This is a genomic window from gamma proteobacterium symbiont of Lampromicra miyakona (assembly GCF_059730895.1).
The window spans coordinates 3258472-3489157 of sequence record NZ_AP035932.1; the positions used below are offsets into that span (position 1 = coordinate 3258472).

219 protein-coding genes, 3 tRNA genes, 2 pseudogenes and 1 riboswitch (2 of these 225 running past the window's edge) are annotated in these 230686 nt (G+C 57.2%); of the genes and pseudogenes, 147 read left to right on the plus strand and 77 right to left on the minus strand.

The annotated features are described in order from the left end of the window. The 3 genes from ilvN to AC6I8P_RS15335 form a co-directional block, all read right to left on the minus strand. Positions 1 to 243 carry the beginning of an acetolactate synthase small subunit gene (gene ilvN / locus AC6I8P_RS15325; RefSeq protein WP_010615603.1) on the minus strand. The gene continues 249 nt to the left of window position 1, outside the view, so 243 of the gene's 492 nt are visible here — the first part of the coding sequence; its start codon is at positions 241 to 243; its stop codon lies off the left edge, out of view. Positions 244 to 245: 2 nt separating this feature from the next. After that, entirely contained in the window at positions 246 to 1970 is a 1725-nt protein-coding gene (gene ilvI / locus AC6I8P_RS15330; protein WP_031279705.1) for an acetolactate synthase 3 large subunit, read from the minus strand. Positions 1971 to 2389: 419 nt separating this feature from the next. Beyond that, positions 2390 to 2569 carry a hypothetical protein gene (locus AC6I8P_RS15335; protein ID WP_498030715.1) on the minus strand — a complete coding sequence of 60 codons (180 nt, stop codon included), beginning with the start codon at positions 2567 to 2569 and terminating at the stop codon, positions 2390 to 2392. Positions 2570 to 2701: 132 nt separating this feature from the next. Here AC6I8P_RS15335 and leuL point away from each other — a divergent pair, with 132 nt between their 5' ends. From leuL to leuD, 5 genes are all read left to right on the plus strand, one after another. Beyond that, positions 2702 to 2785: a leu operon leader peptide gene (leuL, locus tag AC6I8P_RS15340; protein ID WP_125308910.1), complete on the plus strand. Its 84-nt coding sequence runs from the start codon at positions 2702 to 2704 to the stop codon at positions 2783 to 2785. Between the two features lie 93 nt (positions 2786 to 2878). After that, entirely contained in the window at positions 2879 to 4441 is a 1563-nt protein-coding gene (gene leuA, locus AC6I8P_RS15345; protein WP_021507571.1) for a 2-isopropylmalate synthase, read from the plus strand. 2 nt (positions 4442 to 4443) lie between these two features. Continuing rightward, positions 4444 to 5535, plus strand: a complete 1092-nt coding sequence (gene leuB, locus AC6I8P_RS15350) for a 3-isopropylmalate dehydrogenase (RefSeq protein ID WP_058759633.1) — start codon at positions 4444 to 4446, stop codon at positions 5533 to 5535. A gap of 4 nt (positions 5536 to 5539) precedes the next feature. Continuing rightward, on the plus strand, positions 5540 to 6946 hold the full coding sequence (leuC, locus tag AC6I8P_RS15355) for a 3-isopropylmalate dehydratase large subunit (protein ID WP_058759634.1): 1407 nt from the start codon (positions 5540 to 5542) through the stop codon (positions 6944 to 6946). 3 nt (positions 6947 to 6949) lie between these two features. Next, positions 6950 to 7555 carry a 3-isopropylmalate dehydratase small subunit gene (gene leuD / locus AC6I8P_RS15360; RefSeq protein ID WP_058759635.1) on the plus strand — a complete coding sequence of 202 codons (606 nt, stop codon included), beginning with the start codon at positions 6950 to 6952 and terminating at the stop codon, positions 7553 to 7555. A 91-nt stretch (positions 7556 to 7646) separates the two neighbouring features. On the opposite strand, the gene AC6I8P_RS15365 is transcribed toward leuD, so the two are convergent. Further along, a complete protein-coding gene (locus AC6I8P_RS15365) occupies positions 7647 to 8828 on the minus strand; it encodes an MFS transporter (protein ID WP_021507575.1) in 1182 nt (393 codons plus the stop codon). A gap of 254 nt (positions 8829 to 9082) precedes the next feature. Between AC6I8P_RS15365 and sgrR the strand changes: the two genes are divergently transcribed. The 4 genes from sgrR to thiQ all read left to right on the plus strand — a co-directional run bounded on the left by sgrR (position 9083) and on the right by thiQ (position 14212). Next, complete coding sequence (sgrR, locus tag AC6I8P_RS15370; RefSeq protein WP_498030716.1) at positions 9083 to 10744, plus strand: HTH-type transcriptional regulator SgrR; 1662 nt, start codon at positions 9083 to 9085, stop codon at positions 10742 to 10744. Positions 10745 to 10814: 70 nt separating this feature from the next. After that, a riboswitch (TPP riboswitch) is annotated at positions 10815 to 10908 on the plus strand. 46 nt (positions 10909 to 10954) lie between these two features. Beyond that, positions 10955 to 11941 carry a thiamine ABC transporter substrate binding subunit gene (gene thiB, locus AC6I8P_RS15375; RefSeq protein ID WP_104188104.1) on the plus strand — a complete coding sequence of 329 codons (987 nt, stop codon included), beginning with the start codon at positions 10955 to 10957 and terminating at the stop codon, positions 11939 to 11941. Then, positions 11917 to 13527: a thiamine/thiamine pyrophosphate ABC transporter permease ThiP gene (gene thiP / locus AC6I8P_RS15380; protein WP_498030717.1), complete on the plus strand. Its 1611-nt coding sequence runs from the start codon at positions 11917 to 11919 to the stop codon at positions 13525 to 13527. Before thiB ends, thiP begins: the two co-directional genes overlap by 25 nt. Next, positions 13511 to 14212 (plus strand): thiamine ABC transporter ATP-binding protein ThiQ, encoded by a 702-nt coding sequence (gene thiQ / locus AC6I8P_RS15385; RefSeq protein WP_498030718.1) that lies wholly within the window; start codon positions 13511 to 13513, stop codon positions 14210 to 14212. The genes thiP and thiQ overlap by 17 nt, the downstream gene beginning before the upstream one ends. On the opposite strand, the gene AC6I8P_RS15390 is transcribed toward thiQ, so the two are convergent. Beyond that, complete coding sequence (locus tag AC6I8P_RS15390) at positions 14209 to 14973, minus strand: DedA family protein (protein ID WP_058759640.1); 765 nt, start codon at positions 14971 to 14973, stop codon at positions 14209 to 14211. The genes thiQ and AC6I8P_RS15390 overlap by 4 nt on opposite strands. 168 nt (positions 14974 to 15141) lie before the next feature. Between AC6I8P_RS15390 and polB the strand changes: the two genes are divergently transcribed. The 3 genes from polB to rluA all read left to right on the plus strand — a co-directional run bounded on the left by polB (position 15142) and on the right by rluA (position 21241). Further along, entirely contained in the window at positions 15142 to 17502 is a 2361-nt protein-coding gene (gene polB, locus AC6I8P_RS15395; RefSeq protein WP_088517914.1) for a DNA polymerase II, read from the plus strand. A 151-nt stretch (positions 17503 to 17653) separates the two neighbouring features. Continuing rightward, entirely contained in the window at positions 17654 to 20560 is a 2907-nt protein-coding gene (gene rapA / locus AC6I8P_RS15400; RefSeq protein WP_498030719.1) for an RNA polymerase-associated protein RapA, read from the plus strand. A gap of 21 nt (positions 20561 to 20581) precedes the next feature. Next, complete coding sequence (gene rluA, locus AC6I8P_RS15405) at positions 20582 to 21241, plus strand: bifunctional tRNA pseudouridine(32) synthase/23S rRNA pseudouridine(746) synthase RluA (RefSeq protein ID WP_275026376.1); 660 nt, start codon at positions 20582 to 20584, stop codon at positions 21239 to 21241. Between the two features lie 14 nt (positions 21242 to 21255). Here rluA and djlA read toward each other — a convergent pair whose 3' ends face one another. Continuing rightward, entirely contained in the window at positions 21256 to 22068 is an 813-nt protein-coding gene (gene djlA / locus AC6I8P_RS15410; protein ID WP_021312869.1) for a co-chaperone DjlA, read from the minus strand. Between the two features lie 182 nt (positions 22069 to 22250). On the opposite strand from djlA, the gene lptD reads away from it, so the two are divergent. The 6 genes from lptD to apaH are packed head-to-tail and all read left to right on the plus strand — an operon-like array spanning position 22251 to position 29076. Then, positions 22251 to 24623: an LPS assembly protein LptD gene (gene lptD, locus AC6I8P_RS15415; RefSeq protein ID WP_230857095.1), complete on the plus strand. Its 2373-nt coding sequence runs from the start codon at positions 22251 to 22253 to the stop codon at positions 24621 to 24623. A 54-nt stretch (positions 24624 to 24677) separates the two neighbouring features. Further along, positions 24678 to 25973 (plus strand): peptidylprolyl isomerase SurA, encoded by a 1296-nt coding sequence (surA, locus tag AC6I8P_RS15420; RefSeq protein ID WP_031279707.1) that lies wholly within the window; start codon positions 24678 to 24680, stop codon positions 25971 to 25973. Then, the gene (pdxA, locus tag AC6I8P_RS15425; RefSeq protein WP_498030720.1) at positions 25963 to 26955 is read left to right on the plus strand and encodes a 4-hydroxythreonine-4-phosphate dehydrogenase PdxA; all 993 of its coding nucleotides are present in this window, start codon (positions 25963 to 25965) and stop codon (positions 26953 to 26955) included. The genes surA and pdxA overlap by 11 nt, the downstream gene beginning before the upstream one ends. After that, a complete protein-coding gene (rsmA, locus tag AC6I8P_RS15430) occupies positions 26948 to 27772 on the plus strand; it encodes a 16S rRNA (adenine(1518)-N(6)/adenine(1519)-N(6))-dimethyltransferase RsmA (RefSeq protein WP_021507587.1) in 825 nt (274 codons plus the stop codon). The genes pdxA and rsmA overlap by 8 nt, the downstream gene beginning before the upstream one ends. Positions 27773 to 27776: 4 nt before the next feature. After that, positions 27777 to 28154, plus strand: coding sequence for a Co2+/Mg2+ efflux facilitator ApaG/CorD (gene apaG / locus AC6I8P_RS15435; RefSeq protein ID WP_481657845.1), 378 nt, complete (start codon positions 27777 to 27779; stop codon positions 28152 to 28154). A 52-nt stretch (positions 28155 to 28206) separates the two neighbouring features. Next, positions 28207 to 29076: a bis(5'-nucleosyl)-tetraphosphatase (symmetrical) ApaH gene (apaH, locus tag AC6I8P_RS15440; protein WP_166719835.1), complete on the plus strand. Its 870-nt coding sequence runs from the start codon at positions 28207 to 28209 to the stop codon at positions 29074 to 29076. A 224-nt stretch (positions 29077 to 29300) separates the two neighbouring features. Here the strand turns inward: apaH and folA are convergent, their stop codons facing one another. The 10 genes from folA to ribF form a co-directional block, all read right to left on the minus strand. Beyond that, positions 29301 to 29783, minus strand: a complete 483-nt coding sequence (gene folA, locus AC6I8P_RS15445) for a type 3 dihydrofolate reductase (protein WP_031279709.1) — start codon at positions 29781 to 29783, stop codon at positions 29301 to 29303. A 287-nt stretch (positions 29784 to 30070) separates the two neighbouring features. Then, a complete protein-coding gene (locus tag AC6I8P_RS15450) occupies positions 30071 to 31213 on the minus strand; it encodes a porin (protein ID WP_058774843.1) in 1143 nt (380 codons plus the stop codon). Positions 31214 to 31448: 235 nt separating this feature from the next. Continuing rightward, on the minus strand, positions 31449 to 34673 hold the full coding sequence (gene carB / locus AC6I8P_RS15455; protein WP_021507592.1) for a carbamoyl-phosphate synthase large subunit: 3225 nt from the start codon (positions 34671 to 34673) through the stop codon (positions 31449 to 31451). A 13-nt stretch (positions 34674 to 34686) separates the two neighbouring features. Further along, positions 34687 to 35835, minus strand: coding sequence for a glutamine-hydrolyzing carbamoyl-phosphate synthase small subunit (carA, locus tag AC6I8P_RS15460; protein WP_031279710.1), 1149 nt, complete (start codon positions 35833 to 35835; stop codon positions 34687 to 34689). 470 nt (positions 35836 to 36305) lie between these two features. Further along, the gene (gene dapB / locus AC6I8P_RS15465; RefSeq protein ID WP_498027375.1) at positions 36306 to 37121 is read right to left on the minus strand and encodes a 4-hydroxy-tetrahydrodipicolinate reductase; all 816 of its coding nucleotides are present in this window, start codon (positions 37119 to 37121) and stop codon (positions 36306 to 36308) included. Positions 37122 to 37344: 223 nt separating this feature from the next. Then, a complete protein-coding gene (ispH, locus tag AC6I8P_RS15470; RefSeq protein WP_021507596.1) occupies positions 37345 to 38298 on the minus strand; it encodes a 4-hydroxy-3-methylbut-2-enyl diphosphate reductase in 954 nt (317 codons plus the stop codon). After that, positions 38279 to 38749 carry an FKBP-type peptidyl-prolyl cis-trans isomerase gene (fkpB, locus tag AC6I8P_RS15475; RefSeq protein WP_021507597.1) on the minus strand — a complete coding sequence of 157 codons (471 nt, stop codon included), beginning with the start codon at positions 38747 to 38749 and terminating at the stop codon, positions 38279 to 38281. Before fkpB ends, ispH begins: the two co-directional genes overlap by 20 nt. Positions 38750 to 38758: 9 nt before the next feature. Beyond that, entirely contained in the window at positions 38759 to 39259 is a 501-nt protein-coding gene (lspA, locus tag AC6I8P_RS15480; protein ID WP_021507598.1) for a signal peptidase II, read from the minus strand. Further along, complete coding sequence (gene ileS / locus AC6I8P_RS15485) at positions 39259 to 42078, minus strand: isoleucine--tRNA ligase (RefSeq protein WP_481657847.1); 2820 nt, start codon at positions 42076 to 42078, stop codon at positions 39259 to 39261. The genes lspA and ileS overlap by 1 nt, the downstream gene beginning before the upstream one ends. Positions 42079 to 42105: 27 nt before the next feature. Next, positions 42106 to 43044, minus strand: coding sequence for a bifunctional riboflavin kinase/FAD synthetase (ribF, locus tag AC6I8P_RS15490; protein WP_058774845.1), 939 nt, complete (start codon positions 43042 to 43044; stop codon positions 42106 to 42108). A 319-nt stretch (positions 43045 to 43363) separates the two neighbouring features. On the opposite strand from ribF, the gene rpsT reads away from it, so the two are divergent. Then, the gene (gene rpsT / locus AC6I8P_RS15495; protein ID WP_013507813.1) at positions 43364 to 43627 is read left to right on the plus strand and encodes a 30S ribosomal protein S20; all 264 of its coding nucleotides are present in this window, start codon (positions 43364 to 43366) and stop codon (positions 43625 to 43627) included. Between the two features lie 51 nt (positions 43628 to 43678). On the opposite strand, the gene nhaR is transcribed toward rpsT, so the two are convergent. The 7 genes from nhaR to AC6I8P_RS15530 form a co-directional block, all read right to left on the minus strand. Beyond that, on the minus strand, positions 43679 to 44581 hold the full coding sequence (nhaR, locus tag AC6I8P_RS15500; protein WP_275026399.1) for a transcriptional activator NhaR: 903 nt from the start codon (positions 44579 to 44581) through the stop codon (positions 43679 to 43681). Between the two features lie 29 nt (positions 44582 to 44610). Next, positions 44611 to 45789: a Na+/H+ antiporter NhaA gene (nhaA, locus tag AC6I8P_RS15505; RefSeq protein WP_058770638.1), complete on the minus strand. Its 1179-nt coding sequence runs from the start codon at positions 45787 to 45789 to the stop codon at positions 44611 to 44613. A gap of 188 nt (positions 45790 to 45977) precedes the next feature. Next, positions 45978 to 46121, minus strand: a complete 144-nt coding sequence (locus AC6I8P_RS15510) for a hypothetical protein (RefSeq protein ID WP_164861030.1) — start codon at positions 46119 to 46121, stop codon at positions 45978 to 45980. 251 nt (positions 46122 to 46372) lie between these two features. Then, complete coding sequence (locus AC6I8P_RS15515; RefSeq protein WP_058780419.1) at positions 46373 to 47239, minus strand: helix-turn-helix domain-containing protein; 867 nt, start codon at positions 47237 to 47239, stop codon at positions 46373 to 46375. A gap of 391 nt (positions 47240 to 47630) precedes the next feature. Then, positions 47631 to 47798 carry a DUF2474 domain-containing protein gene (locus AC6I8P_RS15520; protein ID WP_021507606.1) on the minus strand — a complete coding sequence of 56 codons (168 nt, stop codon included), beginning with the start codon at positions 47796 to 47798 and terminating at the stop codon, positions 47631 to 47633. A 1-nt stretch (position 47799) separates the two neighbouring features. Next, a complete protein-coding gene (gene cydB / locus AC6I8P_RS15525) occupies positions 47800 to 48804 on the minus strand; it encodes a cytochrome d ubiquinol oxidase subunit II (protein WP_021507607.1) in 1005 nt (334 codons plus the stop codon). Then, positions 48805 to 50229 carry a cytochrome ubiquinol oxidase subunit I gene (locus tag AC6I8P_RS15530; RefSeq protein ID WP_125308900.1) on the minus strand — a complete coding sequence of 475 codons (1425 nt, stop codon included), beginning with the start codon at positions 50227 to 50229 and terminating at the stop codon, positions 48805 to 48807. Between the two features lie 568 nt (positions 50230 to 50797). On the opposite strand from AC6I8P_RS15530, the gene yghX reads away from it, so the two are divergent. Beyond that, positions 50798 to 51688 carry a YghX family hydrolase gene (gene yghX, locus AC6I8P_RS15535; protein WP_021507609.1) on the plus strand — a complete coding sequence of 297 codons (891 nt, stop codon included), beginning with the start codon at positions 50798 to 50800 and terminating at the stop codon, positions 51686 to 51688. A gap of 22 nt (positions 51689 to 51710) precedes the next feature. Here yghX and AC6I8P_RS15540 read toward each other — a convergent pair whose 3' ends face one another. Beyond that, positions 51711 to 52082, minus strand: coding sequence for a winged helix-turn-helix transcriptional regulator (locus AC6I8P_RS15540; RefSeq protein WP_021507610.1), 372 nt, complete (start codon positions 52080 to 52082; stop codon positions 51711 to 51713). 101 nt (positions 52083 to 52183) lie between these two features. On the opposite strand from AC6I8P_RS15540, the gene AC6I8P_RS15545 reads away from it, so the two are divergent. Together AC6I8P_RS15545 and treF are read left to right on the plus strand one after the other, a co-directional pair. Further along, positions 52184 to 53038 carry an SDR family oxidoreductase gene (locus tag AC6I8P_RS15545; RefSeq protein ID WP_498030721.1) on the plus strand — a complete coding sequence of 285 codons (855 nt, stop codon included), beginning with the start codon at positions 52184 to 52186 and terminating at the stop codon, positions 53036 to 53038. Between the two features lie 348 nt (positions 53039 to 53386). Next, positions 53387 to 55045, plus strand: a complete 1659-nt coding sequence (gene treF / locus AC6I8P_RS15550; protein ID WP_498031171.1) for an alpha,alpha-trehalase TreF — start codon at positions 53387 to 53389, stop codon at positions 55043 to 55045. A 200-nt stretch (positions 55046 to 55245) separates the two neighbouring features. Here treF and AC6I8P_RS15555 read toward each other — a convergent pair whose 3' ends face one another. After that, positions 55246 to 56067: an alpha/beta fold hydrolase gene (locus AC6I8P_RS15555; RefSeq protein ID WP_010616452.1), complete on the minus strand. Its 822-nt coding sequence runs from the start codon at positions 56065 to 56067 to the stop codon at positions 55246 to 55248. 215 nt (positions 56068 to 56282) lie between these two features. Between AC6I8P_RS15555 and AC6I8P_RS15560 the strand changes: the two genes are divergently transcribed. Beyond that, positions 56283 to 57872: an MFS transporter gene (locus AC6I8P_RS15560; RefSeq protein ID WP_411672384.1), complete on the plus strand. Its 1590-nt coding sequence runs from the start codon at positions 56283 to 56285 to the stop codon at positions 57870 to 57872. Here the strand turns inward: AC6I8P_RS15560 and AC6I8P_RS15565 are convergent, their stop codons facing one another. Then, the gene (locus AC6I8P_RS15565; protein ID WP_021507614.1) at positions 57873 to 58781 is read right to left on the minus strand and encodes a LysR family transcriptional regulator; all 909 of its coding nucleotides are present in this window, start codon (positions 58779 to 58781) and stop codon (positions 57873 to 57875) included. Positions 58782 to 58944: 163 nt separating this feature from the next. On the opposite strand from AC6I8P_RS15565, the gene AC6I8P_RS15570 reads away from it, so the two are divergent. Next, positions 58945 to 60813, plus strand: a complete 1869-nt coding sequence (locus AC6I8P_RS15570; RefSeq protein ID WP_498030722.1) for an amidohydrolase — start codon at positions 58945 to 58947, stop codon at positions 60811 to 60813. 27 nt (positions 60814 to 60840) lie between these two features. Here the strand turns inward: AC6I8P_RS15570 and AC6I8P_RS15575 are convergent, their stop codons facing one another. Next, positions 60841 to 61803: a sensor domain-containing diguanylate cyclase gene (locus tag AC6I8P_RS15575; protein WP_166719826.1), complete on the minus strand. Its 963-nt coding sequence runs from the start codon at positions 61801 to 61803 to the stop codon at positions 60841 to 60843. 370 nt (positions 61804 to 62173) lie between these two features. On the opposite strand from AC6I8P_RS15575, the gene AC6I8P_RS15580 reads away from it, so the two are divergent. The 3 genes from AC6I8P_RS15580 to uxuA all read left to right on the plus strand — a co-directional run bounded on the left by AC6I8P_RS15580 (position 62174) and on the right by uxuA (position 67326). Then, positions 62174 to 65425, plus strand: a complete 3252-nt coding sequence (locus tag AC6I8P_RS15580) for a transporter substrate-binding domain-containing protein (protein ID WP_498030723.1) — start codon at positions 62174 to 62176, stop codon at positions 65423 to 65425. Further along, complete coding sequence (locus AC6I8P_RS15585; RefSeq protein WP_238561193.1) at positions 65425 to 66129, plus strand: response regulator; 705 nt, start codon at positions 65425 to 65427, stop codon at positions 66127 to 66129. The genes AC6I8P_RS15580 and AC6I8P_RS15585 overlap by 1 nt, the downstream gene beginning before the upstream one ends. Positions 66130 to 66261: 132 nt before the next feature. Further along, positions 66262 to 67326 (plus strand): mannonate dehydratase, encoded by a 1065-nt coding sequence (gene uxuA, locus AC6I8P_RS15590; RefSeq protein WP_031279714.1) that lies wholly within the window; start codon positions 66262 to 66264, stop codon positions 67324 to 67326. An 18-nt stretch (positions 67327 to 67344) separates the two neighbouring features. On the opposite strand, the gene AC6I8P_RS15595 is transcribed toward uxuA, so the two are convergent. From AC6I8P_RS15595 to AC6I8P_RS15610, 4 genes are all read right to left on the minus strand, one after another. Continuing rightward, positions 67345 to 68901, minus strand: coding sequence for a DHA2 family efflux MFS transporter permease subunit (locus AC6I8P_RS15595; RefSeq protein ID WP_264240875.1), 1557 nt, complete (start codon positions 68899 to 68901; stop codon positions 67345 to 67347). After that, on the minus strand, positions 68898 to 69938 hold the full coding sequence (locus AC6I8P_RS15600; protein ID WP_498030724.1) for an HlyD family secretion protein: 1041 nt from the start codon (positions 69936 to 69938) through the stop codon (positions 68898 to 68900). Before AC6I8P_RS15600 ends, AC6I8P_RS15595 begins: the two co-directional genes overlap by 4 nt. Then, a complete protein-coding gene (locus AC6I8P_RS15605) occupies positions 69935 to 70480 on the minus strand; it encodes a winged helix-turn-helix transcriptional regulator (RefSeq protein WP_058780409.1) in 546 nt (181 codons plus the stop codon). Before AC6I8P_RS15605 ends, AC6I8P_RS15600 begins: the two co-directional genes overlap by 4 nt. Before the next feature lie 118 nt (positions 70481 to 70598). Continuing rightward, positions 70599 to 71507, minus strand: a complete 909-nt coding sequence (locus AC6I8P_RS15610) for a LysR family transcriptional regulator (protein WP_125311508.1) — start codon at positions 71505 to 71507, stop codon at positions 70599 to 70601. Between the two features lie 130 nt (positions 71508 to 71637). Here AC6I8P_RS15610 and AC6I8P_RS15615 point away from each other — a divergent pair, with 130 nt between their 5' ends. After that, complete coding sequence (locus AC6I8P_RS15615; RefSeq protein WP_222951302.1) at positions 71638 to 72948, plus strand: MFS transporter; 1311 nt, start codon at positions 71638 to 71640, stop codon at positions 72946 to 72948. 16 nt (positions 72949 to 72964) lie between these two features. Then, positions 72965 to 74053 (plus strand): tartrate dehydrogenase, encoded by a 1089-nt coding sequence (locus AC6I8P_RS15620; RefSeq protein WP_058774858.1) that lies wholly within the window; start codon positions 72965 to 72967, stop codon positions 74051 to 74053. Between the two features lie 16 nt (positions 74054 to 74069). Here AC6I8P_RS15620 and AC6I8P_RS15625 read toward each other — a convergent pair whose 3' ends face one another. Beyond that, on the minus strand, positions 74070 to 75014 hold the full coding sequence (locus AC6I8P_RS15625) for a MurR/RpiR family transcriptional regulator (RefSeq protein WP_132465933.1): 945 nt from the start codon (positions 75012 to 75014) through the stop codon (positions 74070 to 74072). A gap of 290 nt (positions 75015 to 75304) precedes the next feature. Here AC6I8P_RS15625 and AC6I8P_RS15630 point away from each other — a divergent pair, with 290 nt between their 5' ends. The 6 genes from AC6I8P_RS15630 to AC6I8P_RS15655 all read left to right on the plus strand — a co-directional run bounded on the left by AC6I8P_RS15630 (position 75305) and on the right by AC6I8P_RS15655 (position 81670). Beyond that, positions 75305 to 75610 (plus strand): PTS sugar transporter subunit IIB, encoded by a 306-nt coding sequence (locus AC6I8P_RS15630; protein WP_021507627.1) that lies wholly within the window; start codon positions 75305 to 75307, stop codon positions 75608 to 75610. A gap of 59 nt (positions 75611 to 75669) precedes the next feature. After that, a complete protein-coding gene (locus AC6I8P_RS15635) occupies positions 75670 to 76014 on the plus strand; it encodes a PTS lactose/cellobiose transporter subunit IIA (protein ID WP_230201125.1) in 345 nt (114 codons plus the stop codon). After that, on the plus strand, positions 76007 to 77314 hold the full coding sequence (locus AC6I8P_RS15640) for a 6-phospho-beta-glucosidase (protein WP_498030725.1): 1308 nt from the start codon (positions 76007 to 76009) through the stop codon (positions 77312 to 77314). The genes AC6I8P_RS15635 and AC6I8P_RS15640 overlap by 8 nt, the downstream gene beginning before the upstream one ends. A 153-nt stretch (positions 77315 to 77467) precedes the next feature. Beyond that, positions 77468 to 78823 carry a PTS cellobiose transporter subunit IIC gene (gene celB / locus AC6I8P_RS15645; RefSeq protein ID WP_021507630.1) on the plus strand — a complete coding sequence of 452 codons (1356 nt, stop codon included), beginning with the start codon at positions 77468 to 77470 and terminating at the stop codon, positions 78821 to 78823. A 160-nt stretch (positions 78824 to 78983) separates the two neighbouring features. After that, on the plus strand, positions 78984 to 79595 hold the full coding sequence (locus AC6I8P_RS15650; protein ID WP_141496284.1) for a glutathione S-transferase family protein: 612 nt from the start codon (positions 78984 to 78986) through the stop codon (positions 79593 to 79595). Positions 79596 to 79609: 14 nt separating this feature from the next. Then, the gene (locus AC6I8P_RS15655) at positions 79610 to 81670 is read left to right on the plus strand and encodes a 2Fe-2S iron-sulfur cluster-binding protein (RefSeq protein WP_498030726.1); all 2061 of its coding nucleotides are present in this window, start codon (positions 79610 to 79612) and stop codon (positions 81668 to 81670) included. 63 nt (positions 81671 to 81733) lie between these two features. Here the strand turns inward: AC6I8P_RS15655 and AC6I8P_RS15660 are convergent, their stop codons facing one another. Beyond that, complete coding sequence (locus AC6I8P_RS15660; RefSeq protein ID WP_141496225.1) at positions 81734 to 82153, minus strand: hypothetical protein; 420 nt, start codon at positions 82151 to 82153, stop codon at positions 81734 to 81736. A gap of 14 nt (positions 82154 to 82167) precedes the next feature. Then, positions 82168 to 82836: a hypothetical protein gene (locus AC6I8P_RS15665; RefSeq protein WP_498030727.1), complete on the minus strand. Its 669-nt coding sequence runs from the start codon at positions 82834 to 82836 to the stop codon at positions 82168 to 82170. A gap of 680 nt (positions 82837 to 83516) precedes the next feature. Here AC6I8P_RS15665 and AC6I8P_RS15670 point away from each other — a divergent pair. The 13 genes from AC6I8P_RS15670 (at position 83517) to AC6I8P_RS15730 (ending at position 96080) form a co-directional block, all read left to right on the plus strand. Next, the gene (locus tag AC6I8P_RS15670) at positions 83517 to 84440 is read left to right on the plus strand and encodes a ParA family protein (protein WP_267411403.1); all 924 of its coding nucleotides are present in this window, start codon (positions 83517 to 83519) and stop codon (positions 84438 to 84440) included. Then, complete coding sequence (dnaB-PI, locus tag AC6I8P_RS15675; protein WP_267411405.1) at positions 84430 to 85797, plus strand: SPI-7-type island replicative DNA helicase; 1368 nt, start codon at positions 84430 to 84432, stop codon at positions 85795 to 85797. Before AC6I8P_RS15670 ends, dnaB-PI begins: the two co-directional genes overlap by 11 nt. Then, positions 85794 to 87500: a ParB family protein gene (locus AC6I8P_RS15680; RefSeq protein WP_498030728.1), complete on the plus strand. Its 1707-nt coding sequence runs from the start codon at positions 85794 to 85796 to the stop codon at positions 87498 to 87500. Before dnaB-PI ends, AC6I8P_RS15680 begins: the two co-directional genes overlap by 4 nt. Continuing rightward, positions 87493 to 87750 (plus strand): TraR/DksA C4-type zinc finger protein, encoded by a 258-nt coding sequence (locus tag AC6I8P_RS15685; protein WP_260642031.1) that lies wholly within the window; start codon positions 87493 to 87495, stop codon positions 87748 to 87750. The genes AC6I8P_RS15680 and AC6I8P_RS15685 overlap by 8 nt, the downstream gene beginning before the upstream one ends. Then, complete coding sequence (locus tag AC6I8P_RS15690; RefSeq protein WP_498030729.1) at positions 87740 to 88483, plus strand: DUF2786 domain-containing protein; 744 nt, start codon at positions 87740 to 87742, stop codon at positions 88481 to 88483. Before AC6I8P_RS15685 ends, AC6I8P_RS15690 begins: the two co-directional genes overlap by 11 nt. 84 nt (positions 88484 to 88567) lie before the next feature. Next, positions 88568 to 89176: a DUF2857 domain-containing protein gene (locus tag AC6I8P_RS15695; RefSeq protein ID WP_104187900.1), complete on the plus strand. Its 609-nt coding sequence runs from the start codon at positions 88568 to 88570 to the stop codon at positions 89174 to 89176. Then, positions 89176 to 89406, plus strand: a complete 231-nt coding sequence (locus AC6I8P_RS15700; protein ID WP_058770063.1) for a ParE family toxin-like protein — start codon at positions 89176 to 89178, stop codon at positions 89404 to 89406. The genes AC6I8P_RS15695 and AC6I8P_RS15700 overlap by 1 nt, the downstream gene beginning before the upstream one ends. A gap of 78 nt (positions 89407 to 89484) precedes the next feature. Then, positions 89485 to 90717: an STY4528 family pathogenicity island replication protein gene (locus tag AC6I8P_RS15705; protein ID WP_498030730.1), complete on the plus strand. Its 1233-nt coding sequence runs from the start codon at positions 89485 to 89487 to the stop codon at positions 90715 to 90717. Positions 90718 to 91046: 329 nt separating this feature from the next. Next, positions 91047 to 91769: a PFL_4669 family integrating conjugative element protein gene (locus AC6I8P_RS15710; RefSeq protein ID WP_498030731.1), complete on the plus strand. Its 723-nt coding sequence runs from the start codon at positions 91047 to 91049 to the stop codon at positions 91767 to 91769. Between the two features lie 17 nt (positions 91770 to 91786). Continuing rightward, positions 91787 to 93799 carry a DNA topoisomerase III gene (locus tag AC6I8P_RS15715; RefSeq protein WP_498030732.1) on the plus strand — a complete coding sequence of 671 codons (2013 nt, stop codon included), beginning with the start codon at positions 91787 to 91789 and terminating at the stop codon, positions 93797 to 93799. A gap of 636 nt (positions 93800 to 94435) precedes the next feature. Beyond that, the gene (locus AC6I8P_RS15720; RefSeq protein WP_058770118.1) at positions 94436 to 94927 is read left to right on the plus strand and encodes an STY4534 family ICE replication protein; all 492 of its coding nucleotides are present in this window, start codon (positions 94436 to 94438) and stop codon (positions 94925 to 94927) included. Positions 94928 to 94999: 72 nt separating this feature from the next. Then, positions 95000 to 95548, plus strand: a complete 549-nt coding sequence (locus tag AC6I8P_RS15725; protein ID WP_104187908.1) for a single-stranded DNA-binding protein — start codon at positions 95000 to 95002, stop codon at positions 95546 to 95548. A 100-nt stretch (positions 95549 to 95648) separates the two neighbouring features. Beyond that, on the plus strand, positions 95649 to 96080 hold the full coding sequence (locus tag AC6I8P_RS15730; protein ID WP_498030733.1) for a DUF29 domain-containing protein: 432 nt from the start codon (positions 95649 to 95651) through the stop codon (positions 96078 to 96080). Positions 96081 to 96217: 137 nt separating this feature from the next. Here AC6I8P_RS15730 and AC6I8P_RS15735 read toward each other — a convergent pair whose 3' ends face one another. Beyond that, positions 96218 to 96559: an FxLYD domain-containing protein gene (locus AC6I8P_RS15735; RefSeq protein WP_267411422.1), complete on the minus strand. Its 342-nt coding sequence runs from the start codon at positions 96557 to 96559 to the stop codon at positions 96218 to 96220. A gap of 166 nt (positions 96560 to 96725) precedes the next feature. On the opposite strand from AC6I8P_RS15735, the gene pilL2 reads away from it, so the two are divergent. The 34 genes from pilL2 (at position 96726) to AC6I8P_RS15905 (ending at position 124468) form a co-directional block, all read left to right on the plus strand. Continuing rightward, positions 96726 to 98024, plus strand: coding sequence for a PFGI-1 class ICE element type IV pilus protein PilL2 (gene pilL2, locus AC6I8P_RS15740; protein WP_498030734.1), 1299 nt, complete (start codon positions 96726 to 96728; stop codon positions 98022 to 98024). Position 98025: 1 nt separating this feature from the next. Then, entirely contained in the window at positions 98026 to 98469 is a 444-nt protein-coding gene (gene pilM / locus AC6I8P_RS15745; protein WP_498030735.1) for a type IV pilus biogenesis protein PilM, read from the plus strand. 19 nt (positions 98470 to 98488) lie between these two features. Then, positions 98489 to 100162 carry a PilN family type IVB pilus formation outer membrane protein gene (pilN, locus tag AC6I8P_RS15750; RefSeq protein ID WP_267411426.1) on the plus strand — a complete coding sequence of 558 codons (1674 nt, stop codon included), beginning with the start codon at positions 98489 to 98491 and terminating at the stop codon, positions 100160 to 100162. Positions 100163 to 100231: 69 nt separating this feature from the next. After that, complete coding sequence (gene pilO2, locus AC6I8P_RS15755) at positions 100232 to 101218, plus strand: type 4b pilus protein PilO2 (protein WP_498031172.1); 987 nt, start codon at positions 100232 to 100234, stop codon at positions 101216 to 101218. A 112-nt stretch (positions 101219 to 101330) separates the two neighbouring features. Continuing rightward, positions 101331 to 101444 (plus strand): hypothetical protein, encoded by a 114-nt coding sequence (locus AC6I8P_RS15760; RefSeq protein WP_498031173.1) that lies wholly within the window; start codon positions 101331 to 101333, stop codon positions 101442 to 101444. Beyond that, positions 101431 to 101928 (plus strand): type IV pilus biogenesis protein PilP, encoded by a 498-nt coding sequence (gene pilP / locus AC6I8P_RS15765; RefSeq protein WP_498030736.1) that lies wholly within the window; start codon positions 101431 to 101433, stop codon positions 101926 to 101928. Before AC6I8P_RS15760 ends, pilP begins: the two co-directional genes overlap by 14 nt. Positions 101929 to 101935: 7 nt before the next feature. After that, a complete protein-coding gene (locus AC6I8P_RS15770; protein ID WP_498030737.1) occupies positions 101936 to 103513 on the plus strand; it encodes a GspE/PulE family protein in 1578 nt (525 codons plus the stop codon). Continuing rightward, positions 103500 to 104615: a type II secretion system F family protein gene (locus AC6I8P_RS15775; RefSeq protein WP_498030738.1), complete on the plus strand. Its 1116-nt coding sequence runs from the start codon at positions 103500 to 103502 to the stop codon at positions 104613 to 104615. The genes AC6I8P_RS15770 and AC6I8P_RS15775 overlap by 14 nt, the downstream gene beginning before the upstream one ends. Positions 104616 to 104624: 9 nt before the next feature. After that, the gene (locus tag AC6I8P_RS15780; RefSeq protein WP_498030739.1) at positions 104625 to 105221 is read left to right on the plus strand and encodes a type 4 pilus major pilin; all 597 of its coding nucleotides are present in this window, start codon (positions 104625 to 104627) and stop codon (positions 105219 to 105221) included. Positions 105222 to 105225: 4 nt separating this feature from the next. Beyond that, positions 105226 to 105705, plus strand: coding sequence for a lytic transglycosylase domain-containing protein (locus tag AC6I8P_RS15785; RefSeq protein WP_058770081.1), 480 nt, complete (start codon positions 105226 to 105228; stop codon positions 105703 to 105705). Beyond that, positions 105702 to 106370: a prepilin peptidase gene (locus AC6I8P_RS15790; protein WP_498030740.1), complete on the plus strand. Its 669-nt coding sequence runs from the start codon at positions 105702 to 105704 to the stop codon at positions 106368 to 106370. The genes AC6I8P_RS15785 and AC6I8P_RS15790 overlap by 4 nt, the downstream gene beginning before the upstream one ends. Before the next feature lie 5 nt (positions 106371 to 106375). Further along, complete coding sequence (pilV, locus tag AC6I8P_RS15795; RefSeq protein ID WP_498030741.1) at positions 106376 to 107689, plus strand: shufflon system plasmid conjugative transfer pilus tip adhesin PilV; 1314 nt, start codon at positions 106376 to 106378, stop codon at positions 107687 to 107689. 461 nt (positions 107690 to 108150) lie between these two features. Further along, positions 108151 to 108444 (plus strand): DapH/DapD/GlmU-related protein, encoded by a 294-nt coding sequence (locus AC6I8P_RS15800; RefSeq protein ID WP_498030742.1) that lies wholly within the window; start codon positions 108151 to 108153, stop codon positions 108442 to 108444. A 155-nt stretch (positions 108445 to 108599) separates the two neighbouring features. Next, on the plus strand, positions 108600 to 109451 hold the full coding sequence (locus tag AC6I8P_RS15805) for a plasmid transfer protein (RefSeq protein WP_498030743.1): 852 nt from the start codon (positions 108600 to 108602) through the stop codon (positions 109449 to 109451). 17 nt (positions 109452 to 109468) lie between these two features. Then, positions 109469 to 110182 carry a TIGR03759 family integrating conjugative element protein gene (locus tag AC6I8P_RS15810; protein ID WP_498031174.1) on the plus strand — a complete coding sequence of 238 codons (714 nt, stop codon included), beginning with the start codon at positions 109469 to 109471 and terminating at the stop codon, positions 110180 to 110182. Beyond that, positions 110161 to 110772 (plus strand): transglycosylase SLT domain-containing protein, encoded by a 612-nt coding sequence (locus AC6I8P_RS15815; protein WP_498030744.1) that lies wholly within the window; start codon positions 110161 to 110163, stop codon positions 110770 to 110772. Before AC6I8P_RS15810 ends, AC6I8P_RS15815 begins: the two co-directional genes overlap by 22 nt. Next, the gene (locus AC6I8P_RS15820) at positions 110769 to 111296 is read left to right on the plus strand and encodes an integrating conjugative element protein (protein WP_498030745.1); all 528 of its coding nucleotides are present in this window, start codon (positions 110769 to 110771) and stop codon (positions 111294 to 111296) included. Before AC6I8P_RS15815 ends, AC6I8P_RS15820 begins: the two co-directional genes overlap by 4 nt. Then, positions 111296 to 111940, plus strand: coding sequence for a restriction endonuclease (locus AC6I8P_RS15825; RefSeq protein WP_498031175.1), 645 nt, complete (start codon positions 111296 to 111298; stop codon positions 111938 to 111940). Before AC6I8P_RS15820 ends, AC6I8P_RS15825 begins: the two co-directional genes overlap by 1 nt. A 13-nt stretch (positions 111941 to 111953) precedes the next feature. After that, positions 111954 to 112082 (plus strand): hypothetical protein, encoded by a 129-nt coding sequence (locus AC6I8P_RS15830; protein ID WP_498030746.1) that lies wholly within the window; start codon positions 111954 to 111956, stop codon positions 112080 to 112082. Then, positions 112079 to 114190: a type IV conjugative transfer system coupling protein TraD gene (traD, locus tag AC6I8P_RS15835; RefSeq protein ID WP_498030747.1), complete on the plus strand. Its 2112-nt coding sequence runs from the start codon at positions 112079 to 112081 to the stop codon at positions 114188 to 114190. The genes AC6I8P_RS15830 and traD overlap by 4 nt, the downstream gene beginning before the upstream one ends. Then, complete coding sequence (locus tag AC6I8P_RS15840) at positions 114177 to 114938, plus strand: TIGR03747 family integrating conjugative element membrane protein (protein WP_255152436.1); 762 nt, start codon at positions 114177 to 114179, stop codon at positions 114936 to 114938. Before traD ends, AC6I8P_RS15840 begins: the two co-directional genes overlap by 14 nt. Before the next feature lie 298 nt (positions 114939 to 115236). Further along, positions 115237 to 115554, plus strand: a complete 318-nt coding sequence (locus tag AC6I8P_RS15845) for an integrative conjugative element protein, RAQPRD family (RefSeq protein WP_166711468.1) — start codon at positions 115237 to 115239, stop codon at positions 115552 to 115554. Then, a complete protein-coding gene (locus AC6I8P_RS15850; RefSeq protein WP_498030748.1) occupies positions 115545 to 115790 on the plus strand; it encodes a TIGR03758 family integrating conjugative element protein in 246 nt (81 codons plus the stop codon). The genes AC6I8P_RS15845 and AC6I8P_RS15850 overlap by 10 nt, the downstream gene beginning before the upstream one ends. Before the next feature lie 12 nt (positions 115791 to 115802). After that, the gene (locus tag AC6I8P_RS15855; protein ID WP_104187946.1) at positions 115803 to 116165 is read left to right on the plus strand and encodes a TIGR03745 family integrating conjugative element membrane protein; all 363 of its coding nucleotides are present in this window, start codon (positions 115803 to 115805) and stop codon (positions 116163 to 116165) included. Between the two features lie 9 nt (positions 116166 to 116174). Next, positions 116175 to 116549, plus strand: coding sequence for a TIGR03750 family conjugal transfer protein (locus AC6I8P_RS15860; protein WP_104187948.1), 375 nt, complete (start codon positions 116175 to 116177; stop codon positions 116547 to 116549). Next, positions 116546 to 117190 (plus strand): PFL_4703 family integrating conjugative element protein, encoded by a 645-nt coding sequence (locus tag AC6I8P_RS15865; protein WP_498030749.1) that lies wholly within the window; start codon positions 116546 to 116548, stop codon positions 117188 to 117190. The genes AC6I8P_RS15860 and AC6I8P_RS15865 overlap by 4 nt, the downstream gene beginning before the upstream one ends. 11 nt (positions 117191 to 117201) lie before the next feature. Further along, a complete protein-coding gene (locus AC6I8P_RS15870) occupies positions 117202 to 118095 on the plus strand; it encodes a TIGR03749 family integrating conjugative element protein (RefSeq protein ID WP_498030750.1) in 894 nt (297 codons plus the stop codon). Next, positions 118095 to 119615, plus strand: coding sequence for a TIGR03752 family integrating conjugative element protein (locus tag AC6I8P_RS15875; protein ID WP_498030751.1), 1521 nt, complete (start codon positions 118095 to 118097; stop codon positions 119613 to 119615). The genes AC6I8P_RS15870 and AC6I8P_RS15875 overlap by 1 nt, the downstream gene beginning before the upstream one ends. 11 nt (positions 119616 to 119626) lie before the next feature. Then, complete coding sequence (locus tag AC6I8P_RS15880) at positions 119627 to 119887, plus strand: DUF7446 family protein (RefSeq protein WP_498030752.1); 261 nt, start codon at positions 119627 to 119629, stop codon at positions 119885 to 119887. Continuing rightward, positions 119874 to 120290 carry a TIGR03751 family conjugal transfer lipoprotein gene (locus AC6I8P_RS15885; RefSeq protein ID WP_104187956.1) on the plus strand — a complete coding sequence of 139 codons (417 nt, stop codon included), beginning with the start codon at positions 119874 to 119876 and terminating at the stop codon, positions 120288 to 120290. Before AC6I8P_RS15880 ends, AC6I8P_RS15885 begins: the two co-directional genes overlap by 14 nt. Further along, entirely contained in the window at positions 120290 to 123088 is a 2799-nt protein-coding gene (locus AC6I8P_RS15890) for a conjugative transfer ATPase (protein WP_498030753.1), read from the plus strand. Before AC6I8P_RS15885 ends, AC6I8P_RS15890 begins: the two co-directional genes overlap by 1 nt. An 11-nt stretch (positions 123089 to 123099) precedes the next feature. Beyond that, complete coding sequence (locus tag AC6I8P_RS15895; RefSeq protein WP_498030754.1) at positions 123100 to 123504, plus strand: hypothetical protein; 405 nt, start codon at positions 123100 to 123102, stop codon at positions 123502 to 123504. A gap of 300 nt (positions 123505 to 123804) precedes the next feature. Then, the gene (locus AC6I8P_RS15900; protein WP_498030755.1) at positions 123805 to 124350 is read left to right on the plus strand and encodes a hypothetical protein; all 546 of its coding nucleotides are present in this window, start codon (positions 123805 to 123807) and stop codon (positions 124348 to 124350) included. After that, positions 124316 to 124468 carry a hypothetical protein gene (locus tag AC6I8P_RS15905; protein WP_498030756.1) on the plus strand — a complete coding sequence of 51 codons (153 nt, stop codon included), beginning with the start codon at positions 124316 to 124318 and terminating at the stop codon, positions 124466 to 124468. Before AC6I8P_RS15900 ends, AC6I8P_RS15905 begins: the two co-directional genes overlap by 35 nt. Before the next feature lie 87 nt (positions 124469 to 124555). Here the strand turns inward: AC6I8P_RS15905 and AC6I8P_RS15910 are convergent, their stop codons facing one another. Then, positions 124556 to 124786, minus strand: coding sequence for a PerC family transcriptional regulator (locus tag AC6I8P_RS15910; RefSeq protein WP_498030757.1), 231 nt, complete (start codon positions 124784 to 124786; stop codon positions 124556 to 124558). 130 nt (positions 124787 to 124916) lie between these two features. Here AC6I8P_RS15910 and AC6I8P_RS15915 point away from each other — a divergent pair, with 130 nt between their 5' ends. The 6 genes from AC6I8P_RS15915 (at position 124917) to AC6I8P_RS15940 (ending at position 132159) form a co-directional block, all read left to right on the plus strand. Beyond that, entirely contained in the window at positions 124917 to 127343 is a 2427-nt protein-coding gene (locus AC6I8P_RS15915; protein WP_498030758.1) for an ATP-binding protein, read from the plus strand. 133 nt (positions 127344 to 127476) lie between these two features. Beyond that, complete coding sequence (locus AC6I8P_RS15920) at positions 127477 to 127884, plus strand: TIGR03757 family integrating conjugative element protein (protein WP_059009527.1); 408 nt, start codon at positions 127477 to 127479, stop codon at positions 127882 to 127884. 2 nt (positions 127885 to 127886) lie between these two features. Further along, positions 127887 to 128852, plus strand: coding sequence for a TIGR03756 family integrating conjugative element protein (locus tag AC6I8P_RS15925; protein WP_303832537.1), 966 nt, complete (start codon positions 127887 to 127889; stop codon positions 128850 to 128852). 11 nt (positions 128853 to 128863) lie between these two features. Continuing rightward, the gene (locus tag AC6I8P_RS15930) at positions 128864 to 130288 is read left to right on the plus strand and encodes an integrating conjugative element protein (RefSeq protein ID WP_498030759.1); all 1425 of its coding nucleotides are present in this window, start codon (positions 128864 to 128866) and stop codon (positions 130286 to 130288) included. Position 130289: 1 nt separating this feature from the next. After that, the gene (locus AC6I8P_RS15935) at positions 130290 to 130628 is read left to right on the plus strand and encodes a hypothetical protein (protein WP_104187970.1); all 339 of its coding nucleotides are present in this window, start codon (positions 130290 to 130292) and stop codon (positions 130626 to 130628) included. A 10-nt stretch (positions 130629 to 130638) separates the two neighbouring features. Next, positions 130639 to 132159, plus strand: coding sequence for a conjugal transfer protein TraG N-terminal domain-containing protein (locus AC6I8P_RS15940; RefSeq protein WP_498030760.1), 1521 nt, complete (start codon positions 130639 to 130641; stop codon positions 132157 to 132159). A 49-nt stretch (positions 132160 to 132208) separates the two neighbouring features. Here AC6I8P_RS15940 and AC6I8P_RS15945 read toward each other — a convergent pair whose 3' ends face one another. Further along, positions 132209 to 132430 (minus strand): hypothetical protein, encoded by a 222-nt coding sequence (locus AC6I8P_RS15945; RefSeq protein ID WP_146068652.1) that lies wholly within the window; start codon positions 132428 to 132430, stop codon positions 132209 to 132211. A 241-nt stretch (positions 132431 to 132671) separates the two neighbouring features. Between AC6I8P_RS15945 and AC6I8P_RS15950 the strand changes: the two genes are divergently transcribed. The 16 genes and pseudogenes from AC6I8P_RS15950 (at position 132672) to AC6I8P_RS16025 (ending at position 145669) form a co-directional block, all read left to right on the plus strand. After that, positions 132672 to 133523, plus strand: coding sequence for a hypothetical protein (locus AC6I8P_RS15950; protein ID WP_498030761.1), 852 nt, complete (start codon positions 132672 to 132674; stop codon positions 133521 to 133523). Positions 133524 to 134507: 984 nt separating this feature from the next. After that, positions 134508 to 135398, plus strand: coding sequence for an integrase domain-containing protein (locus AC6I8P_RS15955; RefSeq protein WP_255152473.1), 891 nt, complete (start codon positions 134508 to 134510; stop codon positions 135396 to 135398). After that, positions 135391 to 135618 carry a hypothetical protein gene (locus tag AC6I8P_RS15960; RefSeq protein WP_146068654.1) on the plus strand — a complete coding sequence of 76 codons (228 nt, stop codon included), beginning with the start codon at positions 135391 to 135393 and terminating at the stop codon, positions 135616 to 135618. The genes AC6I8P_RS15955 and AC6I8P_RS15960 overlap by 8 nt, the downstream gene beginning before the upstream one ends. Positions 135619 to 135964: 346 nt before the next feature. Next, positions 135965 to 136381 (plus strand): hypothetical protein, encoded by a 417-nt coding sequence (locus AC6I8P_RS15965; RefSeq protein WP_498030762.1) that lies wholly within the window; start codon positions 135965 to 135967, stop codon positions 136379 to 136381. A gap of 88 nt (positions 136382 to 136469) precedes the next feature. Then, entirely contained in the window at positions 136470 to 136835 is a 366-nt protein-coding gene (locus AC6I8P_RS15970) for a hypothetical protein (protein ID WP_498030763.1), read from the plus strand. Positions 136836 to 136913: 78 nt separating this feature from the next. Continuing rightward, positions 136914 to 137231: a hypothetical protein gene (locus tag AC6I8P_RS15975; RefSeq protein WP_498030764.1), complete on the plus strand. Its 318-nt coding sequence runs from the start codon at positions 136914 to 136916 to the stop codon at positions 137229 to 137231. A 109-nt stretch (positions 137232 to 137340) separates the two neighbouring features. Then, complete coding sequence (locus tag AC6I8P_RS15980; RefSeq protein ID WP_059009494.1) at positions 137341 to 137649, plus strand: hypothetical protein; 309 nt, start codon at positions 137341 to 137343, stop codon at positions 137647 to 137649. A gap of 80 nt (positions 137650 to 137729) precedes the next feature. Continuing rightward, complete coding sequence (locus AC6I8P_RS15985) at positions 137730 to 138341, plus strand: hypothetical protein (protein ID WP_498030765.1); 612 nt, start codon at positions 137730 to 137732, stop codon at positions 138339 to 138341. A 71-nt stretch (positions 138342 to 138412) separates the two neighbouring features. Continuing rightward, positions 138413 to 139396: an ArdC family protein gene (locus AC6I8P_RS15990; RefSeq protein ID WP_498030766.1), complete on the plus strand. Its 984-nt coding sequence runs from the start codon at positions 138413 to 138415 to the stop codon at positions 139394 to 139396. A 96-nt stretch (positions 139397 to 139492) separates the two neighbouring features. Then, positions 139493 to 140443, plus strand: a complete 951-nt coding sequence (locus AC6I8P_RS15995; RefSeq protein WP_498030767.1) for a DUF1281 domain-containing protein — start codon at positions 139493 to 139495, stop codon at positions 140441 to 140443. Between the two features lie 126 nt (positions 140444 to 140569). Then, positions 140570 to 140716 (plus strand): annotated as a pseudogene (locus AC6I8P_RS16000) (SAM-dependent DNA methyltransferase); the annotation flags it as partial. A 601-nt stretch (positions 140717 to 141317) separates the two neighbouring features. Then, complete coding sequence (locus tag AC6I8P_RS16005; RefSeq protein WP_498031176.1) at positions 141318 to 141443, plus strand: DUF2188 domain-containing protein; 126 nt, start codon at positions 141318 to 141320, stop codon at positions 141441 to 141443. Continuing rightward, a complete protein-coding gene (locus tag AC6I8P_RS16010; RefSeq protein WP_498030768.1) occupies positions 141443 to 142444 on the plus strand; it encodes a CBASS cGAMP-activated phospholipase in 1002 nt (333 codons plus the stop codon). The genes AC6I8P_RS16005 and AC6I8P_RS16010 overlap by 1 nt, the downstream gene beginning before the upstream one ends. Further along, complete coding sequence (locus tag AC6I8P_RS16015; protein ID WP_498030769.1) at positions 142438 to 143580, plus strand: CBASS cGAMP synthase; 1143 nt, start codon at positions 142438 to 142440, stop codon at positions 143578 to 143580. The genes AC6I8P_RS16010 and AC6I8P_RS16015 overlap by 7 nt, the downstream gene beginning before the upstream one ends. Further along, a complete protein-coding gene (locus AC6I8P_RS16020) occupies positions 143577 to 145205 on the plus strand; it encodes a ThiF family adenylyltransferase (RefSeq protein WP_498030770.1) in 1629 nt (542 codons plus the stop codon). Before AC6I8P_RS16015 ends, AC6I8P_RS16020 begins: the two co-directional genes overlap by 4 nt. Then, on the plus strand, positions 145202 to 145669 hold the full coding sequence (locus tag AC6I8P_RS16025) for a Mov34/MPN/PAD-1 family protein (RefSeq protein ID WP_498031177.1): 468 nt from the start codon (positions 145202 to 145204) through the stop codon (positions 145667 to 145669). The genes AC6I8P_RS16020 and AC6I8P_RS16025 overlap by 4 nt, the downstream gene beginning before the upstream one ends. A gap of 231 nt (positions 145670 to 145900) precedes the next feature. On the opposite strand, the gene AC6I8P_RS16030 is transcribed toward AC6I8P_RS16025, so the two are convergent. After that, positions 145901 to 146587, minus strand: a complete 687-nt coding sequence (locus AC6I8P_RS16030) for a hypothetical protein (RefSeq protein ID WP_498030771.1) — start codon at positions 146585 to 146587, stop codon at positions 145901 to 145903. A gap of 3 nt (positions 146588 to 146590) precedes the next feature. Further along, positions 146591 to 147064 carry a hypothetical protein gene (locus AC6I8P_RS16035; protein ID WP_498030772.1) on the minus strand — a complete coding sequence of 158 codons (474 nt, stop codon included), beginning with the start codon at positions 147062 to 147064 and terminating at the stop codon, positions 146591 to 146593. 441 nt (positions 147065 to 147505) lie between these two features. Here AC6I8P_RS16035 and AC6I8P_RS16040 point away from each other — a divergent pair. Continuing rightward, positions 147506 to 147728, plus strand: a pseudogene (locus AC6I8P_RS16040) (IS21 family transposase); the annotation flags it as partial. A gap of 95 nt (positions 147729 to 147823) precedes the next feature. Here the strand turns inward: AC6I8P_RS16040 and AC6I8P_RS16045 are convergent. Then, a complete protein-coding gene (locus AC6I8P_RS16045; RefSeq protein WP_498030773.1) occupies positions 147824 to 148369 on the minus strand; it encodes a hypothetical protein in 546 nt (181 codons plus the stop codon). Between the two features lie 206 nt (positions 148370 to 148575). On the opposite strand from AC6I8P_RS16045, the gene AC6I8P_RS16050 reads away from it, so the two are divergent. Further along, positions 148576 to 150150: a TraI domain-containing protein gene (locus tag AC6I8P_RS16050; RefSeq protein ID WP_498030774.1), complete on the plus strand. Its 1575-nt coding sequence runs from the start codon at positions 148576 to 148578 to the stop codon at positions 150148 to 150150. Between the two features lie 34 nt (positions 150151 to 150184). After that, on the plus strand, positions 150185 to 151144 hold the full coding sequence (locus AC6I8P_RS16055) for a tyrosine-type recombinase/integrase (RefSeq protein ID WP_498030775.1): 960 nt from the start codon (positions 150185 to 150187) through the stop codon (positions 151142 to 151144). A 277-nt stretch (positions 151145 to 151421) separates the two neighbouring features. Here the strand turns inward: AC6I8P_RS16055 and AC6I8P_RS16060 are convergent. The 5 genes from AC6I8P_RS16060 to aspA all read right to left on the minus strand — a co-directional run bounded on the left by AC6I8P_RS16060 (position 151422) and on the right by aspA (position 156887). Then, positions 151422 to 151497, minus strand: a tRNA-Phe gene (locus tag AC6I8P_RS16060). 108 nt (positions 151498 to 151605) lie between these two features. Beyond that, positions 151606 to 152184, minus strand: a complete 579-nt coding sequence (dicD, locus tag AC6I8P_RS16065) for a division control transcriptional repressor DicD (protein ID WP_021507771.1) — start codon at positions 152182 to 152184, stop codon at positions 151606 to 151608. Positions 152185 to 152250: 66 nt separating this feature from the next. Then, complete coding sequence (locus tag AC6I8P_RS16070) at positions 152251 to 153948, minus strand: protein-disulfide reductase DsbD (protein WP_481657858.1); 1698 nt, start codon at positions 153946 to 153948, stop codon at positions 152251 to 152253. 86 nt (positions 153949 to 154034) lie between these two features. Then, entirely contained in the window at positions 154035 to 155336 is a 1302-nt protein-coding gene (locus tag AC6I8P_RS16075; protein WP_104187997.1) for an anaerobic C4-dicarboxylate transporter, read from the minus strand. 114 nt (positions 155337 to 155450) lie between these two features. After that, positions 155451 to 156887: an aspartate ammonia-lyase gene (gene aspA / locus AC6I8P_RS16080; protein WP_021507768.1), complete on the minus strand. Its 1437-nt coding sequence runs from the start codon at positions 156885 to 156887 to the stop codon at positions 155451 to 155453. Positions 156888 to 157262: 375 nt separating this feature from the next. Here aspA and AC6I8P_RS16085 point away from each other — a divergent pair, with 375 nt between their 5' ends. The 4 genes from AC6I8P_RS16085 to AC6I8P_RS16100 all read left to right on the plus strand — a co-directional run bounded on the left by AC6I8P_RS16085 (position 157263) and on the right by AC6I8P_RS16100 (position 160448). Then, complete coding sequence (locus AC6I8P_RS16085) at positions 157263 to 157715, plus strand: FxsA family protein (RefSeq protein WP_021507767.1); 453 nt, start codon at positions 157263 to 157265, stop codon at positions 157713 to 157715. Between the two features lie 194 nt (positions 157716 to 157909). After that, positions 157910 to 158203, plus strand: a complete 294-nt coding sequence (locus tag AC6I8P_RS16090) for a co-chaperone GroES (RefSeq protein ID WP_021507766.1) — start codon at positions 157910 to 157912, stop codon at positions 158201 to 158203. 46 nt (positions 158204 to 158249) lie between these two features. Further along, positions 158250 to 159905 (plus strand): chaperonin GroEL, encoded by a 1656-nt coding sequence (groL, locus tag AC6I8P_RS16095; RefSeq protein ID WP_021507765.1) that lies wholly within the window; start codon positions 158250 to 158252, stop codon positions 159903 to 159905. Positions 159906 to 160100: 195 nt separating this feature from the next. Then, complete coding sequence (locus AC6I8P_RS16100; RefSeq protein WP_021507764.1) at positions 160101 to 160448, plus strand: DUF4156 domain-containing protein; 348 nt, start codon at positions 160101 to 160103, stop codon at positions 160446 to 160448. Positions 160449 to 160605: 157 nt separating this feature from the next. Here AC6I8P_RS16100 and epmB read toward each other — a convergent pair whose 3' ends face one another. Further along, positions 160606 to 161634: an EF-P beta-lysylation protein EpmB gene (gene epmB, locus AC6I8P_RS16105; protein ID WP_127833595.1), complete on the minus strand. Its 1029-nt coding sequence runs from the start codon at positions 161632 to 161634 to the stop codon at positions 160606 to 160608. Positions 161635 to 161674: 40 nt separating this feature from the next. Between epmB and efp the strand changes: the two genes are divergently transcribed. The 3 genes from efp to epmA all read left to right on the plus strand — a co-directional run bounded on the left by efp (position 161675) and on the right by epmA (position 163669). Then, complete coding sequence (efp, locus tag AC6I8P_RS16110; protein ID WP_021507762.1) at positions 161675 to 162241, plus strand: elongation factor P; 567 nt, start codon at positions 161675 to 161677, stop codon at positions 162239 to 162241. A gap of 151 nt (positions 162242 to 162392) precedes the next feature. After that, a complete protein-coding gene (locus tag AC6I8P_RS16115) occupies positions 162393 to 162527 on the plus strand; it encodes an entericidin A/B family lipoprotein (protein ID WP_031279745.1) in 135 nt (44 codons plus the stop codon). Positions 162528 to 162691: 164 nt separating this feature from the next. Then, entirely contained in the window at positions 162692 to 163669 is a 978-nt protein-coding gene (gene epmA, locus AC6I8P_RS16120; protein WP_021507760.1) for an elongation factor P--(R)-beta-lysine ligase, read from the plus strand. Between the two features lie 64 nt (positions 163670 to 163733). On the opposite strand, the gene degS is transcribed toward epmA, so the two are convergent. From degS to zapG, 3 genes are all read right to left on the minus strand, one after another. Continuing rightward, positions 163734 to 164807, minus strand: a complete 1074-nt coding sequence (degS, locus tag AC6I8P_RS16125; protein WP_021507759.1) for an outer membrane-stress sensor serine endopeptidase DegS — start codon at positions 164805 to 164807, stop codon at positions 163734 to 163736. Positions 164808 to 164893: 86 nt separating this feature from the next. Beyond that, entirely contained in the window at positions 164894 to 166264 is a 1371-nt protein-coding gene (degQ, locus tag AC6I8P_RS16130) for a serine endoprotease DegQ (RefSeq protein ID WP_031279744.1), read from the minus strand. Between the two features lie 108 nt (positions 166265 to 166372). Next, on the minus strand, positions 166373 to 166777 hold the full coding sequence (gene zapG / locus AC6I8P_RS16135; protein WP_021507757.1) for a Z-ring associated protein ZapG: 405 nt from the start codon (positions 166775 to 166777) through the stop codon (positions 166373 to 166375). Between the two features lie 184 nt (positions 166778 to 166961). On the opposite strand from zapG, the gene zapE reads away from it, so the two are divergent. The 5 genes from zapE (at position 166962) to sspB (ending at position 170624) form a co-directional block, all read left to right on the plus strand. Then, on the plus strand, positions 166962 to 168089 hold the full coding sequence (gene zapE / locus AC6I8P_RS16140; protein WP_021507756.1) for a cell division protein ZapE: 1128 nt from the start codon (positions 166962 to 166964) through the stop codon (positions 168087 to 168089). A gap of 238 nt (positions 168090 to 168327) precedes the next feature. Further along, complete coding sequence (rplM, locus tag AC6I8P_RS16145; protein WP_021507755.1) at positions 168328 to 168756, plus strand: 50S ribosomal protein L13; 429 nt, start codon at positions 168328 to 168330, stop codon at positions 168754 to 168756. Positions 168757 to 168771: 15 nt separating this feature from the next. Continuing rightward, positions 168772 to 169164, plus strand: coding sequence for a 30S ribosomal protein S9 (rpsI, locus tag AC6I8P_RS16150; protein WP_021507754.1), 393 nt, complete (start codon positions 168772 to 168774; stop codon positions 169162 to 169164). A gap of 329 nt (positions 169165 to 169493) precedes the next feature. Next, on the plus strand, positions 169494 to 170135 hold the full coding sequence (gene sspA, locus AC6I8P_RS16155) for a stringent starvation protein SspA (protein ID WP_021507753.1): 642 nt from the start codon (positions 169494 to 169496) through the stop codon (positions 170133 to 170135). 3 nt (positions 170136 to 170138) lie between these two features. Next, the gene (gene sspB / locus AC6I8P_RS16160; protein WP_021507752.1) at positions 170139 to 170624 is read left to right on the plus strand and encodes a ClpXP protease specificity-enhancing factor; all 486 of its coding nucleotides are present in this window, start codon (positions 170139 to 170141) and stop codon (positions 170622 to 170624) included. Positions 170625 to 170735: 111 nt separating this feature from the next. Here the strand turns inward: sspB and AC6I8P_RS16165 are convergent, their stop codons facing one another. Continuing rightward, positions 170736 to 172490, minus strand: a complete 1755-nt coding sequence (locus AC6I8P_RS16165) for a sulfite reductase subunit alpha (protein WP_058770697.1) — start codon at positions 172488 to 172490, stop codon at positions 170736 to 170738. A 53-nt stretch (positions 172491 to 172543) separates the two neighbouring features. Continuing rightward, positions 172544 to 178075 (minus strand): glutamate synthase-related protein, encoded by a 5532-nt coding sequence (locus AC6I8P_RS16170; protein ID WP_498030776.1) that lies wholly within the window; start codon positions 178073 to 178075, stop codon positions 172544 to 172546. Between the two features lie 884 nt (positions 178076 to 178959). Here AC6I8P_RS16170 and arcB point away from each other — a divergent pair. Beyond that, positions 178960 to 181293 carry an aerobic respiration two-component sensor histidine kinase ArcB gene (gene arcB / locus AC6I8P_RS16175; RefSeq protein WP_058780373.1) on the plus strand — a complete coding sequence of 778 codons (2334 nt, stop codon included), beginning with the start codon at positions 178960 to 178962 and terminating at the stop codon, positions 181291 to 181293. Between the two features lie 257 nt (positions 181294 to 181550). Here the strand turns inward: arcB and AC6I8P_RS16180 are convergent, their stop codons facing one another. Then, on the minus strand, positions 181551 to 181886 hold the full coding sequence (locus AC6I8P_RS16180) for a hypothetical protein (RefSeq protein WP_459745987.1): 336 nt from the start codon (positions 181884 to 181886) through the stop codon (positions 181551 to 181553). Between the two features lie 306 nt (positions 181887 to 182192). Here AC6I8P_RS16180 and mtgA point away from each other — a divergent pair, with 306 nt between their 5' ends. After that, on the plus strand, positions 182193 to 182915 hold the full coding sequence (mtgA, locus tag AC6I8P_RS16185) for a monofunctional biosynthetic peptidoglycan transglycosylase (protein ID WP_031279742.1): 723 nt from the start codon (positions 182193 to 182195) through the stop codon (positions 182913 to 182915). 5 nt (positions 182916 to 182920) lie between these two features. Here mtgA and npr read toward each other — a convergent pair whose 3' ends face one another. The 11 genes from npr to AC6I8P_RS16240 form a co-directional block, all read right to left on the minus strand. Continuing rightward, entirely contained in the window at positions 182921 to 183193 is a 273-nt protein-coding gene (gene npr / locus AC6I8P_RS16190; RefSeq protein WP_058759594.1) for a PTS phosphocarrier protein NPr, read from the minus strand. Further along, complete coding sequence (gene rapZ / locus AC6I8P_RS16195; RefSeq protein WP_021507744.1) at positions 183190 to 184044, minus strand: RNase adapter RapZ; 855 nt, start codon at positions 184042 to 184044, stop codon at positions 183190 to 183192. Before rapZ ends, npr begins: the two co-directional genes overlap by 4 nt. Before the next feature lie 52 nt (positions 184045 to 184096). Further along, the gene (gene ptsN, locus AC6I8P_RS16200; protein WP_031279741.1) at positions 184097 to 184579 is read right to left on the minus strand and encodes a PTS IIA-like nitrogen regulatory protein PtsN; all 483 of its coding nucleotides are present in this window, start codon (positions 184577 to 184579) and stop codon (positions 184097 to 184099) included. Positions 184580 to 184745: 166 nt separating this feature from the next. Next, positions 184746 to 185033, minus strand: coding sequence for a ribosome hibernation promoting factor (gene hpf, locus AC6I8P_RS16205; RefSeq protein ID WP_010618250.1), 288 nt, complete (start codon positions 185031 to 185033; stop codon positions 184746 to 184748). A gap of 21 nt (positions 185034 to 185054) precedes the next feature. Beyond that, on the minus strand, positions 185055 to 186488 hold the full coding sequence (rpoN, locus tag AC6I8P_RS16210) for an RNA polymerase factor sigma-54 (protein ID WP_031279740.1): 1434 nt from the start codon (positions 186486 to 186488) through the stop codon (positions 185055 to 185057). A 48-nt stretch (positions 186489 to 186536) separates the two neighbouring features. Continuing rightward, positions 186537 to 187262: an LPS export ABC transporter ATP-binding protein gene (gene lptB / locus AC6I8P_RS16215; protein WP_010618248.1), complete on the minus strand. Its 726-nt coding sequence runs from the start codon at positions 187260 to 187262 to the stop codon at positions 186537 to 186539. Between the two features lie 5 nt (positions 187263 to 187267). Further along, complete coding sequence (gene lptA, locus AC6I8P_RS16220) at positions 187268 to 187822, minus strand: lipopolysaccharide ABC transporter substrate-binding protein LptA (protein ID WP_031279739.1); 555 nt, start codon at positions 187820 to 187822, stop codon at positions 187268 to 187270. Further along, entirely contained in the window at positions 187797 to 188369 is a 573-nt protein-coding gene (lptC, locus tag AC6I8P_RS16225) for an LPS export ABC transporter periplasmic protein LptC (RefSeq protein WP_021507740.1), read from the minus strand. The genes lptA and lptC overlap by 26 nt, the downstream gene beginning before the upstream one ends. Next, entirely contained in the window at positions 188366 to 188932 is a 567-nt protein-coding gene (gene kdsC / locus AC6I8P_RS16230) for a 3-deoxy-manno-octulosonate-8-phosphatase KdsC (protein ID WP_021507739.1), read from the minus strand. Before kdsC ends, lptC begins: the two co-directional genes overlap by 4 nt. A 13-nt stretch (positions 188933 to 188945) precedes the next feature. Continuing rightward, positions 188946 to 189926: an arabinose-5-phosphate isomerase KdsD gene (gene kdsD / locus AC6I8P_RS16235; protein ID WP_021507738.1), complete on the minus strand. Its 981-nt coding sequence runs from the start codon at positions 189924 to 189926 to the stop codon at positions 188946 to 188948. 12 nt (positions 189927 to 189938) lie between these two features. Continuing rightward, positions 189939 to 190922, minus strand: coding sequence for a calcium/sodium antiporter (locus AC6I8P_RS16240; RefSeq protein ID WP_021507737.1), 984 nt, complete (start codon positions 190920 to 190922; stop codon positions 189939 to 189941). Between the two features lie 227 nt (positions 190923 to 191149). Here AC6I8P_RS16240 and mlaF point away from each other — a divergent pair, with 227 nt between their 5' ends. From mlaF to murA, 7 genes are all read left to right on the plus strand, one after another. Beyond that, the gene (mlaF, locus tag AC6I8P_RS16245; RefSeq protein WP_021507736.1) at positions 191150 to 191965 is read left to right on the plus strand and encodes a phospholipid ABC transporter ATP-binding protein MlaF; all 816 of its coding nucleotides are present in this window, start codon (positions 191150 to 191152) and stop codon (positions 191963 to 191965) included. Between the two features lie 4 nt (positions 191966 to 191969). Next, a complete protein-coding gene (mlaE, locus tag AC6I8P_RS16250; protein WP_021507735.1) occupies positions 191970 to 192752 on the plus strand; it encodes a lipid asymmetry maintenance ABC transporter permease subunit MlaE in 783 nt (260 codons plus the stop codon). Between the two features lie 4 nt (positions 192753 to 192756). Next, a complete protein-coding gene (gene mlaD, locus AC6I8P_RS16255) occupies positions 192757 to 193299 on the plus strand; it encodes an outer membrane lipid asymmetry maintenance protein MlaD (protein ID WP_021507734.1) in 543 nt (180 codons plus the stop codon). 19 nt (positions 193300 to 193318) lie between these two features. Then, positions 193319 to 193957, plus strand: a complete 639-nt coding sequence (gene mlaC / locus AC6I8P_RS16260) for a phospholipid-binding protein MlaC (protein WP_498030777.1) — start codon at positions 193319 to 193321, stop codon at positions 193955 to 193957. Further along, the gene (gene mlaB / locus AC6I8P_RS16265) at positions 193957 to 194262 is read left to right on the plus strand and encodes a lipid asymmetry maintenance protein MlaB (protein WP_021507732.1); all 306 of its coding nucleotides are present in this window, start codon (positions 193957 to 193959) and stop codon (positions 194260 to 194262) included. Before mlaC ends, mlaB begins: the two co-directional genes overlap by 1 nt. 114 nt (positions 194263 to 194376) lie before the next feature. Beyond that, positions 194377 to 194634: a BolA family iron metabolism protein IbaG gene (gene ibaG, locus AC6I8P_RS16270; protein WP_007886637.1), complete on the plus strand. Its 258-nt coding sequence runs from the start codon at positions 194377 to 194379 to the stop codon at positions 194632 to 194634. Between the two features lie 46 nt (positions 194635 to 194680). Beyond that, positions 194681 to 195940 carry a UDP-N-acetylglucosamine 1-carboxyvinyltransferase gene (gene murA, locus AC6I8P_RS16275; protein WP_021507731.1) on the plus strand — a complete coding sequence of 420 codons (1260 nt, stop codon included), beginning with the start codon at positions 194681 to 194683 and terminating at the stop codon, positions 195938 to 195940. 63 nt (positions 195941 to 196003) lie between these two features. On the opposite strand, the gene AC6I8P_RS16280 is transcribed toward murA, so the two are convergent. Beyond that, positions 196004 to 196297, minus strand: a complete 294-nt coding sequence (locus AC6I8P_RS16280) for a helix-turn-helix domain-containing protein (protein ID WP_021507730.1) — start codon at positions 196295 to 196297, stop codon at positions 196004 to 196006. A gap of 238 nt (positions 196298 to 196535) precedes the next feature. Beyond that, positions 196536 to 197507, minus strand: coding sequence for an octaprenyl diphosphate synthase (gene ispB, locus AC6I8P_RS16285; RefSeq protein WP_021507729.1), 972 nt, complete (start codon positions 197505 to 197507; stop codon positions 196536 to 196538). Positions 197508 to 197761: 254 nt separating this feature from the next. Between ispB and rplU the strand changes: the two genes are divergently transcribed. From rplU to cgtA, 3 genes are all read left to right on the plus strand, one after another. After that, entirely contained in the window at positions 197762 to 198073 is a 312-nt protein-coding gene (gene rplU / locus AC6I8P_RS16290; protein WP_021507728.1) for a 50S ribosomal protein L21, read from the plus strand. A gap of 15 nt (positions 198074 to 198088) precedes the next feature. Beyond that, positions 198089 to 198346, plus strand: coding sequence for a 50S ribosomal protein L27 (rpmA, locus tag AC6I8P_RS16295; RefSeq protein WP_006121751.1), 258 nt, complete (start codon positions 198089 to 198091; stop codon positions 198344 to 198346). A 249-nt stretch (positions 198347 to 198595) separates the two neighbouring features. After that, on the plus strand, positions 198596 to 199771 hold the full coding sequence (gene cgtA / locus AC6I8P_RS16300) for an Obg family GTPase CgtA (protein WP_058759590.1): 1176 nt from the start codon (positions 198596 to 198598) through the stop codon (positions 199769 to 199771). Between the two features lie 211 nt (positions 199772 to 199982). Here cgtA and AC6I8P_RS16305 read toward each other — a convergent pair whose 3' ends face one another. The 5 genes from AC6I8P_RS16305 to AC6I8P_RS16325 are packed head-to-tail and all read right to left on the minus strand — an operon-like array spanning position 199983 to position 204833. Further along, entirely contained in the window at positions 199983 to 200399 is a 417-nt protein-coding gene (locus AC6I8P_RS16305) for a hotdog fold thioesterase (RefSeq protein WP_498030778.1), read from the minus strand. Between the two features lie 3 nt (positions 200400 to 200402). Next, entirely contained in the window at positions 200403 to 201161 is a 759-nt protein-coding gene (gene dhbA, locus AC6I8P_RS16310; RefSeq protein WP_150059179.1) for a 2,3-dihydro-2,3-dihydroxybenzoate dehydrogenase, read from the minus strand. Beyond that, positions 201158 to 202012 carry an isochorismatase family protein gene (locus AC6I8P_RS16315; RefSeq protein ID WP_021507724.1) on the minus strand — a complete coding sequence of 285 codons (855 nt, stop codon included), beginning with the start codon at positions 202010 to 202012 and terminating at the stop codon, positions 201158 to 201160. Before AC6I8P_RS16315 ends, dhbA begins: the two co-directional genes overlap by 4 nt. Before the next feature lie 18 nt (positions 202013 to 202030). Continuing rightward, a complete protein-coding gene (locus AC6I8P_RS16320) occupies positions 202031 to 203644 on the minus strand; it encodes a (2,3-dihydroxybenzoyl)adenylate synthase (RefSeq protein WP_498030779.1) in 1614 nt (537 codons plus the stop codon). A 10-nt stretch (positions 203645 to 203654) separates the two neighbouring features. Further along, a complete protein-coding gene (locus AC6I8P_RS16325) occupies positions 203655 to 204833 on the minus strand; it encodes an isochorismate synthase (protein ID WP_498031178.1) in 1179 nt (392 codons plus the stop codon). 179 nt (positions 204834 to 205012) lie between these two features. Between AC6I8P_RS16325 and fepB the strand changes: the two genes are divergently transcribed. Beyond that, positions 205013 to 205978, plus strand: coding sequence for a Fe2+-enterobactin ABC transporter substrate-binding protein (gene fepB / locus AC6I8P_RS16330; RefSeq protein WP_498030780.1), 966 nt, complete (start codon positions 205013 to 205015; stop codon positions 205976 to 205978). Here fepB and entS read toward each other — a convergent pair. Continuing rightward, complete coding sequence (entS, locus tag AC6I8P_RS16335; protein ID WP_211725230.1) at positions 205973 to 207223, minus strand: enterobactin transporter EntS; 1251 nt, start codon at positions 207221 to 207223, stop codon at positions 205973 to 205975. The two genes, fepB and entS, sit on opposite strands and share 6 nt — an antisense overlap. A 146-nt stretch (positions 207224 to 207369) precedes the next feature. Here entS and fepD point away from each other — a divergent pair, with 146 nt between their 5' ends. Genes fepD through AC6I8P_RS16350 form a run of 3 tightly spaced genes read left to right on the plus strand, consistent with a single transcriptional unit; the run spans position 207370 to position 210133 of the window. Then, complete coding sequence (fepD, locus tag AC6I8P_RS16340; protein WP_058759585.1) at positions 207370 to 208359, plus strand: Fe(3+)-siderophore ABC transporter permease; 990 nt, start codon at positions 207370 to 207372, stop codon at positions 208357 to 208359. Continuing rightward, positions 208356 to 209339 (plus strand): iron-enterobactin ABC transporter permease, encoded by a 984-nt coding sequence (fepG, locus tag AC6I8P_RS16345; protein ID WP_125309462.1) that lies wholly within the window; start codon positions 208356 to 208358, stop codon positions 209337 to 209339. Before fepD ends, fepG begins: the two co-directional genes overlap by 4 nt. Beyond that, a complete protein-coding gene (locus AC6I8P_RS16350; RefSeq protein WP_148099269.1) occupies positions 209336 to 210133 on the plus strand; it encodes an ATP-binding cassette domain-containing protein in 798 nt (265 codons plus the stop codon). Before fepG ends, AC6I8P_RS16350 begins: the two co-directional genes overlap by 4 nt. An 80-nt stretch (positions 210134 to 210213) precedes the next feature. Here the strand turns inward: AC6I8P_RS16350 and AC6I8P_RS16355 are convergent, their stop codons facing one another. Together AC6I8P_RS16355 and fes are read right to left on the minus strand one after the other, a co-directional pair. Then, complete coding sequence (locus AC6I8P_RS16355; RefSeq protein WP_498030781.1) at positions 210214 to 214098, minus strand: enterobactin synthase subunit F; 3885 nt, start codon at positions 214096 to 214098, stop codon at positions 210214 to 210216. Continuing rightward, positions 214091 to 215365, minus strand: a complete 1275-nt coding sequence (fes, locus tag AC6I8P_RS16360) for an enterochelin esterase (protein ID WP_498030782.1) — start codon at positions 215363 to 215365, stop codon at positions 214091 to 214093. The genes AC6I8P_RS16355 and fes overlap by 8 nt, the downstream gene beginning before the upstream one ends. Before the next feature lie 262 nt (positions 215366 to 215627). Here fes and AC6I8P_RS16365 point away from each other — a divergent pair, with 262 nt between their 5' ends. Continuing rightward, positions 215628 to 217904, plus strand: a complete 2277-nt coding sequence (locus AC6I8P_RS16365) for a TonB-dependent siderophore receptor (protein WP_498030783.1) — start codon at positions 215628 to 215630, stop codon at positions 217902 to 217904. A 6-nt stretch (positions 217905 to 217910) separates the two neighbouring features. On the opposite strand, the gene pmrB is transcribed toward AC6I8P_RS16365, so the two are convergent. Genes pmrB through dacB form a run of 3 tightly spaced genes read right to left on the minus strand, consistent with a single transcriptional unit; the run spans position 217911 to position 221064 of the window. After that, positions 217911 to 218972, minus strand: coding sequence for a two-component system sensor histidine kinase PmrB (gene pmrB, locus AC6I8P_RS16370; RefSeq protein WP_021507712.1), 1062 nt, complete (start codon positions 218970 to 218972; stop codon positions 217911 to 217913). Beyond that, positions 218969 to 219631 (minus strand): two-component system response regulator PmrA, encoded by a 663-nt coding sequence (pmrA, locus tag AC6I8P_RS16375; RefSeq protein ID WP_021507711.1) that lies wholly within the window; start codon positions 219629 to 219631, stop codon positions 218969 to 218971. Before pmrA ends, pmrB begins: the two co-directional genes overlap by 4 nt. After that, entirely contained in the window at positions 219631 to 221064 is a 1434-nt protein-coding gene (gene dacB / locus AC6I8P_RS16380) for a serine-type D-Ala-D-Ala carboxypeptidase (protein WP_031279733.1), read from the minus strand. Before dacB ends, pmrA begins: the two co-directional genes overlap by 1 nt. A gap of 248 nt (positions 221065 to 221312) precedes the next feature. On the opposite strand from dacB, the gene greA reads away from it, so the two are divergent. Continuing rightward, the gene (gene greA / locus AC6I8P_RS16385) at positions 221313 to 221789 is read left to right on the plus strand and encodes a transcription elongation factor GreA (protein ID WP_021507709.1); all 477 of its coding nucleotides are present in this window, start codon (positions 221313 to 221315) and stop codon (positions 221787 to 221789) included. A gap of 128 nt (positions 221790 to 221917) precedes the next feature. Here the strand turns inward: greA and yhbY are convergent, their stop codons facing one another. Next, the gene (gene yhbY, locus AC6I8P_RS16390) at positions 221918 to 222211 is read right to left on the minus strand and encodes a ribosome assembly RNA-binding protein YhbY (protein WP_010617345.1); all 294 of its coding nucleotides are present in this window, start codon (positions 222209 to 222211) and stop codon (positions 221918 to 221920) included. A 126-nt stretch (positions 222212 to 222337) separates the two neighbouring features. Here yhbY and rlmE point away from each other — a divergent pair, with 126 nt between their 5' ends. The 10 genes from rlmE to infB form a co-directional block, all read left to right on the plus strand. Further along, positions 222338 to 222967, plus strand: coding sequence for a 23S rRNA (uridine(2552)-2'-O)-methyltransferase RlmE (rlmE, locus tag AC6I8P_RS16395; RefSeq protein ID WP_021507708.1), 630 nt, complete (start codon positions 222338 to 222340; stop codon positions 222965 to 222967). Positions 222968 to 223141: 174 nt separating this feature from the next. Next, positions 223142 to 225070: an ATP-dependent zinc metalloprotease FtsH gene (gene ftsH / locus AC6I8P_RS16400; protein WP_021507707.1), complete on the plus strand. Its 1929-nt coding sequence runs from the start codon at positions 223142 to 223144 to the stop codon at positions 225068 to 225070. A gap of 85 nt (positions 225071 to 225155) precedes the next feature. After that, the gene (gene folP / locus AC6I8P_RS16405) at positions 225156 to 225989 is read left to right on the plus strand and encodes a dihydropteroate synthase (protein ID WP_021507706.1); all 834 of its coding nucleotides are present in this window, start codon (positions 225156 to 225158) and stop codon (positions 225987 to 225989) included. Between the two features lie 4 nt (positions 225990 to 225993). Next, entirely contained in the window at positions 225994 to 227328 is a 1335-nt protein-coding gene (glmM, locus tag AC6I8P_RS16410; RefSeq protein WP_021507705.1) for a phosphoglucosamine mutase, read from the plus strand. A gap of 217 nt (positions 227329 to 227545) precedes the next feature. Continuing rightward, positions 227546 to 227881, plus strand: a complete 336-nt coding sequence (gene secG / locus AC6I8P_RS16415) for a preprotein translocase subunit SecG (protein ID WP_010617340.1) — start codon at positions 227546 to 227548, stop codon at positions 227879 to 227881. Positions 227882 to 227927: 46 nt separating this feature from the next. Further along, positions 227928 to 228014, plus strand: a tRNA-Leu gene (locus AC6I8P_RS16420). 59 nt (positions 228015 to 228073) lie between these two features. After that, positions 228074 to 228150: transfer RNA gene (locus tag AC6I8P_RS16425), tRNA-Met, on the plus strand. Positions 228151 to 228362: 212 nt separating this feature from the next. Continuing rightward, positions 228363 to 228815, plus strand: coding sequence for a ribosome maturation factor RimP (gene rimP, locus AC6I8P_RS16430; protein ID WP_031279732.1), 453 nt, complete (start codon positions 228363 to 228365; stop codon positions 228813 to 228815). A gap of 24 nt (positions 228816 to 228839) precedes the next feature. Then, positions 228840 to 230327: a transcription termination factor NusA gene (gene nusA, locus AC6I8P_RS16435; RefSeq protein ID WP_021507703.1), complete on the plus strand. Its 1488-nt coding sequence runs from the start codon at positions 228840 to 228842 to the stop codon at positions 230325 to 230327. Positions 230328 to 230344: 17 nt separating this feature from the next. After that, on the plus strand, positions 230345 to 230686 hold the start of the coding sequence (infB, locus tag AC6I8P_RS16440) for a translation initiation factor IF-2 (RefSeq protein WP_498030784.1). Its footprint extends 2349 nt past the window's final position; only the first 342 of its 2691 coding nucleotides appear in the window; its start codon is at positions 230345 to 230347; its stop codon lies beyond the right edge, outside the window.

Genomic DNA, 230686 nt, shown 5'->3' on the forward strand with positions numbered 1-230686 from the left:
GTAAGCGCCCTGCCCCAGTTCGCTGACGCGCAACACGTCCACCAGCTTGTGCAGCTGCTTTTCGATCTGCTCCAGCACTTTCTGGTCGCCCACGGTCTGAATGGTCATGCGCGACAGGGTAGGATCGTCGGTCGGCGCGACGGTCAGGCTCTCAATGTTATAGCCGCGCTGGGAAAACAGCCCCACCACGCGCGACAATGCGCCGGATTCGTTCTCCAGCAGAACTGATAAAATACGACGCATAATTAAGTCCTCTCCGTTTTGCTCAACCACATCTCATCCATCGCGCCACCGCGAATCTGCATCGGGTAGACGTGCTCGCTGCCGTCCACCGTGACATCCACAAACACCAGACGCCCTTTCGCCAGCGTATCGAGCGCCAGCTGCAGCTTCTCTTCCAGCTCAGCCGGATGCTGAATCGCGATGCCCACGTGGCCATAGGCTTCCGCCAGGCGCACGAAGTCCGGCAGTGATTCCATATAGGATTGTGAATGGCGGCCGGAGTAAATCATGTCCTGCCACTGTTTCACCATGCCGAGGAAGCGGTTGTTGAGGTTCAGCACCAGCACCGGCAGGTCATACTGCAGCGCGGTCGACAGCTCCTGAATGTTCATCTGGATACTGCCGTCGCCGGTCACGCAAATTACGGTTTCCTGCGGCAGCGCCATCTTCACGCCGAGTGCCGCCGGCAGGCCAAAGCCCATGGTGCCGAGGCCGCCGGAGTTGATCCAGCGACGCGGTTTATCGAACTGATAGTAAAGCGCGGCGAACATCTGGTGCTGGCCGACGTCCGAGGTCACATACGCCTCGCCGTGCGTCAAACGACAAATGGTTTCGATCACCGCCTGCGGTTTGATTTTGTCGCTGGTACGGTCAAATTCCAGGCACTTGCGGCTGCGCCAGCCTTCAATGCTCTGCCACCAGTCACGCAGGCTGTCGAGCTCCTGCTTCGCCTCGCTCTGTGCCAGCAGCTCCAGCATCTGCGTCAGCGTCTGTCTGGCATCGCCGACAATTGGAATATCGGCGCTGACGGTTTTGGAGATCGAGGTCGGATCGACGTCAATGTGCATCACGGTGGCATTCGGGCAATACTTCGCCAGATTGTTGGTGGTGCGATCGTCAAAGCGTACGCCGATACCAAAGATCAGATCGGCATTGTGCATGGTCATGTTGGCTTCATAGGTGCCGTGCATACCGAGCATGCCCACACACTGACGATGCGTGCCCGGGAACGCGCCCAGCCCCATCAGCGAGGTGGTGACCGGAATATTCAGCTGCTCTGCCAGCTGCAGCAGTTCCGCCTCGCAGCCAGAAGTAATGGCCCCGCCACCGACGTAAATTACCGGCTTGTGCGCCGCCAGCAGCGTCTGCAGCGCGCGCTTGATCTGGCCTTTGTGGCCCTGCAGCGTCGGATTGTAAGAGCGCATGCTGACAGTTTCCGGCCACACGTACGGCAGCTTGTTAGCCGGATTCAGAATATCTTTTGGCAGATCGATCACCACCGGCCCCGGACGACCACTGGCCGCCAGCCAGAAGGCTTTTTTCAGCACTGTCGGGATCTCTTCGGTGCTTTTCACCAGGAAGCTGTGCTTCACCACCGGACGCGAAATCCCCACCATGTCGCACTCCTGGAAGGCGTCATAGCCAATCAGCGAGGACGGCACCTGACCGGAGAGGATCACCAGCGGAATGGAATCCATATAAGCGGTCGCAATGCCGGTGATGGCGTTGGTGGCGCCAGGACCTGAGGTGACCAGCACCACGCCGACTTCGCCGGTCGCGCGCGCCAGGCCATCCGCCATATGTACGGCACCCTGCTCGTGGCGTACCAGCACGTGGTCAATACCACCGACCGTTTGCAGCGCATCATAAATATCGAGCACCGCACCGCCCGGATAACCGAATACCTGCTTAACGCCCTGATCGATTAACGAACGGACGACCATTTCGGCTCCTGACAACATCTCCATTTTCTGCCTCCAGGCTTGAGAGCCAGCTGCGCCAGCAAACGCTATCCTGCGTGCCGCTCGCATCTGTCCCTTTATTGCCAATTAAGATCAAAACCTTATGTTTATGCTCAGAAGACGCCATTCATTTCGTCTTCCAGGTACAGGGAATCTACCTGCGTGGATTCTTTTGAGAGTAGGTCGATTACCATAACCGCAGAAAACCCGGCCTGCAAACGTCATAAGGCGGCACGGCGCTGTCAGTGGCAAAAAAGGCACTGACGCGTGATTATCGCCCGGGAGGAATAAACTAATGCGATGGCATATGGACAGAGGAAAATGCTGGTTTGCAGATTATTTACAGCGTGTTGTAAGAAATATGATTTTCATATTGCCAGCGTGTTTAGCCCACAATTTTTTCCGTTACCGCGTTTCTGGCGTGATTAACTCTTAAATCCATCTTCCACATCACAATCTGCTAAGCAACAAGCTTTATCTTGTTTTTCCACCTGACGAATAAGCCTGACTAAAAACATATAATTCAGCAACTTAAAATTACCCACCTTTTTTAAAAGATTTTTTAAAGTGGCATAACGCGCTAAGCCACCGTTAATTAATGGCAATGCTCTGTGATGACCGATAATCCCAGCACATCACCCTTTTCCGGCCAGAGAAATACCCTTTCACTTAGGGTTGACATCGCCAGGCGAATCCAGTACCAATATGTGCAGCACTCATTTTACGAGGTTTGATTCATGTCACGTTCTTTTCGTCTACTCGGTCTACTACTTAACGCATCCAGTTTGCGCGGTAGACTCGTGGGCGAAATCAACAACTGATTCGAACCTGCTGAAAGTTAAAAAACCCGCGCCACTGCGCGGGTTTTTTTATGCTCGTAGCACCGGCGAAGTCAATGCAAAAGGAAGATGACCATGAGCCAGCAAGTAATAATTTTCGATACCACTCTGCGCGACGGCGAACAGGCTTTACAGGCCAGCCTGAGTGTTAAAGAAAAACTGCAGATCGCCCTGGCGCTGGAAAGGATGGGCGTGGATGTAATGGAAGTCGGTTTTCCGGTCTCTTCGCCGGGTGATTTCGAATCCGTGCAGACCATTGCCCGGACCATCAAAAACAGCCGCGTGTGTGGTCTGGCGCGCTGTGTCGAGAAAGATATTGACGCGGCTTACGAATCGCTGCGCGTGGCCGATGCCTTCCGTATTCACACCTTTATCGCTACTTCGCCGATGCACATCGCCACTAAACTGCGCAGCACGCTGCCGGAAGTGATTGAACGCGCGGTGCACATGATTAAGCGGGCGCGCAACTATACCGATGACGTTGAGTTCTCCTGCGAAGACGGTGGCCGTACGCCGATTGACGACCTGTGCCGCATGGTAGAAGCCGCGATCAACGCCGGCGCCACCACCATCAATATTCCGGACACCGTGGGCTATACCCTGCCGGGTGAGTACGCCAACATTATTGGTCAGCTGGTACAGCGCGTACCCAACATCGACAAAGCGATTCTGTCGGTACATACCCATGACGATCTGGGTATGGCGACCGGTAACGCCATTGCGGCGGTGCTGGCCGGTGCGCGTCAGGTCGAAGGCACGCTGAACGGACTGGGCGAGCGCGCCGGTAACTGTGCGCTGGAAGAGGTGATCATGGCGATCAAAACCCGTCAGCAGATCATGAACGTGCACACCAATATCAATCATCAGGAAATCTACCGCACCAGCCAGATTGTCAGCCAGATCTGCAACATGCCGATCCCGGCCAACAAAGCGGTAGTCGGTTCCAACGCCTTCGCTCACTCCTCCGGCATTCATCAGGATGGTGTGCTGAAGAACCGCGAAAACTACGAAATCCTGACGCCAGAATCGATTGGCCTGCACAAAATTCAGCTGAACCTGACCTCCCGCTCCGGCCGTGCCGCCGTGAAGCACCGTATGGAAGAGATGGGTTACAAAGAGTCCGATTACAACCTGGATACGCTGTACGACGCCTTCCTGAAGCTGGCGGACAAAAAAGGCCAGGTTTTCGATTACGACCTGGAAGCGCTGGCCTTCATTAATAAGCAGAATGAAGAGCCGGAGTACTTCCAGCTGAACGAATTCAACGTGCAGACCGGCTCCAGCGTCACCGCGACGGCGTCGGTGCAGCTGGGCTGCGGCGAAGAGGCCAAAGCCGACGCCGCCACCGGTAACGGTCCGGTTGATGCCGTCTACCAGGCTATTAACCGTATCACCGGCTTCGATGCTGAGCTGGTGAACTACAAGCTGACCGCGAAAGGCCACGGCGAAAACGCGCTGGGTCAGGTCGATATCGTGGTCAACTACAACGGGCGTAAATTCCACGGCGTGGGCCTGGCGACCGATATCGTCGAATCCTCGGCGAAAGCGATGGTGAATGCCCTGAACAACATCTGGCGGGCAAAGCAGGTCGAAAAAGAATTGCAGCGTAAATTTAAAGATCAGAAGGAAACGGTGTAACTATGACTCAGTCTTATCATATTGCGGTAATGCCAGGCGACGGAATCGGTCCGGAAGTGATGGCGCAGGCCATGAAAGTTCTCGACGCGATTCGCGCGCGCTTCGATATGCGCATCACCACCAGCGAATATGATGTCGGCGGTATCGCCATCGATCGTCACGGTGAACCTTTACCCGCCGCCACCGTGGCCGGTGCTGAGCAGGCCGATGCCATTCTGTTCGGCTCGGTCGGCGGTCCAAAATGGGAACACCTGCCGCCGGCTGGCCAGCCTGAGCGCGGTGCGCTGCTGCCGCTGCGTAAACACTTCAAACTGTTCAGCAACCTGCGCCCGGCGGCGCTGTACAAAGGTCTGGAAGCATTTTGCCCGCTGCGCAGCGACATCGCCGCCCGCGGCTTCGATATCCTGTGCGTGCGTGAGCTGACCGGTGGCATCTATTTCGGCCAGCCGAAAGGCCGCGAAGGCAGCGGCGCGCATGAACGCGCTTTTGATACCGAGGTCTATCACCGTTTTGAAATCGAGCGTATTGCCCGCAACGCCTTCGAAGCTGCGCGCAAGCGTCGTAACAAAGTGACTTCCGTTGATAAAGCTAACGTGCTGGCGACCTCGGTGATGTGGCGTGAAATCGTCAACGAAGTGGCAAAAGATTATCCGGATGTGCAGCTGAGCCATATGTACATCGACAACGCCACCATGCAGCTGATTAAGGATCCGTCGCAGTTTGACGTTTTACTCTGCTCGAATCTGTTTGGTGACATTCTGTCGGACGAGTGCGCGATGATTACCGGCTCGATGGGCATGCTGCCTTCGGCCAGCCTGAATGAAGAGGGATTCGGCCTGTTCGAACCGGCGGGCGGTTCCGCACCGGATATCGCCGGCCAGAACATCGCCAACCCGATTGCGCAGATTCTGTCGCTGGCGATGCTGCTGCGTTTCAGCCTGAACGCTGACGCCGCTGCGGATAGCATTGAACGCGCGGTAAGCCGTGCGCTGGAAGCGGGCCATCGCACCCGTGATTTGGCCGGTGACGGCCCTGCCGTGAGCACCGATGAAATGGGCAGCATCATTGCCGGTTACATCAGCGAGGAAAAATAACAAAATGAAAAGCTTATACCAGAAGTTATTTGATGCACATGTCGTTCACGAAGCGCCAGACGAAACGCCGTTGCTGTATATCGATCGTCACCTGATTCACGAAGTCACCTCGCCGCAGGCGTTTGACGGTCTGCGTGCGCACGGCCGTAAAGTGCGCCAGCCGTCGAAGACCTTTGCCACCATGGACCACAACGTTTCCACCCAGACCAAAGACATCAACGCCTCGGGTGAGATGGCGCGTATTCAGATGCAGGAGCTGATGAAGAACTGTGCTGAGTTCGGCATTCAGCTGTATGACCTGAACCACCCGTTCCAGGGCATTGTGCACGTGATCGGTCCCGAGCAGGGCATGACGCTGCCAGGCATGACCATCGTTTGCGGCGACTCGCACACCGCAACGCACGGCGCCTTCGGCTCCCTGGCGTTCGGTATCGGCACCTCCGAAGTGGAGCACGTGTTCGCCACCCAGACCCTGAAACAGGGCCGGGCGAAAACCATGAAGATTGAAGTGCTGGGCGAAGCTGCGCCGGGCATCACCGCCAAAGACATCGTACTGGCGATCATCGGTAAAACCGGCAGCGCCGGCGGCACCGGTCACGTGGTTGAATTCTGTGGCCCGGCGATTGAAGCACTGAGCATGGAAGGCCGCATGACGCTGTGCAACATGGCGATTGAGATGGGCGCCAAAGCGGGCCTGGTAGCACCGGATGACACCACGTTTGCCTATCTGAAAGACAAGCAGTTCGCGCCGAAGGGCGAGCAGTGGGAGCAGGCGGTGGCTTACTGGCGCACCCTGAAATCCGACAGCGACGCGCAGTTTGACGCCGTTGTGACCCTGAATGCTGCCGATATCGCGCCGCAGGTCACCTGGGGCACCAATCCAGGCCAGGTGATGGCCGTGGATCAGGCCATCCCGAATCCGGCCTCGTTTGCCGATCCGGTTGAACGTGCTTCCGCCGAGAAAGCGCTGGCTTATATGGATCTGCAGCCGGGCATCAAACTGACTGAGGTAGCGATCGATAAAGTGTTTATCGGTTCCTGCACCAACTCACGTATCGAAGATCTGCGCGCGGCTGCCGCGATCGCCAAAGGCCGCAAAGTGGCGCCGGGCGTGGTTGCGATGGTGGTGCCGGGTTCCGGTCCGGTGAAAGCGCAGGCTGAAGCCGAAGGCCTGGACAAAATCTTCCTCGAAGCCGGTTTTGAGTGGCGTTTGCCGGGCTGTTCGATGTGCCTGGCGATGAACAACGACCGTCTGAATCCGGGCGAGCGCTGTGCCTCAACCAGTAACCGTAACTTTGAAGGTCGCCAGGGTCGCGGCGGTCGCACCCATCTGGTGAGCCCGGCGATGGCTGCTGCGGCGGCGGTAACCGGTCGTTTTGCCGACATTCGTGAATTGACTCAGGGAGCTTAAGCCATGGCGAACAAATTTACCCAACACACCGGGATTGTGGCCCCGCTGGATGCCGCAAACGTCGACACCGATGCCATCATCCCGAAGCAGTTTTTGCAGAAAGTGACGCGCACCGGCTTTGGCGCGCACCTGTTCCACGACTGGCGTTTTGATGATGACGCCGGCACCCAGCCTACCGCCAGCTTCGTGCTGAATAAGCCGGAGTTCAAAGGCACCAGCATCCTGCTGGCGCGCGAGAACTTTGGCTGCGGCTCCTCGCGTGAACATGCGCCGTGGGCGCTGACCGACTTCGGTTTTCACGTGGTGATTGCGCCGAGTTTCGCCGACATCTTCTACGGTAACAGCTTTAACAACCAGCTGCTGCCGGTGAAGCTGAGCGAAGAGCAGGTCGATGAGATGTTCAAACTGGTGGCCGCGCAGCCGGGCATCCGCTTCACCGTGGATCTCGAAGCGCAGACCGTCACCGCCGGCGACAAGGTTTATAGCTTTGAAATCGACAGCTTCCGCCGTCACTGCATGATCAACGGCCTCGACAGCATTGGCCTGACGCTGCAGCATGAAGCGTCCATCGCCAGCTACGAATCCAGCCAGCCAGCGTTTCTGCGTTAAGGTTACCCGGTGCGCAGCAAGGCGCACCCTACAGCAAACGCGTCAGTAATTTGGTCGCCATTGATGGCGACCTTCAATCTCCACACCGCCCTCACCGCGCATCGCGCACCCGCGCCGCCAGCACCAGCGCCACCACCGCCATCACTAACGCCAGCCAGTACACCGACTCATGACCAAAGCGCTCACTCAGTATCCCCTGGATCAGGCCGGCGATAATCAACCCGGTTGAAATCGAGGTGGTGAACATGGTGGTCGCCGCACCGGCGCGCCCCGGCATCAAATCCTGAAACCACAGCATGCCAATACCGGCGATGATGCCGATAAACGCGGCGTTAAACAGCTGCAGCACCATCAGCGCGGTTTGAGAACGGAACAGCACCAGCCCGAGATAAAACACAATCGCCGCTACCAGCGCCAGCAGCATCAGCTTGCGCTTGCCGTAGCGCTTCGCGTAATGGCCGGCCAGCAGCATGATCGGAATCTCCAGCCCGGCGGCGGTGCCCATCAGCAGACCCGCCAGCTTCTCCGGCAGGCCAAGGGTTGCGCTGATATACAGCGGCATATCAATGATATACATGGTATTACACGCCCACATCACCACCGAGGCGATAAACAGCAGCCGCACCTGGCTGTCTTTCCACGGGCTGAGCTGCATCAGCACCTGCTCCGGCGTGGCGGCGATGCGCGGCACCGAGGGCAGCGTGCGCCAGATCAGCAGCATACTCAGCAGAAAAATCACCGCCGCCACGCAGAATAGCGTGACGAAGCCGTAGTTGAGCGCCAGCGCGAACGACAGCGGCGGCCCAATCACCCACGCCAGCGACAGCTGCGCGCGCATCACCGAACTGAACATCACTACTTCACGCGCCGACTGATCGGCATATTCACGCGCCAGCGCGAAGATCTGCGGAATCGCCACGCTGGCCAGCGCCGACAGCAGCACGCCGAGGGTGATGAGCGTCAGATAGTGACGGTTAAAGGCAAACAGTAGCGCGTTGGCCACCGCCATCAGGCAGCAAAACAGGATCAGATGACGGCGATCGCCACGGTTATCCGAACGCTTCGCCATCAGCAGGCTGATCACAATCCCGGCGACGGCGTTGATGGTAAAGAACAGGCCGACCCAGAACGGCCGCACCTGCACCTCACGCGTCAAAAACAGGCTGAGCGTCGGCGCCTGTAACGCCCCCGCCACGCCGACCATAAACGACACCGCCATAAAGGAGAGGTAAACCGGATTCAGGCGGCGCGGCCGCGGTAACAGCGATTTCATGCAGAAATCCCTTTGAGGAAAAAGACCGGGAAAAAAACAGCGTAGAAGATTCCACAGCAAAACGAAAAAAGCCAGCAGAGAAAAACTCCGCTGGCGGTGAAATTGCACCCTACTCAGAAAAGGTTCCACGTCGGCGGAACCGCTGGCAGAGCGCCATTCATTGCTGAATGCCTCCCGCTCTTCCATTGCCCGCCAGTATGCCTCTAATATGGGGCAGGAAAAACTGAGCGAAGTCGAGAAGGAGTTCCCCTTTTATGTCCTCTGCGCGTCTGCAACAGCAATTCATTCGCCTGTGGCAACACTGTCAGGGCCAGGATCAGGAAACCACGCTGAGCGAGCTGGCCGAACTGCTGCACTGCTCACGCCGCCACATGCGTAACCTGATGAACGCCATGCAGGCGGCGGGCTGGCTGATCTGGCAGGCTGAAGCCGGCCGCGGTAAACGCTCGCTGCTGAGCTTCTGCTACACCGGACTGGCGCTACAGCAGCAGCGCGCCGAAGACCTGCTGGAGCAGGATCGCATCGACCAGCTGGTGCAACTGGTGGGCGATAAAAACCAGGTGCGGCAGATGATTGCCGCGCACCTTGGCCGCAGCTTTCGCCAGGGTAAGCATATTCTGCGCGTGCTCTACTACCGGCCCCTGCCTAACCTGTTGCCCGGCTCGCCGCTGCGCCGTTCAGAAACCCATCTGGCGCGACAGATATTCAGCGGCCTGACGCGTATAAATGAGGAAAAGGGGGAAATCGCCGCCGATATCGCCCATCACTGGCAGCAAACCTCTCCGCTGCACTGGCGCTTCTTCCTGCGGCCGGCAATCCGCTTTCATCATGGTCGCGAGCTGGAGATGGAGGATGTCATCGCCTCGCTGGACCGGGTGCGCAGCCAGCCGCTGTTTTCGCATATCGACCAACTGCACTCGCCGGCGCCGTGGACGCTGGATATCCATCTCAGCCAGCCGGACTGCTGGCTGCCGTGGCTGCTGGCCAGCGTCAGCGCCATGATTCTGCCGCGTGAGTGGCCGACGCTGCGCCACTTCGCCCGTCAGCCTATTGGCACCGGTCCGTACAGCGTGGTGCGCAATCAGCAAACCCAGCTGAAAATCGCCGCGTTTGATGACTACTTCGGCTACCGCGCGCTGATTGATGATGTCTCGATCTGGGTGCTGCCGGAGATCAGCGATGAGCTGGTCTACGCCGGTGTAAAACTGGAAGGCGAAAACGACGACGAAAAATCGGAAGAGAGTCGCCTCGAAGAGGGCTGCTATTTTCTGCTGTTCGATCAGCGCTCTGAACGCGGGCGCGATGCCGGTTTCCGCCGCTGGGTGAGCGATCTGCTTAATCCTATCGCGCTGCTTAATCATGCCGGCGTCGGCTATCAGCGCTACTGGTTCCCGGCTTATGGCCTGCTGCCGCGCTGGCACCATCGGCGCGATATCACCCCAGCCCACAAGCCCGGCGGCGTGACCCAGCTGACGCTCAGCTGGTACAGCCACCATGTCGAACACGAGGGCATCGCCAATGCGCTGCGGCCGCTGCTGGCGCAGCAGGGCGTCGAGCTGATTACCCGCGAAGTGAGCTACGAAAGCTGGTTCGACGGCGCGGGCGAGAGTGACATCTGGCTGGGCAGCGTCAATTTTACCCTGCCGCTCGACTACGCCCTGTTCGCTCAGCTCTACGAGCTACCGCTGATGCATCACTGTATCCCGCTGGACTGGCAGGCCGACGCCGCGCGCTGGCGTGAGAAAGCGCTGCCGCTGGCGGAGTGGAGCAAACAGCTGGTAAACAGCGACTATCTGCATCCGCTGTTTCATCACTGGCTGCTGCTGGAGGGCCAGCGCAGCATGCGTGGCGTGCGGCTGAACACGCTCGGCTGGTTTGACTTCAAGTCCGCCTGGTTCGCCCCGCCGGAGCTGTAAAAAGGGCAGCATCAGACAACACGACCGGCAGGTGAACCTTTCGCGTTGTCCTGTAAATGTCTAGAATATGTCGTTCTCAACGGGGTGCCGGTTAACTGGCTGAGAGAGACCCGTCGAACCTGATCCGGCTCGTACCGGCGTAGGGATTTGAGATGCTCCGCCCTCAGATCCTTTGCGACGCAACCTTACCTTCTCCTTAAGGAACGCAAAGTGTTAAATAAAGTTCTGCCCCTGTTGCTGCTGATCGCTGCGCCGGCTCTGGCGGCCAAACCCGTCCTCACCGTGTATACCTACGACTCGTTCGCCGCCGACTGGGGCCCCGGTCCGGCAGTGAAAAAAGCCTTTGAGGCCCGGTGCGGCTGTGAGCTGAACTATGTGGCGCTGGAGGATGGCGTATCGCTGCTTAATCGCCTGCGTATGGAAGGAAAGAACAGCAAGGCCGACGTGGTGCTGGGGCTGGACAATAACCTGATTCAGGCGGCGGAAAAAACCGGCCTGTTCAGCAAAAGCACGGTGGATACCCGTGCACTGCAGCTGCCGGACGGCTGGCACAATGACACTTTTATCCCGTTTGATTACGGCTACTTCGCGTTCGTTTACGACAAAAACAAGCTGAAGAATCCGCCGCACAGCCTGAAGGAGCTGGTCGAAAGCCCGGAAAAATGGCGGGTGATTTATGAAGATCCGCGTACCAGCACGCCGGGGCTCGGTCTGCTGCTGTGGATGCAGAAAGTGTACGGCGATGACGCGCCGGCGGCCTGGCAGAAGCTGGCCAGCAAAACCGTGACCGTCACCAAAGGCTGGAGCGAAGCTTATGGTCTGTTCCTCAAAGGCGAAAGCGATCTGGTGCTGAGCTACACCACCTCGCCGGCTTACCACATTATTGAAGAGAAAAAGGATAACTACGCCGCCGCGCCGTTCAGCGAAGGTCACTATCTGCAGGTAGAAGTGGGCGCGCAGCTCGCCAGCAGCAAACAGCCGCAGCTGGCGCAGCAATTCATGCAGTTTATGGTGTCGCCAGCGTTTCAGAGCACCATTCCCACCGGCAACTGGATGTATCCGGTGATCAAAAGCGATTTACCCGCCGGTTATCAGGCGTTGCCGGTGCCTGCTAATGCGCTGCAATACACCCCGACAGAGGTGGCTGACCATCGCGCGGCGTGGATTAGCGCGTGGCAGCGCGCCGTCAGCCGCTGATGCCCGGCTGGCTGCTGCCCGGAGCGCTTAGCGCACTGCTATTGTGTGCGGTCGCGCTGCTGGCGCTCGGTGCCCTGCTGCTTGCCGCGCCGGCCACTGACTGGCGCGCGCTGCTCAGCGATAGCTATCTGCACCATGTGCTGGCGTTCTCCTTTGAACAGGCGCTGCTGTCAGCGCTGCTTTCGGTGCTGCCAGCCATTCTGCTGGCCCGCGCGCTCTATCGCCGCCGTTTTACCGGCCGCACCCTGCTGCTGCGCCTGTGCGCCATGACGCTGGTGCTGCCGGTGCTGGTCGCCGTATTCGGTCTGCTGAGCGTCTATGGGCGCAGCGGCTGGCTGGCGCAGCTGTGTGCCAAAGTCGGTATCGATTATCACTTCTCGCCCTATGGCCTGCAGGGTATTTTGCTGGCGCACGTGTTCTTTAATCTGCCGCTGGCGACGCGCATGCTGCTGCAGGCGCTGGAGAGCATTCCCGGCGAGCAGCGCCAGCTGGCGGCGCAGCTCGGTCTGCGCGGCTGGCCGCTGTTTCGCCTGCTGGAGTGGCCGTGGCTGCGCCGTCCGCTGCTGCCAACGGCGGCGCTGATCTTTATGCTGTGCTTCGCCAGTTTTGCCACCGTGCTGGCACTGGGCGGCGGTCCGCAGGCCACCACGCTGGAGCTGGCCATTTATCAGGCGCTTAGCTTTGATTACGATCCCGGCCGCGCCGCGCTGCTGGCATTACTGCAGCTCGGCTGCTGTCTGCTGCTGGTGCTGCTCAGCCAGCGCTTCAGTAAAGCGATTCCGGCCGGTAGCCAGACGGTGCGCGGCTGGCGCGATCCGCAGGATTCCTGGCACGCACGCGTCGCGGATACGCTGCTGATTACGCTGGCGCTGCTGTTACTGCTGCCACCGCTGGCGGCGGTGCTGGTCGACGGCTTACGCGGCGGCATTGCCGGCGCGCTGCAACAGCCCGCGCTGTGGCAGGCCACGTGGACGTCGCTGCGTATCGCACTCGGTGCCGGTGTGCTGTGCGTGCTGCTGACCATGATGCTGCTGTGGAGCAGTCGCGAACTGCGCCAGCGTCAGCAGCGCTTCGCCGCGCAGGCCATGGAACTCAGCGGAATGCTGATTCTGGCGATGCCGGGCATCGTGCTGGCAAGCGGGTTCTTTCTGCTGTTCAACGCCACCGTTGGCCTGCCGCAGCGCGCCGATGCGCTGGTGATCTTCACCAACGCGCTGATCGCCATCCCCTACGCGATGAAAGTGCTGGAAAATCCGATGCGCGACCTCAGCGCGCGCTACGCTCAGCTGTGCGCCTCGCTGGGTATTAGCGGGTTTACTCGCCTGCGGCTGATTGAACTGCGGGCGCTGAAACGTCCGCTGGCACAGGCGCTGGCCTTTGCCTGCGTGCTGTCGATTGGCGATTTCGGCGTGGTGGCGCTGTTCGGCAGCGCCGATTTCCGCACCCTGCCGTTTTATCTGTTCCAGCAGATTGGCGCCTATCGCGGTGCCGATGGCGCGGTGACCGCGCTGCTACTGCTGCTGTTATGCCTGCTGCTGTTTACGCTGATGGAAAAATTACCGGGTCGCCATGCTGACACTGAATAACCTTACTTATCTCTACCAGCATCTGCCGATGCGCTTCAGCTTTAGCGCACAGGCCGGTGAACGTCTCGCCATTCTCGGCCCGAGCGGCGCGGGCAAAAGTACCCTGCTGAGCCTGCTCGGCGGCTTTCTGCCGGTGAGCCAGGGCAGCCTGCTGATCGATGGCGTCGACCACACCCGCAGCGTGCCTGCCGCGCGGCCGGTATCGATGCTGTTTCAGGAGAACAATCTGTTTCCGCACCTGACGGTGCAGCAAAATCTGGGGCTGGGCCTGCATCCCGGCCTGAAGCTGACGCGCCAACAGCAGAAGCAGGTAGAGCAGATTGCGGCGCAAACCGGGCTGGAATCGATGCTGACGCGTCTGCCCGGCCAGCTCTCCGGCGGCCAGCGGCAGCGTGTGGCGCTGGCGCGCTGCCTGCTGCGCAATCAGCCGGTACTGCTGCTGGACGAACCGTTTTCGGCACTCGATCCGGCGCTGCGCAGCGAGATGTTACAGCTGGTGCGCGCGGTGTGCGAGGCGCGCACTATCACGCTGCTGATGGTGTCGCACAGTCTGGAGGATGCGCAGCAGATTGCGTCACGCAGCCTGGTGATTGTTGACGGTCGGGTATACTGGGATGGCAGCACCGCCAGCCTGCTGCGCGGTGAAAGCCCGGCGGCCGCCATCCTTGGCGTCCAGCCGCGTTAAGCGAAGAACACTTTCCACAGCAGCTGCAGGAAAATTGGCATCATCGGGTGGAACAATAGCGCAATAAAGGCACCCACGCCGATGAGCGCCATTAGCGGAGCCAGCCAGCGCAGCCGCGCCTGCGGCAGATAAGGCGTAGCCCAGTCGACGCTTTTGCCGCTGCGCCACCAGCGCCACAGCAGCCAGCCGCCGATCCACAGCAGCAGCGCCACCGCCAGCAGCAGCCATTTGAAGCTGTCGCCCTGCGCCGCCTGCGGCACGTCGATCGCCACGCCCGCCAGAATGCCCGGCATCAGGTAGGCCGGCGGCCACAGGATGCAGCCGATAATGTTCGGCGGCAGGAATTTACGCACCGGCAGCTCCAGCATGCCGGCCGCCAGCGGAATCAGCGGACGCGTCGGTCCGACAAAGCGCCCCACGAGGATGGTAAACATGCTGTGCTGATGCAGCGCGTGCTCGGTTTTATCCAGCAGCCCTTTGTATTTTTGCAGGTATTTCCAGCGGTGCAGCGGTCCCTGGAATTTCCAGCCAATGCCGTACGACACCCAGTCGCCAATCAGACAGCCGGCCAGCCCGGCGGCCCACGCCGGATAGAGCCCGATTTGTCCGCTGCCCACCAGCGCGCCGAGGCTGGCCATCAGGACCGTTCCCGGCAGCAGCAGGCCGACAAACGCCAGCGACTCAAGAAAGGTCACCAGCGCCACGGCAATCAGCGCGTACTCCAGCGATTGCGTAAACAGGTGTTGGATCCAGGCTTCCATAACTATCCTCTGCGGAATATAGAGGCTGGATTGTCCTGAGACAGCCCCACAGCGTCAAGCAATTCCCCGCGCTGCCGCACGCCCGCGCCGCACAGACGACGGCACCACCGCAGTACACTGTATAAACATCCATGATATACTGAAATGAATTCATTCTCCGGAGTTAACGTGACCGAACCGCGCGCAGGATTTTTGCTGACTCGCCACTGGCGGGATACCCCGACCGGCAGCGAAGTGGTGCTGTGGCTGGCCACCGACCAGGGCCCGCAGCGCCTGGTGCTGCCTGCGCAGGAGTCAGTGGCGTTTATTCCCCGGGAGTTCCAGGCGCAAACCGAAGCGCTGATTCGCGACGAGCGCCATACGCGCCTGCAACCGCTGGATCTGAAAGATTTTCGTCGCCGACCGGTGCTGGGACTCTATTGCCGCAGCCACCGACAGCTGCAAAGCATTGAAAAACGCCTGCGTGAAAACGGCATTGCGGTGTATGAAGCAGATATCCGCCCGCCGGAACGCTACCTGATGGAGCGCTTTATCACGGCGCCGGTGTGGTTCAGCGGCGAGCCGCGCGGCGACAGCCTCGTCAACGCGCGCCTCAAGCCGCATCCCGATTACCGTCCGCAGCTGAAATGGGTGTCGCTCGACATCGAAACCACCGAGCACGGCGAGCTCTACTGCATCGGGCTGGAGGGCTGCGGCCAGCGCCAGGTCTATATGCTCGGCCCGCCGAACGGTGATGCCAGCCAGCTGGATTTTGAGCTGATTTACCTCGACAGCCGGCCACAGCTGCTGGAGCAGCTTAACGCCTGGTTCGCCCGTCACGATCCCGATGTCATCATCGGCTGGAACGTGGTGCAGTTCGACCTGCGCGTGCTGCAAAAACATGCCGACCGCTACGGTATTCCGCTGCGTCTTGGCCGTCAGCAGCAGCCGCTGGAGTGGCGCGAGCACGGCTTTAAGCCCGGCGTGTTCTTCGCTCAGGCCAGCGGCCGGCTGGTGATTGACGGTATCGAGGCGCTGAAATCGGCGTTCTGGGACTTCGCCTCATTCAGCCTTGAAGCGGTGTCGCGCGAGCTGCTGGGCGAAGGCAAAGCCATCAACAATCCGTGGCAGCGCATGGAAGAGATCAACTGGCGCTTTGCCCACGACAAACCGGCGCTGGCCACCTACAATCTGAAGGATTGCGAGCTGGTTACGCGTATTTTCCAGCACACCGCCATCATGCCGTTTTTGCTGGAGCGCGCCACCGTCAATGGCCTGGCGGTGGATCGCCACGGCGGATCGGTGGCGGCGTTCAGCCACCTGTATATTCCGCGAATGCACCGCGCCGGCTTTGTCGCGCCCAATCTCGGCGAAGTGGCACCGGAAGCCAGCCCTGGCGGCTACGTGATGGATTCGCGCCCCGGACTGTATGATTCGGTGCTGGTGCTGGATTATAAAAGCCTCTATCCGTCGATCATCCGCACCTTTCTGATCGATCCAGTCGGGCTGGTCGAAGGCCTGGCGCATCCGGACGACGCCGATTCGGTTCCCGGTTTTCGCCACGCGCGCTTTTCGCGCCGCACCCACTGTTTACCGGCGATTGTCGGGCAGATCTGGCAGGGGCGCGAGGCCGCCAAACGTGACGGCAACCAGCCGCTGTCGCAGGCGCTGAAGATCATCATGAACGCTTTTTATGGCGTACTTGGCACCAGCGCCTGTCGCTTTTTCGATCCGCGCCTTGCTTCGTCGATTACCCTGCGCGGCCACGCCATCATGCAGCAAACGCGTGAGCTGATTGAAGCCGAAGGTTTTGACGTGATTTACGGTGACACCGATTCTACTTTTGTCTGGCTGAAAAGCGCCCACAGCGAAGCCGATGCCGCCGCGATCGGCCAGCGGCTGGCCGGGCACGTGAATCGCTGGTGGCAACAGCATCTGCAGCAGACTTACGGTCTCGACAGCGCGCTGGAGCTGGAGTACGAAACCCACTTCAGCCGCTTCCTGATGCCAACCATTCGCGGCGCCGAACAGGGCAGTAAAAAGCGCTATGCCGGACTGATTCGCCGCGACGGCGACGAGCGGCTGGTGTTTAAAGGGCTGGAGTCGGTGCGCACCGACTGGACGCCGCTGGCACAGCAGTTCCAGCAGACGCTGTATGGCCGCATCTTCCGCGGTGAACCCTGGCAGGATTACATTCGCGACACCGTAGCACAGCTGCTGGCCGGCGAGCTGGACGATCTGCTGGTGTATAAAAAGCGCCTGCGCCGGCCGCTGAAAGATTACGAACGCAACGTGCCGCCCCACGTGCGTGCCGCGCGCCTCGCCGATGAACATAACCGTAAACTGCAGCGTCCGCTGCAGTATCAGAACGGCGGATCGATCCGCTACGTCATGGCCACCGCCGGGCCGGAGCCGCTGGAAGCGCGCAGCACGCCGCTGGATTACGATCACTACGTCAGCAAACAGCTACAGCCGATCGCCGAGGGGATTTTACCGTTTGTCGGCGATGACTTTGCTACACTGATCACCGGGCAACTGGGGCTTTTTTGACAGGTGACGAATGCCCTGCCATCCAGTACCATAGCGCCCTTCCTGATTCTCACCGCGTGCACCAGCTGACCAGATAACTGTCTGGCGGTGGGGTATTGTCTGAGAGCAGGCGAACGTCTTTCTATCTTTTAGAGAATCGAGCAAAAAATATATGGTTTTTACACTGGGTCAACGCTGGATTAGTGATACGGAAAGTGAGCTGGGACTGGGGACAGTCGTGGCGCTGGATACGCGCATGGTCACACTGATGTTTCCCGCCACCGGCGAAAACCGCCTCTATGCCCGTAATGATTCTCCGGTCACCCGCGTGATTTTTAATCCGGGTGATACCGTCACCAGCCACGAAGGCTGGCAGATGCAGGTTGATGAAGTCCGCAACGAAAACGATTTAGTGACTTACATCGGCACGCGTCTTGATACCGACGAAAGCAACGTGGTGCTGCGCGAAGTGATGCTCGACAGCAAACTGGTGTTCAGCAAACCACAGGATCGCCTGTTTGCCGGCCAGCTGGACCGCATGGATCGCTTTGCCCTGCGCTTCCGCGCACGCAAATACCAGAGCGAACAGTATCGCCTGCCGATTAGCGGCCTGCGCGGTATGCGCACCAACCTGATTCCGCATCAGCTGCACATCGCACATGACGTCGGTCGCCGTCACGCGCCGCGCGTGCTGCTGGCCGATGAAGTCGGCCTCGGTAAAACCATTGAAGCCGGGATGATTATTCAGCAGCAGCTGCTGGCCGGACGCGCCGAGCGCGTGCTGATCGTGGTGCCGGAAACCCTGCAGCACCAGTGGCTGGTGGAAATGCTGCGCCGCTTCAACCTGCGCTTTGCCCTGTTTGACGACGATCGCTACACCGAAGCGCAGCACGACAGCGACAACCCATTTGATACCGAGCAGCTGATTATCTGCTCGCTGGATTTTGTCCGCCGCAACAAACAGCGGCTGGAGCTGCTGGCCGAAGCTGACTGGGACCTGCTGGTGGTCGACGAAGCGCACCATCTGGCGTGGAGCGAAGCCGCGCCGAGCCGCGAATATCAGGTTATCGAACAGCTGGCGGAAAAGACCGCCGGCGTGCTGCTGCTGACCGCGACGCCGGAACAGCTCGGCATGGAGAGCCACTTTGCCCGTCTGCGTCTGCTGGACCCGAATCGTTTCCACGATTTCGCGCAGTTCGTGGCCGAGCAGCAGCACTACCGCCCGGTGGCTGACGCCGTCAGTACGCTGCTGGCCGATCACGCCATCAGCAAAGACGAGATGAACCTGATCAACGATCTGGTCGGCGAGCAGGACATCGAGCCGCTGCTGCAGGTGGCGAACAGCGATCGCGACGGCAAAGACGACGCGCGTAAAGAGCTGATTTCGATGCTGATGGATCGCCACGGCACCAGCCGCGTGCTGTTCCGTAACACGCGTAACGGCGTGAAGGGTTTCCCGAAACGCGAACTGCATCAGATTCGCCTGCCGCTGCCGGCGCAGTATCAGACGGCGATTAAAGTCTCCGGCATTATGGCGGCGCGCAAAACGGTGGAAGAGCGCGCGCGCGACATGCTGTATCCGGAGCAGATTTATCAGGAATTTGAAGGCGACAGCGGCACCTGGTGGAACTTCGACCCGCGCGTTGAGTGGCTGATGGGCTACCTCACCAGCAACCGTAAAGAGAAAGTGCTGGTGATTTGCGCTAAAGCGGCCACTGCGCTGCAGCTGGAGCAGGTGCTGCGCGAGCGCGAAGGCATCCGCGCCGCGGTGTTCCATGAAGGACTATCGATTATCGAACGCGACCGCGCGGCCGCCTTCTTCGCTTCGCAGGAAGATGGCGCCCAGGTGCTGCTGTGTTCGGAGATCGGCTCGGAAGGGCGTAACTTCCAGTTCGCCAACCGGCTGGTGATGTTCGATTTACCGTTTAACCCGGATCTGCTCGAGCAGCGTATCGGCCGTCTCGATCGTATCGGCCAGCTGCATGACATCCAGATTCTGGTGCCATGGCTGGAGAAAACCGCCCAGGCGGTGCTGCTGCGCTGGTACCACGAAGGGCTGGACGCGTTTGAGCACACCTGCCCGACTGGCCGCACCATCTACGACAGCGCCTACCCGCAGCTGATTGAGTATCTGGCCGCACCGGACAACCCGCAGGGGCTGGACGACTTTATCGCCCAGAGCCGCAAACAGCACGACACGCTGAAGGCGCAGCTGGAGCAGGGGCGCGACCGTCTGCTGGAGCTGAACTCGAACGGCGGCGAAGCCGCGCAGGCGCTGGCTGATGCCATCGGCGAGCAGGATAACGACACCGAGCTGGTGAACTTTGCGCTCAACCTGTTTGATATCGTCGGTATCAACCAGGAAGATCGCAGCGATAACCTGATCGTCCTGACGCCGTCGGACCACATGCTGGTGCCGGATTTCCCCGGCCTGCCGGAAGATGGCTGCACCGTAACCTTTAATCGTAACCAGGCGCTGTCACGCGAAGATACCCAGTTCATTACCTGGGAACATCCGCTGATTCGCAACGGCCTCGACCTGATTCTCTCCGGCGATACCGGCAGCTGTGCGCTGTCGCTGCTGAAGAACAAGGCGCTGCCGGTCGGCACGCTGCTGGTAGAGATGATCTATGTGGTCGAAGCACAGGCGCCGAAGCACCTGCAGCTTACCCGCTTCCTGCCGCCCACGCCGGTCCGCCTGCTGATGGATCGCGCCGGAAATAATCTCGCCGGCAAGGTGGAGTTCGAAAGCTTTAACCGTCAGCTCAACGCAGTCAATCGCCATACCGGCAGCAAGCTGGTGAACGCGGTGCAGCAGGATGTGCATCACATCCTGACGCAGGCGGAAAAAGTCATCGTGCCGGAAGCGCAGGCGCTGATTGCGGCGGCCAAAGCCGAAGCCGATGAGAAGCTGAGCGCCGAGCTGTCGCGCCTTGAAGCGCTGAAAGCGGTCAACCCCAACATCCGTGATGATGAGGTTGATGCGCTGGAGAGCAACCGCGAGCAGGTGCTGGCCAGCCTCGGTGAGGCCGGCTGGCGGCTGGATGCGCTGCGTCTGATCGTTGTGACACACCAATAATCGCTGAGGCCGCGCTGAATCATGCTGATGGAACCCTACAATCCGCCGCTCGACCCCTGGCTGCATATTCTGTATCAGGACGAGCACATCATGGTGGTTAACAAGCCGAGCGGTTTGCTGTCGGTGCCTGGCCGCCTTGAGGAGCACAAGGACAGCGTGATGACGCGCATCCAGCGTGATTTTCCGCAGGCGGAGTCGGTGCACCGGCTCGATATGGCCACCAGCGGTGTGATTGTGGTGGCGCTGACCAAGGCGGCCGAGCGCGAGCTGAAGCGGCAGTTTCGCGAGCGCGAGCCCGCGAAGCAGTACGTGGCGCGCGTCTGGGGACATCCGGCGGCGGAACAGGGCATGATCGATCTGCCGCTGATTTGCGACTGGCCTAACCGGCCGAAGCAGATGGTGAGTGTGGAGCTGGGTAAGCCGGCGCAGACGGAGTATCAGGTGCTGGCGTATGACACCGATAACAGCGCGCGGGTGCAGCTGAAGCCGATCACCGGCCGTTCACACCAGCTGCGCGTGCATCTGCTGGCGCTGGGGCATCCGATTCTCGGCGATCGCTTCTATGCCCATCCCGAGGCGTTAGCCATGGCGCCACGCCTGCAGCTGCACGCCGAATCGCTGACCATTACCCATCCGGCGTTTGGCAACAGCATGACGTTTCGCCAGCCGGCTGATTTTTAAGGGGCCGCCGCCCCTTATTTAAAGCCCTTCTCTTTGCGAATCAGGTCGTACGCGGCCTGAATCTCCTGCGCTTTCTGCTTCGCCATCTCCATCATCTCCGGCGGCAGACCTTTCGCCACCAGCTTATCCGGATGGTGCTCGGCCATCAGCTTGCGGTAAGCGCGCTTGATGGTGGTGCTGTCGTCGCTGCTTTTCACCCCCAGCACGCTGCAGGCATCTTCCAGCGTAGGGCCACGTTTCGCCTGCTGATAAGCGCCGCCGCCATACGACGAACCGCCACCAAACTGCTGACCGCCCTCCATCATGCGCAGGAACTGATCGAACTGCGCGCGGGAAATCCCCAGCTCTTCCGCGATAACGTACAGCACCTGACGCTCGTTGGGATGTAGCGAACCATCAGCAAACGCCGCCTGGATTTGAATTTCCAGAAACATCCGAATCAGGTCGAAACGGCCAAAGCAGGCGCTGCGCAGCTCGCGCAGTTTGTTACGTAACGGATATTCGCTCTGCTTACCTTCACGAAACGCACGCTGCGCTGCGGTACGCGCCTCGCCATGCAGCTGCATGCGGTCCATAAATAAAGAGGCAATCTGGATATCCGCTTCGGTGACGCGCCCTTTCGACTTGGTCAGATGGCCCATCACCTGGAACGTGGTGCTGAAGAACAGCGTCTGACGCGCCTGATTATTGGCGAAGTAGCCCTGTCCTTTTACGCTGCGCACTTTGTCAAACAGATGACCAATGATCAGACCCAGTACGATGCCCCAAAAGCCTGCTCCGGAAAGTAAGCCGAGAGCCAGACCAATAACTTTTCCCCAGTAGCGCATAAACTCCTCAATTCGCCATGCTTGCGGCTGAAAATTGCATTATCATACCTGTCATTTATCTCCGCGCCTAACGGCAACGCAGGCAGAGCAGGATTAACACTGGCGCAACGCCGGGCGGTACGTTAGTCTCTGTCCGGATTGTCGGCATGATGCCAGTTTTCATGGAATTATCGAAACCGCGTATGAAAAAACGTATACCTACCCTGCTGGCTACCATGATTGGTGCAGCGCTTTATAGTCAGCATGCACTGGCCGACGATCTGATGTCGCAGTGTATGCTGGGCGTGCCGAGCTACAACCGTCCGCTGGTCAGTGGCGACGCGAATTCGCTGCCGGTAACCATCAACTCTGACTCAGCAAAAGGGAACTATCCGAACGACGCGGTGTTCACCGGTAATGTTGATGTGCAGCAGGGGAACAGCCGTCTGGTTGCCGACGAGATGCAGCTGCATCAGCGTCAGCAGGACGGACAAACGACGCCGGTGCGTACCGTCGATGCGCTGGGTAATGTGCACTATGACGACAACCAGGTCATCCTGAAAGGTCCGAAAGCCTGGTCCAATCTGAACACCAAAGACACCAACGTGTGGAACGGTAATTATCAGATGGTCGGCCGTCAGGGTCGCGGTGATGCTGACCAGATGAAACTGCGCGGTAATAACCGCTATACCATTCTGGAAAACGGCAGCTTTACCTCCTGTCTGCCGGGTTCCAACAGCTGGAGCGTGGTCGGTTCGGAAGTGATTCAGGACCGTGAAGAAGAAGTGGCGGAGATCTGGAATGCGCGCTTCAAGCTCGGCAACGTGCCGGTGTTTTACAGCCCGTATCTGCAGCTGCCGATTGGCGACCGCCGCCGCTCCGGCTTCCTGATCCCCAACGCGAAATACGGCAGCAACAACGGCTTCGAATTCATGCTGCCGTACTACTGGAACATCGCGCCTCAGGCCGATGCCACTATTACGCCGCACTACATGAGCAAGCGCGGTCTGCAGCTGCAGAACGAGTTTCGCTACCTGACGCAGTTTGGTGCCGGCCTGTTAGAGCTGGACTATCTGCCGTCTGACAATCAGTACAACAAAGATAAAGCCGCGCGACCGTCGGTGCAGAACGACAGCAACGACGACCGCTGGCTGTTCTACTGGCGTCACTCCGGCGTCTACGATCAGCACTGGCGCTTCAACGCCGACTACACCAAAGTCAGCGATCCTTATTACTTCAACGATCTTGATTCGAAGTACTACAGCTCGACTGACGGCTACGCCACGCAGAAATTCAGCGTAGGCTACGCTGACACCAACTGGGATGCGACGCTGTCCAGCAAAGACTTCCAGGTGTTTGGTAATACCAGCAGCCAGAACGTGTATCGGGCCATGCCGCAGCTGGATGTCAATCTGTACCAGAACGATATCGGGCCGTTTGACGGTCGCATCTATGCGCAGGCGGTGAAGTTCACTAACGTCAGTAACCGAATGCCGGAAGCGACACGTTTGCACATCGAGCCAACGCTCAACCTGCCGCTGTCCAACGGCTGGGCCAGCCTGGATACCGAGGCAAAGCTGCTGGCGACGCATTACCAGCAGGATAACGTTAACTACTACAACGAAAATATCGATACCACCCGCACCAATCAGCTGAAAGAGTCGGTCAACCGCACCCTGCCGCAGTTCAAGGTAGATGGTCGCCTGGTATTTGACCGCAATATGGACTGGGCCGAAGGCTACACCCAGACGCTGGAACCGCGCGTGCAGTACCTGTATATCCCGTACCGCAACCAGAGCAACATCTATCCGTACGACTCCACGCTGCTGCAGACCGACTACACCGGCCTGTTCCGCGATCGCACCTACAGCGGCCTCGATCGTATCGCCTCGTCTAACGAAGTGGCGACCGGCGTGACCACGCGTATTTATGATAACGATCTGGTTGAACGTTTTAACGTTTCCGTGGGTCAAATCTACTCGTTTACCCCGTCTCGTACCGGCGTAAACCAGACGAATAAAGAAGATGATACCGGTAGCCTGGTGTGGGCGGGTGATACTTACTGGAAAGTCAGCGATCGCTGGGGCGTGCGCGGTGGCTTGCAATACGATACGCGGCTGGACAACGTTTCCCAGGGCAATGCCATTGTGGAATATCGTCGTGATGCCGACCGTATGGTGCAGCTGAGCTACCGCTACAGCAGCCCGGAGTATGTGGCGCAGGCGTTGAATAACCCCAGCTATGTCACTAACCCGATCTACAAAAACGGTATCTCGCAGGTGGGCGCCACGGCCAGCTGGCCGATTGCCGATGCCTGGTCGCTGGTGGGGGGTTACTACTATGACACCCGTAACAGCCGTCCGGCCGAGCAGCTAGTCGGTCTGCAGTACAGCTCCTGCTGCTACGCCATTCGTCTGGGTTACGAACGCAAGATCAACGGTTGGGAAAACAACGACAGCAAGTATGACAACCAAATCTCATTCAACATTGAGTTGCGTGGTCTGAGTTCTAACTATGGCTTAGGCACCAATGAAATGCTGCGTCAGGGCATCATCCCTTATCAGCGCGCTTTCTGATGTTGTGATATTTGACAGGCTATCCCGCAGTGCGGAAACAACAATGGATAAAGTATGAAGAACTGGAGAATGCTGATTCTTGGTGTGGCGATCACCGCTAACACTGCGTTCGCAGCCCCACAGATGGTCGATAAAGTTGCCGCAGTCGTGAACAACGGCGTGGTGCTGGAAAGTGACGTAGACAACATGCTGCGCACGGTGAAGTCACAGGCGCAGCAGGCTGGTCAGCAGCTACCGGATGACAAAACCCTGCGTCATCAGATCCTTGAACGCCAGGTCATGGACGCCATCATTCTGCAGATGGGCGAAAAAGCCGGTCTGCAGGTGAGCGATCAGCAACTGGATCAGGCGATTCAGAACATCGCCGCGCAGAACCGCATGAGCGTTGATCAGCTGCGCAGCCGTCTGGCCTATGACGGGATGAACTACAACGATTATCGCGCGCAGATCCGCAAAGAGATGCTGATCTCTGAAGTGCGTAACAATGAAGTGCGTCGTCGCGTCACCATTCTGCCGCAGGAAGTGGATACGCTGGCTAAGCAGATTGGCTCGCAGAATACCCAGGGCACCGAACTTAACATCAGTCAGATTCTGCTGCCGCTGCCGGAAAATCCAACTCAGCAGCAGGTTGACGACCAGGAAGCGCTGGCGCGTCAGCTGGTGGGTGAACTGAAAGGTGGTGCCGATTTCGGTAAACTGGCCGTGACCTACTCTGCCGATCCGCAGGCGCTGAAAGGCGGCAACATGGGCTGGGGCAAAATTGAAGAGCTGCCAACGCTATTCTCGCAGGCGCTGAGCAGCGCGAAGAAAGGCGACATCGTCGGCCCAATCCGCTCTGGCGTTGGCTTCCATATCCTGAAAGTGAACGATCTGCGCGGCGAGAGCAAAAACATTTCGGTCACCGAAGTGCATGCCCGCCACATTCTGCTGAAGCCGTCACCGATCCTTACCGACGATCAGGCACGTCAGAAGATTGAACAGATTGCCGCAGACATCAAGAGTGGCAAAACCACCTTCGCCGCTGCCGCGAAACAATTCTCCGACGATCCGGGTTCCGCGAACCAGGGCGGCGACCTCGGCTGGGCGTCACCGGAAATCTACGATCCGGCGTTCCGTGATGCGCTGCTGAAGCTGCAGAAAGGCCAGGTCAGTGCGCCGGTGCACTCCTCCTTCGGCTGGCACCTGATTCAGCTGCTGGATACCCGTCAGGTGGATAAAACCGATGCCGCGCAGAAAGAGCGCGCGTACCGTCTGCTGTTCAACCGTAAGTTTGCCGAAGAAGCGCAAACCTGGATGCAGGAACAGCGCGCCAGTGCTTACGTGAAGATTCTGGATGGCAATGGTCAGTAATTATCGTGTGGCGATCACGCCCGGCGAACCCGCCGGGATTGGTCCCGATCTCGCCGTTGCGCTGGCTCAGCGTGACTGGCCGGTTGAGCTGGTGGTGTGCGCAGACGGCGACGTGCTGCGCCAGCGCGCGGCTCAACTGGGTTTGCCGCTGACGCTGCGTGACTATCAGCCCGGCGTGGCACCGCAGCCGCAGCAGGCCGGTACGCTGACGCTGCTGCCCATCGCGACGGCGCAGCCGGTGACCGCCGGCGAACTGACGGTCGCCAACGGTCATTACGTACTGGAGACGCTGGCCCGCGCCTGCGACGGCTGCCTCAGCGGCGAGTTTGCCGCGCTGGTGACCGGTCCGGTGCACAAAGGCGTGATCAATGACGCCGGCATCCCCTTCACCGGCCACACCGAGTTCTTTGCTGAGCGCGCCGGTGGCAATCGCGTGGTGATGATGCTGGCGACCGAAGCGTTGCGCGTGGCGCTGGCCACCACGCATCTGCCGCTGAAAGATGTCGCGGACGCCATCACCCGTGACAGTCTGCATGAAGTGATCACCATCCTGCATCAGGATTTGCAGCGTAAGTTTGGCATTCCGCAGCCGCATATCTTTGTCTGCGGGCTCAACCCGCATGCTGGCGAAAGCGGTCATATGGGCCGGGAAGAGATCGATACCATCATTCCGGCGCTCGACGAACTGCGCCAGCAGGGCCTGCAGCTCACTGGTCCGTTACCGGCCGATACGCTGTTTCAGCCGAAATATCTGCAGCACGCTGATGCGGTACTGGCGATGTATCACGACCAGGGCCTGCCGGTGCTAAAATTTCAGGGATTTGGTCGCGCGGTGAATATCACCCTCGGCCTGCCATTTATCCGTACCTCTGTTGACCACGGCACCGCGCTGGAACTCGCCGGTCTGGGCAGTGCAGAGCCGGGCAGCTTTATTACGGCGCTTAACCTCGCCATCACTATGATCAAGAGCAGTAATGAATAATCGCGTCCATCAGGGGCACTACGCCCGTAAACGTTTCGGGCAGAACTTCCTGAACGATCAGTACATTATCGACAGCATCGTCTCCGCTATTCATCCGCAAAAGGGTGAAGCCATGGTGGAGATTGGCCCAGGGCTGGGTGCGTTAACCGAGCCGGTGGGCGAGCGTCTTGATGCGCTGACTGTCGTCGAGCTGGACCGCGACCTTGCCGCGCGTTTGCAGACGCACCCGTTCCTCGGTCCTAAGCTGACGATTTATCAGCAGGATGCGATGACCTTCGACTTCTCTGCGCTGTCAAAGGAGCAGGGTCAGCCGCTGCGCGTGTTCGGCAACCTGCCGTACAACATCTCGACGCCGCTGATGTTCCACCTTTTCAGCTATACTGGTTCGATTAAAGATATGCACTTCATGCTGCAGAAAGAGGTGGTTAACCGTCTGGTAGCCGGCCCGGGCAGCAAAGCTTACGGGCGTCTCAGCGTGATGGCGCAATATTATTGTCAGGTGATTCCGGTGCTGGAAGTGCCACCACAATCGTTCACCCCGCCACCGAAAGTGGATTCGGCGGTAGTGCGTCTGGTGCCCTTTACCCAGCCACCGTATCCGGTCAGCGATGTGCGTTTACTGAGCCGTATCACCACCGAAGCGTTTGGTCAGCGACGCAAAACCCTGCGTAACAGCCTGGGACACCTGTTCACGGCCGGTGCGCTGGATGAACTCAACATCGACGCCTCGCTGCGGGCAGAAAATGTCACCGTGGCGCAGTATTGCCAGCTGGCAAACTGGCTGGGCAATCATCAGGCTGAATCTGCGGAGAACTGAGTGCATGAGTGAACTGGCCCGCGTTTGTGTTCAGGTACTGAGTCAGTATGTGGAATCGCAATCCTCTCCCGATGAGGATCGTTACGTGTTTGCCTACACCATCACTATTCGTAATCTCGGGCGCAACAGCGTGCAGCTGCGCAGCCGCTACTGGCTGATCACCAATGGCAACGGGCGCGAGACCGAAGTGCACGGTGAAGGCGTGGTCGGTGAGCAGCCGCATATCACGCCCGGCAATGAGTTTCAGTACACCAGCGGTGCGGTTCTGGAAACGCCGATGGGCACCATGCAGGGACACTATGTGATGATCGACGAAGAGGGCGAGACCTTCCACGTGGAGATTCCGGTGTTCCGCCTCGCGGTGCAAACCCACATTCACTAATTCCTCCTCCGCCCGGCCAGTCCGGGCGGCGCGTTTTCATCGGACTGACTTAATGAGTACATACCTGATTGGCGATATTCACGGCTGTTATGACGAATTACGTGCGCTGCTGGCGCAGGTCAATTTCGATGCGCAGCAGGACGAGCTCTGGCTGACCGGCGACCTGGTGGCGCGCGGTCCGGGTTCGCTTGAGGTACTGCGCTACGTCAAGTCGCTCGGAGACTGTGTGCGCATGGTGCTGGGCAATCATGACCTGCATTTGCTGGCAGTGTATGCCGGTATCAGCCGTAACAAGCCCAAGGATCGCCTGACGCCCCTGCTGGAAGCGGACGATGCCGACGAGCTGATTAACTGGCTGCGTCGCCAGCCGCTGCTGCAGGTGGATGAAGAGAAAAAGCTGCTGATGGCGCATGCTGGCATTACGCCGCAGTGGGATCTGGAGACGGCACAGCAGTGCGCGCGCGAAGTTGAGGCGGTCTTATCCAGCGACAGCTATCCGCTGTTTCTCGATGCCATGTATGGCGACATGCCCAACAACTGGACACCGGAGCTGAGCGGACTGGCGCGCCTGCGTTTCAGCACCAATGCGCTGACGCGCATGCGCTTCTGTTTCCCCAATGGTCAGCTCGACATGATCTGCAAAGAGGCGCCCGCCTCAGCGCCGCCGCCGCTGAAACCGTGGTTCCAGGTGCCCGGCAAAATCAGCAGCGATTATACGCAAATCTTTGGTCACTGGGCTTCGCTGGAAGGAAAAGGCACGCCAGAGCATGTGATCGGGCTCGACACCGGCTGCTGCTGGGGCGGAACGCTGACCCTGCTGCACTGGGAGAGCGGCCAGTATTACACCCAGGTCTCGAACCGTGATCAGGCCATGGCGGAAAGCGCGGTGAATGCACCCTCCCCCCTGAGCGATATGCAGTAAACAAAAAGCCCCGCGATGTTAGCGGGGCTTTTTTTCGGTCGCCATAAATGGCGACCCTACAAAGACAATCTGTACCGTGACAGCCATCAACCTGATATCGCACAGGTTTATCGCGTCATAAACAGCGATTAATCCCTGTCGTTGTAGGGTGCGCATTCATGCGCACCTGGCAGTCATATTGCACCGTTTTTACAGGCTGCGCATTCATGCGCACCTGGCCACAATCAACGGCGGCGATCCAGAATCTCAAAGCAGTAACTGTGCGAATTCTGCGCATCGGCATCGTGGAACTCACTGAACGTCGACTGCCACTCGTCCGGCTCATAATCCGGGAACTGGGTGTCGCCTTCCACTTCCGCATCGATATGCGTCAGATAGAGACGATCGGCGCGCGCCAGCATCTGCGCGTAAATCCGGCCACCGCCAATCACCATGATCTCTTCTGCCTCACCTGCTGCGGCAATCGCTTCTTCCGGCGACGTCACCCAGGTCACGCCGTCATGGTTGCCGGGCTGGCTGCTGACCACAATATTCAGGCGTCCCGGTAACGGGCGACCAATCGATTCAAAGGTCAGACGGCCCATAATCACCGGTTTGTTCAGCGTGTTGCGCTTGAACCACGCGAGGTCGGCAGGCAGGTGCCATGGCATGGCGTTTTCCATGCCAATAATACGATCTGCTGCCAGTGCCGCGATCAAACTAATCATGTTAAAAGACCTACAGGAAAAAAATTGGCGCAATGATACGTAAAGGTGAAACTTTCGTCGATAGGACGACCGTGCTATTTACGTAAAGCCCGCTTGGCTCGGCGTTTTGTCTGAGCGACAGAGTTTTACTCCGGCTTTGCGGCCGTTAGCGGAAAGAGCCGCCAGAATTCGCGGTGAAGGCGCTACAACTCAGGGTGATGCTCCACGCTGCCCGCGCGCTGTGTAAAGAAAAGCGCACTGTGTCCGCCCCAAAAAAACGGCTCCCGCAGGAGCCGTTGATTTACGCATCAGAAATCGTAGCGCAGGCGCACCAGATTAACGTTGCCCAGTGATTTATCGGTACTGGAGGTGATCACGTACTCGTAGTCGACGCGGAAACCGTAGTCGAGCTGCGCGCTGACGCCCACGCCGTTATCGATACGCTTGTAGTTACGTCCGTTGACGAACTCCAGGCGATCGCCCATGAAGTAAGGCTGGATGCTCTTCACAGCATACTGGCCGATCGGGAATTTATAACCGGCGAAGTATTCAACGCCCCACGCATCATCCGCGAAGTAGTTGTTAACGGTGTTGCGTTTGGTTGGCGAGAAGTTCTCATACCAGCCCGCACCGGCGGACAGCGTCCAGTTGTCCGGCGTCCAGCTCAGCGCGGTACCGTAGATATTCTGGTCGTAACGCTTGCTGTCGCCATTGCCCGGATTGCGGATATCCGCACGGGTGTAGTTCCACGCGGTGCCCCACGCCAGATCTTTGGTGATGTGATAGTTCACGCCCAGCGAACCGCCGCCCTTGCGCTTGTAGCGCAGGCCGTTGCCCGGCAGATAATCGTCATCTTCAAACAGATAAGCAGCATAGACATCCGCATCGCCAAAGGTGTTTTTATACTTCAGCATCTTGCGCGAGCGATAAGATCCGTCGTAGTCACCGTTGATGCCGTTGCCCGGTGCCTGGGCCAGCATATCGTAGTCCCAGATATCGGTTTTAGCGCCGACGACATCGTAATAAACGCTGTTCTGCTGGCCAAAATAGAGCTCGCCCAGCGATGCGCTTTTGAAACCGGTATACAGCTGGCGACGCGTGGTGTTGTGGGCACCGTCCGCATAGTGGTTATCCCAGCCCCACCATGCCGGGAAGTTAACGCCCAGCTCGTAGTAACCCACCCAGCTGACATCGTCAAACAGGTAGTAGTTGGCGCTGAAGCGGAAACGTGAACCGCCGTCGTAGCCGTTACGCTTATACGATTTATCGTTAACCCCGTTCTGATGCAGATACTGCGGACGAATACTGCCGCCCACTTTGAAATCAAGACGGCTAAGCGGATCGCCGGCCTGCGGATCCTGCTTCAGCAGGGTGATTTCCGCCTGACTGGCGAGAGGTGCAGCAACAAGTAACGCAGCCACTGCGCTGAGAGTGAAAGCACGCATTTTCATTTTTATATCCCGTAAAGGTGAGCGCTCTATGATTGAGCAGCGGAATAGTACGGTGCGCTTAGCGGAGAGGTATTTATAATTTTGTGCGGATACGCCTGAATGTAACTGGTTTCGCATCAACTGATAAAAATTATGTCAAATCAATAGATTTGTAACGTATAACCTTATGCAGCACAGGCAAAACAGGCAAAAAAAAACGGCCCGCGCGGGGCCGTTTAGTCACAGAGCAGGCGGTTTAGCCTTTAATCTGCGCGTGCATTTCCTGCACCGAAATCACTTTTTCAGTCGGATCCGCATTCAGCGCCATCGCGGTAGCAAAACCACCGTTCAGCGTGGTGTCGTAATGCACTTTGTACTGCAGTGCGCTGCGGCGAATCAGTTTCGAATCCTCAATCGCCTGGCGTCCTGCGGTGGTATTGACGATGTAGGTGTACTCACCGTTCTTCAGGCGATCCTGAATGTGCGGACGCCCTTCGTGCACCTTGTTCACCAGGCGCGGATTGATGCCGGCTTCACCCAGCACCACGGCGGTACCGTGCGTCGCATCCAGCTCGAAGCCAAATTTCTGCAGCTTCGCGGCCAGGTCAACAATACGTTTCTTGTCGCCTTCACGCACCGACAGCAACGCACGTCCCTGCTTCTTCATATTGCTCTGCGCGCCCAGCATAGCTTTGCTGAATGCTTCCGCGAAGGTGCGGCCCACGCCCATCACTTCACCGGTCGAACGCATTTCGGGACCAAGAATCGGGTCCACGCCCGGGAATTTGTTGAACGGCAGCACCACTTCTTTTACCGAGTAGTACGGCGGAATCACCTCTTCGGTCACGCCCTGTTCAGCCAGGGTTTTACCAGCCATCACGCGCGCAGCCACTTTCGCCAGCGGCACGCCGGTGGCTTTGGAGACAAACGGCACGGTACGCGCGGCACGTGGGTTCACCTCAATCAGGTAAACTTCGTTGTCCTTGACCGCAAACTGCACGTTCATCAGGCCACGTACGTTGAGTTCGAACGCCAGCTTTTCCACCTGCTGGCGCATCACGTTCTGAATCTCAGTGCTCAGGGTGTACGCTGGCAGCGAACAGGCTGAGTCACCGGAGTGCACGCCCGCCTGCTCGATGTGTTCCATGATGCCGCCAATCAGCACGCGTTCGCCGTCGCAAATCGCATCGACGTCCACTTCCACCGCGTCATCAAGGAAGCGATCCAGCAGCACTGGCGCATCGTTGGACACGGACACCGCAGTCTGGAAGTAGCGCTTAAGATCCACTTCGTCATAGACGATTTCCATCGCCCGGCCGCCCAGCACATAAGAAGGACGCACCACCAGCGGATAGCCAATCCCTGCGGCTTTCTCGACCGCCTGTTCCAGCGTCGCCACCGTGGCGTTAGCCGGCTGTTTCAGTTTCAGGCGATCCACCGCCTGCTGGAAACGCTCACGGTCTTCGGCGCGGTCAATGGCATCCGGGCTGGTACCAATCACCGGCACGCCAGCCGCTTCCAGCGCGCGCGCCAGCTTCAGCGGCGTCTGACCACCGTACTGCACGATAACGCCTTTTGGCTGCTCGATGCGCACGATCTCCAGCACGTCTTCCAGCGTTACCGGCTCGAAGTAGAGACGGTCTGAGGTGTCGTAATCGGTTGACACGGTTTCCGGGTTACAGTTGACCATAATGGTTTCGTAACCGTCTTCACGCAGCGCCAGCGCCGCATGCACGCAGCAGTAATCGAACTCAATGCCCTGGCCGATACGGTTTGGCCCGCCGCCCAGGATCATGATTTTGTCGCGATCCTGATTAGGATTGGCTTCGCACTCTTCTTCATAGGTGGAGTACATGTAGGCGGTGTCCGTGGCGAACTCTGCCGCACAGGTGTCCACGCGCTTGTAAACCGGATGCAGGTTGAACTGATGACGCAGCTTGCGGATTTCACTCTCCGCCACGCCCGCCAGCGTTGCCAGACGCACATCGGCAAAGCCTTTACGCTTCAGCGCACGCAGGAAATCCGCGCTCAGCGAGTTGACACCTTCGCGCGCCACCTGCTCTTCCAGGCGCACCAGTTCTTCAATCTGCACCAGGAACCAGCGGTCAACGTTGGTCAGGTTGAACACGCCGTCCACTGACATGCCGGCACGGAACGCATCAGCGATATACCAGATGCGGTCAGAGCCGGCATCTTTCAGCTCGCGGCGGATACGGGTCAGGGCTTCACCATCATCCAGATCCACTTTCGGGTCGAAGCCGCTGGCGCCCACTTCCAGACCGCGCAGCGCTTTCTGCATCGACTCCTGGAACGTGCGGCCAATCGCCATCACTTCACCGACTGATTTCATCTGCGTGGTCAGACGGTCATTGGCACCGGCAAACTTCTCGAAGTTGAAGCGGGGAATCTTGGTGACGACGTAGTCGATGGACGGCTCGAACGAGGCCGGCGTACGGCCACCGGTGATGTCGTTCATCAGTTCATCGAGGGTAAAGCCCACCGCCAGCTTGGCCGCGACTTTGGCAATCGGGAAGCCGGTCGCTTTCGAGGCCAGCGCTGAAGAACGCGACACGCGCGGGTTCATCTCAATGACGATCAGGCGGCCATCTTTCGGGTTCACCGAGAACTGGACGTTAGAACCGCCGGTTTCGACACCGATTTCACGCAGTACCGCCAGCGAGGCGTTACGCATGATTTGATACTCTTTGTCCGTCAGCGTTTGGGCTGGCGCCACGGTGATGGAGTCACCGGTGTGAATCCCCATGGCGTCAAAGTTTTCGATCGAGCAGACGATGATGCAGTTGTCGTTTTTATCACGCACTACTTCCATCTCGTACTCTTTCCAGCCAATCAGCGACTCATCAATCAGCAGCTCATTGGTTGGCGACAGATCGAGGCCGCGCTCGCAAATCTCTTCAAACTCTTCGCGGTTGTAAGCGATACCGCCACCGGTGCCGCCCATGGTAAACGACGGACGAATGATGCACGGGAAACCGACCTCTTCCGCTACTGCCAGCGCTTCTTCCATGGTGTGCGCGATACCGGAACGTGCGGTATCCAGGCCGATGCTCTTCATCGCTACGTCGAAGCGGCGACGGTCTTCGGCTTTATCAATCGCATCGGCGGTGGCACCAATCATGGTCACGCCAAACTCAGCCAGCACACCCTGGCGCTCCAGCTCCAGCGCACAGTTCAGCGCGGTCTGGCCACCCATGGTCGGCAGCACCGCATCCGGGCGCTCTTTTTCAATGATTTTACGCACCACTTCCCAGTGGATGGGCTCGATGTAGGTCGCATCCGCCATTTCCGGGTCGGTCATGATGGTGGCCGGGTTAGAGTTCACCAGAATGACGCGGTATCCCTCTTCACGCAGCGCTTTACACGCCTGCGCACCTGAATAGTCGAATTCACATGCCTGGCCAATCACAATCGGGCCAGCGCCAAGGATCAGGATAGATTTTATGTCAGTACGTTTTGGCATCGTGGGCTCCTGATTACTTCGCGTTAGAACGGTAAGCTTCGATCAGTTCGATAAAGTGATCGAACAGCGGCGCCGCATCGTGCGGGCCTGGGCTGGCTTCCGGATGTCCCTGGAAGCTGAACGCCGGTTTGTCGGTGCGGTGAATGCCCTGTACGGTCTGGTCAAACAGGGAAACATGGGTCACACGCAGGTTAGCCGGCAGGTTGGTTTCATCGACGGCAAAACCGTGGTTCTGCGCGGTGATCATCACGGTGTTGTTATCGAGATCTTTCACCGGATGGTTGCCACCGTGATGGCCAAGCTTCATCTTCACGGTTTTCGCACCGCTGGCCAGTGCCAGCAGCTGATGGCCAAGACAGATACCAAACACCGGAATGTCGGTTTTCAGGAAAGCCTGAATCGCGCTGATGGCGTAGTCGCACGGCTCCGGGTCGCCAGGGCCATTTGACAGGAAAATCCCGTCCGGATTCAGCGCCAGCACCTCATCTGCCGGCGTTTGCGCCGGGACAACCGTCAGGCGGCAGCCGCGATCCACCAGCATGCGCAGAATGTTGCGCTTGGCGCCGTAGTCATAAGCCACCACGTGGAACGGCAGCGCGTCAGCGCTTTGCTGCTCGGGCAGGCCGCCTTTTAGCGCCCAGCTCCCCTGCTGCCACGCATAGGTTTCCGCCGTGGTCACTTCTTTCGCCAGGTCCATGCCTTTCAGGCCCGGGAACGCCTGGGCTTTCTGCAGCGCCAGCGCCGCATCCGGACTGTCGCCGGCGATGATGCAGCCGTTCAGCGCCCCTTTCTCACGCAGCAGGCGCGTCAGTTTGCGCGTATCGATATCGGCGATACCGACAATATTGTTGCGCTGCAGATAGGCTGACAGGCTCTCTTCGCTGCGGAAGTTGCTGGTAATCAGCGGCAGATCGCGGATGACGAGTCCCTGAGCATGGATTTGACTGGATTCTTCATCAGCGGCATTGGCACCAACGTTGCCGATATGAGGATAAGTGAGGGTGACGATCTGGCGGGAATAGGAAGGATCAGTGAGGATTTCTTGATAACCGGTCATTGACGTATTGAAAACGACCTCCCCCACTGCCGATCCCGTTGCCCCGATGGCCCGACCGTGGAATTGGGTTCCGTCTTCCAGAACCAAGAGCGCTGACTTAATCAAAACATCCTCCAGGGAATAAACAGTCACAATATCTGCATATTAATTCAAAATGATGCGCTGAATCAATGCAAAAACCGCCTGACCGCTCGATTTTTGGCAAATTGCGCGCATTCTAATGATCGACCTGGTGATTGTCTACCCTGAGCGGTTATTTTTTTGTATATTTCGGGCTACTGAATGTTAAAAGTGAAGCAAGGCGACAAAATAGTGAGAGATCTCCGATAAATAATCGGTTGCCTGACGCAATTAATGGCAAAACACCGTCTGACTGCGTAAATTTTTGACCAAATGGTCAAAAAAAGCCACTCAACATGAAAAAACGTGCAGATAAATCACAAAAATAACCATCATAAACAAAAATGACACTCAGCTTTCCATTTTACAGACAAAATAAAGGGCAATGAAAACATTGCCCTGTTCAATCAATATCTTACCGATTGAAATAACCACATCACGATGGTTCACAACACTCACAACATCGATAAATCCAGCACATCACGCATATCATAAAGGCCGGATTTTTTATCTTTCAACCATGCGGCGGCTTTAACGGCCCCATTGGCGAAGGTCATGCGGCTGGAAGCCTTGTGCGTAATCTCTACGCGCTCGCCGATATCCGCAAACATCGCGGTGTGCTCACCGACAATATCGCCCGCGCGCACGGTGGCAAAGCCGATAGTTTGCGCCTTGCGCTCGCCGGTATGGCCTTCGCGCGCGTAAACCGCGTGCTCATCCAGCTTCCAGTGCATGGCGTCAGCAATCGCCTCTCCCATCGCCAGCGCCGTGCCTGATGGCGCATCCACTTTATGGCGGTGATGCGCTTCCACAATCTCGATATCCGCATAGTCGCCCATCACTTTTGCCGCCTGCTGTAACAGGTTAAGCACCAGATTGACGCCGACGCTGAAGTTCGCGGCAAACACGATGCCAATCTCTTCAGCCGCTTCACGGATGGCTGCCTTACCGGCTTCATCAAAACCGGTGGTGCCAATCACCATCGCTTTTTGATGCTGACGGCAGAACGCCAGATATTCCAGCGTGCCTTCCGGACGGGTGAAATCGATCAGCACATCGAAATCATTCACCACCTGCCGCAGATCGTCGGTCACCCGTACGCCGGTTTTGCCGATTCCCGCCAGTTCACCGGCATCCGCGCCCAGCAGCGAGGAACCGCTGCGCACCAGCGCCGCGCCTAACACCACGCCTTCCGCCTGCTGTGCGGCCTGAATCAGATTGCGTCCCATGCGACCCGGCGCACCAACAATAGCAATGCGGATTTCACTCATATTTATTCATTCCTGATACAAAACTATGCATGCAAAGCGTAAACAGGTTAACGGTCAGATAACAGTCACGCCACAATAATAACGGGATAATAAGAATTTTAGGCCAGCCGCGATAGATTATCAGTAAAAGCAATCCCGCCCGCTGGAAGTCACGGCTGAGGTGACAAAGGATAAAGAAAAGGCCGAACATTGTCGGCCTGTTTCTGTCAGCAAATTGAAGTGCTTACTGCACGTTGCGTACGTCGACGCGCAGCTCTTTCGGCACTTCAAACACGATATTCTCTTCACGGCCAATCAGCTCAATCGCCGCTTCGCCGCCCAGCTCACGCAGGCGCTGAATCACCTGCTGCACCAGAATATCCGGAGCCGAAGCGCCGGCGGTAACGCCGATACACTGCACGCCTTTGACCCACTCTTCCTGAATATCATCCGCAGAATCAATCAGCTTCGCCAGCTTGCCGGCACGCTGCGCCAGCTCCGCCAGACGATTCGAGTTGGAGGAGTTTTTCGAGCCGACCACCAGAACCACCTCCGCATCCTGCGCCAGCACGCGCACCGCTTCCTGGCGGTTGGTGGTGGCGTAGCAGATATCATCCTTACGCGGTCCAATGATTGCCGGGAAGCGCTGACGCAGCGCATCGATCACGTCCGAGGTATCATCCACCGACAGCGTGGTCTGCGTCATAAAGCACAGGTTGTTTTCATCTTTTACCTGCAGCTTAAACACATCCTCTGGCGACTCCACCAGATACATGCCGCCGTTCGGATTGCTGTACTGACCCATGGTGCCTTCCACTTCCGGATGGCCGGCGTGGCCGATGAGGATCGCTTCCACGCCTTTACGGCTGGCACGCGCCACTTCCATATGCACCTTGGTCACCAGCGGACAGGTGGCGTCAAACAGCATGGTGAGGCTGCGCGCTTTCGCTTCGGCCCGCACGGCCTGGGAAACGCCGTGTGCCGAGAAAATCAGGATGGCGTTGTCCGGAACTTCACTGATCTCTTCAATGAAGATCGCACCGCGCTCGCGCAGACTGCTGACCACGTAGCGGTTATGCACCACTTCATGGCGCACGTAAATTGGCGCGCCATACATCTCCAGCGCCCGCTCGACAATGCTGATAGCGCGGTCGACGCCTGCACAGAAACCGCGTGGGTTAGCTAACAGGATTTGCATCGCTGGCCTCCAGCACCGGATCGATCTCCAGCACTTCAATCTCAAATTTAATGCGCTGACCCGCCAGCGGATGGTTGAAATCGACGGTAATCGAGTCACCGGAAATTTCACGAATCACGCCCGGCATCTCGCTGCCGCCCATGCCGCTGAACAGCATGATGGCACCGACTTCCGGCTCGCCCGCGTCGATGAAATCACGGCGCGAGAAGTACTGGATCAGATCCGGGCTGGCAGCGCCAAAGGCGTCTTCCGGCTCCAGCGTAAAGGCGTGCTGATCGCCCACTTTACGCCCGACCAGCTCCTGCTCCAGCGCCGCCGACAGGCTGCCATCTCCCAGACGGAACAGCGCAGGCTTGCCGTTGGCGCGCGTGGATTCAGCCGTCGAGCCATCCTCCAGCTTCAGTGTAAAATGCACCAGCAGCGCGCTGTCGCGCTGAACGATGTCTGTCATCTGTTACCCTTATTTATTCGTGACCTGTTTGCCTTTCGGGCTCAGAAAGCCCTCCAGCACTACCAGCGCCGCACCGATGCAGATACCGCAGTCGGCAATGTTAAAGGTGGCGAAGTGCCAGTCACCGACATAGAAGTCGATAAAGTCGACCACAAAGCCGTGCCAGGCACGATCAAACAGGTTACCCAGCGCCCCGCCAATAATCAGCGCGTAGGCAATGTTGGTTAATTTATTGCTGGCGCGATTGCGATACATCATTACCAGCAGCGACACCACAATGGCGATGGCGATACCGGCAAAGAACCAGCGCTGCCAGCCGCCTTTGTCTGCCAGGAAGCTGAACGCCGCGCCATAGTTGTGCGCGTAGAACAGGTTCAGGAACGGCATCAGCGGCTGGGTTTCATGCAGCATCATGTTGTTCATGACCCACTGCTTGCTGGCAAAATCGACCACGATCACCACCAGCACCAGCCATACCCAGCGCAGTCCGGTTGAGCACAGTTTACTCATCAGGCAAATTTCCGCACTTCACCGTTTCCGGCTACATTGGTGTAGCAACGTCCACACACCGCAGCATGCTCCGGATTCTGGCCGACGTCAGTAGTGTAATGCCAGCAGCGCGGACATTTCTCGCCTTCTGCTTTGTGCAGCGCGATTTTCAGACCTTTTAACAGCTCGCTCTGCTGCGCTTCGTCGCTGGCCGTCACGTAATCCGCCACGGTCGCGCCCGAGGTCAGCAGCACGAAACGCAGCTCATCGCCCAGCGCCTGCAGCTTCGCCGCCAGTTCCGGATCGGCGTACAGCGTGACGGTGGCTTCGAGTGCACCGCCGATGCGCTTGTCGCTGCGCGCCTGCTCGATCACCTTATTCACTTCACCGCGCACTTTCAGCAGTTCTGCCCAGTAAGCATCATTCAGCGCTTCATCCTGCGCCAGACCAAACAGGCCCTGATACCACTCTTCGGTGAACACGTACTGTGGACGCTCGCCAGGCAGATAGCCCCAGATCTCATCCGCGGTGAACGACATGATCGGCGCCATCCAGCGCACCAGCGCTTCAGCGATATGCCACAGCGCGGTCTGGCAGCTGCGACGCGCCAGGCTGTCGCCCTTCGCGGTGTACTGACGATCTTTGATCACGTCGAGGTAGAACGAGCCCATCTCGATGGAGCAGAAGTGCATCAGACGCTGCACCACTTCGTGGAAATCGTAGTTCTCGTACGACTGCACGATGTCCTGCTGTGCCGCCAGCGCACGGCCTACGGCCCAGCGATCCACTACCACCATCTCTTCCGGGCTGACGTAGTCGGTCGCCGGGTTGAAGCCTGCAAGGTTGGCCAGCAGGAAGCGCGCAGTGTTACGGATACGGCGATAGCTGTCGGCGGCCCGTTTCAGGATTTCGTCGGATACGGCCATCTCACCGGAATAGTCGGTCGAGGCCACCCACAGACGCAGAATATCCGCGCCCAGCTTGTCCATCACATCCTGCGGTGCCACGGTGTTGCCGATTGATTTCGACATTTTGCGGCCCTGACCGTCGACGGTGAAGCCGTGGGTCAGTACCTGACGGTAAGGCGCTTTGCCTTTCATCGCCGTGGAGATCATCAGCGACGACATGAACCAGCCGCGATGCTGATCCGAGCCTTCCAGATACATATCCGGTGCGTGCCCGTCAAATTCCGGACGCGCATCCACCACCGAGAAGCTGGTCGATCCGGAGTCAAACCAGACGTCGAGGGTATCCGGCACTTTGACGTAGTGATCGGCGTCATCGCCCATCAGATCGCGCGGATCGAGATCCCACCACGCCTGAATACCGTCCTGCTCGACACGCTGCGCCACTTTCTCCATCAGCTCCAGCGTATCCGGGTGCAGCTGCTCGCTCTCTTTATGGACGAACAGCGCCATCGGCACGCCCCAGGTGCGCTGACGCGAGATGCACCAATCCGGACGGTTAGCGACCATCGCTTCGATACGCGCCTGGCCCCAGTCCGGGATCCACTGCACACCTTTGATCTCTTTCAGCGACTGCGCACGCAGGCCTTTCTGATCCATGCTGATAAACCACTGCGGCGTAGCCCGGAAGATGATTGGCGTTTTATGACGCCAGCAGTGCGGATAGCTGTGCAGCAGTTTTTCCACGTGCAGCAGCGCACCTTTCTCCTGCAGCAGCGCAACGATCATGTCGTTGGCTTTAAATACGTTAACGCCATCCAGGGTTGGATAGGTGCCCGGCAGATACGCGCCGTCCGGCCCGACCGGGTTAGCGGTTTCGATGCCGTATTTCTGGCCGATCACATAGTCATCCGGACCGTGGCCTGGCGCGGTGTGCACCGCACCGGTACCGGCGTCCAGCGTGACGTGCTCGCCCAGCACCACTTTCGACTGGATCTGCTCAAGGAACGGATGCTGGAACAGCTGCAGCTCCAGCGCGGCGCCTTTGCATTCGCCCAGCACCTGCCACTCGCTGATGCCTGCGCGTTTCAGTACCGATTCCACCAGATCTTTCGCGAGGATCAGGCTGCGGCCGGCAATCTGCACCAGCTGGTAGTCGAATTCCGGATGCAGCGAGATGGCGCGGTTTGCCGGCATGGTCCACGGCGTGGTGGTCCAGATAACCAGTGAAACCGGGCCTTCTGACGTTGCAACGCCAAACTTCGCGCGAACCGCATCGGCGTCCAGCGCGTTAAACATCACGTCGATAGAAGGTGAGGTTTTGTCGTAATACTCCACTTCCGCTTCCGCCAGCGCGGAACGGCAGTCCATGCACCAGTGCACCGGCTTAGCGCCTTTGTGCAGATGGCCATTACCAATGATCTTGCCCAGCGCGCGAATGATGTTGGCTTCGGTCTGGAAATTCATGGTCAGATAAGGACGATCCCAGTCGCCGAGCACGCCAAGGCGGATGAAGTCCTTCTTCTGGCCTTCAACCTGCTCCGCCGCGTAGTTGCGGCAGGCTGCGCGGAATTCAGCCGCGCTGACTTTCTCGCCTGGCTTGCCGATCATCTGCTCAACTTTGTGCTCAATCGGTAAGCCGTGGCAGTCCCAGCCGGGAACATACGGCGAGTCAAAGCCCGCCATGCCTTTCGACTTAACGATAATATCTTTCAGAATCTTGTTAACTGAGTGACCAATATGAATGCTGCCGTTCGCATACGGAGGGCCATCATGCAGGATAAAGGTTTTTTTCCCTTTTTTGGCTGCGCGGATGATGCCGTACAGGTTGTCATCATACCAACGTTGCAGCATTCCCGGTTCGCGTTTGGCCAGATCGCCACGCATCGGGAACCCCGTTTCCGGCAAATTCAGGGTAGATTTATAGTCACTCATCAGATTCTCGGTTCCGTATTTCGGTCATTAAACCGGTGTTTTTAGCCCAAAAAATTGGCGGGCCGTCACCACATCTTTCGCAATTTGTTCTTTCAGCGCGTCCAGCGAAGCGAAACGCTGTTCGTCGCGAATCTTCTGCTTCAGCACCACCTCAATGTGGCGCCCATAAAGATTCATATGTGTGTCGAGCAGGTGAACTTCAAGCTGCTGACGCAGACCTTTTACCGTCGGGCGCGTACCAATGTTTGCCACGCCGGGAATCGGCTGCTCGCCCAGCCCCAGCACTTCAACCGCAAAGACACCTTTTACCGGCGTCACGGTGCGACGAAGCGGGAGATTGGCGGTCGGGAAACCAATGGTGCGTCCCAGTGCATCACCGTGCACCACGCGGCCAGAAATACTGAACGGATGACCGAGCAGCTGCTGCGCCTGAGCAAAATCGTCCTGCGCCAGCGCCTGACGTACCGCCGTACTGCTGATACGTTTGCCGCCATCACAATAGGTCTGGGTGCTGATGACCTCAAAGCCATACTCCGCACCGGCTTTCTGTAATAACAGGAAATCCCCCTGGCGACCAGCGCCAAAGCGGAAATCATCCCCCACTGCGAGGAATTTCACATTGAGCTTGTCGACCAGCAGTTCGCTGATAAAGCTTTGTGCTGAGTGTGCCGCAAAACGGCGATCGAAGCGCACGCACACCACGGCATCAACGCCCGCCAGTGCGAGGTATTTGAGCTTTTCACGCAGACGCGTCAGGCGCGCCGGCGCTTTGTCGCCGGCAAACAGCTCCAGCGGCTGTGGCTCAAACAGCATCACCACCACCGGCAGGTTGCGTTTACGTCCTTCGGCAATTAACTCCGCCATCAGCGCCTGGTGGCCGCGATGCACGCCGTCAAAATTACCAATGGTCAGGACGCAGCCGCGATGCTGCTCTTTCAGATTGTAAATACCGCGGATAAACTTCATGGCTGACTCAAACCGGTGGAAATCGGCGGATTATACCCTTGAATAGCGTTCAGGTTAACCCGTCTGCGTGCCTTTCCTGCGCCTGATTCAGCGTCAGGCGCCCGCTGGCTGGCGGCTCCGGCCCCATCACAACAATTTTGTTGCGAAATACTGTATTCAGCGCGGTGTTGCTGGTAGAATCTTGCGCCATCAATTACGTAAGCGGGTGTCGTGGTTAAAACGACGCTTTATTGCACAAATCCATTGACAAAAGAAGGCGCAAAAGGCATAGTCCTCGGCCTTTGATTTGTCCATATAGAACACATTTGGGAGTTGGACCTTGGCTAATATCAAATCAGCTAAGAAACGCGCCGTAACATCTGAGAAACGTCGCAAGCATAACGCGAGCAATCGTTCTATGATGCGTACTTTCATCAAGAAAGTATACGCGGCTATCGCAACCGGCGACAAAGCTGCTGCGCAGAACGCATTCAACGAAATGCAACCAATCGTGGACCGTCAGGCTGCTAAAGGTCTGATCCACAAAAACAAAGCTGCACGTCATAAAGCAAACCTGACTGCTCAGATCAACAAACTGGCTTAATCGCCGTCTGTTTATCGCTTTGTTAAAAGAACCGGCGCTTCGCCGGTTTTTTTATGCCTGCGATCCGTGGCTGAACAGCGCGCTGAAGTCGCGATGGCAAATGCGCTGCACCGCCGGATGCTGAATCATGCGCCCGGCAAAAATAACGTGATACTCCTCCATCACCGTCTCCAGCCTGCCGATCTCGCGCACGCTATCGTCACGGTAGACGTCATCTCCGTACAGCGTCGGTGCGACAAAGATCGCATTATTCTGCGCGCCAAACGCCTTCATCAGCGCCGCATCATCAAATTCACCGAGAATCTCAACCTGTAATCCCTGGCTGTGGATCCAGTTCAGCAGCTTGCGCCCCAGCATCGAACGCCGGCCGGGCAGCAGCAGGCGCCGCTGCTCCAGACAGGCCGGAAATAGCAGCTCAGGCAATGGCGCATTACACCAGAAGCTAACCGGACATTCGCCGAGCTTGACCGAAAACAGCCCGGCCTGCTGGGTTGAATCTATCGGGCAGTCGGAGAGGATCATATCCAGCTTATGCTGGCTGAGCTGCTCCAGCAGCATTTCATGCGTTGATTCAAAGCAGCGCAGCTGAATTTTCTCGCCGGCCATCACCACCGTTTCCAGCACCTTGCTCACCAGCTGTTTTGACAGCGCATCCGCCACGCCAACATCAAACAGCAGATGCGACTCCTTGCGGTAGTTAACGATATCGAGCATTTCCTGGCTGAGCATAAACATGCGATCGGCATAGCGAAACACCAGCTGCCCCAGCTCGGTGGGCACCAGACCGCGCCCCTGACGGCGAAACAGCACGCCATCCAGCTGCTCTTCCAGCGCTTTGATCTGGCCGGTTACGGTCTGCGGCGTGAGGCACAGCACTTCAGCGGCGCGCACCACCGAACCGGTTTTGCACACCTGCCAGAAGTAGTAGAGATGATTAAAATTGAGCTGATTCATACCATAAAGGAGGCTTGCGCCTCTCCTTATTAGCGCAGTTTGATGCGCAGCAGCGTATAACCTATCACCGCCGACAGCAGTGAACCGCTAAGAATGCCCAGCTTCGAGAACGTCACCAGCTGTTCATGCGCGGCGTCAAACGCCAGCGAACTGATGAAGATCGACATGGTAAAGCCGATACCGCACAGCACGCCGATTGCCATAATGTCGCGAATGGTGGTACTGCCTGGCAACGCCGCCAGCCGCAGCTTCACCGCCAGCCAGCAGAACAGCGTGATACCTAACGGTTTACCAATCAGCAGACCGAGGATAATGCCAAGCGGCTCCGGCGACAGCACATCGCCAAAGGTGATGCCGCTGAGCGAGATGCCGGCGTTGGCGAACGCGAACAGCGGCAGGATCAGCCAGTTCACCCACGGCATCAGTCCGTGCGCCAGGTGCTCAGCCGGTGAGTGTCCCTCTTTTTCCTCCAGCGGCACAAAGAAGCCCACCACGACGCCCGCCAGCGTGGCATGCACGCCGGACTTCAGTACCGCGGTCCACAGCACCACGCCCACCAGCATATACACCGCGATGTTGCGCACGCCGCAGCGATTGAGGATCGCCAGCAGCACGATAGCGCCGCCCGCCACGCTCAGCGACAGCACTGACAGATCGCTGGTATAGAACAGCGCAATAATCACGATGGCACCGAGGTCATCAATGATCGCCAGCGCCATCAGGAACACTTTCAGCGCCGCCGGTACCCGGCTGCCGAGCAACGCCAGCACGCCGAGCGCAAAGGCGATGTCGGTGGCGGTCGGGATGGCCCAGCCGTTGCGGGCAATGTCGTTATCGTGGTTGAACAGCAGGAAGATGAGCGCCGGTGCGACCATACCGCCCAGCGCCGCAATCACCGGGAAGATTGCGCGATCGCGGCTGGCCAGCTCGCCGCTGATCAGTTCGCGCTTCACTTCGAGGCCTATCAGCAGAAAGAACAGCGCCATCAGCGCATCGTTAATCCACAGCAGCAGGTTTTTGCTGATATCCAGCGCGCCGAAGCGAATCTGTACCGGCTCCGCCAGCAGGTTTTGATAGCCCTGCGCGGTGGCGGCATTATTGGCCAGCACCATCGCCGCCACCGCCGCCAGAATCAGCACCATGCCGTTGCTGGCGTCACTTTCGATAAAGCTTTTCAGCAAGCTTCGAATACTACGGGGTTTGTTCACAACTCCTCCTGAGCAGAGACATTTGGTGGAGAAGTTTAGCCGCTGAAACACCTCGTTAAAAGCAGCTTATGTCTCGTTTATTGCTCGGGATTTTCGAGTTATTCGCCAGGCGGGCGTATTGCAGCGGAGGGAGGACTGAAAGCGGACGGACGCAATACGTCGCTGGGCGCTAAGTCAATAGCGCGCCGTCAGGCCTGGTGGTTAGTGCAGGTCAGCAGCGTCACGTCATCCGTACGCTGCTGTGGCAGCGCATTATCGCCGGCAATCTCATGCTGGGCGCAGTGAGGCTGATGCGGATGCAGACCGCCTGGCGGTGAGAAAGGCTCAGCCATCTGGGCACTTGCCAGCGTGGAAAACGCCACAAGCGCTGTTGAAAGTAACAACGGTAGAAGTCGCATAATTTTTTGTCTTTTCACTATAACGGTCCGGAATGGACCAGGCATGCAGGTGATGATCCAGCCTGAGAGGTGGCAAACAGTGTTTTCCACGGTCAGTCAGGTTTCAGTGAAGGATTTTACGCCACTCAGGCGCAGGAATTTATAAAATCGTGCGGTTTATCACAGTTTACCGCACGATTTATGCATTATCCGACTTTAACCGGAATGTAAAAGGTGCCCTGCAACAAATCCGGCGTGCTGTAGCGGAGATCGAGCTTAATCAGGTCCTTGCCCGGCCGCCGCGCCACGCCGAGCGCAGGCAGATGGTTGTAGTACACCTCTGCGGTGAACGCATTGATCTCTTCCGGCGCGCCGTGCCAGTCAATCTCCGCATACAGTCCACTTTCACCAGTCCAGTTCTGTACATTGCCGGTCAGCACGTCGGCGTACTGGCTCTCCAGCGCCTGGAACAGACTGATATGCTGCTGATCGCTGGAGTTGACGCCCGGACTGAACTGAAAACCGAGCCAGCCACGCTGCACGTGCTGGCCGGCGAAGGCGATGAAATCACGCGTATGCTGCGCCACCACGTGATTGTGGTGATCAATGTATTCGCCGAAGCGGCACTCCCACTCGATCACTTCTCCACACAACTTCAGCTCCGGCTTCTCTGCCAGGCGCGCACTCACCCACTGCCGCTGGGTGGAGATGCGGCTGTGGAAGTCTTTCATCTGCATTTCCGGGATGCGGCGATAAGCGCCTGGCGTCATGGCGAAGTGGCTTTTAAACACCCGGGTAAAGTTTTGCTGATTATCAAAGCCAAACCGCACGGCGATATCAATTAGCGGCATGCTGGTCAGGCGCAGCGCCATGGCAGAGAGCGTCAGACGACGTTTGCGCGTGTACGAGGCCAGCGTCTGGCCGGTCATCTCTTTGAACATGCGCTGCATGTGCCACTTGGAGTAACCGGATTTCAGGGTAATCAGATCGATGTTGAGCTCGTCGGTCAGATTGGCCTCGATCCAGTCCACCAGATCGTTGATGTACTGTTTTTTCAGATTCAGGCTGAGCATTTTTTTTAATTGAATGGGTTGGGAAAGGCGGTGCTTTTGCGTAATCCGTCACATAAATATAACAAAATCGTATGGATAACGTAAGGAAGAGTAAAGACAGCGAGACGCGAAAAGCATTAATTGCTTAGGTAACTAACCTTTTATCGTCTTAACGGCATCGCATCATTAAGCAGTGATGTGCCTGCGCATAGCGGTGCGCATTAATGCGCCCCCTGTAAATCGTATCCGCAGGGGCGCTATTAATGGCGACCAAATGCTGGTCAATCTGATGGGCCGACACATGATCGGTGCGCATTAATGCGCACCCTGTGAAAATCGTGCATCACCTTGCTGGGTCGCCATTTATGGCGACCGATAACACCGGGCAGGCGTGCCTGCCCTCATCGACCACTTAGTGCGAACGCATGCCCGCTGCCGTCATCATCATACGAAACAGTGATGCCACCACGCCCAGTGCCAGCACGCTTGCGCCGTAGATGATTACTAACCACAGCACGCGCTTCCACCAGGGGGCTTTCGTTTCAGTGGGGTTGTTCATATTGCTGACCTCGGTTTGCATCTCAGTGGTATCCTTCGTCGGCTTTGATTTTTCCGCGGAACACGTAGTAACTCCAGAAGGTGTAACCCAGAATCACCGGAATAATCAGTAAGCTACCGACCAGCATAAAGGCCTGACTCTGCGGCGGTGACGCGGCGTCCCAGATGGTGATCGACGGTGGAATAATGTGCGGCCATACGCTAATACCGAGGCCGGAGAAGCCGAGAAACACCAGCGCCAGCGTCAGCAGGAACGGCGAGTAGTGCGCCTCACGCTTGATGGCGCGCACGATGCCCCACGAACACAGCAGCACCAGTACCGGCACCGGCAGGAACCAGAACAGATTAGGACGGCTGAACCAGCGGTGCGCAATCGCATCGTGAGTGAACGGCGTCCACAGGCTGATAATGCCGACAATCAGCAGCAGCGCGATCACCAGCGGCGTCGCCAGCGCGGACATCTTACGGTGCAGCTCATGCTCGGTTTTCATGATCAGCCAGGTACAGCCCAGCAGCGCATATGCCACCACCAGACCGACGCCGCAGAACAGCGGGAACGGCGCCAGCCAGTCCAGCGCCGAGCCGGCAAACTCGCGCCCTTTCACCGGGAAGCCGTCGATAATCGCACCGACCGCAACGCCCTGGCTGAAGGTCGCCAGCAGCGAGCCGGCAATAAACGATTTATCCCAGAACGCGCGGTGCTCTTCGGTGGCCTTAAAGCGGAACTCAAACGCTACGCCACGGAAAATCAGGCCAATCAGCATCGCGGTGAGCGGAATGGCCAGCGCATCGGCAATCACCGAGTAGGCCAGCGGGAACGCACCGTACAGACCGGCACCGCCCAGCACCAGCCAGGTTTCGTTGCCATCCCACACCGGCGCAACGGTATTCACCATCATGTCGCGCTCAACCGCATCTTTATTGAACGGGAACAGGATGCCGATGCCAAGATCGAAGCCATCCATCACGATATACATCAGGGTGGCGAACACGATAATGGCGAACCAGATAATGGAGAAATCGATCATTTATTTACCCTCCTGCGGTTCGTTCAGACTCTCATGGGCCGCAGAAAGCGGACGCGCAGGTGTTTTGCCCTGCCCCGGACCACCGTGGCGCACATCTTTACCCTCGCCGGTCAGCGGACCTTTCTTGATCAGGCGCATCATATAAACGTAGCCGACACCAAACACCGACGAATAGACGAGGATGAAGGCCAGCAGGCTGATGCTCATATGCAAATCGCCGTGCGCCGACACCGCATCAATGGTGCGCTGCACGCCGTACACCACCCATGGCTGACGACCAATTTCCGTGGTAAACCAGCCGGCAAGAATGGCGATCAGGCCGGACGGCCCCATCAGCAGGGCGAACCACAGGAACGGCCGGGAGTTATACAGCCGCTTTTTGTAACGCAGCCACAGGCTCAGCACGCCGAGGGTGATCATCAGCAGGCCCATGGCCACCATGACGCGGAACGACCAGAAAATCACCAGCGAATTCGGGCGGTCCTCTTTTGGGAAGCTCTTCAGCGCCGGGACCTGTTTGTCCAGGCTGTGGGTCAAAATCAGGCTGCCAAGGTACGGCACTTCCAGCGCATATTTGGTGCGCTCTTCATCCATATCCGGAATACCGAACAGAATCAGCGGTGTCGCTTCTCCCGGCGGGTTTTCCCAGTGGCCTTCAATCGCCGCAATTTTTGCCGGCTGATGCTCAAGGGTATTCAGGCCGTGCGCATCGCCGATCATCGCCTGAATCGGCGCAACGATCAGTGCCATCCACAGTGCCATGGAGAACATTTTGCGGATTGCCGGGTTATCGTTACCGCGCAGCAGATGCCACGCGCCAGACGCGCCAACAAAGAAGGCGCTGGCGAGGAAGGCCGCCACCGACATATGGAACAGGCGGTACGGGAACGACGGGTTGAAGACAATCTTGAACCAGTCCTGCGGCACCACGATGCCATTCTCTATGATGTAGCCCTGCGGGGTATGCATCCAGCTGTTGGACGCGAGGATCCAGAAGGTCGAGATGATAGTGCCGAGCGCAACCATGCAGGTGGCAAAGAAGTGCAGGCCCGGTCCAACACGGTTCCAGCCAAACAGCATCACGCCGAGGAAGCCCGCTTCAAGGAAGAAGGCGGTGAGCACTTCATAGGTCAGCAGCGGACCGGTAATACTGCCGGCAAACTGCGAGAAACCGCTCCAGTTGGTACCAAACTGGTACGCCATCACCAGCCCGGACACCACGCCCATACCGAAGTTAACGGCAAAGACTTTGGACCAGAAGTGGTAGAGATCGCGATAGGTCTCGTTACGGGTTTTCAGCCACATGCCTTCGAGCACCGCCAGGAAACTGGCGAGACCGATGGTGATGGCCGGGAAAATAATATGGAAGGAAACAGTAAAGGCGAACTGAATCCTGGCCAGGTGGAAGGCATCTAATCCAAACATTGCTTACCTCTTTGCCACAAGATTGCACCGAATTTTTACTTATAATTAACAAGTTTGACGCACAAAATTATTATTTCGTGACGTCGGAAGAGATTCACGCCAATTGTAAGGCAAGCGGCGAGAACAAAAAGAAACAGTGGGAATGGCTAAAACTATAACAGTATTTTTTGATTTCGATCATTGTTTTCACCAGAAACTACTTGTTTAAAATCACTAAGTTAAGGTTAAAGTCCGTGATTTATTGTGACAATCTTGTTATTAAGCAGAGCGAGAGGAAAAGGCGTTAATCTGGTAACTGGCTAATTTAGCTGTTAATTACTGCTCAAGACAAAACGGCAGAGGACCGCACCGTTACGTTACGCTGTAAAATTTCCTGCACAGTCGCCAGAAAGAAAGTTTGTTAATTAAAAGATAATTTTTATAGACCAAAAAGAAATTAATTTGCTGCCTTTCGGTGACATTCTGTGAGCCATCGCGCATTAACCCGCTGGGGCATGGCATTTGCCAGCGGCGTCAGGCTGTGCTTTGTTAAAGCAGCACAGTCCGGTTAATCAGCGAAGGAGAGGTTATGACCCGTCTTACCGCCCAGGATTTTCCCCAGGAACTGCTTGAGCTTTATGACTACTATGCGCACGGTCGCATCAGCAAGCGCGAGTTTCTCTCGCTGGCCGCGAAGTTCACCATCGCCGGCATGACCGGAGCCACCCTGCTCAGCGCCATGAGCCCCAATTATGCGCTGGCAGAGCAGGTGTCGTTTACCGACCCTGATATCAACGCCGAATACATTCACTACCCGTCGCCCCAGGGACATGGCGAGGTACGCGCTTATCGGGTGCGCCCGACTCACGCCAGCGGCAAGTTGGGTGCCGTGGTGGTGGTACACGAGAATCGCGGCCTGAATCCTTACATTGAAGACGTGGCGAGACGGGTCGCCAAAGCGGGCTATGTCGCGCTGGCGCCGGATGGCTTAAGTTCGCTGGGCGGCTATCCGGGCAATGATGAAGAGGGCCGTGCGATGCAGGCTAAAGTCGACCCGACCAAACTGATGAACGATTTCTTCGCGGCGGTCGATTTCCTGATGCAGCATCCCGAGGGGAACGGCAAGGTCGGCATCACTGGCTTCTGTTATGGCGGCGGCGTAGCCAATGCGGCGGCAGTGGCGTTTCCTGAGCTGGCCTGCGCCGTGCCGTTCTACGGCCGCCAGCCAAAAGCGGAAGATGTGGCGCGCATTCAGGCGCCGCTGCTGCTGCACTATGCCGCGCTGGATAAAGGCATCAACGAAGGCTGGCCAGCCTATGAAGCCGCTCTGCAAGCCAGCCACAAAACCTATGAAGCGTATATTTATCCCGGCGTGAATCACGGCTTTCACAACGACTCAACGCCACGCTATGACAAAGCCGCCGCCGACCTCGCATGGGGTCGCACACTCGGCTGGTTTGAGAAATATTTGCACGCCTGAGCCTGGCGCGCCGCGACGGCACTCACGCCGTCTGCGGCGCTTTAATGATGCGGTGGACATTGCTTTCCAGCCAGTCGGCGAGGCCGATGACCTGCCCTTCCACCTCATGGCCCAGCGCCGTCAGCCGGTACTCCACGTGCGGCGGCACCACTTCATAGGCGATACGCTCAATGAAGCCATCCTCTTCCATGTAGCGCAGCGTCTGCGCCAGCATGCGTTCACTGATGCCACCAATCCGGCGGCGCAGTTCGCTGAAGCGCAGCGTTTCAGCGCGCAGCGCCAGTAACACCAGCACACTCCAGCGGCTGGTAATCCGTTTTAACACTTCACGTGACGGGCAGTTCACATTGAGCAATTCACCACGGGAAAATTTATCACTCAGGTTTTCAGCCATTTACATCACTCCGCTCAAACTAACAAATCTGTAAGTACTTACTAAAAGTTAGTTTATCTCGTAGGCTGTTTCCATACCAGTTCAACCTGAGGAAAAACACCATGATTGCGATAACCGGAGCCACTGGCCAACTGGGCCGTTTAGTGATTAATGCCTTGCTGAAGAAAGTACCGGCCAGCGAGATCATCGCGCTGGTACGTTCACCGGAAAAGGCGCAGGACCTGCAGGCGCTCGGCGTCGCGCTGCGTACCGCGGATTACAACCAGCCACAGACGCTGCACAGCGCCTTTGCCGGCGTGCAGAAAGTGCTGCTGATCTCCTCCAGCGAAGTGGGCCAGCGCGAAGCCCAGCACCGGGCGGTGATTGATGCCGCCAAAGCGGCAGGCGTGTCATTTATCGCGTATACCAGTCTGCTGCATGCCGACACCTCGCCGCTGGGTCTGGGCGTCGAACACCGCGCCACCGAAGCGCTGCTGCAGGCTTCAGGCATCCCTTATGCCCTGCTGCGTAACGGCTGGTACAGCGAAAACTATGCGGCCAGCATCGCACCGGCGTTAGCGCATCATGCCTTTATCGGCGCGGCGGGCAACGGGCGCATCGCGTCGGCGGCGCGCGAGGATTACGCTGCCGCGGCGGCAGAGGTGATCAGCCGTGACGATCAGGCCGGCAAAGTGTACGAACTGGCCGGCGATGACAGCTATACGCTGGCAGAATTCAGTGCGGAGATCGCCCGCCGGTCCGGCGAACAGGTGGAGTACGTTAACCTGCCGCCTGCGGAATTCAGCGCGGCGCTGATCGGAGCCGGTTTACCTGCGCCGCTGGCCGAACTGCTGGCGGATTCCGACGCCGGTGCCGCTCAGGGTGCCCTGTTCGACGACAGCCACACGCTCAGCAAACTTATTGGCCGCCCGACCACACCGTTCGCCGCGGTAATTAAGGCCACGCTGGCAAAGTAAGGCGCTGATGGCGCCCTCACCTGCGGTGAAATCCGGGGTGAGGGCGACGAAACCCCCTCTTTTCCCCGTCTCGTTTGCCATCAAATGATCAACCTCTTCCCGCTTTTTTGCCGTCATCACTGACGATTTTCTTATTTACAGATAATTCTGCTCATTTATTTAAAGCTTCATCTGAAACACTGCTTTCAATTCCTGAAATATAGGGCGTTGTATTCGCTGAAAAAAGCCTTAAATAGCCGATCAATCGACAAGATTTATTACGTTCATAGATATTTCGCATTGTTGTCTCATCGGGTCAGAGATCTATAATTTGTCCTTTGAGCAACCAGGCAATTTCAGGAGGCCGCTATTAATACTAACCACCAGCAACGTCAAGCTTTCGGAGAACACGAAGCCCATGCTGATCTGGGGTATCAATACGATCCTCACGAGTTTATCCGCGAAGGTATGCAGGATTCGGAGCCGGAACCCGAGCTGATTGAAGGCCTGCCTGCGCCTGATGCGCTGACGCCTGCCGATCGCTATCTGGAGCTGTTTGAGCACGTGCAGACGTCACGTATTTTTGCCGACAGCAAAACGTTTCCGGACTGCGCGCCTAAATTCGATCCGCTGGATATTTTAATCCGCTATCGCCGCCGTAAACGCTCGGCGGAGTTCGACCTGGAAAAATTTGTCCACGAGCATTTTTATTTACCGCAGGTCAATGAGTGTTTTTATGTTTCCAATCCGGATAAAACCCTGACGGAACATATTGACGATCTGTGGCCAGTGTTAACCAAAATGCCGCAGCAGCATTTACCGCATTCGTCATTGCTGCCGCTGCCGAAGCCCTACGTGGTGCCCGGCGGGCGTTTTGGTGAAACGTATTACTGGGACTCTTATTTCAGCATGCTGGGACTGGCCGAAGCGGGCCGCGACGATCTGCTGCGTCATATGGCGGACAACTTCGCCTGGCTGATTGACAACTACGGTCACGTGCCGAATGGCAATCGTACCTATTACCTCAGCCGCTCGCAGCCGCCGGTATTCGCGCTGATGGTCGAGCTGTTTGAAGAAGACGGCATTCGCGGCGCGAAGCGCTATCTTGACCAGCTGATGAAAGAGTATCAGTTCTGGATGGACGGGGCCGGCGAGCTGATGCCGCATCAGGCCTATCGCCACGTGGTGCGCATGCCGGATGGTTCGCTGCTCAACCGCTACTGGGACGATCGCGACACGCCGCGCGATGAATCGTGGATGGAAGATGTGGAAACCGCCAGCAAATCGCGTCGCCCGGCCAGCGAGGTCTATCGCGATCTGCGCGCCGGTGCCGCTTCCGGCTGGGATTACTCCTCACGCTGGTTGCGCGATCCGCAGCGTCTGTCCAGCATTCGCACCACCCAGTTTATTCCGGTGGATCTGAATGCGTTTCTCTACAAGCTGGAGCTGATGATCTCGACGCTGGCGCACGCGAAGGGCGAAGAACTCACCGGCCTGGCGTGGCAGAAGAAGGCGGATGCGCGCAAGCAGGCGATCCATCGCTATCTGTGGGACAACACCGCAGGTGTGTACCGCGACTACGACTGGCGTCGTGAACGCTTTGGTGCCTTTACCGCAGCGGCGGTGGTACCGCTGTTCCTGGGGCTGGCTTCACCCGAGCAGGCGCATTTGCAGGCGGTGGCGCTGCGCCAGCTGCTGCTGACGCAGGGCGGGCTGGTGACCTCCATGGTGGAGAGCGGCGAGCAGTGGGATAAACCCAACGGCTGGGCACCGCTACAGTGGATGGCGGTGGTCGGACTGAATAACTACGGTGAAGAGACGCTGGCAACCGAGATTGCGGTCAACTGGCTGACCACGGTGAAGAATTTCTATTCGCTGCACCATAAGCTGGTAGAGAAGTACGATATCAGCGGCGATCGCGCCCGCCCGGGTGGCGGCGGTGAGTATCCACTGCAGGACGGCTTCGGCTGGACCAACGGCGTCACCCGTCGCCTGCTGGCGATGTACGGGCATTTGCTGGCGGACTGATAATGCGGTTGGGCGTGGTAGCAGGCGGGAAACTGCGGTCTGATGTGGGATGCTGCGGCCTGATGCCCTCACCCTGGCCCTCTCCCACCGGGAGAGGGAAACGCTGCCATATGTGATTAATGAATTAATTGTTCACTCGATCGGTCCCCTCTCCCGCAAGCGGGAGAGGGTTAGGGTGAGGGGAAAAAACGCACTCCCCCTTAGTTCCCCTGCAAAAACGCCAGCAGATCCGCATTCAGCTGGTCCTGATGCGTCACCGCAAAACCGTGCGGGCCATTCTCATACACTTTCAGCTGCGAACCCGCAATCATCTCGTGCACCAGCTTGCCGGTGGCTTCAAACGGCACCACCTGGTCGTTACTGCCGTGGATCACCAGCGTCGGCACATCCACTTTGGCAATATCCGCACGGAAATCCGTCTCAGAGAACGCGGTCACACAATCCAGCGTACCTTTCAGCGACGCCAGCAGCGCAATGTTCAGCGTCTGCGTCAGCACCCCATCGGAAACCGTCTGGCCCGCGTTGGTGCCGTAAAACGGCGTGGCGAACTCTTTGATAAACTGCGCACGATCCTTCAGCAAACCCGCTTTGATCCCGTCAAACACCGCTGATTCCACCCCTTCCGGGTGATCGTCGGTTTTACCAAAGATCGGGGTGACGGCGCCCAGCAGCACCAGTCCTTTCACTTTCGCGGTACCATAACGACCGATGTAGCGCGACACATCCCCGCCGCCCATCGAGAAGCCCACCAGCGTCACCTCATCCAGCTGCAGGTGCTCGATCAGGCCGTGAATATCGTCGGCAAAAGTGTCGTAATCGTAGCCTTCCCACGGCTGATCGGAGCGACCAAAGCCGCGGCGGTCAAACGCGATGACGCGATAGCCGCGCTCGGCGAGGAAGTTGAGCTGGCTGTCCCACATATCGGCATCCAGCGGCCAGCCGTGGCTGAACAGCACCGGCTGCCCCTTGCCCCAGTCTTTGAAGTACAGGTTTACGCCGTCTTTAGTCTTGAATGTGCTCATGTTTTTTCTCCGTTAGTCAGTGATGTTGTGTCTGGCAATCAAACTAGCGTGGGATGCTGGAAAAACCTAAAGCAGAGATTTTGACAACTTGTGCAAAGATTTTTGCTAAGCCCTGCCGTCAAAAATCCTTGTACAAGTTGGCCGATTTTTTCCGCTATCTCCTGACGGGCGGGCTTCGTATCGTGCTCTCATCGCACACTGACAGGAACAGCCTGATGAACCAGCCAAATCCACAAACAGCGCGCAGCGGCGCGTTTTCCCCTTTCGCCTACGGGCTTTTCGCCGTGATCTGGACCGCTTCGGTGCTCGGCAATACCGGTAGCTTTATCCGTGACGTCGCCAGCGCCTGGCTGATTACCGGACTGTCGGATAACCCAACCGCCGTCGCGCTGATGCAAACCGCCGCCACCCTGCCAGTGTTCCTGTTGGCGCTGCCGGCCGGCGTGCTGTCGGATATTGTTGACCGCCGCCGCCTGCTAATTGTGGTGCAGCTGCTGATGGCCAGCGTCAGCGGCACGCTACTGCTGCTGTCGCACAACCACTGGCTCACCGTTGAGTGGCTGATCGGCCTGACTTTTGTCGGCGGCGTCGGCGCGGCGCTGTTCGGTCCGGCATGGCAGGCCATCGTGCCGGAACTGGTACCCCGCCATGAGCTGAAAAATGCCGTCGCGCTCAACTCGCTGGGCATCAATATCGCCCGGGCGATTGGACCGGCTACCGGCGGCCTGCTGCTGGCAAGTTTAGGTGCTATGGCCGCTTACGGTGCCGATGTCGCCAGTTATTTTTTTGTCATCGCCGCGCTGCTGTGGTGGAAACGTCCGGCGAAAGCCGCTACCGCGCTGAATGAGCACTTCTTTGGTGCTTTCCGCGCCGGGCTGCGCTATGTGAAGGCCAGCCGCGAACTGCACCGCGTACTGTTGCGTGCCGCGCTGTATTTTGCCTTTGCCAGTGCCATCTGGGCGCTGCTGCCGCTGGTGGCGCGCACCATGCTGCACGGCACCGCAGGCTTTTACGGCTTGCTGCTCGGGGCCGTCGGTGCCGGTGCTATTGCCGGCGCGCTGCTGCTGCCGCGCCTGCGTGCCCGGCTGAGCCATGATGGACTGATGCTGCTCTCCGCCGTGCTCAGCGCGCTGGTCATGGTGGCGCTGGCGCTCAGTCCGCCGCAATGGCTGGCGCTGCTGCTGATGCTGGTCCTGGGCACCGGCTGGATCATCGCGCTGACGACCCTCAACGGCGTGGCGCAGGCGGTACTGCCCGACTGGGTACGCGGGCGCGGGCTGGCGGTCTATCTGATGGTGTTCAACGGCACGCTGGCGGGCGGCAGTCTGGCCTGGGGGCTGATCGCCCAGCACATGGGCCTGGCACCAACGCTGATGCTGGCCGGCGCGGCGCTGCTCATCACGGCGCTGCTGGCAAAACGGCTGGCGCTGCCGGCGGGCGAAGCGGATCTGCAGCCAGCGCAGCACTGGGCTGAACCAGTGGTGAGCGATGCGGTGGATATCCGCCGTGGCGCCGTACTGATCCAGATTCGCTACCGTGTTCCCCAGGCCGATCGCGCCGCTTTCCAGCACGCCATGCACAAACTGGCGCAGGCGCGACGCCGTGACGGTGCCTATGCGTGGGGATTAATGGAGCAGACCGACGATGCCGGGGCGCTGCTGGAGTGGTTTATGGTGGAGTCATGGCAGGAGCATTTGCGTCAGCACCAGCGCGTCTCGCGCGCCGATGCTGAGTTACAGCAGGCGGTACTGCAGTTCCATCAGGGTGATGAACCCCCGCAGGTCAGCCATCATATTGCGCTGTGATCAGGCTGGCGCGTAGATGTCACTCAGGCCGGGCAGCGTCGGCAGGCGCTCGCGCCACCAGATAGCCGCGTTGCCGCAGGCGCTCTCATTCCACGCCAGATAGGCGATATCGCGCCGGCACTCGCTGTCCAGCTGGCGCGCCACCAGCGCACCGCTCGCCAGGTGCGGGCGCGCCAGGTAAAGCGGCAGATAACCACAGCCGAGCCCGGCAAGATGCGCCTGCAGTTTGGCCGGGAAATCATGCACGCTCAGCGTCTTCTGCTCATCCAGCACGCGTAAATCCATCCCGGCACCGTGGCGGGATGAATCATGCACCGTGACCGCGCGATACTGGCGAATCTGTTCGCGCAGCAGCGGTTCGGGCTCCGCCGCCAGCGGATGGTCAGGAGCGACAGCGAACACATACTCCAGCCAGCCCAGCGGCTGGCAGACAATCTCTTTGCGCGTGGCGGGTTCCTGGACCGCGCCAAAGACAATGTCCGCTTCGCCGTAGTGCAGCGCTTCCCAGCAGCCGGCCAGCACGTCCTGACGGAACTGCAGCTGGGTGTGCGGGTGCTGCTGATAAAATTCGTCAATCAGCGGCGTGAGGATGCTAAACGGCAGCGAAGCATCCACGCTGATGGTCAGCAGACTCTCCCAGCCGCTCTCCACGTAGCGCGCCTGCTGCTCCAGCTCGTTCACCGCACGCAGCAGCGTCCGCCCTTTTTCCAGCATCAGACGGCCGGTCGGCGTGAACGTGGCGCGATGGCCGGAGCGGTCGAGCAGCGTGATTTTTAAATCGCTCTCCATCTTCTGCACGGTATAGCTCAACGCCGACGCGGTTTTGAACAGTCGCGCGGCCGCAGCGGCAAAGGTGCCATGACGATCGAGCGCATCCAGAATCAGCAGCGCCTCCAGATTTAAACGCATTCCCTACCCTCCGTAAAAAAAAGTTGAACGACAACGTAAAAACAATCCGTTATCAATAACTGCTGTCATTTCGTATTTTTTTCCTCATCGGCGCAAGCATTTTTAACCGCGCATTAACACGGTGGCTGAGGGCCGCTACGCTTAATTTAACGGAGAGAACAGAATGACGACCGCATCCCTGATTTTTACCAACGGTAAGTTTCACACCGTCGACCGCGCAAACCCGCTGGCCACCGCCGTAGCCATCAAAGACGGCAAGTTCCTCGCCGTAGGTAGCGAAGCGGACGTCATGCGCTTTGCCGGCAGCGACACGCAAATCATCGACGCCAAAGGGCACACCGGCATTCCCGGCCTGAACGACTCCCACCTGCATCTGATTCGCGGTGGCCTCAACTACAACCTTGAGCTGCGCTGGGAAGGCGTGCCGTCGCTGGCCGATGCGCTGCGTATGCTGCGCGAACAGGCCCTGCGTACGCCGTCACCGCAGTGGGTACGCGTGGTCGGGGGCTGGAGCGAATTCCAGTTTGCTGAGCGCCGCATGCCGACGCTGGACGAAATCAATGCCGCCGCGCCCGATACGCCGGTCTTCATTCTGCATCTGTATGACCGCGCGCTGCTCAATCGCGCCGCGCTGAAAGTGGTGGGCTACACCAAAGAGACCCCCAACCCGCCGGGCGGCGAAATCCAGCGCGACAGTAATGGCAATCCGACCGGCATGCTGATCGCCCGTCCTAACGCCATGCTGCTGTACGCCACGCTGGCGAAAGGGCCCAAACTGCCGCTGGAACAGCAGGTTAACTCGACGCGTCAGTTTATGCGCGAGCTGAACCGCCTCGGTCTGACCAGCGCCATTGACGCCGGCGGCGGCTTCCAGAATTACCCGGACGATTACGACGTGATCGCCGAACTGCACGCGAAAAAGCAGCTGACGGTACGCATCGCCTATAACCTGTTCACCCAGCGTCCCGGCCACGAGCTGGAAGACTTTGAGAAGTGGACCGATATGCTGAAGCCGGGCCAGGGCACCAACTTCCTGCGCCACAACGGTGCCGGTGAAATGCTGGTGTTCTCGGCGGCGGACTTCGAAGATTTCCTCGAACCGCGCCCGGATCTGGCACCCGGCATGGAAGATGAGCTGGAGCGTGTGGTGCGCCACCTGGTGGAGCATCGCTGGCCGTTCCGCCTGCACGCCACCTATAACGAATCAATCAGCCGCATGCTGGATGTGTTTGAGAAGGTGAATTGCGACATTCCGTTCAATGGCCTGCACTGGTTCTTTGACCATGCGGAAACCATCACTGAAGCCAATATTGAGCGGGTAAAAGCTCTCGGCGGCGGGCTGGCGGTGCAGCATCGCATGGCTTTCCAGGGTGAATACTTTGTCGATCGCTACGGTAAAGAGGCCGCGAAGCAGACGCCGCCGGTGGCGCGCATGCTGGAGGCCGGCGTGCCGGTGGGCCTCGGTACCGATGCCACCCGCGTCGCCAGCTATAACCCGTGGACCGCACTGTACTGGCTGGTTTCAGGCCGTACCGTCGGCGGGATGCAGCTGTACGATGACAACGCACGCATCGACCGTGAAACCGCACTGATGCTGTGGACCAAAGGCAGTGCCTGGTTCTCCAGCGAGCAGAGCGCCAAAGGTGAGATCAAAGTCGGCCAGCTGGCGGATCTGGTGCTGTTATCGAAAGATTTCTTTAGCGTGCCGGAAGAGGAGATCAAAGGCATTGAATCGGTGCTGACGCTGGTGGATGGCAATGTGGTGTATGCCGCCGGCAGCTTCACGCCACTGGCACCGCCGCCGGTACCGGTGTTGCCGGAGTGGTCGCCGGTGGTTACCGTGCCTGGTCACTACCGCAGCGCCCCGCCGCAGACCAGCGGCCGCGCCGCGCGGATGCCGCAGGTACACCAGTGCAGCGGCCCCTGTGGCGTGCACAGCCACGCTCATGATGTCGCGCGCCAGTCATCGGTGCCGGTGTCAGACAATAACGCGTTCTGGGGTGCGCTGGGCTGTTCCTGTTTTGCGTTTTAAGTGATAAAAGGGTGCGGGCGCTGGCCCTCACCCCACCGATATATTGCCTGCCAGGCCAAAGCCCTGCTTACCGTTCTTCTTAATCTGGTACATCGCGCCATCCGCCCTGGTCAGCGCGTCGTCGAAGCTGTCGCGCCGGTGTACCGGGGCGATACCGATCGAAGCACCAATCCGCGCATGACCATTGTCGACGTCAAACGGCGTCAGCGCCGCATCCAGCACCGCCTGCGCCAGAATGCGCACCTTCGGGTAATCAATCAAAAACGGCAGCAGCAGCACGAACTCATCGCCGCCAAGCCGCCCGACGATGGCCTCTGACGGCAGCAAATCGCGGATGCGCTGGCTGAGCTGAATCAGCACCTCGTCACCGCTGCGATGGCCGAGCGTGTCATTGACGTGCTTGAAGTTGTCGAGGTCGATAAACGCCACGCACAGCGGCCCGGCGCGTTGCAGCTGGCTAAAATGCGCCTGCAGCGCGTGGCGGTTGGGCAACGCGGTTAACGGGTCGTGATGCGCCAGCAGGGAGAGCTGGGCTTCGTAATTCTTCTCTTTGGTCATGTCGATGTGGGTGCCGGTCACTTTGAGCGGATTCCCCTGCTCATCCCACTCGCTGACGCGGCCGCGATCCAGCACCCAGGTGATTTTGCCGTTCTTGCCGATCATACGGTGCAGCGCCTCGTAATAGGGCGCGCGTCCTTCAATATGATCGTAAAAGGCGCGCAGCACCTCATCGGCATCTTCCGGATGCAGGCACTCGCGCCAGGCATCAAAGCGCGCTTTGGTCTCTTTCGCCTGAAAGCCGAGCATCGCGCCCCAGCGCCGGTTAAAAATCACCAGCTTGCCGCTGGGAATATCCAGTTGCCACAGGCACAAGCCGGTGCCGTCCAGCGCCGCGTTCAGCTTATTACGCGCGTCGTGCGCCAGGCGCTTGAGGCGCGCATTGTGCTTTTTCAGGTTCTGAATCTGCTGGCGCAGCGCTTCTTCGGACATAGTTGATCGCTGGAGAGAAAATAAGGGCTATTTTGCCTGCACGATAGATTCTGTAAATAAAACAAATGAAAAGGCGATTAGCGTCGGAAAATTGCGCCGGGTTCAGCAGGAATGGCGAAGCAACGCGGTAATTTCAGCAAACAAAACTTACACTTACTAAAAATAGCAGCGCGCTTCGCTTCGGTGCGCCGGCGGAACCTGGCTTTCACCAGGAATTTTCTCTCCTGTTTTTAAGAAATTTCTTAAGCGCGATTTAAGTCCACTTGTATTAAGTCGCTGTTGAAGGATGCCTGACGCGCAACGTGCCGTCAGAGAAGAAGCGCAGTCATGGTGGCGGCGCGCGCAACCGGTCCAGCGAGTGAAATCATCCGTGAGTAAACGCATCCTCAGCCTCCTTCTGTTACTGGGCTTTTGCCTGTCTGCCTGGGGTGCAACCACGTTAAATTTCTCGCCGCGCTATGGTCTGGTAGCACCGGAAGTCACGCTGTCGCCGCAGAGCCAGCAGTGGCTGAAACAGCACTCTGTACTGCGCGTCGGCGTGTGGAACAATCCGCTGCCGCCCTATTCCGTGTCGTTTGAAGCCAATACCTACGAAGGACTCTCGGCCGATTATCTGGCCATTGTGGCGAAGGCGTTAAATCTGCCGGTGAAAATCAAGGTGTATAAAACCCGGCTGGAGCTGGTGGATGCGCTCAACGACGGTGAAGTCGATCTGATTCCTTACTACACGCTGGCCGCCAATCAGGATACGCATCTGGCGCTAAGCCTGCCGTATTCACTGGCGCGCAGCGTATTAATCAGCAAACGTAACGCGACCTTCGACAGTGAGCTGAAAAATAGCCGCTATCGTCTGCTCTATTACGGTGATGCGGAACTCAAAGCACTGCTGCACAAGCGCTATCCGCGCGCCACGCTGGCGCCGGCCGCGCCGCCGCTGTGGGCCTACACCGACACCGCGTTCAGCGAAAACACCCTGTTCTGGAGCAACAGCGCCACTCAGCGCTTTCTTTCGCATCGCGGCCTGCAGAATGTGATTGAAGCGCACAGCACGCCGTACACCAACGATGTCGACGCGCGCTTTGCCAGCAACAGTGCCAATCTGCCGCTGATCGCAGCCATTGATGAAATCCTGAAAAACATTCCGCTGCGCAACGCGGTACAGATTGCGGAAGCCTGGAGCCTGGATTATCAGTCGGTGGTTAAGAACCATCCGCTGGATCTCAGCGACAAAGAGGCCGCGTGGCTGGCAGAACACCGCGAGATCACCGTTAACTACGATCCTTCGCATACGCCGTTTACCTTTATTGATAACCGGCAGCGCGTGGTCGGCTTGAGCGTGGACCTGCTGAAAATGATTTCCCAGCGCACCGGCATTCGCTTTCGCTACAACCCGATTCAGGGGTTGAGCAACATGCGCGATACGCTCAACCGCCAGCGCGATGCGATTATCGCCGTCAGCGACGCCACCGCGCAGCAGGACGACAAAATCCGCTACACCCGCTCCTACATCTACTCGTCGTGGGTAGTGGTGACGCGCAAAGACAGCCCGTGGAAAAGCTTTGATGAGATGGCGGGCAAGCGCGTCGGAATCTATGAGCGCGCCTACTATCGTTACGATTTACGTGAGCGCTGGCCGGGCATCAACTTTGTCGAAAATGGCGTGTCGATCGATTCGCTCGGTCAGCTACTCGATAAGCAGCTGGATGGCTTTATCGTGCCGTACGAGTCGTCGCTGTTTCTGCTCAACAATCACTTCAATGACAGCTTCAAAGTGGCGTTTGTCGCGCCGCTGCCGATGTTCCGCATGGCGATGGCGGTCAATGGGCAGGATCAGGTGCTGCTGTCGATCCTTAACAAAGCGCTGTCCGATATTCCGCAGCCGACCATGCAGTCGCTGATGGAGCGCTGGATCAAATACACGCCGCCCGCCACCAGCACCTCGTGGCAAAGCTATCGCAGCTATATATTGCGCATCGTCGCCGTGGCCGGGCTGGGCCTGCTGTTTTTCCTGTGGCGTAACCATCTGCTGAAAGCCTCGCTGGCCAAACAGCGCGAGCACGAGCGTGAAATCAGCGAGCAGCTGGCGCATATCGAAGCGCTGATGGCCGACCTGCGCAAAGCCAACGAAGTCGCGGTGCGCGCCAGCGAAGCGAAAAGCACCTTCCTGTCGCACATGAGTCATGAAATCCGCACACCGCTGGCGGCGCTGATTGGCCTGCTGGAAATTGAGCATCTCGGCCAGAGTAATGAACAGCAGCGGCAGAAGAACATTGATGTCGCCTGGGAGTCGTCGCGTTCGCTGCTGTCGCTGGTGGGCGATATTCTCGACCTGGCCAAAATCGAATCCGGGCATTTCAGCGTGCAGCTGCAGCCGATGTCGCTCAGTGAAGTGGTGCGGGATTGCGAAGCGCTGTTCCGCCAGGTGGCGTTCAACAAAGGGCTGGCGCTGAATATCGTGCTGGAGCTGGAGCAGGACCAGGTGCTGTTTGACCCGGTGGCGCTGAAGCAAATTCTCTCCAATCTGGTGAGCAACGCCATCAAGTTTACCTCGCACGGCGAAGTGGAAGTGGCGCTGTATCAGGCAGAGAGCACGCGGCCGGAGTATGTGCTGGAGGTGAGCGACAGCGGAGTTGGCCTGACGGCAGAGCAGCAGCAGGCGATCTTCGAGCCGTTCATTCAGGTCGATCAGGGCAGCAACCGCGCCAGCGGCACCGGGTTAGGCCTGAATATCTGCCGCCGGCTGGCGGTGATGCTCGGCACCGAGCTGCACGTCGAGAGTGAACCGGGTAACGGCAGCGTGTTTATGCTGCGCTTCCGCGCGGAAGCGGCGAGCATTGAACATGAGCAGCCCGCCCTGCCACAGCCGGTGGAGCCAGCAAAACAGGCTGCACTGCGCATTCTGATTGTCGATGACAACGCCACCAACCGCCTGCTGCTGGCCCAGCAGCTGCGCTACGCCGGGCACCATGTACTGGTGGCGGACGGTGGTGCGGCGGCACTGGCGCTGTGGCGCGAAAATCAGCCGGACCGCGTAATTACCGACTGCAACATGCCGGAGATGGACGGCTTCGAATTCACCCGCCAGCTGCGCGCCGAAGAGAAGCGCCTGGTGCGACGCGCGGTACCGGTTTACGGCCTGACGGCGATGGCGGAAGAGCGCGTGGCGCAGCTGGCGCAGGACGCCGGCATGAACGGTTGTCTGTTTAAACCGCTGGAGCGCGCGCAGCTGCTGCAGGTGATCACCGGCGCACCGATGAACCCGACGCGCGACGATACCCTGCTGACGCTGGAAAATCTGGCGGCAAACAACCCGCAGGCGTGGCGCGACCTGGTGACCACCGCGCGCCAGCAGAACAGTTACGATCTCGCCCAGCTGACGCAGGCGGTGGCTGCGAACAATTTTGCTTCGGCGCGTCACGCCGCGCATCAGCTACTCGGCAGTGCCCGAATGCTGCGCGCCGACGCGCTGCAACATCGCTGCCGCGCCGCCGAACAGGCCGCGGAGCATCAAGATAGTGCGCTATTACAGCAGCTGCTGCCGGAGGTCGCCGGGGCGGTGGCCGAGCTGGATGCGCTGTTCCTGCGTGCCCTGGAAACGCCCATTCCTGAAGAGGTGATTTAATGAAAGAGAGCGCAATCTGGCAGATTGCCGTGCTGGACGATCATCCGCTGATCGGTAAAGCCATGCAGTACCGTTTAGCGCAGGAGCCGCAGCTCGATCTGGCCGGGGCCTTTGCCCAGCGCCAGCAGCTGATGACCTTCCTGCAGCGCCAGCCGATCGATATCCTGGTGCTGGATTACATGCTGGGTGAAGACCAGCTCGATGGGCTGCAAATGGTAAAACAGCTGCGCCTGCACTACCCGCAGCTGAAGATTCTGGTGTCGTCCGCGGTGGAGAAGCCGGCGATTGTTCAGCTATTGCTGAAAGCCGGTGTGCAGGGATTTGTCGGTAAAAGCCACGATCAGGAGGTGCTAATCGACGCCATTCATCAGATCTGTCGCGGCAAGCGTTTCCTGACGCCGGACATGATGCTGGAGCTGGATAAATTCCAGGAGAGCGACCGTGAAATGCACGACTACCTGACGCCGCGCCAGGTGGGCGACGACATTACCCTGATGCTGCGCGAGCTGAGTCCGCGCGAAATCGAGGTGATTCGCTGCTATCTGGATGGGTTGAGCATTACGCAGATCGCCGGTAAATACGCGCGCAGCCGCAAAACCATCAGCGGTCAGAAGCAGACCGCGCTGCGCAAACTGGGGCTGCGCTCGGATCTCGAACTGTTTAAGTACAAGCAGTATTTCACCGAGCTGGTGACCACCCAGTAAGCGACTGCGCTGCGGATAAAACCGGTTCTGTGACGCGGATCATGGCTTAATCGCCGCACAATGCTGCCCTCATGAATTCTAGTATGGTAGTTTAGCCATTATCATACAGACACGATGACGGTGGATGACATAATGCAGCTGACAATGCGGTGGTTTGGGCCGAAGGAAGACAAGGTTTCGCTGGAATATATTCGCCAGGTGCCGGGCGTACGCGGCGTGGTGGGCGCACTTTATGATGTGCCGGTGGGCGAAACCTGGCCGCAGGAGAAGATCCAGGCGCTGGTCGATCAGGTGCACGCAGCCGGACTGACAGTTGAAGTGATTGAGAGTGTTAATATTCACGACGACATCAAGATCGGCCTGCCGAGCCGCGATCGCTACATCGCTAATTATCAGCAAAGCATCCGCAACCTGGCGGCCGCCGGGGTAAAAGTGATCTGCTACAACTTCATGCCGGTGTTTGACTGGATGAAGACGGATATGAATTATGTGCTGCCGGATGGCTCCATCACCATGGCCTTCGAGAAACAGGGCATCGATAAAAGCCTCGACGAGGTGGTGAAAGAGGTGCTGGGCAGCGCCAACGGCTTCGCGCTGCCGGGCTGGGAGCCGGAACGGCTGGCAAAAGTTCAGGAACTGTTTGCCAAATATCAGGACGTTGATGACGCGAAGCTGCGTGAAAACCTCGCCTATTTCCTCAAAGCGGTGATCCCGGTGTGCGAAGAGGTGGGCGTGAAGATGGCAATCCACCCGGACGATCCGCCGTATTCGATCTTCGGTCTGCCGCGCGTGGTGAAGAACCGCGACGATCTTGACTGGATCTGTAACGTCGTCGATTCTGAAGCCAACGGCATCACGCTGTGCACCGGATCGATTGCCGAGGATCCGCAGAACGATGTCTATGCCATTCTGGCCGAATTCTCGCGCCGCAAACGCATCCCGTTTGCCCACGTGCGCAACATCAAGATCATCCGCGATAAAGATTTCTACGAGTGCGCGCATCCGACGGAATATGGCTCGCTGGATATGTATAAAGTGCTGCAGTCGATGTATGACAACGGCTTTGACGGCTATATCCGTTCGGATCACGGCCGCTTTATCTGGGGTGAAACCGGACGCCCAGGCTACGGTTTGTACGACCGCGCGCTGGGCACCACTTATCTGCTGGGCCTGTGGGAAGCGCTGAGTAAACGTTAATGGGCTACGATCTGGCGCTCACCCTTGCGGCTTTTTCAGTAACGGCACCAGCAGCGCCGCGACGAAAAATCCTGTCATGATCAGCCAGAACGCGTCGGAAAAAGCCTGGGTGCGCGCTTCACGCAGCGTCAGCGCCGCCAGCGACTGCAGCGCGGCCGTATGCGCGGCATCCGGGCTCAGGCCGCTGGTCATCAGCGCCTGAGCGCGCCCCTGCAGAAAATCACCCAGCGTCAGGCTGGCGCTGTTGAGATGATCCGCCAGCCGGCTAAAGTGCAGGTTGGTGCGGTCGTTGAGCACCGTACCGCACAGGGCAATACCAATCGCACCGCCAAGGTTGCGCATCAGATTAAACAGACCAGACGCGAGCTTCAGGCGTGCCGGTGGCAAGCTGCCCAGCGTCAGGGTTACCGTCGGTGCCACGGCAAACTGCTGCGCCATACCGCGAAATGCCTGCGGAAACAGCAGCTCCTTCGCCCCCCAGTCATGGGTAATCGGCACGAAGAAATGCATCGACAGCGCAAAACAGATCAGCCCCGCCGCCAGCAAAATACGCAGATCGACGCGGTTCGCCAGCCAGGCATACAGCGGGATCGACAGAATCTGAAACACCCCGGTGGAGAAGATCGCCAGTCCAGTCTCCAGTGCGCTGAAGCCGCGCACCTGGCTGAGAAACAGTGGCGTAAGGTAAATGGTGGCGAAGATCCCTACGCCCGCCATAAACGAGAAGTAGCAGCCGAGGCTAAAGTCGCGGTCCCTGAGCGCGCGTAAATCGACGATCGGTTTGGCATGCCGCAGCGTGCGGATCACAAACAACACGCCCGCCGCCAGCGCAATCCAGCCGGTGGTGGCAATGGTGTCATCATCAAACCAGCCCCAGCGCGGCCCCTCTTCCAGCGTATATTCCAGACAGCCGAGCGCCAGCGCCAGCAGCACGATGCTGAGATAATCCGCGCCGCGCAGCAGTTCACGGTTGGGCGCGTCGATGTTCACCAGCAGCGGAACCGCAATGGTGATGTAAATACCGGGAATGATGTTGATGAAAAACAGCCAGTGCCAGCTGAAGTTATCGGTGATCCAGCCGCCAACGGTCGGGCCAAGCGTCGGCGCCAGCGACGCCAGCGCGCCGACGGTCGCGGCAGCAATCACCCGCTGCCGGCCCTGGAAAAAGGCGAAGGCGGTAGTGAACACCAGCGGGATCATCGAGCCGCCAGCCAGCCCCTGCAGCGCACGGAACGCGATCATGCTCTGAATGTTCCACGCCCAGCCGCACAGCAGGCTCATCAGCGTAAAGCCGCAGGCCGAAGCGGCGAACAGCCAGCGCGTAGACAGCACGCTGGCCAGCCAGCCGGAGAGCGGAATAATGATGATTTCGGCGATCAGGTAGCTGGTCTGCACCCAAACGGTTTCATCATCGCCCGCCGACAGGCCACCACCAATGTCGCGCAGCGAAGCTGAGACAATCTGGATATCCAGCAGCGCGATAAACATGCCGATGCACAGGGTGGCAAAGGCGAAGACTTTCCGGCTGACCGGCATCTGCGCGGGCGCGATCGGCGCGGCGACCACGCGGCTCATTGCGCGCTGCGCTCATCGACGGTCACGGTCACCGACAGTCCCGGACGCAACAGCCCGAGCGTGGCCGCATCGCCGTCCAGCGCAATGCGCACCGGCACGCGCTGGACGATTTTAGTGAAGTTACCGGTGGCGTTTTCCGCCGGCAGAATGCTGAAGCGCGAACCGGTGGCCGGCGACAGGCTGGCGACATGCCCGCTGAAGGTGCGGCCTGGCAGCACGTCCGCCACAATCGTTGCCACCTGGCCTGGCCGCATGTGCGCCAGCTGGCTCTCTTTAAAGTTGGCGTCAATCCACAGCCCCTGCGCCGGCACCAGCGACAGCAGCTGCGTGCCGCTGCTGACATACGAACCAGCCCAGGCACGGCGATTGCCGATTACGCCATCAAACGGCGCGCGGATAGCGGTGTATTCCAGATTGAGCTGTGCCAGCGCCAGGTCGGCCTGCGCCTGTGCCAGCGCGGCGTGCGTCTGCTGCTCGCGTGCATCCAGCACCTGCAGCTGACGTTCGGCGACCGCGCGATCGGCACGGGTTTTGCCCTCCTGCGCCAGCGCCTGATGGTAATCGGCCTGCGCATGATCGCGAATCTGCTGCGACACCGCAGCGCTGCTCACCAGCGCGTCATAGCGGCGCTGGTCGGCGGTGGTTTTCTGCGTCACCGCCTGCGCCGCCAGCAGCGCAGCACGCGCGCCGTCGATGGTGGCCAGCTGGAGCTGGCGCGTGGCGGCGATATCCTGCAGCGCCGCCTGCTGCGTGGCGACTTCGCCCGCCGCACGGTCAACCGCCGCCCGATAGTCGCGGTTATCCAGCTGCACCAGCAGGTCGCCCTTTTTAACCGCCGCATTATCCTGCACCGCCAGGGTCTGGACATAGCCGGACACTTTGGCCGAAATCGCACTGATATCTGCGCCGACGTAAGCATCATCGGTCGAAGGCATAAAGCGCGCGCTGTGCCACCAGTAATAGCCATAGCCGGCCAGCGCCACGCCGCCGCAGGCCAGCATCAGCAGCAGTGCCGCTTTTTTCCGCGTCAGGCTCATGGTTCGTTCCCGGCCACCGTCTGCGGGGCGAATTTTTGCGCCGTATCGCCCGCGCGCTTTCTCGCCAGATACTGCTGGCGGTAGTGCATCATCGGGCTGGCCGCCGGGCCAGGCACCATCTGGTATTTGTCACTGGAGAGCGGCTGGCCGGTGGCGCTGTCGACCATTTGCGGCGTCACCGGGCGCTGAGTGGCGCTTTCAACCAGCTGCATCTGCCGCCCTTCCGGTGAAAAGTGGGTGCTGCCCCACTCGGCCAGCGCCAGTATTACCGTACGAAAATCGCGGCCCGCCGCAGTGAGCTGGTACTCGTAGCGTGCCGGAGCGTCGCTGTAACACACCTTTTCCAGCAATCCATCCTCTACCAGCTCTTTCAGCCGGCGCGACAGAATATTGGGTGCCACGCCGCTGCTTTTCTGAAATTCATCAAAGCGGGTAAAGCCGGCCAGCGCATCGCGCATGATCAGCATGCTCCAGCCATCGCCGACGCGTCCAAGGCTGCGTGCGATAGGGCACGGCATATTACACAGAGGTTGGTTTTTCATGGGCCAGTTCCCGATGTGAAGTCGATGCGGGATACTGTGGCAGGGTAACTTTCATTTTGCAAGTCACTTGCAGAATGAAAGTAATAAACAGAACGTCAGCGCGCGTCCTGGCGCAGCCTCACAGCCTGTCGATCAATTCCTGCCGGTGGTCATGCAGCAGACGCAGCATTTCACGCAACAGCGGATCTTCGTTGCCCTTCTGCCACGCAATACTCAGCGGCAAGCCTTTGATCTGCTCCGGTAGCGTCAGCGCGATATAGCGCACGCTGTCGCTGTTCATGGTGCGATAAGAGGCTGGCACCACCGCCAGACCGAGGCCGGCGGACACCAGGCTGAGAATGGTTTGCTTCTCTTCGGCATATTGCGCGATATGCGGCGTCAGGCCGGCCTGCTTAAACAGGCTGATGGTGAGATCGTGGCTGTGCGGCCGGGTGCGGCGGTCGGGAATGATCATGGCTTCATGCTGAAAATCTGCCACCGTCACCTGCGCTTTTTCCGCCAGCGGATGCGTCAGTGGCACTGCCAGCACGCAACTTTCGCGGGTAATAAAACGCAGCGCCAGGGACGCATCCATACGCTGCGGCGCACGGATAATAATCATATCCAGCCAGCCGGATTTTAATTTGGGAATCAGGTTAAGGGTTTTATCTTCGATAATATGGATATCGCTCAGCGGATGACGCGGCACAAATAAATTCAGCAGTGCAGGAACTAAACCGCGCGCGGCGCTATCGATAGCGCCAATGCGTAATGTCCGGCGTTCATCTTTTAATCCGCCTTTAAAACGCAGCGCCAGCGCATCAAACTGATCGATCAGTTTTCCCGCTTCGTCAAAAAACAGGGCTCCCTCGGCGGTTAATGAAACATTGCGCGTTGAGCGGTTTAACAGGCGCACGCCGAGATCCTCTTCCAGCAGGCGAATAAAGCGGGAAAGTGATGCAGGCATCATTTCCATACTTTGTGCCGCCCGACCGAAATGCAGTTCTTTACCCACCGCGACAAAACAACGCAATTGATTTATATCCACATTTCCCTCACCGCACGATTATTCAAATAGTTTATATAATCCACGCCTGATGATCGCGCAATACAAACCTGCATACTGCATTCGACAACCAGAAAATAATACTACCCTACACAATCTGGAGCACTTTAATATGAACTCTCACCTCGAAAAAAGGGTGATGCGTAAAGTGACGTTGCGCATTGTGCCCTTCATCATGCTGCTTTATTTCATCGCATTTCTCGATCGCGTCAATATTGGTTTTGCCGCGTTAACCATGAATCAGGATTTAGGTTTCTCGCCCACGGTATTTGGTTTTGGCGCCGGGATCTTTTTCCTCGGCTATTTTCTGTTTGAAGTCCCGTCGAATTTAATTTTGCACAAAGTGGGCGCACGCATCTGGATCGCCCGCGTGATGATCAGCTGGGGATTGGTCTCCGGCTGCATGGCGCTGGTGCAGGGCACCACCAGCTTCTACCTCCTGCGCTTTCTGCTCGGCGTGGCGGAAGCCGGTTTCTTCCCTGGCATCATTCTCTACCTCAGCTACTGGTTCCCGGCGGCGAAGCGCGCGCAGGTTACCGCCATCTTCATGGCTGCAGCCCCGCTCTCTACCGCGCTCGGCTCGCCGGTCTCTGCCGCGCTGCTGGAGATGCACGGTCTGCTGGGCTACGCCGGCTGGCAGTGGATGTTTGTATTAGAAGCGATTCCGGCGTTGCTGCTGGGCATCGTAGTGCTGTTTTTCCTTACCGACCGTCCGGCGCAGGCTAAATGGCTGAACGCAGAAGAGCGGCGCTGGCTGCAGGAGACCATGCAGGCTGAAGAGCAGGCACGGTCGACGCAGCACGGCCACAGCAGCGCCTGGCGCGGGCTGGCGGACAAGCGCGTACTGGCCCTGGCGCTGGTGTACTTCGGCACGTCGGCCGGGCTGTACACGCTGGGGATCTGGTCACCGCAAATTATTCGCAGCTTCGGCGCCTCCTCGCTGGAAATCGGCTTCCTCAATGCTTTCCCGGCGGTGATCGGCGTGATTGGCATGATCCTGTGGGCGCGTCACTCCGATCGTCGCGGCGAGCGCAGCTGGCACGTCATTGGCGCCTGTTTACTGGCTGCCGCCGGGCTGATTTACGCCGGTAACGTCAGCACGCTGCTGGCGGTGATTATTGCGCTGACGCTGGTCACGGTCGGCATCAGCGCCTCCAAACCGCCGCTGTGGAGCATGCCGACGCTGTTTCTCAGCGGGCCGGCCGCGGCCGCCGGCATCGCCACCATTAATTCCATCGGCAATCTCGGCGGTTTTGTCGGCCCGATGATGATTGGCGTGATCCGCCAGCAAACCGGCAGCTACACCTGGGGACTCTATTTCGTCGCCGCGCTGCTGGCGTTGTCCGCGCTCATCGTGCTGATTCTCGCCGCGCACACGCCAAAACCGCAAAGCGCCGATCTGCCTCATCCTCATACCCATTAATTGACTGGAGAAGACTATGCGTAACTACAAAATTGCCGCGATTCCGGCAGACGGTATTGGCCCGGAAGTGATTTCGGCTGGCGTTGAGGTACTGCAGGCGCTGACGCGGCACGATGAACAGCTGACGTTTGACGTGCAGACCTTTGACTGGGGCTCGGACTACTACAAACAGCACGGCGTGATGATGCCGGAAGATGGCCTGCAGACGCTGAAGCAGTTTGATGCCATCTACTTTGGCGCGGTGGGCGCGCCGGACGTGCCGGATCACATCACGCTGTGGGGGCTGCGCCTGCCGATTTGTCAGGGCTTCGATCAGTACGCCAACGTGCGGCCTACCAAAATTCTGCCGGGCGTGACCTCGCCGCTGCGCAACCGTGGACCGGGCGATCTTGACTGGGTCATCGTGCGCGAGAACTCGGAAGGGGAATACTCCGGCAACGGCGGCCGTGCGCACCGCGGCCTGCCAGAAGAGGTGGGCACTGAAGTGGCGATTTTCACCCGCGTCGGCGTGACGCGCATCATGCGCTACGCCTTTAAACTGGCGCAGTCGCGGCCGCGCAAACTGCTGACGGTGGTGACCAAATCCAATGCTCAGCGGCACGGCATGGTGATGTGGGATGAAATTGCGGCGGAAGTGGCGCAGGAGTTTCCGGATGTGCAGTGGGACAAGATGCTGGTGGATGCCATGACGCACCGCATGACGCTGCACCCGCAATCGCTGGACACCATTGTCGCCACTAACCTGCATGCGGATATTCTCTCCGACCTCGCCGGCGCGCTGGCCGGCAGTCTCGGCGTCGCGCCGACTGCCAATATCGATCCGGAGCGGCGTTTTCCGTCGATGTTCGAACCGATTCACGGCTCGGCGTTTGATATCACCGGCAAAGGCATCGCTAACCCGATCGCCACCTTCTGGACGGCGGTGCAGATGCTGGAACATCTGGGCGAACGCAACGCGGCCGCGCTGATAATGCAGGGCATTGAACATGTATGCGCGGCGGGCATTCTGACGCCGGACGTCGGCGGCAGCGCCACCACCGCTGACGTGACGCGCGCGCTGGTGCAGTTTATTGAAGCCAAATCTCAGGTGGCGGCAACCGCCTGAGCCGAAAGGCGGGGTGTTACAGCGCCGCCGCCAGCCGGTCCAGCGCCAGCAGGATGCCATAACGCCGCGCCGGTGCTGCATCCGGCAGCGGCAGCCAGTAGTTGGCCTGGCTGGCGAGATCCAGCGCCGCCGGGCACAGCGCCATCACTGGGGTCTGCTGGATGTGAGCGTGATGCACCGCGCTGAGCACGCTGCTGTTGATGGTGTCCGGCGCGAGGATCAGCAGCAGATCGTCCGGCTGCAAACGGCTGAGCGTCAGGCGCAGCAGGTTGTCGTCCTGGATCCACGCCAGCGCCAGCCCGGCTTCACTCAACCGCTGCTGCACTTCCGCCACCAGCGGCGTGTGCTGGCCGGCGGCACCGATCAGCAACACGCTGCGTGCCTGACGCAGCGCCTGCGCCGCCTGCTCCCAGCGGCTGTCATCCAGCTGCTGCCACTGCTGGGTCAGCGCCTGATGCAGACTCACCAGCTGCGGCACCGCACCGTGGCTGGAAGTAGCCGGTTCGGCGCTGGCGCGTGCCAGCCGCATACGCAGATCGCGAATATCGTCGCAGCCGACCGAACGGGCAAAGCGGGTAATGGTCGCCGCACTGACTTCCGCCCGGCTGGCCAGCTGTTCAATGGTGGCCGAGGCCGCGAACGCGGCGTCACGCAGGATGGCGCGCGCCACCCGCTGCTCCTGCTGGCTGAGGGAAGCCTGCCGCTGACGAATCACCGTCATAAACGCACTTTCCTGCTGGCCGGCCTGGCGCACCTGGTGAAGAAAATCATCCAGATCGCGGTAGCCCGCCGAGGCAGCAAAGCGTTGGAGTACAGCCGGGCTGACACCCGCCTGCGCCGCCAGACTCTCCATGGTGGCCTGCGCGCTGGCGTGCAGGTTATCCAGAATAAATCGCGCCAGCTTTGATTCCTGCGCATCAAAACGCGCCGACTGCTGCTGCAGTTGCCAGACAATATCCATTAGCTCATCACATCCTCAGTAACGAACCCTCATGATGCATGAAAATATTTTTCATGGTGAGATTTTTTTCAGCTGAGCGCACTGAATTTTCCTGGAATTAAAGCACTCGCAACAGAAATCATCGTCCCGATCACACCAATGAAAATTATTTTCATGGCAGTTTAAAGATTAAGATATTGATAAATAAGAATTTAAATAACTTTCATCACAAAATCATCTGGCCGCAGGGTATTTACAGTGCGACTGCGACAGGTCTTAAATGCCGGAGTCAATTCACAGGAGGATAAATTATGCGCATTGTTCTTTGCTGTGCCGCCGGCATGTCTACCAGCATGCTGGTGAATAAAATGCAGCACGCCGCACAAGCGCGCGGGCTGGCGATCAACATTCAGGCCGTCCCGGTGGCCGATTTCGAACGTATCCTGCCGGACGCAGACGTGGTGCTGCTCGGCCCGCAGGTGCAGTTTGAAGCTGCCCGCCTCACCGCCATCGCGGCCCCGCAGGGCAAGGCGGTCGCCGTTATCGACATGATGGATTACGGCATGATGCGCGGCGAACAGGTGCTGGATAAAGCGCTGGCGCTGCGCGCTTCCTGATTCTTCGTTTCCCCCAATCTGACTGATAACACACGGCGTTGCGCTGTGGGAGATTCTGCATGCCTGAAGATGACGTAATGGTGGTTCCGGAAGAGGAGATCATGCTGCTGCTGGTGCAGGCCGGTGCTGCGCGCAGCGCCGCTCTCAGCGCCCTGCGGCTGGCGCGCGCCGGCCAGTTTGATGCGGCACAGCAACAGCTGGCGGCGGCACGGGAAAACGTGAGCAGCGCGCATCAGCAGCAGACGGCGCTGATTAGCCTGGACGAAGGCAGCGGCCGGTTGCCGGTTACCCTGATTCTGGTTCATGCCCAGGATCACCTGATGAACGCCATGCTGATTCAGGATTTAGCGGGCGAAATCATTGAACTCTATCGCCGTACCACGGCAGGAGAAAACGATGCTTAAGATAGCAATCATTGGCGGCGGCAGCAGCTATTCGCCGGAGCTGGTGGAGGGAATCATCAACCGTTATGCGCAGCTGCCGGTAACCGAACTGGCGCTGGTGGATGTGGTGGCAGGACGCGAAAAGGTGCAGATCATCGCCGATCTCACGCGCCGTATGCTGCAAAAGAACGGGCTGGAGCAGGTTAAGGTCAGCGTGCATTTCGCGCTGGATGAGGCGATTCGCGGTGCGCGCTTTGTGCTGACACAGCTGCGCGTCGGCCAGCTGGCGGCACGCGCCGCCGATGAACGGCTGGGCCTGAAGTATGGTCGTCTCGGCCAGGAAACCACCGGCGTCGGCGGCTTCGCCAAAGCGCTGCGCACCATTCCGGTGATGCTGGAGATTGCGCGCAAAGTGGAACAGCTGGCACCCGATGCCTTCATCATCAACTTCACCAATCCGGCGGGCATCGTCACCGAAGCCGTGGCGCGCTACAGCAACGCGAAGATCATCGGCCTGTGTAACGTGCCGGTGAATATGCACCATATGATCGCCGGCATGTTACAGGCGCCGTTTGACGAGGTGGCGCTGCGCTTTGCCGGGCTGAATCATCTGGTGTGGGTGCATCAGGTGCTGTGCCGCGGCGAGGACGTGACCGCCGGGGTGATCGAACAGCTGTGCGAAGGCCAGGCGCTGACCATGAATAACATCAAAGAGATGCCGTGGTCGCCGGCGTTTCTGCGCGCGCTGCAGGCGATTCCCTGCCCTTATCACCGCTACTACTGGCAAACACCGCAGATGCTGGCCGAAGAGCAGGAAAAAGCGCAGCACGGCCAGGCCGGAACGCGCGCCGAACAGGTGATGAAAGTGGAAGCCGAGCTGTTCACGCTGTATGCCGATCCGCAGCTGGCGCACAAGCCGGAGCAGCTGAGTTTTCGCGGCGGCGCATATTACTCCGAAGTGGCCGTTGAGCTCATCAGCGCCATCCATAACAATAGCGGGCAAAATCTGGTGGTGAACTGCCAGAACCGTGGGGCGATTCACGGTCTGCCGGACGACGCAGTGGTGGAAGTGAACTGTGTGGTCGATGCGCAGGGCGCGCACCCGCTGGTGTTTGGCGCGCTGCCACCGCTGATGCACGGGCTGACGCAGCAGATTAAAGCCTTCGAGCGATTGACCATCGACGCGGCGGTGCACGGCGATCGCGGTGCCGCGCTGCTGGCGCTGGTCGGCAACCCGCTGGTCGGCGATGTCGCCAGCGCCGAAGCGCTGCTGGACGAAGTGCTGACGCTGAATCAACCGTGGCTGCCGCAGTTTGCGTGATATCCCTGTCGCAAACCGCACCCTGGCCGTCGTGGCGCGCTTCGTCGCGCAATAAATTGCGCCGCGACGGCCGGGTGCAGGTATCCGCTGCCGCGCCGAAATGACACGCATTGACCTGTTAATTTGTTGCGCCATTGTGCCCGAGGAGGCCCTATGTCCAACCGTAATATCATCGAACGTTATGTGCTGCCCGCCGCGCTCAAGGTGGCCGGGCAGAAGCATGTGCTGTCCGTGCGGGACGGCATCATTCTCAACATGCCGTTCATGCTGATCGGCAGCTTTTTTCTGATCTTCGCCTACCTGCCGATCCCGGCGTGGGGGCATCTGATGGCCGACCTGTTCGGCGACAGCTGGCGCAATAAACTGCTCTATCCGGTGCGTGCCACCTACGACATCATGGCGCTGATCTCCAGCTTCGGCATCGCCTACCGGCTGGCAGAGAAATACCGCACGCTCGATCCGCTAACCAGCGGCGCGATGGCGCTGGTGGCGTTTGTGATGACCATTCCGCAGCAGACGCTGTTCGCCCCGGTTGAAGGCGCACCCGCGCAGCTGGTCACTGGCGTGCTGCCGATTTCGCTGATCGGCAGTCAGGGCCTGTTCGTGGCGATTGTGATTGCGCTGCTCTCCACCGAAATCTACCGCTTTGTGCACAGCCGCAACCTGGTGATCAAGATGCCGGAAGGCGTACCGCCGGCGGTGGCGAAATCATTCCTCGCGCTGGTTCCCGGCTTCTGCGTGCTGGCCGTGGTGCTGCTGCTGCGCCTGGCCGTTGAAGCCTCACCGTTCCACGACATCAACAACCTGATCGCCACGGTGATTGGTTTGCCGATGCACCACGTCGGCGGCACGCTGCCGGGGATGATTTTCTCAGTGCTGCTGATTGGCATTCTGTGGACGCTCGGCCTGCACGGCGATGCCATCGTGCTGGTGTTCATTCAGCCGGTATGGCTGTCGAACATGAGTGAAAACCTCGAAGCCTTTCAGCATAACCAGCCGATTCCGCACATCTTTACCCAGCAGTTTTACGATTTATGGATTGCGCCTGGCGGCACCGGCGCGCTGCTTGGGCTGGTGATCTTTATGCTGATCCGCGCGCGCAGCCGCCAGATGAAACAGCTGGGGAAAATCGCCGCGCCGGCGGCGCTATTCAACATCAGCGAGCCGCTGGTGTTCGGTATTCCGCTGGTGATGAACCCCTACCTGTTCCTGCCGTTTATCCTGACGCCGGTGCTGCTGGTGATTGTTTCGTGGGCGGCAATGAGCAGCGGTCTGGTGGCGCCGCCAGCCGGCATCGCCCTGCCCTTCACCACGCCAATCTTCGTCAGCGGCTATCTCGCCACCGGCGGCCATATTTCCGGCACGGTGTTGCAGGTGGTCAACCTGACGATTTCGCTGGTGGTCTACTATCCGTTTTTCCGCGTGTGGGATCGCCTGAAGCTGCGCGAAGAGCAGCAGAACGAACAGCAGGCGCAGGCCGCCAGCGGCAGCGCCGTCGTACCTTCCTGAACCATTCCCTGCCGGGTGCGCCCTGCTGCGCACCCGGCCGCATCCTTCCACTTTTTGCAATAATGACTTCGCAGATCTGGCTATTCTGCCAGCAATACGGCTGTGCGAACCTTAGGCCACGGCTCGGGATCACCCCGGCCACTACCTGAGGAATCGCATGATGAAACTGTACAACTTAGCGCTCTCCGGCCACGCTCACCGCGCACTGCTAGCGCTGTCACTGTTCGGCATAGCCCATGAAACGGTCGAAGTCGACCTGCCTGGCGGCGAACATAAAACCCCGGCGTTTCTCGCCATCAACCCATTCGGTCAGGTGCCGGTGCTGGAAGACGATGGCGTTTACATCGCGGATTCCAACGCCATTCTGGTGTACCTGGCGAAGAAATTTAACCGCAGCGACTGGCTGCCGGAAGATGCGCTGGGCGCCGCCCAGGTGCAGCGCTGGCTGTCAGTGGCGGCCGGTGAACTGGCTTACGGTCCGGCGGCGGCGCGCCTGATTACCGTGTTTGGTGCCAAATTCAACGCGGAAGAGGTGCTGGCGCGCGCGCATCTGATTCTTTCCCGGCTGGAAAGCCATCTCAGCCAGCGTGAGTGGCTGGTGGGCGACCATCCCACCATTGCTGACATCGCTTTATACAGCTACCTGGCCGGTGCCCCGGAAGGCAACGTCGAGATGTCCGGTTACCCTGCGGTGAATCAGCTGCTGCGCCGGATTGAAGCACTGCCCGGCTTTGTGCCTTTTCCGCAGACCGCCGCCGGCCTGCGCGCCTGACAGGAGCCAGCATCATGGGCGAGAAACTGATTACGCTGCCGGTATGGCATGACGGTGAAATTGCGCTGCAGCAGCAGGCGGGGGTGGCGGAACGTATGGCCGATGTCGGGCAGCGCGTGATCCGCGATTACATGCCCGATCAGCATCGTGACTTTTACGCGCAGCTGCCGTTTATCGTTGCCGGCAGCGTTGATACACAGGGTGATGCCTGGGCCACGCTGCTGGAAGGCCAGCCCGGTTTTATCTTCTCGCCCAACGCCACCACGCTGGATATCGCGGCCCGTCCTGACGCCAGCGATCCGGCGGCCGGCGGGATGACCGATGGCGCGCCGGTGGGCCTGCTCGGCATTGAGCTGCACACGCGGCGGCGCAACCGCATGAACGGCGTGCTGACGGCGATTGGCGGCGGCCTGCGCGTGCAGGTTGACCAGAGCTTCGGCAACTGCCCGCGCTATATCCATCTGCGCGATTTCCGCTTCGATCATACGCCCGGCAGGGCTTATCAGGGCGAGGTTGAGACACTCAGCGCGCTGGATGACACCGCGCGCACCGCCATCCGGCAAGCCGACACGTTTTATGTCACCACTTATGCCGACCAGGCGCGCCGTCAGGTGGACGTTTCGCATCGCGGCGGCAAAGCCGGTTTTGTGCGCATCGCTGCCGATGATGTACTGACCATTCCAGACTTCAACGGCAACCTGTTCTTCTCCACCCTCGGCAATATCGTGCTCAACGGCAAGGCCGGGCTGCTGTTTATCGACTACGCGAGCGGCGATGTATTGCAGATGAGCGGCGATGCCACGGTGATAACCGATTCCGCCGAAATCGCGGCCTTTCAGGGAGCCGAGCGGCTGTGGCGCTTTAGCGCGCGCCGCATCGTGCGCCGGCGCGCTGCCCTCGCCCTGCGCTGGGCCGATCAGCCAGACGGCGTATCGCCCGCCTCGCTGATGACCGGCGACTGGCCGTCCGCCAGCGAACGCCTGCAGGCGCAGCAGCTGGCGGCGCAGTGGCGACCATTTCGCATCACGCAAATTGTCGATGAGAGCGCGCAGATTCGCTCGTTTCATCTTATGCCGGATGATGGCGCTGGCGTGCTGCCGCATCTGGCGGGCCAGCATCTGCCAATCCGCCTGACGCTGCCGGGCAGCGCTAAGCCGCTGATTCGGCAATACACGCTGTCAGTTGCACCGTCGGATGGTTATTACCGCATCAGCGTGAAGCGTGAAGGCGCCGTCTCACAGTATCTGCACGATGCCCTGCGCGTCGACGATCGGCTGGAGGTGCGCGCACCGGCCGGTGATTTCACTATTGATGCACACGAAACGCGGCCAGCGGTGCTGCTGGCGGCAGGCGTCGGCATCACGCCGCTGCTGGCGATGCTGCGTCATCTGATTTACGAAGGACGACGCAAACGCCGGATGCGCCCGGTGTATTTGCTGCAGTCGGCGCGTAACGTCGCCGAACGCCCGTTTGCGCGTGAGCTTGATGCGCTGCTGGCGGCCAGTGAAGGTGCGTTGAAACTGGTGCGGGTGCTGAGCCAGCCGGGTGCAGCCGAAGCGGGCGTGGATTACGACGTTGCCGGACGCATCGATATGGCGCTGCTGTCGCAGGTGCTGCCGTTCAACGATTACGATTTCTATCTGTGCGGTCCGCCGTCATTTACCCAGGCAATGTATGACGGACTGCGCGGCCTGAATATTGCCGACGCGCGTATTCACGCCGAAGCGTTTGGTCCGTCGTCGCTGCAGCGTCAGCAGGAGGATGCGCCAGAGCCCGCCGCGCTGCCGCCAGTGGCGACCGAAGCGGTGCCGGTGGTGTTTACAGAGTCGCTGAAAGAAGCGCGCTGGACGCCGCAGTCCGGCACGCTACTGGAGCTGGCCGAAGCGCGCGGCCTGAGCCCGGCCTACAGCTGTCGCGCCGGACATTGCGGCAGCTGTAAGACCAGACTGGTGAAAGGTGCGGTGACTTACACTTCCCGGCCAGGCATCACGCTGGCGCAGGATGAGGTGCTGATCTGCTGCGCGGTGCCGGCGCAGGTCGAATACGGGGACGCGGCGGTGCAGCTGGCGTTGTGAGGTGAGTGCCCGGCTATGCAATCAAACCAGCAGGCTGCAGGGCGGGCGGCATCTTACCCGCGCTCAGTTGGTCAGAATCGATTCGATTCCCTGTATCAACGCAGGGAAATAGGATTGATCAATAGCGATCCCGCCAGTCAGTTGCCAGCTATCATATATAGCGGGAGTCGCAGTGAAGTTGAAACCGATTAAATCACTTCCCTCGACAGCATTGAATTCGCAGGTGAACGCTTTCATTCTGGGTGCGAAATTTACCGGCTTAGGTCGTCCATTTTTGTACAGGGATGCATAAAACTCCGATAACATTTCCTTCAGACTTTCAAGGTCGAAAATCGTCAGTTCGCACTGACATTGCAGATTTATACTGCAACCGGCAATTTCCAGCCAGCACATAATCAAATCCAGCCTGCGATCTTCAGGCTCCTCAATTCTTTCGATAAATGAGAAGCGAAATAACGCATCTTCATTTTTGATCTCAAACATTTCTGTCCCGCCACTCAGTCGATATGGAAGTGTGAAATTGTCCAGTCCCGTTCCCTGACCACAACATGTAACGTGTACTCTTTGTGGACATACCTGATTTTATCATGCTCCACAATCTTTTTCAGACGGGTCATTTTTATACGATATAAAAACATGCCGGGCATTTTTTGAGCATCAGGGCTTCGTGAACCATAGCGGATAGCTTTTTCCAGTATATTGACCGGAATATATCTGCCCGACTCGGCCATATGCGCGGCCGTAGTACGTGTAAATTTAAGATTTCGCACGGACAGGCCAACCTTCAGGCGGCCACGCAGCATATTGAGCGTTGCTTCGCTTAGCACACTGCCTATGCTTTTACCCGCAGCGACATCCAGCACCGCCCGACCACTGCTCAACAGGCGAAAAACACCAAATGCAATCAGCGCAATATCTAGCGGATCAATGAGCGGGGTTTGCAACGGAGCTTCTTCAAGCGTGGTAAAACGCCCATCCGCATCATAAACCTGCCACAGTCCGGGAGCCTGCGCGACCGTGTAACCAATACACAGCCCTGTAGCATCATCCACAATTGGACGCGCACCATGTGGAGGCATGAACTGAGGTTTTACAGCATAATACTCATTATGAGGCAGGGGGTTCCTGAAGTTGAAAAAGTACCCCGGCTCATCGGGATCCAGCATCCGTATATCCATCACACCTTCTCAATTCTTCCATAAATCAAATTCCCGCATACAAGAATCGCGAATTATTTAATGAAGTCAAGAGCCGAATTATACTTATAAGTAATATTTCTCAATGAATCAGCTTTGTAACTTATGCATGAGGCCGGTTTTTCAGTTCATCATTAGCCATAAGTTACCTGTTCCCCTGGCAATTTGCTGAACTCGCCGTTGTCCTGTTTTTAGGAGATTCACTAACATTTTCTGGTAATTTTCAGATTATTCGTTTTCTGAATGTCTGACTAACAAACACTTCCCGCGAGATTAAAAAAAAAGAGAAGTTGGTGGGCGATATTTTAAATGATCGCAACAGGTGGCGAGAATTATGGATGAATGAAGGCGAACATTAATCAATGCCAATAAAAAAAGGGTATCAGCGCTAACTGATACCCTTTCAGAAGGTTGGCTTAAAACCAAGCCGGTGCATTTACTCTGCACTGAATGTTGCTGGAACGCCACCTTCTTTCAGTCACCCGTCAGAAAATCTCTTTCTGACCAGTGCCTTATTGTTAGTGGTGCCCGGACGCGGAATCGAACCACGGACACGGGGATTTTCAATCCCCGTGTGTAAGTGTTAATTTTTTCCGCTTTGATTGTTGTGAAATTGCTTATCTCACCTGAATAAACTTCAGGTGTTATAAATGCATTTAAAATCAGATAATTACAAATCACTTGGTGCCAGACCGAAAGTGATTCCAGTTGTTTCAACTAAAGGTGGCGAGGGTAAATCAACCCAGGCCGCAAATCTCGGCGGTTTTCTCGCGGATGCGGGCATCAAAACCCTCATTATCGACGGGGATCACGCTCAGCCAACTGCCAGCAGTATCTATCCCTTAGCATATGAAGCGCCTTGCGGTCTCTATGAGCTGCTCATGCAGACTGCAGACCTCTCACGGCCAGAAAACATAATTTCCCGCACCGAGATCGATAATCTGGACGTCATTGTCTCCAATGATCCCCGCAACCTTTTACCTACCTACATGCTCAATGTTGCCGACGGACGCGTGCGCCTGCGGAATGCGCTGGCGAATCCAGTATTCAGCAGGTATGACGTCATCCTGATAGATTCACAGGGTTCACGTTCGGTGATGTCGGAACTGATTATTCTTGCCGCTACCGGTGAAATGATCGGCATGGTAAAGCCCGTTCTGCCCGATGTCCGCGAATTCATGCGCGGCACAGTTGCTCTTATGGAAGAGCTCCTTCCTTATCTGGCCTTTGGTATCAAACTCCCGCAGATACGCATGCTGGTTAACTGTATGGATTATACGGTGCTGGCCAAAACCACCGTTGAGCATGCTGAAGCCATCATTTCAGGCGGTGATTACAGTCAGCATTCGGACAAAATAGTTATTGAGATGCTTCAGACCAGAATCTATGACCTGGATATCTATAAACATGGTCATGCAGCAGGGCAGCCAGTTCACAGACTCGAGAAGAAAACCAGCCGTAAAAGTGATTCGGCCTTTGATTCCATGCACAACCTTGCATGCGAACTTTTTCCCGAATGGAAAGAGAAGTTTGACGAGCTTGCAGCAGAAGGGGGGCGTAAAGATGACCTCTAATCGCAGAAATATCCCCGGTTTGTTTTCTCTTGATGCTGAACAGTCTGTCATCGGTGGCCTGATGCTGGATAACGATCGCTGGGATGAAGTAGCAATCCGCCTCAGCGCCAGTGATTTCTTCCATAAGGTTCATAAAGCCATCTTTCAGGAAATGACGCGTCTGGTAGCGGCCAGTAAGCCCATAGACCTCGTGACGCTGGCTGAAAGTATTGAAAACCGTGGTAAAGATGCCCTTGACCAACTCGGTGGCTTTGCCTACCTGGCAGAGCTCGCTAAGAATACGCCCAGCGCGGCAAATATCGTTGCGTACTGTGACATCGTGGCAAAATACAGTCAGGGTCGTCAGTTAGCCGCAATTGGTACAGAAATCACTGAATCGGTAAAAAAACCGGGTGCTGATATTGAAAGGGTAATGGAAATTGCCGAGCAGAAAATCACCCGACTTGCCGAGCGAACTGAACCTGAACAGGCAGTTACTCTCATTGATGGTATGGAAAAGCTGCTGGTTGAGCTGGAGCGCCGATGCAATGTCCCTGACGGTATTACCGGTACGCCTACAGGTTTTGAAGACTTCGATGCTATGACCAGCGGTCTTCAGGCTGGCGACTTAGTGCTTATAGCGGCACGTCCATCGATGGGTAAAACGGCGTTGCTAATAAGTTTGCTGATTAATTCCTTAATGAAAAAAAAGGAGTCAAACGGGCAGTTTTACAGTCTTGAACAGCCTACAGAACAGATCCTGATGCGCATGGTTGCTTCACTGGGCAGCATAGACCTGACGCACCTCAAGAGTGGGTTAATGGATGATGAAGACTGGGCGCGAGTGTCAAACGCTTATGGGCTATTAACAGGGGACCTCAAAGATCGCCTCATCATTGATGACACCGGTTCACTGACGCCCGCGATGCTTCGTATTCGCGCCAGACGCAACGCGCGGCGCTATGGTCATCCATCGATTATCGGTCTTGATTACCTGCAGCTGATGCGCTGCCCGGATCAGGAAAACCGCACGCAGGAAATTGCAGAAATATCGCGTTCTCTGAAAGCGCTGGCCAAAGAAATGGACTGCCCTGTTGTCGCGCTGTCACAACTGAACCGACAGCTTGAGAGCCGCGCAGATAAACGTCCGAATAATGGTGATCTTCGCGATTCCGGGGCTCTTGAACAGGACGCTGACGTCATCGTTTTTATCTACCGTGATGAGGTCTACCACGAAAACACGGATGATAAAGGTGTCGCTGAAATCATCATCAGCAAACAACGCCAGGGGCCTACAGGCACAATTCGCCTGCAATATGAAGGTCGTTTCACCCGATTTTCTGACCTGACGGCCAGCGCAGGGAGGACAGCAGCATGAGTAACGTTCGTAACCTGAACATCGGTGCTGCCATGCTGCAACGGGGTAAATCGCCTTCTCAGATCACTGACCCAATGGATGCCGCTTCGTTGCCGGTCAGCGAAATGGCAATGGTACTGACTCTGGATCAGCTGCGCCCGAATCCGGACAACCCCCGTAAAGGCCGCAATCCGCGTTATGAAGAAATTAAAGCCTCCGTGCGTGCTCGCGGGCTGGATTCCATTCCAAAAGTGACCCGCGATCCTCAGGGGGAAGACGTTTACATCTTCAGCGACGGCGGCAACACCCGATATCAGATTCTCTGTGAGTTATGGCAGGAAACCGGCGATGAACGTTTTTATCGCATACACACCATTTTTAAACCGTGGCCCGGGCGACTGAAATGTCTTGTCGGACATTTGGCTGAAAACGACGTCAGGGGAGATCTGAGCTTCATTGACAAAGCATTTGGGATTCACAATGCGAGAATTATTCAGGAAGAGCAGCTGGGAAGGCCTGTTTCACTTCGTGAGTTGTCTGAACTCCTGAACGATGAAGGCTATCCTGTTCACGCATCCAGTATCAGCCGGATGGAGGATACACTCAAATATCTTCATCCGCACATGCCTGACCTTCTGGAAAGAGGACTCAGTCGTGGGCAGGCCCTCCCCATCCTCAACCTCAGAATTCTGGCTGAGAAAGTATGGACTAAATATGACGTATCCGATGATTCGACAGATGAATTTGAGCGGGTATTTGGTGAAGCGTGCAAGAATTTTAATGATCCTGACAGCTTCTCCTTTGATCACCTGCGCGATGAATTAATAGGTCTCCTGGTTAAAGCTCTGCCCCATCCGAGCCTCAATTATGATCGATGGCTGATTGAGCTTGACCCCCGTGAACAGAAGCGCCGTGAGCAGTTTGGTGAGCCGCCACCGCTGCCGGCAATGTCGCCACCACAGGAAAGAGCGACAGGCCGGGAATCCCCGACGTCTAATGTCACTGTTCTGCCTCCGGATACAGATTCCGAAACCCCGGTAACGGGCCTGCGCAGCGGCACCCTGATCACACGCGGTCGTCCCGAGCCAGCTCCGGAACTGCACGCAGGCGCTGAACTACCTGTAAACGCACTGGTAACCGCCGGCAGTGAACCGCGTTGCGAAGTCCAGGATGACCTTATTGGCGGCCGGCCGGTCATTACCGGTGAAACGGCTGGTACGGACAGCATTTCTCTTACTGATTTCAGTCAGAGCACACTGTTATCAGCAATTGGTGAGGAAAATGACCCTCTGCCGGCGTCAGTCAGCTCAGTCTCCTTCGCTGCTACCGGCCTTGAGCCCGTCAGCGATATCTGGCACATCCCGGCACTCCAGGATGATATCGAGCATCTGCAGGATATGGCCTACCGGCTTGTCTTCGAGATTGCTGAGGCGATGGGCTGTGCGGACAACGTGCGGGAGGATAAACACCCTCAGTCATCAGGCTTTGCCGTCTCCGAAACCGGCAGCGAATTTGTCCTCTTCCTGGCAGGCCTGTCCGGCTCACTCCCCAACAAACAGTTCAATATGTTTATGTTCTGTCTGAATTTCTTTGGTACTCAATCTCCGGCTGACGTGGCCGTATTCGACGATGTTACGGTTGTGAAAACAATGCGTCTTATCCGCATTATCCGCCGTCTGCGTGAGCTGCAGCGACTTGCTGCAAAGGGAGGGGAAAATGTCTGATGATCTAAACGATGAAATGGCGCAAGCCAGTACGGCTCTGTTCACCCAGCGCGGCATAGATGCAATCCGGGCGCAGGTGCACTCTGTAAAACCGTCAAAAGCGTTCTGCGAATGCTGCGGAGCAGACATACCGGTCGCTCGCCAGCAGGCTGTGCCGGGCGTGGAATTCTGTGCTGGCTGTCAGGATGTCAAAGAGAAACAGGACCGTCACCGTGCTACCGGGAGCAGGGGGATGCGCTATGTCGGATAACGCAAAAGTCACAGCCCGTATCCGCCGCCTGATGGCGCTGGGCACGCGCAACAGTAATCCTCATGAAGCCGCCCGTGCGGTTGCACTGGCCCAGCGGCTTATGCAGCGTCATGGTATGACGCCAGACATGCTTTCTCTCAGTGGCATCACCGAGTCAGTTTGCCTGAGCCTGACCAGCAATGCAGATAAAGTGCCAGCCTGGCTGAGCTCTCTGGCAACAGTGGTCTGCATGGCCACAGGATGTCGCTGCTGGTTTGGCTGGCATGTTCATGTCAGTTCACAGGGAACCAGCAGCGTTCGCCGTTCACTTCACTTTTATGGCTTCAGCGAACGACCCGAGGTGGCGCTCTACATCTATACCGTTCTGCAGCGCCAGCTGCGCGCCGCGTCTGAAACGCACATGCAACAGTATCGTACCCGTCGAATGCTGCTGCGTACGCTCCGTCGTCGTGCAGATCAGTTCAGGGAGGGCTGGGTATCCGGCGTCTGGCAGGTGCTGCGTTCATTTGCGCCCTCTGAGGAGGAAAATACCGTACTTCAGCGCTGGCTGACAAAGCGCCATGCCGGAGACGCACTGGCCGACGTGACTGTTCGTGAGGCGGGAAGCTGCCGCGGTGACAGCGCTGCCCGGATGGCGGGTTTTCTCGCCGGCCGGGATGCCGACCTTCATCATGGCCTCAGTGGTGAACAGGCTCCCCGGCAGATTTCAGCAGGGGGAGGCTCTCATGACTGATGTTTTTTTATGGTGTGCCTGCCTGTCGGGCTGGCTTTTTGATGTTCTGCTCGTCGCCGACCAGGCGATTTCAGGAGGTGGCCTGTGAGCCAGCATAACTTTTCTAATCTCTCTCAGGCTACCACGGCCATTCTTTCCGCACTGCTGATGGACATCAAAAACGGCAATATCCGCCGCTGCGAGTCACTGGGTATGTCCGTTGAAGAGATCCGTGCGCTAAGTCACCTTAGTCTTGACGAACTGCACTACCTCAGCCAGTCACACGTTTCCGTGCTAGATGTCTCCCTCAATCATGAAAATTTCTGGCTAATGCTGAATCAGGCCCGGAACGAGCAGAAGCGGTTCATGATGATTGACCGTGCACTTGAACTCGGCGGCTCAATGGAGCTTATCGACCGGTACTTTGGCCTGTCACCCTCAGAAGTGAGTGCACGCCGCCGTCTGATGGGCATCGAGTCCCGGCAGGGGCGAACTCAGGCCCTGACAGAGCCTCAGGACGCAGCGCTCTGGATCGAATGGAAAGCCTCAGGTCTGACATCTCCTGATTCCCATCAGGCGCTTGAGGCGATGATGCTCGCGGCGGAGCAGTTGGGTCTTTCCCTGACAGCAGTCTGGAGCCGCGTATGTCAGTGGTGCCGGGAGGCGGGTACCACTGCCCGCACTGCGCCCGCACAAATACGTAAGGAGGCATGATGGAACTGGAAGATTTTTCTCCTCGTCAGCAGGTTTCCCCGGCGGTACGCCGCCGGGCGCAAAAGTTATTCCATGCACTTTGCTGCGGCCAGAAAGTGTTCCGCCGGCTGGCCATGAACGGATATCTCAAGATAGATGTTGGACCGTTCTGGCGCATCCTGAGCAAGGACGGTGGCCGGCAGTGGTGGCTGATGGATCATGAGACATACAACCGTGAAATACGCCGGTAACGGATTGCCGCTGATGACCACACTGTGCCGGGTTTATCCCGGCACAGTGCTGTCTCAGGCAGAAGAGGAGAGCATAAAATGACCATTCCCGCCGACAGTATCGTGGCGCATACGCTTGGCAGAATGCAGCAGAATCTTGAGCGGCGCGCTGATAACGGCGATGTAAGCCAGGAACGCAGCGGGCTGCTATTTATGGGAAACGTGCACGATGCGTTCCCGCGCAGGCTGTTTCTTGATACGCGTCTGTCACCGCTGGATAAAACCGCCTGGGTGATGATCAGGCTTTATGCGCAGCAGAATGAGGGAGCCATCTTTCCGACCTATGACGAGCTACAGGTTCAGCTGGCCTCCGCGCATTCCGAAAAATCCTCACGCGATACGGTGAGCCGCGTTCTGCTGATGCTGCGCCTGACCGGCTGGCTCAGTCTGTGTAAGCGGGTGCGTGATGACCGTGGCCGCGTGAGGGGCAATATCTACGCGCAGCATGATGAGCCGCTGGGTTACCGTGACGCCGAAACCTTTGACCCGGGCTGGCTGACGCTTGTTGAAGAGAGCTGCCAGAATCGTAATAAAGCGGTCCGGATGACCGCGCTGGCCGTGGTGAATGATATCCTGCAGAACCCCGGGATGCGTCATCGCCACAGTCGCCTGGCCCTTATCGAAAGTCGCCTGAGCGCGCCGTTCACGCCTCAGCAGATGGTCTGCAATCGCCAGGCTGTGACCCGCAGTCCGGATTCCGGACTCAGTCAGAAAAGTGCAAAGAATCAACCAGATCCACTGAGTCCGGAAAACGGACTCAGTAATTCATTAATGGAGAAAACGCCGAGTCCGGAATCCGGACTCAGCCTGAAATCAATGACTTACACCGGAGTCCGAAATCCGGACTGTAACGTACGTTCTTTCACACAGAGTGTGAATAAAAAAACGTACGTACCGGGTGGAGAGCATTTTTTGCCTGAAGACTTTGTTAACGGGCTGAACAGTGAGGATCGACAGATGCTCACCACCCAGATGGCCTCACTGCCGGAAGCGCTAGCGAAGGCGCTGGCTGACATGCTGCGCGAACAACTGCGACTTGGCAGGCTTAATAACCCGGTTGGCTGGTTGTTCACGATGCTGCGACGTGCCCGTTGCGGTGAGCTGAATTTGCATGAAACCGCAGTACATGGCAGTTCCGGCAGCAACAATTCCAGTACAACCGTCCCGCGTGCTGTACCAGCAGCCAGTCTGCCTGTAAAGCCTGCGAGCCGGCCTTCTAAGGAGGATGTCAGGGCGATGATTGAAAGCATACGCCAGAGTGTTAGCAAATAATTAGACGGTTGAAGCTTCAGCTTACCTCCATCCGGTAAGACACTTGCAGCTGACACAATCTACCCTGCGGTAATAAACGAGCAGTATTGCGGGATGCAACAGTGGCTAAAAAACAAGCAATGTTGCGGGGCGCAACAGTGGTTAAAAAACAAGCAGTGTTGCGGGGCGCAACAGCGGCTAAAAAGTAAGCAGTGTTGCGGGGCGCAATCAAATCAAAATCTAACCCGCCGTTAATTTCTTATCCGTAATTATGAGTTTCACATTGTTGGGAATACATCTGATTCAGGACTATGCCAGCTCTTCTTAACTGAATACAGGTGACGATAACGATGGCAGATAAACAGGTAACAAAGACAGGTTCTCTTCAGTCTGAAATGACAATTGCCCTCCATACCAATTATGCAATTGGTTTGTGGCTGGGGCGCAAACGGGAGAAGCCGGAGGGAGACGCGCCTGCGAAACACGGCATTATCGGAATGCCTCAGTTCTTCACGCGCGCAACACAAATTAACCAGGATTCGCTGAGTAACAATCCCTGGGCTGATGAAGCTATGTACCGTCTGGAAGAAAAGCTGAAATCTGCATCTGAAACGATGTCCGGGCTTATCAGTAAGCTGGATGAAGATATGAGTGCGCTCCCACAGGGCGTAACATTGACGGAAGTTTCTTCGGCAGAGCCACTGGATATTCATGTTTATACGCGTACTCCGCTGGGCTACCGGTGCGTGTTTCTGCTGGTAGGATTTGACCAATTTGCCAAAAAGGTGCTTCAGGCATCGCATTATGGACTGATCACGCGAAATGACCGGGACAGTTATCTCAGTGAAGGAGGACGGCTGCTGCGTCAGATTTACGGGACTGTTTTATCTTACCGTAGGGTGGATGCAACACGCCTGGATGCAGCAGAAAGCAATGCTGTCTGGCAGAAGGCCTGCCAGGATGCAGGTGAGCCCGATCGTGCCGTTCTGCTCGGCGAAAAGCGCTCAGCCTTTTCACCGCCGGTGAATGAAGCGAGCGTAAATTTGCTGCGCATGCGTTATCAGGCAGTCTGACTCACAGGAGGGTGGCTATGCGCCTTTATATCTGTGAAAAGCCCTCTCAGGGGCGCGATCTGGCAGAGGTAGTCGGCGCCACCCGTCGCGGCGATGGGTTTCTGTCAGGCAGTGGCGTCACCGTCACCTGGGCTGTAGGCCACCTGCTGGAAACCGCCCCGCCGGAGGCCTATGGTCAGCAGTATGGTAAGCCCTGGTCGCTCTCTGCGCTTCCCATCCTGCCGGCCCCCTGGCAGGTCGTTGTTAAGAAGGAGACGCAGGATCAGTTTAAAGTCATTGAGCGGCTGCTGCGTCAGGTTGACGACGTGGTGATTGCCACTGATGCTGATCGTGAGGGTGAAGTCATCGCGCGCGAGCTGCTGGATTACTGCCGCTGGGAAGGCCCGGTGCAGCGGCTCTGGCTCTCCGCTCTGGATGAAATCAGCATCCGCGCAGCACTTAAGGACCTTCGCCCCGGCCAAGCCACGCTCGGGATGTATCACGCCGGTCTCGGGCGAGCCCGGGCCGACTGGCTGATAGGCATGAACCTCTCCCGTCTTTATACCCTGCGTGCAGCCGAGGCAGGCTTCGATGGCGTTGTCTCTGTAGGTCGTGTGCAGACGCCGACGCTGGCGCTGGTTGTTCGCCGGGACCGGGAAATCGCCTCTTTCGTGCCCAGGCCTTACTGGCAGGTTAAAGCGATTATTTCGGCCGGCGGCATCACCTTTCCGGCTCAGTGGGTGTCGGCGAAGGTGTATACCGACGAAGAAAAGCGCTGTGTTCACCAGAACATCGCGCAGCAGGTGGCGCAGCTGTGCCGTCAGACGGGGCACGCTGTGGTGACAGAATGTGACACTAAGCGCGAAAAATCCGCCGCTCCGCTGGCTTTTTCGCTGGGCACCCTGCAGCAGGCCTGTGGCAGGATGTGGGATATGTCACCCCAGCAGGTGCTTAATACCGCGCAGAGCCTGTATGAAAAGCACAAGGCCACCACTTACCCCCGCACCGACTGCGGTTACCTGCCAGAATCCATGCGGGAAGAGATTTCCGGTGTGCTCGATGCCATTGGCCGTACCGACCCGGAATGTGCACCGGTGCTGGCAGGCCTCGACAGGGAATTTGTCTCGCGCATCTGGAACGACAAAAAAATAACGGCACACCACGGCATTATCCCCACGCGCAATGCGTTTCAGTTGTCTGCGCTGTCTGAGGCGGAGCGTAACGTCTATCTGCTCATTCGCCGTAACTACCTGGCGCAGTTCCTGCCTCAGCATGAGTCCGATATCACCCGGCTGCAGTTCGACATTGGCGGGCAGCTGTTCCGCAGCTCCGGACGAACGGAGGTGATAAAGGGCTGGAAGGTCCTGTTTGAAAAAGATCAGGATATTAATATTGATGAGGACGATGACGCAGCTGCTGCCCTGCCGCCGCTCAGCCGCAATGACCGCTGTGCGGTGACCGGTGCTGAGGTGGCGCAGCTGATGACCCGTCCGCCGGCACACTATACGTTTGCCACCCTGATTGGAGCTATGATGAATGCGGCCGCTTTTGTTACGGACGTTGCGCTGCGTAAAGTGCTTAAAGACAATGCGGGGCTGGGCACCGAAGCCACCAGAGCAGGCATCGTTGAGCAGCTGCTGAACCGGCGTTTCATTGTGCGTAAAGGCAGCAAAATAATGGCGACCGAACTGGGAACCGATGTGATCGATGCCCTGCCGCCCCAGCTGACCGAGCCGGGTATGACCGCGCTCTGGGAACAGGCTCTGGATGAAGTTGCCGCCGGCCGTATGTCGCTGGACGACTTTCTGCAGCGCCAGGCCGGCTGGACGCGCAACCTGGTCAGCCACGGGGCTCAGCAGCAGGTCCGTATCCGGGTTCCGCCCACGCCAGCCTGCCCGATGTGCGGAGGGAAAACCCGCCTACGCAAAGGGGACAGGGGGGAGTTCTGGAGCTGCCAGCGCTACCCTGGGTGCAAAGGCGTCGTCAACATCAGCGGCAGCAAAAACAAGCGTTCCCGGAAACCTAAGTCTGCTGAATCAAAGAAGAATTAATCCGTCGTCTCCGATTGCGGGCCGTCAGGGGCTTTGCTATTGTGGCACCGGCTCTGAAGCCGCACCCCGTGACTGCGGGTTTCGTCAGCATCTAATGCATGTGCTGACGGAATACAGTCTGACCGGCCCTGTCCACACCTGAACGGGAGCCGGTAAGGCACGAAAACTCCGTGAAACCCGTGCCGGGAACTGAACACGCCAGCGGAGCAACTGCTTTAAGCAGATTAACATCAGGTCGATGGTGCAGACCTCAGAGGGCGGTGCCGCAGGGTGCCGCTTTTTTTATTTTTATGTGCTGATGATTTTTTGCACGCTGCGACGTTGACATCCGCGGCGTCTGAATGAATGATTAAGTGGCTAATCGTTGTCGTTCCGACAACTGCCAATGTTCCGGTGATTTGAGAGGAACGCCTTCGGGTAATCACATGCCAATGCCATCATAACCTGAGAGATGGCGCTTTCGGGCGGTTCAAACCTGTTTAACCTTTGAAAACAGGAACCTGATCTACAGGTTAAGGTCCATTTCACCAACTCAGCCAGTCGGCAAATTTTGCTGACATCCCTGCGGGAAACACTTCCCGTAAGGGAAAGATGTTTCTCCGCAACCTGTTTAGTTTTTACTCCGGAGAAATCATCATGACTGCAACCACCAATACCCCTGCTTCAAATAGCTCTGCATCTGCTAATCAGAAAAAAGAGTTTTTCAACCTCAACGTCAGCGGTATCGGATATCTCAATTCGATACGTCGTGTTCAGGGACCCAATGGCGAATTCACCTGCGCCGTTATTAATGCTCTGACCGGCCCTACTGATAATGCGTCCTATACCCGCTTCGATGTCACAGTCGCTGGCGCGGATACCACCAAACTCATTAATCGCTGTCAAAAAGCCGTTGATGAAGAAGAAAAAGTGCTGATTGGCTTCGTGCTAAGCGGACTCAAAGCCGATGTGTTTACCCTTCAGTCGGGTGATCATGCTGGTGAAAGCCGTCCTTCCCTTAAGGCCCGCCTGATCAAGGTGGAGTTCATCAAGAAAGGTCAGGACGTAGTCTATCAGGCACCCAATGCTTCCCAGACGCCAGAATCCGGCTCATCGGCTCAGAAAGAGTACGATCCGAATTCGTTCTAAGCGTTACGGACACACCACCGGAACATCCCGGTGGTCGTGTTTCTCACCCCATATTTCTGAGAGGAAAACATTATGTCCGCACGCGGCGTCAACAAAGTTATTCTGGTCGGTCATCTCGGTCAGGACCCTGAAGTTCGTTACATGCCAGATGGCAAAGCGGTGACCGGCTTAAGCCTGGCCACTTCTGAAACCTGGCGTGATAAACAGACCGGTGAAAACCGGGAAATTACCGAATGGCATCGCGTCGTGCTGTTTGGCAAGCTGGCTGAAGTTGCCGGTGAATACCTTCGTAAGGGGTCACAGGTGTATATCGAAGGTCAGCTACGCACCCGTAAATGGACGGATAACAGCGGCACCGATCGCTGGACTACCGAAGTCGTTGTGGGAATAAACGGAACGATGCAGATGCTGGGCGGAGGCCGTAACAATGGCACCAACACCAGTGGAAACAATGCGCAGTCAGGTCAGCAGAGTGCATGGGGCCAGCCTCAGCAACCTCAGCAGCCTCAGTCAGCGCCACAGAATCCGGCGAATGAGCCACCAATGGATTTTGACGATGACATACCGTTCCTCGGACACGGTTATGGCATATGCCGGAAAGCCATTTACGCCATTTCGTAATGGATTCATATAATTATGACCTAAAGTGCGCCGGTTCAGTCTGGCGATTTTTTCTTCTATAATGATGTTCATTAATCAGGAATGTCACTGGAGATCTACCATGAACACACGATACGAAGCTGATGTTGTTGCCTGGGCTCAGGAGCAGGCAGCTTTACTGCGTGCCGGTCGGTTCTCTGAGATTGATATTGCTAATATCGCCGAGGAGATCGAGGACGTGGGCAAAAGCGAAAAGCGGGAACTTGCCAGTCGTATGGCCGTTCTGCTGGCGCATCTTCTCAAATGGAAGTTTCAGCCGGGCCGCCGAGGTTCCAGCTGGCAGCGAACCATCAAAGAACAAAGAAAAGCACTGGCATTACACATCAAAGGCACACCCAGCCTGAAAACTGCGCTCTCTGATCCTGACTGGATAGCTGCTGTATGGGCCGATGCTGTATCTTCTGCAACTCAGGAAACGCAACTTGACGTCTTTCCCGAGGACTGTATCTGGGATATGGAACAAATTCTGTCTCAGGAATTTTATCCTGAATGAGTAACCACTATGCCAGACAAGAAAGCGCCTTCGGGCGCTTTTTTTATCCAATGCAACCTGAAACAGCGGGAAAATTGAGAACCCCTTTGGTACGTAAAACTTGCTTTTATGGACCGAAGAGGTTGCCCCGGAGGGGATTATTTCTGTAAAGCCGTTACCTCTGTAACCTTGAACGAGTCAGGGTGCAGTTCAATGCTGTTGAAGCTGGCGTTAATAACAAATTTCTGACCAGGCTCAATGTTACTGACAAAGTCTCCCGCCTGACCGATAACCACATCATCTTTAAGCAGGTTGATTTTGATGATTACATTTGCGAGGGTCTTTGAACTGGTATTTTGGCCCAGCCCCTGAATTATTTGTAATCCGTTTTGTGTGCTCTGAAAATGCAGATTACTTAACTGTACGTTATCGTTGCCTGCAGCCGTTGCTCCGGCGACCAGTGCTAAGTAAAGGTAAACACCGTAAATGCTTTTTTTCATGTCATCCTCATTTTGACTGTTTTGATAAAGTGACTGAATGCCACTTTTCTTCTATCGGTTTGCAAAACTTAATTCTTTAATCCGCAGACATAGTTTCGCATTGTCCGTTTTTCCTCCACCGCGAGAATAGCACTTCTGACTAAGACTATTCCTGGGGTGAATCCTGATGGCAGTACCTTCAAGACGCGCGGCAACGGGAGCCGGACTGCTTACCTGCTCTGTCATGCTGGCCAGCTGCAGCAACCCGGCCTCTGACGCAGCGCCATTAATCAATGGCCGTTATCAGCAGCCTGCCCGCTTCGATGACATTTACCGAAATCGTTCCCCTGAAGTGGTGCGCTACGACCGTTACACGCTCGTCAGCACACGCCCAGATGATGCGCAGCGCGATCCGCTTAATCAGATAATCGATATCACTATGCCTGCTCAGCTGGTTAACTCAGTGGGAGAAGGATTTCGTTATCTCCTGCTGGAATCCGGCTATTCACTGTGCTCAGCCACTTCTTCAGCATTTTCAGAACTGCTTAGCCGCCCCCTTCCTGCCGTACAGCGCGATATCGGCCCTGTGAAACTGAGCGAAGCCCTGCAGGTGCTGGCCGGTCCAGCCTGGCGCCTGAAGGTGGATGAAGTGAACCGTGAAATCTGCTTTGAGCTGCGTGACCAGTTTCGTAGTTTTGCTATCACCCAGACGTTGCCGATCTCGCGCGCGCCACAGGCTGTAAATGTGAATCGTCCGGTTGTGACGCAGCCTGTTCAGCCCCCGGTGGTGACAGGAAAAGGCAATACCGTCTCACGCAATCCTTTTACCGGTGACACCATCAGCGTCAATGCCCCGGCCACCGTCCCGGAAACGTCGCTCAAACCGCAGAATCTCGCAGTTCCGTCTCCGGTGCTGACGGCGGCGAACGTGTCGGCACCACAGAAAATCCCTTCGGTGGCCCCGGTAAAAAGCAAACCGGTGTCATCCCCTGCTGCGACTCATGCACCTGATCGAAGAACAGCGCTGTCGCAGAAACCCACTGTGGCCGCAGCGCGCCCGGCGACCGCCCTGCAGACTACAGTGAACGGCACCTCACCGTCGGCACCGGTCAGCCCCGTTACAACGCTGCCGCCGGCTCCTCCCGTCAGCAGCCATGCCTCATCTTCTTATGCGCCGGGTACGCCAGTTGCTGCGCTTCCCGTCGGGCAGACCTGGCGGGCGGAACCGGGTTCGACCCTGAAAGAGACGCTGACCAGCTGGGCTTCGAAAGCACAGTGCAGTAATGGCGGCAACTGGGTGGTTATCTGGCCCGTGACGCTTGATTACCGCATCGATGCGCCGCTGGTTTTCCACGGCAACTTTGAGTCGGTCATGGTTCAGGTTTTTGACCTCTACCGCAAAGCCGAAAAACCCCTTTTCGCTGAAGCCAATCGTATTCAGTGCCTGATTTCCGTTAGCGATACGCCAGCGGGAGGAGGTCGCTGAGATGGGGTTTGCGCTGCCCATACTCATGTTCTGTCTGGTCATTTCGCTGATGGCGGGTGATGCGCAGCGCCATTCTGCTGAACACATCCGGCTTTCAATGCAGCAGACCCTGCCGGATCGGCTTGCCGGCGACATGCTGCGCACCGCGGACGCGGTAAATAACTGGCGCTACGGAAAAGCGGTGGCTGATGGTCCGGTATCACTTGCTCAGACAGGTATGGTGCCGCTCCCGGACAATCGCATTAAGACCGTTATCAAGGGGGGGCGCCTCTGGATATGGGTGCCTGAAACTGACGGTGTTTTTGTCGCGCTGCGTGCGAGGTCCATGACCTCAGCGCTGGCCCTGACCGTCAGCGGTGGCCGTCTGCGCATGGCGGATGGCACCGATATGAATCTCTCTCTGCCGTCCGGCGTATCGGAGGGCAGCATTGTTTACCTTAACTAACATCACCAGGGGGCTGCGGATGCCGCGTTTACCTTTCTGCCTGACAGCGCTGGCCGCCGCGTTTGTGCTGTCATCATGTTCGCTGAGTGAAATCAGCAAAATGGATAAGGAAGCCACAGGTCAGGCTGAAACGGCACAGCGGGTGCTGCAGAGCCGCCAGGCTTTATCTCAGCCTACCGTTGTCTGGTCTGATAAACCCTGGGTGAACCTGCAGCCGGTTGCACCGGTCGTGTCCACGCCGGATGAAAAGAAACTGCCTTCCTGTCAGATAACGATTAACCGGCCGGAAGGGATTTCACTGCCGGAGCTGGGTCAGCGCATCACCGCGCTTTGTGGCATCCGGGTGTCGATCACCCCCGATGCTTATGCAGCGCTGAGCAATGTCACAACCGGAGGTGTGGTCACCTCCCCGATGAGCGGTGCGTTGCCAGCACCCGATGATAACGGTCGTGTGCCGCTTTCACAGATCGGCGCTTCTGCAGGGCAGGCCGCGCCTGTTCAGCAAAGCACCATGATTGCGCGTGGCCTTAAGTTCCAGGGGGATGTCCGCGATCTTCTTGATATTGAAGCCAGCGGATACGGCCTGTCCTGGCGAAGTGACAGCAGCGGCGTGTATTTCTATCTTCAGGATACCCGCACTTTTCAGCTGGTTATCCTGAATACAAAGGTTAACAGCAGCGCCTCGATCAATTCCGGCTCAGGCAATCAGCTGGGCAGCGGCGGCGGGACGACCGGCGGTACGACAGGCGATATCAGCTCTAATCAGAAAACTGATTACGGCATGAACAGCGACCTTTACGATGATATTCGTAAAACGGTTGAGCAGATGGTGACCCCAAAATCCGGGCGATTCTGGCTTTCGGCCGCCACCGGCACGCTGAGCGTGACGGATACACCTGACGTGCTTAACCGCATCGGTCGCTATATCGAGTATCAGAACAAGGTTCTGAGCCGTCAGGTACAGCTCAATATTCAGATTGTCAGCGTCAGCCAGACACGCAACGAGCAGCTGGGCCTTGACTGGGGGCTGGTTTATAAATCCCTCCATAACTTTGGCGCCAGCCTGACAGGGTCAATGGCCAATGCCTCCACATCAGCCGCCAGCGCCGGTATCTCAATCCTCGATACGGCCACAGGTAATGCGGCTAAATTCTCCGGATCAAGCCTGCTTATTAAAGCTCTTTCCGAGCAGGGTAATGTCAGCATGGCACTGAACCAGACTGACCCTACAGCCAACCTGACGCCGGTGGCGTATCAGCTTTCAAGCCAGAAAGGCATCCTGTCCAGTTCCAGCACAACCGCAACGGCGAACGTGGGCGTCACCTCATCGATGACGACGACGACCATTACCACCGGCCTGTTCATGACCATGCTGCCGTTCATTCAGGAAAACGGCGACGTGCAGCTGCAGTTCGCCTTCAGCTATACCAGCCCGCCGCAGATTGAGAAATTCCTCAGCGCTGACGGCAATACCCGTAACGATCTGCCGACAACGTCAACCGAAGGGCTGGCCCGAAAGGTCAATCTGCGCTCTGGTCAGACGCTGGTGCTGACCGGTTCGGAACAGCAGAACCTTTCTGCAGACAAACAGGGCACCCTTACGCCAAACAACTTCATTCTGGGCGGCGGCCAGACAGGCTCCCGCGGCCGCACGACGCTCGTCATCATGATCACCCCTGTTCTGCTGAGGTAAACCATGTCAGTACTAAAAAAAATGAGCCTCCGGGCCGGCATCCGTTTGACGCATCAGCGGCGGGACTGGATGGCAGGTCTTCACTGGGAGCCGCAGCGTAATGCGTTAAGTACCCGGTTTCGCAGTAAAGCGTCGCCTGATACGCATTATGCCGCTGCCGGCAGAGGAAATGCTTCAATGCGCGGCCTGGTTTCCCCGGGGCGCGTGCGCCGCAGCCAGCACGCGCTGGCCGTGGCATTCCTGCTGGCCGAGGGCGGAAATGCCTGGGGTATTTACCGCCTGAGTCACACCGAGGATTCGTGGGTCTTTTTCGCGGCTATCGGCGGGCAGTTATCCGTCATGGGCGATGTGACCGGCTCCCGCGCCATGATTGAACAGTCGGCGGCAAACTTCCTGCGTTTTAATGATGCTGATTCGCCGCGTTTACGCTGTGCCGCAACGGCAGACGACAAACTGCACGCCGGCACACTGACCGACAGACTCAGCCGGGCGCAGGTAAAACGCTGCCGGCTTCATAAGCGCGTGACCGCCCTGTCGGTCATTATCCCGGCAGCCGCCGTCAGCCTCGCGGTGGCCTGTGGCGTTTACTGGTTCGATGCGGCATCGGAAAAGGCTGAACAGGCCGCTGCAATGGCAGCGTTTCGCGCCCGCATGGCATTGACGAAAGAAAAGCCGGCTGAACCCGCACGCGCACCGCACCCGTGGGCCTCACTGCCTCCTGTTTCAGTGCTGCTAAGCAACTGCTGGCTCACGCGTGAGCCCGTATTCGCATCCGTTGCCGGCTGGCGCTTTACCGATGGGGAATGCGTCCCGGAGGGCCTGCGCCTGCGCTTTGTTGCCACCCCGGGTGCAACGGTCGAGGATTTCTCCCGCCGCGCCCGTGAGCTGCTCGGTCACTCAGCCGTCTTCAATCTGCAGGAAGGCGGTAAAAACGGTGATGTTTTCATTCCCTTTAACCATACCCCCCGACCGGGTTCACTGACGAAGCTCTGCCCGGTGCTGATGCTCAGCTTATGCGCTTTATATCCCATCTGCAGCGCCGCAATCTCGACGTGAAATTTACCGAGGTGAAGCCGCCGCCGGTCGCGCCGGGTGAGGAAAAAATTACCCTATACAGGACTGGCGGGAATTTAACTTTTCTGTCAGCTCACGTCTGCAGCCCGAGCGACTGTTGCAGGATTTTGATGCCACGGGGCTTCGCCTCAGCAGCCTTTCGATCACCATGAGCCCGCAGGGGCAGTTCGACTACACCATGAAGGGGAGCATCTATGCGCAGAATTAATCCCGCCCTGCCTGGGCTGCTTCTGTCCGCTCTGCTCTGCGGACCCGCGCCTGCGGCCACTGCCGGCGATGTGCTGCCGCCGAATGTCACACTCGGGGAGCTGGAAGCCGCGCAGGCCCGCAATCTGATTCTGGAGCAGAAAGTGCAGACGGCCCGGCTGGAGCAGCAGCTGCGGGAAAGTCAGTCCGGACAGAGTGCTGACCGGAATTATCTGGCCACCGCCAGCCAGCCGGCCATGCCGGTTATGGCGCAGCCTGCCCCCTCTCAGCAGACCGCGTCTGCCGGCACGGAGAAGCGCGTCGGCAGCGTTCGCCTGCAGGAAATTTACGGGCGTGGTAATCAGTTACGCGCGCGCATTGTCCTGCCTGACGGCGGGGTAACGGAGGTGGTAAAAGGCGACCAAATCCCGGGCACGGCTAAACGCGTCACTGAGGTAACGTCAACGCTTGTGCGCCTCAGCGACAATTCTGAACTCTCCTTCTGAGGCCACGATGACTCCTGATAAAGAGATAATGGATTTTGTGTTCGCCGAGCTGCATGCCACCGGTGGCGTAACACTGTTAATCGACGGCAACCGTCGTAAAGAAGCGGCCATACAACGCTGGGTGATGGACGTCACCCGGGCGCATCCCACGGCAAAAACCGAGTTTGTGACGCTGAGCGAGCTGAACCGCCGGCGTGAAGTGGCGGAGCAGCGCGGCCTGAGCCTGTCTCAGAGCGTCAGCGAGGGCGATCTGGACAAGCGCGACATCAGCGTATCGCAGGATAAGGTCATCAGCTATATGAGGCTCGGTCACGAGTTCAATGCCTCTGATATTCATATGGAAATCAGCAGTGACCGCAGGATTTCCATCGTCCAGCTGCGTATTCATGGCGAGCTGGAGGTCGTGGATGAAGTGAAAGATGTGGAGGGGATGACGCTGGCCTCTACCTCATATCTTTCCATGTGCGACGTGCGCGAACAGTCATTTTTTTCCGGTCGCGAGCAGTCAGGACGCATAGATGCAAAGTTTGCCCGCCGCGCCGGTCTTTATGGCGCGCGATACGAGCATCGTCCAACGCCCGACGGGCTGATAGTGGTTATGCGTCTTATTCCGGACGACGGTGACAACATACCGACGCTGCCGCAGCTGGGTTTTCTGCCGGAGCAGATAAAGCTCATTATGCAGATCCTTCGCCTTCCGGAAGGCATGGTGCTGCTCACCGGGCCCACCGGCTCGGGCAAAAGCGCCACGCTGCGCGTGTTCAGTGACATCTGGCTTGAACTGACGGGCGGTAAAAAGCGCCTGCTGACGCTGGAAAATCCGCCTGAGGGTCGGATTCCGGGTGCCATACAGACGGCAGTCATGCCTGCCGATAACTCGCCGGAGGCCATCAGCCGCGCCTGGACTAACGCCAATGCCTCCGCGCTGCGTCTCGATCCTGATGCCATTCTGAACGGCGAGATGCGTGACCTGCACTCCCTTATCGCCGGCATTTACGCCAGTGAAACCGGGCACGCGCTGTTCTCCACCCTGCACACGCAGAGCCCCATTGGCTCCCTGCGTCGTATGGAGCACTTCGGTATTGACCGCCACCTTCTCGCAGATGCCGCACTCATCACCGGCTTAATAGGCCAGCGTCTGGTGCCGCTGCTGTGCGAACACTGCCGGGTGCCGTGGGAGAAAAAAGCCCCGGAGCTGGACGCTGATACGCGGGAACGCCTTGAACGGTACTGCACTGTTGAGGGCTTCTGCGATACCAGCAAACTCTTTTTCCGCAATCACGAAGGCTGCCCCCACTGTCAGAAAACGGTGCCGCTGACCGGACGCATCATCAGCCGGGGTGTGACCGGGCGCACGGCCATTGCCGAAGTGATACGGACCGATGCCCGCCTGATGCAGCTCTGGCTGTCACACGGCCCGGCCGTTGCCCGTCAGTACTGGGTCAATCAGGGCGGTATTACCCGCCGCATGCACCTGATGAGATACCTGGCTGAGGGGCGTGTTGACCCGCTGGAAGGCGATCTTATCTGTCCGCTGGATGAAGATTCGGTGATGGAGTGCGAGGTACCCGATGGCATCCGCTGATCGCTTCACCCCTGACAGGCATATGTCGATAGCAGAAAACCTGCGCTACCGCCTGGTCAGGGCAACATTCACCGGCCAGTACCGCCAGCCGTTTTACGAGACCCTGCGCTTTCTGCTGGAAAACCGCAAACAGCTCAAAGAGGCCCTGACCATGATTGGCGAGGTGCACACCGACTTTGGCAGCCGCTGGCATCCTTACCACGAGCTGGTTCAGGACTGTCTTGAAGGGGTGAACGATAACCGCCCCGGTCGCGCGCTGCAGGACGTGCTGGCCGCCTGGGCACCTTATGAAGAGGCCGCACTTATCAGCGCCGGAATGGAAACCGGCAATATTCCCGGCGCCCTGATGCAGGCGGATAAACTCATTGTGGCTCGTCGTCGCATTCTCGGCCAGGTGGTATTCGCCTCCGTATTTCCGATCGTGCTGGTATTGCTGGGGACGGGGTTGCTGCTGGCCAACAACCTGGCGCTGGTCCCCACCCTGAGCAAAATGTCCGATCCCGCAGGCTGGACTGGCGCACTCGGATTTATGAATGGCGTTGCGCAGTGGAGCGGCCGCTGGGGACTGACTGCTGCCGGCGCGGCCGCAGCACTTGTTGCGCTGGCGTTCTGGTCCCTGCCCCGATGGCGGGGGCGACTGCGTCGTTTCGCTGATTACCTCATGCCCTGGTCAGTTTACAAAGACCTGCAGGGGGCTGTGTTCCTGATGAATATCGGGGCGCTGCTGGGCGCCGGTGTGCAGGAGCTTAAGTCGCTGCAGATCCTTAACGGATTCGCTCCGCCCTGGCTGCAGGAGCGCATCGAGGGCGCGATGGACTGCATGAGCGAGGGTGATTCTCTGGGCCGCGCAATGCGCAACAGCGGATATGACTTCCCCAGCCGTGAGGCGGTGAACTACCTCTCTCTTCTCGATAAAGGCAACAGTGCAGCATCGCTGATCACCAACTATGCCGATCGCTGGCTGGAGCAGGCGCTGGCGCGCGTTGCCCGCCGCGCGAACGTTACCAAGCTCTTTTCTCTCGTCCTGATTATGAGTTTCTTCTTACTCATACTGCTGATGGTGATGCAGATTCAGGATATGAACACCTTCAGCACACATTAAGGAAACATCATGTCATCAAATGCATTCCTGCAACATCATCGCCAGCCTGATCGCGGCTGGGGCGTTCTTGAGCATGGCGCCATTGCACTGCTCACCATCGTTGTTATCTGTATCGTGGGTGCATGGATCTGGAGCCTGTGGGGTAAAAAGTCCGTAGGCGTGGAGGTATCCAATCTTCAGTTTATCGTGACCAATGCTCAGCAGCTTAAGCAGACTCAGGGAGGGTACAACTTTACCAGCAGCACCACGATGACCGGCACCCTGATCCAGCAGGGTGGCGCGCCGAAAGCTGGCTGGACCATTCAGGGAACGTCAAGCTCCGGCACGGCGACGATGTGGAACAGCTATGGTGGCCAGGTCGTGATAGCACCGGTGGCGACCAACGGGTTCAATAACGGATTTTCCGTTACGACACAGAAAGTACCGCAGGCAGACTGCATTTCTATTGCCACCCAGCTCGGTTCCGGCGGTGCATTCAGCGCAATCAGCATTAACAGCACGGATTTCAGCGACGGCATTGTCAGCGCGGAAGCGGCAGGAAAGTCCTGCACGGCTGACAGTGGCACGACCGGGAATAACACGCTCGTCTTTACGCACAACGGCTGATGACATGCTGCGCCTGTCCACGGTTCTGTTCCTGATATTGCTTTGCCCCCGTGCGGGGGCGTTTTGCTTTGACGCAGCGGGTGCGAAGTACCATCTCGATCCGCTCCTGCTTAAAGCCATCGCTACGGGCGAGAGCAGCCTCCGGCCGGCAATAACGAATATTAACCGGGATAAAAAAACCGGGCGGGCGCTCAGCACGGACTATGGGCTGATGCAGATCAATTCCTCACATATTCCGGGGCTGATCGCGCAGGGGGTCATCAGCGGTCCACAGGATTTGCTGACGCGCCCCTGCCTCAATGTGCAAATCGGCACCTGGATACTTGCGAGACATTTTCAGGTCTGTGGCTACAGCTGGAACTGTCTCGGCTCGTATAACGCCGGGTTCAGAAAAGACCGCCATGAAACGCGCGAGTCCTATGCCAACCGCATATATGCCATTTACCGCCAGCTTTTACTGAAAGAACGGGGAATTAAACTGTGACGCTGCTGACGCTGAGCATGCCGTGGCCAATGCTTATCATCATTTTTCCGCTTGGCTTGTGCCTGTTCTGTTTTATGGCGAACCTGGTTCGCCTCAGCTATCTGACCACCGATGATGGAAAAGAATGGCTGGCCATTATTTTAAATCCTGCCCCCGCCGGCATTACCTGGCTTTTTGCTGCAGCGGCAACCTGCATCGTACTGTCACCGGCCCCGGCTCTGGATCGGCTGATGGCGCTGTTGTTCAGCCTTTTTCTCTTCAGGATGACGCTCATCGATGCGCTCACCGGATTTCTGCCCCGTTATATGACGGTGAGCTGCCTGATTGCCGGTCTGGCTGGTGCTCTGGCTGCCCCCGGCTTCTGGGGGCATGCATTCTCTGCCGCGACGGCGCTGGGGTTATTCGGGCTCTGGCGCTACGTCACCGAAAGAGTCTCTGCGCGAGAATGCCTGGGGCTTGGCGACGTCTGGCTGGCCGGCGCTGTTGCGGCCTGGCTCGGTGGTTGTGAGGGGCTTTATGCACTGCTCACCGGCGTCATTTTATTTGTGCTCTGGCAGCTTCTGGTTCGCCGCGTCCAGCAGGGAGGTCCTATGGGGCCCTGGCTCTGCGCCGGCGCGATGCTGACCGCGCTTATCAAACTTTATCAGCCACTCATTACATGGTGATGTCTGTGAAATCGACTGAAAAAAACGACAGGGGCTGGGCGATCATCAGCACCGGTGCCGCACTGATTATTCTGTTACTCGTCAGCGTCTGGGGGTATTCGCTTATCAGTGACTGGATGGATAAGCGGACCTGGATGAATACTGCTGCGCAGGTTTCCCGTTTTACGCAGGCCGTCAAAAGCTATACGGGACGTTATTACGATACGCTGCTCTCCAGCGCCACGACGACGTCCCCCGTTATCGTGACGCCGGCGATGTTGAAAAACACCGGTTTTCTGGAGCAGGGTTTCAGTGAGAACACTATCGATGGCCAGGTATATCGCGCTGCGCTTGTCCGGAATGCAACTAACACGGACCAGCTGCAGGGGCTGATTTTTACACAGAACGGTTCCGCGCTGCCCTTTCTGGCACTGCGACAGATATCAATGGATATCACCTCTGGCATGGGGGGCTATATCTGGACGTCAGGGATCGCGACCGGCGCGATGAGCAGCTGGAGCATGCCGCTCGCACAATTTGGCGTCAGCACCACGCAGGGCCATATCGCCGTTCTGCTGACCACGGATGAACTGGGTGCCGCGCAGGGTGAGAGCGATCGCCTGTATCGTTTTTCCGTTACCGGTAAGCCAGACCTGAACACGATGCATACCAGCATTGATATGGGGGGAAACAACCTGAATAACGCGGCTACGGTTAACGCGGTTAACGGTGCATTCAGCAGTAACGTTACTGCACGCGGCAACATCACTGCTAACGGAACTGTGACAGGCCAGAACGTCACCGCAGGGTCCGGCGTCTCAGCAGGCGCCAACGTCACTGCTGGTAACGCGATTACCGCTAATAGCGATATCAGGTCTAATAATGGCTGGATGATTACGCGGGGTTCTAAGGGCTGGCTTAATGAGACATACGGTGGAGGTTTTTACATGTCGGATAATGACTGGGTCCGCTCGGTTAATAATAAAAACATTTATACCGGCGGTCAGGTTCGTGGCGGAAGCGTGCGGGCGGAGGGGGACATGTCTGCAGGCGGACTTCTGTACCAGGACCAGGTCAACTCGATAGGTGCAGGTTGCAGCATTATTGGCGCGATCAGTCATGATTCGAGCGGAGCTACACTTTCGTGCCAGGATTGGACGTGGAAGAAAAATGCCTCTGGCGTGCCGGGATATTATTGCCGCAGGACATCATTTGATAAGGGGCGTTCAGACGATTATGTTGGTTACACGCCAAGAACTGATGATAATTGCCCCGTTATCTCACCTGGTCAGTCACCACAAGGATACTGTAGCTGTATAAAAGTTATGCTGAACTATTAAAGGAATATTGGCTCACATTATATAGGTACTTAAGTGAAATTTTTTGTATGTAATTTCGCTGATGATAAGTGGTGGTGGGCGATGCGCAAATGCAGTAAATTAATGGCATGCCCACAATGTTTGATATGGTCATTTAGTCGAATATGGAAATGAGACCTTCCCTCTCAAAAGTAGACACACTTATTGATTCAAAATCCGGTAAGCCTCAACTTGCCTTTCTCAAAGAATGCTTGCGAATTGAAGTCATTAACAGAGCAGGTAAGAAAAAATTCAGTTGGCTTAGAGTGATGCACAGGTTGTTAACCAGCCCGGATAAACGTTTTTATTTTTGATGGAGGCTGGCTTCATATTTCCACCAGACTGACAATAAACTGTTGAGAAAGCGTGCCAGGAAGATCAACCGAAATTTATGCAGAAAATATTCAATCGACATAGCTCTGGATGCAGAGATCGGTCCCGGCATGAAAATAAATCATGGCTTCGGAATTGTTATCCGACCTGAATGTAAAATCGGGAGCAGGCTTAATATACGCCACGGAGTCACCATTGGCAGGAAGACCAATGGAGACGTATCAGGAAGAACCATCATTGGGGATAATGTCGATCTTGGCGCACATGCATTGATTATTGGTGATGTAAACATAGGTAACAATGTTGTTATTGGCGCTGGAACATTTGTGAACAGACACATTCCAGATAATGCGACAGTTTTTAATCCAAAAAGCACACAAGTACTGATTCATTCTAATGACTAGACCGACTTAATCGTCCGGTGTTTTTTCAAGTTAATCTTCAGCCGGTATCGTCAGATTTAAATTTTCGTAACCGGTTGAAGATTTAACCATCGTCTTTCCCCGCGCATTTTTGCACCTTATGGCCGTTCTGCTGTGCAGCCATAAGGAATCCCTGTATGTCACTCAGTCATGCCTCGCCCGAGGAACTGCTCCCTGACGCTCCTGAACATCAGGCCGGAGAGTCAGAGGCGCAGCCCGTCGCTGCGGATAAGCCCCGAATCCGGCTTCCGTTTAACCACCGAAAAATCATCAAAGGTGGCAGCATCGTTTTGCTTACTGTCAGTCTGACGGGTTCCCTGATCGCGCTGGTTGTCATGGGGCGTCAGGTATCAGACCTGACTATACGCGTTAACACACTCGATGCGGCGTTTCGCAGCGGCCAGATTGGTCAGCTTGCCTCCAATGTCTCATCGATGGAAGCGCGCCTGAAAACACTTGAGCATCAGACAGCCACCTTAGCCTCACTTCCCGTGAAACTGCAGTCGGCCGGTGAAGAACAGGCCAGCCTGAAAAACGCAGTCAGTCAGCTGCAGGACGCCGGCAGTAGTAACGGCCAGGTAGTTGCTCAGCTGCAGACGCGCTTAAGTTCTCTTGAGCACGATGTTCAGCAGTCATCCTCCGCACTGAGTGAGCTCAACCGTCAGCTGGCGCAGAAAGCGGCTGATCCTGAGAAGAGCCGGACCGCCATCGAAGCAGCTAAAACCCGCGCGGCGACTCCTGCAAAAAAGATTAACCGGTCAGCCAGGCGCTCGGTGACGCTGGCTGCACCGTTTGTGCTGACCGGCATTGAACGCCGTGGCGGGCAGACCTTCGCCGTTGTCATTCCGCGCGGTGCTTCACAGATATCCGCCATGCGCCTGCTTTCACCAGGTGATTCCCTGCTTGGCTGGACACTCCGGTCAACAGAGGGAAGTAGCACCGCGCTCTTTACGGTTAACGGCAGCGAGCAACGGCTGCATGTTGAATGAACGGAGATAGATCAGTGATTAAAAAAAGCTTACCTGCCGTGCTGATTCTGATGTCATTTCTCTCAGATGCGGCAACGGTTCAGACGCCGTCAGCGCAGAGCAGCGTATCCCCGCTGCAGGAATCCTTATCGGGCACGCTGAGTTCTAAGCAGCAGGCGCAGCAGTGGGGACTTTCTGACAGCGACTGGAGCCGTTATCAGACGCTCATGCGGGGCGAGCGCGGCATTATGTCTCCCGGTCTCGATCCTCTTACTGCTCTGGGCGTGGAAACAAGCAACAGCGCTGAGCGTCGTCGTCTGGCCGAGCTCTGGGTCAGGCATGAATATCAGCGAACTGAAAAAGAACTGGCCTTCCAGCGCGAGATCAATGCCGCCTGGCTCCGCCTGTATCCCGAGACGCTGGCCGTAAATATGGGCAGCAATGCTGCCGGGATAGCACACGATACGCAGGGACGGCTTGCACTGTTTGTTAAAGAGAACTGCTCCCGCTGCGATGCGCGTCTTGCGGCTGTTCTTGCAGACGATCGCCCGGTTGATATTTATCTGGTCGGCGGAAACAGCGATGAGGCCATCCGCGCCTGGGCTATCCGGCATAACATTCCGGTGGAAAAGGTTCGCAGTCGCCAGATAACACTTAACCACGACGGCGGCCTGTGGCTGCGTTACGGACAGGGGCAGATGCCTGTGATTCTGCAGCAGGGGGAAAACGGATGGCAGCTCGCCGCGTTCTGATGGTTGCATCTGGTCTGCTGCTGGCATCGGCAGCTCACAGTGCGCCGGCACTCCAGGTCATTCCGGATGCTTACCGTGAAATTGCTGCAGCCGAGCGGGTACCTGCTGAATCGCTGTACTCGCTCGCTATGGCTGAAAGTACGCGCAGTACCGCATGGGGAGCAAAGCCGTGGCCCTGGACCATCAACGTGGCAGGCAGGGGATATCACTATGATACCCGGGAGGAAGCCTTCACGGCGTTGCTCGGATTCATGCAGCGCTGGCCACTGAAAAATATCGATGTCGGGCTGGCGCAGGTGAATCTGGGATGGAATGGCCATTTCTTTGCCACCTATCGTGATGCATTTGACCCTTATACCAATCTTCGCGCTGCTGCCCGTATTCTGCGGGCCTGTTATGACGCCCGTCCCGGAAGCTGGCTGCAGGCTGCAGGCTGCTACCATCACCCTGCGGGCGGGCGCCACGCCGCAACCTATATGGCGATAGTGCGCCGCAAGCTCAGCCAGATTGCGCCAGCCGATATGCCCTCCCGAAGTGAGCAGCCTGTCACCCTTGCCAGTTCAACACTTACCTGGATTGAACCTCAATGAAAATTCAAATCCGTAACATCCTGCCGGTAGCTCTCATCCCTGTCATGCTGATGGCAACGTTTAGTGCATTTGCAGCGCTCACCGTTGTAGGAGATCTTGGCGGTGAAAGTACCGCACCTTTCTTCGACGCAATTAACGCGGCTCCTGCGGGCGATCCGGCCGCTACAGCGCTTCCTCCGCCTCCTGTGTCGCTTTCCATTTCCGATATGCTGCCCGTCAGCACACCAGAAATGTCCCCAGGCACCGTGACTGCCAGACCAGTAAACCTGCCGGGGATGCCACCGGTATTTGTGCTGGGTGACGATCCCTCATCCCGCAGCTGGCTACAGCATAATGCCGCTGAGCTAATGCGTATGCAGGCAACCGGCATGATTATCAACGTGCAGGATGAAAGCGGCCTGAAATCGCTGCGTCAGATAGCCCCGGCGGTTGAAATGGTGCCTGTCAGCGGCGGAGATCTGGCCCGCCGGCTGGCGCTGACACATTATCCGGCGCTGATCACCGCAACAGGAATTTCACAGTGATTCCGGCAACCCTTTTCCCGGAGCTGTTCAGCCAGCATCGCGGGCTGGTTGTCCTGTTAATCGCTTTTGCGACTGCACTGGGCCTTCTGTTATCAGCGCGCCGTTCTGTCACCCAGCGCCGTCATCGTCGCTATCAGAAACAGGCTGCCCGGGCGCTGCTTCGCCTGTCCCGGCTGCGCGACGAGCCGGCGCGGATAAGCTGGCTTCGCAAGATGAATCCGTATGTGTTTGAAGAGATGTTACTGACAGCGCTGTCACGGCAGGGGCTGCGTATACAGCGCAATGCCCGTTACAGCGGTGATGGGGGGGCCGATGGGACCGTCTGGATCAATGGTCGCCGCTTTCTGATTCAGGCCAAGCGGTACAGTGCAACCATCAGTGCGGCACACGTTTCTGCATTCGGGTTGCTGACAGAGCGCGAACGCTGCTCTGGTCTGTTTATTCATACCGGCCGGACAGGTGAGGTGAGCCGGGATGCCTTACGACATTACAGCGGCATCACCCTCATCAGTGGCCAGCGGCTACTGTGGCTGCTGGCTGGCGATCGGCGCTGGATGGACTACCTGTACACCCAGTCACACTGTCAGGCCCCGCGACAACACCCCCCAGAAAAACACGCTTCTTCCACAACTGTTCATGATTAAGAGGGAGATAACAATGTCTGGTTTTATGGCGAGTAAGAATGACAACCTGCTGCAAAGCGCGGCAGCGGTTGACCGCAAAATGAATGCTGCAGCAAAGCTTACCGGCTCTTCTGGCTGGCAGACCAGCAGGGAGTTTTCATGAGCGATCGTTATGTCATGGAGTCCCTGCTGCGCCCGGCGGTAGAGCTCTATTCCGCTACGGTTGCGGCCAGTGCGACCTGCATATGCCTGACCGCCCCCTGGGCGGTGGCATTAGCGCCTTCCGTAAGCTGGGTTACGGCTGCCGGCTTCGGCGTCATTGCCCTGAAGCGGACCCGTCAGGGCATGAAAATATTGCGCTACCGGCAGAATATCCGTCGTCTCCCCCGTTACGTGCTGACCAGCGATCAGATCCCGGTCAGCCGGCGCCACCTTTTTCTGGGCAAAGGGTTCCAGTGGTCGGCACGTCATACCCAGCGACTGATGGAGGCGCGTCGTCCTGAATGCGAAATCTACGTGCAGTCCTCCGTGCTCTACCGCATGGCACGCGAAATGGAAAAAAGGATGGAATACAGCCTCCCCTGGCTGTGCCGGCTGACCCGTGCAGATACGGCGCTAAACCCTTTTCGACCATTGCCGCCGGTCGGCGGCAGCCCGATTTATCACGGCGTCGAGCCTGATGAGACGACGGTGACCTACGATCTCGGCGAACGCGTCGGACATATGCTCGTTATTGGCACCACCCGCGTGGGCAAGACCCGTCTGGCGGAGTTGCTCATCACCCAGGATATCCGACGTAAAAACGCCGCCGGCGACCATGAGGTGGTCATCGTGTTTGATCCCAAAGGGGACGCTGACCTGCTGCGCCGGATGTATGCGGAGTCGCACCGCGCGGGTCGTCAGGATAATTTCTGGGTCTTTCATCTTGGCTGGCCCGATATCAGCGCACGGTACAACGCCGTCGGACGCTTCAGCCGTATTTCGGAGGTGGCGTCACGCGTGGCCGGACAGCTCTCCGGTGAAGGTAATTCCGCCGCATTCCGGGAGTTTGCCTGGCGCTTCGTCAATATCATCACGCGCGCGCTGGTCGCCCTCGGTCAGCGACCGGATTACGGCCTCATTCTCCGCCATGTCACCAATATCGGTGAGCTGTATGAAACCTACGTGGATAACCTGCTGAGTGAAAAGGCGCCGCAGTTGCTGAATACCGCAGAAGCTATGATGCAGAGTGGGATCAGCGATAAGGACCTGCCGCGTCATCTTCAGGGCAGGCCTAACGGCGCGAAAATCTGGGTATCGGAGCAGGTACTGGGCAGCCCGGAGGGGAAAAAGCTCTGGGACCCGGTGCTTGATGGTCTGCGCAGCGCAGTCCAATACGATCGCACCTACTTCGATAAAATTGTGGCCTCCCTGTTGCCGCTGCTGGAGAAACTTACCACCGGTAAAACGGCTGCGCTTCTCGCGCCCGATTACACCGACCTTGACGATCCGCGCCCGATTCTGGACTGGCACAATATTATAAAGTCACGCGGCGTGGTGTATGTCGGCCTCGATGCGCTCTCTGATCCGGTGGTGGCCGCGGCCGTTGGCAACAGCATGTTTGCCGATCTGGTCTCTGAGGGCGGTCACATCTACAAGTTCGGTCTTGGCGATGAGGAGGAAGGTAAATCCGCAAAGGTGGCCATCAACCTGCACTGCGATGAGTTCAACGAGCTGATGGGGGATGAGTTCATTCCGCTCATCAACAAAGGGGGCGGTGCCGGCTTTCAGGTGACCGCTTATACCCAGACCCTGTCAGATATCGAGGCACGGATCGGCAGCACGGCTAAAGCAAATCAGGTGGTGGGGAACTTCAACACGCTCGTCATGCTCCGCGTGCGCGAGAAGAACACCGCCATGCTGCTCACCGATCAACTCCCTGAAGTGGACGTTTACCAGAAAACACTGACTTCCGGCGTCACGGATGTTTCCCGTCCCGGGGAAGGAACAGACTTTAACAGCAACGTTAATGACCAGGTGAGTCTGGTTAAAGTCCCGATGATTAGCCCTGCAGATATCATCAACCTGCCAAAGGGGCAGGCCTTTGCGTTACTTGAAGGGGGGCGGTTGTGGAAAGTTCGCATGCCGCTGCCGGCAGATAATGACGATCCACATATGCCTGCCAGTCTTAAGCAACTGGCTGACAATATGGAAAAAAACTACCACACCGGTGAGACATGGTGGACGGGTGGTGACATGCCGTTGGCAGGAGGTCCGGATGTCCCAGCATGATGGTGACAGCAGACAACGAAGCGCCCCTGCGCGCCAGCGGCAGTCAGGACCGATTGGGCTGCTTCTGTGGGATTTTCCTGTGGGCCTTATCGGCGTGCTGCTCGGATCACTGCTCGTCAGCCTGCTGATTGAATATGCCTGTATCGCGCTGTTGTGGCCGGAGGAAGGCGCCGCCCACAGCTACCGGGTGATGGTGGCTGAAAGTCACTGGCTGTCGGAGGGGTATACGCGCAGCCTGCTGATGGCCGCTCCGGTTGAGACGGTCAGCCGCTGGGTGCATGTAGCGTGGCAGTGGCTGTTCGTGGACAGCGGATTCAGCGGCTGGCTGCAGTCATTTAAAGCCCTGAGCGAAAAAGGCAGCGGGCTTATCCCGGCGCTCAATGGGCTGGGTGCTTCACTGGTGAGCTGGCTGGGTGTGTACCTTCAGGCCACAGTCTGGGTCACGCTGATTTTCTTCATCCGGGTCATGATCCTTTTTCTCAGCCTGCCGCTGTTTGCGCTGGTTGTCATCATGGGCGTGGTGGACGGGCTGGTCAGGCGTGACTTACGGCGATACGGCGCCGGCTATGAATCAAGCTTTGTCTATCACCACGCCAAGCGCTTTATTAAGCCTGCCCTTTATGGCCCCTGCATGCTCTACCTGGCATGGCCCACGGCGGTGTGGCCAAATCTGTTGTTACTGCCTTCAGCACTGCTGGTTGGTGGCGTTCTGGCGGTGGTAACGGGGTCATTTAAAAAGTATCTCTGAGATACCGCGCGTTGTACCATTTTCGGGATGCTCCCCGAGGGCCCGCAGCTGGTGCGGGCTTTTTTTATGTTTTTTAGATTGCGGCGTTTCGGCGGCCCTGAGTCTGGCGGCGGCATGGGCATTAAATGAGCGATGATAAGCGCTATATACGAAGCTTACTGTAAAGGCGTGCACGTTGAGTACATTAATCATCCCGGGCAGTTACACCTAAATTTTCGACAGTACATAAAGAATTTCCTGCTGTAAGCCTCGCTGCTTTGCGTCACTCTCCCGACGACCAGATAACCGGGAGAGCCTCATGCGTCACACCAGAAACCTCATTGCCCTGCTGATAACCACACTTCCCGTCCTGCAGTGTCACGCCTCCGAGAAAGACGAGCTGGCGCTGGTCATGCGTCAGCTGGATCAGGTGCAGGCCGGGCTTGACCGGGCCCGTGTCGCGGCAAACCAGACTCAGGATGCCCGCTTTTATTTCGACTATCTGCAGGCGACACGCGATATCACCACCATGAAGCAGGGTATTTCCGCCTATCTGGAACCCTCCAGGGCACAACCCGCATCCCGGCAGTCCGCTGTTACCGGCCAGTATCGTGCTGAGGAACCCGCATGGCGATGAACGGCGCGCAACTGAACGGGTGGAGCGCCGGCACCGGCAGCAGCCTAGCGCCCGGACAACTTAACACCCTCATTCTGGGGTTGCTGGCCGTCGTCATTCTTCTGTTCTGCGCCTGGGCGCTGGTTCAGGCCTATCGCGGGATTGCCTCCAAATCCGTGACGTTTCGTCAGTTCAATGAACTTGCGGTAAGGCTAATCGTGCTTTACCTGGCAACGCTGTTTCTGTTTTTCCACTAAAAGGACACCTCAATGAAATCCACATTACTCAGGCTTTACCACTCTGCATTCGCACGCGCCGGGCTGTTGCTGACGGGTTTTCTCATCAGTGGTCAGGCGCTTGCTGATCTGCCGCCGGTTGAGCAGCCCACCACCGGCGGTGGCGGTGGCACCTATAACACCATGATGGGGTACGCCAAAATGGGCGGGCTGGCACTCGGGCTGTTGATAAGCGTTGGGGCCTTCCTCGCGGTCGCCCATGCCGTCATTACCTCTTTCCATGACATCCGTAAGGGTAAAGGCTCCTGGACGGAATTCCTGCTTTACGGGGTGGTAGGCATCATTCTCATCCTCGCCGTCATCTATCTGGCCACTAAAGCCTCTGACATTTTGTAAGGAGCAAGCATGGCCGTCATCGACTTCCTTCCTGATCGTCTGAACAATCCGCCCGTGGTGTGGAAAGGCTTCACGTCTGGCGAGTTTCTTCTGGCGGCCATCATTGGCGTCGTCGCCGGCATTCCCCTGGCGGTGCCGCTGGCGCTGGTGCCATTTATCGGCTGGCTGGCATTTCCCACCTGCATGCTGCTGATGCCGCTCATTGTCATCTTCCTGGGTGGCGGCTGGATTGCCGGCTATAAACGTGGCAAGCCGGAAAATTACATCTGGCAGCGGCTGGAGGAAATCCGCTGCCGGGCCCGCCTTTCACGTTCACTGGTACTCGACAGCCGGGCGTGGGAGATGAAGCGAACCCGGGCCATGCCGCAGAGAGGTGAGCGATGAGCCGGTTTCGTAACGGTATGACCGCGCGTGATAATCACATCATTTCGCTTCGCATCGCCTGTGTGCTGCTGTTCGCCGGCCTGCTGGTCACGGGGATTGGCTGGATGCGCGCGCCTTCCGAACTTACCATCCATAACCCACCGGACCTGCGATCGGGCAGCACGCGAAAATGGTGGGAGGTTCCGCCGTCCACCGTATACAGCTTTGCGTTCTATATCTTTCAGCAGCTGAACTCATGGCCAAAAAATGGTGAAGTGGATTATCCGGACAAAATTGCCCAGATGAGCCCTTACCTGACGCCGTCCTGCCAGGACTTTCTGAATAAAGACGCAGAGATGCGTAAAAACAGCGATGAACTACGGGATCGCGTGCGCGTGGTGTATGAAATTCCCCGCCGTGGTTACAGCAGTCGCAGCGTCACCATTCTCGATCAGGACAACTGGATAGCACGGCTGGATTTAGTGGCAGACGAGTATTACCACACCGAGTCGGTCAAGCGCGCGCTGGTCCGGTATCCCCTGAAAGTGGTGCGCTGGGAAGGCGATCCGGAGCGCAATCCCTTTGGGCTGGCGCTGGATTGCTATGCGGCTACGCCTCAGCGGCTTGAAGCTGTCACCCTGCCTGAGCCGGAGAAAAAGTGATGGGAAACCGGATGAAAAAGTATTCACTCATTTTTCTCGTCAGCCTGTGTTTTCCATGTGTGGTGAACGCTGTTGAGCTGATGAAATGGGAGCGTATCCCGCTGCAGGTCCCCCTGACGGTGGGCCAGGAGCGTATCGTTTTTGTGAATAAAAACGTGCGTGTTGGCTTTCCGCCCTCGCTCAACAACAAGCTGCGTATCCAGAGCAACAGCGGCGTGGTCTATCTTGATGCCAGCGAAGCGTTTCCGGTGACGCGACTTGAGCTGCAGAACAAAGAGAACGGGGAGATTATCCTGCTGGATGTCTCTGCGGCACCCGGTAAAACCACGCGTGAACCCGTGAAAATTGTCTATGACGGTGAAGTGGCCACCGTATCTGCCAGTGACAGGCAGTCCATCAGCAGCGACGGGGACAGCACCGGGCGTCAGGCGAAGCAGCCGGATGTGGATGCTCCTCAGCAGGATCGTAAGCCCGCAAAACTCAATGCTCCTCTGCCTGTCGTGCTGACCCGCTATGCGGCTCAGAACATGTATGGTCCGCTGCGTACGGTTGAGCCGGTGACGGGTATCAGTCCGGTTTCACTGAAGCTGCCGTCCGCTGTTACCACACTGATGCCCTCAGAACCCGTCAGCGTTACGCCGATGGCAGCATGGAGCCTGCAGGGCAGCAGCGTGGTTGCGCTGCAGGTCCGTAACCGTTCAGCCGGCAAAGTGATTCTCGATCCGCGCGCGCTGGAGGGGCAGTTTATTACGGCCACCTTCCAGCACCGCTGGCTCGGCCGTGCAGGTACGCCCGAGGATACAACGGTTCTTTATCTGGTTACGTCCGGGCGCCCGGAGGGGGCATTCATTGCCGAACCGCCGTCGCATCAGCCTGCTGACAGCCGTAAGCGGAGAAAAAAATAATGAAAGCACCTGCCTCTAATCTCATCGTTAAAGTTGCAGTCCCGGTGGTGCTTGCCGGCGCCATTGTCGTCGGCGTGAAATCCTGCTCAGGGGGCGGAAATCATCCAGCGATGACAGGCAACGCAACCAGTTCCGCGCTGAAAGACCTGTCGCCGGAAGACCTCAAGGCTGCGGGGATCGAGGGTGACACGCCGCAGGACACGCTTCGCACGGTGGTGGGAAATTTCCGCAAAGTTCAGGACCGTCTTGATTCGCTCGCGGACGATAACAAAAAACTCACTGACGAAAATAAAGCCCTGAAAACCACCAACAGCAACGTGGACGCACAGATCAGCCAGGCGGTGAGCAATGCCCGCAATGAGGAAGCGCAGAAACGCCAGCAGCTCAGCGCTCAGGTCACAGATCTCAGCTCACAGGTCAAACGGCTGATGGATCAGCTGCAGAATGGCGGTGCCGGCACGGAATCCGGAAAAAGCAGCAGCCCCGGCAGTGATATTCCGATCGGGCTGGGCTACGACAGCGGGCTGAACAGCGGCGCTTCCGGCGTATCGTCTTCTTCTGATGGCCTGCAGTGGGTTGAGCCCAGAGACGGGGTATCCGTTGATGCCAGCGGCCGGCCGGTGACCGACAGCAACAGAAACAACGCGACCGGTTTCTCCTTTGCCACTTCGTTTTCCGAAGCGGGTGAAGCAGGAAAACAGGCGGCAGGAAAAGCAACCGCAATGGTTCAGACTCAGCTTACGGATGCGCAGAAGGCGACCGTTCCGGTATTTACGCTTCCGGAAAACTCCACGCTCGTAGGCAGTCAGGCGATGACCGCCTTACTGGGGCGCATTCCCGTGGATGGTAAAGTCACTGATCCCTATCCTTTCAAGGTTATGATTGGCAGGGATAACCTGACGGCGAACGGCATCGAGCTTCCCGATCTTCAGGGGGCAATCGTGTCCGGTACCGCGACGGGGGACTGGACCCTGTCGTGCGTGCGCGGGTCAATTACCAGCATCACGTTTGTTTTTACTGACGGCACCGTCAGGACGCTGCCCTCTCCGGATGGCCAGAACAGTGGCGGCAGCCAGAATAGCGGCAACGCGAACGGTAATAACAGCAGCATTGGCTGGCTGTCAGACGACAACGGCATTCCCTGCATTTCAGGCACGCGTAAAAGCAACGCCTCAACCTACCTGCCAACCATCACCACACTTGCGGCCGCCGGTGCGGCGGGTGATGCCGTGGCGGAAAATCAGAATACCGGCCAGACCAACGCCTACGGTGGCGTGACTTCAACTCTCACGGGTGATGCCGGTCAGGCCGTGCTGGGCAAGGCGCTTTCCGGCGGCATGCGGGAAACGATCGACTGGGTGAAAGCCCGCTACGGACAGACATTTGACGCCATTTATGTACCGCCGGGTCAGAAGGTGGCGCTGCATATCACGCGACAGCTGGCCATCGATTACGAAGAAAAAGGCCGCAAGGTTAAATATGACTTCAGCCTGGCCGGCAATGGCACAGGCATGGACTGACGGGGATTCCAATGCAAAACACCAACCTTGAGTATCGGGTGGGGTATACCCCACTCAGTGGACGGCTGTATGCCGGTTATGTCCGGAAAGATAATGGAAAGTGGGAGGGTTCTCCCCAGGAGGTGACCGACTGGGCCATGTTTGCGGTTGGCCAGAAACTGGCCCGGGAAGAGACGGATATGCTGTTTCCCCTGCCTGACGGTCGGGTGATGCGTGTGTCTGCAGTCATTACAGACGCTGAAACGACGGAGGATGCGAATGCACAGCGCTAAACCCCGCCTGGTGCTGCCTCTGACACTGATGCTGTCGTTATTACTGGCCGGCTGCAGCACGTCCAAAGACGAGATGCTGCCGCCCGGAGACAGCAGCATGCTTGAGCTCTGGAATGATGGCGCCTCTGCGACACATGCAACCGGCGAAAGCCGCACCACACTGCGCCGTCCGGTTACGGACAGCGAACGCGTGATTTCTCAGCAGACGCGCGAAAGCTACAGCCGCACGCAGGAAAACGAAATTCAGCAGACGTTTCCGCGCCTGCCTAATCCCGACATGGTCATGTACGTGTTCCCGCACCTGGCCGACGGCAATACGCCGGTTCCCGGCTACAGCACCGTTTTCCCGTTTTACAGCCAGGTACAGTATGCGCTGCCTGGTGAGCGCACGGAGGATCTGTAATGGCTTTTTCTCTTTTTCGCCGTCGGGCCGACGCGCAGGCGCCGCATCAGTATGGAGATGGCCCGTTTTCAATTAACGGGCATGAACCGCTGACGCGGGAGGGGCGGCTTACCCGCCGTGATGAAGCTAAGCTGTATGATACTGCGCCTTCCATTATCGACCACATCCCGTGGGGCGAGTATCTTCCTGAGCACCAGTGCATCCTGCTTGATGATGGCGTATCGGTCGGCGCTGTTTACGAAGTGATCCCGGTTGGGACCGAGGGACGACCAGACTCACGGCTTGATGAAATTCGTGACGTGGTGGAAAACGCCCTGCAGGACAGCCTTCCGGAGCTGGATGCTCACCAGTGGGTGGTGCAGTTTTACTGCCAGGACGAGTCAGATCTGACCGTCTACATGGACGGAATCAGGGGGTATGTGAAGCCCAATGCTCAGGGAACGGCTTTTACGGAAGCCTGGCTGACAGAGCAGGAGCGGCATCTGCAGAACGTGGCCAGCGAAAAGGGCCTGTTTCTGGATGAGGCTGTCACCGGTGCGCCCTGGCGCGGCCAGATCAGACGCACACGTATGGTGATTTACCGCTGGGTTGAATCACCATATCGCGACCCGATGGCACCCGAGGTGTTGCTAAAACAGGTTTGCGATCGTCTGACCTCAGCAATGAGTGGTGCGGGTATCCAGTGCCGGCGTCAGAACGGAGAGCAGATCCACAGCTGGCTGCTGCGCTGGTTCAATCCCGATCCGAAATGGGTGGATAAAGCGACACTTTATCGTTGTGCAAAACACACTGACGATGCGCCGGGTGAATTACCCCTGCTGAACGATTTCAGTGAAAGCCTGTGGTTCACCCGCCCGCGCAGCAACGGGGAGAAAGGTGTCTGGTGGTTTGATGATGTGGCGCATAAAGCTGTTCCCGTGGCGCGTCTGCGCAATGCGCCCTCAACAGGTCACCTGACGGGAGAGGTCAAACGCGGTGAACATATCAATGCCATTATGGACCTGCTGCCTGAGGGCACCGTGCTTGCCCTGACGCTGGTCATTCACCCTCAGGATAAGCTGGAGGAAAACTTTGCCCGCCTGAGCCGCGATTCAATGGGTGAAAACGTGGACTCCCTGCGCGCGCGCGAGGATGCCGCCACAGCCCGCACTTACTTGGGTAATAAACATAAACTGTATCGGGCTGCCATTACCCTGCTGATTAAAGCCCGGGACCTTCCATCGCTGGATAAGCGCTATCTTGATCTCAGCAGCAAGCTGCTCAACTGCGGCCTTGAGCCGGTTAACCCGGAGCATGATATCGGTCCGCTCAGCACCTATATGCGCGCATTACCCATGTGCTTTAATCCGGCACAGGACCGGCATAACTGGTATACGCGCCTGATGTTCGTGCAGCATTTTGCCTGCCTGGCACCGGTCTATGGTCGTGATACCGGCACCGGCAACCCGGGCTTCACCTTCTTTAACCGGGGCGGTGGCCCGCTCTCGGTCGATCCGCTTAACAGAAATGACCGCACGCAGAACGCGCATCTGATGCTGTTTGGGCCAACCGGTGCCGGCAAGTCCGCAACCGCGCTGGTCAAGCTTGCCCAGATGATGGCCATCTATCGCCCACGTATTTTCCTGATAGAAGCAGGCAACAGCTTCGGCCTGTTTGGTGATTACTGCGCCTCCCTGGGACTGAGCGTACATCGGGTCAGTATCAAGCCCGGTAAAGTTATTTCTCTCGCACCGTTCGGTGACTCACATCTGCTGATGCAGGCAAAACCGGATGAACTGATCATCAGTGAAGACGCTCTTCCGGATATTGATGACGATGAAGATAAGGATGAAGAGCGTGACGTACTCGGTGAAATGGAAATTGCCGCCCGCCTGATGATCACCGGCGGAGAAGCTGCAGAAGAATCACGATTAACACGCGCAGACCGTGGCATGATCCGTGAGGCCATCATGATCGCCGCCCGCACGGCTTTTGAGGAAAGCCGGCAGATGTTGCCTGAAGACCTGATGTTCGCGTTGCAGAATATTGCCCGGGATAGCAGCCAGGGAGAAGACGGCCGGGAAAAGCGAACTGCGGCACGTCGTTCACGCGCGGAAGAAATGTCCGAGGCGCTGCGGATGTTCACTGAAGGCTTCGAAGGCGAACTCTTCAACCGTCCAGGCACCCCGTGGCCAGAGGCGGATGTCACGATCGTTGACCTGGGTACGCTGGCCCGTGAGGGCTATGAGGCGCAGATGGCCGTTGCGGTCATTTCTCTGCTTAACTCAATCAACAATATCGCTGAGCGCGATCAGTACAGCGACAGGGATATTATTGTGCCCATTGATGAAGGACATATCGTAACGACTAACCCGCTGCTCGGACCTTACGCGACAAAAATTGCCAAAATGTGGCGTAAGCTCGGCACCTGGCTCTGGATTTTCACCCAGAACCTCGAGGATTTCCCTGATACCGCTAAAAAAATGCTGAACATGGCGGAGTGGTGGATCTGTCTGGTAATGCCTCCGCAGGAGGTCGAGCAGATTGCCCGCTTCAAGACGCTGACAGCTGAACAACGGGAAATGCTGCTTTCAGCGACGAAGGTCCCCCGGAAATATACTGAAGGCGTCATTATTTCAGAGAAGGTGCAGGCGCTTTTTCGTGCGGTTCCCCCCAGTCTCTATCTGGCGCTGGGGATGACTGAAAAACCAGAGAAAGCCGAAAGGCGACAAATCATGAACGAATTAAATTGCAGTGAGCTTGAGGCTGCGTTTCACGTTGCGCGCCGGCTTGATGAAAATCGCGGACTGAGTATCTGACAGGGGAACCCATGAAAAAACTGACTATGGCACCGCCAGTGGTCGTAGCGGACAAGGCGCTGATTGCGTCTGTCATTTTTACCGTGCCACCGCAGGGGACGGCATCAATTGGTCAGTCCGACAGTGTTTCACTGGAAATACTGCAGCGCGAGATTAAAAATCGTCTTGATAAGCCGGTTCTGATTTCAGTCTTCCCTCACCGCGTTGGGCGCCGCAGCTGCGTGGCGGTACATCTGACGGATGCTGGCGGGAAAAAACTGGATATTCTCATCACGGTAACCGGTAACACGCTGTGGCCTGGTGAAGCTGAGTTCGAAGGCAGTCTGCGCTGGAACATCTGCGTGCCGGATGCCACCGATATGTTATGGGTACTGAAGGAGATCGACAGAGTTACCGACGGCGAGGTGTTCAGTTAAAACGGCCCTGCCTGTTTGTCAGGCAGCGGTTTCAGGCTGTCTGACAAACAGGCAGGCTGCGGGTGCGGGCGGCATAGAGCCCGCTTTACAACAATTTTTAACAATAATAAAAATGTAACTTCCTCCTAAAGTTTTGTTAGGATTACGCCGATTTTAACTTTATTGGACAGATTCGCATGGTTGCTTTGCTGCGCTTCTTCAGTCATGACAACGGCGGAGAAAAAGTGTATTACTTTTCATCTGGTGTGTGTATTATAGCCAGCACGCTTAAACACAGCTATCCGTTGCAGGTCGTCTACTATGCATGAAGACAACCTGGGAGCAGTTAAACATAAGCATTTTGCCGAAAAATTGGTCATACTTGGTGATCAGTTTTGTGAAGGTGCCTATGTTGACATTGAGTTCATCTTGTCAGGATGCTCAAAGCGACGAATTGAAATTAGACTGCTGTTTATGCCCCCAACTGATGACCCGGCAGCAGCTGAAACGATGCACCAGATGATTGGTGTGGAACTGGCAAGCCAGTTCTCTATCCAGGTCGTAAGTTTTTATGATCGTGCAATTGAAGACCGCCCCTGTGCAGACGGTAATCCATTTGGAAAACCCGCCGGTGGCTTGGATCTTCACTTACATGAACTAAACTATCTCTATAAAACGATAGTCGAGATGATTTTCCGTGTCGCAGACACAGAAAAGATTGAACTACTCTTTTTCGGCGCAGATAACGAAAAGCTGCAACGCGTTTATGATCGGTACATCAAACGCTATGCTGAAAAGATGGGGTTCTTCTTTGCAACTCAAGGAGCATACTATGCAATTAGAACGCAACACTACCCGCAACAATGATAAGGGTGGAATTGACTATACCGCTGTACACGCAGGTAAAGTCGAGATGTTAAAGCGTTTTCTGACTGTTAAGACAAAAGCTGAACAGGCAGGCGCTTATAAAGTTAAACCTCTCTGATCTAGCCATCCTGGTTGTAAAGGCTCCTTGAGGAGCCTTTTTTATTTCTTTATTTTCAGCTGGTTATGACAAAACCTTTTATAATCATTATCCATCATTGAAACAGCTCTGAATCTTATACAGACGCCGTGTTTCGCTTCTCCGGCCGTCAGGCGCGATATCTGCCGCCATATCCAGGCATCGCTCTCTGCGGCGGGCAATGGCCTCGCGTTCGGCATCTTCCGTTACCTGATCCATCACGGTCAGCCAGCGGCGGGCAGCACGTCGCCATAACCCCCTTCTTTCCAGCGATTCTGCAACATTATCTTCCAGTTCCATATGCCTCCACCGGCGTAACTGTCGCTTCAACAGTGCCAACTATTCTTCCATAAATGTAATCACAGTTCTTTATTTCCCCTGGATCGCATTCCCAGAAAATGGACTTACGTCTACAAACTGGAGCCTGTTGATGCGCTATCCCTTTGAACTCGATCCGCAGATTATTCACCACATCATTTACAGTCAGGCCGGCTCTGTCGGCAAGGCCGTCATTGAACTCATCATGAACAGCGTCGATGCCGGTGCCGGCGCGGTGATTATCGATATTACCCCGGAGGGCTTCTCCTGCCGGGATAATGGACGCGGCTTTACGTCATACAATGACGTAAAGCGCTATTTCGGGCGTTTCGGCACGCCGCATCAGGAAGGTGATGCGACCTACGGGCGCTTTCGTCTGGGTCGCGGCCAGATCATGGCGCACGCCCGTACACTCTGGCGCTCGCAGCGCTGGCAGATGTCGGTTGATACGCGTGAAATGGGTTATCACTATGACCTGGAAGAAATTGCGGAGGCTGAGCCTGGCTGTCATATCACTGGTGAGTGGTATGAACCGCTGACCAGTCAGGAGCGCATGTCATGTATTCAGGAAATCCGCGATCTGGTGCGCTATACGCCCGTCACGGTGCACCTCAACGGCACCATCATTACCCGCCAGCCGGCACTGGAGAAGTGGGATGCGGAGGACGATGAGGCCTGGTATCGCCTCCGGGAAGACGGCGCCGTGTCGGTTTACAATCAGGGCGTTCTGGTACGTCATGATCCGGGACACATCTGGGGCGTGGGTGGCCTTATCGTCAGTAAAAAACCCATCGCGCTTAACGTCTCGCGTACTGAAATCCTTCGCAAGATCTGCCCTGTCTGGAAAACAATTGCCGCCCGGTTTGGCCAGCTTGCCACCGCCTTCTCTGACAATCAGGGGAAACATCGTAAAACTGAAGCGCGTCGGGAGAAAACCGCCCGCGCTTTGCTTTCCGGTGAAGGCGACCTGCAGAAGCTGATGCACGATGAAGAGGTCATCACGCTCCTGCCCGGCAAACGTCACGTCACGCTTGAGCACTTCATCCGTAAGTGCCGCTATTACCCGGCGGCAACCGACAAAAACTGCTTCACCCTCGCGCGGTATGCTCGCGATGTTCCGCGCGGGGAAATCATTGCCCGGGCCAGTATCGCGCCAGTGGTGCATCCTGTCACGCTGTCCCGCTTCGGCTGTTACGAGCCGGAAGAGTTTATGGAATGTCTGAGCCGCGTACGCGCAAACCTGATGGCGTACCGTGAACAGTTACCCCGGTACCGGCGATGGGGTTCCGGCTGGCAGTCTGAGCTGGTACTTATTGATTTCGACACCCTCAGCGCAAACTTTATCGACCGCACGCAGATGGTCAGCGAGAAACAGCTTGATAAGGAAACGCGACGGGCGTGGACAGCGCTACGCTGGTGCCTTACCCAGTATGCTGCTGTCTGCTCGGGAGGCGAAGCGGGTTATCAGTCACGTTCTTACGGGGGTAAGCGCTTTCAAATCCTGCTGGGTGAGTCCACGTCGGCGGATGCCTGGACGGACGGAGAGACCTACATTGCCTACAACATCAATATCGTCCGCCGGCTGAAGTCCGATGCGCTGCAGACTGCCAGTCAGCTGTTCAGCCTGACGGAGCACGAGGTGGCACACCAGGGCGACAGCCTGGACTGTGGCCACGACGAGACTTTTTATCAGCGCTTCCATGATATCAGCACCCTGTGCGCTCCTGAACGCCAGCGTTACATGCACGTCTGGCTGATGAAGTACACGACCAGCCTGGAGGCAGAGGGTAAACGCGCAACCGGAACAGCCTGGAGAGAGCGTTATCTGACTGAGCGTGCCAGCACCGGCCGGGAGAAAAAAGGACTCCCCGGCGTTATCAGTGATGCCGGAATTCGTGATGCTGTAAGCGCACAGCCGGATCCGGAAGATATGACACGGCTTGACTTTCTTAACCAGCAGCTGAAGGGCGCCAGTGCAGCGGCGCCTGTAAGGTCCGACTGGGATAGCGCGGTGGCCGCCGGCATTGAGCAGGCCCGTAAGAATCAGTCAGAACGGTTACGGGAACAGCAGGCTCCGGAGGACTGGTACACTGCAGAGGATGATGCATCCGACATTCTGACCGAGGAGCAACGGGCAGCTGAAGCTGAAGAACAGATGTGGCTGGCGTCCCGTAAAACACATTACCTGTCCCTTTTACCCGGCGCTACTGAGGAGGTTTTGAACGACTGGGTGGTTGAGTTCCTTGCCATTGCGACCGATTCAGATGAGGAAGCACGTGCTGCGTGGGCCATGCGTGCCTGGGAAAACAGCGACCTCTGGTTTGCCAGAAATACTCCAGCCGGCATTGAGGCGGAAGACCTCCATGAACAGGAGGCTGAACACCCGCCTGAACAAAGCCTTCCTGCAGAGTGGCTTCCATTTATCGTGGAGGGCGAAACCCGATGGAGCATTGAGCGTAACGCAGCTGCAGCAGGTTTTGTCCGTGAAATGGATTATCTGGAGTGGCGCCGCGACAGCACCATCGGCGGGTCATCCTGATCGTGCGGAATAACGGTTTTCTCAACTAGCCTGCGCGCTGAGAAATTATCAGCGCCGGGCTCAGAGTTAATTACTGACCGGCCCTGTTATTGAACGCACCCTGAGCAGGTTACTCACTCAGGGAGTGTTCTCCATGAAATTTTCATTTTGCTGCCTCGCAGCACTGTTCCTTACCGCCGGTGCCCATGCCGGCACCGTCATTTATACCGACAGCGCCCACCCGGTAACGGGCAACCCCGGGCCTGACGTGACTGTCATTCTGCTGGATGCGCCTGACCGGCTGCAGGCGGATCTCTTCGGCCCGCTGCCGGCAGACCCGGCGCAGGCTGAACAGCAGGCGCGGGCTGTCATCAGTTCGCCCGCGTTTAAGCAGCGCCAGCAGGACCTTGCCGGAACCTATGCCGGTCTCACGCACGCCTGGTCGCTGGGTCTTGAGAAATATCCCGCGGTGGTGTTTGACGATAAGTGGGTGGTCTACGGCACCACGGACGTCGGCGTGGCCACGCAGCAGCTGAACGCCCGGAAGGAGTCTGCACAGTGAAAATGTCTTTCTCCCGCCCGCGCCGGCTGGCACTCGCCACGTTAATGGCCTGCACCGGCACGATGGCCAGCGTCAATACCGCGAGTCTGCTCTCAAGCGCCGCCAGTCCTGACTGTATCAGCTGGCGCATCAGCGGTATCTGCTACTGGCTGTTCTGCACGCCTTTCGGCTGCTCCGTTAAAACCTCCGTGAAGGTCACCCATTTCATTCCGGAAGCCGTGGTTTCAGCCTACCTGAGCCCTGGAGCCAATCCCTGGACGGAGATGTCGGCCGTCAGCAGCCTGGCTGATGGCGCCGAGAGTGCGCTCCTGGGAGGCGCTGCAGGTGTGGCGACCGGTGGCGGACGGCAGGAAATGAAGGTGCCCGGCGATCGCAAGCAGAACCTGCACTTTTACTACGGCGATGCGTATGGCCATCCAGCTACCAGACTCATCGGCGGAATGGTGCCGGGGTATTCCTGTGACAGTGCCGCCACGCCTTTTATGCCGTACTTCACAAGCAGCCTCGATGCGCTTGCCTGGCGCACCGGCGTACCGGAATCGCTCTACCCGGAGGCGTTAATCCCGGGACAGCGAGAGATTGGCAGCACGGCCAGCGGCAACATGTGGGGGAATGTCTACCCCCGCAGCGGCTTTGTTACGCAGACCGACAGCTACAAGTCGGCGGCCGTTGTGGTGCAACGCGTGGCCGACATTATCACCCGCCAGGGACAGCTGCATGTCTACAGCCCGCTCACCGGGCAGCGTTCGCCGGGCTACTGGCCACCCGACCCCGTCCAGGAAAATACCGGCACCAAAAATCACAAATGGCAGCGTCTCTCTCCCCAGCTCTCGCAGAGCTGCGCAGTGTTCCCCGACACCGGCGGGCAGATAGCTGAAAACGGCAACTATGCCTGGGCGCTGTGGCAGCCCTACAGCTGCTGCAAACGACGTGGCCAGACCTTCCTTTACAGCACCGATTTCTCCTGAGGACTAAGCAGATGAAACAGCAGTATTCTCAGCGGCTCTACCGCCCTCTGGCGGCATTAGCCTTCTCCGCCTTTCTCTCCCTGCCGGCACTGGCTGTGGACACGTCACTTTCGTCCGGCGGTGCGTCAGTAAGCGGTGCGATTAATGACGGACTTTTTTACTCTATTGGTGGCGGCTCAGTGATCTCACCGCCACCGAGCCGCAGCAATATGTCCAGACTGGGGCTGAACGGTGGGTGGAGCAGTGACCTCATGTGCGGCAACTTTGACCTGAAAACGACCGTAGGCAATCAGCTCAACGGCATCACCAGCGGATTCAAGGACCTTATGGGTAACGTGATTCAGGGCGCGACCGGCGCGGTCATGAGCATGCCGGCAATGGCCATTCAGCGTGCTAATCCTGGACTGTATGAAATGCTCACCAACGGGGTGCTGCAGGCAGGGCTCAACTTCGATAAAGCGCAACTCAATTGCCAGAATATGTCAAAAAAGCTTGCTGACTATACCCTGGGCAGCAAGTGGCAGCAGGCTGCTGTATCCGAAGAATATAAGGATATTGTGGCGTCCAGCGGCGGAGACGCCGTCTCCAGCGACCAGCAGCTGCAGAAGGCCACCGGTGAAGAAGGCGTAACCTGGGTTGGCGGTCAGAAGCGCGGAGGCAAAGGCCAGCAGGCCATTCAGCCGACCCGTGACCTGGCTAAAGCCGGTTATAACATGATGAACAGCCTGCCGGTGACCAGCAACAGCAGCGTGGGCTCCGCCAGCTGCAACGGCACGGTCTGCCAGCGCTGGAAAACCTCGGATGATGCGGCAGCGGCGGTGGTTAAGGTGCTGGGCGATCGTTCGATCCGGACCTGCAGAGAAACCAGCGAATGCACAAGCGGCGGGGCTGAAAACCAGCCCGGCAGTTCTGTCGCCGGCACGGGATTCTCACCCGTGCTAGAAGATGCTAGCAAAGCCAATCTGGAACAGCTGGGTAAACTGGTCGGCGGTGAACTGCAGCCAACGGCCGATAACCTGGCGGCGCTTAAAACCGGCAGCCTTGTTGTAACGCGCGGCGTTATTCAGTCACTGCGCGATGACCCGGACAAGGTCGCGCTGGTTCAGCGCCTGGCCGGCGAGCTGGCGATGGCTGACACCGTGGAAACAGCACTGACCATGCGGCGCATGCTGACCACCGGAGAATCAGAGCCAAACGCCGCTGAGCAACCCGAGGCGCTTGCTGAAGGCGACCGCCGCATTGATGCTCTTGACCGCGAGCTCAGCGCCCTGCGTAACGAGATGGAGTTGCGCAAATCCATCAGCAACAACAGCCTGCTGACCACGCTGGCGCGTCAGGGAGAGCGTAACCAGGATAACCAGCTGCAGCAGAAAGCCGGCAATCAGGATCAGGGCTTCAGCCAGATGAACCAGACGCAGTCTTCCGGAGCAAACTGATATGACACTCTCCTCTGTTCGCGGCCGTGCGGGCCGCATATTACTCATGCTTCTCCCCTTACTGCTGGTAACCGTGGCCATGTTTGCGCTGGCTTCGGTCTTTATGGCGTATGACCCGGACGGCCAGCTGACACGCCTCTGGCTGCATGAGAGCCGGTGGGGGCTGTTTGCCTGGCGACTTGTGATGTATGCCGGCATCGCTGCAGCCTGGGGCCTGAAGATCCGCCCGCAGCTTCTGAAGCGGTGGCCGGAGGCTCGTGCCCGCCTGCCGCGCACCGAGCTGCTCGGGGTGCTGTTTATTCTGGCCACGGAATGCGTGGCCTGGACCGGCACGGCATAAGGGGAAGATCATGACAGCAAACAGTTACCTGGAATATTTTCTGGTCCTCTTTGGCTGGGTGATGAACAATGCCATGTGGACCATTCTCAGCAGCACAGGGCTCTTCGCGCTGCCGCTGGTTTTTAAGGTCATGGGCGTGTGGCTCAAGGTGCGTGAGGAAGGTGCAGATGAAGGGAATAAAGGATTACTGGCGCTCCCGCGCATTGAGCATGCCATTTATGTTTCATTTGTGGTGATGCTTTTTTGCTGCATCCCGCTGCTGCCAGTAGATATCAGCACCATCAAATTCGACAGTTCCCGGGCAAAGCAGTGTGGCATCAGCGTACCCACGCCGCAGAACTCGGGCTACAGCGGTTTAGTCAATGACTTTGACGGTCGTACCGCCCAGGTGCCCATCTGGTGGTATCTGCTGCATATGATGTCTAAGGGCACCACCCAGGCCATGATTGCGTCCATTCCCTGCGGCACGCAACTGCGCCAGATGCGCTTTGACGTGCAGAACACGAAGCTGCGTGACCCGGTATTGCTGCAGGAGGTCCAGGACTTTGCAGATCAGTGTTATTCAAGGGCCTATTTCCGGCTCAAGAACAGCAACAGTCAGCTCAGCGATGCCACCATTAACTCGGTAGGCTGGATTGGCAGCGACTACTTCCTGAACACGTCGGGCTATTACGACTACTACACCGCCACCACCCCGAGGAGCCAGTGGCCCTATAACAGCTCCCGCGACAGCGGCTATCCGGACACCGGTCAGGGCGGCTATCCCACCTGTAAAACGTGGTGGTCCGATGGCTCTTCGGGGCTTCGTACTCGCGTGCTGGCCACCTTTAGTGATTACACACGTAAAGAAGTGCAGAGGCAATTTCCCGGTCAGCAATGGGAAGAGGTCGTGCTGCGGTGGATAGTAAGCCCGCGAAATGCCGGACTTTCGGGAGGCGGTGTTACTTACATGGCCGGTGCAGATGACACCGTCTCCGGTATTGGCGGAAATCTGTCACGGCTGGCATCTACTGTAGGTTTAGGTATGAAGCAGGTAGAAGCACTTCCTGGCTTCGATGCGCTGAAACAGGCGCTTCCGATGATTCAGGCGCTTCTGCAGATGATGATTATCACTGTGATACCGGTGCTGATGATGTTCAGTGCTTACGAGCCCAAAACAGTGGTTACCATATCATTTGCACTGTTTGCATTGCAGTTCATCACCTTCTGGTGGGAGCTGGCAGGATGGCTTGATGACAGATTGATCACTATTTTGTACTCAAGTCTTGCGGCTAATGGGCTTGCTTCAGGTCAACCTATAGCGGATTTCCTTAGTTCACCTCGTGATGGATGGATAATGAATCTTGTGCTGGGAATGATGTACGTAGTTTTTCCGGCATTCTGGGTGGGCATGCTTGGCTGGATAGGGGTAAAAATTGGTGGCATTGCTGAGGGATTCATTAAGGGTGGCGCTCAAGCTCAACAGGCTGGACAAGAAGGGGGGGCGATGGCAGGAGAGGCTGTTAAAGCTGGGGTGAAGAAACTCGTCTAATACTCATTATAACTAGTGCTGAGGCTGGCAGTTTCATCGCTGACAGCCTCTAATCACGATCTATCCTGAAATTGCCTACATACCACCCATAACCTTCAGCACCATCACGAAACCCGTCTTTAGGTTTTTTGGTCTTATTAGTCGAAGCAGGTAGTTTTGAAACAATCAAAGAAGCTGCTGTGCAAGCTGTCTTTACAGAGTCTCTCACGTCGTCCCCAAAACTACGACCACTCTCGTATTTCTCTAACTCTTCATTCCAGTCACTTGCCATAAGATCTTCCTCGTTCACAACACAAAGCAAAGATTGTCATGTCGAATCACATTACTAAAAAACAGCACTACTGGCAAATTTTTGAACAGTAACACGGCTCGTTTCATCAGGTACCACATTAGGGTTCTATCAAGTTGTCCATCGGATGAATTTTGAATTTATTACAAAACCCACTTCTCACAGAGATGTTATAGTAAGGTGCGAAAAATGAAGTTCATCTTTAAAACATACTGGTGAAAAAATGGTCTCATCCAAAACGCATAGACTTAATTCGCATTTCAGTGATTCTAAGTTTCAATTAACAAGTGAGCTCTTATCAGCATGCATTGGTTATGGAAGCCATATTGAACCATATGGATTTATTACTGGGTTTAGTGGTAAAAAAAGAGATGGATATGCAATTTTACTGCGGCTAATGTCAAGGGCTTTTGATGTAAATGACGTGCCAATTGATGATGACAGAATATACACCAGGTATAGCAAGGAGGTTGATGCATTTATTGCTTCCCTGAGTAAACCACAGTTAAATGAAATCGCCGGTGAGTTGAAACATATTTATCTTCACCTGCAAGGGATTTTAAATGATGCGGGAGTTACTCATATAAAATTAAGGCGAGAAATCGGCCCCAAAGAATTGCCTCGACAAAAAATTAATGAAGTAACAGTATCATCTCATTTTTCTGGACGTCTTAATTATAGTGACTTACTCATGCTGTATAAATCTGCAGCTGATTTATTAGGTAAAGAAAAAATACCTGTACTTATGGACGTACTTAACTCCTTTACTGACACCAATAACAAAGGTGGCTATGGATCTATATCGATTGAGTTAAGCATACCTGCAGAGGATGTCCTGTACTCATACTTAATGTTCCCTTCGGATCAAATGGAAGGAGAAGAGTGGATAATAATGAACAGGTCCTCAACAGGTGTAGTTGAAATACCTGTTTCCAGCATTGTTATTAGCGATGATAAGATCAGGAAATTTTATGAGGAAAGCTATAGGGATTTAACTTTGGATTTTGCACAGCAATTATTCAGCATGGAGTATTCTAGAACATGGGGGAGGTTACCACTGTTCCGTTCCTTCTAACTAGTTTCGAAATGGCGTAGAGTTCTAATAATTTATTGAACCTTTATTCGCCACCTGCTTCAGACTCGTTATCTTATATGATTCACATGAGGCTATGACATTTAACTTGTAAAAGGATCATGCTTCGATCTAACATCTCCCTCGTTGTACCGTTGCGTAAAGCAACATGCCAATGTCCCGGCAATCTGAGAGGGACGCCTTCGGGTGATTGCATGCCAAAACCGTCATGACCTGAGAGACGGTGCCTTAGGGCGGTAACTCCGTTTAACCTTTGAAAACGGAGGTCGCACAACGACGAAGGTCCTTTTCTTTCTATGCCTGTTCAGGGCTTTTTCATCTCCACGGCGTTTTTCGCCAACGTTTACTCTTTCGTTCAGACGCTGAATTCCGGTTGCAAACTTTGCGACGTGGGTATGACCATTTGGAACATTTGGGCATCTTCCACGACTGCATTGAGAGCAGAGGAGCGCGGCGTCACTTGCGTTCGAGTGAAACGAGTACCAAGTGACGCGCGCAGCGCATAACTGGCAGCGCTGACGCACTGCCGTTTAAACAACGTCTTTACCAACTGACCAACACGTACTCAAAGGTTTTAAGCGCCTTAAAGACGTGCTTCATTCACTGTTTGTTCACTTATCAATCAAACGTCTTAACCGTAAAAACGGCCAGGGACTTCATTAAAAGAGGAGAAAATCGACACGATATCGATGGCGACACCAGTCAACACACTGGTGTGTGGAAGCAGACTGATTCATTTCAGCCCGGTGCAAACCGCGAACAGGTCAGAGACCTGGGGAGCTTCGCAATAACTCAACATTTCGCCGCCCCGATGCACAGATATCTGTCGAGACGCAGGAAGCGCAACAATAAACCGTGCCGTCGGGGTGAAATTCATCGTCTGTAGCTGTGGTGCAGTCGGTGTCAGTGCTTTTCCGTTCACACAGACGGAAAAGCACTGACACCTGTTTAAGTGGAGGGGGGATTATGGCAAAACTTAATAAAAATCTTAAAACGCTTGCCAGACAGGCGGGGGGAAGTTTTAAAACTGTTTCTGACCGAATGAAAATTGCTGACAGGTTTGCCGAACGTTTATTAAGGCTTAATGTTCAAATCAGAGATATCAAGAACATTAAAACGTCGCATATCGAACTGTATATGAAAAGTCGCCTTTCAGAAGAAATTTCCAGGCGCACTCTTCAAAATGAAATGGCGGCAATCCGCGCTTTACTGCGGGTTGCAGGAAAGACATTCATGGCTAATCCTTCTCATGAAAAACTGAGCAACCAGGCCCTGGGGATTTCGGAAACGAGCCGGGACGGAACGAAGGTTGCCATTCCCGATACTTATTTTCGTCAGGTATTAACGAGTGTAGAGCAAAAGGATGAGGGCATTGCCTGCGCAATGAAGCTATCCCGATTACTCGGTTTAAGAACGGAAGAAACAGTTCAGTCTGCTAAATCATTGCGTACCTGGCAAAAAGCGTTACTGAATGGGGACGAAAAAATACGCATTGTATTCGGTACAAAAGGAGGGCGCCCAAGAGATACCACGGTATTAGATCGTGATGCGACTCTGGCTGCAATCAATGCGTCTCTTAAACATCTGAGTGAAAATAATGGCAAGTTAATCGATAAACCATCATTACACACGGCCATTGAACGCTATCGCAATGTCGTCCGTGAATCAGGATTAACCGGTAAATATGCACCCCATAGTTTACGTTATGCGTACTCTGTTGATGTTATGAATCTCCATATGAAAAAAGGTTTTACTAAAGAAGAGGCACAGGCTCTTGCATCAATGGATCTGGGACATGGCGATGGAAGGGGGCATTATGTGGCGCGTATTTATAACAAGGTTGAGCTTCATGATTAAGCATGGTTTTATTTCTGGTGATGTTTCGATTATTTGTCGCGTGCTTTTAGGGTTTAAAGTAAACATTTCACGCATTATCGACAGGGGACATTGCGAGGTAGCCTGTTTACAGGAGGCTTATGCCCATTATGGTGACAGGTTCACCCGTACTGATGCCTGTCTGTACTTCACTCAGGGCGCACTGTTTGAAACTTTCAGGATTGTGCTGAGAGAAAAATAATGCGGGGAGATCTTTGCGTTGACACTCTTGCCTGAGGTGCGGGAATTGTGTACGCTTATTTTGCTAACGTTGTCTCTGACAACTGCCAATGTTCCGGTGATTTGAGAGGAACGCCTTCGGGTAATCACATGCCAATGCCATCACAACCTGAGAGATGGCGCTTTCGGGCGGTTACAAATCTGTTTAACCTTTGAAAACAGAGACCCCTGTGGTTAAGGTCCTTCTCTACTTCGCTTCACTCTCCTGAACATCTTATTTACTCATCAGCCATTTTTGGCCTGATTCTCACCCTGAGGGATACTTTCCCTTTGGGACGGTTCCCTTTTTTTCATAAGGAATCGTACCCATGCATTATACCAAAATGATCAATCCGCTCACGTTACTGAATTGTAATTCCCCCGCTTCTGCAAGAATCATGGTGGATTACGTTAAAACTCAGCTTAACGCACGTCTTGGTTACAAACTCATGGTTGACGCCGATCCTCAGGTTCCTGCTGACGGCCTTCCTGACTACCTGACTTTTCTCAGATATGTCGCACATACCGTTGGTTTTGCAACTGAGCATTGCTTCATAAGACACACCTTTGTCGAAGAGGCCGTGACCGGGCTTACGCTCCTGGGGGTAAATGTTCACAGTCGTCACTGGAATACCGCTTTTCACCAGGGCGTTACCCTGTCTCGCCAGGAAAAAGAGCTGGACGACGCTACAGAAGAAGCGCGCAAAATGTTTTATCAGAGCGCCGGTTTTTCTGACATCGCCTGACTGTCTTATTAAACGAACAGTCTTTCACCCTCACGGGACTTCAGTCCCCGTCAGGGACAGATTTCCCCGACGCTTCAGGGAATCCTCAATGAACGATTTAATTCTCACTGCAGATTTTTATCATCGTGCCAGCGAGCGTACCGCTCACAAAGTCGCACTGGCCAAAGCAGAGGGCGAGCTGCTGAGTATCGCAGCGCTTCGTCGTCTTGGCCTGAATACCGGGACAGATGACGACGGCTTTCCGTATTACGTCTGGGAAATGGCTGCGGTCGCCAGGGACCTGGCTGAACTGCATTTCCGGAAGCTTATACCTGAATCATGGGGGGCATTCTTTAACGGTCTTTGCCGCATGGCAGAAGGTATCGATAAAGAGGCCTGGACATATTTCTACAAAAGCGCAGTCAAAGACGAAAAATGCTTTCTGTCTATGGAAAATAGCGAAGCAGATTTCTGAGGTGATGCACTTAACCCGTATGGGGATTTTCTCCATACGGAGACAAATCCTCTTATTTTTACTGAAGAGGATTTACCTGTGAATACACTGGTATTTAATACGTTATTACTCGTTAAACATAACAGCAGCGAATGGCACCGGATGTGGAGCAGGCTGGCAAAGCACAGGTCCAACCGCGCCCTTCAGGACCCGGCTGTTGCTGATAATGACGGTGAAGTCTGGCAGTACATGGAGACAGTGGAAAAACGCGTTCTGTGGTTTGGAAAACGCTACATCCATCGTTTCCGTCATCGTGATCACCCAGCCTGCGGTTGCGCCATGACAGTTAACATTCCTGCCAGCCGAACCTTTAACCCGGACGATCCGGATAACGCTTTATATCATCACTTCGGTTAGTCATTAACCAGACGCCGGCGTCATTTATGACAAAGGCTTTAACCCATGCGGGGACAACCTCCCTGCATCTGCGGTGATGGTTTTCTCCGCATTCATTAAGGAGAAAACCATGAGCAGTATAATGCTGTTACTTATCACCCGCACATCGCGCGCCCTCAGCTGCCTTGCAGAGGCAATGCGTCAGCAGCAGGCTGAATGGTTCACCAACCGCAGCGGACACAGCAGTTTCCGCGCCGAGGTCGTTCAGTCTGAAGGGGGGTTTACCGCCATCATTTCACGCAGAACAGGCTACAGTTCGCGTGACTGGCAGTATCAGCAACTTGGCAGCGCAGGTAAGTTTGCCTCCGCACGTAAGGCTTTACGGGCGGGCCGGCAGATGGCGCAGCAAATGGCCGGATTGCGTTACCGTTTCGACTGAATCTGTTTTTACTGATTAACACTTCCCGGAGGGACCTTCCCTCCCGGGGAGGTTTCCTCCTTCTTTTATCCGGAGGAAATATGATCCGTTTTACTTCTGCTGAACTTCGTCCGCTTTTCACACAGAACCTGGGTATGCAGCGCCCGCTGATACTTGAAAAGAACCTGGGGATTTATCTTCGTGTACCTGATGACAATCATCCCGGAGAGTGGCTGAAAGCTTGGGCTGCAGGGTGTAATCCGTCGGAGGATGCAGACTGGTCAGATCTTGCTGACTCACTGATACCCGAACGGGAATTCTCCTTTCAGACCTTTATTGCGCAGAGCATGTCTGATGCTGTGCTGAATGACCAGCATGATCTGCTCATCAAACCCGTTATCAGTAACCTGAACAATGCGCTGACGCTTAAAGTGGAAACGCATCCACCGCTGAAGGTGTATGTACCGGTGAGCGAATATCGTGACCGGACCCGCTGGCTTTACGATCAGTCGCTGCGCCATTTTCATGCCTGTGTAGGTAATGCTGAACGTCTCAGCTGGCGTTCGCAGGCATTACATGTTCTCGACCAGGTCATTCGCCTTGATTCAAAGCGGGCGAAACCCGCCGATCGGGAGATGTTTGACAGTGCGGTCGCGAGCGTACGTGACCGTATTCGTTCGGTTATGGCCGACGGCTCCTTACGTTTTTACTGATTTTTCCACTCACCGGTGGCGCATCGTCCGCCACCGGCCGGGATGCGCCCCGTTTTCAAAGGATGCACCCCATGAAAAAGACAACAGCCCGATCCAAAGCGGCAACAGTACAGACTACCGACCTGTATCAGCAGGTCACCGATAAAATCATTGTGGCGCTGGATAATGGCGTGCCGCCCTGGCGTCGCCCGTGGCGTTCGGCTCAGAACGTGCATGGCAGCTGCCTGCCGGTCAATGCCGTAACCGGCCGTGCCTACAGCGGGGTTAACGTTCCCCTGCTCTGGATGGCCGCAGAGGAACACGGTTATACGTCCGATCGCTGGCTGACTTTCCTGCAGGCTAAAACTGCGGGAGGTCACGTCAGGAAGAATGAAACCAGCGCGCTGGCCATTATCTACAAACCGTTTGAGAAACAGGCCAGAGACAGCAGTGATAATCTGCTGTTCCGGGACGGTGAGCCGGTTATGGAGCAGCTGACCATGCTGAAGCAACTGCAGCTGTTCAACGTAGAACAGTGTGTGGGGCTGCCTGAATCAGTCAGCGGTGAAGGTGTTGTTTCTGTTCCGGCAGAATCCCCGTCTGAACTCAGCGCGGTACAGCTGAATCAGGTACAGCAGATACTCAGCTCCACGGGAGTCGGGTGCGATCACCGCCGGCAGGACCGCGCTTATTACCGGCCGGGCGCTGACCGCATAGTTATGCCGACGGTATCGCAGTTTCGGACGGAGGCGGACTACTGGTCCACGCTGCTGCATGAACTGGTGCATGCCACCGGGCACGGCAGTCGCCTGAACCGGGAAGGCATTACCTCATCGTCACGGCAGTTTGGTGATCCGGTTTATGCGTTCGAAGAGCTGATAGCGGAAACCGGCAGCGCCTTTCTCTGTGCGGAGCTCGGTATTACCGGCGACGTGCAGCATGAAAGCTATCTTGCCGGCTGGCTGAGAGCTCTTCGGGAAGACAAACGGGCAATTTTCCGCGCCTGCCGGTTCGCCCGGGAAGCCTCGGAATATTTACTTGCGCCCCTGAACCGTAATACGGAACAGGCGGCATAATCTGACCCGGCGGCTGCGGCCGCCATCATCCCCCTGAGGGCATCTTCCTCAGGGAGATGCCCTCTTTTCGTTTCAACCGACAAGAGGAGTTTCACAATGTTTTCATGGTGCCAGAACCGCCTGGAAATCACCGGTAAGTCAGTCTGCCTTGATGTTATGCAGCCCTGGATTGCCGGCACGGAAAAACCGCTTTACCGCCATGCCGTCCGGCAGGCGACAAAACTGTTTCTCGCTGGCTGTGCCGGCATACTTAAGCCTGTCAGGGCCGTGGACTATGCACCGTATCCGATGCTGACCGCTTCAGGTACGGGGGCGCAGACTTCACCTAACCAGGCATTCCAGCACTTTATCGAGCTGCTGGAGCAGGATGCGTGGCTGGACACGAAGACACTCTCCCGCATGGATAAAATCACGCTGCAGTCCGGCATCGATGCGCTGAAATGGGAAGCCATTCCGTTTTCAGCCCGGCAGATAATGGCGCAGCTGATGGCCGTGCATTATGCCGACTGGTTTGGTGTAGCCGGTGCAGGTGGCCAGTTCGATCCGCAGGAGCGCTGGGAATGGCTCAGCAGTATGCCGGAGACAACCTGCCCCTGTGACATGCTGATGGTGATGCCGTCACGTCTTGCTACCGAACTCAACGGCGATACGGGTCTGTTCAGGGGGCTCAATAGATCGTCAGAACTTTACATGCAGCTTTTTGGCATGGAGTTCCCGGCAGGCCATCAGGCCAGCTGGAGCCGTGATGATGTGGGTTCGCTCACGCTGCACTTTGCGTCTCCCTGGTATCCGCCGTCAGGTGAGATCATGGGAGAAATGTCACAGTTGTTTGACTGCGAGATCCGGCACTACTGGATTTCACCGGATGCCGGCACGTCAGGTTACAACTGCTTTGACCGGGGCGATCACGTTGACAGCGGTCCGTACCCGGCTGAGGAGCTACGCCAGTCTGCATCGGGTGATGGTGCCCGTATGTACCTGGTTACGCCTGAACCTGCTTTAGTGCCCGCTGTAACCACAGCGCACTACGGCAGTATCCGCGCATAGCGACAATCCAGAACCGGTAATCCGGCTCTGTCGTCCGGCCACAGCGAAACCTGTGGCCGTTTTTTCACCCCGAAGGGAACACCGTTTCCCTTCAGGAAGCGTGTTCCCTTTTCTGAGGAAGCACGCATGAAACAAGGGATTAATCACGAAAAAGCCTTTCTTAAACTCTTTAATCAGACCGCCCGTTATCACCGCCGGCATCAGGTGTTTGAGGATTTCATCAGCTGCAGCGTCATCGCACTGGAAAATCGCCTGCAGTTCTGTGAAAAGCGTGGCCGCCATAGTAAAAACGGCAAAACCAACAGAATAATCTTGTAGCACAAACTCTAAGAGGCTCTGTCCATCGGCTTTAGAACCATTATTAGCTTTCAATCAAGTATTGGGAGTTTTTTTAGTCAGTTCATGGCGGTAGGCATACGTAAGGTCCTCTGATAACAGCAGCCCAATTACATGCAGGGAAAGGGGCCTGCGTTCGAGTATCGTCGTGATAGAAAGGCCTAAGCCTATTTACTGCTGCATGAGTTATGACCTCAGCGTTGCAGGAGAAGGTCTAAGCCTTCTGTTGTATCAACCCACATTAAGTCGAAGCAAAAAAGCGCACGTTGCACCAGCGCACATGCGCTGATACATTGCTGTCTAGCAGGACAACGTAACGCCTACAATAGGTTGGCATTGCCTTACTGTTATCTGCATGAGTAAAATCTTAAGCTACTGCGCGCGGCCATTAACAACCCTGCTGGCTGAGACTTACATCATTTTATTGTAGAAGTGCAGTAATGGCTGGAAAAACAGCATTTTTTCCTCATCAAGTAGGTTGGGCCAATACAAACTCCTACAACCAGAGAGCGACCTCGGTGCATGACACGCAGCAGCAATCAATGCAGGACGAGATGTTGAACGCAACCAAAAGCTCGAATTCCTCATCCATCGTCCAGATGGCCGTATCCGTGACAAAGGTATCCACGGCAACGCCCCGTTTCCCCGAGAGGTCGAGACTTAATGACTGACATTCCTACCTACCATGTGCTCGCTCTGTCGGGTGGAGGCTATCGCGGCCTTTATACGGCCACAGTTCTTGCCGAGCTTGAAGCCGCGCTGGGTCGGCCTATCTCTTCTCACTTTGACCTGATTTGTGGCACATCGGCAGGAGGGATGCTGGCTTTAGGGCTGGCAGCGGAAATCCCTGCAAGCGAACTTAAAGCATTGTTTGAAGACGAAGGTAGCCGCATTTTTGGATGCCGCAGCCTTCCAAGGCGGCTTTTCGGTTTCTGGCTTACTGCAAAGCATGACGCGAGAGGATTGCGAGATGTACTGACCAAGCGCTTTCAAGGAACCACAATTGGCGACTTGAAACATCGTGTTCTGGTTCCGGCAGTCAACTACTCGACAGGCCGTGGGCAGTTCTTTAAGACACCTCACCACCCTTCACTTGAGCTGGATCACCGCATGAAGATTGTTGACGTTGCTTTGGCGACTGCCGCAGCGCCCGTCTACTTTCCGCTGGCTCGCAATAACCGAGGAGTCTTTGCGGATGGAGGATTAGTTGGAAATGCCCCCGGCCTGTTCGGTTTGCATGAAATCAATACGTTTCTCGCGCCAAAACAGGATGCGTTGATTCGGGTCCTCTCCATCGGCACCATGACGATCGGTGCGACCGTTCGTGGTGGTGCTAGCCTTGACCGCGGGTTCGGCAAGTGGCGCGGAGGGCTTTTTGACCTAGTGATCTCCGCTCAAGAGTCTTCCGTGGACTACATGCTGCGGCAGACGTTGGGGAGCCAATACTTCCAGATTGACGACATGGCAACACCCGATCAGAGCAAGGACGTGAAGGCGCTGGATCGGGTTTCCATTGGCGCTACGAATACACTAAAGGATCGTGGTAGCCACGCGGCGCAACGTGCGCTCGGCGACCCGCTTTTTCAACCATTTCGAGCGCACCAGGCCGGCGCACCCATTTTCTTCCACGGCCCCAACAAGAATGTACCGGAGGCCGCATGCTGAACCTGAGCCCGCTTTTCTTTACCACCGTTGATGATGAATTGTGCTTGCACGATGAGTTGAATCTGTCCCCTGAGCAGCGCGCTTGGATCGCCAGCGTACGCACTGATGTCAGGGACTGCCTGCGTACAGGCATCCCTCGCGTGCTGAGGTCAAACGGATACACGGAGGACGTGCCACAGCCACGTTTCTTCACTCAAGGGTCGTGGGCATACAAGACGCTTAATTCTCCGGCCCAACGTCCGCAACAGGCGGATGTCGATGATGGATGCTACTTGCCTTTAAGTTTCGTCTCTCAGACGAAGCGTCCTAGCATGGCAGCGACAGTGTTCTTTGCTGCTGCGGAAGAAGCATTGAGGTCGCTGGTAGAGGAAAAGCAGTGGAAGCTAGTCAGCGACAAGCCGACGTGCATCCGCATCGTCATTTCAGCGTATGCCCACATTGATATTCCTTTATACGCTATTCCCGATGAAGAATTTGTCACCCTCGCAAAGGCTTCGATGGAGCGATATGGTTACGAGTCGCTGTCGGAAGCGGTGAACATGGCAGAACGGGATGCTTGGACAGCGCTACCCGCTGACAAGGTGCTCCTGGCTCATCGTGAATGCAATTGGATGCCCTCTGACCCTAGGCCAGTGAAGGAATGGTTCTTGGGCGAAGTAGACGCCAAGGGTGAGCAGTTACGCCGCGTAATTCGTTACTTGAAGGCGTTCCGCGATTGGAGATGGTCCATCAATGGGCCTGCTTCGATTCTATTGATGGCCGCCGCGGCCCCACTATTTGAGAGACGTGATCGGCGCGATGACTTAGCGTTGCTGGATGTCGTCGCAGGACTGTCGGCCCGTTTGCGCGCGGGGGTGAATAATCCGGTGGATGAGTCCGAATCGCTCACGGGGCGGCTTGGCAACGAGGGTGTCGAAGAGGCGGCAAAGGCGTTTGAAGAATTTGAGAAAGTGCTTCGTGGTGCCACCAACGCCAGCAGCCCTTCACAAGCCTGCATTTGGTTGCAGGGCGAATTCGGCCCTCGCTTTCCAAACAAGCCGGATCGAGTCAAGGTGGTATCCGTCGCCGCCACCATTGCTGCAGCTCCCGCAACGGCTGGCCCGAGCGAACTTGTCGGGCGAACGAAGGCAGGATGAAAAGCGCCATAGCGCTCGCAGACGTAATCGAGGCCTTCGTGCTGCGAGGCTTCGAATTTGTTGGCAAGACGGATGATGGTTGGTTCAGGCTGCAAGGACAGTTGATCCCCTCCCAATCGCACAAGGGCTATTCATGTGAAGTTCAGCTCGACCCTACGTTCTTCGACTTGCCTCGCATACGACTGCTGGAAATTCCTCCAGGGCTACCCGCAGCGGTTCCTCACCTTGGTGCAGGTGGCGGACTTTGCTATCTAGCTAAAGGCACGGTCGTTCTAGATATCTACGATCCTATAGGACAGTCGCTGGCATGCTTGCAGCGCGCTGCTGCCGTACTCGGGCAGATTTTGGAGGGGGAGATGATTGAAGATCTTACTGAAGAGTTTTTCGCCTATTGGGATGGATGGCCCTGCTTTGTGGACATGCAGGGCGGAGACTTGGGGCGGCAGAACTGCATAGTCGCACAGGCCAAAGGCCATTCTTCATGGTTCATCACTGACAATAAAGAGCGAACAACAAATAAGCTGACTTCGCTTGGCTATCAAGTCACCACCCAAACAGTGCTGACCTACCGGGTCAAGACCAGTGCTCAACCTCGCCCGCTGACGAGCTCTTGGCCTCCCGAAACTGTTGGAGATATCTTGGATTGGCAAAGTGCGCTTGACTCTCGTTGCCGGCGCAAAATTCACGATCGCATCAAAGAGGGAGAAAAGGAAAAAGCCAACGGCGTTCTGATCGTTATCGAATCTCCGTTGATGACGTATGGCTTTGCGGTTCTATATGATCGCCAACGACAAGTTAAAAAGGGTAAGTTCAAAGACCGCAGGGATTCGAGCTATGGTTTGAAGGCGATGCCCGTCTCGATGATCAGAATCGATGACCAATATATCGCCCAGCGGAACATACCTAAGTCAAATACGCTTGCAGGTAAGAACCTGGCCATTGTTGGGTGCGGTACGATCGGAGGATATCTGTCAGATATGCTGGTCAAAGCTGGGGCGGGGACATGCGGCGGAAAACTCACTTTGATCGATTGCGATTACCTTCTGCCGCAAAATATCGGGCGTCATCGCCTTGGATTTCCGGACTTGCTTTCGAACAAGGCCGAGGCTATGACTAAGGAACTAAAGCGTTTGGCACCAGGAGCCGAGATTCGTGCGCTCCCTGTGGATGTCAGGCAGGCCCAACTGGGAGAGCTGGACTTGTTCATAGACGCCACCGGGGAAGAACCTCTCGGGCATTGGTTGTGCAGTCACTATCGAACAACGCCAATGATTTCAGTGTGGATCGAAGGGCCAGGAACGGCTGTCCGTGCACTCCTGAGGGCAAATTCTTTTTGTGCTTGCTACCGATGTCTTTGGCATAGCAACAGGAGGGGAGAACTTCTTTCCACCGTTGATTCTCTTCCTACCATTTTGGCTGGGCATGGATGCGAAGGCTTGTACGTGCCATTCCCAGCCTCGGTATCGATGCATGCAGCCAGTCTGGGAGCAGAGATGGCCTTTGATTGGGTTAACAACGTATATTCACCTGCTTTGCGAACTCGACTGATCGATCATACTCATCTGCTTGCCACACCCGATTGCGATCCGCTGGTGGACCGGGAATGCCCTATATGCAGTTCATGAGCTCTTGGGCCACCGACGATAGGCGGACCCTGCTGCATTTCTCAGAGTCTACACTGGAGACTTTCTGTCAGCATATTCAGGCCTCTGATACAGATTGCGAGGCTGGCGGACTACTGCTCGGTTCGGTTCATGGAGCACATATGCTCATTGAGCAAGTTACGGTTCCCACGGTTTGGGACAAACGATTCCGCTATCTGTTCGAAAGAATGCCGTTAAGTCATAATGCCATCGCTCATTTACGGTGGACTATAAGTAAAGGGACAGTCCGCTATCTGGGTGAATGGCATACCCATCCGGAAGATCATCCTAATCCTTCAGGTCTTGATAGATTAGAGTGGAGTCTCTTGTCGGAAAAACGCTTGGACAAACGGCCTATGCTTGCGGTTATCGTTGGCCGAAAGTCTTTATATGTCGAATTAGTACCAAGCTCCGGCCCCGGCTCAGTGCTTTATCCTTTGGAGTAGCAGCTATTAAGTTAAAGAAGTTTAGATGCATACGAATTGCAATCGCACACCGAGCGCGTCTCGCAACGAATTTTACAAGGCTCTGTAAATTTCGTCAGAGAAAATAGAACCATATCATAAAGCAAACGTACTGCTTCTTATTCGAGGCTTGCTTTCTTTACTCCTGTACATTGCTGAGCAAAATCCAATTTTTTCAGTTCTCTAGGATTTTATTTATCAGAAAAAATTATGCTATTTGCTTTGTTTTTTTTGTGTGTCTTTCAATTTTTCTTGATACGCCTTTTTTGCAGCCATAAATGTGTCGATGTCTTTGCATTCCCGTTGAACTAGCTTGAGGTCTGCAAATCCTTGTGTTGGTGAGTTCGTTAAATAATGCCCGCACAAACGATTTCCTCCTTCAATCAATTTTAGCTCTGCGGCACCAGTTGTTAGCTTGCGCTCGTTAGGCTTTCGAATGTAGAACTCATACATGTATCGAATATGTGCCGTGTTGTGCTGATCGTCCACCAAAAGTGACTCAATCAACGTTCGACTATCTTGACTCTCAGTATATGAGAGAAGGGAGTAACCCAAAAATGTTTGTTTTATCACAAATGCAATAGGTATGGGCTTAGTGGATTTGTCATCACTTGTGCCGTAATTCGTCAAAAGATGACCAAACCAAACACCGTGAATTATTGGGCGCCCAGTCAAGCTGGCGATCCATTCCGTCTTCCATGGGCGCCGAAAAGCCCAAACGGAAACAGCTACGGCCCAGCTGGCACCAGATATTAGACCTGCTATCAACGCCTGTGTGCCATTAGCCCCAAAGGCAAAGTGTCGTACCAGACCTACAAGGTTGCCGATCAGAACGGTCGTGATTGCGACAAACAGCAGGGCTTTCCTGAAATCTTTGATAGATAAATTTACGTTTGCCATATTTTATTTTTCTCCGGCAATGTCCACGCCTGTATGAAATAAATGCACTTTACCTGTCTGAGAAACGATTCCTGCACATTTTATACCATCTATGAGCGAGGCTAAATATGCGGACATTAGACGCGAACCTGTTCCGCGAAAACGCTGTGAAGCATTATTTGGAATGGGGGGAGAAATGAATTGTGATATATGAGTAATCTTCCAATCTTCAATATCAATAAAATGAAATCCATCGTGAAAGGGATCTCTGACTGTGGAGATTTGACATATTGCGGAAGCGATTTCCCATTCGAAAAAAATGGAGGCATTAGGCTTTATGCTTTCATTTTCCAACTGAAGAAATGGCAACTGAGATAGGTCACTATAAAAAATCAAGCCAGTTCCAGAGAAGTCACTTTCACGATTTTTAGAAATAGAATTTAGCAAGCTCAGGGCCTTGTTGATTTCGCTGAAATGATTTAAGTTCAGACTAGTCATATTTTTGGATTCTGTTCAGTTTTTTCTGTAACCATGGTACCATTTTTCCATAAAGTATAATAAGTGAATTACCTCTTTACGTCTCAGTTCCTTGGACCGCAGTACTCTAAGTTCGCTCTTAGCTCCGGTCGTGTGAAAAATCTAGTTACAAACTGTAGGACGCGTATCTATGCAAGGGTAGCGATCTTTCCCTGATTAGATCTCGCAGATTTAACCTCAACACCTAGTTTTGGCTCTGATTAAATTCATACTTTGAGGTGGTCTGGCTTTAGACAGACTGCGACATCCCGACGGGCTTGGCATTCGCCAGCCTTCCAAATCCTTACTGCCTAGCTTCCTTTGTCAGCGTCAGTGACATAAGACATTAGTACACCATTTAGGTCTTACGCTCCACCAGTTATGCTGTTTCGTTAAGGTTCCTACACCGAAAAAGATTCCATTATGCAAAGCAGAGCAGAGTTTTTCAGGATAAAGCAAATGCGCCTAAAGGGTGCCTACATTGTCTATATCGCGACACAATTAGGATGTTACGAGAGCACCGTCAGACGATATCTCAAATACCCTGAGCGCTAGCCCATAAATACGCAATAAGATGTTAAAACCTAAGCCGTACATGGTTTTCATCGACATGTGGCTGGCGGAAAACATCTGGAACAATGAGGTCAAATGATAAAATCGATCGTTCAGATCGAATACACACACGTATCCATGTGTTAAACACCACGCAGGTCGGTAACTGAGCAAATTATTTTTCCGTCCTCAAGATTTACGCCGCAGAACCAGCACGGGCCAGTCACTGCGGAAGTCCGTGCGCCAGCGCCACTGTCGGAAGAGGATCTCCAGCTGCATCAGCGCCTTCATGGCCGGTGTAAAAGGGATGCGGTAAGTGCGGTGGTGGACGATGAGTCCACCTTCAGCGATACAGGCCAGCACCCGGTGGGCACGAATGTCGGTCAGAAGGTGCGAGGAAATGATAACGATATGGTGCTTTTCCAGAGCTTGTCTGGTTGACGCCTTTACGCTTTGCCAGAACTGTTGGACCCGCTCTGGCGTCAGATCTGTGGTGGGCTGCCAGGGGGCAAGATGCACCCACGCCCGGCTGCGACGATGGCGGATCAGCGTCATCGCCGGTCTTAACTGCCGCTCGGCCCATGCGAGCGGGCGGAGCAGGAAGGGGAGACAGAACAGCAGCACCCATACCAGATATAACCCGGTGGATGTGGCCTGGATGGTGAAACTCAGGCTCATCGTCCCGCACAGGGCCAGCCAGATCATAAAAAAAAACAAAACAAAGAATTGCTGCATGCGATGGCTCCCGATACCGGTGTAAACAGAGGCATGCAGGAAACCATTACGGTGTTACCAGAGCACCCTGAAACTCTGAAACCACTTTTTAATATTTTAACAAGCAGGATTTCTGTCAGAGACGGTTCCGGGTTTACTGTTGAAATTGTCCGGAGTGCTTTTAGGTTAGCGTCATATTCAGCAGGCATATTCCGGCGGAGGTGACGGTGATTGGACTTAACTGGTTAACAGGCAGAGGCAGACAGGAAAGCCAGCCCGGAGAGAGACTCTCTAAGGGAGACACGTTATCCCGGCCTGTTGCTGACGGTAGCTGGCACCCTGCTCAGACGGGAAGTGTGCTACTGCAGACAAACGAAAACCGTCGCCTCATCAGGGTGCTGACAGAAAACAGCCCGCTTTCAAAAGAAGTCACTGAAGCCTGGTGGCTCAGGCCTCTGGAGGAGATGGCGGCAAGGGTGCAGACCTGCCCGGCAGCCTGGTCCGGCCCGTACTCTGGTCCCGGAGGATTTAATGAACTCAGCCTGAACGTCGCCGCGCGTGCGGTCAGGCTGGTCCGCGGCATGATGCTGCCACCGGGCGCCACGCCTGAAGAACAGGCTGAGCAAACTCCCGGCTGGGTCTGTGCTGCTTACTGGGCAGGGCTGTTCCATCATTTGCCCTGGTTGATGCAGGTGGAAGGGGCTCTGAAAAACGGTCGGGTCTGGTATCCCGGTCTTAGCGTGCCTGGAGAGCAATGGCGGGTCAGGCAGACCACCGAACCATCAGGCGAGATGAACTGCGTATTTGTGGCGCTAAGACTATTGCCTGAGGCGGCCCTGCTGTGGCTTCAGCGCTGGCCCGCTCTTTCTGATACGCTCCTGCTCTTTCTGTCGGGACGCCGTGCTGAAGCCGGGATATTAACCAGTATTGTTAACGATGCCCTGAGCAGCTGCGGCCTTTCAAATGAGACCGTAATGTCCGGGCAAAAACCTCAGCAGGTTTCTCTGGTTAAAATCACATCAGTAACAGACCATACCCCCCCGAAATTATATGAAGTAAAACCTAACTCATTGTCCAGTCTCGATAATGCGGAAGGTTCTTTAGTGCCAATTAAAACTGGAGTTTCATACTACAGTTCTGCTCAGGAAAGCGAGTTGTCGCCTGAGAAGATTATCCCACCTGCGCCTTTACTGGAGCTGGAATCCGCACTCACAGCTGAGGAACCGCTGCTTTCTGCAGAAAACGCCATCAGTACGGGAGAAGAAGTGCAGATGCAGGGATCTACGGAGAATCTCCTGTCATTGCTTGATTTAATGGCTGAAGGGAAAACTGCTACGGCAATGGATAATTCTTCTGCGGATAATCGTCCAGCCACGCCAATTACAACTGATGTGTTTCATTCTGATGAAAACAGGAAAGATAAGGGAGAAGAATCCGGTGTGCTCTTTCTTGAATGGATCAGGGACAGCATTGAGGACGGCACGCTGAGCGTAAATCAAAAAGACAGTCTGCTTCACGTTCTGGCGCAGTTTGTTTTTGTGGTCTCACCGGCCTGTTTTTACCGTTACACCACGACTGCAGGAGGCAGTCATACGGATAAGGCCAGACTACAAAAAAGTTTTGAGGCACTCAACGTACACCATTCACGAAATGGTAAGGGATTATTCCATTACCATCAATACGATACGCCGGATAAGAGCGGTCGTTTTACAAAAGTGTCAGGCTATATGATTAATGCCGACATTTTATTTAAAAAAGGGAGCTGTCCTTCGGACAGCACATGGCTTTCAGCCAGGAAATGACTGGCTGGGGAGCATTTATAAAACTGAGGTCAAAATGAAAGATTCATGTTCATTTGATGAACTTATTGAAGGATATTTTTTTAGTAAAACTCTTCGAGTTGCAACTGAATGGAGTTACAGAAAAGTATTAAAGACTTTCCTTAACTTTGCTGGAGCAGCCATATCTCCTGCTGATGTTGATGACAGGTTGGTTTTAAACTGGCGCAGACATGTACTTAATGTGGAGGGTCTGACAAAAACCACTTGGAACAATAAGCTCACACACATGAGAGCATTATTCAACTTTGCGATTGAAGAAGGTTATATTCCGGCAACCAAAAATCCCTTTAATGGCAAGATTGCACGGCCAGATGTAAAGCGAAAGAAAACCCTGACTGATATCCAGATTAATAAAATATATCTTTTAATGGAGGCCCGGGAGGCGGATGAACAGTATGGTAAAAACTATAACTACAGGTCGGCATTGAGGCCTGCATGGTTCTGGCTTACCGTGCTGGATGCTTTACGAAGGACAGGGATGAGGCAGAATCAGCTTCTGCATATACGTTTATGTGACGTTAATTTTATGCATAACTGGATAAGCCTTCGACCGGAAGGAGCAAAAAACCATCGCGAGCATCTTGTTCCGATCACGCGTTATCTGAGACCAAGATTAGAAATGCTTTATAACCGTTCTCTGGAAAGAGGAGCAAAGATGGAGGATCAGCTTTTCAATTTATCCCGATTTGATGGTCGCAGAAATGAGACAAGTGAAAACATGGATAATCCACCATTGCGTGCATTTTTTCGACGGCTTTCAAATGAATGTGGCTTTGTTGTGAGTCCTCATCGATTCCGGCACACCATAGCTACAAATCTGATGAGTATGCCTGACCGAAACCTGAAAATGGCTCAGGATCTTCTGGGCCATTCAACGCCTGCAGTCACTCTGCAATACGTTGAGAGCGACATCAACAAGGTCAGGAGCGTTCTCGAACAGCTGGAGGTGGCCTAAGAGTAATCTTAAGTCAAATCTTAACGATATGATTCTAAAAGAGGAAAAAAAGGGAGGCAAACCTTTACAAAAGATTGACAGAAAACATTTCTAAAGGTAAATACGATGCTGAAGTATTTTTTTAAGGATGTGAGAAGTCCAGAGGATGCTAGAACATCCTCCGGACTTTAAGTCCCGTGTTCAACAATGGTGCGGTAAGCAAACTACCAACATCATGCTGGGGACCACTGTCATGCCCGTTAAGGATCTCAACCCCTAACGAACAGGCTCTGAAGAGTGGTGCCCGAAGGCGGAATCGAACCACCGACACGGGGATTTTCAATCCCCTGCTCTACCGACTGAGCTATCCGGGCAACGGGGCGCATTAAACCCTAATGGCTCACAGCCGTCAACGGGTTTCTTAAAAAAAGCGTAGCAATCGTGACTGATTGCCTGCTTTTCAGGCAGGGTGGGCAAAAAGCCTACGCCAGCGCGCCGTTTTGCCGGCACAGTGCGATACTCAGCACATCTTCAGCCAGACGCCGTGCGGTAGCGACATCCTGCACGTTGCGCTTCACCAGCAGCTTACTCAGACAACCTTCGAGGATCAGCTCCATCTGATCGGCCACCATGCTGGGGTTGTCCAGCGCCAGGTCGACGAGGATTTCATGGGTGAACTGCCAGGAACTGCGCTTCTGCTGTTCGGCGAGCTGATGCACCGGCTGATCCGGCTGGGGATAGAAACTGCAGGCGGCAATAAACAGGCAGCCGGGAAAGCGGCCTTTACTGACGTGCTCTGCCAGCACGTCGTAACGCGCCAGCAGCTTTTGTGCCGCACTGAGGCGCTCATCCAACTGCACCTGGCGGCGCCAGCTGTCAATCTGCTGGCCGTGAAAGCGCAGCGCGTCATACAGCAGGGCATCGCGATCGGGCCAGTAGCGCTCCAGCTGATCGCTGGCGAGGCCGCTTTCGCCAGCCAGCTGCTGCAGCGAGGTGGTCGCGGCCAGGCCGCTCTGTTCGAGCACATTCAGCGCATGCTCAAGGATCTGTTCGCGTTGCAAAAGACTCTCCTCCGGAATGCGGGCCCGGGCGCGTACGCCCGGGCAGTGTCGTGCAACCAGTTTCGTTTAACGCGGCAGATTGTGCAAATGGGCGCGGAAATCCGCGGCGTTAAGGAATCCGGTGACGCGTGAATCGGCAATCTCTTTGCCCTGCGCATCAAAGAACAGGATGGTCGGCAGGCCAAGCACCTGCAGATGCTGCAGCAGCGCGTTATCCTGCGCGTTGTTGGCTGTCACGTTAGCCTGCAGCAGCTGCACGTTGCTCAGGGCACTGCGTACGCCGTCATCGCTGAAGGTGTATTTTTCAAACTCTTTGCAGGCCACGCACCAGTCGGCATAGAGATCGACCATGGTGATACGGCCCTGCGCCTGCTGTAATGCGCTATCCAGCTGCTGGCTGTTGCTGATGCGCTGGAACGGCAGGTGCGCGACGCTTTGCGTACTGCTGCTGCCAAATGCCCAGTCCTGCAGCGGGCGCGCCACCACCAGCGCGGCCGCCAGCATGATGATCGGCAGCACGCGCGCTGTGCCGCGCGCGCTGAGACTCAGGCTGAACGCCCAGGCAAAAAATGCCACGCCGAGCAGACTCCACAGCCGCAGTCCCCAGATATCGCCCAGCACGCGCTCCAGCAGAAACACCGGCAGCGCCAGAATCACAAAGCCAAAACCCTCTTTCACGCTCTGCATCCACGGACCGCTTTTCGGCAGCAGCCGGTTGCCGAACATCGTTACAGCAATCAGCGGCAGTCCCATGCCGAAGGCGTACAGCCACAGCGTGCCGGCTCCAGCCCACAAATTACCGCTCTGCGCGATATACAGCAGGATGGCGCTGAGCGGCGCGGTGGTGCAGGGTGAGCAGATCAGGCCTGCCAGTGCGCCCATCATAAACACGCCCGCCAGCGAGCCGCCTTGCTGACGGTTGCTCCACAGCGTCAGACGCGTCTGGAGGCTGGCAGGCAGCTGCAGCGTGAACAGGCCAAACATCGACAGCGCCAGCAGCACAAACAGCACGGAGAGGCCGATCAACACGTAAGGATGCTGCAGCGCAGCCTGGAAACGCAGCCCCGCCGCAGCCACCACCATACCGAGCAGGGTGTAAGTCAGCGCCATGCCCTGTACGTAGACCAGTGCGAGGGCGAACAGCCGGCCCAGCGAGTGGCGGCGCTGGCCGCCAAGAATGATGCCGGAGATCAGCGGATACATCGGCAGCACGCACGGCGTAAAGGCCATGCCGATGCCAATTAGCAGCGCCCACAGCGGCGAAAACGGCAGCGGCGTGCGGTGAGCGGCCGGTGATGCCGCGATTACCGGCGCGGCGCTATCGGCAGCCATCGCCGTCAGCGGCACCGAGCGGGTCTCCGGCGGATAGCAGAAACCGGCCGCGGCGCAGCCCTGATAGGTCACGCTGAGCGTTGCACCAGCATCGGCCTGGCGCAGGGTGATCGGCAGCTGTACGTCCTGCGGATAGATTTCGCTCTTGCCGTAAAACTCATCTTCGTGCGGCTGGCCCGGCGGCAGCGTGACCGGCGCCAGCTGCGCGTGTTGCGAGCTGATGTGGAATTGCTGGCGATAGAGGTAATAGCCGTCCTTCACTTTCCAGCTCAGCGTCAGCTGATGGCCCTGCTGGCTGAAATCAAAGCCAAAGGCCTGATCGACCGGCACAAAGCGGTTATTGGTAGTGGTCGAGAACAGGCTGGCCTGCGCCGACAGGCAAAACAGCAGTGCCAGGCACAGGCTTAGCAGGCGGGAAAATCGAGCAGCCATGACGAATTAATCAGCTCCGGTGGCGAATGAGCCGCGATAATAACACGGCCGCTGCGCCACGAGGTTTTCAGGATGTAACCACGACGCTACAGGATCAGGCTGCCGAACAGGAAGCCAAACGCCACCGAGAAGGTAATTGCCAGTACGCCGGGAATGATAAACGAGTGGTTGAACACGTACTTCCCAATGCGGGTCGAGCCGGTGTCATCCATCTCCACCGCGGCCAGCAGCGTCGGGTAGGTGGGCAGCACGAACAGCGCGGACACCGCGGCGAAGGAGGCGACCGCCGCCAGCGGCGATACGCCGAGCATCAGTGCCGCCGGCATCAGCGCTTTGGTGGTGGCCGCCTGCGAGTAGAGCAGCGTGGCAGCAAAGAACAGCACCAGCGCCAGCATCCACGGATAACTCTGCAGCATGTCGCCGGCCAGCGTCTGGATGTCGCTCAGGTGCGCCTTGACAAAGGTATCGCCCAGCCAGGCGACGCCCATTACGCAGATACAGGCGCTCATGCCGGATTTAAACGTGCTGGCACTGAGGATTTCACCGGTTTCCACTTTGCAGGTCAGGCAAATCAGCGTAGCAACCGTCAGCATAAACACCACAATGGCTTCGTTACGCGGCAGCACCGGATTGCTGATCAGGCCCACGCTGTCGCTGATTGCCGTCGCGTACAGCACCACCGCCGCAATACCGATCAGGAACAGCAGCACCGCGCGTCTGGCACCCGGCTTGATGTGATAAACCTGCTCACCGCGCAGTGTCACTTCACCTTTCGCCAGGCGCGCCTGATAGACGTCATCTTCTTTGAGCTCTTTGCCGAGGAAGTTGGTGATCACGGCGGCACAGAAAATGGCCAGCATGGTGGCAGGCAGCGCGACGCCGAGCAGCGCCAGATAACTGACGCCGCGCGGTTCAAGAATCGAGGCAAAAAATACCACCGCGGCCGAAAGCGGCGAGGCGGTGATGGCGATTTGCGACGCCACTACGGCTATCGACAGCGGGCGCGAAGGGCGTACGCCTTGCTCTTTGGCGACTTCCGCAATCACCGGCAGAGTTGAAAAAGCGGTGTGCCCGGTACCCGCCAGCAGCGTCATCACATAGGTCACCAGCGGCGCGAGGAACGTGACATAGCGCGGATGGCGGCGCAGCAGGCGTTCCGCCAGCCCGACCAGATAATCCATGCCGCCGGCCACCTGCATCGCGGCGATGGCCGCAATCACCGCCATAATGATCTCGATGACATCAAACGGGATCGCGCCGGGTTTCATGCCGCAAACCAGCGTCAGCACCAGCACGCCTAAACCGCCGGCAAAGCCAATGCCGATGCCGCCGAGGCGCGCACCCAGCCAGATCGCCAGCAGGACGATGAGCAATTCCACCACTACCATAGTTTCACTCCCTGAAGTGCCGCCACACGCAGCCACTTTAGTTATAGACGTCAAAATAAAAAAGCACGCCGTATTGTATACAGGCGTGCTTCAGACGACTTGATCCGGAACGGATTACTGTTCGTTTTCGTCGGTGTAGCGTTTGGCTTTGTATTCCGGGTGCATCAGGTTCTGGATGGAGAAAATATCGTCCAGCTCGGCTTCGGTCAGCAGACCGCGTTCCAGCACCACTTCGCGTACGCTCTTACCGGTTTCAGCACAGATTTTCCCGACGATATCGCCGTTGTGATGGCCGATGTACGGGTTGAGGTAAGTGACGATACCGATGGAGTTGAACACGTAGGCTTCACAGACCGCTTTGTTGGCGGTAATGCCGTTAACGCATTTTTCCAGCAGGTTGTAGCAGGCGTTGGTCAGGATGCTGATCGACTCAAACAGCGCCTGGCCAATCACCGGTTCCATCACGTTGAGCTGCAGCTGGCCGGCTTCAGAAGCCATGGTCACCGTGGTGTCGTTGCCAATCACTTTAAAGCACACCTGATTGACCACTTCCGGTACCACCGGGTTAACTTTGGCAGGCATGATTGAAGAACCGGCCTGCAGCTCCGGCAGGTTGATTTCGTTCAGGCCAGCGCGCGGACCGGATGACAGCAGGCGCAGGTCGTTACAGATTTTCGACAGTTTCACGGCCAGGCGCTTCAGCGCTGAGTGCACCATGACGTAAGCGCCGCAGTCTGAGGTGGCTTCAATCAGATCTTCGGCGGGCACTACCGGCAGGTTGCTGACTTCCGCCAGGCGCTGTACCGCCAGCTGCTGGTAGCCGTCCGGCGTGTTGAGGCGGGTGCCGATCGCCGTGGCGCCGAGGTTAACCTCCAGCAGCAGTTCGGCGGTGCGCAGAATGCTGCGCGTCTCTTCGTTCAGCAGTACGTTAAACGCGTGGAACTCCTGACCGAGCGACATCGGCACCGCGTCCTGCAGCTGGGTGCGGCCCATCTTCAGGATGTTTTCAAACTCCACCGCTTTGCGCTGAAAACCTTCGCTCAGCTGGCCAATCGCGTCGAGCAGTTTGAGGATCGAGGCGTAAACCGCAATGCGGAAACCGGTAGGATAAGCGTCGTTAGTGGACTGACACTTATTCACATGATCGTTCGGGTTGAGGTACTGATATTCACCTTTCTGGTGACCCATCAGCTCCAGACCGATGTTAGCCAGCACCTCGTTGGTGTTCATGTTGACCGAGGTGCCCGCGCCGCCCTGATAGACATCAACCGGGAACTGGTCCATGCACTTACCGTTGTTCAGCACTTCATCACAGGCCTGAATGATGGTATTGGCGATGTGGCGGGGGATGGTTTGTAGCTCTTTGTTGGCGAGCGCGGCGGCTTTTTTCACCATCACCATGCCGCGAACAAACTCAGGGATGTCGCTGATTTTACTGTTACTGATATAGAAGTTCTCAATCGCACGCAGAGTATGAACACCGTAATAGGCATCTGCCGGAACTTCACGCATGCCTAACAGGTCTTCTTCGATACGAATGTTGTTCGCCATGATTACCTTCTTATTATTGCTGCTGTGTTACTGCCGGGCATCCGGAATGGATGGGCGGCGAATAACGTGCAGGTGAAGCAATTATATTGTCGTGGAATACCAGTGCCGACATTTTATCCATCTTCGGGCTGGCGAGCACGATCATATTCTGTCACTGCAGAAATGCTTGTGCACAGATCACTTTACGGACATTTGCTGGCCCAGCGGTAATAACGATATGTGATGTACTTCGCAATTTTAAGTCAGTGGCATAAATTTAACAGTGGCGGTTGAATTTCCCCGGCCGCGTGCCCATCTCATACGTTATGGTCATGCTGACCCTTCAATTTTGCTGCCCCGCACGCTGCGTGGCGGCGCGACTCACAGGAGATATCGGTGCGCTGGTTACCGTTAGTGATTTTTTTTGTTCTGGCCTGGATTGAGATCTCAATTTTCATCCAGGTGGCGCACGCGCTCGGCGTGCTGCTGACCATGCTGCTGGTGATTTTTACCTCGTGCATTGGTGTGTCGCTGGTGAAAAACCAGGGCATGAAGAACTTTATGCTGATGCAGGAGAAGCTGGCGCGTAACGAGAGCCCGGCGGCGGAGATGATCAAAAGCGTGTCGCTGATCATCGCCGGTTTTCTGCTGCTGCTGCCGGGCTTCTTTACCGATTTCCTCGGCCTGCTGCTGTTGCTGCCGCCGGTGCAGAAGCACCTGACGCTAAAACTGATGCCGCACCTGCGCGTATGGCGCGGCCCGGGGCAGGGTCCGGATAGCGGCGTCACCATGGACGGCGAGTTTGAGCGCAAAGATCAGGATCGTATCGGTCACGATAAAGATCGCTGAATGTAAGCGGGGCGGCGTAAGCCGCCCTTTTTGCTGTCTTTTTCGTCATCTGTTACGCAAACGAAAATTTTTTATTTTTTTGCCCTTGAAAGCCCCTTTTCTGCCCCTATCTCTCTCTCCACGAGGCCGGAACCCTCAAGCCCGGCGTTCAACCCAAAAATGAATGATTGGACTTCTCAAAGGAGAGCTATCAAATGAAAATTCGTCCGTTGCACGATCGCGTTATCGTCAAGCGTAAAGAAGTTGAAGCCAAATCTGCTGGCGGTATCGTTCTGACCGGCTCTGCAGCAGGCAAATCAACCCGCGGTGAAGTACTGGCTGTTGGCAATGGCCGCATCCTGGAAAACGGCGACGTGAAGCCGCTGGACGTGAAAGTGGGTGATCTGGTGATTTTCAGCGAAGGCTACGGTGCCAAGACTGAGAAAATCGACAACGAAGAAGTTCTGATCATCTCTGAAAGCGACATTCTGGCGATTGTTGAAGCGTAATTTACGCGTAATTCACTGAACGAAACGAATTTAAGGGATATTTGAAATGGCAGCTAAAGACGTAAAATTCGGTAATGACGCACGCGTAAAAATGCTGCGTGGCGTGAACGTACTGGCAGATGCAGTAAAAGTTACCCTGGGCCCGAAAGGCCGTAACGTGGTTCTGGATAAATCTTTTGGTGCACCGACCATCACTAAAGATGGTGTTTCTGTGGCACGTGAAATCGAGCTGGAAGACAAGTTCGAGAACATGGGTGCGCAGATGGTGAAAGAAGTCGCTTCTAAAGCCAACGACGCAGCAGGCGACGGCACCACCACCGCTACCGTTCTGGCCCAGGCTATCGTCAACGAAGGCCTGAAAGCCGTCGCGGCGGGCATGAACCCAATGGATCTGAAGCGCGGTATCGATAAAGCCGTTGCGGCAGCCGTTGAAGAGCTGAAAACCCTGTCTGTACCATGCCAGGATTCCCGCGCTATCGCGCAGGTAGGTACCATTTCTGCCAACTCCGATGAAAGCGTCGGTACCCTGATCGCTCAGGCGATGGACAAAGTGGGTAAAGAAGGCGTGATCACCGTTGAAGAAGGCACCGGTCTGCAGGACGAGCTGGACGTGGTTGAAGGTATGCAGTTCGACCGTGGCTACCTGTCTCCGTACTTCATCAACAAGCCAGAAACCGGTGCGGTGGAGCTGGAAAGCCCATTCATCCTGCTGGCTGACAAGAAAATCTCTAACATCCGCGAAATGCTGCCAGTGCTGGAAGCTGTGGCGAAAGCCGGCAAACCACTGCTGATCATCGCAGAAGACGTGGAAGGCGAAGCGCTGGCTACGCTGGTGGTCAACACCATGCGCGGTATCGTGAAAGTGGCTGCGGTGAAAGCACCGGGCTTCGGCGACCGTCGTAAAGCGATGCTGCAGGACATTGCTATCCTGACCGGCGGTACCGTGATCTCTGAAGAGATCGGTATGGAGCTGGAAAAAGCGACGCTGGAAGACCTGGGTCAGGCAAAACGCGTGGTGATCAACAAAGACACCACCACCATCATCGATGGTGTGGGCGATCAGGGCGCAATCTCTGGCCGCGTGACGCAGATCCGTCAGCAGATCGAAGAAGCGACGTCTGACTACGACAAAGAGAAACTGCAGGAGCGCGTTGCTAAACTGGCAGGCGGTGTAGCCGTACTGAAAGTAGGCGCAGCGACTGAAGTTGAAATGAAAGAGAAGAAAGCACGCGTTGAAGATGCCCTGCACGCTACCCGTGCTGCGGTTGAAGAAGGCGTGGTTGCCGGTGGTGGTGTTGCGCTGGTGCGTGTTGCGGCGAAAATCGCAGCATCTGGCCTGAAAGGTCAGAACGAAGACCAGAACGTCGGTATCAAGGTTGCTCTGCGTGCGATGGAAGCGCCACTGCGTCAGATCGTTTCTAACGCCGGTGAAGAGCCATCTGTGGTTGCTAACAACGTGAAAGCGGGCGACGGTAACTACGGTTACAACGCGCAGACCGAAGAGTACGGCAACATGATCGACTTCGGTATCCTGGATCCAACCAAAGTGACCCGTTCTGCGCTGCAGTACGCATCTTCTGTGGCCGGTCTGATGATCACCACCGAAGCGATGGTCACCGACCTGCCGAAAGGCGACGCACCTGACTTAGGTGCTGGCGCTGGCGGCATGGGTGGCATGGGCGGTATGGGCGGCATGATGTAATTGCCCTGAACGTCTGAGCTGTTGAGAAACCCCCGATCGGAAACGGTCGGGGGTTTTTCTTTTGCCGGCGAACAAGGTATAAGTAAGGGCGCAATACTTCGGCTTTGCGGGTTTAGGGCAATGAATGTTCAGAAAAAATGTGCGCTTTTCTGCTACGCTGCCGCCCGACACTGATGATAATAAATGGGGATTATAATGCGGATTAACCTCTCGCTCGGACTGGCAGTCGGTACCTTACTGCTGGCGGGCTGTAGCACCTCCAACCAACTGAGTGCCGCCGGCGAACGTGTCACCTTTGTTGATCAACAACCAGGCAGCCAATGTCAGCTGCTGGGCAATGTTACCGGCTCGCAGAGCAACTGGCTGACCGGCTCAGGCGGTGAAGGCAGTTCACTGCGCGGTGCGGCCAACGACCTGCGTAACCGCGCAGCGGAGATGGGCGGCAACGTGATTTATGGTGCCACCAGCCCGACGCAGAACCTGCTGTCTGCCTTTGCCCCGCTCGACAGCAAAATGTCGGGTCAGGTGTATAAGTGCCCGTAATGGCAGAGCAGCAATAAAAAAGCCGCGAGAGCGGCTTTTTTGTTGGCGTAACATAAACAATAGCGCGATGAATCGCGCCGCTTCGGCCCGCAGAAAGGGGGTAGTGCGAATTCAGCCGTCTGCACGAACGCGTAGTGGCGCAATTTATTGCGCCTGGTCACTCCTGACGCAGCTGCAGATCTAGCGGCGTTTTGCTCGGCTCACCACCAATTTCCCGCGCCAGCTTCGGCACCAAATAGCCCGATACCATAGTCAGCAGCTGCCGCACCAGCGCGCGCGCCTGCTCATCAGGCACAAAGAAGTGCGCCGCCCCCTGCACCTTATCCAGCACATGTAAATAGTAGGGCAGGATGCCGGCATCAAACAGCGCATTGCTGAGCTGTGCCAGGGTCTGCGCATCGTCATTAACGCCGCGCAGCAGCACGCTCTGGTTCAGCAGGGTGACGCCGGCGCGCTTCAGCCTCTGCATGCGTTCGCGCAGCGCCTCGTCAATCTCCTGCGCGTGGTTGATGTGGCTGACCAGCAGCACCTGCAGACGCGTATCCGCCAGCAGCTGGCATAGCCCTTCGGTAATGCGCGCCGGGATCACTACCGGCAGCCGGCTGTGAATGCGCAGGCGTTTCAGGTGCGGAATGTTTTCCAGCGCGCCAATCAGCCACGCCAGCTCCTGATCTTTCGCCATCAGCGGATCGCCGCCGGAGAAGATGATCTCGTCCAGCTCGGGATGGGCGGCAATGTAATCAATCGCCGCCTGCCAGTTGCGCTTGTTGCCCTGATTATCCTGATAGGGGAAATGCCGGCGGAAGCAGTAGCGGCAGTTCACCGCGCAGCCGCCCTTGACCAGCAGCAGCGCGCGGTTTCTATACTTATGCAGTAAGCCCGGCACCACGCTGCTCTGCTCATCGAGCGGATCGGTGCTGTAGCCCGGCGCATCGGTAAACTCCTGACGGCTGGTCAGCACCTGCAGCAGCAGCGGGTCCTGCGCATTGCCGCGCTGCATGCGCTGAATAAAGGCGCGCGGTACGCGCAGGGCGAACAGACGGCGTGCCTCGCTCCCGGCTGCCAGATCCGCGTGGTTTTCGAGGGCTAAAAGTTGCAGTAATTCAGCAGGATCGGTGACAACATCAGCAAGTTGCTGCAACCAATCTTCTCTGACGGGGGGATTTAGGGTTACAATGTGTGCCATTTTTTTGGCTATTACCAGTTAATATCTACAGAGGGCCTTTATGGCGACTTATCTTAGCAACGATTTTCGTGCCGGTCTTAAAATCATGTTCGAAGGCGAACCGTATGCCATCGAATCCAGTGAATTCGTTAAGCCGGGTAAAGGCCAGGCGTTTGCACGTGTTAAAATGCGTCGTCTGCTGACCGGTTCACGCGTTGAGAAAACCTTCAAGTCTACCGACTCCGCCGAAGGCGCAGACGTGCGTGACATGACGCTGCAGTACTCCTACAACGACGGTGACTTCTTCTACTTCATGCACCCGGAAACCTTCGAACAGTATCAGGTTGAAGCCAAGGTACTGGACGACGTGACCAAATGGCTGCAGGACAACGCCGAGTGTATCGTAACCCTGTGGAACGATAAACCGATCGCCGTTCAGCCACCGAACTTCATCGAAGCAGAAATCACCGAAACTGACCCAGGTCTGAAAGGTGATACTGCCGGTACCGGCGGCAAGCCAGCGACGCTGTCTACCGGCGCCGTGATCAAAGTGCCACTGTTCGTACAGATTGGCGAAGTGGTAAAAGTGGACACCCGCTCTGGCGAATACGTTTCCCGCGTAAAATAATCGTCAAATCAGGCGCATCATCGATGCGCCTTTTTTATTTCCGCGCTCTTCCCCGCACCGCGTCTTTTTTCAGCAGCTTAACCGCCATCATGGCGTATCCGGTCTATGCTTTAAAAGCTGTACTTTTACTGCAACCAACAAGGATATGGCTATGTTAAAGAAAAGTATTGTCGCGATTTTCTCGGTACTGGTGCTTTCCTCGCTGCTTTCAGCCTGTAACACCACGCGTGGTGTAGGCGAAGATGTTGAAGCGGGCGGTCAGGCAATTCAGCGCAGCGCGCAGTAACTAAAACCGGTGCGAAACCTGCTTTCGTACCGGCTTTCTCTTCCTCCTGTTGTCCTGCCAGCGCCTGTGATTTCTGAAACTGCCTGCCGCGACGGCGGTGCCGTTGTTTGCCGTCAGCAATACGGGTAGACTTCCTCCCCTTGTCTGTATAAGGAGTCATCACCATGAGCGAAACGGCAAGCTGGCAGCCGAGCGCACCCATTGCCAATTTGTTGAAACGCGCCGCCATCCTGGCGGAAATCCGGCGTTTCTTTGCCGATCGCGGCGTACTGGAAGTGGATACGCCTGCCATGAGCCAGGCGACGATCACCGACATCCACCTGGTGCCATTCCAGACGCGCTTTGTCGGACCTGGCGCGGCAGACGGGCGCGATCTGTGGCTGATGACCAGTCCGGAATATCACATGAAGCGCCTGCTGGCGGCGGGCAGCGGCCCGATTTATCAGATGGGGCGCTGCTTCCGTAATGAAGAGGCCGGGCGCCACCATAATCCGGAATTCACCATGCTGGAGTGGTATCGGCCGCACTACGACATGTATCGGCTGATGAACGAAGTCGACGACCTGTTGCAGCAGGTGCTGGAGTGCGACAGCGCCGAATCGCTATCGTATCAGCAGGCGTTTATCCGTCATCTGGAGATCGATCCGCTGTCGGCGGACAAGGCGCAGCTGCGCGAAGCGGCGGAAAAGCTGGGTGAGGGCGAGCTGGCGAATCGCGAAGACGATCGCGACACGCTGCTGCAGCTGCTGTTTATGCTGGGCGTGGAACCGAAAATTGGTCTCGATAAGCCGTGCTTCGTCTATCACTTCCCGGCCAGTCAGGCGGCGCTGGCGGAGATCAGTACCGAAGATCATCGCGTGGCAGAGCGTTTTGAGGTCTACTACAAAGGCGTGGAGCTGGCCAACGGTTTCCGCGAGCTGACCGACAGCCGCGAACAGCGTCAGCGCTTTGAGCAGGATAATCGCCGTCGCGCTGCGCGCGGTTTGCCACAGCATCCGATTGATACTTACCTGCTGGATGCGCTGGCGCACGGCATGCCGGCCTGTTCCGGCGTGGCGCTGGGCGTCGATCGCCTGATTATGCTGGCGCTGAAGGCCGATGCGCTCAGTGAGGTGATCGCTTTCCCGGTCGATCGCAGCTAGTTACGCCGCGGTTCTGCATACCCGGCCGCGGCTCAGCGATGGCGCTGTCCGCGGCCGGGTGCGTTTACGGCGAGGTATTATTGGCCGCTTCCGGAAACTCCTGGATGGTAACCGGCAGCGTCATCTTCTGCTCATTGCGCAGCACCTGCACATCAATCACCGATCCCGGGCGGATTTCCGCCACCTGGTCCATGGTCTCCTGCGCGGACAGCGCCGGCTTACCGTTCACCTGCAGCAGGACATCGTTGGCCTGAATGCCGGCGCGATCCGCCGGACCGCCCGGCGTCACTTCGCTGACGATAATGCCCTGCACCCGATCGAGGTTGCTGCCCTGACCGTGCAGCGGCGGCAGTTCGCGCCCGGTAATGCCAATATAACCGCGGATCACCCGGCCATCGCGAATCAGCTTATCCATAATTTTGGTCGCCAGCGCGGTCGGAATGGCAAAACCAATGCCTTCCGGAGTTTCGCCGTCGTTGCTTTTGTCGAAGGTCAGCGTGTTGATGCCCATCAGCTCGCCCAGCGAGTTAATCAGCGCGCCGCCGGAGTTCCCCTGGTTGATCGAGGCATCGGTTTGCAGGAAGTTCTGCCGACCGGAGGAGCTCAGACCGATGCGGCCGGTGGCGCTGATGATGCCCTGGGTGACCGTCTGGCCGAGGTTGTACGGGTTGCCAATCGCCATCACCACATCACCAATATGCGCGACACGTTTGGCGTTAATCGGGATTACCGGCAGATTAGAGGCGCTGATTTTTAACACCGCCAGATCGGTCATGGCGTCGGAGCCCACCAGCGTCGCTTCAAAAAAGCGTCCGTCCTGCAGCGCGACGATAATCTGGTCAGCGTTATTGATGACATGTTTGTTGGTGAGGATGTAGCCTTTCGCGTTCATGATGACGCCGGAACCGAGCGTGGTAATGCCGCGATTATTGTTACCGTGCGCGCTGCGGTTATAGACGTTGACCACCGCCGGCACAGCACGGCGCACGCCCTGATTGAAACTGAAAGGCGCTTCATCGGCGCTGCTGTCGTGATCAAAGGTGACGTTGCTGCCCATTCGCAGCGCCGGGATCGCGACAAGCAGTAAACCTGCCACGATCAGGCCCATCACCACAGAACGTAAAAGTTTAAGAAACATGGTGTTATTTCAGGCAAGAGTTGATCGCAGGGCAGAATAGCACGAGAAGGGCGGACAAACACCTGCTTGTCCGCCCGTTGCGAGGATTATCGCAGAAGCAGGTAAATACTCTCGTCGCCGCGCACCACGTTCAGCGCCAGTACCGGCGGTTTGCCCTCCAGCACTTTGCGCATCTCGGCGAGGCTCTGCACCCGCGTACGGTTAACGCCGACAATCACATCGTCTTTCTGCAGGCCAACCTGTTCTGCCGGCGTGCCTTTTTCGATGGTATCGACTTTGACCCCTTTATCGCCGGCTTTGGTATTGCCGTCACTGAGCGTGGCACCCTGCAGCGCTGGCGACATCAGCTGGGCGCTGGCGGTACTCTGCGCGCTCTGTTCCAGCGTTACGGTCACCGTCAGCGGTTTGCCATCGCGCAGCAGACCGATTTTCACCTGCTGGCCTGGCGGCGTGGTGCCGACTTTCACCCGCAGCTCGGCAAAGCTGGTAATTGGCTTATCGTTAATGGCGGTAATGATGTCGCCCGCTTTGATGCCCGCCTGTTCCGCCGCCGACTTCGGCAGCACTTCAGAGACAAATGCCCCGCGCTGCGCATCGACGTTAAACGCTTTCGCGATATCGGCGGTCATTTCTGTCCCTTTGATCCCGAGCTGACCGCGCTTCACTTCGCCGAACTGAATCAGCTGCTGCGCCAGATTCATCGCCATATTGCTGGGGATGGCAAAGCCAATACCAATGTTGCCGCCGCTCGACGCCAGAATGGCGGTGTTAATGCCGATCAGCTCGCCGTTGAGGTTCACCAGCGCGCCGCCGGAGTTGCCACGGTTGATGGCGGCATCGGTCTGAATAAAGTTCTCCAGCCCTTCCAGATTCAGCCCGCTGCGGCCCAGCGCCGAAATAATGCCGGACGTCGCCGTCTGGCCGAGGCCGAACGGGTTGCCGATCGCCACGGCGAAGTCACCCACTTTCAGCGCGTCAGAATCAGCAATTTTCACCTGCGTGAGGTTTTTTGCGCCTTCTACCTGAATCAGCGCGATGTCGGTTTGCTCGTCATGACCAATCAGCTTTGCGTCATATTCGTTGCCATCGCTCAGCTGCACGCTGATTTTATCCGCACCGTTTACCACGTGATTGTTGGTCAGGATGTAGCCTTTGGCCGCGTCGATGATGACGCCGGAACCCAGTCCTTCAAACGGCTGTGGCTGAGACTGCCCGGGCGCCTGGCCAAAGAAGCGCTTCAGCGGCTCGGGAATATCCTGGCCCTGCTGACCGCTGTCGGTGCCCTCGACATGCACGCTGACCACCGCCGGCAGCACTTTTTCCAGCATCGGTGCCAGGCTTGGCAGTGCTTGTCCCTGAATCTGTGCCGGCAACGTGGCCATGGCACCCGGCGTCGCCGCCAGACTCATCCCAATGCTCAAGGCTAATGCGCTTAACAGTCGTGCTGGTTTTTTCATTGCTATGACGCTCTCGCTGCGAAAAGGGGGATAAAAGAAGTGTGACAGTTATTGGTAATAAGCGTTCGGAAAACAAAAAGGGCACAGCCATGCTGTGCCCCAAAAGGATTAACTGCGGGTGGTGCGTTCGCCGCTGCGCAGCAGGCCTGATGCGCCTTCAGAGTAGTCGCGCGGGATCTGCACCGGCGCCTGGTCGTTATCGGCCTCGGCTTCCGTCAGCTGGTAAGCAAACGGGTTTTTCTCGCCCGGCAGATTTGGCAGCAGGTCATTCGACCCTTTCGCCATGTGCTGATACAGCTGGCGATAGTCGCGCGCCATGTTGTCCAGCAACTCTGCGCTGCGCGCAAAGTGGTTGGTGAGCTCTTCGCGGTAATCCGCCAGCTCCGCTTTGGATTTTTCCAGTTCGTACTGCATGCTGCGCTGCTCACGCAGCTTTTTGTTGCCAAAACGCATCGCTACCGCGCCGACAATAATGCCAATCACTAAACCAATCAGCCCGTATTCCCAGGTCATAATGACTCCCGTGTAATTTCCGTTGCTTCGTAGGGCATTGCTTCTGTTTCAACTTCAATAGTAGCCACTATACCCGTTAATCCATCGGAAGTGGAATCCTCGGGCTGTATCGCTTAGTGTAGAGCGGCCTAATTTTCGACAACCGACACGTGAATCGGACTTTTTCAGGGATTCTGAGAGAACCATGCAAACCTCATCTCCGCTTGCGCGCTATGAGCAGGCGCTGTCGCAGGGCGAGTTTCGTCCGGACGATGTACAACGTGACGCCATCACCCGTTTAGATCGCATTCAGCAAGGCCTGATTGCCCGCCAGCAGCCGCCGCAGCCAGCGTCTAAAGGGCTGTTTGGCCGCTTATCAAAGCTGATGAATAAAGCGCCGGAGAGCCATGAAGCGCCGGTGCGTGGCCTGTATATGTGGGGCGGCGTCGGACGCGGTAAAACCTGGGTAATGGATCTGTTTTTTCAGTCTATTCCTGGCGATCGCAAACTGCGTCTGCATTTCCATCGCTTCATGCTGCGCGTGCACGAAGAGTTAACGCAGCTGCAGGGCCACAGCGACCCGCTGCTGATTGTCGCTGACCGTTTCAAAGCGGAAACCGATATTCTCTGTTTCGACGAGTTTTTTGTCTCCGACATTACCGACGCAATGCTGCTTGGTACCCTGATGGAAGCGCTGTTTGCCCGCGGCATTACGCTGGTGGCGACCTCCAACATTCCGCCGGATGAGCTGTACCGCAACGGCCTGCAGCGGGCGCGTTTTCTGCCGGCTATCGAGCAGATCAAGCGCCACTGCGATGTGATGAATGTCGATGCCGGCATTGATTATCGCCTGCGCACCCTGACATCGGCCCATCTGTGGAATTTCCCGCTTAACGACGCAACGCACGCGGAGATGGAGCGCATGTTCAGCGCGCTGTCCGGTAAACCGCGCGGCGACGCGCCGGTGCTGGAGATTAACCATCGCCAGCTGCCGACGCTCGGCGTTCACGAAGGCGTACTGGCCATCAACTTCCTCGCGTTATGCGGTGAGGGGCGCAGCCAGCACGATTACATTGAGCTGTCGCGCCGCTTCCACAGCGTGCTGCTGTACGATGTGCCGGTGATGATTTACAAAACGGAAGACCAGGCGCGGCGGTTCCTCGCGCTGGTGGATGAGTTCTACGAGCGCCACGTCAAGCTGGTGGTGGCGGCAGAAACCTCGCTGTTTGAAATCTATCAGGGCACGCGGCTGAAATTCGAATATCAGCGCTGTCTGTCGCGCCTGCAGGAGATGCAGAGCGAGGAGTATCTTCGCCTGCCGCACCTGCCCTGAGGGGCAAACAGAAATCACCGCTTCGGGCGCAAAAAGAGTCGATCTTTAGATTCGACTTCTCTATAATCTTGCGACCCCACGTTACAGCACAGGCTTTCTTTTCCCGGAAAACTGTGTGATCCGGTAACTCTACCTGAGGGGGTGGGCTTGCTGGGCGAATTGGTCGTGTGAGCCTCAATCGTTAACTTAGCGTTTGGGATTTCACCAACGTGTAACTTTTATTTGGGTAAGCTTTTCAATGAAAACTTTTACAGCTAAACCAGAAACCGTACAGCGTGACTGGTATGTTGTTGACGCAACTGGCAAAACCCTGGGTCGCCTGGCGACTGAACTGGCGCGCCGTCTGCGTGGTAAGCACAAAGCGGAATACACTCCGCACGTTGATACCGGTGATTACATCATCGTTCTGAACGCTGACAAAGTTGCTGTAACCGGCAACAAGCGTAACGACAAGATTTATTATCACCACACTGGCCACATCGGTGGTATCAAGCAAGCGACCTTTGCAGAGATGATCGAACGCCGTCCTGAGCGTGTGATTGAAATCGCGGTTAAAGGCATGCTGCCAAAAGGCCCACTGGGTCGTGCTATGTACCGTAAACTGAAAGTTTACGCAGGTAACGAGCACAACCACGCGGCGCAGCAACCGCAAGTTCTTGACATTTAATCGGGATTATAGGCAATGGCTGAAACTCAAAACTACGGCACTGGTCGCCGCAAAAGCTCTGCCGCTCGCGTCTTTATCAAGCCGGGTAGCGGTAACATCGTAATTAACCAGCGCTCTCTGGAGCAGTACTTCGGTCGTGAGACTGCACGCATGGTCGTGCGTCAGCCGCTGGAGCTGGTTGATATGGTTGGTAAACTGGACCTGTACATCACCGTTAAAGGTGGTGGTATTTCTGGTCAGGCTGGTGCGATCCGTCACGGTATCACCCGCGCTCTGATGGAATACGACGAGTCTCTGCGTTCTGAACTGCGTAAAGCGGGCTTCGTTACCCGTGACGCGCGTCAGGTTGAACGTAAGAAAGTCGGTCTGCGTAAAGCACGCCGTCGTCCACAGTTCTCCAAGCGTTAATTGCTGGCTGCTTCGGCAGTTACAATTGGCTCAAAAAACCCGCTTCGGCGGGTTTTTTATTGCCTGAATCGCGGCTTTTTCAGCGCAAAAACGCGAGCTTTCCCCGCATTTTGCCCGCAAATGATTATCCCCGCCCCACAAGCTGCTTAAAATCTGGTAAACTGACTGACACTTTGCGCCCGCGAGTCGCGGCGTTGTGCATACTGCTCCTGTCGGGACGACCGGACAATGCCCGTAACGCCCGGCTGTGTGCGAATCTGATGAGCAGGTGAGTCGCCGCGTGGTTGGCTATTCGCAGTATTTTTTTGTGAACAAACTTGGAGGTTTTCATGGCTGTCGCTGCCAACAAACGTTCGGTAATGACGCTGTTTTCTGGTCCGACTGACATTTTCAGCCATCAGGTACGTATCGTGCTGGCTGAGAAGGGCGTCAGCGTGGAGATCGAGCAGGTTGAAACGGATAATCTGCCGCAGGATCTGATTGACCTCAACCCGTATCGCACTGTGCCAACGCTGGTCGACCGTGAACTGACGCTGTATGAATCCCGCATCATCATGGAATACCTCGATGAGCGTTTCCCGCATCCGCCACTGATGCCGGTTTATCCGGTCGCGCGCGGTGAAAGCCGTCTGATGATGCACCGCATTGAGCAGGACTGGTACAGCCTGATGCGTACCATTGAAACCAGCAGCGGTGCCGAAGCCGATGCCGCGCGCAAGCAACTGCGCGAAGAGCTGCTGGCCATTGCGCCGCTGTTCTCACGTACGCCGTTCTTTATGAGCGAAGAGTTCAGCCTGGTTGACTGCTATCTGGCGCCGCTGTTGTGGCGTCTGCCGCAGCTGGGTGTGGATCTGGCTGGCGCAGGTTCGAAAGAGCTGAAAGGCTACATGACGCGCGTATTTGAACGTGACTCCTTCCTCGCTTCTTTGACGGAAGCCGAACGTGAAATGCGCCTGCAAGCCCGGGGCTAATCTATGGAAATGTCGCAACTTACTGCCCGCCGTCCCTATCTGCTGCGGGCCTTTTATGAATGGCTGCTCGACAACCAGCTGACGCCGCATCTGGTGGTGGATATCAATCTGCCTGGCGTACAGGTGCCGCTGGAGTACGCACGTGACGGACAGATTGTCCTGAACATCGCGCCGCGCGCGGTGGGTAACCTTGAGCTTGCCAACGATCAGGTGCGCTTCAATGCGCGTTTCGGCGGCGTGCCGCGCCAGGTATCCGTGCCGATGGCTGCGGTGCTGGCGATTTACGCGCGCGAAAACGGCGCCGGCACCATGTTCGAACCGGAGCCTGCTTATGAGCTGTCCGGCGACGAGCAGGAAGGCGGCCAGGAAGAGACGCTGATGTCGGTGATTGATGGTGACCGTCCGGACGATGCGACGGATGACGACTCTTCACCGGATGATGAACCGCCGCCGCGCGGTGGACGTCCTTCACTGCGCGTAGTGAAGTAAATCGCGGAAAATAAAAAACGGGCTGATTAGCCCGTTTTTTTATGCCTGTGTCGCGGCGCGGCTTAGCGCGCAGCAGACCAAAGGGAGCGTAGCACTCCCTTTGTACCGATCTTAATAAACGTCGCGCAGATAACGCTTATCTTTCTTCAGCTGATCGATATAGGCTGCGGCACGCTCGCTGGAAAGACCACCGAACTGACGCACCACTTCATACAGCGCGGCATCGACATCCTTCGCCATGCGTGAGGCATCGCCACAGACGTAGAAGTAGGCGCCTTCCTGCAGCCAGGCGTACAGCTCAGCGCCTTTCTCCAGCATGCGGTTCTGCACGTAAATCTTCTCTTCCTGATCGCGGGAGAAGGCCAGGTCAAGATGCGTCAGCAGACCGCTCTGCTGCCAGCCCGCCAGCTCATCCGCGTAAATGTAATCATGTTCCTGATGCTGGTCGCCGAAGAACAGCCAGTTTTTACCTTCAGCACCGGTCGCCTGGCGCTCCTGCAGGAAGGCGCGGAACGGCGCGATGCCGGTACCCGGACCGACCATGATCAGCGGGGCGTTATTATTCGCCGGCACGCGGAACGCTTTGTTCGGCGAAATAAAGATCGCCGGCTTCTCTCCGCGACGCACGCGTTCAGCCAGATAGGTTGAGCACACGCCTTTACGCTCGCGGCCACCGCTGTGATAGCGCACGGAAGCGATGGTCAGATGCACCTGGTTAGGGTGCGCCTTCGAGCTGGACGAAATGGAGTAAGCACGGTGCTGCAGCGGACGCAGCATCGCCACCAGCTCCGGCACCGACAGATTACGCTTCAGCTCGAGCTGCAGCAGATCCAGCGTATCTTTGCCCCACAGCCAGTTGGCCAGCGTGTCTTTATCGTCGTGCTGCAGGACGTGCAGCAGCTCCTGGTTGGTGGTGTGCTGTCCGACCCACTCAATCAGCTTGCGCGACGGCTCAGAAATCTCAAACTGATAGGTCAGCAGATCGCCGAGGTTACGGTCAAAGCCCGGCACTGGGGTTTCGTAGTCGGCTTTCAGCTCGCTCAGCAGCAGGCTCACCAGCCCGGCATCGTTCACCGGGATCACGCCCAGCGCATCACCGGCTTCGTATTTCAGGCCGCTGTCGCTCAGGTCAAATTCGAAGTGACGGATATCTTTGGCGGACTGCTCGCCGGACAGACGCTTATTGGTCACCAGCGCCGCCGCGTATGGGTTTTGCTTGTTGCTGCCTGGGATTACCGGCGCTTCCGGCGCGCTCTCCAGCACCGTGCCGCTGCTGCCCGCGCTGGCGGCAAACTGTGGCATGGCGCTGCCAATCCACTCGCTGGAAGGCTCTTCGTAATCGATGTCGCAGTCGATGCGATCCACCACGCGTTTCGCCCCCAACTGCTCCAGGCGCATATCAATGAACTTACCGGCCTGGCAGAAACCGTCGTAGCCGGTATCGCCGATTGCCAGCACGGCAAAGTGCATCTGCTCCAGACGCGGCGCGGTGCTGGCTGAGATGGCCTGCCAGAACAGCTGTGCGTTGTCTGGCATTTCGCCTTCGCCGTAGGTGGAGGTGACGATCAGTACATGACGCATGGTGGCGAACACATCCAGATCCACTTCACCCAGTGCCTGCACTACCGGCACCAGGCCTTTAGCGCGCGCCGCCTTGGCTGCGGTCTGCGCCAGCGCTTCGGCGTTACCGGTCTGGGAACCAAACAGAATATGCAGTTGGGTGGTGGCGCTGGCGCCCGCTGCCGGTGCGGTCTGCTTGTCTTCTAATACCAGCAGGCGCGAGTGGAGACCGGCGAGAAACCCCGCCAGCCAGTATTTCTGTTCGCCGTTAAACGGCGCGTCTTCAGGAATGTAAGGAATCTTCATGGATATCAGTACTCAAACCGTTTTATCGTCATCAATCTTCTTTCGCAGCGCAATCAGGAGAGTTTCCCGACCGCGGCGGCAATCTCTGGCAGTGCGGCGCGTGCAAACAGCTCTTCAAAATCAGGCAGATGGCCCAGTACCTCACGATTGCAGGCGTCCTGATAAATGATCCAGCCATAGGTTGCCAGGCTGTCCATGGAGCGAATGTTACGCTGCGTCAGCGCGGCTTTGTAATCCGACATACGCTTGGCGGCGATCAGGCTTGCCAGCTCATCATCACTGTAGTTCTCAATGGCCGCACGGGCATGACGCTGCAGCTTGCTGACCAGCGCGAAATCTTCGGTCATCAGCAGGTTGCGAACCGCTTTCTCGACTGCCGCGTCTTCCACCGCTGTGCCTTTCGGCAGTTTGCCCAGCGCCAGCTGCTGCGCGAAGCTCAGAACAGTGTAGTTATTCAGCAGAACAAACATCTCCTGCGTATCGGTCGCGCCGTAGGCCGGTACCGCACCGTCGGCGATGGTTTTGCCCGCACGCCAGGCTGATTTGAACTTGGCAACCTGATGCGCGGCCAGCGACGTGGACAGCTCTTCCAGCAAATCCTTACGCGTTTTCGCTTTCAGGATTTCACCGCCGTCCTGATACAGCAGCAGCGAGCGCGGCATCACATAAACGAAGTGCTGACACTCGGTTTCCCAGTTCTCCAGCAGCCATGCCGCGCGCGGCGACTGGGTGGCTTCGAGGTGCCAGTGCAGCATGGTCAGCACTGCCTGCTTGTGCACCTGCGCCATTTCGTCTTCGTCAGCGATGGAGCCGAACAGCACCGAATCACCGGCGGCGTGCGCGGCCAGGGAACGGTACGGATCGTACTGATAGGCGAAGCCGCCGCTCATGCCGTTACCGAAACCTTTACCAAAGGTGCCGAGGTTAAGAATCGCGCCGTTAGTCATGTATTCACAGCAGAAGTCGCCGACGCCTTCCACCACCGCGGTGGCGCCTGAGTTACGCACGGCGAAACGGTCACCGGCCTGGCCCTGAACAAACAGACGACCGCCGGTCGCGCCGAACAGCGCAAAGTTACCAATCAGCACGTTGCCGTCGCTGTCCTGTGCGCCGCCGCCCGGTGACATCACCACCAGTTCGCCGCCACACTGACCTTTACCGACGCCATCGTTACAGGTGCCGTAATGCTTCATCTGCATGCCGTCGTTGCAGAACGCGCCAAATGACTGACCGGCTGATCCGCGGGTATTAATCTGCACTGTGCGCGGTGCCAGATATTTCCGGCCACGGTCATCCTGCAGTACCGCTGGCAGTGCGGCCAGCTGCTGCGCCGACAGCTCGTGGTTCAGCATGCGCTCAATATCGATCGCCAGCTGACCGCCAACGCTCTTGTTACGGTTGTTCAGCGTCACGCCGTTACCCAGCGTAATCTCGCGGCGGGCGGCATCAACCAGCTGCGCTTTCAGCTCTTCTACCCAGCCATCGTCCAGCTCGAAATCTTTTTCCAGATACACCGGCTGAGCGATCTTCTGCTCCGGCACCACGGTCAGCATGGCGCGCAGATCGAGTTTGCCCACTTCCAGCGGATGATCCATCAGGTGCAGCAGGTCAGAGCGGCCGCGCGCTTCACGCAGCGAACGCAGACCGAGGCGTGCGAGGAACTCACGCACTTCCTGCGCCACGTTGATGAAGTACTGCGCCAGCTGACGCGGATCGCCATCGAAGGCTTCAGCGTTAGTGGTGAGGCCTGCCGGGCATTTGACGTTACAGTTTTTCGCCATCACGCATTTCAGCATCATCAGCGCGGTGGTGCCGAACTCGAAGCTGTCGCCGCCGAGCAGGGCCGATTTGATCACGTCGCTGCCGGTCTGCTGTGCGCCGGAGCAGCGCAGCTGCACTTTGTCACGCAGCCCGTTCGCGCACAGCGCCTGGTGTACTTCGGCGATACCGATTTCCGCCACGCGCCCGGTGTATTTCAGGCTGGTGACCGACGCCGCGCCGGTGCCGCCGGTGTTACCGGCGACGTTGATGACGTCTGCGCCGGCTTTTGCCACGCCGACTGCGATAGTACCGATGCCTTCAGACGACACCAGTTTGACGATAACGCGTACGCGCGCCGCTTTACAGTCGTGGATCAGCTGCGCCAAATCCTCGATAGAATAAGTATCGTGATGCGGCGGCGGTGATACCAGCTCAACGCCCGGCGTACCGCCACGCGCGGCCGCAATCTCCACCGTCACTTTCGGTGCCGGCAGCTGACCGCCTTCGCCCGGTTTAGCGCCCTGGCCAATTTTGATCTCCAGCTCTTCCAGCATCGGGTCGGCCAGATAAGCCGCCCACACGCCGAAACGACCGGACGCCAGCTGTTTGATGCGCGATGCGCGAATGGTGCCGTGGCGTGAATAGTGTTCGCCACCTTCACCACAGTTACTCATTCCGCCCACCATATTGGTGCCGTGCGCTACCGCTTCGTGCGCCGGCGCGACCAGCGCGCCGTGGCTCATGGCGCCTGAGGCGAAGGTACGGGTGATTTCGTGCGCCGGCTGGATCTCTTCCAGCGGCAGCGAGGGCAGCGCGGTAAAGATTTTTGCCAGATAGTCTGCTGCCTGACCGTAAGCGGTAATGTACAACACGCCTTCAGTGATGCTGCTGCTTTCGATCTCATCGTTAAAGCGGGTTTTCAGCGCGCGTGACAGCGCGGCCAGACGCTCGCTCTCCGGCTTCAGGCCGGCAATAGCATCAATCAGACGCAGCTCAAACTGGTTGAGGCTGCCGTTCACCGCTTCGCAGCGCAGGCCGCGAATGGCGAAGCCGTTGTTGACCAGCGAGTAGCGGCCCAGCTTGCGGCCAAATTCGGCTTCGCTGTCCACGTGGGTCAGATCGCACGGCAGCGCGAGGATGTCACGCAGTGCCGCCGGACGACGCTTACGCTCAGCGTGCATCAGGCTGGAGAACTGACGGTAATCCGGCGTGATAGCAAAGCTGTCGATCACCGCATTCGGGATGCGCTCGAAGCTGCTGTCTTTAAACGACTCGGCTTTGATGCTGAACGCGTTGTCCAGCCTGGCCAGCGTCATCAGACGGATAAAGTTGTCCTCTTCGCGCGCTTTGTCGGCGAAACGAATCGGCTGCTCTGTCATATCAATAAAGGTACGTACTGCGATGGTGCCATACGAGTGGCCCGCACCCTCAGAACGTTCTTTGAACAGACCCAGCAGTGGTACTTCGGCTTCGCCCTGAATTTTCAGCGCGCTCTGGTGCCAGTCCACCGCCATCTGCGCGATGGCCGGGAAGCCCGCGCCGCCCACCGGGGTTTTGATATTCGGGAAATATTTCTTCAGCACCGGATCTTCGGTATCGAGGAAGTTCGGCTCGAAGAACTCACCGCAGCTGTAGCTCTCAACGGTACACAGGCCCACTTTGCCCATGGTTTTCATCAGCGCTTTTTCTGCCGCTTTGGCATAGCGTTTGAACGCTTTGTTGCCTTCTTCACCTTCACCAAACTTCTCTTCTGCACGCATCTGTACGCCCAGCGGATACACGGCAGAGGCGCCGAAGCCGAGCGTGGCGGCGATATGGTGTGAGGAGATGCTCTGGCCGCTCTCGACCACCAGTGACACATCCAGACGCAGGCCTTCCTGCACCAGACGCTGGTTGATGGCCGACACCATCAGCAGCATCGGAATGGCAGCATGAGTTGAAGAGATATGGCGATCGGTGATCACCGCGATGCCGCCCTGCTGACGGGCAAAATCCACCACCTGCTGCGCCAGGTTATCGATAGCGTTTTCCAGCGCTTTGGCGTTGGCGGCGCGGCTGACGATGTCTTTACCGATGACCGGCTCATACAGCATCTCGAAGCGTGCATACGGCGCCACTTTCTGCTCGCGCAGACGCAGCATGTCAAGGTGCGTCAGGATCGGGCTTGGCACGATGATCTGCTGGCCTTTACTGCGGCCGAGGTGCGGTTTAGCGCCGAGGGCCACGCGCAGCGTCATGCCGTCCGCTTCACGGATGGAGTCGAGCGGCGGGTTGGTGACCTGTGCAAAGCGCTGCGAGAAGTAGTGCGCCATGCCGCCTTCATGATCGGACAGGCCATTGATGGCGTTGCCGTAACCCATCGCGGAGATCTTCTCAGCGCCGGTTTGCAGCATCGGGTCCATCATGAATTTGAAGCTTTCCTGGTTGTAGTAGTAAGCCACAAAGCGCTGATAGGTTTTCAGGTCGCCGCGATAGCGCAGCGGTGAGCCGAGTTTCTCTGCCGGCACTTCCGGCAGTTGCTGCAGTTCAACGCGTGCCGCCTGCACCAGGGAGAGATAATCTTTTTCCGCCGCCAGCTTTTCCAGCGCCTGCACGGTGGTGTAAGAGCGTTTCTCTTTGTGATCGTAATAGAGCATGCCGCCAGCTTCGATACGGCCACGACGCAGCACGCTCTCCGGTGGGAAGGCGATCTGGCCGGCTTCTGACATCGCACCGATGTACTCAGCGGTTTCGACGGAGCGCAGCGGACGCAGGCCAAGACGGTCCAGCCGTGCGCCAATCACTTCGCCGTTACCGAAGATCAGTGCGGCGGGGCCGTCGTTCTTCTCTTCATACAGCGAGAAGTATTCCAGCATGGCGCGCACTTCAGCTGACAGCGAGGTATCGTTTTCCCACGCCGGCGGCATCATTGAAACCACGGCGTTGATCAGATCGAGGTTATCTTCCATCAGACGGCTGTGGATGCTCTGATCGAGACGCGAACTGTCAGACTGGCCTTTTGGCCGCACGATCTTTTTGCCGCGCGCCAGCATCAGTGCCGCTTCCGCGATGCGGTTTTTACGGTCCGTGTTCAGCTCACCGTTGTGCGCCATCAGACGGAACGGCTGCGCCATTGTGGTATGCGGATCGGTATTGGTGGAGAAGCGGGTATGGAAAAACAGTCCGCGCACCTGATGATCGGGATCGGTCAGATCTTTGAAGTAAGGAATTACTTCGTTGGAGTTCAGGCGGGCTTTGAACACCTGAGTGCGCGACGACAGCGACAGCGGATAAAGGCCGCCGAATTCGCTTTCGGTAAAGGCGCGTGCTTCGATGTCCAGCAGCGCACGGTAAATGTGGCGCTCGAAGTCGCTCTGCTCAGTAACGTCCTGCGGTGCGGCAAACACCCACTGCACGATCGGCAGCTGAAACTGCTGTGCGGCCGGGCGCGTGACGCTGTTGTCCAGCGGCATATCACGCTTCAGCAGCACCGGGAAGTTGTAAGCGGCCAGCGTCTCTTCAACCAGACGCTCTGCGTTCGCGCGCAGCGCCGCATCTTTTGGCACAAAGAAGTTGCCCACGCCAAAGCGGCCCGCTTCCAGCGCCTGACCGGTCAGCTTACGGAAGAAGTTCAGGGAGAGGTCAACGTTAACGCCTGCACCATCGCCCACACCCTCTGCAGACATCCCGCCACGGTGCGGTACCGTGCACAGGGCGCTATGCGCCATCTGCAGGATTTCATGAGTCTGCTCGCCGTCCTTGCGGGTAATGAAACCTACACCACAGCTGTCGCTTCCTGCTGATGGATCATACAAACCCCAGGGGTTAGGTTGTTGAGTGGACATTGAGGGTCTCCTTAAACTGCTTTAGACATTACCTGCATTATTTCAGGCACAGAGCGCTGCTGCGTGCTGTATCAATTTGTTTTCGCGCGCTTTAACGCGGACGTCGCAACGCCGGACAACGACAATCAAGGCACTGATTCACGTCCTTGATTGGCTGTCCATAAAATCCGGTCTCTAAGGGAGATAACTTGCATCCAGAGGGAGTCTTCTTGCTGCATAGATATGCCGAGACACAGTCCCGACTGGAAAGCATCCAGCGGAATTCCAACTTATCGGGAAAGCGAACTCAGGTCAAATAGCCAGCTTTATTACGGTTAATCAGCCTTTTTGCAATTTAACTGTATGATTATTATGTTTTTATTACGTAAATATATGTCAATCTGACCTTTCTGATTCCCTTATGAAGTGTGAGCCGTCTCACTGTGTGATCGGCCTCATATTTCCAGACCATGCTGTTGAATATGGGGATGCCAGCACAAAATTCTGTTTGGACCGTTTCGTGCACAGCATGTATCTGTTTTTCTTATGGCGGAACATTTGAATCAAAACGCGGTTGCCATTAGTAAAATTAATTAACCAGGGTGTGATTAAAACAGCACTTAAGCTGAATGGATATGCAATAACGGAAGGCAACCATCAGGAGGGATGGCTGCAGAAAGCGGATGCGCCGGGCACGCGGCACCGGGACCCGCAAAAGCGCGGCCCTCCAGATTATTCAGTTGGCAGAATTAGTCAAGCGCTTTAGGCATAAAGCCGCGAACGTCGGCGAAACGCCGCGCTGCTGCACCATAACAGGGCGTAAAGTCAGTCCGCACGGCGCGTGCGGCGGCGCAGCGCGCGGATAATTACGCTATGATGAGCCAGATTCGTTCAGGGAGCGCGTAATGAAACAGATTCGTCTTTTAGCACAGTACTACGTGGATTTAATGGTCAAGCTCGGGCTGGTGCGGTTTTCGCTGCTGCTGGCTTCGGCGCTGGTGGTGCTGGCAATGGTGGTGCAGATGGCGGTCACCATGGTGCTGCGTGGCCACGTTGAAAGTATCGACGTGGTGCGTTCAGTGTTTTTTGGCCTGCTGATTACCCCATGGGCGGTCTACTTTCTCTCCGTGGTGGTCGATCAGCTGGAGGAGTCGCGCCAGCGGCTGTCGAAGCTGGTGGACAAGCTGGAGGAGATGCGCACGCGCGACCTTGAACTGAATCAGCAGATGAAAGAGACCATCAGCCAGCTGAACCAGGAAATCAGCGACCGTATTAAAGCAGAGCAGGCGCGCGAGCAGGTGATGGATAAGCTGCGCGAAGAGATGACGCGGCGTGAACAGGCGCAGATTGAGCTGGAGCAGCAATCTTCCTTCCTGCGCTCGTTCCTTGATGCCTCGCCCGACCTGGTGTTCTATCGCAACATCGACAAACAGTTCTCCGGCTGTAACCGCGCCATGGAACTGCTCACCGGCCTGAGCGAGAAGCAGCTGATTGGCCTGACGCCGCGCGACATTTATGACGAAGATGCCGCCACCAAAGTGCTGGAGACCGATGAGAAGGTGTTTCGCCACAATGTGTCGCTCACCTATGAACAGTGGCTGCAGTATCCGGACGGGCGCAAAGCCTGCTTTGAAATCCGCAAAGTGCCGTATTACGACCGCGTCGGTAAGCGCAGCGGCCTGATGGGCTTCGGACGCGATATTACCGAGCGTAAGCGCTATCAGGACGCGCTGGAGAACGCCAGCCGTGAAAAGACCACCTTTATCTCCACCATCAGCCACGAGCTGCGTACGCCGCTTAACGGCATCGTCGGGTTAAGCCGTATCCTGCTGGATACCGATCTCAACCAGGAGCAGCTGAAGTACCTGAAAACCATTCACGTCTCGGCCATCACCCTCGGCAACATCTTTAATGATGTGATTGAAGTCGACAAGATTGAACGGCGTAAAGTGCAGCTGGATAACCAGCCGCTGGATTTCACCGGCTTCCTCGCCGACCTGGAAAACCTCTCCGGCCTGCTGGCACAGCCGAAAGGGCTGAAGTTCGTCATGGCACCGGAGTTGCCGCTGCCGCACAAGATCTCAGCCGACGGCACGCGCCTACGCCAGATTCTGTGGAACCTGATTGGCAATGCCGTGAAGTTTACCCGGCAGGGCGAAATCGTGGTGCGCGTCGCCTATCGCCAGGACGAAACGCTGCACTTTGAGGTGCAGGACTCCGGGATGGGCATTCCGCAGGAAGAGCAGGACAAAATCTTCGCCATGTATTACCAGGTGAAAGATCAGCACGGCGGTAAACCGGCCACCGGCACCGGAATTGGCCTGGCGGTGTCACGTCGGCTGGCGCAGGCGATGGGCGGCGATATTACCGTCAGCAGCGCACCGGGTCAGGGCTCGTGCTTTACCGTGGAAATTCACGCGCCGCGCGTGGCGGATGAAGTGGAAGATGAGGATCAGGACGACAGCATGCCGTTGCCGGCGCTGCACGTGCTGCTGGTAGAAGATATCGAACTCAACGTGATTGTGGCGCGCTCGGTACTGGAGAAGCTGGGTTGCAGCGTGGAGGTGGCGATGACCGGCGGTGAGGCGCTGGCGATGTTCGATCCGCAGGAGTTCGACCTGGTGCTGCTGGATATCCAGCTACCGGACATGACCGGCCTCGATGTGTCGCGCGCCATTCATCAGCAGCACGCCGGCGTGACGCTGCCGCCGCTGGTGGCGCTGACTGCCAACGTGCTGAAGGATAAAAAAGAGTATCTCGATGCCGGCATGGACGATGTGCTGAGCAAACCGCTGGCGGTGCCGGCGCTGACCGCGATGATCAAAAAATTCTGGGATTACCAGGCCGAAGCCGAAGCGGTGGTGAGTGACACCGACGCGGAACAGTCACGCACGCTGCTGGATGTCGACATGCTGGAGCAGTATATCGAGCTGGTTGGTCCGGGGCTGATCACCCAAAGCCTGACGATGTTCGAGCAGATGATGCCGGGTTATCTTGAGGTGCTGGACTCCAACATGATGGCGCGTGATCAGAAGGGCATCGCCGAAGAGGGGCACAAGATCAAAGGCGCGGCGGGCTCCGTCGGCCTGCTGCATCTGCAGAAGCTGGCGAAACAGATTCAGTCACCGGAATTGCCGGCCTGGTGGGATAACGTGCAGGAGTGGGTTGACGAGCTGAAGCACGAGTGGCGGCACGACGTTGAAGTATTACGGAACTGGGTTGCGGAGCGGGAAAAATAGCGCGGGCCAGAAAAAAAATGACCCCAGTCGAAACCGGGGTGCGCGAATACTGCGCCAACACCAGGGAAATGGGCGCTGCTGCTATTATTAGAAATCGAATACAAAAGCAACAGCGTGGTATTGGTTAACGCTTCAAAATCACCTTAGCAAATTCGCCACAGCTTGTGACAAGATTCATTAAATTGTGTGATGTTGAGCAGCGTTTAAATACAGAAAACATTAATTTGCTGACACAGTCAAGCAAGGAATCAATTTCTTTAGCGTATTGCACTATTTTTGAGCAAATGTTCGGTTTTTTGCCTGGTTTTCCCACAGTCACGGTCCGGGAAGCGCTGCGCGGCGAAGGGAAACGGCAAAAAGCGCAGCGCAACGGTCGTTTTTATGCTCATGTTATTGATTCTAATAATGAATAACCAGATTTTGCGGCGGTTATCCAAAACGTTTTGGAAACCCCCGGCTGAAAGTTCCAGTTCGGGCATTGAACGGTTAGCGTAAACCGGATGGGCGGTAAAACGTTTTACAGGTTGCGCCCTGGCCTGAAGGGTAATTGTCGCTATTTGCGCCGTGTTTTTCAGAATGGTCTCGGTTGTCAATGAACATCTTCACTGACTACTAAAGATGATAGTTAAACATCGTGAAAGGTTTAACGTGAGCGGCATCACAATCGGTTAAGTATTTATGCCCGTGCGCGCTGCGCGATTTTTCTGCATGGAACCGATTCCTTTTTGCCGGAAGTGCTTGATGCGACTGGCTCTAATAGAGGAACGATGGTTGCCCGCGCAATGAGTTTGGCTGGTGGTCGCGATGCCGCAGAGATAAAATTCCGGCTTGCATCACCGCTATTTGAAATCATGACCTGAGTAATTGATTAATCCAGGGAACCGGTAAGAGACGATTGCATGAGTAAGAGTAAAGGGAAGATGGTCCAGCGCCTGAAGCGGCTGGCTGGCAGGGTGCTTCTGGCATGGCTGGGTCTGTGGCTGGCCGGTATTGTGCTGTTCGCATTTTTGCCGGTGCCGTTTTCGGCGGTAATGGTGGAGCGGCAGCTTGGCGCGTGGTTCAGCGGACGCTTCGATTATGTCGCCCATTCAGACTGGGTGGGAATGGATGAGATTTCACCGTGGATGGCGCTGGCGGTGATCGCCTCGGAAGATCAGAAGTTTCCTGAGCACTGGGGCTTTGACGTGCATGCCATTCAGCAGGTGCTGGACAATGACGGCAGCGAACGGATGCGCGGCGCTTCAACGCTGTCTCAGCAGACGGCGAAGAATCTGTTCTTGTGGGATGGCCGCAGTTGGGTGCGCAAAGGGCTGGAGGCCGGGCTGACGGTGGGACTGGAAACGGTATGGACCAAACGCCGCATTCTGACGGTGTACCTGAATATTGCGGAATTCGGTAATGGAGTGTTTGGTGTGGAAGAGGCATCGCAGCGCTATTTCCACAAGCCTGCCAGCCGGCTGAGCATGGCGGAAGCCGCTTTGCTGGCGGCGGTGCTGCCGAATCCGATTCGCTTCCGCGCGGATGCACCGTCCGGCTACATTCGTCAGCGCCAGCAGTGGATTATGCGCCAGATGCGCCAGCTGGGCGGCGAGGGTTTTCTCAACCGTTACCAGCTGCACTGACGCGGTTAGTCTTCGTCAAAACCGGCTTCAAACAGCTCAATGACCGCGGCCAGCGCCTGGGTTTCCTGCGGGCCGCTGGCCTCGATTTCGATATGACCGCCTTTAGCGGAGTCGAGCATCAGTAGCGCAATCACGCTGCTGGCTTCGGCTTCGGTACCGGCCTCGTTACGCAGCAGCACTTCCGCATCAAAACTCTGCACCAGCTCAAATAGCTTCATCGCCGGGCGCGCATGCATACCCAGCTTATTTCGAATCTCAACGGTTTGCTTCACGGTCATGATTTGCGTTTTTCCAGGGTGCGATGACGGGACTGCACATTTTTACCGCGCGAACGGAAATAGTCTGCCAGCTGTTCGGCAATGTAGACCGAACGGTGCTTACCGCCGGTACAGCCAATCGCCACCGTCAGATAGCTGCGGTTATTGGTTTCCAGCATCGGCAGCCACAGCTCGAGATAGCTGCGCGTCTGATAGATAAAGTTGTGCACTTCGGTGTGACGATCGAGGAAGGCCGCCACCGGACGATCGAGCCCGGTCATCGGACGCAGCTTCGGATCCCAGTGCGGGTTAGGCAGGAACCGCACGTCAAACACGTAATCGGCGTCGATCGGGATGCCGTGCTTGAAGCCGAAGGATTCAAACACCATGGTGAGTTCACGCTCACGCTTGCCCAGCAGGCGCGTGCGCAGCATTTCTGCCAGCTCATGCACCGACATCTCTGAGGTATCGATGATCAGATCCGCACGCGAGCGCAGCGGCTCCAGCAGATCGTTCTCCTCATCAATGGCGCTTTCCAGCGACAGATTTTTGCTGGAGAGCGGATGCAGGCGGCGCGTGTCGCTGTAGCGGCGGATCAGCGTATTGCGATCGGCGTCCAGAAACAGCAGCTGTGGCGAGAACGCTTCCGGCAGATTGTTCAGTGCCTGCTCAAACACCTCCGGTGATTCCGGCATGTTGCGCACGTCAATGCTAACCGCCGCTGAGATATTGCGCTCGGTTAAGGTGTTCGCCAGCTCCGGCAGCAGCACCACCGGCAGGTTATCGACACAGTAGAAGCCCATATCCTCAAGGGCGCGCAGCGCGACTGATTTTCCTGAGCCTGACCGACCGCTAACGATCATCAGCACCATCACATTTCTCCCGTGTTAAACCGGCACGCAGGCCGGTAAAAGTGTCTGTCGCTTAAGCGTGATCTTCCTGAGCTTCTGTAATGATGGCGTAGAGCTCTTCATCGCTCTGTGCCGCGCGCAAACGGCGGCAGACGGTTTTATCCGCCAGGCGTTTCGCCACCAGCGACAGGGTGTGCAGATGGGTTTTGCACTGGTCTGCGGGCACCAGCAGGGCAAACAGCAGGTCAACCGGCTGGTTGTCGACGGCGTCAAAGGCGATAGGCTGGTCGAGGCTGATAAACACGCCAACGGCGCGCAGCGTATCCTCCTCCAGCTTGCCGTGCGGGATGGCGATGCCGTTGCCAATGCCGGTACTGCCCATGCGTTCACGGGTCAGGATGGCTTCAAAAAGCGTCTGGTGCGGCAGATTGAGCTGCTTAGCGGCCAGCTCGCTGATAATTTCCAGCGCGCGCTTTTTACTCTGGCAGTGTACGCCGCTGCGGGTGCAGTCCAGCGAAAGGACCGCGCTCAATTCCAGTGTCAGATCGTTGTTCATCATCGTTTCACTTGCGTGTTCACATAGCCGTAAGGCACGTACCGGGACACCGCGAACGGGCAGGGCAGGTGACTGCAGGCGCTTGCGCAGATGACAAAACGGGGCGGTGACCCGCCCCATTTCTCCTCTGAGTGCTGAACCCGTCAGCACTCTGCAAGCGTGAAGGTTAGTGTTTTTTCAGTTTGTCTTTGTGTTTGGTCAGCTGACGGGCCAGCTTGTCAATCAGCCCGTCGATGGCCGCGTACATGTCTTCCGCTTCCGATGTGGCGTGCAGCTCCCCGCCGTTGACGTGCAGGGTTGCTTCCGCAATCTGCGTCACCTTCTCCACTTTCAGAACAATATAAACCTGATTGATACGATCAAAATAGTGTTCCAGTTTGGCAAATTTGTTATTTACAAATTCGCGCAGTGGGTCGGTTATCTCAACATTCAGTCCGGTAAGGTTTAGCTGCATAGGTCTTCCTTCTTGTTTCGGTCAAACCAGCTGCTTGCGCTGGTTTGATGGCGGTATAGATAAAGACTCGCGATACTTAGCAACCGTACGTCGCGCCACCATGATGCCCTGTTCAGATAACATGGAGGTCAGTTTGCTGTCGCTCAAGGGTTTTGCGGGATTTTCCGCGGAGATTAATTTTTTCACCAGTGCACGGATCGCCGTCGACGAGGCTTCGCCACCGCCTTCGGTGCTGACGTGACTGGAGAAAAAATACTTCAGTTCAAAAATGCCACGCGGGCTGTGCAAATACTTTTGCGTGGTGACGCGGGAAATGGTGGATTCATGCATATCCACGGCCTGGGCGATATCCGCCAGCACCATCGGACGCATATACTCTTCACCCTGTTCAAAAAACGCCTGCTGCTGTTCGACAATACAGCGCGTCACTTTCAGCAGCGTGTCGTTGCGGCTCTCCAGGCTCTTAATCAGCCAGCGGGCTTCCTGTAAGTTGCTGCGAATAAACTGACTGTCACTGTCATTACGCGCAGAACCGCCCATCGCGGCGTAATGCTGATTAATCTTCAGGCGCGGCAGGCTGTCAGCGTTCAGCTCCACCGTCCAGCGCGTGCCAGTCTTGCGCACCAGCACATCGGGAATCACATACTCGGGCTCGCTGGTATTGATCGACTGCCCGGGGCGCGGATCGAGCGACTGAATCAGCAGCATCGCTTCCTTCAGCACCTCTTCTTTCAGCCGCGTCACGCGCATCAGGCTGCGGAAATCGTGGTTAGCCAGCAGGTCGAGATGCTCGCTGACGATCAGCCGTGCTTCGTTCAGCATCGGCATATCGGCCGCATACTGCGACAGCTGCACCAGCAGGCAGTCACGCAGATCGCGTGCGCCGACGCCCACCGGATCGAAACGCTGTACGCGCTTCAGCACCGCTTCCACCTCTTCCAGCGTCAGCTCTTCGTCACCAATACTGTCACAAATGTCCTGTAAGCTGACGGTGAGATAACCGGTATCGTCGATGGCATCGACGATGGAGGTAGCGATGGCGCGGTCGGTGTCGGTGAACGGCGTCAGTTCCACCTGCCACATCAGATAGTCCTGCAGCGACTGCGTGGTTTCACCCTGATACACCGGCAGCTCGTCGTCCTGGTAATCGGTGCCGGTGCCGGAGGGCGTGCCGGCCGTGTAGATCTCGTCCCAGGTGGCATCGAGCGGCAGCTCTTCCGGCATCTCTTTCTGTTCGAGTGCCTCACGGGTATCTAACGCCTCGTTCTCCTGAAACTCGCGGGCGTCGACTTCATCGTGCAGATCGGTTTGTTCAAGCAGCGGATTGCTTTCCAGCGCCAGTTGCAGTTCCTGCTGGAGTTCAAGCGTAGAGAGTTGCAGCAAGCGGATTGCCTGCTGCAACTGGGGGGTCATCGCCAGCTGTTGGCTGAGCCTGAGTTGCAAACCTTGCTTCATAATCCGGCTAGAATTTCCTAAGCAAATGTCGGGTATGCCGACACCTTATCAGAGTCTGAACTCTTCGCCCAAATAAACCCGCTTAACCTGCTCATCTGCAAGAATTTCATCTGGCGTGCCGTGGGCAATCAGATGGCCCTGGCTGACGATATATGCGCGCTCACACACCGCGAGCGTTTCACGCACGTTGTGGTCGGTGATCAGCACGCCGAGGCCGCTGTCACGCAGGTGTTCGATGATCTTTTTGATATCGATAACGGAGATGGGGTCAACGCCGGCAAAAGGTTCATCCAGCAGGATAAACTTTGGATTGGCGGCCAGCGCACGGGCAATCTCGACGCGGCGACGTTCACCGCCCGACAGCGCCTGGCCCATGCTGTCGCGCAGATGGCCGATGTGGAACTCGTCCATCAGCTCATTGGCGCGGTCCTGACGCTGCTCTTCCGTCAGATCGTCACGCACCTGCAGTACCGCCATCAGGTTGTCGTAGACGCTCAGACGGCGAAAGATCGACGCTTCCTGCGGCAGATAACCGATGCCGCGGCGCGCGCGCGCATGCAGCGGCAGAATACTGATATCTTCTTCATCAATGATGATGCGGCCGGCATCACGCGGCACGATGCCGACCACCATGTAGAAGGTGGTGGTTTTACCGGCCCCGTTGGGGCCCAGCAGGCCGACAATCTCGCCGGATTTCACCTGCAGGCTGACATCTTCTACTACGCGACGGCCTTTGTAGGCTTTCGCCAGGTTTTCAGCGACTAATGTGGCCATAGCGATCAGTTACTCTTTTTGGGGCTCGCAGACGAACCGTTTTTATCCTGCAGCTGCGACGGCACCAGCACGGTGGTGACGCGCTTGCTCTGGCCCTGACTGTAGGCCTGCATTTTCTGCTCTTTCACCAGATAGGTGATGCGATCGCCTTTGATGTTGCTGTCCTGCTGCTCAATAAAGGCGTTGCCGGTCAGCTCGACGAAATCGTTGGCCAGCTCATAGTGCAGTTTGGCGGCGTGACCCTGCACCGGTTTGCCGTTGTCCTGCATCTGATAAAAGGTGGCCGGATTGCCGTAGGCATCGACGATGGTTTTGTTGCTGTCGCCGCCGGGACGCGTTACCACCACTTTATCGGCGGTAATTTTGATGGTGCCCTGGGTCACGATCACGTTGCCGGTAAAGGTGGCGACGTTACCCTGCAAATCGAGCGCCTGGTTCACCGAGTCGATGTTAACCGGCTTGTCCGAATCGCCCGTTAACGCCAGCGCCGGCAGGCTGGTTGCCAGCAGCGCACTCACCAGCAGCAACTTAAGGCTATTTTTGTTCATTTTGAATTTCATAGGAGGTTTTGACCTTTTCAAGCAGCTCGGCATTCTTTGTCCGTAGGTTGCCGCGCATCTTCATGCCAGTGGAGTTAAAACTGCGGCCAAATAGGGTGACCTGATCGTCAGACGTCACATCCTGGCTGACCAGATTAACCTGAGCATTATCCGTGATGATGCGCTCAAGCTGGGAATCCTGCGTCAATGTGTGTACTTCAACGTGGCCATAAAGATACAGCATACGATCTTTCGTCAGCTTTGCCTTGTCAGCACGAACCGACCACGTGGGCACTTTGTTTTCGTCGTAAGTGGTCATCACCGGATTATCGAACCAGCTCACTTCTTCGGCCGAAAAGTAGGTCACTTTATCCGAGACCAGCTTATAGGCCAGCGCACCCGTCGGGTTATACACCACGGTGCTGGAGTTAGCGCTGGTGTAGGTCGGCGCCTGATCGTTGGTCGCCACCGGCGTGGCGCTGTCGTCCTGGTTGGTAAGATTCCAGCCGATCAGCACCAGGGCGATCAGCGCCAGAATCAGCGTTATCCAACGCCTGCTTTTACTCATACTGATTGCCCTTTGGCATCCTCAAATTTGTTCTGCGCCAGCAAAATCAGGTCGCATAGCTCACGTACTGCACCGCGACCGCCAGCAATGCGCGTCACGTAATGCGCGCGCGGCAGTAACACCGGATGCGCATCGGCGACGGCCACGCTCAGACCCGCCTGTGCCATTACCGGCCAGTCGATCAGGTCGTCACCAATATACGCGACCTGGTCTGCCGATAGTGACAGTTTATCCAGGAGTTCGCGCCAGGCCAAAAGCTTATCCGACTGTCCCTGGTAAAGATGCGTAATGCCGAGCGTTTTACAGCGATCTTCCAGCAGTTTAGCGCGACGGCCGGTAATAATAGCCACTTCGATGTCCGAGGTCAGCAGGCAGCGCACGCCGTAACCGTCGCGCACGTTAAAGGCCTTTAGCTCTTCACCGCTGTTGCCCATGTAAATCAGGCCGTCGGACATCACGCCGTCGACATCGCAAATCAGCAGGCGGATGTTGGCCGCCCGCGCCATCACGTCGGCGCTCACCGGACCGTAGCAGGTGTCGACCATCGTGGTTTCAGCACTCATTGTTGTTTCCCGTTCAGACCACGCCAGCGCGCAGCATGTCATGCATATGTACCACACCGAGTAGGCGATCGTCATCGGCCACCAGCAGCGCAGTGATGTTTTTGTTTTGCATCAGATTAAGCGCGTCCACCGCCAGCAGGTTGGGGCGCACGCGAATCCCGCCGCGCGTCATGACATCCTGGATACGCGCCGACTGGAAATCGATGCCCATATCGAAGATGCGGCGCAGGTCACCGTCCGTGAAAATCCCTTCGATTTTCATCAGGTCGTCGACAATCACCGTCAGGCCGAGGTTTTTGCGCGTAATTTCCAGCAGCGCGTCGCGCAGCGAGGCGTCACGGGTGACGTGGGGAATTTCATCGCCGCTGTGCATAATGTCGCTGACGTGCAGCAGCAGTTTGCGCCCCAGCGCGCCGCCCGGGTGCGACAGCGCGAAATCTTCCTGCGTGAAGCCGCGCGCCTCCAGCAGCGCCACCGCCAGCGCATCGCCCATCACCAGCGTGGCGGTGGTGCTGGAGGTCGGTGCCAGCCCGAGCGGACAGGCTTCCTGCGGCACTTTCACGCATAAATGCACATCGGCAGCCCGGCCCATGGCGCTCTCCGGACGGCTGGTCAGGCAAATCAGCTGCACTTTCTGCCGTTTGAGCACCGGGATCAGCGCGAGGATTTCGCCGGACTCGCCGCTGTTCGAGATGGCGATCACCACATCGTTGGTGCTGACCATGCCGAGATCGCCGTGGCTGGCTTCACCCGGGTGGACGAAGAACGCCGGCGTGCCGGTGCTGGCGAAGGTGGCGGCCATCTTCTTGCCGATATGGCCGGATTTGCCCATGCCCATCACCACCACTTTGCCACGGCAGGCAAAGATCATTTCGCAGGCGCGGCTGAAGTCGGCGTTAATATACTGGTCGAGCTGTTCCAGCCCTTCGCGTTCAATGCGCAGTACCGCTTTACCTGCCTGCTGGAAGTCGAAATCCGGTTGCTGATGTGACATGGTCAGTCATCCTTAATAGCTTGCGATAAGCGTGGGGCTGAGCCACAGCCACAGCACCCACACGATAAATCCACCTAACAGCAGCGTGCCCGCTATGCGGCCGATGCGGCGCTTGCGCAGCAGGCACAGCAGGGCGAACAGCACGCTGACGCCCAGCATAATCCAGTAATCCCGTGCAAAGGCGTGTGCATCGATCGCGCCGGGATGCACCAGCGCCGGCAGGCCCAGTACAATTGCCAGATTGAAGATATTGGCGCCAATCAGGTTGCCGATGGCGATATCGTCTTCGCCTTTCAGCGCGCCGGCCAGCACCGTGGCCAGTTCCGGCAGGCTGGTCCCGACAGCAATCAGCGTCAGTCCCATCACCAGTTCGCTAACGCCGAAGTAATCCGCAAACACCGTGGCGTTGTCGATCACCATGCGCGTCGACATCGGCAGAATAATCAGCGCCACCGCCAGCCAGAGAAACGCCACCGTATTGCCGCTTTCGTCGCGCGGCAGCTCCGCCAGTTGTTCACGCGTCAGGGTGTCATTATTATCGCGCTCGGCCCGCCGGGCGATGCGGATCGCCACCAGCAGATAACCCAGCGCCAGCAGCAGCAGTGCCACGCCATCCAGCCGGCTGAGCTGGTTATCAAACAGCATGATGCCGCTGAGCAGTGAGACCAGCAGCAGCAGAGGGAGTTCGCGGCGAATCAGATTGGAGTGTACGGTTAAAGGGTGCAGCAGCGCAGCGCCCCCCAGAATCAGCAGAATATTGGTGATGTTCGAGCCCAGCGCGGTACCCACGGCTAAATCCATCTGACCATGCTGCGCGGCAGAGAACGAGACGATCAGTTCCGGCAGTGAAGTGCCAATGCTCACCACCGTCATGCCAATGATCAACGGGGGAATGCCAAGGGATCGACACAGGATCGCGGCGCTGAACACCAGGCGGTCAGCTCCGTAAGCCAGTAAAATCAATCCGATAAACAGCAGGGCAGTGGCTACGAACATGAAAAATCCTTGATGGATAACGGTGCCGGCAAACCTTGTCCGACAGGTAAAAGCAGTGCGCGTGCGGAATCAGGCGCTGATTTTGACTGTCTGAGAGGCAAAAGTAAATTTTAAGGCCGTTTTCGCCACACCGGACGGGTAAGTTTCTGTAAAACTATCGTGCATTGTGGTTTACCAGGCTACCATCCACCACGTTAATTACGCCCGATCCGTTTAAAGAGGTAATGATGATCCAGCAGCAAACGAATCTGGTTGAGGTTCGTGGCGTCAGTTTTACGCGCGGCAATCGCACCATCTTCGATGACATTTCGCTGACCGTTCCGGCGGGCAAAGTCACGGCGATTATGGGCCCTTCCGGCATCGGTAAAACCACCCTGCTGCGCCTGATTGGCGGGCAGTTGCAGCCGGACAAAGGTGAGATCTGGTTTCGTGACCAGAACATTCCGACGCTGTCGCGCCGTAAGCTGTATGACGTGCGTAAAAAAATGAGCATGCTGTTCCAGTCCGGTGCGCTGTTCACCGACCTTAACGTTTATGAAAACGTTGCCTGGCCGCTGCGCGAACACACCCGGCTGCCAGCGGAATTACTGCACAGCACGGTGATGATGAAGCTGGAAGCTGTGGGACTGCGCGGCGCAGCCCAGCTGATGCCGGCCGAACTCTCCGGCGGCATGGCGCGCCGGGCGGCGCTGGCGCGAGCAATTGCGCTGGAGCCGGAGCTGATCATGTTCGACGAACCCTTTGTCGGCCAGGATCCCATTACCATGGGCGTGCTGGTCAAGCTGATCGATGAGCTCAACCATTCGCTGGGCGTCACCTGCATTGTGGTTTCACACGACGTGCCAGAGGTCTTGAGCATTGCCGACCATGCCTATATTGTTGCCGGGCAAAAGATTATTGCTCAGGGTAGTGCGCCGCAGCTGAGGGAGAATCCCGATCCGCGCGTGCGCCAGTTTATTGAGGGTCATGCGGATGGTCCGGTGCCGTTCCGCTTCGCTGCCGGGGATTACCTCAGCGATCTGACCCGCACAGGGAGAAGCTAAACTGATGTGGTTACAGGCACTGGCGTCATTTGGGCGTCAGGGAATTAACACCTGTGCGGCCTTTGGCCGGGCGGGCTTAATGCTCTTCCATGCGCTGGTGGGTAAACCGGCGTTTCGTAAGCATGCGCCGCTGCTGGTGAAGCAGCTGTACAGCGTGGGCGTGCTGTCATTGCTGATCATTGTGGTCTCCGGCCTGTTCATTGGCATGGTGCTGGGGCTGCAGGGCTATCTGGTACTCACCACGTACAGCGCAGAAACCAGCCTGGGTATGCTGGTGGCGCTGTCGCTGCTGCGCGAACTGGGGCCGGTGGTCACCGCGCTGCTGTTTGCCGGGCGCGCCGGTTCGGCGCTCACTGCGGAAATTGGCCTGATGAAAGCCACTGAGCAGCTCTCCAGCATGGAGATGATGGCGGTCGATCCGCTGCGCCGCGTGGTGTCGCCGCGCTTCTGGGCCGGCTTTATCAGTATGCCGCTGCTGGCGCTGATCTTTACCGCGGTGGGCATTGCCGGTGGCGCGCTGGTCGGGGTGGCCTGGAAAGGCATCGACCCGGGCTTTTTCTGGTCGGCGATGCAGAACGCGGTGGATTTTCGTACCGATGTGATCAACTGCCTGATCAAGAGCGCGGTGTTTGCCATCACGGTGACCTGGATCGCGCTGTTCAATGGGTATGACGCCATCCCGACTTCGGAAGGGATCAGTCGCGCGACCACGCGTACCGTAGTCCATGCTTCGCTGGCGGTGCTTGGACTGGATTTTGTGCTGACGGCACTGATGTTTGGGAATTAATGCAATGCAAAGCAAAAAAAACGAAATCTGGGTTGGCGTGTTTATGCTGGCTGCGCTGCTGGCGCTGCTGTTCCTCAGCCTGCGCGTCGCCGATCTTAAATCGCTGGGTACTGAGCCAACGTGGAAGCTGTACGCCACCTTCGATAATATCGGCGGCCTGAAAGTCAGCTCGCCGGTGAAAATTGGCGGCGTGGTGATTGGCCGCGTCACCGACATTTCACTGGATGACAAAACGCTGTCGCCGCGCGTCACCATGGACATCAGCGAACAGTATGCCAATAAAATTCCTGACACCAGCTCGCTGGCGATTCGCACCCAGGGTCTGCTGGGTGAGCAGTTCCTCGCGCTCAACTTAGGTTTTGACGATCCGGAGCTTGGCTCGGCGATGCTGAAAGATGGCGGCACGCTGCGGGATACCAAATCGGCGCTGGTGCTGGAAGACCTGATCGGCCAGTTCCTCTACAAGAGCGGCGACAACAAGGACAATGAGAAATCGTCGGGCGCCGCCAGCGCGAGCGCCCCGGCAGCACCTGCTACAACGGAATAACCCAGAGAGGTACAACACGATGTTAAAACGTTTCCTTATGGTGGCCCTGCTGGCCATCGCGCCGCTGGCGGCAAACGCAGCGGACGCCAACAAGAGCAATCCGTACAAGATGATGAACGAAGCGGCGGAGAAAACCTTTACCCGCCTGAAGAACGAACAGCCGAAGATTAAGCAGGATCCGAATTACCTGCGCGAAATTGTGCGCCAGGAGCTGCTGCCGTACGTGCAGATTAAATACGCGGGGGCGCTGGTACTGGGCCGTTACTACCGCGAAGCCACGCCGGCGCAGCGCGACGCCTACTTTGCCGCGTTCGGGGATTATCTGGCGCAGGCTTATGGTCAGGCGCTGGCGTTGTATCACGGCCAGACTTACCAGATTCAGCCTGAGCAGCCGATTGGCGATGCCAATATCGTGGCGATTCGCGTCACCATCATCGATCCCAACGGTCGTCCGCCGGTGCGCCTTGATTTCCAGTGGCGCAAGAACAGCCAGACCGGCAACTGGCAGGCTTATGACATGATTGCCGAAGGCATCAGCATGATCACCACCAAACAGAATGAGTGGAGCGATCTGCTGCGCACCAAAGGCATCGACGGCCTGACTGCGCAGCTGAAAACCTATGCCGCGCAGCCTATCACCCTGGACAAGCAGCAATAATGAGCGAACCGTTACGCTGGCAGCGCACTGCCAGCACGCTGGCCCTGAGCGGCAAACTGGACCGCGATACGCTGCTGGCGCTGTGGCAGGCGCGTGACAGCGCCATGGCCGGTATCACCACGATTGACGTGGCGGCGCTCGATCGGGTTGATTCTGCCGGGCTGGCACTGCTGGTGCATCTGCGTGAAATCGCGCGGGCGCAGGGCACGACGCCGCTTTTCAGTGGTATCACCGATAAGCTCGACTCGTTAATCAAGCTGTACAACCTGCAGCAGATTATTGTTTCTGCGGAACAAATCGCCTGATTAACGGCGCGGCTGACAAAGCCCCTGATTTTTTCAGGGGCTTTTGCGTATTTAAGAGTCAGGCGCTTTCCTCTAAGATATCCGCCTTATTATTATCAAGTGAAGCAATGAGCGATGGAAAATAGTGAAGTTCAGGCCGTGCTAATGCAGGCGCTGCCGTTAGAAGAAGTACATGTTCTCAGCAACGATGGCAGCCATTTCCAGGTCATTGCCGTGGGCGAAATGTTTGGCGAGCTGAGCCGCGTAAAGAAACAGCAGGCTGTGTACGCGCCGCTGATGGAATACATTGCGGATAACCGTATTCATGCGGTGTCCATCAAGACTTATACCCCAGCCGAGTGGGCGCGCGACCGTAAACTCAACGGTTTCTAAGCGCCACTCTGGCTGTTTTGTTGATAGATAATTGAGAGCCGTGTTAATGGACAAATTTCGTGTGCAAGGCCCCACCCGTTTAAGCGGTGAAGTGACCATTTCCGGGGCGAAGAATGCTGCGCTGCCGATTCTGTTTGCTGCGCTGCTGGCTGAAGAGCCGGTAGAGATTCAGAACGTGCCGAAGCTGCGTGACATCGATACCACCATGAAGCTGCTGAGCCTGCTCGGTGCGCGCGTTGAACGCAATGGTTCGGTCCACGTTGATGCGCGCGAAGTTAATGTCTTCAGTGCGCCGTACGATCTGGTGAAAACCATGCGTGCCTCCATCTGGGCGCTGGGGCCGCTGGTGGCGCGTTTTGGCCAGGGCCAGGTTTCTCTGCCGGGCGGCTGTGCGATTGGTGCGCGTCCGGTCGATCTGCACATTACCGGCCTGGAGCAGCTGGGTGCCGAGATCAAACTGGAAGAGGGCTATGTTAAAGCCTCTGTGGATGGCCGCCTGAAGGGCGCGCACATTGTGATGGATAAGGTCAGCGTGGGCGCGACCGTGACCATCATGAGCGCCGCAACGCTGGCGACGGGCACCACCATCATTGAAAACGCGGCGCGTGAACCGGAGATTGTCGACACGGCAAACTTCCTTAACACGCTGGGCGCGAAAATCAGCGGCGCCGGCACCGACAAAATCACCATCGAGGGCGTTGAGCGCCTCGGCGGCGGCGTCTATCGCGTGCTGCCGGACCGAATCGAAACCGGCACCTTCCTCGTGGCCGGCGCTATCTCGCGCGGCAAAGTGGTGTGCCGCAATGCGCAGCCAGACACGCTGGACGCCGTGCTGGCGAAACTGCGTGATGCGGGTGCGGAGATTGAAGTCGGTGAAGACTGGGTGAGCCTGGATATGCACGGCAAGCGTCCGAAAGCGGTTAACATCCGTACCGCACCGCACCCGGGTTTCCCGACCGACATGCAGGCACAGTTTACGCTGCTCAACCTGGTGGCTGAAGGCACCGGCGTCATTACCGAGACCATCTTCGAAAACCGCTTCATGCACATCCCGGAGCTGATTCGTATGGGTGCGCACGCCGAAATCGAAAGCAACACCGCTATCTGTCACGGTGTTGAAACCTTGTCCGGCGCGCAGGTGATGGCGACCGATCTGCGTGCGTCAGCCAGTCTGGTACTGGCAGGCTGCATTGCAGAAGGTGCGACGCTGGTGGATCGTATCTACCACATCGATCGTGGCTACGAGCACATTGAAGACAAGCTGAAAGCGTTAGGCGCCAACATCGAGCGCGTCAGCGGCGAGTAATCCTTTGTCCTGATTGCCAGGCATGAAAACCAGTCACGACAGCGTGGCTGGTTTTTTTTTGCTTTACCCGCGTGAGACGATCTTTTTCAGATCCTGGGGCGATCGAATGCGCTTTTTACGATCCAGCAGACGCTGTGTGACCGGATCAAAATAGCGGCTGGGCCAGATCTCGGAAGGATGGACCTTCAGCGCCGTGGCGATCAGCCATTCACCTTTAGGCCAGGGGCGTGACAGCGCGTTGGCCAGCGTCGATGAACTGAGGCCAGATTGACGTGACAGGGCGGCCAGTGACGTACCGCGCTTGCGCAGGGCCGCAATGATATCTGCCGGATGCCAGTCTTCTCTCCTTGCATGCATAACTCTCTTCTCCGTGTCCGTGTTAGTGCTCCATCTCTGCAGCGCTGTGGCTCTCCTGCGCAGAGATAACTGGAAAAATCCGGATTTTTATAGCAAATAATTTCCATATGTTTCCAGTAATTGTTTTGCCTGTGCACGAAACTGCGCAGTTTTTCGCAAAAATGCTGCAAGGGAATGTAATCAGACGGGCAGAGCAGGGGGGAGAAATAAAAACGGGGCCGGACGGCCCCGTAGCAGGTCAGAAATCGCGCTGCACCGACATGTGCGCCAGCGCTTCCAGCGCGCTGCGCCACGGCGTTTCTGGCAGTGCCTGTAGCGCCGCGATGGCTTTATCCGCCTCTTCTTCAGCGCGTTTGCGCGTCCATTCCAGCGAACCGGTTTGCTGCATTGCCGCCAGCACAGGCTCCAGCAGATGACGGCCATTACCTTCTTCGATCGCCTTGCGGATCATCTGCGCCTGCTCGGGCGTGCCGTTGTGCATGGCGTGCAGCAGCGGCAGCGTCGGCTTACCTTCGCTCAGATCGTCACCGGTATTTTTGCCCAGCGTCTCGCCGTCGGCGCTGTAATCCAGCAGATCGTCGATCAGCTGAAACGCCGTACCGAGATAGCGGCCATAATCCTGCAGCGCTTTCTCCTGCGCTGGCGTGGCCTCCGCGAGGATCGCCGAAGCCTGCGAAGCGGCTTCAAACAGGCGGGCGGTTTTGCTGTAGATCACCCGCATGTAGCTCTCTTCGGTGATATCCGGATCGTTGCAGTTCATCAGCTGCAGCACTTCCCCTTCGGCGATCACGTTCACCGCTTCGGACATCAGTGCAAGGATCTTCAGCGATCCCATGCTGGTCATCATCTGGAAGGCGCGGGTATAGATAAAATCCCCGACCAGCACGCTCGCCGCATTGCCGAACGCGGCATTAGCGGTGGCTTTGCCACGGCGCATATCGGATTCATCCACCACATCATCGTGCAGCAGCGTCGCCGTGTGGATAAATTCGATCAGCGCCGCATTGGTCACATGCAGCGATCCCTGATAATTCAGCGCGCGTGCTGACAGCACCGCGATCATCGGACGGATGCGTTTGCCTCCCCCGCTGATGATGTAATAGCCCAACTGGTTAATCAGTGAGACATCTGAATTCAGCTGGTCGAGGATGGTCTGGTTGACGGCCGCCATGTCCTGCGCGGTTAATTCGTTAATCTGTTCTAAGTTCATTCGTCTGTTCAGCTTTGACTCGTTTTCTGCATGGTAAGCGCTTTTACCCAGCGTGAGTTCAGGTAATCTGTTACTGATTGTACTTGAAAAATCGGGTTGAGAAACGTTTGCATTCGTCCTGCGCTTTTTTTCTGCAAGAGAGTGCAAAGTGCACTTGTCTTCTGCTGGAGTTTTGCGTAGAATTCGCGCCCTATTGTGAATATTTATCGCGCCGCCTGATGAACAGAAAGGCATGCGCAGAAGCGGAGTTTTATATGTACGCGGTTTTCCAAAGTGGTGGTAAACAACACCGAGTAAGCGAAGGTCAGACCGTTCGCCTGGAAAAGCTGGACATCGCAACCGGTGAAACCATCGAGTTCGACCAGGTTCTGATGATTGCAAATGGCGAAGACGTGAAAATCGGCGCGCCACTGGTTTCAGGCGGTGTGATCAAGGCAGAAGTTGTTGCTCACGGTCGTGGCGAGAAAATTAAAATCGTTAAGTTTCGTCGTCGTAAACACTACCGTAAGCAAGCTGGTCACCGTCAGTGGTTCACTGATGTGAAAATCACTGTGATCAGCGCGTAAGAGGAGATCTGACAAATGGCACATAAAAAGGCTGGTGGCTCGACTCGTAACGGTCGCGACTCCAATGCAAAACGTCTGGGTGTTAAGCGTTTCGGTGGTGAATCTGTTCTGGCAGGTAGCATCATCGTTCGTCAGCGTGGTACCAAATTCCACGCCGGTAACAACGTAGGTTGTGGTCGTGACCACACTCTGTTTGCTACCGCAGACGGCAAAGTTAAATTCGAAGTTAAAGGTCCTAACAACCGTAAATACATCAGCATCGTTGCTGAGTAAGGTTGTTGTGCCGCAGACGATTAACGTCTGAACACACGAATGGAAGGCCCCGCAGCTTTGCGGGGCTTTTTACATTCTGCCGCAGGTTACGGCAATCACGCTGACCTTGCGCCTCAGTTTGCTGTACACTTTATGTACACATGGCTTTGCCAATCCTGTATTATCCGCCGCCGGTCAGCGCAGAAGACCCTGGCGGACCCGTTTGTCGCCCGCAGCGTGGCGCAAACGACAGTGTGACGGAGATAAAAAATGAAGTTTGTTGATGAAGCGACGATCCTGGTGGTCGCGGGTGATGGTGGCAACGGTTGCGTCAGCTTCCGCCGCGAGAAGTACATTCCCAAAGGGGGACCGGACGGCGGTGACGGCGGTGACGGCGGTGATGTTTACCTGCTGGCGGATGAAAACCTCAACACCCTGATCGATTATCGTTTCGAAAAATCTTTCCGCGCCGAACGCGGCCAGAATGGCCAGAGCCGTGACTGTACCGGTAAACGCGGTAAAGACATCATTGTTAAAGTGCCGGTGGGTACGCGCGTTATCGATCAGGGCACGGGCGAAACGCTGGGCGACATGACGCGCCATGAGCAGAAGCTGATGGTGGCGAAAGGTGGCTGGCACGGTCTGGGCAACACCCGCTTCAAATCGTCAGTGAACCGTACGCCGCGTCAGAAAACCATGGGCACGCCGGGCGAGAAGCGCGACCTGCAGCTGGAACTGATGCTGCTGGCAGACGTGGGGATGCTGGGTCTGCCTAACGCCGGTAAATCGACCTTTATCCGCGCGGTATCAGCGGCGAAGCCAAAAGTGGCGGATTATCCGTTCACTACCTTAGTGCCAAGCCTCGGCGTGGTACGTATGGACAGCGAAAAGAGCTTCGTGGTCGCCGACATTCCCGGCCTGATTGAAGGCGCAGCGGAAGGCGCGGGCCTCGGAATTCGCTTCCTCAAGCATCTGGAGCGCTGCCGTGTGCTGCTGCACCTTATCGACATCGCGCCAATCGACGAATCCGATCCGGTAGAGAACGCCCGCATCATTCTCGGCGAGCTGGAAAAATACAGCGACAAGCTGTACCAGAAACCGCGCTGGCTGGTGTTCAACAAAACTGACCTGCTGAGCCGCGAAGAGGCGGAAAGCCGCGCCAAAGCCATTGCCGAAGCGCTGGGCTGGGATGAGAAATACTATCTGATCTCCGCCGCCAGCCGTGACGGTGTCAATGAGCTGTGCTGGGATGTGATGAGCTTTATCATCGCGAATCCAAAAGAAGCGGAAGAAGAAGCGAAGCAGCCAGAGAAAGTGGCCTTCATGTGGGATGATTACCACCGTGAAGCGCTGGAAAATGCTCAGGAAGTGGAAGAAGACGAAGACTGGGATGACGACTGGGATGAAGACGACGACGAAGGCGTCGAGATCATTTATCAGCGTTGATGTCAGCGAAAAAAGCGGCCAGATGGCCGCTTTTTTTATTGCTGTTTAGCGCCGAGCACCAGCCCGCACCATCATCCCTCTCCCCGCAGGAGAGCACCAGCCCGCACCATCATTCCCTCTCCCCGCAGGAGAAAGCACCAGGCCGCACAATCATTCCCTCTCCCCGTGGGAGAGGGCAGGGTGAGGGCATCAGGCCGCAGCGGAACCAAACCTACCCCAGCACCGCCACCGTCAGCCGCGAACTGCAACACAGCTGATCGCGACTATTGCGTATCTCAATCTGCCAGCTCTGATTGCGCGCCCCCAGATGCAGCGGACGACAAACACCGCACACCTCGCCGCTGCTCACCGCCCGATGATGGCTGGCGCTCACCTCAATGCCCACCACGCTTTTACCTTCTTCCACGCTCAGGTAACCGGCAATGGAGCCCATCGACTCTGCCAGCACCACCGACGCGCCGCCGTGCAGCAGACCAAACGGCTGCTGCGTGCGGCTGTCTACCGGCATGGTGGCCTCCAGATAATCGTCACCGATGGCGGTAAACACGATGCCCAGATGCGCCACCAGCGAGTTATCGCCCAGCTGATTCAGCGTGGCGAGATCCACCGTACGTTTCCAGATTGCCATGCCTCAGGCTCCCAGCGTTGCGCCACCGTCCACCACAATATCCTGCAGCACCACGTGGCTGGCAAGATCCGAGGCCAGGAACAGGATATTGTTCACGATCTCCTGCGGCTGGGCGATCTTACGCAGCGGGATCCCCAGTTTGTACTGATCCGGGAAACCGTTGATCATCTCCTGCTCGGCTTCCGGCGTATGCCACAGGCTGCGCTGCATATCGGTATCGGTTGATCCCGGTGAGACAATATTGCAGCGCACGCCATACGGTGCCATCTCCAGCCCAACCGTCTGGCACAGGCTGCGCAGCGCTGCTTTGGACGCGCCATAGGCTGACATGCCGAGGCGCGGGGCGTGCGCGGCGTTAGAGGCGATGGTGACAATCGCGCCAGCGCGCTGCTGGCGGAAGACCGGCAGCGTCTGCTGGAACAGGTTAAACGCGCCGCCGGCGTTCACGGCGAGACACGCCTGCCAGTCAGCAAACGACAGCGCATCGGTGCTGCCGATGCGCAGAATGCCCGCGCCGTTCACCAGGATATCCAGCCGCGGCTGGCTGGCCAGCAGTGACTGACAGCAGTCGCGCACCGCAGCGCTATCGGCGACGTCCAGCTGGCAGGTGGTAAACGGATAGTCATCCTGGCCAAAGTGCAAATCAAAACCGGTCACCTGCGCACCGGCCTGATGGAACGCCAGTGCGGTGTGGTAGCCGATGCCTTTGCCGGCACCGGTTACCCAGACAATTTTTCCGCTGAAATCAAAACAGGCGCTCATTGGGCTGGCACCCGTGACAGCAGCGCCCACCAGCCATCAATGCTGGGGTTTTTCGCCAGGCTGATGAAGTCGATATCGCTGTGCACCTGACGCCAGCGCGCCGCCAGCGCCATCACGCGCACCGAATCCAGCCCATAATCGATCAGGTTTTCATCATCTTCCGGCACGTCATCATCTTCCAGCAGCGGCAGAATCAGCGCGCGCAGCGCGTCCTTGCTCTGTGGCAGCGGCATCAGGTCGGCGGTCATCACCACTTTGCCACTGCGGCCTGCGGTGTAGGTCAGCGCCATCATATGCTCGTCGCGCGAGAAGTCGGCCAGCGCATCGGCCACCATGAACGGCTGGATGTTACGCATGAAGGCGTCGGTGGCGGTGGTCAGGCAGCCGATGTGGGCATACACGCCAGTAATGATCAGCTGATCGCGGCCCATCTCCTGCAGGATAGATTCCAGCGGCGAGCGCACAAACGCGCTGTAGCGCCATTTAGTCAGCACCTGATCGTCCTGATCCGGCGCCAGCGCGTCGACGATCTTCTGCTGATCCGGATGTTTGTTCAGCCCCGGTCCCCACATATCATTCAGCAGCGCGCGATCCTCATCGCTTTGCTGGTTGGGCTGGGCGGTATAGAACACCGGAATGCCCTGCGCTTTGCAGTAAGCGCGCAGGCGGGCAATGTTCTCCACCACCTGATTCACCAGCGGGCTGTCTTCGCCCCAGAAGTTGAGGAAATAGGCCTGCATATCGTGAATCAGCAGCGCCGCGCGCTGAGGCTCCAGCGCCCATTGTACTTTGTTAGCTGGCAGCTCAGTGGCGGCGGGCAGCGCATAAGACGTCAGTTTTGGAATAGCCATTACAATCTCCGGAAAAAATCAGGCTTGCGTCTGCTCAGCAAGCTGTTGGCGTAAACGTTTTTTATCCACTTTGCCCACCGGGGTCAGCGGCAGGGCGTCGACGCAGGTAATGCGGTCGGGAAGTTTGAATTCGGCAATGCCCAGCTCGCGCAGATGGCGGCGCAGCGCGACCGGTTTCACCGGCTGGCGCGCCACAATGAAGGCACAGCTCTTTTCACCCATCAGCTCGTCATGCATGGACACCAGCGCGGCGTGGATCACATCCGGATGGCGCAGCAGCAGGTTTTCGATCTCTTCTGCGGCGATCTTCTCGCCGCCGCGGTTGATCTGATCCTTTTCGCGTCCCTGTACGGTGATGTAACCCTGAGCGTTGATCTCAATCAGATCGCCTGAGCAGTAAAAACCGTTGGCGTCGAAGCTGGCGGCATTGTGCTCCGGGCTGTTGTAGTAGCCCCGGAAGGTGTAAGGGCCGCGCGTCATCAGGCGACCCACCTGGCCCGGCGGCAGCGGATTGCCGTTCTCGTCGGCCACCCATACTTCGTCATCTTCCGAAATCGGCCGCCCCTGGGTAGTCAGAATGGTTTGCTCGTCATCGCCGAAGCGCGTGTAGTTAACCAGCCCTTCCGCCATGCCAAACACCTGCTGCAGCTGGCAGCCGATTTCACGCTGAATGCGTGCGGCCAGCGTTTCGCCCAGTTTGGCTCCGCCCACCTGAATGCGCTGCAGCGAGGCCAGCGCTGAATTGCTGCCCCACTCCTGAATCGCCTGCAACCACAGGCTGACCGCCGGCGGCACCAGTCCGGTATCGGTCACCTGGTGCTGCTCAATCAGCGGGAAGCAGAGCGTGGCGCTGGGATCCGCGGCGAGAATCACCTGGCCGCCGGCATAGAACACCCCGAGCGAACCGGGGGAACTCATGGCAAAGTTATGCGGCGCGGGCAGGGCGATCAGATAGCGCGTGTCGGCATTGATGTGGCAAATCTCGTCGCTGGCGCGGATGCTGTAGTAGTAGTCGTTGTGGGTGCGCGGAATCAGCTTCGGCGTGCCGGTACTGCCGCCGGAGAGCTGGAAAAACGCCACTTCATCGGCGGCCGTCGGTGTCGCGATAAAATCGCCAGCCGCTTCATCCTGCAGCGACGCCAGCGTATTTTCCGCCTGCGCGTCGTTACGCAGGATCACCTGCTGCAGCGTGGGCTGCGCCTCGCACAGCGTGGCGATGAAGTCGTCGCTGGCAAACAGCGAGTGCTGGCGATCGGCAATCAGCAGTTTCGGTGCAATCTGCTGCGCATAGGCCAGCAGTTCAGTGCGCTGATGGCTGAACAGTGCGTACACCGGGACCACGCCCAGCTTAAACAGGGCAAACAGCGTAACGTAAAAGTCCGCCACGTTGCCGAGCTGCACCAGCGCCGTGTCACCGCGCTGTAAACCGCGTCGCTGCAGCGCCGCCGCCAGATTATCACTGCGTTGCGCCAGCTGGCGGTAGCTGAGCTGTAAAGGGCCGTCGATCACGGCGATAGCGTCGTTTTCGCGATGGCGGTCGATGATGTCGGTCAGCGGCACGTCGATCCAGTAGCCTTTTTCGCGGTAGCGCGCGGCCAGATGTGCCGGCCAGCGGCTGAAGGGAATGCTCATGCTTGTTCCTTTATTGCAGTCCAAAAGCGCGCAACATGGTGTCCAGCTTCACACCCGTTTCACGCCATTCTGATTCCGGTTGTGAGTCGGCGACGATGCCAGCGCCGGCAAACAGCCGCACGCGCGTGCCGTTTACCGTTCCGCAGCGAATGGTCACCACCCATTCGCCATTGCCTTCGCTGTCGCACCAGCCGACGATGCCGCCAAACAGCTGGCGATCAAAGGGTTCGAGCTGCTGAATCAGCTGCTGTGCGCGGGCGTGCGGGAAGCCGCTCAGGGCTGGGGTTGGGTGCAGCAGCGCAGCCAGCGACAGCGCGTTTTCGCGCTCATCCTGCACTTCGCCATCGATTTGCGTCGCCAGATGCCACAGCGTGGCGGTGGTGATCAGCGACGGCACGGTAGGCACTGACAGCAGGCGGCTGCGCGGCTGCAGCGTGCTGCGCATCGCGTCGGTCACCAGCTGATGTTCGTGGCGATCTTTGGCTGACGCCATCAGGGTGTTACCTGCCGCGCGATCGGCGCTGACATCGTCATGATGGCGGCGCGCCGAGCCGGCCAGCGGGCAGGAGGAGAAATCGCGTCCCTGTTTGCGCAGCATCAGTTCCGGGCTGGCGCCCACCAGCGCACCGCCTTCCGCCAGCGGCAGATGGAAATGGTAGCTATTGGGATTTTGCGCGATCACGCGCTGCATCAGCGCGGCGGTATCCACCGGCTGCTCCGTGACGATATCCATCAGGCGCGACAGCACCACTTTGTCCGGATCGCCGCGCTGGATGGTGGCAACGGCGTCGGCCACCATGCGGGTAAACACTGCGTGATCCGGTACTGCCGTCCGCCGCCGCACTGCCGGCAGTTCGCTCTGCTGCGCCGGTAACGCCTGTTGCAGGTCGGCGCGATTAAAGCTCTGCCAGGATTCGGGTATGAACAGCGATGCTGGCTGGCTGACGTCAAACGGAATCGCGCCCACCAGCAGCGGATTGGCGATCCCCTGCTTTTTCGCCGCGGCAAAGTGCTGGCGCAGCTGCTGTTGAAAGTCGCCCTGCAGCAGCGCGGCATCGCCCACCGGCGTGTTGATCGTGGTATAGCACCCCTGGGTGGCCAGGCTGCGCCATGGCGAGGTGAAAAGGAAACCGCGGCACAGCGCGGAAAAATCCTTCAGCCAGGCATTTTCAAACGTGGAGCTTTCCACCATAATTTTCACCTATAAATGATAAGATTATTAAGAATGATTATCATTTTTATTATGGCTCTGTAACCTACGTCGAAAGGGGCAAAGAGTCAATCCATTCGCGGGATTTACCGTGCTGTCAGACGTAAGCGGCGGCTGACGCCGGGCCAGGCATTAAGCTAAAAGGTGGATCAAAACTTATGAATAAATGCGGTTTATGGGGCATGGCTGTCCTGTTGTTCATTTTCCAGTCGCTGTCAGGGACAGCGCGGGCCGACCAGGGCTGGCCGCGCAGCGTACAGGGCGCGACCGGAACGGTAACGCTTAACCAGGCACCACAGCGCATTGTCTCCACCAGCGTCACGCTGACCGGCTCGCTGCTGGCGATTGACGCGCCGGTCATCGCCTCAGGCGCGACCGCACCGAAAAGCCGCCTGGCCGACGATCAGGGCTTCTTCCGTCAGTGGGGCGAGGTGGCAAAGCAGCGCCACGTTAAGCGGCTGTATATTGGTGAACCGAGCGCCGAGGCGATTGCGGCGCAAGCCCCGGATCTGATCATCGTCAGCGCCACCGGTAATGACTCCGCCCTGAAGCTGGTCAGTCAGCTGTCCGCCATTGCCCCCACGCTGGTGGTCAACTACGACGATAAGAGCTGGCAGGATGTGGTTACGCTGCTGGGGCAGGCCACCGGCCATGAAGCACAGGCGGCGCAGTGCGTAAAAGAGTTCGACGATCGCGAAGCGGCGCTGAAGCAGGCCATTACGCTGCCACCGCAGCCGGTCTCCGCGATGGTATGGAACGGTGATGGCCGGGCGGTGAATCTGTGGACCGCCGCATCGGCGCAGGGCAAACTGTTGCAGCAGCTCGGTTTTTCCCTGGCGCAGCCGCCGGCTGACACGCAACAGGGGCACAGTATGGGCCAGCGCAAAGACATTATTCAGCTCTCGGGCGAGAATCTCGCCGCCAGCCTGACCGGTCACAGCTTCCTGCTCTTTGCCGGCGATGACAAAACCGCGCAGTCAGTGCTGAGCAACCCGTTCCTGGCGCAAAACGCGGCGGTGCGCGATAAGCAGGTCTATGCGCTGGGTATCGACACCTTCCGCCTGGATTACTACAGCGCCAGCAATCTGCTGACGCGTCTGCATCAGCTGTTCGTCAAATCATGATGTTTGCTGCGCCAGCACCGGCGCGGGCGCCTGATAGCGCCGTAATCCTTTCATCATCAGCCACATCATGACGCCAAGCAGTGTCGCGGCACAGCCAAACGCCGCGGCAGCCTGCGCCGGCAGCAGCCACGAACCGAGGGCACCAATCAGCGCGGCGCCGAGGGCATCGCCGCACACGTTCTGCGCCGTCCACAGGCTGTTGATGCGGCCCAGCAGATGATCCGGCGTCAGCAGCTGAATCATCGCGTATTGCACCAGGCTGTTGATGGCACTGAAATAGCCGAAGCCCGCCAGACACAGCAGCGCCAGCCACAGCGTCGGCATCAGGCTGAACAGGCCCAGGGCGACGAAACCGGCCACGGCACTGCCCAGCACCAGCCGCCCAGGGCGCGCCGCCTGTTTCAGCCTGCCGCTGGTAAATGCACCCACGGCGGCACCGAGCGGCACGGCGGCGTACAGCATACCGAGCTGGTCGGCGCTGACTGACCAGTGCGGTGCCAGCGCCGGGTACAGCACGCGGATGGCGCTGGCCAGCGTTACCAGCGCACCGGTCAGCGCCACCATGCCGACCAGCGGGCTGGCGAACAGGAATTGCACGCCGGTTGCCAGCGCCCGCAACGGATGCTCGCGCGGCTGCGGAGGCGGGGGCAGCGCAGGCAGCTTTAGCAGCGTCAGTACCGTCAGCAGCGTGCCGAAGGCGGTCAGTCCGTAATTCCACAGCACGCCGCCGTGCGCGATCACCACACCAGCAATTGCCGGCGATAAAATCGAGCCGAAGCGCACCGTCAGCATGGTAATGGCACCGGCCTGCATGATGTTTTCGCGCCCCACCAGCGCTGGCGTAGCGGCCAGCAGCGCCGTGACGCCAATCGCACCAAAAAAGCCGTCCCACAAGCCCAGCAGATAGACCGCCAGCAGCGAAGGCGCGGGCAGCGCGGCATTTATCGCCAGCGCGACAAAGCCCAGCCCGCAGGTGGTGCGGGCAAGCAGGATCAACGTCTTACGCTCATAGCGATCGGCCAGCACGCCGCCGGTCAGCAGGCCAGTAAACATGCCGGCAGCGGACAGTGTGACGGCGAGGCCCACCAGCAGCGGGGAATGGGTCATCTGCTGAATCTGCACCGGCACGGCAACGGCCAGCATACCGAGCGCCACAATCGAGATAAAACGCGCAATAAACACCGCGCGAAACGCCGCGTGGGTTTTCAGCAATGAGAGATCGATAAAGTGAGAGGGTTTGTTCATTGTTTCGCCTTTTTGCACCAATTTTCCTCATCATCCGCGAGGCGACTCATGGTAACATAGGCAAACGCGAGTAATAACGATAACAAATATCATTATCACATTACGTTGCACTGCAACGACGTCGAACAGTGAAGGTTTAGAACGCTATGCGCCAGATCCGTGCATTAGCAGGCTCAGGGATTCTGCTTTTGCTCCTCATGGCGCTCAGTCTGATGCTGGGTGCCAAATCAATACCGCTTTCCGATGTGTATCACGCTCTCACCGCCTCCTGCTCCAGCGCGGAGTGCATCATCGTGCGCGATGCGCGCCTGCCGCGCACGCTGGCCGGTTTGCTGGCTGGCGTGGCGCTGGGGCTGGCTGGCGCGCTGATGCAGAGCCTGACGCGTAATCCGCTGGCCGAGCCGGGCATTCTGGGCGTGAACGCCGGTGCCGGTTTTGCCATCGTGCTCGGCATCGCGCTGCTGGGGGCGGACTCCCCGCTGCAGTGGCTGACGCTGGCCTTCAGCGGCGCACTGCTGGCGGCGCTGCTGATGACGGTGATTGGCGCGATGGGCGGCGGGCGCGTCAATCCGGTGCGTCTGACGCTGGCGGGCGTGGCGCTGGCGGCGGTACTGGAGGGCTTAACCTCCGGCCTGTCGCTGCTCAATCCGGACATTTACGATCACCTGCGCTTCTGGCAGAGCGGCTCGCTGGATATCCGCGATTTCAGCGTGTTGCGTACCCTGAGCCCGGCGGTGCTGGCCGGTGCGGCGCTGGCGCTGGGTCTGGCGCAATCGCTGAACAGCCTGAGCATGGGCGGCGATATGGCGGCGGCGCTGGGCACGCGCGTGGTGCGCACTCAACTGCTGGGCCTGCTGGCGATTGCCTTACTGAGCGGCGCGGCGACTGCCGCCGTCGGACCGATCGCTTTTATCGGCCTGATGACGCCGCATTTTGCCCGCTGGCTGGTGGGCAACGATCACCGCTGGCTGCTGCCGGCGACGGCGCTGATCACCCCGGCGCTGCTGCTGGCGGCGGATATTCTGGGGCGGATGATGGTGGCAGGCGAACTGCGTGTCTCAATAGTGACCGCCATCCTTGGTGCGCCGATGCTGATTTTGCTGGTGCGGCGCCAGCGCGGGCGAGGTGGACTATGACGCGGCGCGCCTGGTTGCATGGCAGCTGGCTGCTATTAGCGTGTGCGCTGCTGACATGGCTGGCGCTGACGCGCGGTGCGCTGCCGATTACGGCGGAGCAGGTGTGGCAGGCGCTGCGCGGGCAGGGAGCGGCCAACGTGCAGCTGATTGTGGTGGAGTGGCGGCTGCCGCGCGTGCTGATGGCGCTGCTGATCGGTGCGGCGCTGGGTGTCAGCGGGGCAATTTTTCAGTCGCTGCTGCGTAACCCGCTCGGCAGCCCGGATATTCTCGGCTTCAATACCGGCGCTTACAGCGGTGTGCTGGTGGCGCTGGTGCTGTTCAATCAAAGTATTGCAGCGATGACCGGGGCCGCGCTGATCGGCGGTATCGCGACGGCTGCGCTGGTGTATCTGTTTGCCTGGCGCAACGGGGTGGAAACGTTTCGGTTAATCATCGTGGGCATTAGTGTGCGCGCGCTGCTGATGGCGCTCAATGCCTGGCTGATTATCAGCGCTTCGCTGGAGTCGGCGCTCAGCGCCGGGCTGTGGAGCGCCGGCTCGCTTAACGGCATCACCTGGACGAAAACGCCGCCGGTGGTGACGGTGCTGTTGCTGTCGCTGCTGCTGGTGGCGCTGTTAACGCGCCGCATGCGTCTGCTGGAGATGGGCGACGACACCGCCTGCGCGCTCGGCGTGCCGGTGGAGCGCAGCCGCCTGTGGCTGATGCTGCTGGGCGTGCTATTGACCGCGGCGTCCACCGCGCTGGCGGGGCCGATCTCGTTCGTGGCGCTGCTGGCACCGCAGATTGCGCGCCGGCTGAGCGGCGGGGAAAAAGGCGCATTATGGCTGGCGGCGCTGTGCGGCGCGCTGCTGTTGTGCGCCGCCGATTATGCCGCGCAGCATCTGTTCCTGCCTTATCAACTGCCGGTTGGCGTGATTACCGTCAGCCTGGGCGGACTCTATCTGATTGCGTTACTGGTGCGGGAGGCGCGACGCCAATGATCGATATTCCTTCACGGCTGCATGGCGAAGGCCTGACGCTGGGTTATGACAAAAAGGTAGTGGCGGAAAATCTGTCGGTGGCGATTCCGCAAGGGGAGCTGACCGTGATTATCGGCCCTAACGCCTGCGGTAAATCCACCCTGCTGCGCACCCTCAGCCGCCTGCAGGCACCGCTGAAAGGCGACGTGCTGCTGGACGGCGAGGCGATTGCACGTTATCCCACCAAAGAGGTGGCGCGCCGTCTTGGCCTGCTGCCGCAGAGTTCAAACGCACCGGCGGGCATCAGCGTGAGCGAGCTGGTGGCGCGCGGACGTTATCCGCATCAGTCACTGTTTGGCCGCTGGCGCGCAGAGGATGAAGCGGCGGTACAGCAGGCGATGCTGGCCACCGGCGTGGCGGACCTGGCGCAACAGGCGGTCGATACCCTGTCCGGCGGGCAGCGTCAGCGCGTATGGATCGCCATGGTACTGGCGCAGCAGACGCCGCTGCTGCTGCTGGATGAGCCCACTACCTGGCTGGATATTACCCACCAGATTGAGCTGCTTGAGCTGATGCAGACGCTCAATCAGCAGCATGGCCGCACGCTGGTGGTGGTGCTGCACGACCTTAATCACGCCTGCCGCTACGCCACTCATCTGATCGCCATGCGTCACGGGAAGATCATTGCCGAGGGCAAGCCTGGCGAGATTGTGACGCCAGCACTGATTGAGCAGGTGTACGGATTACGCTGTGTGATTGTTGAGGATCCGGTGGCGCATACGCCAATGATTGTGCCGCTGGGGCGCGGGCGCTAAGGCGGAAGAAAGGGCTGTTGTTTAAACGTTTTCTGCCATACGTTTCCCTCTCCCGCCGGGAGAGGGTGAGGGCAAAACCGCTACGCCAGCAACTGCTGCAACAGCGGCCCGATCTGCTCAAACATGCGAGGCGAGATAATCTCGACGTGGGCACAATCCATCGGCCACACCGTCAGCTCACCGACATAGGGCGCCCAGGCGCGGCGCGCATCCTGGCCTGGCTGCTGCGTCTGTTCGGCGAGGAACAGCGTAGCGCGGCCGCCGAAGCGTGCGCTGCGCGCCGTGGCCAGCAGACGCACCGAGCTGGCGTAGTTGGCTTCGATGGTATCGAACATGGCCTGCATCTCTTCTCCGGCCTGATGGCGCTGCGCGGCGATAAACTGTTCGCGCTCGCGATTCACCTCCTCCAGCACCGCCGGATCCAGCACATTCTCGCCGCGCTTCTCATCCCAGTTCTGCGTTTCCGGCGGCCAGGTGTCGAGCAGGCCAAGGAAGGCGACCTCTTCACCCGCCGCTTCCAGCCGGGCAGCAATGCCCTGCGCCAGCGTACCGCCCAGCGAGTAGCCGAGGAAATAGTATGGCCCGTGCGGTTGTACCTCGCGCAGCGTGCGCAAATGCGCCTCACAGACCTCATCGAGGTGCGCGCTCTGATTCAGCGGTCCCTGCGTGTCAGGCGACTGAATGCCGACCAGTGACCAGCGTGGGTCAAGGTAACGCTGCAGCACGCTGAACTGCCAGGCGAAGCCGGACGCCGGGTGGAAGCAGAACAGCGTCGGTCCGCTGCCTTTACGCAGCGGCAGCACCGCTTCAAAGCCCGCCTGCTGATGGGATTGTCCATCGCTCAGCAGCGCCGCCAGTTTTTCCACCGTCGGGGCGATCATGATCTGCCCAACCGAAACCGGCAGCTGGAGCTCGCGGCGCAGCTGCGCGGCCAGGCGCATCGCCAGCAGCGAATGGCCACCGAGCGCAAAGAAATCATCCTGCGCACCGATCGTGTCGCAGGCCAGCAGGCGGCAGAACGCTGCGGCCAGCGTGCTCTCTAAACCGGGCAGTGGCGCGCGCCCCTGGCGCTGCGTGGTGCTCTGCGGCAGCGGCAGCGCTTTGCGATCCAGTTTGCCGTTGCTGCTGAGCGGCAGCGCCTCCAGCTGGACGATGGCCACCGGCACCATGTGCGCCGGTAGCTGCTGTGCCAGCGCGTGACGCAGTGCGTCGCCATCCACCGGCTGAGGCGCCACCACGTAGCCCACCAGCTGACGCGCATCGCCCTGTGCCGTCGCGCTACCCAGCACCACCGCATGCGTCACCGCCTGCTCAATGCCGGGCTGGGCGCACAGCGCATGATCGATTTCGTTCAGCTCAATGCGCTGACCGCGGATCTTCAGCTGGTCATCGCTGCGTCCGAGATACTCCACCGCACCGTTGTCCAGCCAGCGCGCTACGTCGCCGGTCAGGTACATGCGCTCGCCAGCGGCGTACGGGTCGGCGATAAAGCGGCTGGCGGTCAGCTCCGGCCGGTTGAGATAGCCGTGCGCCAGCTGAATGCCGGTAAGATAGAGATCGCCGGCCATGCCCGGCGGCACCGGCTGCATTTGCGCATCAAGAATGCGCAGGCCGGTGTTCCACACCGGGAAGCCGATCGGTACGCTCGGGCCATCGACGGCGGCGAGCGCCGCGCCATAAGCCGGATACCAGCTGACATCAACGGCCGCTTCGGTTGGCCCATACAGATTGTGCAGCGGCACGCGGGTCAATGTTTCCCAGCTGCGCGACAGATCGGTAGGCAATGCTTCACCGCTGCAGAACACGTTGCGCAGGCTGGCGCAGCACGCTATCGCGGCCGGGTGGTCGAGCGCCGCGACAAAGGCCGCCAGCATCGAGGGTACGAAATGCGTGGTGGTGACTTTGTAGCGGGCAAACAGTTGCTGTAAGGCTTCCGGATCGCGGTGTGCATCCGGCGGCGCCATCACCAGCTGCGCGCCGACCAGCAGCGGCCAGAAGAACTCCCACACCGAGACATCAAAGCTGCTCGGCGTTTTCTGCAGCACTACGTCATCCGCCTGCAGCGGATAACGATCCTGCATCCACAGCAGGCGATTAACGATCGCCTGATGGCCGACCAGCACGCCTTTCGGCCGGCCGGTAGAGCCGGAGGTATAGATGATGTACGCGCCATCCTGCGGCGTCGGCGCGCTGGCCGGGGCCGGTGCATGTTCGGCATTGTACAGGGTGTCAAAGTGCAGCTGACTGACCGGCGCGATGGCGCGGAAGCGGGCACTGAGCGCGGCAGTGGTAATCAGCGTTTTGGGCGCGGCGTCTTCCAGCATCAGCTGGAGCCGCTCGTCCGGATAGCCGGTATCCAGCGGCAGATAAGCGGCCCCGAGCGTCACAATCGCCTGCAGCGCCAGCGACAGCTGCACCGAACGCGGCAGCGCCACGGCGACGATATCACCCCGCTGCACGCCGGCCGCACTGAGATCGGCCGCCAGCGCGAATACCTGCTGCTGCATCTGGCGATAGTTCAGCTGGTGCTGCGCATCGGCCAGCGCCGGTGCGTCCGGGGTGCGCTGCGCCTGCTGCGCCAGCAGCGACGCCAGGGTTTCCGCCGGCAGCGGATGGGCGGTCTGATTGATGGCCGCAATCTGCTGCTGCTCCGCTGGCGTCAGCAGATCGAGCTCGCCCAGCGCGCGCTGCGGCTGCGCGGCCAGCTGGCTGAGCAGCAGGGCAAAGCGGCTGGCATGGCGCTGCAGCGTCTCCGCAGCATAGCGCTGCGCGTTCGCCAGCAGCTCCAGCGTCAGATCGCCGTGCTCGCTGAGGTAAATCGCGATTTCCAGATCGCGCACCGGGCCGGAGGCCAGCTGATGCGTGATGCCTTCAATGCCGGCGAAATCGAGCTGGTAGTCAAACATCTTCAGGTTGATCACCGGGCCATACAGCGGATCGCTATCGCCGAGGCGGCCGAGATCGCGCTGCACCTGTTCAGCATCGTAGCGCTGATGGCGGCGCATTTTTTTCACTTCCGCGGCCAGCTGAGCGGCGAGATCGCCGAGCGTTTGTCCCGGCTGGTAATGCACCGCCATCGGCAGCACGTTGATCACCGGACCGGTGGCGCACAGCGCGGCGGAGCCGATGCGGCGCATGAAGATGAAGCCGGCAGCAAAATCATTTTGTCCGCTGAGACGAGCCAGCCACAGCGCCACCAGCGCAAAGGCCAGATCGGCGGCGCTGTGCTGTGGATGCTGGCTGGTCAGCGTCTGGAAGCGGTGACGATCCAGCGTAACGCTGTGACGCAGCAGATCGGTGCTGGCGCTCTGACCGGCCAGCGGCAGCGGCGACAGCGAGGCGGGCGCGGGCAGGGCGCGGCCTTTTTCGCGCCAGAATTCGCCGTCACGGGTGTAAGACGCCGATTGCTGATAGCGCTGATACTCGTCAACCACGGCGCTGAACGGAATAAACGGTGTCGGCTCAGGCGGCTGCTGCTGTACGGCGGCGCTGTACAGATTGGCGATGCGGCGCGTCAGCGCGGTAAAGCTGAAGCCATCCACCACCAGATGGTGATAGCGCTGATACCAGAACCAGTGCTGTTCGCCGAGGCGGAACAGACGATGGTGCCACAGCGGTGCGCCACTCAGCACACGCAGGTCGCCCTGCATATCGGCACGCATCAGGGCGCGCGCGGCGGCTGCGGCATCCGCTTCGCCGCGCAGATCAACGATGTCTGGCAGGCTGAAGGTCTGCGGCTGCGGCCACTGTAGCGGCTCGCCGTCGATTTCGCCGAACGCCATATTCAGGGTATCGGCTTCCTGCATGCCATCGACGATGGCCTGCGCCAGCAGCGCACTGTTGATGTCGCCGCGCAGTTCGACAAAGTGCGCGACCGCGAAGGCGTTGTGATGGCGGCTGAGCTGGTCGGCGATCCAGATGCCAGGCTGCGCTGCCACCAGCGGCAGAGTTTGTTGGTCAATCATAGTGTCGTTCATCAGAGAATTTACTGTCGCTCCGGTTCACGTCTGGCGTGATGAATGAATTTGGATTGCGCCACAAAGCTTGCAGACCGTCGAGCAGGCCACCGCGCCAGCACAGCGCGTCATGCCCGCCCTCTACCGACTGGTAATGCACCTGATAGCCGGCAGCGGTAAGTTGTTGTTGTAATTGTTGATTGGCTTGCAGAATCAGGCCTTCACGCTGGCCTGCCTCCAGCCAGAAACGCAGCGGCTGGCGAGGTGCCAGGCCATGGTCCAGCGCCTGCAACAGCCAGCCATGCGGGTTACCGCGCTCCGGCCACCAGAAGGAGCCGGACAGGCTGAGCGCATTACCAAAGGTGTGAGGAAAGTGCAGCGCGGCAAACACCGCGGCCAGACCGCCGAAGCTTTGTCCGGCAACCAGCGTGCGCGCCGGCTGCGCATCGTACGGCATCCAGCGTGCCACCTGCGGCAACAGCTCCTGCTGCACCGCCTGCCAGAATTGCGGATTGCATGGCAGCTCGCGGCTGCGGTGTTCGCGATCGATGATGTCGATAAACAGGTAGACCGCCGGCGGCAGCTTGCCCGCGGCGGTCAGCTGCTGCAGCGGGCCGGCGATCGGCATCTGCTGCGCCCAGAACTGACCATCGAGCAGTATCGCCAGCGGACGCGGGCCGTGCTGCGCCTCGCCTGTGGCGTACAGCCACACGCGGCGACGATTGCCGAGCAGCGCGCTGTCCCACTGCTGCTCCAGCAGCGTCAGCGCCGGGGCGCGGCCCTCATCCACCGCACGCCACACCTGCTGGTCGGGCGCGTCAGGCAGGTGCAGCGGTGACACGCCCATGCCGCGTCCGCCGGACCAGCTGCGCAGCGGATTGAGCGCATCGGCCTGCGCGGCAGGGAATTTTTCGCGCCACCAGTGGCGCAGCGCATGCATGTCAGGCTCGCCGCTGAAATCGCTGGCCTGCCGATCCGGCATCAGGCAGTAGCTGCCGCGCCAGTGTGACGGCAGCACGGTTTGCCAGTACCAGACATCGCTACTGGCGACGCGCATCAGCGATTGCGGCGGGCGCCGCTGGTGGTGATCGGTCACGCCGGTGATGTTGATCCACACGCGCTGGGTGCGGGAGGTGGTTTCATTGCCTTGCGGATCGCGCCAGAAGAAGGTCACCAGACAGGTACCATCCTGCTGCGGCTCAATGCGCGGAATGCCCTGAGTCTGTTGCTCCTGCCACCAGGCTTCGCTACCAATTCCATCATTTCGCCAGGTCATAGGGGCTGCCAGTCGCCGTCTGTACGGGGAGGTTTACATAGGATTGATAAATAATACTATTGATAATTATTTGCATTTGCAATATGGTGACTGCGCTCAAAATGAGCACGCACGTTCCGTCTGGCACCCGGTAAGTCATGGGATTCAGCAAAGGATGGCCCTGCCAGGTGTGAACGGCTGCGCGATAAAGACAGGGATCTTCTCACCGGCTCGCCAGTCACTCCGCTGTGGCGCAGAACTGGCCTTCCAGGAATGAAAAAAAATGAAGCATTACTCGCGGTTAACCTTTGCTATTTTGATTGAACTGGGGCTCAGCGCCTCATTGCTCTCCGGCAATGCCTGGGCAGCAGAGACTTCCGGCAAGACCACTTCCAGCAATACCTCTTCTCCCGACGCCAGTGCGATGGACGGCGGCACCTTGATGGTGACGGCCCAGCAGCAGACGCTGCAGGCACCGGGGGTTTCCACCATCACCGCCGATGAGATCAAAAAGCATCCGCCGGCGCGCGATGTCGCCGAAATTATTCGTACCATGCCAGGCGTCAACCTGACCGGCAACTCGACCAGCGGCCAGCGCGGCAACAACCGGCAGATCGATATTCGCGGCATGGGACCGGAAAACACGCTGATCATGGTGGACGGCATGCCGATCACCAGCCGTAACTCAGTGCGTCTCGGCTGGCGCGGCGAACGTGACACGCGTGGCGATACCAACTGGGTGCCGCCGGAAATGATCGATCACATCGACGTGATTCGCGGGCCGGCCGCGGTGCGCTACGGTAACGGTGCGGCGGGTGGTGTGGTTAACATCATCACCAAAAAGTACAGCGATCAGCAGTGGCACGGTTCGTGGAATACCTACTTCAACGCGCCGGAACACAAATCGGAAGGGGCGACCAAACGCACCAACTTCAGCCTTGAAGGGCCGCTCGGTGACGACTTCAACTTCCGGCTGTATGGCGGTTTAGCCAAAACCCAGGCCGACGCGTACGACATCAATGAAGGACATGCGGCAGCGCGCACCGGCAGCTATGCCGGCAGCTACCCGGCAGGCCGCGAAGGTTCGGTTAACAAAGATATCAATGCGTTGCTGAGCTGGGCGTTTGCCCCTATGCAGACGCTGGAGCTGCAGGCCGGTTACAGTCGTCAGGGCAACCTGTACGCGGGCGATACGCAGAACACCAACACTAACGCGCTGGTGAAGAGCCTGTACGGCGATGAAACCAACCGTCTGTATCGCCAGAATATTTCACTGAAATGGACCGGCGCGTGGGATAACGGCATTAGCACCAGCAGCTGGGCGCGCTACGAGAAAACCCGCAATACGCGCATTAATGAAGGTCTGGCGGGTGGCACGGAAGGGATCTTCTCCAACAGCGGGTTCAATACCATCCAGCTGGACGATGTGCTGCTGCACAGTGAAATCAGCCTGCCGTTTGAGCTGGGCGTCAATCAGACCGCAACGCTGGGCACCGAGTGGAACCAGCAGCGCATGAAAGATCCTTCGTCGACCACCCAGGCCGCCAGCAACGGTGCCGTGCCAGGCATCGCCAGCACCGGCCGCAGTCCTTATGCCCAGGCGGAGATTTTCTCCCTGTTTGCCGAAGACAACATGGAGCTGACCGACAGCACCATGCTGACGCCGGCGCTGCGCTTCGATCATCACTCCATCGTTGGCAACAACTGGAGCCCGTCGCTTAACCTGTCACAGGGGCTGGGCGATGACTTCACGCTGAAGATGGGGATTGGCCGGGCCTACAAAGCGCCGAGTCTGTACCAGACGAACCCGAACTACCTGCTGTACAGCAACGGCCAGGGCTGCGCCGCCAGCACCGGCGCCTGCTATCTGCAGGGTAATCCGAATCTGAAAGCGGAAAACAGCATCAATAAAGAAGTTGGGCTGGAGTGGAAGCATGAAGGTTATCAGGCCGGTCTGACCTGGTTCCGTAACGACTACCGTAACAAGATTGAAGCTGGCTATGCGCCTTCAGGTAAAGCCTCTAACGGCACCACGGATATCTATCGCTGGGAGAACGTGCCGAAAGCGGTGGTGGAAGGGCTGGAAGGTACGGTCAATGTTCCTTTCTCTGACAGCGTGATGTGGAATAACAACTTCACCTACATGCTGCAGAGCAAGAACAAGGAGACCGGTGATCGTCTGTCGATCATTCCGGAGTATACGCTGAACTCGACGCTGAGCTGGCAGGCAACGCAGGATCTGTCGCTGCAAACCACCCTGACGTGGTACGGCACCCAGACGCCGAAGAAGTACGACTACAAAGGACAGCCGGTGACCGGCAGCGCCACCGACAAAGTGAGCCCGTACTCGATTGTCGGCCTGAGCGGTACTTACGATATCAATAAGTACGCCAGCGTGACGCTGGGCATCGATAACCTGTTCGATAAGCGCCACTTCCGTGAGGGCAATGCGCAAACCACCGGTAACGCCACCACCGGCGCTTATCTCTACGGTGCCGGTGCCAATACCTATAACGAATCAGGCCGTACTTACTATATGAGCCTCAACACCCACTTCTGACGGCGTTCAGCCAATCAGTTGCGTTGGCAAACAGCAGCGGGCGACCAGTCCGCTGCTGTCTTCGCGGTTGACCAGTTCCAGCCTGCCGCGATGCATCTGCACAATACGCAGCACAATGTTCAGGCCCAGGCCGCTGCCGCCATAGCGTTGATCGCGCCGCCGGAACGCCTGCGTCAGCTCTTCTGCCGCATCGGCATCAATACCCGGCCCCTGATCCCACACTTCAACCCAGACCTGCTGTTGCACCTGACGCAGCTTCACCTGCACGCTGCTGCCTTCCGGACTGTAGCGCGATGCGTTCTCCAGCAAATTACGCAGCATCAGGCGCAGCAGCACCGCTTCACCCTGCTGCGGCACATCGTCGCCGTCTGGCCAGTGCAGCGTCTGCTGACGCTGGGCATACAGTTCAGCCATCTCCGGCATCAGCGGCTGCATGATGTCACGCTGCCACTGTAGCTGCTGATAGTGGCCGCCCGCCAGCGCCTGACCGGCGCGCGACAGCATCAGCAGCTGTTCGACGGTGTGCATCAACTGGTCGATACGCTCAATCAGCATGGCGCTTTGCGGCACCTGCTGCTGATGCAGAAGCTCGAGATGCAGGCGAAGCCCGGCCAGCGGCGTACGCAGCTCGTGCGCGGCGTCGGCGGTGAATAATCGCTCCTGCTGCAGCGTGTGGTCGAGACGGGAAAACAGCTGGTTGATAGAGGAGGTGACCGCAACGATCTCATCCATCTCGGAGTAAATCGGCAGCGGCGTCAGGTTGTCGGCAGAGCGGTGGGCAAGGCTGTCCTGTAGTGATTTGAGCGGACGGATAATCCAGTTGATGGCCCAGAACGACAGCAGCAGTGTCAGGCTTACCATCACCAGCGAAGGCAGCAACAGCGAAGCGATGGCCTCACGGATCTCATTCTCCACGCGATCGTTACGCGCCTGGGCCGACAGGGTTTCATTGACGAGGAAACTGATCTGTTCGCGGCTTTCATGCCACAGCCAGATGGCGCTCATCACCTGGCAGGTGAGGAGAATCAGCGCCAGCATGATCAGTAACCGCTGACGCATGCTGTTCATTCGCGCAGTTCCAGCCGGTAGCCAACGCCGCGCACGGTTTTGATGCGATCTTTCCCCAGCTTGCGGCGCAGATTATGAATGTGGACTTCTAAAGTGTTGGAGCCGGGATCGTCGTTCCAGCTGTAGAGATCCTGCTGCAGCGTTTCGCGATGCACATTTTGCCCCACGCGCATCAGCAGGCGAGTGAGCAGGGCGAACTCTTTGGGGGTGATCTCCAGCGGCAGATTCTCCAGCAGCACCTGCTGCGAGCTGAGATTGAGCGTCAGATCGCCCTGCTGCAGCAGGTTGTCGCTGTGCCCCTGATAGCGGCGGATCAGCGCGCGCACCCGCGCCTGCAGTTCTGCCAGCGCAAACGGCTTGACCAGGTAATCATCGGCACCGGCGTCCAGCCCGTCGACGCGATCCTCCAGCGCATCGCGCGCGGTCAGGATCAGCACCGGCACCGCGATGCCGTCTCGCCGCCACTGGCGCAGCAGCGTGGCGCCATCGCGATCCGGCAGACCGAGATCCAGCACGATCAGGCTGTACTGGCTACTGCGCAGCAGGGCGTTGCTTTCCGCCGCGCTGCCAGCGCAATCCACGGCGTAGCCCTCGCTGCTCAGCGCCTGCGCCAGCCCCGATTGTAACAACGCATCATCTTCAACGATCAACAGTTTCATTAGTTGTTCTTGTTAATGTCGGTATAGAGCCGGCTCTCAAAGCGCACCAGCGGAATCCGCCGCGTTTTCTGGTCTTCCGGCGGTACCGCATAGCCAGAGAGGAACTGGACAAAGGCCACGCGCGCACCGCTCGACGTGGTGATGAACCCAGCCAGATTATAGACGCCCTGCAGCGAACCGGTTTTTGCCGACACTTTGCCATCCAGCCCCGCTTCGTGCAGACCGCCGCGATACTGCAGCGTGCCGTCATAACCCGCCAGCGGCAGCATCGAAATATAATTCAGCGTGGCGTCATTTTTGGCGATGAACTGCAGCACCTGCATCATAGTATCCGGCGCGATCAGGTCGTGACGCGACAGGCCGGATCCATCCACCTGAATGCTGTTGCCGAGGTCGACGCCGGCTTTTTCGCGCAGCACACGCCTGACCGCATCCGAACCGGCGCGGAAGGTGCCCGGCACGTTAAAGTAGTGATGGCCGATGGTGCGGAACACGGTATCGGCGATCATGTTGTCTGACTTTTTCAGCATGGTGTGCAGCAGGTTGTGCAGCGGTGCGGACTGCGTCGAGGCCAGCACCGTACCCGGTGACGTCACCTGCGTCTGGCGCACTAAATGGCCGCTGTAATCAATATCGGCGTCGCGCAGCTGCGCTTTAAGGATCTCGCCGGCCCACGCGGCGCCATCCTGCACGGCAAACGCCAGGGGCAGCGGTTCCGCACGCTGGCGCATACAGCCGGTCAGCGTGTAGCGATTGAGCTCGCCGGGCACCACGTCCAGTTCGCAATACTGCCCGTCACCGCTGTTGCGTCCGATCGTGCGCACCTGGCTGAACATGTGCGCCGGATAGTAAGAGGCGATGCGCACAAAGGCGTTTTCGCCGGGCGTATTGGCACTGTAGAGCGAAACCGAGAAGCAGTTTTTATCAACAATCGCCGCACCTGGCGGGGCGCTGAAGCACTGTGTCAGATCGTTCCACGGCCAGCCTGGCGCCATATCGTGACTGGCGAACACCGAGGTGTCGATCACCAGATTGCCCTTGATATGGTTGATGCCCTGCTTTTTCAGCGCCGCCACCATATTGCGCAGATCCTGGCGGCTGAGCGTCGGATCGCCGGCAAAACGCGCCACAAGGTCGCCATTTAAGGTGCCATCGCTGACCGCGCCTTTGGTCTCCAGCGTGGTCTGAAAACGGAAGTCCGGGCCCAGTTCCAGCAGTGCCGCCAGCGCGGTGATCACTTTCATGGTACTGGCCGGCAACGCCATCTGTTTGCCGTGATAGTCGATTATCGGGGTGGATGCGCCCACTTTTTGTACCATCAGCGCCAGGTTTGCGCCGTCTGGCAAATACTGCATGTATTCTTCAACGGGTGCTGCTTGTGCCTGCAGCATAAACGCACAGGTTAATCCGGTAACAAGTCGTGAAAATCGCATAATCTCGCGGTAACTGACGGGTGAAGGCGTCAATACTATGTCCCCGGACGGTGCAAAGTAAACAATGACCCACAGGGAACTCTGGGGTAAAATACGTATCAAAATGCAAAACCGATACCTGACCCGGAAAGCTTTCCGGGTCAGGATTCTTTTGCTTGTGAAAAGAGGTTACGCGCCGCAGAAGCCGATCTTCTGCTGTCACCGGTCAGGATGACGCCGTTAACCAGGATAGATGACGAGGAGCCAAAATGAATCAGATTCCGATGACGTTGAAAGGCGCTGAGAAGCTGCGTGAAGAGCTGAACGAACTGAAAACCGTTAAGCGTCCGCGCATCATCGCCTCTATCGCCGAAGCCCGTGAGCACGGCGATCTGAAAGAGAATGCCGAATACCACGCCGCGCGCGAAGAACAGGGGTTCTGCGAAGGGCGTATTCAGGAGATTGAAGCCAAGCTCTCTAATGCACAGGTGATTGACGTGACCGCCATGCCGAAAACCGGCCGCGTGATTTTTGGTGCCACCGTCACCGTGCTGAATGTCGATACCGATGAAGAGTTTACTTACCGGATTGTCGGTGATGACGAAGCGGACTTTAAACAGAACCTGATTTCCGTGAATTCGCCGATGGCGCGTGGTCTGGTGGGTAAAGAGGCCGATGACGTGGCTATTGTTAAAACCCCAGGCGGCGATGTGGAATATGAAGTGCTGAAAGTGGAATACATCTAAGATATTGCTACGCTTTGAAATGCGCAGCTGCATATTGTAAAGAAAGGAAAAAGGCCGCGCTGCGGCCTTTTATCCCATGCAGGAGCATGGCACTTTCTCTGCCCGTCGGACGAGCCGTAACGGTACGCTTAACGTGGCAGAGTAATTTTGCGCTCTTTGGCAGGGCGATACAGCACCAGCACGTTGCCGATGACCTGAACGTTGTTTGCCTTAGTTTCACGCACGATAGCGTCCACGATCAGCTGCTTGGTTTCACGATCTTCCGAGGCAATTTTTACCTTGATCAATTCGTGATGTTCGAGCGCCTGTTCGATCTCGGCGAGCACGCCTTCAGTCAGGCCATTGCCGCCCAGCATGACCACTGGCTTCAGTGGATGGGCAAGGCCTTTCAGGTGCTGTTTTTGTTTGGTACTCAGATTCATCGTATTTTTTGCTTACTCAGGGATTGAAAACGGTTCATTCTACCGCCATCTCGGGTATATCGCCAAATCAACGCGACCCATTGCGTGCTGATTTATCGCTACGATGACGATTTAACTGGAAATATTATGACGGGTAAAAAGCGTTCGGCCAGTTCCAGTCGCTGGCTTCAGGAACACTTTAGCGATAAATATGTGCAACAGGCACAGAAAAAAGGGTTGCGCTCGCGCGCCTGGTTTAAACTGGATGAAATTCAGCAGGGTGACAAGCTGTTCAAACCCGGTATGACCGTGGTTGACCTGGGCGCTGCGCCCGGCGGCTGGTCGCAATATGTGGTACAACAGATTGGTTCGGGTGGCCGTATTATTGCCTGCGATCTGCTGCCGATGGATCCCATCGTCGGCGTTGACTTCCTGCAGGGCGATTTTCGCGACGAAGCGGTGTTGAAAGCGTTACTGGAGCGCGTGGGCGACCAGAAAGTGCAGGTGGTGATGTCGGACATGGCGCCGAACATGAGCGGTACGCCTGCGGTCGATATCCCGCGTTCCATGTATTTAGTTGAACTGGCGTTAGAAATGTGTCGGGATGTACTGGCACCTGGCGGCAGTTTTGTAGTGAAAGTGTTTCAGGGAGATGGCTTCGATGAATACCTGCGGGAAATTCGCTCCCTGTTTACGAAAGTGAAAATTCGTAAGCCGGACGCTTCGCGATCACGTTCGCGCGAAGTGTACATTGTGGCGACAGGGCGCAAACTGTAGCCCTCCATACCGGAATCAAAGCAAGGCGAAACGGCGTTTATTCTGATGCGTAATTCTGAGTTTCAGGCTAAACAGGCAAAATCATCAGCGCCGCGATTCCAGGTATGAAGGATATATAGTACCCTACGCTGTCTGTTAACACCGTTGTAATATGAGGTTAATCCCTTGAGTGACATGGCGAAAAACCTGATTCTCTGGTTAGTCATCGCGGTCGTGCTGATGTCAGTATTCCAGAGCTTTGGGCCCAGCGAGTCGAATGGCCGTAGGGTTGATTATTCAACCTTCCTGTCGGAAGTGAACCAGGATCAGGTCCGCGAGGCACGTATTAACGGGCGTGAGATCAACGTAACCAAAAAAGACAGTAATAAATACACGACCTACATTCCTGTCAACGATCCCAAGTTACTCGATAACCTGTTGACCAAAAACGTCAAAGTTGTGGGTGAACCACCAGAAGAGCCGAGCCTGCTGGCTTCCATCTTCATCTCCTGGTTCCCGATGCTGCTACTGATTGGCGTGTGGATCTTCTTTATGCGGCAGATGCAGGGCGGCGGCGGCAAGGGCGCGATGTCCTTCGGCAAGAGCAAAGCCCGTATGCTGACCGAAGACCAGATCAAAACCACCTTTGCTGACGTTGCGGGTTGCGACGAAGCAAAAGAAGAGGTGGGTGAGCTGGTGGAATACCTGCGTGAGCCGAGCCGCTTCCAGAAGCTGGGCGGTAAAATCCCGAAAGGCGTGCTGATGGTGGGCCCTCCGGGTACCGGTAAAACGCTGCTGGCGAAAGCGATTGCCGGCGAAGCGAAAGTACCGTTCTTCACGATTTCCGGTTCTGACTTCGTAGAAATGTTTGTCGGTGTCGGTGCATCACGTGTGCGCGACATGTTCGAGCAGGCGAAGAAAGCGGCACCGTGCATCATCTTTATCGATGAGATCGATGCGGTGGGTCGTCAGCGTGGCGCCGGTTTAGGCGGTGGTCACGACGAACGTGAGCAGACGCTGAACCAGATGCTGGTTGAGATGGATGGCTTCGAAGGCAATGAAGGCATCATCGTTATCGCCGCGACTAACCGTCCGGACGTACTGGACCCGGCGCTGCTGCGTCCAGGCCGTTTTGACCGCCAGGTGGTGGTAGGTCTGCCAGACGTGCGCGGCCGTGAACAGATTCTGAAAGTGCATATGCGTCGTGTGCCGCTGGCAACCGACATTGATGCCGCGATTATCGCACGTGGTACGCCGGGCTTCTCCGGTGCGGATCTGGCGAACCTGGTCAACGAAGCGGCGCTGTTCGCTGCGCGTGGCAACAAGCGCGTGGTGTCGATGGTTGAGTTCGAGAAAGCGAAAGACAAAATCATGATGGGTGCGGAACGTCGCTCCATGGTGATGACGGAAGCGCAGAAAGAATCCACCGCGTATCACGAAGCGGGCCATGCGATTATTGGTCGCCTGGTGCCGGAACACGATCCGGTGCATAAAGTGACGATTATCCCGCGCGGCCGTGCGCTGGGTGTGACCTTCTTCCTGCCTGAAGGCGACGCGATCAGCGCCAGCCGTCAGAAGCTGGAGAGCCAGATTTCAACGCTGTACGGCGGTCGTCTGGCAGAAGAGATCATCTACGGGGCGGAACACGTTTCTACCGGTGCTTCAAACGACATCAAAGTGGCGACCAACCTGGCGCGCAACATGGTGACGCAGTGGGGCTTCTCGGAAAAACTCGGTCCGCTGCTGTATGCGGAAGAGGACGGTGAAGTGTTCCTCGGCCGTTCAGTGGCGAAAGCCAAACACATGTCGGACGAAACGGCACGCATCATCGACCAGGAAGTTAAGCACCTGATTGACAGCAACTACCAGCGTGCACGCCGTATTCTGGGTGAGAACATGGACATCCTTCACGCGATGAAAGACGCGCTGATGAAGTATGAAACCATCGACGCACCGCAGATCGACGACCTGATGGCACGCCGCGAAGTGCGTCCGCCAGCAGGCTGGGAAGATCCAGGCAGCAACAACTCTGACAGCAACGGTACGCCAAAGGCGCCACGTCCGGTTGATGAACCGCGTACGCCAAACCCAGGCAACACCATGTCAGAACAGTTCGACAAGTAACAGGCCTGTTCCTAAGCAAAAACCCCGGCTGGTCCGGGGTTTTTTACATTCCACAATCCAGTGATTCCTCAGGGAGATTTTCGCCATGAAGTTGTACGCCCGTGATACCCATCTCGATCTGTCGTTTCCCCATGTGATGGGAATTTTAAATGTCACGCCGGACTCCTTTTCTGATGGCGGAACGCACAACACGCTGGTCGACGCGCTCACGCACACCAACGAGATGGTGAATGCCGGTGCCACGATTATCGATGTGGGCGGCGAATCAACCCGTCCCGGTGCCGATGAAGTCTCAGTGGAAGAGGAACTGGCGCGGGTGATCCCGGTGGTGGAAGCCATTGCGCAGCGCTTTGAAGTGTGGATTTCGGTGGATACCTCAAAAGCAGAAGTGATCCGCGAAGCCGCGCGAGTGGGCGCTCACATCATTAACGATATCCGCTCGCTGTCCGAGCCGGGTGCGTTACAGGCCGCCGCAGATACTGGTCTGCCAGTATGCCTGATGCATATGCAGGGCGAACCGCGCACCATGCAGCAGGCACCGGAATATCAGCACATCGTAAGCGAAGTGGACGCTTACTTCGCCGCGCAGATTGCCCGCTGTGAAGCGGCCGGCATCAAAAAAGAGCGTCTGCTGCTCGACCCGGGCTTCGGTTTCGGTAAGAATCTCAGCCACAATTATGAGCTGCTGGCGCATCTCAGTGATTTTCACCATCACGGTCTGCCGCTGCTGGTGGGCATGTCGCGTAAGTCGATGATTGGCCAGCTGTTAAACGTCGGTCCGGCACAGCGTCTGACCGGCAGCCTGAGCTGCGCGGTGATCGCCGCCATGCAGGGCGCGCAGATTATTCGCGTGCATGACGTTAAAGAAACTGTCGAAGCGATGCGCATCGTCGAGGCGACACGGAGAGCAAAAGGATAAAGGCATGAGCGATCGTAAATATTTCGGTACGGATGGGATTCGCGGCAAAGTGGGTGAAGCGCCCATTACCCCGGACTTTGTGTTGAAGCTGGGTTTTGCTGCCGGCAAAGTGCTGGCCCGTTCCGGCTCGCGCAAAGTATTGATTGGTAAAGATACACGTATTTCCGGCTACATGCTGGAATCGGCGCTGGAAGCCGGTCTGGCGGCTGCCGGGCTGTCTGCGGCATTCACCGGCCCGATGCCCACGCCGGCCATTGCCTACCTGACGCGCACTTTCCGCGCCGAGGCGGGCATCGTAATCTCCGCGTCGCACAACCCGTTTGACGACAACGGCATCAAATTCTTCTCTGCCGAAGGCACCAAACTGCCGGACGACGTTGAAGCCGCCATTGAGCTGGAGCTGGAGAAGCCGCTGACCTGCGTCGAATCCGCTGAGCTGGGCCGTGCCAGCCGCATCGTCGATGCCGCCGGGCGCTACATCGAGTTCTGCAAAGGCACTTTTCCCAGCGAGTTGAGCCTGAACGGGCTGAAGATCGTGGTGGACTGTGCCAACGGCGCGACCTATCACATCGCGCCGAATGTGCTGCGTGAACTGGGTGCGAAGGTGATTGCGATTGGCGTGCAGCCGGACGGCATGAACATCAACAAAGAGTGCGGCGCTACCGATTTGCGTCAGCTGCAGCAGCGCGTGCTGGATGAAAAAGCCGATCTCGGCCTGGCCTATGACGGCGATGGCGACCGCATCATGATGGTGGATCATCTTGGACAGAAGGTAGATGGCGACCAGATTCTCTACATCATCGCGCGCGAAGCGCTGCGTCAGGGCCAACTGCGTGGCGGCGTGGTCGGCACGCTGATGAGCAACATGGGGCTGGAGCTGGCGCTGAAACAGCTGGGGATTCCGTTTACCCGTGCCAAAGTGGGCGACCGCTATGTGCTGGAAAAAATGCAGGAGAAGGGCTGGCGCATGGGCGCGGAGAACTCCGGCCACGTGATCCTGCTGGATAAAATCAGCACCGGTGACGGCATCGTAGCAAGTTTGCAAGTACTCACTGCGATTGTGCGCAACCACATGAGTCTGCACGATCTGTGCAGCGGTATGAAGATGCTGCCACAGGTGCTGGTGAATGTGCGTTTTAGCGGCAGCCACGATCCGCTGGAGAGCGACAGCGTCAAAGCGGCTGCCGCAGAGGTGGAAAAAACGCTGGCCGGGCGCGGGCGCGTGCTGTTGCGTAAATCCGGCACCGAGCCGCTGATTCGCGTGATGGTGGAAGGCGAGGATGAGGCGCAGGTGACCGAGCTGGCGCACAAAATTGCCGATGCGGTAAAAGCGGTTTAACCGCGTTACGGGCGGTCAGTTTGCTGCTTTCCGCCTGTAAAATCACCGGGATGGCGCTTTTTTCCGCAATCGCAAAACTTCGTGTAAATTGCGCTTGCAGAGGTATGCGCCTTTGGTTAGTATTCACACCCGCTTCTGATGGGTGATGACGAGACTCCCCGTCAATATTGGTTGAAGCTTTAACTGTGCGGATAACGCGCAAGGAAACAGGTTGATTATGTACGAAGCTCTGTTGGTTGTTTTCCTTATTGTAGCGATTGGCCTCGTTGGTCTGATCATGCTGCAGCAAGGCAAAGGCGCTGATATGGGAGCCTCATTCGGTGCAGGCGCTTCTGGTACGCTGTTCGGTTCAACCGGGTCTGGTAACTTCATGACTCGCATGACCGCGGTACTGGCTACGCTGTTCTTCATCATCAGTCTGATTCTGGGCAACCTGAACAGTAACAAGACTTCCAAAGGAAGCGAGTGGGAAAACCTCAGCGCGCCGGCTCAGTCTCAACAGCAGACTCAGCCAGCTAAACCGGCCACGCCGGGCAATGATATCCCGCAGTAAGATCGTCAGCGCTAAAGCGACATCGTATCGTCGCAGTCAGTGAAGTGCCGAGGTGGTGGAATTGGTAGACACGCTACCTTGAGGTGGTAGTGCCCGATTGGGCTTACGGGTTCAAGTCCCGTCCTCGGTACCAAATCTCAGTATAACTTGCATTTTTCGCAAGATCGGCGTAATATTCGCCACGTTTTCGGACGCGGGGTGGAGCAGCCTGGTAGCTCGTCGGGCTCATAACCCGAAGGTCGTCGGTTCAAATCCGGCCCCCGCAACCACTTTCCCTTAGAGTTCTTTTTCAAATATACTGTATGCATCGACGGACGCATCCGCAGTCAGTTTTGAAAAAAATTCTGCTGGATGGTGTGCCGAAGCCGCATCGCGGCATACAGGGTCCAGTCACAAAAAGCCCCGAATTTTCGGGGTTTTTTGTTATCAGGAAATCGTAACACTGGGCTTTAGGCCCTTTTTTTATGTCTTGGGGGTGGGCTTGTCCACATTAGAGCAAAAGTTGACAGAGTTGATCTCTGCTCCGGTAGAAGCGCTTGGCTACGAATTGGTCGGTATCGAGTTCATTCGTGGTCGCACATCAACCTTGCGCATCTATATTGATAGTGAAGAGGGTATCAATGTTGATGATTGCGCCGATGTTAGCCACCAGGTCAGCGCTGTAATGGATGTGGAAGATCCTATTACGGTGGCTTACAACCTTGAAGTTTCCTCACCGGGTCTCGATCGCCCTCTGTTCACCGCGGAGCACTATGCGCGTTTCGCTGGCGAAGAGGTGAGCCTGGTACTGCGTATGGCCGTGCAGAACCGCCGTAAATGGCAGGGCATCATCAAGTCTGTCGAAGGCGAGATGATCACGGTAACCGTTGAGGGTAACGATGAAGTGTTCGCGCTGAGCAACATTCAGAAAGCGAACCTGGTCCCCCACTTTTAAAAGTCCGGATTGAGGCTAACCAGGATGAACAAAGAGATCTTAGCTGTAGTAGAAGCCGTTTCTAACGAAAAAGCCCTGCCGCGTGAGAAAATCTTCGAAGCGCTGGAGAGCGCTTTGGCCACTGCGACCAAGAAGAAGTATGAGCAGGAAATCGACGTGCGCGTCAGCATTGACCGTCGCAGCGGCGATTTCGACACCTTCCGTCGCTGGGTGGTTGTAGAAGAAGTCACGCAGCCAACGCGCGAGATCACGCTGGAAGCAGCACGCTTTGAAGATGAAGCCTTCAATCTGGGCGATTATGTTGAAGATCAGATCGAATCTGTCACCTTCGACCGTATCACCACGCAGACCGCGAAACAGGTTATCGTCCAGAAAGTGCGTGAAGCCGAGCGCGCGATGGTGGTCGATCAGTTCCGCGAGCAGGAAGGCGAAATCATCACCGGCGTGGTGAAGAAAGTGAATCGCGACAACATTTCACTGGATCTCGGCAACAACGCCGAAGCGGTGATTGTGCGTGAAGACATGCTGCCGCGTGAAAACTTCCGCCCGGGTGACCGTATTCGCGGCGTGCTGTATGCCGTGCGTCCGGAAGCGCGTGGTGCGCAACTGTTCGTTACCCGCTCCAAACCGGAGATGCTGATCGAACTGTTCCGCATTGAAGTGCCGGAGATTGGCGAAGAAGTTATCGAGATCAAAGCGGCAGCGCGCGATCCGGGCTCACGCGCCAAAATTGCGGTAAAAACTAACGACAAACGTATCGATCCGGTCGGTGCCTGCGTCGGTATGCGCGGTGCGCGCGTGCAGGCGGTGTCCAGCGAACTGGGCGGCGAGCGTATTGATATCGTGCTGTGGGACGACAACCCGGCACAGTTCGTGATTAACGCCATGGCACCTGCCGATGTGGCGTCAATTGTGGTGGATGAAGACAATCACACCATGGATATCGCTGTTGAAGCCGGCAATCTGGCTCAGGCGATTGGCCGTAATGGCCAAAACGTGCGTCTGGCATCCCAGCTGAGCGGCTGGGAGCTGAACGTGATGACCGTCGATGATCTGCAGGCGAAGCATCAGGCCGAAGCCCATGCAGCGATCGATATGTTCACTAAACATCTCGACATCGACGAAGAGTTCGCCACCGTTCTGGTGGAAGAGGGCTTCTCTTCGCTGGAAGAATTGGCTTACGTGCCAATCAACGAGCTGCTGGAAATCGACGGCCTCGACGAAGAGACCATTGAAGCCCTGCGTGAACGAGCAAAAAATGCGTTAACCACCCTGGCATTAGCGAAAGAAGAGAGCCTTGGTAATCAGGAACCTGCTGAGGACCTGCTGAATCTTGAAGGCCTGGATCGTGCGCTGGCGTATCGCCTGGCGTCAAAAGGCGTTTGCACGCTGGAAGATCTCGCTGAGCAAGGTGTTGACGATCTGACAGATATTGAAGGGCTGGATGATGAGAAAGCCGGTGCGCTGATTATGGCTGCACGTAATATCTGCTGGTTCGGCGATGACGCGTAATAACAGGAAGGAACAGCATGACAGATGTAACCGTAAAATCGCTGGCCGCCGAAATTCAGACTCCGGTCGATCGCCTGGTACAGCAATTTGCTGATGCAGGGATCCGTAAGTCTGAAAACGACGCCGTATCCCAGCAAGAGAAAGAGACCTTACTGTCCCACCTGAATCGTGAGCACGGTCAGACCGGTTCAGGCAAACTGACGTTGCAGCGCAAAACGCGCAGCACCTTGAATATTCCAGGCACCGGGGGTAAAAGTAAGTCGGTGCAAATCGAAGTCCGCAAAAAGCGCACATACGTGAAAGGTGATGCCGACGCTGAGCAAGCTCAGGCGGAAGCAGAAGCCGAGGCGCAGCGTGAA

Coding starts and splice junctions, on each gene's coding strand:
- AC6I8P_RS15570 (WP_498030722.1), top strand. CDS start 58,945: ATGACGACCGCATCCCTGATTTTTACCAACGGTAAGTTTCACACCGTC.
- apaG (WP_481657845.1), top strand. CDS start 27,777: ATGAGTGAACTGGCCCGCGTTTGTGTTCAGGTACTGAGTCAGTATGTG.
- AC6I8P_RS15595 (WP_264240875.1), bottom strand. CDS start 68,901: ATGAGCCGCGTGGTCGCCGCGCCGATCGCGCCCGCGCAGATGCCGGTC.
- AC6I8P_RS15450 (WP_058774843.1), bottom strand. CDS start 31,213: ATGAAAATGCGTGCTTTCACTCTCAGCGCAGTGGCTGCGTTACTTGTT.
- dapB (WP_498027375.1), bottom strand. CDS start 37,121: ATGAGTGAAATCCGCATTGCTATTGTTGGTGCGCCGGGTCGCATGGGA.
- degQ (WP_031279744.1), bottom strand. CDS start 166,264: ATGAAAAAACCAGCACGACTGTTAAGCGCATTAGCCTTGAGCATTGGG.
- AC6I8P_RS15985 (WP_498030765.1), top strand. CDS start 137,730: ATGATCCGTTTTACTTCTGCTGAACTTCGTCCGCTTTTCACACAGAAC.
- AC6I8P_RS15560 (WP_411672384.1), top strand. CDS start 56,283: ATGAACCAGCCAAATCCACAAACAGCGCGCAGCGGCGCGTTTTCCCCT.
- AC6I8P_RS15700 (WP_058770063.1), top strand. CDS start 89,176: ATGGAACTGGAAGATTTTTCTCCTCGTCAGCAGGTTTCCCCGGCGGTA.
- AC6I8P_RS15715 (WP_498030732.1), top strand. CDS start 91,787: ATGCGCCTTTATATCTGTGAAAAGCCCTCTCAGGGGCGCGATCTGGCA.
- aspA (WP_021507768.1), bottom strand. CDS start 156,887: ATGGCGAACAACATTCGTATCGAAGAAGACCTGTTAGGCATGCGTGAA.
- pilP (WP_498030736.1), top strand. CDS start 101,431: ATGCGCAGAATTAATCCCGCCCTGCCTGGGCTGCTTCTGTCCGCTCTG.
- fepB (WP_498030780.1), top strand. CDS start 205,013: ATGAATAAATGCGGTTTATGGGGCATGGCTGTCCTGTTGTTCATTTTC.
- leuL (WP_125308910.1), top strand. CDS start 2,702: ATGTCACGTTCTTTTCGTCTACTCGGTCTACTACTTAACGCATCCAGT.
- AC6I8P_RS15830 (WP_498030746.1), top strand. CDS start 111,954: ATGTCTGGTTTTATGGCGAGTAAGAATGACAACCTGCTGCAAAGCGCG.
- AC6I8P_RS16055 (WP_498030775.1), top strand. CDS start 150,185: ATGAAAGATTCATGTTCATTTGATGAACTTATTGAAGGATATTTTTTT.
- pilL2 (WP_498030734.1), top strand. CDS start 96,726: ATGGCAGTACCTTCAAGACGCGCGGCAACGGGAGCCGGACTGCTTACC.
- lptC (WP_021507740.1), bottom strand. CDS start 188,369: ATGAGTAAAAGCAGGCGTTGGATAACGCTGATTCTGGCGCTGATCGCC.
- AC6I8P_RS16320 (WP_498030779.1), bottom strand. CDS start 203,644: ATGAGCATTCCCTTCAGCCGCTGGCCGGCACATCTGGCCGCGCGCTAC.
- lptA (WP_031279739.1), bottom strand. CDS start 187,822: ATGAAATTCAAAATGAACAAAAATAGCCTTAAGTTGCTGCTGGTGAGT.
- ptsN (WP_031279741.1), bottom strand. CDS start 184,579: ATGAACAACGATCTGACACTGGAATTGAGCGCGGTCCTTTCGCTGGAC.
- ilvI (WP_031279705.1), bottom strand. CDS start 1,970: ATGGAGATGTTGTCAGGAGCCGAAATGGTCGTCCGTTCGTTAATCGAT.
- AC6I8P_RS15860 (WP_104187948.1), top strand. CDS start 116,175: ATGGCCGTCATCGACTTCCTTCCTGATCGTCTGAACAATCCGCCCGTG.
- AC6I8P_RS15775 (WP_498030738.1), top strand. CDS start 103,500: ATGGCATCCGCTGATCGCTTCACCCCTGACAGGCATATGTCGATAGCA.
- sspA (WP_021507753.1), top strand. CDS start 169,494: ATGGCTGTCGCTGCCAACAAACGTTCGGTAATGACGCTGTTTTCTGGT.
- rplM (WP_021507755.1), top strand. CDS start 168,328: ATGAAAACTTTTACAGCTAAACCAGAAACCGTACAGCGTGACTGGTAT.
- AC6I8P_RS15945 (WP_146068652.1), bottom strand. CDS start 132,430: ATGGCAAGTGACTGGAATGAAGAGTTAGAGAAATACGAGAGTGGTCGT.
- AC6I8P_RS15940 (WP_498030760.1), top strand. CDS start 130,639: ATGACAGCAAACAGTTACCTGGAATATTTTCTGGTCCTCTTTGGCTGG.
- AC6I8P_RS15585 (WP_238561193.1), top strand. CDS start 65,425: ATGAAAGAGAGCGCAATCTGGCAGATTGCCGTGCTGGACGATCATCCG.
- pmrA (WP_021507711.1), bottom strand. CDS start 219,631: ATGAAACTGTTGATCGTTGAAGATGATGCGTTGTTACAATCGGGGCTG.
- AC6I8P_RS15725 (WP_104187908.1), top strand. CDS start 95,000: ATGTCCGCACGCGGCGTCAACAAAGTTATTCTGGTCGGTCATCTCGGT.
- dacB (WP_031279733.1), bottom strand. CDS start 221,064: ATGCGATTTTCACGACTTGTTACCGGATTAACCTGTGCGTTTATGCTG.
- mlaD (WP_021507734.1), top strand. CDS start 192,757: ATGCAAAGCAAAAAAAACGAAATCTGGGTTGGCGTGTTTATGCTGGCT.
- AC6I8P_RS16170 (WP_498030776.1), bottom strand. CDS start 178,075: ATGTCCACTCAACAACCTAACCCCTGGGGTTTGTATGATCCATCAGCA.
- kdsD (WP_021507738.1), bottom strand. CDS start 189,926: ATGTCACATCAGCAACCGGATTTCGACTTCCAGCAGGCAGGTAAAGCG.
- AC6I8P_RS15640 (WP_498030725.1), top strand. CDS start 76,007: ATGCTTAAGATAGCAATCATTGGCGGCGGCAGCAGCTATTCGCCGGAG.
- degS (WP_021507759.1), bottom strand. CDS start 164,807: ATGTTTCTTAAACTTTTACGTTCTGTGGTGATGGGCCTGATCGTGGCA.
- AC6I8P_RS16115 (WP_031279745.1), top strand. CDS start 162,393: ATGTTAAAGAAAAGTATTGTCGCGATTTTCTCGGTACTGGTGCTTTCC.
- AC6I8P_RS15720 (WP_058770118.1), top strand. CDS start 94,436: ATGACTGCAACCACCAATACCCCTGCTTCAAATAGCTCTGCATCTGCT.
- ispB (WP_021507729.1), bottom strand. CDS start 197,507: ATGAACTTAGAACAGATTAACGAATTAACCGCGCAGGACATGGCGGCC.
- AC6I8P_RS15995 (WP_498030767.1), top strand. CDS start 139,493: ATGTTTTCATGGTGCCAGAACCGCCTGGAAATCACCGGTAAGTCAGTC.
- rlmE (WP_021507708.1), top strand. CDS start 222,338: ATGACGGGTAAAAAGCGTTCGGCCAGTTCCAGTCGCTGGCTTCAGGAA.
- AC6I8P_RS16165 (WP_058770697.1), bottom strand. CDS start 172,490: ATGAAGATTCCTTACATTCCTGAAGACGCGCCGTTTAACGGCGAACAG.
- AC6I8P_RS15685 (WP_260642031.1), top strand. CDS start 87,493: ATGTCTGATGATCTAAACGATGAAATGGCGCAAGCCAGTACGGCTCTG.
- AC6I8P_RS15805 (WP_498030743.1), top strand. CDS start 108,600: ATGTCACTCAGTCATGCCTCGCCCGAGGAACTGCTCCCTGACGCTCCT.
- AC6I8P_RS16075 (WP_104187997.1), bottom strand. CDS start 155,336: ATGGTAGTGGTGGAATTGCTCATCGTCCTGCTGGCGATCTGGCTGGGT.
- AC6I8P_RS15990 (WP_498030766.1), top strand. CDS start 138,413: ATGAAAAAGACAACAGCCCGATCCAAAGCGGCAACAGTACAGACTACC.
- AC6I8P_RS15730 (WP_498030733.1), top strand. CDS start 95,649: ATGAACACACGATACGAAGCTGATGTTGTTGCCTGGGCTCAGGAGCAG.
- AC6I8P_RS15680 (WP_498030728.1), top strand. CDS start 85,794: ATGAGTAACGTTCGTAACCTGAACATCGGTGCTGCCATGCTGCAACGG.
- AC6I8P_RS16090 (WP_021507766.1), top strand. CDS start 157,910: ATGAAAATTCGTCCGTTGCACGATCGCGTTATCGTCAAGCGTAAAGAA.
- ibaG (WP_007886637.1), top strand. CDS start 194,377: ATGGAAAATAGTGAAGTTCAGGCCGTGCTAATGCAGGCGCTGCCGTTA.
- rapA (WP_498030719.1), top strand. CDS start 17,654: ATGGTTTTTACACTGGGTCAACGCTGGATTAGTGATACGGAAAGTGAG.
- AC6I8P_RS16100 (WP_021507764.1), top strand. CDS start 160,101: ATGCGGATTAACCTCTCGCTCGGACTGGCAGTCGGTACCTTACTGCTG.
- ispH (WP_021507596.1), bottom strand. CDS start 38,298: ATGCAAATCCTGTTAGCTAACCCACGCGGTTTCTGTGCAGGCGTCGAC.
- AC6I8P_RS15780 (WP_498030739.1), top strand. CDS start 104,625: ATGTCATCAAATGCATTCCTGCAACATCATCGCCAGCCTGATCGCGGC.
- AC6I8P_RS15855 (WP_104187946.1), top strand. CDS start 115,803: ATGAAATCCACATTACTCAGGCTTTACCACTCTGCATTCGCACGCGCC.
- AC6I8P_RS16280 (WP_021507730.1), bottom strand. CDS start 196,297: ATGCATGCAAGGAGAGAAGACTGGCATCCGGCAGATATCATTGCGGCC.
- AC6I8P_RS15970 (WP_498030763.1), top strand. CDS start 136,470: ATGAACGATTTAATTCTCACTGCAGATTTTTATCATCGTGCCAGCGAG.
- rplU (WP_021507728.1), top strand. CDS start 197,762: ATGTACGCGGTTTTCCAAAGTGGTGGTAAACAACACCGAGTAAGCGAA.
- djlA (WP_021312869.1), bottom strand. CDS start 22,068: ATGCGCTACTGGGGAAAAGTTATTGGTCTGGCTCTCGGCTTACTTTCC.
- greA (WP_021507709.1), top strand. CDS start 221,313: ATGAATCAGATTCCGATGACGTTGAAAGGCGCTGAGAAGCTGCGTGAA.
- lptB (WP_010618248.1), bottom strand. CDS start 187,262: ATGGCCACATTAGTCGCTGAAAACCTGGCGAAAGCCTACAAAGGCCGT.
- AC6I8P_RS15625 (WP_132465933.1), bottom strand. CDS start 75,014: ATGGATATTGTCTGGCAACTGCAGCAGCAGTCGGCGCGTTTTGATGCG.
- AC6I8P_RS15600 (WP_498030724.1), bottom strand. CDS start 69,938: ATGAGCCTGACGCGGAAAAAAGCGGCACTGCTGCTGATGCTGGCCTGC.
- AC6I8P_RS16020 (WP_498030770.1), top strand. CDS start 143,577: ATGAAAAGCGCCATAGCGCTCGCAGACGTAATCGAGGCCTTCGTGCTG.
- secG (WP_010617340.1), top strand. CDS start 227,546: ATGTACGAAGCTCTGTTGGTTGTTTTCCTTATTGTAGCGATTGGCCTC.
- AC6I8P_RS15530 (WP_125308900.1), bottom strand. CDS start 50,229: ATGTTTGGATTAGATGCCTTCCACCTGGCCAGGATTCAGTTCGCCTTT.
- AC6I8P_RS15905 (WP_498030756.1), top strand. CDS start 124,316: ATGCAATTAGAACGCAACACTACCCGCAACAATGATAAGGGTGGAATT.
- AC6I8P_RS16305 (WP_498030778.1), bottom strand. CDS start 200,399: ATGGCAATCTGGAAACGTACGGTGGATCTCGCCACGCTGAATCAGCTG.
- AC6I8P_RS15615 (WP_222951302.1), top strand. CDS start 71,638: ATGAACTCTCACCTCGAAAAAAGGGTGATGCGTAAAGTGACGTTGCGC.
- AC6I8P_RS15935 (WP_104187970.1), top strand. CDS start 130,290: ATGACACTCTCCTCTGTTCGCGGCCGTGCGGGCCGCATATTACTCATG.
- AC6I8P_RS15665 (WP_498030727.1), bottom strand. CDS start 82,836: ATGCTGGATCCCGATGAGCCGGGGTACTTTTTCAACTTCAGGAACCCC.
- AC6I8P_RS16315 (WP_021507724.1), bottom strand. CDS start 202,012: ATGGCTATTCCAAAACTGACGTCTTATGCGCTGCCCGCCGCCACTGAG.
- AC6I8P_RS15880 (WP_498030752.1), top strand. CDS start 119,627: ATGCAAAACACCAACCTTGAGTATCGGGTGGGGTATACCCCACTCAGT.
- AC6I8P_RS15705 (WP_498030730.1), top strand. CDS start 89,485: ATGACCATTCCCGCCGACAGTATCGTGGCGCATACGCTTGGCAGAATG.
- rpsI (WP_021507754.1), top strand. CDS start 168,772: ATGGCTGAAACTCAAAACTACGGCACTGGTCGCCGCAAAAGCTCTGCC.
- nusA (WP_021507703.1), top strand. CDS start 228,840: ATGAACAAAGAGATCTTAGCTGTAGTAGAAGCCGTTTCTAACGAAAAA.
- sgrR (WP_498030716.1), top strand. CDS start 9,083: ATGTCCTCTGCGCGTCTGCAACAGCAATTCATTCGCCTGTGGCAACAC.
- rpmA (WP_006121751.1), top strand. CDS start 198,089: ATGGCACATAAAAAGGCTGGTGGCTCGACTCGTAACGGTCGCGACTCC.
- AC6I8P_RS15965 (WP_498030762.1), top strand. CDS start 135,965: ATGCATTATACCAAAATGATCAATCCGCTCACGTTACTGAATTGTAAT.
- groL (WP_021507765.1), top strand. CDS start 158,250: ATGGCAGCTAAAGACGTAAAATTCGGTAATGACGCACGCGTAAAAATG.
- AC6I8P_RS15960 (WP_146068654.1), top strand. CDS start 135,391: ATGATTAAGCATGGTTTTATTTCTGGTGATGTTTCGATTATTTGTCGC.
- AC6I8P_RS15540 (WP_021507610.1), bottom strand. CDS start 52,082: ATGGCTGAAAACCTGAGTGATAAATTTTCCCGTGGTGAATTGCTCAAT.
- AC6I8P_RS15690 (WP_498030729.1), top strand. CDS start 87,740: ATGTCGGATAACGCAAAAGTCACAGCCCGTATCCGCCGCCTGATGGCG.
- AC6I8P_RS15365 (WP_021507575.1), bottom strand. CDS start 8,828: ATGAAATCGCTGTTACCGCGGCCGCGCCGCCTGAATCCGGTTTACCTC.
- AC6I8P_RS15605 (WP_058780409.1), bottom strand. CDS start 70,480: ATGAAAAACCAACCTCTGTGTAATATGCCGTGCCCTATCGCACGCAGC.
- cgtA (WP_058759590.1), top strand. CDS start 198,596: ATGAAGTTTGTTGATGAAGCGACGATCCTGGTGGTCGCGGGTGATGGT.
- AC6I8P_RS15620 (WP_058774858.1), top strand. CDS start 72,965: ATGCGTAACTACAAAATTGCCGCGATTCCGGCAGACGGTATTGGCCCG.
- ribF (WP_058774845.1), bottom strand. CDS start 43,044: ATGAAGTTTATCCGCGGTATTTACAATCTGAAAGAGCAGCATCGCGGC.
- yghX (WP_021507609.1), top strand. CDS start 50,798: ATGACCCGTCTTACCGCCCAGGATTTTCCCCAGGAACTGCTTGAGCTT.
- leuB (WP_058759633.1), top strand. CDS start 4,444: ATGACTCAGTCTTATCATATTGCGGTAATGCCAGGCGACGGAATCGGT.
- AC6I8P_RS16240 (WP_021507737.1), bottom strand. CDS start 190,922: ATGTTCGTAGCCACTGCCCTGCTGTTTATCGGATTGATTTTACTGGCT.
- rpoN (WP_031279740.1), bottom strand. CDS start 186,488: ATGAAGCAAGGTTTGCAACTCAGGCTCAGCCAACAGCTGGCGATGACC.
- traD (WP_498030747.1), top strand. CDS start 112,079: ATGAGCGATCGTTATGTCATGGAGTCCCTGCTGCGCCCGGCGGTAGAG.
- glmM (WP_021507705.1), top strand. CDS start 225,994: ATGAGCGATCGTAAATATTTCGGTACGGATGGGATTCGCGGCAAAGTG.
- AC6I8P_RS15770 (WP_498030737.1), top strand. CDS start 101,936: ATGACTCCTGATAAAGAGATAATGGATTTTGTGTTCGCCGAGCTGCAT.
- AC6I8P_RS15545 (WP_498030721.1), top strand. CDS start 52,184: ATGATTGCGATAACCGGAGCCACTGGCCAACTGGGCCGTTTAGTGATT.
- AC6I8P_RS15565 (WP_021507614.1), bottom strand. CDS start 58,781: ATGCGTTTAAATCTGGAGGCGCTGCTGATTCTGGATGCGCTCGATCGT.
- apaH (WP_166719835.1), top strand. CDS start 28,207: ATGAGTACATACCTGATTGGCGATATTCACGGCTGTTATGACGAATTA.
- mtgA (WP_031279742.1), top strand. CDS start 182,193: ATGAGTAAGAGTAAAGGGAAGATGGTCCAGCGCCTGAAGCGGCTGGCT.
- yhbY (WP_010617345.1), bottom strand. CDS start 222,211: ATGAATCTGAGTACCAAACAAAAACAGCACCTGAAAGGCCTTGCCCAT.
- AC6I8P_RS16070 (WP_481657858.1), bottom strand. CDS start 153,948: ATGGCTGCTCGATTTTCCCGCCTGCTAAGCCTGTGCCTGGCACTGCTG.
- AC6I8P_RS15900 (WP_498030755.1), top strand. CDS start 123,805: ATGCATGAAGACAACCTGGGAGCAGTTAAACATAAGCATTTTGCCGAA.
- murA (WP_021507731.1), top strand. CDS start 194,681: ATGGACAAATTTCGTGTGCAAGGCCCCACCCGTTTAAGCGGTGAAGTG.
- AC6I8P_RS15955 (WP_255152473.1), top strand. CDS start 134,508: ATGGCAAAACTTAATAAAAATCTTAAAACGCTTGCCAGACAGGCGGGG.
- pilO2 (WP_498031172.1), top strand. CDS start 100,232: ATGGCAGGTCTTCACTGGGAGCCGCAGCGTAATGCGTTAAGTACCCGG.
- AC6I8P_RS15910 (WP_498030757.1), bottom strand. CDS start 124,786: ATGGAACTGGAAGATAATGTTGCAGAATCGCTGGAAAGAAGGGGGTTA.
- fkpB (WP_021507597.1), bottom strand. CDS start 38,749: ATGACAGACATCGTTCAGCGCGACAGCGCGCTGCTGGTGCATTTTACA.
- surA (WP_031279707.1), top strand. CDS start 24,678: ATGAAGAACTGGAGAATGCTGATTCTTGGTGTGGCGATCACCGCTAAC.
- AC6I8P_RS15840 (WP_255152436.1), top strand. CDS start 114,177: ATGTCCCAGCATGATGGTGACAGCAGACAACGAAGCGCCCCTGCGCGC.
- AC6I8P_RS15925 (WP_303832537.1), top strand. CDS start 127,887: ATGTCTTTCTCCCGCCCGCGCCGGCTGGCACTCGCCACGTTAATGGCC.
- epmA (WP_021507760.1), top strand. CDS start 162,692: ATGAGCGAAACGGCAAGCTGGCAGCCGAGCGCACCCATTGCCAATTTG.
- AC6I8P_RS15390 (WP_058759640.1), bottom strand. CDS start 14,973: ATGGAAGCCTGGATCCAACACCTGTTTACGCAATCGCTGGAGTACGCG.
- lspA (WP_021507598.1), bottom strand. CDS start 39,259: ATGAGTAAACTGTGCTCAACCGGACTGCGCTGGGTATGGCTGGTGCTG.
- AC6I8P_RS15670 (WP_267411403.1), top strand. CDS start 83,517: ATGCATTTAAAATCAGATAATTACAAATCACTTGGTGCCAGACCGAAA.
- AC6I8P_RS15930 (WP_498030759.1), top strand. CDS start 128,864: ATGAAACAGCAGTATTCTCAGCGGCTCTACCGCCCTCTGGCGGCATTA.
- lptD (WP_230857095.1), top strand. CDS start 22,251: ATGAAAAAACGTATACCTACCCTGCTGGCTACCATGATTGGTGCAGCG.
- thiQ (WP_498030718.1), top strand. CDS start 13,511: ATGCTGACACTGAATAACCTTACTTATCTCTACCAGCATCTGCCGATG.
- AC6I8P_RS15920 (WP_059009527.1), top strand. CDS start 127,477: ATGAAATTTTCATTTTGCTGCCTCGCAGCACTGTTCCTTACCGCCGGT.
- AC6I8P_RS15845 (WP_166711468.1), top strand. CDS start 115,237: ATGCGTCACACCAGAAACCTCATTGCCCTGCTGATAACCACACTTCCC.
- AC6I8P_RS15815 (WP_498030744.1), top strand. CDS start 110,161: ATGGCAGCTCGCCGCGTTCTGATGGTTGCATCTGGTCTGCTGCTGGCA.
- AC6I8P_RS15980 (WP_059009494.1), top strand. CDS start 137,341: ATGAGCAGTATAATGCTGTTACTTATCACCCGCACATCGCGCGCCCTC.
- mlaE (WP_021507735.1), top strand. CDS start 191,970: ATGTGGTTACAGGCACTGGCGTCATTTGGGCGTCAGGGAATTAACACC.
- AC6I8P_RS15520 (WP_021507606.1), bottom strand. CDS start 47,798: ATGCAAACCGAGGTCAGCAATATGAACAACCCCACTGAAACGAAAGCC.
- pmrB (WP_021507712.1), bottom strand. CDS start 218,972: ATGAACAGCATGCGTCAGCGGTTACTGATCATGCTGGCGCTGATTCTC.
- dhbA (WP_150059179.1), bottom strand. CDS start 201,161: ATGAGCGCCTGTTTTGATTTCAGCGGAAAAATTGTCTGGGTAACCGGT.
- ileS (WP_481657847.1), bottom strand. CDS start 42,078: ATGAGTGACTATAAATCTACCCTGAATTTGCCGGAAACGGGGTTCCCG.
- arcB (WP_058780373.1), top strand. CDS start 178,960: ATGAAACAGATTCGTCTTTTAGCACAGTACTACGTGGATTTAATGGTC.
- AC6I8P_RS15915 (WP_498030758.1), top strand. CDS start 124,917: ATGCGCTATCCCTTTGAACTCGATCCGCAGATTATTCACCACATCATT.
- AC6I8P_RS15630 (WP_021507627.1), top strand. CDS start 75,305: ATGCGCATTGTTCTTTGCTGTGCCGCCGGCATGTCTACCAGCATGCTG.
- kdsC (WP_021507739.1), bottom strand. CDS start 188,932: ATGAGTGCTGAAACCACGATGGTCGACACCTGCTACGGTCCGGTGAGC.
- AC6I8P_RS15875 (WP_498030751.1), top strand. CDS start 118,095: ATGAAAGCACCTGCCTCTAATCTCATCGTTAAAGTTGCAGTCCCGGTG.
- AC6I8P_RS15710 (WP_498030731.1), top strand. CDS start 91,047: ATGGCAGATAAACAGGTAACAAAGACAGGTTCTCTTCAGTCTGAAATG.
- AC6I8P_RS15885 (WP_104187956.1), top strand. CDS start 119,874: ATGCACAGCGCTAAACCCCGCCTGGTGCTGCCTCTGACACTGATGCTG.
- AC6I8P_RS16030 (WP_498030771.1), bottom strand. CDS start 146,587: ATGGCAAACGTAAATTTATCTATCAAAGATTTCAGGAAAGCCCTGCTG.
- AC6I8P_RS15655 (WP_498030726.1), top strand. CDS start 79,610: ATGGGCGAGAAACTGATTACGCTGCCGGTATGGCATGACGGTGAAATT.
- mlaF (WP_021507736.1), top strand. CDS start 191,150: ATGATCCAGCAGCAAACGAATCTGGTTGAGGTTCGTGGCGTCAGTTTT.
- nhaR (WP_275026399.1), bottom strand. CDS start 44,581: ATGAATCAGCTCAATTTTAATCATCTCTACTACTTCTGGCAGGTGTGC.
- AC6I8P_RS16350 (WP_148099269.1), top strand. CDS start 209,336: ATGATCGATATTCCTTCACGGCTGCATGGCGAAGGCCTGACGCTGGGT.
- AC6I8P_RS15650 (WP_141496284.1), top strand. CDS start 78,984: ATGAAACTGTACAACTTAGCGCTCTCCGGCCACGCTCACCGCGCACTG.
- rapZ (WP_021507744.1), bottom strand. CDS start 184,044: ATGGTGCTGATGATCGTTAGCGGTCGGTCAGGCTCAGGAAAATCAGTC.
- dnaB-PI (WP_267411405.1), top strand. CDS start 84,430: ATGACCTCTAATCGCAGAAATATCCCCGGTTTGTTTTCTCTTGATGCT.
- zapE (WP_021507756.1), top strand. CDS start 166,962: ATGCAAACCTCATCTCCGCTTGCGCGCTATGAGCAGGCGCTGTCGCAG.
- fepD (WP_058759585.1), top strand. CDS start 207,370: ATGCGCCAGATCCGTGCATTAGCAGGCTCAGGGATTCTGCTTTTGCTC.
- AC6I8P_RS15800 (WP_498030742.1), top strand. CDS start 108,151: ATGAAAATAAATCATGGCTTCGGAATTGTTATCCGACCTGAATGTAAA.
- rluA (WP_275026376.1), top strand. CDS start 20,582: ATGCTGATGGAACCCTACAATCCGCCGCTCGACCCCTGGCTGCATATT.
- efp (WP_021507762.1), top strand. CDS start 161,675: ATGGCGACTTATCTTAGCAACGATTTTCGTGCCGGTCTTAAAATCATG.
- leuD (WP_058759635.1), top strand. CDS start 6,950: ATGGCGAACAAATTTACCCAACACACCGGGATTGTGGCCCCGCTGGAT.
- cydB (WP_021507607.1), bottom strand. CDS start 48,804: ATGATCGATTTCTCCATTATCTGGTTCGCCATTATCGTGTTCGCCACC.
- AC6I8P_RS15895 (WP_498030754.1), top strand. CDS start 123,100: ATGAAAAAACTGACTATGGCACCGCCAGTGGTCGTAGCGGACAAGGCG.
- AC6I8P_RS16010 (WP_498030768.1), top strand. CDS start 141,443: ATGACTGACATTCCTACCTACCATGTGCTCGCTCTGTCGGGTGGAGGC.
- pilN (WP_267411426.1), top strand. CDS start 98,489: ATGCCGCGTTTACCTTTCTGCCTGACAGCGCTGGCCGCCGCGTTTGTG.
- AC6I8P_RS15575 (WP_166719826.1), bottom strand. CDS start 61,803: ATGTCCGAAGAAGCGCTGCGCCAGCAGATTCAGAACCTGAAAAAGCAC.
- AC6I8P_RS15660 (WP_141496225.1), bottom strand. CDS start 82,153: ATGTTTGAGATCAAAAATGAAGATGCGTTATTTCGCTTCTCATTTATC.
- pdxA (WP_498030720.1), top strand. CDS start 25,963: ATGGTCAGTAATTATCGTGTGGCGATCACGCCCGGCGAACCCGCCGGG.
- AC6I8P_RS16365 (WP_498030783.1), top strand. CDS start 215,628: ATGAAGCATTACTCGCGGTTAACCTTTGCTATTTTGATTGAACTGGGG.
- AC6I8P_RS15865 (WP_498030749.1), top strand. CDS start 116,546: ATGAGCCGGTTTCGTAACGGTATGACCGCGCGTGATAATCACATCATT.
- AC6I8P_RS15785 (WP_058770081.1), top strand. CDS start 105,226: ATGCTGCGCCTGTCCACGGTTCTGTTCCTGATATTGCTTTGCCCCCGT.
- AC6I8P_RS16355 (WP_498030781.1), bottom strand. CDS start 214,098: ATGATTGACCAACAAACTCTGCCGCTGGTGGCAGCGCAGCCTGGCATC.
- AC6I8P_RS15950 (WP_498030761.1), top strand. CDS start 132,672: ATGGTCTCATCCAAAACGCATAGACTTAATTCGCATTTCAGTGATTCT.
- AC6I8P_RS15890 (WP_498030753.1), top strand. CDS start 120,290: ATGGCTTTTTCTCTTTTTCGCCGTCGGGCCGACGCGCAGGCGCCGCAT.
- celB (WP_021507630.1), top strand. CDS start 77,468: ATGTCCAACCGTAATATCATCGAACGTTATGTGCTGCCCGCCGCGCTC.
- AC6I8P_RS16025 (WP_498031177.1), top strand. CDS start 145,202: ATGAGCTCTTGGGCCACCGACGATAGGCGGACCCTGCTGCATTTCTCA.
- AC6I8P_RS16015 (WP_498030769.1), top strand. CDS start 142,438: ATGCTGAACCTGAGCCCGCTTTTCTTTACCACCGTTGATGATGAATTG.
- leuA (WP_021507571.1), top strand. CDS start 2,879: ATGAGCCAGCAAGTAATAATTTTCGATACCACTCTGCGCGACGGCGAA.
- sspB (WP_021507752.1), top strand. CDS start 170,139: ATGGAAATGTCGCAACTTACTGCCCGCCGTCCCTATCTGCTGCGGGCC.
- folP (WP_021507706.1), top strand. CDS start 225,156: ATGAAGTTGTACGCCCGTGATACCCATCTCGATCTGTCGTTTCCCCAT.
- AC6I8P_RS15510 (WP_164861030.1), bottom strand. CDS start 46,121: ATGGCTGAGCCTTTCTCACCGCCAGGCGGTCTGCATCCGCATCAGCCT.
- npr (WP_058759594.1), bottom strand. CDS start 183,193: ATGACCGTGAAGCAAACCGTTGAGATTCGAAATAAGCTGGGTATGCAT.
- fes (WP_498030782.1), bottom strand. CDS start 215,365: ATGACCTGGCGAAATGATGGAATTGGTAGCGAAGCCTGGTGGCAGGAG.
- rsmA (WP_021507587.1), top strand. CDS start 26,948: ATGAATAATCGCGTCCATCAGGGGCACTACGCCCGTAAACGTTTCGGG.
- AC6I8P_RS15555 (WP_010616452.1), bottom strand. CDS start 56,067: ATGAGCACATTCAAGACTAAAGACGGCGTAAACCTGTACTTCAAAGAC.
- pilM (WP_498030735.1), top strand. CDS start 98,026: ATGGGGTTTGCGCTGCCCATACTCATGTTCTGTCTGGTCATTTCGCTG.
- AC6I8P_RS15870 (WP_498030750.1), top strand. CDS start 117,202: ATGAAAAAGTATTCACTCATTTTTCTCGTCAGCCTGTGTTTTCCATGT.
- entS (WP_211725230.1), bottom strand. CDS start 207,223: ATGAACAAACCCTCTCACTTTATCGATCTCTCATTGCTGAAAACCCAC.
- mlaC (WP_498030777.1), top strand. CDS start 193,319: ATGTTAAAACGTTTCCTTATGGTGGCCCTGCTGGCCATCGCGCCGCTG.
- hpf (WP_010618250.1), bottom strand. CDS start 185,033: ATGCAGCTAAACCTTACCGGACTGAATGTTGAGATAACCGACCCACTG.
- ftsH (WP_021507707.1), top strand. CDS start 223,142: ATGGCGAAAAACCTGATTCTCTGGTTAGTCATCGCGGTCGTGCTGATG.
- AC6I8P_RS15735 (WP_267411422.1), bottom strand. CDS start 96,559: ATGAAAAAAAGCATTTACGGTGTTTACCTTTACTTAGCACTGGTCGCC.
- folA (WP_031279709.1), bottom strand. CDS start 29,783: ATGATTAGTTTGATCGCGGCACTGGCAGCAGATCGTATTATTGGCATG.
- leuC (WP_058759634.1), top strand. CDS start 5,540: ATGAAAAGCTTATACCAGAAGTTATTTGATGCACATGTCGTTCACGAA.
- AC6I8P_RS15635 (WP_230201125.1), top strand. CDS start 75,670: ATGCCTGAAGATGACGTAATGGTGGTTCCGGAAGAGGAGATCATGCTG.
- AC6I8P_RS15515 (WP_058780419.1), bottom strand. CDS start 47,239: ATGCTCAGCCTGAATCTGAAAAAACAGTACATCAACGATCTGGTGGAC.
- uxuA (WP_031279714.1), top strand. CDS start 66,262: ATGCAGCTGACAATGCGGTGGTTTGGGCCGAAGGAAGACAAGGTTTCG.
- mlaB (WP_021507732.1), top strand. CDS start 193,957: ATGAGCGAACCGTTACGCTGGCAGCGCACTGCCAGCACGCTGGCCCTG.
- fepG (WP_125309462.1), top strand. CDS start 208,356: ATGACGCGGCGCGCCTGGTTGCATGGCAGCTGGCTGCTATTAGCGTGT.
- zapG (WP_021507757.1), bottom strand. CDS start 166,777: ATGACCTGGGAATACGGGCTGATTGGTTTAGTGATTGGCATTATTGTC.
- epmB (WP_127833595.1), bottom strand. CDS start 161,634: ATGGCACACATTGTAACCCTAAATCCCCCCGTCAGAGAAGATTGGTTG.
- AC6I8P_RS15850 (WP_498030748.1), top strand. CDS start 115,545: ATGGCGATGAACGGCGCGCAACTGAACGGGTGGAGCGCCGGCACCGGC.
- AC6I8P_RS16035 (WP_498030772.1), bottom strand. CDS start 147,064: ATGACTAGTCTGAACTTAAATCATTTCAGCGAAATCAACAAGGCCCTG.
- AC6I8P_RS15820 (WP_498030745.1), top strand. CDS start 110,769: ATGAAAATTCAAATCCGTAACATCCTGCCGGTAGCTCTCATCCCTGTC.
- carB (WP_021507592.1), bottom strand. CDS start 34,673: ATGCCAAAACGTACTGACATAAAATCTATCCTGATCCTTGGCGCTGGC.
- AC6I8P_RS16045 (WP_498030773.1), bottom strand. CDS start 148,369: ATGCAGCAATTCTTTGTTTTGTTTTTTTTTATGATCTGGCTGGCCCTG.